Source organism: Shewanella sp. UCD-KL21 (assembly GCF_001957135.1).
Lineage (GTDB): Bacteria > Pseudomonadota > Gammaproteobacteria > Enterobacterales > Shewanellaceae > Shewanella.
On sequence record NZ_MPHK01000006.1, the window covers coordinates 1 to 230,686 of the forward strand.

Genomic DNA, 230,686 nt, shown 5'->3' on the forward strand with positions numbered 1-230,686 from the left:
AAAGTGGGTGGTAGACTGCCAACATGTGGGTAAAGGACTGCCAGCGTTAAAGTACCTGTCGCGATACCTTTATCGCGGCGTGTTACCCGATAAAAATATCGTCAGTAATATCGACGGACAAATTAGTTTTGAGTATCAAAATAGCCAAACCAACACCACTGAAATACGTACATTACCTACTGTCGAATTTCTATGGTTGGTACTGCAACATGTACTGCCGAAAGGCTTACGGCGAGTCAGAGATTTTGGATTACTCAGAGGAGGTTCAGCCAGGCTGCGGCAACGAATACGCTTGATGTTAGCCGTTGCTGGAGCGGTGTTATCACCGCTCGAAAACATCACTAAGACACAAGCCGTGCGACCTTGCCCTTACTGCAGACAACCGATGGTATTTATGGGCTATTTGCAACAAAAGAATAGGAATAAGCATGCACGACTGACAAGCTTTATTAGGCAAAAAACAACGACACCTAACGCCACTGTTTAAGCACAAGGATTAAAAAGTTAACACTTAAGAGGCGGAGCAAGAAAAGTTTAAGGAGGTGCTAAGGCATTGATATTTTGAGGTAACGAAATTAGCTGACGGTGCTAAGGGATCGATGCGGCTAGTAAAAAATGTTACGGCTCAGCACACACCTAAAAAGCGTAAGATCTTACGCCGATATTTACACTATAAAGGTATCACTCGGGCTTGTTCAACACTTGGGATAAGGACGCGGCTACGCGCGGCCTATCCTTATACGTTAGTTCGTTCGTTAGTAAGACTTAGAAGAGGATTTACTAAGCCTTACAAACATAATTGCTGAATCAGAAACATATCATCACTTTGTAATACTTATTACTGAATTTTGGCGGAAACCTCACCGAATCAATAACCTTACTTTTAGTCATTAAGCCATTCGCCATTGCCGCTGTAAGACTTAGTCCACTGTTCAGTAAGTATTACAAATTTATAGTAATTTTTTACTATTACATTAAAAAATCAGCGTCAAAAAACTGGCATTTCCATCAAAATTAAGCCATAGTTAAAAAGTATGCTAAAGCATTACAGTAATAACCGACTATAATGATTAACAACCAGCGGAACTCAATGGATATTGAGCCTCCAAGCGGTAACCTTCTGATATAAACCCAACACCTAAGTTGATACGATATCGGTTAGACAAAAGGATCTGTGGCCGAATGCCAAGTAGACTATTACAAACATTCATTTTGCTCGCGTTGATTGCAAGCCCTATCGCATCAGCCAATAGCATTTATAAGTGCATGAAAGATGATCGCGTCGTCTTTAGTCAAACCGTCTGCCCGAAAGAGTATCGTCAGCACAAAATCGAATTTCAATTAGGGATCACTACCGAAGTCGACTCTGATAAAGTTGTCCTTAAAGAAGACCCGCTCAAAGCCCTACTGAAGAAAAAAACCATTTCAAAAGAGAAGTTAATTCAATTACTTGATAGTGAAGTGTATCGATTGAAGCAAGAAAACAGCTACTTCGAAATTCTCCGTGCCAGTGAAATTCAAAAACTTGATCGTAATCGCTATTGGCATAAAAAAGAAAAAGATGATCCTGGTTACATTAAGGATTTGAAAGAAATCAATTCACGCTTTGACGAGCTTATGAGCAATAATCGTCAAGTTATCATTGTATTAACTGATCATAAAAAGAAAATCATCGAAGAAAGTGATGCGCCAACATCACTGGCACAAAAAGAAGGCTAGCCGCGACTAAAAGTCATTTAGTCGCTTTCATTTTAGTTAAGTACTTATTCCAACTTCACCAGCCAGTCTCAAGTTAAACACTAGGCCAAACTCAATATTCTTGAGAAGCAAAGCAAATTACTGCAGCCGCTAATCTGGCTTAAATACCCCAATCATATTGCCATTGGCTTTTTCAGCCACTTTAGCTTCCGTTTGCTGCTCTCGATAATCACAATCAGTACATTCCACAGTTTCAATACCATTTTCTTTGAATAATACGATACTGTCTTGGGCGTGACATTTAGGGCATTTTGCTCCTGCAACGAAGCGCTTTTTAATTTTTGACATAATGTTGTTATTTTTCTAATGTAATTGTGCAAATCCTATGATGCTATTTTGCCATGATTTCAGCCAAAGCGTCTCACTATTTCACAGAAATAAAATGTCATTCAGCATTGGGATACGTTATTATCGCTGCACTTTACGTATTCACTCCAATCAAGTTGCTATTCATGATCAACATCAGCCAAGCTCAGCTTATTCGCGGAACCAAAACCTTACTCGATGATGCCAACCTTACCGTTTATCCAGGCCATAAAGTGGGACTGGTCGGGGCCAATGGCACCGGAAAATCAACCCTGTTGGCGTTGATTTTGGGGCAGTTACAACTTGATAAAGGTGAGTTTAGCCTTCCTGCGGGTTGGCAAATAGCCACTGTAGCCCAAGAAACTCCCGCGCTAGAGGTGTCTGCACTGGAATATGTGCTTGATGGTGATACTGAATTTCGCGAGCTTGAAGGTCAATTAAACAAAGCTCAAGATGAAGATGACGGCCATAAAATTGCCCTCATCCACGGTAAAATTGATGCTATTGGCGGCTATGCGATTAAATCTCGCGCCGGCTCATTGTTGGCAGGCTTAGGTTTTAGCGAGGCGGAGCAAAGCAATCCGGTAAAGAGCTTTTCAGGTGGTTGGCGTATGCGACTCAACCTTGCTCAAGCGCTGCTATGTCGCTCCGATTTACTGCTACTGGATGAACCCACCAACCACTTAGATTTAGATACCATGTACTGGCTAGAAGGCTGGATTAAGGCCTATCAAGGTACCCTTATCCTCATCAGCCATGACCGTGATTTTATTGATGGTATCGTGGATGAAATTGTTCACGTTGAACATACCAAGCTTAATTACTACAAAGGCAACTACAGCTCCTTTGAGCGGATCCGCGCCGAACGTATGGCCCAGCAGCAAGTGGCCTATGAGCGTCAACAAAAAGAACGGGCACATATGCAGACCTTTGTTGACCGCTTCCGCTACAAAGCCAGTAAAGCTAAACAAGCCCAAAGCCGCTTAAAAGCGCTGGAGAAAATGGCTAACTTACTGCCATCCCATGCAGACAGCCCATTTCACATGGCATTTCGTGAGCCTGAAGCCTTGCCTAATCCATTAGTGACGATGGAGAAAGTCTCTATTGGCTATGATGATAAAACCATCCTTAGCGAAGTGGAGCTTAACTTAGTACCAGGTGCACGTATTGGCTTACTGGGCCGAAATGGCGCAGGTAAATCAACCTTAATTAAGTTGCTATCGGGCCAATTACAACCCAAAACGGGTAGATACCAACCCAATCCAGGAATGAATATTGGTTATTTTGCTCAGCATCAAATTGAATTTTTAAGTCTTGATGATACCCCGTTACAGCACATGGTGCGGTTAGCGCCTAACGCAAAAGAGCTAGAACTGAGAAACTTTCTCGGCGGTTTTGGTTTTAATGGCGATATGGCACTTGCCCCCGTTAGACCCTTTTCTGGTGGCGAAAAAGCGCGCTTAGTGTTGGCGCTATTAGTTTGGCAGCGTCCTAACGTACTGTTACTGGATGAGCCCACCAACCACTTGGATTTAGAAATGCGTCACGCATTGACAATGGCGCTGCAAACATTTGAAGGTGCGATGGTGATTGTGTCACATGATCGACATCTTTTACGTTTAAGCTGTAGCGATTACTACTTAGTAGACCAAGGCGCTGTTAAACCATTCCAAGGTGATTTAGATGATTATCACCAATGGTTATTAGATGCGGCTAAAGCGGCCCAGTCTAATAGCAGCAAAGATACCTCAGCCAGTCCAAGTATTGATAAAAAGCAGCAAAAACGCATTGAAGCAGAGCTAAGACAGAAAGTGTCGCCACTGCGTAAAAAACAAATAAAGTTAGAAACTGAGCAACAAAAAATCACTGCCAGATTAGCAGAGTTAGAAATAGAGTTAGCTGATGGCTCACTTTATGAAGCTGACAATAAAGCTAAAATGACCAAAGTACTCAATGAAAGAACCACGCTCACCCAATCAATGGACGAAAGTGAAATGAGCTGGTTTGAGCTACAAGAAGAAATTGAAATTATCGAACAAGAGTTTGGTATCGGTTAATGCATAATGCAGATAACAAGGAATAGGATCAGTGCAGCAGTTTAATTCATTACTATGGCGAGATTGTGAAAGCCAATACGCTACTAACCCTCAGCGCTACATCAGCGTTCAGGATGCTTACCAAGTGAATGTTAACATGCTGCTACTGGCGCAATACCTTGATAAAAAAGGCTATCTACTGCCATTAGTTCAATGGCAAGCACTGGCGGCTACCATAAACGATTGGGACACCAAGGTCGTTAACCCTTATCGCACCTTGCGCCGTTTAGCGAAGGAGCATATTAAAGCTAATGAATATCAGCAAATGCTCGACATTGAGTTAATGCTGGAGCGTAAAACCCAGCAAATGCTCCTTAACAAGCTCAATACTGTTACCCCAGAGATTAAAGCCAAACAGCATTGTGTAAATAAAAATACCGATAACTACTTGTCATTATTCGGGATTAACCATGATGACTTTAAAAATTTACCCGTAATTTAATACCGCTGCAGACTAAAAAACGCATGGCATTAAACCTTAGCTGACGGCTTTAAACGCTCTGCTAATAAGGTCGCATTTCTGGCCACAATCGCGTAAATCGATAACTGCGGATTAGCCCCTAAACTGGTTGGAAACATGGAGCCATCCATGACAGACAAGTTTTCAAAATAATGGGAACGCCCCTCACTGTTGATCATCGATAGGGTTTTATCTTCGCCCATAGCGCAGCCGCCCATCACATGGGCTGAGGCTACAATGGTTTTTAATAAACCAATATCCATAGTGGCAATGGTTTGCTTGGCTTGTTGCCAATTAAGCTGCTTGCCAACACCATCATTAATGGGCAACACGGCATTAGCACCTGCTGCAAATTGCAGCTCAGCCATAGTGGCAAACGCCCTTCTCGCGGTATCCCAAAAAGGCTTTTGTAGCGGATAATCTAACGCAAAGCCGGTATCAGTTAAGCGCACTTGCCCACCTTGAGACTGGGCCGAATAGCCATCACGCACCAGCGCAATCATCACCTGTAAATTGTTAAACTGGGTCATTAACTCGGCATGACTACGACCATAACCAATAGTTTTTGATGCGATTAATACTGGATGGATCGGCGGCACTTCTAATTTATAACCCAGCTCTCCGGCTGCGCCATCACGCCACACAAACTCATCGGAATATATCGATTGCGGCGCGCCGCTATGGCCATCAATTTGCTTATCAAAAATGCTGCCTGATAACAAAGTAGGATGAAGAAAGGTTTTACCTAAAAGCTGATAAGGATCTGGGGTATTAGCACGCATTAAAATCGTCGGCGTATGCAGAGCGCCCGCGCTCAGAATATAGTGCTTCGCCTTAAAAGTCAGAGTCGCGCCATGGCCTGAAGCAAGATGCGCTCTGGCGGTTAAACCTGTCACTTTATCGGCTTTATGCTGCAGCTCAGTAATTTTAGCGTTTGATATTAACTGAGCGCCTTGCTCTAAGGCACTCGGTATGGTGGTGACCAGCATAGACTGCTTGGCGTTGACCGGGCACCCCATGCCGCAATAACCCGTATTCCAGCAACCTTTAACATTACGTTTGATCACCGTATATTCCCAACCGAGTTTTTCACAGCCTTCTTTTAAGGCCGCATTATTACGATTAGGTTGAAATTGCCACTCGCTGATATTTAGCCGCGTTTCCATTTTTTCAAACCATGGCAATAAGCTTTCTGACGATAGGCCTTTAACTGACTTTTCTTGAGCCCAAAATGCTAAGGCTTGCTCAGGGGTTCGAATTGAGGTGGTCCAATTAACCGTCGTTGAGCCGCCCACACTGCGACCTTGAAAAATACCAATACCTTTGTCAGCAGTTTTCATCGCTGCAGCTTGCTGGTATAGATCAGGGTAAGCACGGCGCTCTTCCATATTAAAATCGCTGGACGATTTAAGTGGTCCAGCTTCAACCATGATGACCTTAAGACCCGCTTGAGTGAGGATTTCAGCTGCAGTTCCGCCCCCCGCGCCCGTGCCGACAATCACTACGTCTGCTTCAAAATGCTGATCGTTTTCAAGTTTACTGGCATCAATATGTTGCCAGCCAGCTTTTAAACCTTCTGTAATGGGGTCAATAATATTAGCGGCCACGTCTCACTCCTAAACACGGTTTACATCAAAGAAAATTAGGCGGTCAAAAAAGTGGGTTTAGCGTAATGTAACCGCCCCCAATGCTCTGGGCAGGCATAATAACTGGATAGCACTAATTCCCGTAAGCCAAGATAGGCAGTTTGCAGCATTTGCAGAAAATGATGGCGCCACTCTTCTAGCATCAACACTAACTCATCAGCAGAGCGAAGCATCAATGGCGTTAGGCTACTCGTTAGCAGCAATAAACCCATCCGGCTCTCAAGTAGATTTAATAACTGATTAATCTCGCTTTTTTGATCTTCAGGTAACACACTGATGGTTTGATTAATTGCCACTATCGTACGATTAATAAAGGCTTCGCGATAATTAGCAACTTCTGGCAAGGTGCCATCCATAAAAATAGGGATCAGCACATTAAAAAGTAAACGATGATTTTCATCAGGATGATCGGTAATGTCTGGGGTGTATAAACTCACACCCAAGGCCAGCGCGGCGGTACCGGTAAAGGCGCCTGCCAAAAAGGTTCTTCGTTTCATAGTTATCCCTTGCTGCAAACATCTGTGATAAAGTGGTCGCTAACAACATTTAAACATACGTTTGAACATTCACAAACTATTGCACTATAAATACCCTTATGAAAAAGATTTTTACTCCACCATGGTGGGCAGTAAGTCCTCATATTCAAACGATTCTACCTGTTTTATTTAAGGTGGCCAAACCAGACACTCGTAGACAGCGCCAAGAGCTTGCTGACGGTGATTTTATTGATTTGGATTGGTTAGGCAAGCCGCAAAATGGCCAGCCAATTTTAGTGCTCCTCCATGGACTTGAAGGCAGTAGTGAATCACACTATGTCAGACGCATGCTACAAACTGCCCAAGACCATGGCTTATGCGCTGTTGTCCATCATCACCGTAGTTGCTCAGGCGAGCCAAATCGATTAGCCAGAAGTTACCATAGTGGCGACACTCAAGATATTCAATTTACCCTAACTCAGTTACATCAGCAGTACCCAGAATCACCACTGTATGCCGTCGGCTACAGTTTAGGCGGCAATGTACTGGCAAAATATCAAGGTGAACAAGGCGAGCAAAGCTTGCTGGAAAAAACCATTATTGTTTCAGCGCCTTTGTGGCTCGCAGCCTGTGCTAAAAAATTAGAAAAGGGCTTTTCAAAGGTTTATCAGCAGCATTTAATAAAGCAGCTGCAAGCCAAAATGCACGGCAAAGTACTGCAAAGCAATTTGGTTGAGAAAATGCCCGTCACTGAAGCGCAAATTCAGCAATTAACCACCTTCTATTTATTTGATGATAAAGTGACCGCGCCTTTACACGGTTTTGCTGACGTGAATGATTACTACCAAAGAGCCAGTGGTAAGCCTTTTTTAAAAACGGTCAGCAAGTCGACCTTAGTTATCCATGCCCAAGACGATCCTTTCATGACCGATGATGTCATTCCTGCGGCAGTAGAATTATCAGAACATGTGGAATATGAACTACACCCCAAAGGCGGTCATGTTGGCTTTATCAGCGGCGGCGTTCCTTGGAAGCCACGTTTTTACCTTGAATCAAGAATTATCCATTTTTTAAAGAGCTAATTATGCTTATTCCTTATGATGCCTTGCTACAACTGCCACCAGCAACATTAGACAATTTAATTAAAGAGTACTTATTTACCCAAATTGAAGATGGCTCTTTTGGCCAAACCGATGACGCTCAGTTACAAAATGCGATTAATCAATGTAAACAAGCTTTAAAACAAGGCGAACTCATCGTTGAATTTAGCGAAGAGGATGAATCCATTGCCATTAGACAAAAAGAGCAGATCATTCACCCAAACAGTGATGACAAAGAGCCATTCTTTTAATGCAAGATTGACCTAACCCGTTTCAAGCCGTATAAATAGAGTCTGTTTTTCTTCAGGTTGAAACATGTGAATGTGAATGACTAACGGATTATAAAATACTGAATTGTCATCATAATTAACTTCTTCACGTTTGATCTAGGTAGGATAAATGTCTATTAAACACCCCATTATTGCTGTTACTGGCTCATCTGGCGCAGGCACAACAACAACGACCACAGCATTTACTCATATCTTCCGCCAGCTGGGCATTAATGCAGCGTTTATTGAAGGGGATAGTTTCCATAACTTCACCCGTGCAGAGATGGAAGTGTTAATTCGCAAGTCACAGGCTGAAAATAACAACCTCAGTTATTTTGGCCCTGAAGCCAATAATTTCGTCAAACTTGAAGAGTGCTTTAAAAGCTATGCCGAAACAGGCCAAGGCCAAACGCGTAGCTACTTGCATACTTTTGATGAAGCGGTGCCATTTAACCAAATGCCCGGCACATTCACCCAGTGGCATCCATTACCTGAAAAAACCGATATGTTGTATTACGAGGGGTTGCATGGCGGCGTCGTCACTGAAGATGCTGATGTTGCCAAGCACGTAGATTTATTGATTGGTATGGTGCCGATTGTCAATTTAGAGTGGATTCAAAAAATTATTCGCGATACCTCAGACAGAGGCCATAGCCGTGAAAAAGTCATGGGCTCGATTGTGCGCAGTATGGATGATTATATTAAGCATATGACGCCACAATTTTCTCGCACCCATATTAACTTTCAGCGAGTTCCAACAGTTGATACCTCCAATCCATTTAGCGCTAAAGACATCCCCAGCTTAGACGAAAGTTTTGTGGTGATCCGCTTTAGGGATATTAACAATGTTGATTTTCCTTATTACTTAAGAATGATTGATGGCTCGTTTATGTCACGCATCAATACTTTGGTTGTGCCTGGTGGCAAGATGTCATTAGCCATGGAGTTAATTTTAACCCCACTGATTAAAGATATTATTCAGAAAAAAGCGGCGGCCGATGAAGTACAACAGCGCGATGATGCTAGCCCAGCAGAATAAGCAACGGCTAATACAACTAACTACAACTAACTACAAGTAACTACAAGTAAACTAGGCAGGTTAAGCTTAATTTAAGCCTAAACCATTATCATTCTCGCTGTCGGGACTTCAGGCGAAAGAACGATAGTTGATGTGCTCTTGGGTGTTAATTCCCCCTTATTTATCTGTTAGCGCACTTGGGCATATCAGCAAACTTCTCTTTATTGTTAGCCACTGTAGTCAGTCTTTTCTATTCGGCCTTTTCTATTCAGCCTTTTTTATTCAGTTCGGCTCCGCTTAAATCAAGCATGTAAAAATATTAATTTAACGACACCAGTAAGCGTTTTATTTCCGCTCGTACCTGATCAATGTTTGCAGTTATCGCCATACTCGATGCTTCGACCTCAACCATGTTTTGCCATTGCCCAGACCATACCAAAGCTAAATTTTGTGCTTCAACTTGAACCTGCTCATTGGTTAATGCACTTAAATCCCTAATTAAGCCCACTTTAACCCAGCCCACTCTGGGGTTACCTAATGTCGTATCTTTATCGTAATGGGCCGCATAAACCAATTGTTCTAACTGTGCTAATTCAAGCAGCATTTCAAAACACGCGGTTCTGACATTGCTATTATGCTCTGTTATCTCCATACGCCAGACGTTGTATGAAAAACCCAGTAGCGAAAACAGCAAGCTAAAAATTACGGTTAATTGATAAAGTTTTAATTTACTGCCGATGATGCCATTCATTTGGATTACCTAGTGATGGTTAAACTGACTCTGAGCATCAGCTAATCATAGCGACAATTTTCCGAGGCGCTTAAATCCAGGCACAAAAAAACGGCCAAATAGGCCGTTTCAATATTAAAAAGCGTGATTAATTCATTAATGGAATGATTTCACGGTAAGCCCTGCCTTGCTGATACTGTTCAAGCCGCATCATAAATTCATCGCTTTGGGCAACTTCTGGGTTTTGCTTTAATGCTTCAATAGCTTTTTGCTGGGTATCAACAGCCAGTTCAAACTCACCCATTTCGGCATAAGCTGCGGCAAGGTTATCTAAATTGGTCGGATCGTTAGCGTTACTTTCAAGTAATTGCAGTGCAAGCTGCACCGCTTTTGAGCCATCACGATACTCTTCTTCAGGGCAGGTCGCTAAAATCCACGCCACATTACCTAATGCAATAGCATCACCAGCTTGAGTAAATTGCTCTAATGCTTTGCCGCAACTGCGGCTAACACCATCACCACCAGCAGAGTAAATAAAGCCTAATCGAAAATGAGCTCGTGGATCGCCATGCTTAGCTAAAGACTGGTACCATTTTTCTGCTACCGCTAAATCCCGCGGTAATAACTTTCCTTCAAAGGTTAAATCAGCCAAAGTTTGCTGCGCTTTAATATGATCTTGTAGCGCCGCTTGCTCGACCCAATAAAGGCCTTGATCAATATCTTGATCGACAAATCGCCCCGCAAAACTCATTAGCCCCAATAAAAATTGTGCGTCGGCATTGCCTTCAGCAGCCCGCAATTGGATATGAACTAATTTACTAGCCGCTTGAGATGCTTCAGATTGAGGAATTGAAAAGGCACTGACAGGCGCACTGACACTCGTCAATAAACCTAATGAGCAGGCCAAGCCAACACTTAATAATTTCTGCGAATATTTCAAATCTACCTCTGCTGCAGCGATTCAACTTTGATAACCAAACTAACAATAACCAGCAATCGCTATTTTTACAATAAACCAATCAGCTTTAATCATGAGAAATAGTTCATCTTCAAACTAAAGCTTGATAAAAATCGATAAAACAATGACTTTTAAATAAACAACAACTTGCCAATTAAATCAGACAAGGCTAAATTAGATTTATAAGCTTATAGTTCAGTTACAAAAATAAATTTCTAATTTAATAACTTAATACCTTGGCTAGCTGTTTTTTCATAATGTTAAACTCGATCTCCATCAAAGTTTTACACGATTAACTCAAGTACAATTACTTTATTAGATAGTCCTTACTTTCATTTTATCAATCGAGGAAATACACATGGCTCTGATTGGCAAGCCTAAACCTGATCCAACTTTGGAATGGTTTCTTTCACACTGTCACATCCATAAATACCCAGCGAAAAGCACCTTGATACACGCAGGTGAAGAGTCTGATACCTTGTATTACATCGTTAAAGGTTCTGTCGCTGTATTGATTAAAGATGAAGAAGGGAAAGAAATGATCCTTTCATACCTTAATCAAGGTGACTTTATTGGTGAACTTGGTTTATTCGAAGAGCAAGCTGAACGTACAGCTTGGGTTCGTGCTAAACAACCATGTGAAATTGCTGAGATTTCTTACAAGAAATTCAAGCAACTGATTCAGGTTAATCCTGAAATTCTCATGAAGTTAACTGCGCAAATGGCTTACCGCTTGCACAGCACTAGCCAAAAAGTCGGCGATTTAGCTTTCTTAGACGTTGCTGGACGTATCGCACAAACATTATTACATCTTGCTAAGCAGCCAGATGCAATGACTCACCCAGATGGCATGCAAATTAAAATCACTCGTCAAGAGATTGGTCAAATTGTAGGTTGTTCACGTGAGACCGTTGGCCGTATATTAAAAATGCTTGAAGAACAAAATCTTATTCAAGCTCACGGTAAAACGATAGTGGTATACGGTACCCGTTAAGTTAAGCTTCAGCTTGATTTAAGGGTGATTAATTAAAGTGATAATTAGTAAGTCTAATTATCACTTTTTTTATGGGAGTCTTTCTGATGAGGCTGCTGACTGCATTACTACTCAGTCTACTTATATCGACTCTAACACCAGCATCACAAGCAATGACTGCAGAGCTACCGCATGATGAAGTTCAACGCTTAGTCACATCCGGTAGCATTCGTTCGCTTGATTATTCCCTCACTTTACTTGCACAATACTGTCAGGGTGAATTAATTGATGCCAGCCTCTATCAAGAGGATGACAAATGGCGTTATGATTTACAGTTAAAGATAAAAAAAGGGCATATCATCCATTTATTTCTCGATGCAACAAATGGGATGCCAGAGTCAATTGACCAACTACCAAGTGAATGCCAAATAAATGAAACTGCTACTCGTTGAAGATAACACCCTCTTAGTTGCTGAGCTTGAAAAACAACTAAAACAAGCCGGCTACGTTACTGATGTAACCGATAAAGCTGTTGAAGCAGATTACCTCATCAAAGAAACTCAATACGATTGTGTAATTTTAGATATTGGCTTGCCTGACGGTAATGGCTTAACACTCGTTGAGTCGTGGCGTGAAAAAGGCATTGATACGCCAGTAATTATGCTCACTGCGCGCAGCCAGTGGCACGAGAAGGTCGAAGGCTTTAATGCGGGGGCAGATGACTACCTTGGTAAGCCTTTTCATGCTCAAGAGCTGTTAGCGCGGGTTCAAGCACTTATTCATCGTGCCCATGGCCGTCTTAATACCTCATCAAAGCAGTTGAGTTATGGTGGCATTACCCTTGATGAATCAGAGCAACGAGTGCATATCGGTAACAAGCATTACGAATTAACCGCCATGGAATTTAGACTATTAAAAATCTTTTTAATGTCACCAAAGAAATTACTTTCAAAAGCACAACTTACCGATAAGCTTTATCAATTTGATGATGAAAAAGAATCAAATGTAGTTGAAGTGTACGTTACCCATTTACGTAAAAAGCTCGGTAAAACCGCCATTGAAACCCGCCGTGGCCAAGGGTATATTTTTCACGGCATTGTTGAATGATATCAATCCGCAGTAAGCTAAGTTTATGGCTTAGCGGTTTAATCATTATTGCCACCGTCATCGGACTCATATTATTTGAGTCCATGTTAAGACAAGCGTTTCATGACTCCATCATCAATCGTCTCGAAGAAGATTTAGAACACATCATTATCGCCAGTCATATCAATGCTGGTGAAATCATCATCGATCAAAACCAACTCTCCAGCTTTTACAAACCAGCCTATTCAGGGCGATACTTTCAGTTTAACTCCGATGATCAAGTGATCCGCTCCCGTTCTCTATGGGATGTGCAATTAGATATCGAGTTATTACAGCATGATCAAACCCGGGTTTGGCAAGCCAAAGGCCCTAAAAATAATGACATGCAGTTATTATCCATTGGCATAGGCTCAATCAACGGTGGTAAAGTTGCCACTCTCACAGTTGCCCAAGACTTAAGTATTGGCCGGCGGGTCTTTAGTGAAGTATTTGGCACCAAGTTAGCCATCAATATCGCCATGCTACTGGCAATGATTGGCGGTATTTTTATCATTCTACGCCAATCCTTTAAGCCGGTTAAACACATTCAAGACTCACTGGCTAGATTGCGCCAAGGTGAAATCGACGCCCTAGAAGTCACCAAGATCCCAGTTGAAATAAAACCTTTAGCTGAAACCTATAATGAATTATTAGATTACACTGCCAATCAAATAGAGCGCAGTAGAAATAACTTAGGTAATTTAAGTCACGGCCTGAAAACCCCATTAGCCGTGATGCAGCAACAAGTTGAAGTATTGGGGTTATCAAACCCGCAGGCAGCTGAAGCCATGCAGCAGCAGTTAGACCTGATCCGCAACATGATTGAGCGCAAGCTCACTGCAGCCAGAATTACCGGTGATATGCTGCCAGCAGCGCAAATGGTGGTGCCACGTGATTTTGAAGCGCTCATCAGTACCCTAGATAAAGTACATCACCATAAAAACATTCATTGCAGCATTGATGTCAGCGATGACATAAGTCGCCTGCCAATACACCGTGAAGATGGTATGGAGCTGTTTGGTAATCTATTAGATAACGCCTACAAGTGGGCACATTCAGCGGTCAATCTGACGATATCCCAGCAGCAACAAACATTAACCCTGTGTATTGAAGATGATGGCCCCGGCGTCAATGACAATCAAATCAGCCAACTGACCAATCGTGGTAAACGTTTAGATGAAGCCGTGTTAGGCCATGGGCTGGGTTTATCCATTGTAAAAGAAATTGTTGAGCAATATGGTTATCAACTCAAGTTCGAGCGGGGAGATGTGTTAAAAGGCTTACATGTTTGCATTATTTTCTCCAATACAAACCCAGATGATAGCGTAGAGAAGTAATCACTCGTGTTACTCAAACCACTAAATTTAAAGATTAAAAAATGCCAGATAAGCTAACTTATCTGGCATTTTCAATAGCGTTAAAATTAAAGTAATGTTAACGGCTTAGCTCGTAGCATTATTTGCCAGCATTGGTGCTTTCAAAAATCTTATCTGCAGACGCGGCCACAAAACCAGTATACAAGTTACCATCAGCCATCGGATAACGACGGGCAAACTCATAGAAACACGTTGGAATTTCAAGTTCGCCATCGGCAAAACTGACCGCCATGCGATCCGCCATAGTTGATGACTGCTCTAATAGCACTTCAGCTGAACCTTTAACCTCACCACCAGCGCTGTTTAAGGTAAAGCCAGCCGCTTTTAAGGTTTCATTGACTGATTCAATGGTTTCAAAATCAGGTAGCTCATTAATGGAAACCGTAAAATGGTTAGCGCGATAACCAATGGCCGCAACCCAAGCTGCGTACTCGCTCTCTGCCAATAAGGTTTTGTATGTGGCGATATCGACACGCCAATGACAGCCTGAATATAAAAAGTTATCCGCCGTTGTCGCCGCAACATCCACTTGATCGACTAAGCCATGGATGATGCTTTGCACTTCAGGGCTAAATTCTTCCACTAACAGCTCAGAGATAAACACCTTAGGCTGATGCGGTTCGGGATGCTCAAAATGTTTGGCAACCAACTTTTTCTGCTCAAAGTGATAATCACCACTGGCAACATAACCAATCGACTCAAAATGCGCCGCTAATACAGCAAGGTTAACTTTCTCAATATTAAAGGTACGCAGGGCAATATGATCGTTAATGATCGGTTTCCCCTGCCCTAACAGTTGCTGAATCTTTGCCGCCGAGGGCGTCATATTGATGTAGTCTTGCCATAACGCGGCAAATAAAGCGTTTACGTCAGTATGCATAATAAAATCCTTCTTTAAAAAAAGGCAATGACCCAAAAGTCATTGCCTTCATTGCAATCTAGTTCACTAGATAGATAAACCAGGGCTTAATGTCGCTGGTAAGCTAACACTATCAGCTTCAACTGAAGCTACAGGGTAAGCACAGTAATCAGCAGCATAAAATGCACTTGCTCGGTGGTTACCTGATGCGCCAACACCACCAAATGGTGCAGCGCCAGATGCGCCTGTGATTTGCTTATTCCAGTTAACGATACCAGCGCGAATACGGGCTAAGAAGTAATCGTAATCTTCGCGGCTATCAGCAAGTAACCCTGCAGAAAGTCCATAACGCGTGTTGTTTGCCATATCAATAGCATCATCAAAGGCTTGGTATCTAACTAATTGCAGCAATGGACCAAAGTATTCTTCATCGGGTAGCTCTGCAATTGCTGTCACATCAATTAACCCAGGAGACACAAGACCAGTCCCCGCTTCTACGTGAGTAAGCTCAATGAGTGATGTCGCCCCTAAGGCCAATAAGTTAGCTTGCGCGGCAACCATGCCTTTAGCCGCGGCTTCAGAAATCATCGAGCCCATAAATGGCTGCGGCTGTGCATTCCAGCTACCAACTTTGATTTGCTTAATCGCAGTAACAAGCTCAGCAATTAATGCATCACCTGCAGCGCCTTGCTGGATGTACAAACGACGTGCACAAGTACAACGTTGACCAGATGAGATATAGGCAGACTGAATAATGTCATGTACCGCCGCTTTGGTGTCTGTGACATCTTTGATAATTAATGGGTTATTACCACCCATTTCAAGGGCTAAAATTTTGCCCGGATGCCCGGCGTATTGCTGATGTAACAAGTGACCCGTGCGAGAACTACCGGTAAAGAATAATCCATCAATTTGCGGGTGCGAGGCTAAAGCTTTACCGGTTTCAAGTTCGCCTTGAACCAAGTTAATCACCCCTTGCGGCAAGCCTGCTTTGTCCCACAGTTTTAGCATTTCTTCAGCAACTTTTGGGGTAAGCTCCGATGGCTTAAATACCACAGTATTACCCGCAAGTAAGGCTGGAACAATATGGCCATTGGGTAAATGACCTGGGAAATTATAAGGACCAAATACCGCAACAACGCCGTGCGGCTTGTGACGTAAAACCGCCCGACCTGCAGGAATATCGTTGGTTTCAGTACCGGTACGCTTGTCATGCGCTGCAGCTGACAAGCCAATTTTACCTATCATAGCGCCCACTTCAGTGGCGGTTTCCCACTGAGGTTTACCGGTTTCTTGGGCTATCACTTCAGCAAGCTCAGCTTTGTGCGCTTCAAGTTCGCTGCGGTACGCTTCAACAATGGCTAAACGCGCCTCATAGCCCAGCATAAACCAGTCAAACTGTGCGCTTCTTGCTGCATCAATTGCTGTATTAACTTGGGCTGCTGTGGCCGTTTTGCCACTCCAGATCACCTCGCCATTTGCGGGATTAAGTGATGTAACTTCATGACCTTCGCCATTAGACCATTGGCCGTTGATAAATTGTGTCATTTGCTGTGTCCTACAGTTCTAGTACGCGAATTTGCTGGCCTTGCTCAACCATTAGCGCTTCAGCTAATTGTGGGCTTAAGGTGACGTTATCATGCTCTTGTGAAACTACAATTTTTGCCGCTGTGGCGCGGTAATCCGCTAACAAGGTATTGGCGACAATATATTGATGGTCGGCATGGGGCATCTTTCCGATAGTGACCGTGAGTAAACGGCTTTGATTCACAGCGCGAATGTCGTTTAGGGCACATTCCACCGTTGGTCCACCATCGAAAATATCGACGTAATTTCTAAATTTAAAGCCTTCAGCCTGCAATAACTTCAGCGCAGGTTTAGTATTACGATGCACCTCGCCAATCACTTTTTGCGCTTTTTTTGGCAATAGGCACACATGTATCGGGCTTCTTGGCATCATTTCAGCCATAAAGGCCTTTTTACCTAATCCCGATAAGTAATCGGCTTCGACAAAATCAATGCCTAAGAAGTGATCTTGTAACCACTCGTAAAAAGGTGAATCACCCTTTTCATCGCTTACGCCGCGCATTTCAGCAATCACTGTGCTGCCAAAACGTTGCTCATGTTGAGCGAGGAATAAAAAACGCGAGCGAGAAAGCATGCGGCCGTTATAGCCTCGGCGATATTCTTTATTTAAAAACAGCGTACATAACTCAGCGGCGCCAGTGTAGTCATGGCAAAGCGTCAGTGTTTCCACTTCGTTACGCACTGAAATTTGTTTTGAATGATAGACTTCGGTGCCTAAACGGTAATGATAAAAGGCATCTTCCATACCAACAGCGGCTTCAATACCACAGGTACCGACAACTTGATTGGTTTTTAAATCTTCAAGCACCATCAAATAACCTTCATCGAAAGGTTTTTCAACTTGCTTGGAAAAAGAAGCTTCAGCTCTAGCGATTTTAGAGCGTAATAGCTCTTCGTTGACCGGCAGGGACGTGAATCCATGGCCTGATTCAACGGCGACCTTATAAAGTGCTTCGTAATCACTGCCACGAATGGGTCGTATGATTAGCATCTGACTCTCCTTGATAAACCAGTAATAAAAAGTCATCAACAAACAGACTCTTTATTACCGATAACCCAATAAAAAAGCGCAAGGTTTTCCCTTACGCTTTATTTATCTATTAACCTGCAACCACTTTAGCTACGGCACGTTCGAAACGTGCTAAACCTTCAGCGATATCAGCTTCTGGGATAACAAGAGATGGAGCAAAACGCACGACGTTAGCGCCAGCAATCAAGCTCATTAAGCCTTCTGCAACCGATGCAACTAAGAAGTCACGACTGCGGCCAGCATATTGCTCGTTAAGTACTGCGCCTAATAACATGCCTTTACCACGCACTTCTGAGAACACATTATATTTAGCATTGATTGCCGCTAAACCATCACGGAATAACTGTTCGCGATGCTTAACGCCATTAAGTACTTCAGGGGTATTCACTACATCCATCACAGCATTACCAATAGCGCACGCTAATGGGTTGCCGCCATAAGTCGAACCGTGAGTACCAATTTTAAGATGTGCAGCAATTTTTGCAGTGGTTAGCATTGCAGCAATTGGGAAACCGCCGCCTAGGGCTTTAGCGCTGGTTAAAATATCTGGCACAATATCGGTGCCCATATAGGCAAATAACTCACCGGTACGGCCAACACCTGTTTGCACTTCATCAAAAATAACTAATGCGTCATGCTTATCAGCAAGGGCGCGCACGGCTTTTAAGAATTCAGGGTCACCATTGATAATGCCGCCTTCACCTTGAAGCGGTTCAAGCATGATGGCACAAGTGTTATCAGAAATTACCGCTTCTAAAGCGGCAATATCATTAAATGGTACATGAGTAACGCTTTGTGGTTTAGGACCGAAACCATCAGAATAAGCCGCTTGACCACCAACAGTAACAGTAAAGAAGGTACGACCATGGAATGCTTTATCAAACGCGATGATTTGATCTTTTTGTGGGCCGTGATTTTCTAATGCGTAACGACGGGCAAGTTTTAGTGCAGCTTCATTGGCTTCAGCACCTGAGTTAGCAAAGTAAACACGCTCAGCAAACGTGGCGTTAACCAGTTTAGTCGCCAGCTCTAATGCTGGCTCATTGGTCATGACATTTGATAAATGCCACAGTTTTTCACCTTGTTCTTTTAGGGCGCCAACAAGTGCTGGGTGACAATGACCTAAACAATTCACTGCAATACCACCAGCAAAGTCAATAAACTCATTACCTTGTTGATCCCAAACTCGACTGCCTTCTCCGCGAACAGGGATTACGGCTGCTGGCGCATAGTTAGGCACCATGACTTCATCAAATTGGGCACGTGTTAAGTTCATTTCAACGCTCATTGCTTTTCGTTCCTTAAAGTTATTAGCGACACTTAAGTCACTCTATTCCGCTTGCTGTATTGATTTTGGTTTAAGTTGGCTGCGGATGTTTGTATAGCTTGAAGGTCATTATTAGCTAAAACGTGATCAAAATACCAGTTTTTAGCGGTTAACTATTCATAACTTAAATGAATAATGCATAAAGAGTTAACAAAATTCACATACAAAGTGCTAATACAGCTTATTTTTAGCATAAATAGTCATAAAAAAAGTTATTTGGCTTCAAATAAGCTAGCTATTCATCATAAATGCATAACTAAACAAGATTTAGTCGTACTTAAGGGCGATAAAGCCTGACTTTAAACTAAATCAAGCTTGCGATAATTTTGCGCCTTTAAACGGATCAGCTCTTGTTCGGTAAATTCATAATAATCAAATAATACTCGCTTCTCTTGCGGCTCAATTAAACGCGACTGCTCTAATATTAGTACCTTGGCATAACAACTGGCTTTGGCAACGATAGCGCTTGGTGCTGAAAACTCGCTAAAGTGATAATTTAAATCGAGCTCTTTTAACACTTGGGTTAGCTGGCTCTGGTTAAAATCCATTAAGTCCAATAATTGCCAATTAAGCTGCTCGCCATAGGACATCACTTGCTCAAACACTTCCTCAGCTGGAAATGCTGAGGCCATGACCGCATCGTATAAGGTTTTATCCCTCTTGGCGCTAGTCTCACGTAGCCAGGTTCCCCACGTGTTTTCAAATTGTCTGGCGCTGGCATTTAATATAGTCGCTGCGCCTAATTGCTTCATTAAAGCTGCGCTATAAACCAATGCCACATCCTTTTGATGCAGCGCTGCCAATGCTTTGGCCGCTATGGCGGTGATCATGCTATAACGCCATAACTTACGACTAGCCCAAATCAGGTTAGTGTTGCCCGATGGCAACCAATGACGTAAAAAAAAGTAAGGGATCACAGCTTGCAGATTTTCAATGCCAATATAATTAAGCACTAACTTAATGTCGGTTACTTTGACTTCTGATCGCTGCGGTCTGCGGTGACTCGAGGCTGGGCTATTGATTAAATTGATAAGATCGGTTGATAGCCAGCTGATATTATCAACAAGCGATCGCACTCGGCGCAGATCAGGTTCTTTGTTAAGCAGTAAATCCAATAATAAAATATGGGACTCTTTTAAACCCGATTGCGCTAACATCTGCTGAGGTGAATTGAGCTGATGCTCAAGGGAGTTTATGACAGTGTTAGTCAATTGCTCTGATATGCGCTGTAACACCAACTGAGCCCGCGCCTGCTCTTCTAAACGTGCTTTAATGGCTAAACGTTCAACTTCAAGTTTATTGGCGTCATCTTCTAAGTGCTTATCTAAGTCATCAAACTGCGAGGGTAACTTTTCCTTACCCATAATCAGTTGCTTATACAGCCTGCGCTCAACTTCAATGACTTTTCCTGGCCTTACGCCACCTGCTACCGACACTGCCACAAATAAACTGCCTTTAATTCTCTGTTAGATATATGAAAAATTATATTTCAATTGCTGCTAATCGTTACAAATAAGGCCTCCAAATGGAAGCCTTATGGTTCAAATCAGCTTAGGTAAAACCCATGATTACTTTAGCTCTTGCTCAAACAATTTGTAGATACGACGATATTCATCTAACCAGCTTGATGCCTGTCTAAAGCCATGTGGCTCTACAGGGTAAATCGCGGTTTCAAACATCGGCTTTTCTAACTCAATCAAGCGTTGCACTAAGCGCACACTATCTTGGAAGAACACATTGTCATCGAGCACACCACTCATGATCAGCAATGGTTTTTGCAAACCCTGTGCATGTTCAATTGGTGAACTCTTTTCATAGGCGATGGGGTCAACATCTGGGGTATTTAAGATGTTAGAGGTATATGGCGCATTATAATGCGCCCAATCGGTGACCGGACGAAGTGCTGCGCCCGCTTGGAATAACTCAGGCTCATTAAATAACGCCATGAACGTTAAGAAACCGCCATAAGAGCCACCATAGGTACCAACTTTAGCGGCATCAACGTGACTGTTCGTCGCCATCCAGCTAACGCCATCTTTTAAATCTTCAACTTCAGGGTGGCCCATATTGCGATACACTGCGGTGCGCCAATCGCGACCATAACCTTTAGAGCCACGGTAATCCATATCCATGACGACATAACCCTGTTGCGTTAATAAGTTATGGAACATGAACTCTCTGAAGTAACCAGAAAAACCATTGTGGGCATTTTGCAGGTAACCGGCACCATGGTTAAAAATTACTGCAGGATATTTTTCAGCATTATTCGCATCATAGCCCTGAGGTAAATAGACTCTAGCGTAAATGTCTTTCGCACCATGAGTTGATGGTACTTTTACCACTTGAGGGGCTTGCCACGCATAATCAGCAAACGCTTTACTGGTGTAATGAGTTAACTGCTTAAGCTCGCCGCCAATTGGCTGCACATACAGCTCATTAGGTTGGGTGGCTGTTGATGCCGTTAATAGCAAGGATTGACCATTAGGGCTTAACTCATAATCAAGGGTACCTGTCCACTGAGTCAGCTGCTCAGTTTTACCGCTAGCAATCTCAACCCGATAAACATTATAAGTTCCAGGATGGTCTTTGTTAGCACGGTAATAAAGATGTGCCGCATCAGGTGATAAGGTCACTTGATCAACCACGTATTCGCCGCTGGTTAATGCAGTTGTTTTGCCATCCGCAGCGTTAACATATAATTGCGAGAAGCCAGATTGCTCAGATAAGTAATAAAATGAATCAGATGTTCCTATCCAACCAAATTGGTTAAAGGTGTAGTTAACCCAAGCATCATCATGTAAACGATGTTCAGTTGTTAACTTACCATTTTCAAGGTCAACACTGGCGATCCAGCGATCTTTATTATCAACCGCTTCAATCATAACCAGCAATTTATTTTCAGTTTCGTGCCACTGCATCGGACTTTGACTCCAAGTCCAATCTTGCATCAGTTGCAAAACCCGTGGCGATTTTTCGCTGTTATAACGCTCGCCTTTGGCTTTGGCATTTTCAGCTTTTACACTGGCTAACACGTCGGCATCGTAACCATCAAGGCCTTCAATAGTGATATCTTTCTTAACGTGATCAACCAAGTCTAGGATCACTAATCGTTCACCAGGGTAACTGTCTTCAGCTACACGCGCCCTTGCAGGTACGGCGTCAACATAACCATCTTTGCCTAGGTAATTTGGCATGATGTCGTGTTCGCTGCGCCAGCTATAGTCTTTATCAACTAAGTTAACCACTAAGTAACGGCCATCAGCAGAAAGGCTCATTTCAGAGACTTTTTCATCATCGCCTAAATACCACGTTTTAGCCGCAAAAGTCGGATCTTTCGCCGCTAACTCCTCGGCATATTCAGCGCGGGTTTTACTCTTGTTATGCTGCAAAGCAACATAGGCAATCAAACGATGCTGTTGTTTGGCAATGTAAGATTCAGGATCGCTAACCCCTTTAGGGGCTTTGGCCATTTGCACATCGGCTAGCTGCTCAGTTAACCCAGTCTGCAGATGGATTTTGAAGACACTGTTACCTTGAAAATAGGCTAAGTCACCACTACTAAGAAACGTTACCTCATCAATGGCAGTATTCACGCGGGTAAGCTGTTTTACTTCGCCTGATGCTAATTGCTTTATGAATATATTACCCTGATAGATATAGGCTTTTTGCGATTTATCTGCACTCAGCACACCGTACTTTTGATCAGTTAAATGCAGTTGATTTAAGCTAATAAGACTTGCCTGAGTTTGACTCACGCCTTGCTGATAAACCTCAGCAATTGGCGCCTGATGTGCTTGGCGATTAAAATAAATTGACTGACTATCATCGGCCCAATAAGCATTTTTAGCCAATACCCCCATCCAATCAGGATTAGCCATTATTTGATTTAAGGTTAAAGGCTGTTCGACTTGAGGAGGTGTCGCAAGCGGCACTGTGTAGCTTGAAGCAGCGTTAGAAATACTTGGGGTGTTATTGCTGGTTGCGGTCGCGCTACAGCCAGAAATGATCGCTAAAGAAAGCGCACTAAGCGCAGTATTGCGCAGTAGCCTTGTCATATTGAATCCCTTGTCATCAAAGATGTTTGATATATTCTCGCCTAAACGTTAACCACTGTTTGGCAAGTGCTTTTATTATTGCTCTTTTATATCATAAAAAAGGAGTAAACTTGTGAGCTTTTTTGGTCAAAGTTGTAACGGAAATTATTGATTATTAGAGGAGAAAGTAAGCTTAGCCGATTAGAAGCTGATAGAGGGATCCAAATGTGACTCATTGAGCCCAAATGACCAAGTTAATAATTTAAAAAATTCTGCAGTAACTCATGACCTTGTTCGGTCAAAATCGCTTCTGGATGAAATTGCACCCCAAATATAGGCAAACTATTATGGCGCATCGCCATGATCTCACGGCCATGAATTGGATCATCAAACCATGCATCAAGTTGAAAACCTTCAGGTAAACTTTCAACCAGTAGAGAATGATAACGGGTAACTGTAAGTGGCTGATTAAGCCGTTTGAACAAACCATCTTCATGGTGATTTATCTTACTGGTTTTACCATGCATCACCCTTTTTGCACGAACAACTTTGGCACCGAACACCTGTGCAATGGCTTGATGGCCGAGACATACCCCTAAAATTGGCAGTTTACCGGCAAAGTGTTCGATAGCTTGTAATGAGATCCCCGCTTCATTAGGCGAGCAAGGGCCAGGGGAAATAACCAAATGAGTTGGATTTAAGGCTTGGATTTCTGCAATGCTGATTTCGTCATTACGCTTCACCACAATCTCAAAACCTAGCTGCTGAAAATACTGCACTAAGTTAAAAGTAAACGAATCGTAGTTATCAATCATTAACAGCATTAAGGACCCTAAGTACAAGATTGCTTTATAAGAATAATTAATCAGGAAAGCTAAAATACCTGAATGGTGGCGGATAATAGCATAGCTTTGCTCAGTGCTTAAGCGTTTAGACCTATCGCTGGTTTTGTTGGCTGTAACGTTTAATTGCTAGGTTATACTATAGCTCTATATCAGTGGCTCCTACCGCCATCTTAGGAAGGTAAACTATGGGAATGCAATTTTTGGATACACAAGTTACAGGAACACAAGTCACACAGGTGGGAAATGTCAGCCTTTATTTTATTGGTGATATTTATGGCCGCTTAGATAAGTTAACCGATTTATTAGAAGAGATTGATTTTGATATCGATGATCCACAATCGAGTATTCAATTTGTTAAGCTAGTTTTTTGCGGCAACTTAATTGCGTCACACCAGCCTGCCCAAACCGATGCAGCCGCTATTGAGCACATTGCCTTACTCAAGTTTGTAAAACGGTTGGTTGATGAAGGTTATGCTTATTGTTTGCTGGGCATAAATGAGTTTAAGGCCATAGGTTGGAGTAAACACCACCCGATCACAGATGAGCCTTTAGTTAGCGCCAGCAAGCTAGCACTCAATTCAAATAGCCTAAGCCAACAAGCTCCCTTTTTCCTATCGTTATTTGAAGCCGCCGATGAATCCATTTACCAATGGATAGATTGGTTTATGTCATTACCGCTATTTTTAGATTTTGGCCATATTCGCGCTGTGCATGCTTGTTGGGATCAACAAACAATCGCGGCGATAGCGCCGTATATTGAGCCAAGCCATGCTTTATCACAGCAATATTGGCCCTGCGCGTTTGATAAAGAGCACTCGCTCAATCATGCACTAGATATAATGTTGAATTACCCGACATTTGAATTATCTGAGCAACACCCTCACGCAGAATTAGCCGTGCCCGTTATCGTTGGCCATTATCCCTTAGACAGTTTCCCAGATATTCAAAATGAATACCTCGCTTGCGTTAATTACAACGCAGCGATTGCCAACTACCCACTCGTGAGTTTTGCTTGGCATCAAGGTCGCAAGAAACAGCTTGAAGACAACAGCGTATCTGATAGCGCACAACTCAGCCTTGGGGAGTTTTGTTTTATTGACCAACCCACCCCAGAAGAACAGATTGCCAGCGGTGTAGAAGCATTGTTAGCGATGATGATAAAGCAACTGCCTAAGGTGGATATAAGCCCAGAAGCCTTATGCCAATTTCAGCAACAAGTGGATCTTTGCCTATGGCAAGACTGGGACCCTAGCGAGCAATTTCCTAATGCTCGCTATCGAGATCAGTATCAAGCCTTTATCGAGCCAATCGCCCAATTAGCATTAACCATGGATAGCGAGCAGCTGTGTGCTTATCTGGCTATTTTGGCGCGCTACCAGCTAGAGATTGAAAATGATAATTTGGAAAACCGTTGTTTAAAAGTGGCTTTTAAATTAACAAGATTAGCGGCCCATGCACTTAAGCACTAAGGCAGTTAAATGGCGTTGGAGTATCACTAGCAAGATAAGTTTGTGGTTTTACTGAGTCATCAATAGCTACACACTATGCCACTCAGTAAATAACAGACAATAAAAAACCAGTTGCTAGTCTAGGACTAAGAACTGGTTTTTTTATGATTTGGGCTGACTATTTAACAACAGTTAAATGAGCACGTCCTTTAGTTTTTTCAGAATCACCAGTTGGCTTTTCTTCAGTTGATACAGCAGTGTCAACAGTAGCATCTACGGTCGATTCTACTGTAGAAAATGCTCTTGGAGCAGGTGATAAATCTTCAGATTCATCTTCTGCCATATAAGCATCTTCCATATCAAACACGGTACCAGCACCATTTTCACGGGCATAAATTGCCACGATAGCAGCCATAGGTAAAACGACTTGCTGCGGTACACCACCAAAACGAGCATTAAACTCGACAAATTCATTGGTCATTTGCAAATTTCCCACAGCACCGCCAGCTATGTTAAGTACGATTTGACCGTCTTTAACAAACTCTTGAGGTACTTGAGTCCCTTTCACAAATGCATCCACGACAACATGTGGGGTAAAGTGATTATCCATCAACCACTCATAGTAAGCCCGCAACAAATATGGACGATTAGGGGTAATTGCTTTCATTACATGCCCATGCGCATTTCGCGCTCAACCTCAGTTAACGATGCTTTAAATGATTCACGTTCAAAAATACGTGTCATGTAAGCATGGATATCTTTAGAAGTACGGGCATCAAGGTTAATACCTAGTTCAGGTAAACGCCATAATAGCGGCCCTAAGTAACAATCAGAAAGACCAAATTCTTCGCTCATAAAGTATGGCATTTCAGCAAATACTGGCGCTAAAGCAACCAAGCTATCAGTTAACTCTTTACGAGCAGCATCAGCTTTGTCGCCACGGCGAATACGGGCAACCAATTCATACCAGTCAGTATCAATACGGTGCATCATTAGACGACTTTGTCCGCGAGCAACTGGATATACTGGCATCAATGGTGGATGTGGAAAGCGTTCATCCAGATATTCCATGATAATGCGAGACTCATACAAGACTAATTCACGATCAACTAAGGTCGGAACTGAGTTGTAAGGATTTACGTCAAGTAACTCCTGAGGCTTCTCGCTAGGGTCTACCTGTAATACATCAACAGTTACCCCTTTCTCAGCCAGTACGATACGTACTTGGTGGCTATATAAATCATCGGCACCTGAAAACAGTGTCATGATAGAGCGTTTGTTGGCAGCTACAGCCATTGATATCCTCCAGAAACGGAAAAAACAAAACAAACGAGGGGCTAAGCCCCTCGTTTAGAGTATGCGAATAATGTATTTTACCCGTTATTCGTGTCTAGTGCACATCTTTCCAGTATTCTTTCTTCAACAAATAGGCAATGATGAAGAAAAAGAATAGAAATCCGAGTACCCACCAACCTAAAGCTTCACGTTCAAGCTTCACTGGATCGGCTGAATATACAAGGAAACCGGTGATATCTCGCACCGCTTGATCGTACTCTTCTGCGTTCATAGAGCCACCGGTCGCAACTAGCGTTCCATCTTCTTGTTTTACCGAAATACCTTGTAAATCTTCAAGTACATGGGGCATCCCCACCAATGGGAAAACAGTATTGTTTACGCCAAATGGACGACTTTCATCTTTATAAAAGCCTTTAAGGTATGAATAAACCCAATCGGCACCACGAACGCGAGCCACTAAGGTTAAGTCTGGTGGCGCTGCACCAAACCACTTAGCTGCGTCGGCTTCAGGGATAGAGTTTTCCATTAGCTCACCCACTTTAGCATCGGTGAACATATACTTGTTACGCATGTCGTCAACTGAAATACCTAAATCTTCAGCAACACGGCCATAGCGTTGGTACTGGGTACTATGACAACCAGAACAGTATTGTTGGAATAAGTCTAAACCACGCTCTAATGACTCATTGTCATGTAGGTTAATTGCCGGATCAGGACTCTTAACAAATTCATTGTTGCCACCAGCCGCTATTGCTAGCGTTGGTAACAATGTAACTAATGCGATTAATAGCTTTTTCATTAGTGCGTCACCCTCGTAGGAACTGGTTTTGTCTTTTCGTTTTTACTGTAAACCCACAGCGCCACGAAGAAAGCAAAATAAGTAAGTGTAAAGACACGCGCTGCAATAGTTAATGTAGGCGTAGCTGGAACCGCACCTAAATAACCTAGGATCAAGAATGAAACGGTAAACTGCGCAATGTTAATCTTATGAACAAGTCCACGATAACGAATCGACTTCACTTTACAGCGATCTAACCAAGGTAATACGAACAGTACCGCAATCGCCAGTCCCATACCGACAACACCTAAAAGCTTGTCAGGAATAGCACGCAAAATTGCATAAAATGGCGTGAAATACCATACAGGAGCAATATGCTCAGGGGTTTTCATTGGGTTAGCCGCTTCAAAGTTTGGCTTTTCAAGGAAGTAACCGCCACCTTCAGGCATAAAGAACAACACATAACAGAAGACGATTAAGAAACCGGCCACGCCCATGATATCTTTGACTGTGTAATAAGGGTGGAAAGGGATAGCATCAACTGGCCAGCCATTTTCATCTTTATTCTTTTTAACTTCGACACCGTCAGGGTTATTTGAGCCCACTTCGTGTAAAGCAATCAAGTGAAGGAAAACTAATACAACTAAAACTAAAGGCAGTGCAATAACATGTAATGCAAAGAAACGGTTTAGTGTCGCACCAGAAACAACATAGTCACCACGGATCCACAATGTTAGGTCATCACCAATAAATGGAATTGCACCAAATAATGAAATAATAACCTGTGCACCCCAGTAAGACATTTGTCCCCAAGGTAGCAGGTAACCCATGAAGGCTTCAGCCATTAGCACAAGGAAAATCAACATACCAAATAACCAAAGTAGCTCTCTAGGTTTTTGATAAGAACCGTAGATTAAGCCACGGAACATATGCAGATAAACCACCACGAAGAATGCCGAGGCGCCCGTGGAGTGCATATAACGAAGTAACCAGCCGTACTCTACATCACGCATGATGTATTCAACTGAAGCAAAAGCGCCTTCAGCTGTTGGTACGTAGTTCATGGTTAACCAAATACCCGTTAATAGCTGGTTAACTAAAACAAGTAATGCTAATGAACCAAAGAAATACCAGAAGTTAAAGTTCTTTGGTGTTGGATATTGACCAACGTGGCGATTATAGGTCGCCGTCATCGGGATGCGAGCATCAATCCAATCAACGATATTCTTAACCATTATGCAGCTCCTGTGTCGACACCAATGAGTACAGTTCCATCATCGACATATTGATGCGGAGGTACAACTAGGTTCAATGGTGCTGGTACGCCCTGGAATACACGTCCAGCCATATCAAACTTAGAGCCATGACATGGACAGAAGAAACCAGCAGATACACCTTCTACTTGCTCACCAAAGCTATCTGGTAAATAAGTTGGTGAACAACCTAAATGTGTACAAATCCCGACGGCAATAAAGAACTCAGGCTTAATTGAACGTGCAGGATTAGCTGCATACGCGGGCTGTTGTAATTCTTCTGAAGCAGGATCGCGTAATTGACCATCTAATGAACTTAACTCATTTAAAATGGTTTCGGTACGACGAACAACCCATACAGGTTTACCACGCCATTCAACTCGAATTAATTGACCTGGTTCTACTTTACTAATGTTAACTTCTACCGGTGCACCTGCAGCTTTCGCTTTAGCGCTCGGATTCCATGACTTAATAAAAGGCACCGCTACAGCGACGGCACCAGCTCCACCAACTACGGCGGTTGCGGCTGTCAGGAATCTGCGGCGTCCGGTATCGACTGGCGCTTTGCTCATCCACTTATCTCCCAGAGGGTGTTGGAATTCTTATATTTTAATAACTTAGCAACATTAGAATCACTAACGGCTAAATATATACTTTGAGGCGGGGCTCATTATAGCGAAAAATTAGAACCAGATCATAGTAATTCACACAACTAAGTTACGGGATTTGCATGTTTTTTTTGCAATGGGCAAAAAACAAGCTACCAAATTGTTCAGTTGTTAAGAAGATAAGAATAAACAAAATAGTTAAACAGCTGTAAATTAACAATATTTAATGAAACATACGCTATCTAAATTAGTCACAGCTGATTAATGGTATCAACTGGCAGAAATTCAATTTATTTCGCTGCACAATCTCAAAACGCAAAAAACCCGGTATAAACCGGGTTTTTAATTCACGCTAAATTTCAATTAATGAAATGTCGGCTTATTTACCATCGATAGATTTCATGTATTTGAAGAAATCACTATCAGGTTCTAATACCATGACATCACTATTGCCAGCGAAACTCGCCTTATAAGCTTCAAGACTTCTTAAGAAACCATAAAACTCAGCATCTTTGTTATAAGCATCAGCATAAATCTTCGCAGATAGTGCATCACCTTCACCACGAACCGTTAATGCTTTACGTTCTGCTTCAGCCACTTTTACTGTCACGTTAGCATCGATAGTCGCGCGGATGATTTCAGATTGCTCTTTACCCTGTGCACGATGCTCTTTTGCTACAGCTTGACGTTCAGCACGCATACGCTGGAAGATACTGCTACTTACGTTGGCAGGTAAGTTGATTTGCTTAACGCGCACATCAACAACGTCGATACCTAGATCTTGTGAGCTTTCAGAGGCATTTTCAAGTGCATTAATTTGCAACTCATCACGTTCACCTGAAACAATTTCTTTAATAGTACGACGACCAAACTCTGTGCGTAAGTCATTGTTGATTTTACGCTGTAACAGGCTTTCAGCTGTTGCAACATTACCGCCACCTGTGGACAGGTAAAACTTTTCAAAATCGCTAATACGCCACTTAACATAAGAATCAACCATAAGGTCTTTTTTCTCTGAAGTAACAAAACGATCTGCAGCGCCATCTAAGGTCTGAATTCGCGCATCTAGATATTTTACTTTATCTATTGCTGGAATTTTAAAGTGTAAACCTGGTGCAAATACACGCGTGACAGGTTGACCTTCAACGTTATCTTTTAAGATCTCACCAAAGCGAGAAACGATAGCACGTTCACCTTCGTTAACGACTATAACAGATGAAAAACCAACACCTAAAATGATTACCAGAACAATCAGTCCTATTCTACCCATGAGTTAGTCCCTCCCTTGGCGTGAACGAGACTCACGAGTCTGACGTCCATCAACTGGCATAGAAGACGTAAGCGAATTATTTGAAGGCGTGTTCACATGCGTTTCAACAACTGGCTCTGCAGACATAGTTTTAGCTTGATTACCCATCATTTTGTCTAATGGTAAATACATTAAATTACCATTATTTTTAGTATCAATTAGTACCTTGTTAGTATCAGCCATGACGTCTTGCATCGCATTAAGGTATAAACGTTTACGGGTCACTTCTGGTGCCATTTGATACTCAGGCAAAAGTTTTTCGAAACGAGCAACTTTACCTTGAGCTTCTAAGACTTCGCGTTGTTTATACGCGCTAGCCTGTTGCGCCATACGCTCAACCTGACCACGTGCTTTAGGCTCAATTTCACGCGCATAAGCTTCTGCTTCACGAATGAAACGCTGTTCATCTTCTTGTGCAGAAATAGCATCATCAAATGCATCTTTCACTTCTTCAGGCGGACGCGCTGGCAAGAAGTTGACATCTTGAATTGATAAACCAAGCTTATACGGCTCAAGAATACGCTCAAGTTCAGCCCAAGTATCACGACGAATAGCATCACGACCAGTAGTCAAGATGTCATCCATAGTGTTATGGCCAATCACATAACGAAGCGCACTGTCTGTTGCTTCACTCAAACTCGCATTAGCATCTACCGCACTAAACAAGTAAGAATAAGCATCATCCACTCGATATTGAACATCAAGTTCCACTTTCACTAAGTTTTCATCAGCCGTTAACATGCTGCCTGATGCAGGAATAGAGCGCACTGCTTTAATGTTTACCGGAAACACTTCATCAATAAAAGTGGCTTTCCAATGTAAACCAGGACCAACTTCACCAGAATGCTGACCAAAACGTAAGGTTACGCCTCGCTCTGCTTCTTTAACGGTATAAAAGCCTGAACCACCCCAAATAATTAAACCAATCACCAAAACTACAATCAGGCTCATTGGGTTAAAAGAAGGGCTAGAAGATCCACCTGAACCACCTTTACCACCGCCGAAGCGCTTTGAAAGGTTACGAAATACTTCGTCTAGATCTGGTGGGCCTTTGTCGTTACTGTTTTTGTTTCCCCAAGGGTCTTTTCCCTTGTTACCGGGCTCATTCCAAGCCATTTAGCACTCCATAAGTGGATGAAATAAATGATATTAGCAAATAACGTCTACGTCTGATTCTTCAGAAGAATCCTCAAATATAAACGTCTCTAATTCGCCTTGACTCTGTTTTGTTAATCGGCGCCAATTGGCATCCGATAAACGAACAGACAAAATACAGTTCCCCAGATCGTCGTACTCTTTCTGCTGTATCGCGTCCAGTCGATAAAACTGGCCAAGATAATGTCCAGCCGTAGCTGGAATTTTCAATGTCTGCTCTATAATGACTTCACCGATTAACTCGTTGATAGCCTGCAAGAGCAATTCAAATCCAATTTGTTTTTGTGCAGATACCCAGACTCGCTCTGGCTTACCTTCATCGTCGTAATCGATGCGAGGCACAAAATCTTCCAATAAGTCGATTTTATTACAAACGACCAATTGTGGAATAGTATCTGCTTCAATTTCTTCAAGCACATTTTGAACTTGATCAAAATTCTCCGTCATATTCTCATCAGCACAATCAACAATATGCAATAACAGATCAGCTTGACGTGTTTCTTGCAAGGTTGCTTTAAATGCTGCGACTAAGTCGTGAGGTAAATGACGGATAAACCCAACTGTATCAGCTAAAATAACTGCTCCGTCAGGTAAATTCAATTTACGCAGAGTAGGATCAAGTGTGGCGAACAATTGATCTGCGGCATAAACTTCTGAGGCAGTTAACGCATTAAACAAGGTCGATTTTCCCGCATTGGTGTAACCCACCAATGACACAGTGGATAAGTCACTGCGCTTTCTTGAACGTCGACTTTGTTCACGTTGTTTGTCTACTTTATCAAGTCGGCGATTAATACTTTTAATCCGTCCTCGAAGTAAACGTCTATCGGTTTCGAGCTGGGTTTCACCCGGGCCACGCATACCAATACCACCTTTTTGTCTCTCTAAGTGAGTCCAACCACGAATAAGGCGCGTCGACATGTGGCGCAATTGCGCTAGCTCCACTTGTAACTTACCTTCGTGAGTTCTCGCTCTTTGAGCAAAGATATCTAAAATTAGCGTAGTTCTATCTAAAACTCGACACTCACAAATCTGTTCTAAATTTCTTTCTTGAGCGGGACTCAGTGAGTGATTAAAAATCACTACCTTGGCTTCAGTCGCTGCAACCATAGCTGCAAGCTCTTCTACTTTCCCTGACCCGACAAAAAACTTTCGATCCGGTGAACGCCGACTTCCAGTAATAACACCAACAGAGCGTACTCCTGCTGATTCGACTAATAGTTGTAACTCTGTAATGTCTTCTCTACGGTCGTCGTCAGAAAAGTCAATATGAACAAGTACTGCGGTTTCACCCGCTTCATAGCGATCAAACAAGTAGTAAACTCCTTAAATATTATTCTGATGTAGGTGCTTCATCATTTGGGGTATAACCTTGAGTACCTTGTGCAGCCACATTAAATGGGCGTGCTGGTACTACAGTTGAAATAGCGTGCTTGTAAACCATTTGGCTTACTGTATTTTTTAACAAGATAACGAATTGGTCGAACGACTCAACTTGACCTTGTAGTTTAATACCATTCACTAAATAGATAGAGACTGGTACACGTTCACGACGCAAAGCGTTTAAAAATGGGTCTTGTAAAGATTGCCCCTTAGCCATTTCAATTTCCTTTTTTTATTTTCAAAATAAATTTTTTGAATTTTTGAAGAATGTTTTATTGTTTAGTTTTAGTATTATACAGCAACAGCTAATTAGCTAGCCAGAATGTTGCATAAGTGTAACTAAATTTCCTTTAGCGCCACTTTCAAGCCAATGTAACTCGGGCCAACTTCTTAACCATGTTAATTGACGTTTGGCTAATTGCCTAGTGGCAGCGGTGCCTTTTTCTATTAAAGTCTCATAGTCAAATTCACCATCTAGATACTGCCAACATTGTCGGTAGCCGACACAACGCATAGATGGCATATCTAAATGTAAGTCTTTGCGATCTTTTAATCGTTGAACTTCTTCGATAAAACCATTTTGCATCATTAGTTTAAATCTTTTTGCGATCAATTCATGTAATACTTTTCTCTCATGTGGCGCTATCGCAAATTGCACCACATCGTAGGGTAACGGCGCTGACTTTGTTGCCGTTAGCTCAGTCATCGATTTACCCGTAATTCTGTATACTTCTAGAGCGCGAGATAGCCGCTGGGGATCATTAGGATGAATTCTTGCCCCTGCTGTGGCATCTACTTGGCAAAGTTGTTGATGTAATGCATCCCAACCTTGCTCTTCTGCCTCTTGCATGATTTGCGCTCTGATCTGCTCATCTGCAGCAGGTAACGGTGACAAACCTTCAAGCAATGCCTTAAAGTACATCATAGTCCCCCCTACCAATAAAGGGGTCTTACCACGACTAATTATATCTTCTATTTCAATTAATGCATCGCGACGAAAATCTGCCGCAGAGTAACTTTCACTGGGATCGAGAATATCAATTAAACGATGAGGCGCTAAGGCTAGCTCATCGGCATCAGGTTTGGCTGAGCCAATATCCATTTGACGATAGATTAATGCCGAATCAACAGAGATAATTTCACAATTATGCTGCTGGGCCATTTCAATTGCTAAAGCCGTTTTTCCTGAAGCAGTTGGCCCCATTAAAAACAATACTTTGGGCTGTTTGAGTTGGTTCACATTAATTCTCTTCTAACCAGGATTGCCATGGCAATGATTTCGCCTTTGATAACAGCGTTTGCTGCTGCTCAGCGGTTAATTGGCTATATTGAAGCCACACTTCAGCTGCGGCTGAAAAATGATTTGCTTGCTGTTTTGCCATCCACAATGCCAACGCTTCATCCGATGGCTGCTCTAATTTAATCCAAGCTAATAATTCTGGGATCAATACAGCTAATTGGGTATCTCTGAGATATGGGGGCACATTCTTAATTATCAACTGTTGATAGCGGATTGAAAGGGTTAATCCTAACCTACGTAGTAACTGCTCTCGCTCTTCAAGGATAATTTTCCAGTCAACATCGGCTTCAATTGAAACCGGCATTAATAATGGCTGACCCACCAGTCCTGTGGTTATTTTAGTCTGTATTTCTAATTTTGTAACAAAAATAGAAACTTGTGCGATATCAACTAATAAAATCTGTTGGCCTGTAACCATCACCCAGAAGCGACCATCAACAATAGACGGCATAGTGATATGCGCAGACAGATTTGTCTCATTAATTTGCGTTAATGAAGAATTTTCAGCTTGGGTTTGCAGTAATTGGCCATAATTAGCGATAGCCGTTGGGGTTATTTCTACCGTGTCGGCTGTTCTACCACCGCTATAGGGATTATTGCCACTGCTTGTAGCTCCTGTGCTTCCTGTCGCGGCATTATGCTGGGACTGATGGCTTGGTTGCTGATAGCTTTGGTGTTGATAGCCCTGCGCTGGCACCGACATACTACCAAAGCGGCTGCTCGATAACTCTCTTGGCTGATGTAATTGAGTTGCTGAGCCGTGACGTTGAGGCATATCTTGACTAGCTTGCTGCCAATCGCTTATTTCAGCTTCTGATGAATGACCGATTTGCTCGCCAATATCATTTTGATCGTCTGTCGGTTTCTTAGCCGTACCGAGATCTAACTCAGGTATTTGCGCTAAAACAGACTGCAATGCCTGCAAAATAAAGTCATGCACTAATCGGCTTTGATGAAAACGCACTTCATGCTTTGCAGGATGCACATTGACATCAACCTGGTGGGGATCCAGCTCAAGCATCAACACATAACCCGGTTGATGCTGAACTTGGAACTGACCAAATGCCTGCTTTACCGCATGGTTCACTAATCGGTCTCGCACTAAACGGCCGTTGACATAAAAATAGCAGCTATCGGTCGGTTGTAAGTCATTTGGTGACTGCAAGTAACCCGATAATATCAAGCCATCATGCTGGCATTCTAGGTGCAGAGCTTGCTCAGCAAAAGCCCGACCACAAATTTGTCCAAGGCGCTGTTTATATTGAATTTCGGTATTGGCCGCTCGATATTGACGCGCCAACTTACCATTATGGGTTAAGGTAAAATGCACATCGGTTCTGGCGATGGCAATGCGTTTTAACCATTCATCAATATGGGTGAATTCGGTTTTATCACTTTTTAAAAAGCGTCGTCTGGCTGGGGTATTAAAGAATAAATCCACCACCTCTATGGTAGTGCCCTTAGGGTGCGCAGCGGGCGTCACTTTAACGTCCATTTGCGAGCCAGCTACGTAGGCTTGCCAGGCTTCGGTTTGCTCAGCAGGCTTTGATGTTAGGCTTAAACGGGACACTGAACTAATACTGGCTAAGGCCTCGCCTCTAAAGCCAAAACTTAAAATGGCTTCTAAGTCATCAAGGGAGTGTACTTTTGAAGTGGCGTGACGAGATAAGGCTAACGCTAACTCGTCTTTTGAGATCCCTTTACCATTGTCCCTAATTTTAATCAGCTTACTGCCGCCTTTGTCGATTTCGATATCAACCCGGGTTGCGCCAGCATCAAGGCTGTTTTCAACCAACTCTTTAACTACAGATGCAGGACGCTCAACCACTTCGCCGGCAGCAATTTGGTTAGCAAGCTGTGGTGGTAAAATTTGAATAGCCATAATTTACGCTCTTGGAATAACCAGCTTTTGGCCTATCCGTAGGACATCTGATTTAAGGTTATTGGTTTTTCGAATACTGGCTATGCTGACTTTATATCGCTGGGCAATAACCGATAAAGACTCGCCACTTCTTACTGTGTGCTTATTGTTACTCTGTTTCGCCAATAAGGTGCCTGAAGGTGGGTTAGCGGCAAAATATTTCAGCACACCTTTATGAATCGCATTAGCTAACTTTTGCTGATGGTTACCATTTAACAATAGCCCTTCTTCTCTCGGGTTAGAGATAAAACCAGTTTCCACCAAAATAGAGGGAATATCAGTCGACTTTAAAACGGCAAAGCTCGCATGCTCTGGTTTACTCTTATGCAGTTTAGTCACTTTACCTAAACCTGATAATACATCACTGGCAATATGATGACTTTCAGCCAGAGAATGATCCATCGACATATCGATTAGGGTCATTACAAGATATTGTTCACTATCGGAGTTTTGGATAATGTCTCCAACGCCGCCTAATAGTTCAGAATGCTTTTCTTTATCCTCAAATACGCGACCAATTTCGGTATTGGCACGGCGCTTTGATAATACCCATACCGATGCCCCATTAGGTTGTGGTGACGTAAATGCATCAGCATGAATAGAAATCAGTAAATCAGCTCGGCTATTTCTAGCCAGTTCAGAGCGTTGATTTAAATTGACAAAATAATCGCCGGTGCGGGTCATCACCGCTTTCATTCCAGGAGTTTTATTAATTTCTCGTGCGAGGCGCTTGGAGATCTCAAGTACAATCTTTTTCTCATAGGTGCCTTTAGGGCCGATTGAACCGGGATCTTCGCCGCCATGGCCTGCATCGATAGCGACAATCACATCGGTAGAGCGCTTGCTAGTGTGTACCACCGACTGTACCGCTGAACTTTTACTGGCTGAGTTATCTAAATCGACTACTAAACGGTTACCGTAAGGGGCTGTCGGTGTCAGGGCAAACAAATTCGGCTTTGCTGGCGAGTTTAAATCAAGCACCACCCGTAAAGTGCCTTTTTTCGGAGGAGAGCTAATACGCACTTTTTTGATCAACTTGCTGTCTTTAGCAATATCAGCAAACTTTACATTGGTTGAAGCTTGTTTTAAGTCGATAACCAAACGCTGGGGGTTTGTTAGCACAAAATAGCTATAATCAGGTGCCGAAGACAAATCCAATACCACTCGGGTTGATTGCGGGGCATCCCAAATTCGCACACTTTCAAGTTTATTAGCTGCAACCTGTAAGGAGCAGAATAATAAACAGATAAAGATTATAAATCGTGTCATTTTTTCTAGGGTCATTATTATTTTAGTTAATTGACTTATGCTTACTAACGTTTGTTTTTAAAGCTTATTATGAACTAATTAGTTATTCAGCTTAGCGACAAGCTGATTACCAGATCCTGTCATGCCAGTGATCTCCACCTGTCGTTGCTCGCCGTCATAGCTTAAATGAATGGCAACATCGGCTTCAGGTAATAACCCATGGCCTCTATCTGGCCACTCAATAATACTAACAGTGTTATCAGTAAAGTAATCGCGGATCCCCATAAATTCAAGCTCTTCAGGATCCAGCAAGCGATATAAGTCAAAATGATAAATTTGCATCCCCTTGAGTTCATAGGGCTCAACTAGGGTATAAGTTGGACTCTTTACATTGCCATCATGACCTAAACTTTGGATCAAACCACGGCTTAAGGTGGTTTTACCAGCACCAAGATCACCAGTTAAATAAATCACTAATGGGGCTGAAACCCACAAAGATAATTCAACACCAAGATCAATCGTTGCTTGTTCATCTTGAAGATATTTTTTAATCGAAGTCATGTTAACTTACCAGCACTGGGGAGATTAATCATATAAAACTGCAATATAACTGAGAATACTAAACTCTTAGTCTATTGCGCTATTTAATGGCCTAAAAAAATAAAGCCAGCTTGATAGCTGGCTCTATATATAAATATTAACATAAAATTGACGCTGGAAAACCGGATTTTAGATATCTTCCATCCGTAATGCACTATGTACCATACGTTTCTGCTGGGTTTTCTCCACTCGAACTAAATCTAATAAAGCATCTTTGATTTCAGTGACCTCAGTGCTGTTAGCGGTTTTTTCTAAAAAGCCAATCAAACGGTTTTCTAAATCAAGATGCAGCTCGAGTACATCATCTTCACTCATATTGGCTGCTAGAGTCGAGTCTTGGCAGCGTTTTTCAAAGTCTTCAAAGGTGATGTCTTTATACCAAGTTTCAAGCATACGCTTTGGTGCTTCATCAATATAATTTTCAATACTGTCATGCACATGCTGTTGGTGTTGTTGCAGATATTCCAACATCATTTTTACTCTTGTAGAGTCTGCATTGCGGTGTAGTCGGCCATAAAGCTGACCCATGTCTAAGCGTGACTTAGCAATGAACTCAAGCACTTCACTTAATTGTTGGATACGCATAATAAACACTCCATCTGTCACCGCCCTTTGGCGGTCAGTAAAAATAAGATTGTAAAAGCTTGTATTTATTATGGTTGAAAAAAAGTTGAGAATATTTGAGCGAGTTCATATTTTGCATATAAAAAACAAGTAATTTAGCAACAATGAAACAACACCCTGCTACAGACCACCTAAATAATGCATAAATATTGTTCAGCCATCGGTTAAACAGAGACGTTTAAAGCGCGGGAAGAAATTGCAGCGACCAGTCTGATGACCGATACCTTGGCATAAAAAAGGTATCACTATTTCTAAAAGCAAAACTGAGCTAAGTGTTGGTTTATTTTAAAAGGAATGATTTTTTTAGATGAGAAATTGGAGCGACATATCAGGTTCGAACTGATGACCTATACCTTGGCAAGGTATCGCTCTACCAACTGAGCTAATGTCGCATATCAATTTTATTTTGAAGCTGTTGAAATTGGAGCGACATATCAGGTTCGAACTGATGACCTATACCTTGGCAAGGTATCGCTCTACCAACTGAGCTAATGTCGCATCTATTTGCTTCTTTAAATCATTTAGCAATGTATCGTCTTTCAACCTGCCAACTGAGCTAATGTCGCATATCAATATCAATTTTAAAATTTGGAGCGACATATCAGGTTCGAACTGATGACCTATACCTTGGCAAGGTATCGCTCTACCAACTGAGCTAATGTCGCACATAAATTTTAATTTGAAAATTGGAGCGACATATCAGGTTCGAACTGATGACCTATACCTTGGCAAGGTATCGCTCTACCAACTGAGCTAATGTCGCATTTTGGTGTTTCAATTTTCAAACTTCAACCACTTGCAGTAATGACTCTTACTGTAAAAAGTTGAGGCCGCATTATATGTAATATTCACTACACTGCAACCCTTATTTCAAAAAAAAAGTCCGATCGGTTAAATTTTAAATACTTCACGGCGATAAAACTGCAATTCTTCGATAGATTCTTTGATATCTTCTAAAGCTTGGTGGGTATTCTTCTTAGTCAGCCCTTCCATCACTTCCGGTTTCCAGCGCTTGGTAAGCTCTTTAATCGTACTGACATCAATATTGCGATAATGGAAGAACTCTTCAAGCTCCAACATGTACTTGTTCAAAAAGCGGCGATCTTGGCCAATGGTATTGCCACACATAGGTGACGCACCTTTTGGCACATACTGCTCTAAAAAGGCAATCGTCTGTCTAATGGCATCTTCTTCAGTGTATGAACTCGCCTTTACGCGATCAATTAAACCTGATTGTCCATGGTGAGTTTGATTCCATTCATCCATACCGGCTAACACTTCATCTGATTGATGAATCGCAATCACAGGGCCTTGGGCTAATACGTTTAACTCTTGATCTGTCACAATAGTGGCAATTTCAATTACACGATCGACGCTAGGTTCTAGACCCGTCATTTCTAAATCAACCCAAATTAGATTGCTTGAGTTTACAGCCATAATATCTGCCTTATTCTGTCAAAAGCCCATAATTCAGGCTTTTTTATTAAAGAGGGTGTATCATACTGTTTTTTTAAGCGACACAAAAACACCAAATTAATGAAGATTAGCCTGTGAGTAAAAAGAAACCACTTAGCCAAGGTCAAAAGCGCAGAATGCGCGACAATCAGAGTAAGCGCCTAAAACGCAAAGACACCCAAGATTCTGCTAACGAGTTACAGGATAGTCTACTAGGGCCTGAACAGCAGGGTATTGTTATTTCACGTTTCGGTCAGCATGCTGATATTGAAACCGAAGATGGCACTGTCGCCCGTTGTAATATTCGCCGTAACATCACCAGCCTTGTAACCGGTGATAAAGTGCTGCTGCGCCTTGCCAATGAAACCGATCGTGGTATTGGGGGTATTGTTGAAGCAGTTCATCCACGAATTTCGTCGCTAACTCGTCCAGATTTATATGATGGCGTAAAAATCATTGCTGCCAATATTGATCAAATTTTGATTGTATCGTCGATTTTACCCAGCTTTACCACCCAAATTATTGACCGCTACTTGGTTGCCGCTGAAGACACCGATATTCCACCAGTCATCATCCTGAATAAAATGGATTTATTAACCGATGACAATCGCGAAGAAGTCGAAGTGGCATTAGAGCGTTATCGCCAGATTGGTTACCCCGTCTATATGGTCAGTAGCCATACTGGTGAAGGTGTTGATCAAATAAAAGCCTTACTTGCTGATAAAATTAGCGTATTTGCAGGGCAATCTGGGGTAGGTAAATCATCACTGATTAATGCACTGATGCCTGATGCTGAGCTAGCAATTGGCGATGTATCCAATAACTCAGGCCTAGGTCAGCACACTACCACGACGGCAAAGTTACTTCACTTTCAAAGTGGCGGCGACTTAATTGACTCTCCCGGTGTTCGAGAGTTTGCGCTCTGGCACTTACCTGCGCCGCGCGTTGGCTGGTGCTTTATTGAATTTAGAGATTACATCGGTACCTGTAAGTTTAGAGACTGCAAACATGGTGATGATCCAGGTTGTGCCTTGCAAGCGGCACTCGCTGATGGGAAAATAACCCAAGATAGATTTAGCAATTACCAGCGCATTATTGCCAGCCTAGATGAACAGCGACATGCTCGCCACTTCCGCGCCGCTGACGAGTAATCTCGCTGACGTACAAATATTAACTGTTATATTATAAGAACCTCAACAACTCAAAAGGGTATTCAATTGGACTCTGTTAAAATTGCTTTGCAATACATCTTACCTAAACACTTACTTTCACGTCTTGTGGGTAAACTTGCTGCCGCTGAAGCTGGCGCAATCACCACTGCAGGTATTCGATGGTTCATCAAGCAGTATAAAATTGATATGTCAGAAGCGGCTCAAAGTGAGCCCGAAGCCTACAAAACATTTAATGCATTTTTTACTCGCGCTTTAAAGCCGGGTCTACGCCCGATTGTTGAAGATACAAAAACAATAGCTCATCCTGTTGATGGCGCGGTTAGCCAGTGTGGTCCTGTTCAAGCGGGAAAAATTGTTCAAGCCAAGGGGCATGATTACACCACGCTAGCGCTTTTAGGTGGGCAGATTAAAGATGCAGAGCGCTTTAACGATGGCGACTTTGCCACAATCTATCTTGCACCAAAAGATTATCACCGCATCCACATGCCAATTACCGGCACCTTATCAAAGATGACCTATATTCCTGGTGATTTATTTTCAGTTAATCCATTAACTGCGCAGAACGTGCCAGGGCTATTTGCTCGTAACGAACGTGTCGTCGCTATTTTTGAAACTGAAGTAGGCCCGCTAGCAATGGTATTAGTTGGCGCGACGATTGTGGCAAGCATCGAAACAGTGTGGGCAGGCACAGTCACCCCGCCTTGTGGCAAACAAGTATTTACTTGGGATTACCCAACAGAAGGACCTGAAGCACTGACATTAGACAAAGGCGCTGAAATGGGTCGCTTTAAGTTAGGCTCTACCGTGGTAATGTTATTTGCTCAAGATGCTATTGAAAGTTTTGCTGAAGGTGTTGAGCCGACCCAAACTACTCGCATGGGCCAAGCCTTCGCACATTTAAAGTAGTCTTTTAACCATCACCTTGTTAGTTGAATGAGTATGATGCCAACAGGCGCTTTCAAAGGATCGAATCCGAACTCAGGGTTACTTCAACTGCATATCGCAGTACTGCTATTTGGCGGTACTGCTTTATTTTCTAAAATTATTCCTCTCAATGCATTAGACATCACCGTATTACGTTGTGTGATCGCCTTTTTTGTACTTGGCAGTATCGTCAAATTAAACAAGAAAAACCTACACTTACAACAACTTAAACACTATTTCGCAGCCCTAGGGCTTGGTATACTTGTTAGCTTGCATTGGGTGACCTATTTTTCCTCAATGCAACGATCATCAGTCGCCATTGGCATGATTGCTTTTTTCACCTACCCCGTCATGACAGTGTTAATCGAGCCAATAATAAATAAAACACCACTAAAACGAGTAGATGTTGTTTCAGGTTTAGCGGTACTCATTGGCGTGACATTACTTATTCCTGAAGCCAATCTTGATAATGATGTCACTTTAGGTATTGCTACTGGCATTTTATCTGCTGCGTTATTTACCGGCCGTAATTTACTCCATAAACGCTACTTCAGTGGTTATAGCGGCCCGCAGGCCATGTTTTATCAAACATTAGTTGCTGTATTAGTATTAAGCCCCTGGTTAGAGGTGGACTTACACACTATCACGGCAGAAACTTGGGCTAGCTTACTCGTTTTAGGGGTATTCTTTACCGCTGCTCCCCATGCATTATTTGCCTCGGCGCTGCGTCAATTAAGCGCTAAAACCGTTGGGCTAGTCTCATGCCTGCAACCCTTTTATGGTGCTGTGTTAGCGCTGTTATTGCTAAATGAGCAAGTTAATTCCACCACTATAGTGGGAGGATTGATTATCTTAGCCACTGCAGTTTTCGAAACCCAGCAAAATCATAAAAAAAATAAAGCGTAAACTCTGGTTTTTGTTACCATTGTATTAGTCCCTCTTAAGCACTTATCCAACTATGATACGTATTGCGGTTTTATTGTTCTGTATTATTTCTTTTACTGCTTCTGCAACATCTCCGCTGCAGTTAGACAAACGCTTGGGCTTTGCCAAAAATACCACTGCACCTGCGGTTGTGGATATTCCAACTCAAATAGATAACGTCCAGCAAAGTATCACAAGACTGCGTAATGAAGCCCAAAGCTATGATGATCTTGAGGGGACAAGTGCCGGCACAATCAGCAGCATTACCGCAAAAATCAATCAACCCGCAGAGCCGATAACCATCAATGATGATGTTGATATTAGTCAACAAGCTTCTATGGCTTACTACTATTTATCTGAGCAAAAACAATCTGAAAACGATTTAACTCAGCAGCTGATCGATCTCAATAAAAGACAAAAAAGCTTACCCACATTAATACGACAAGCCAAAGAAGCGTTAAATCAGCATAAGCGTGCCCGACAAGCGCCAGTAAATACCCCTTTAGGAGAGCTGCAAGCCTTACAAGGTGATTTACTTGAACAACATATCGTGACTTTATCGTCAGAGCTATCCAGTGGTCCTAAACAAAAACAAATCGTACAGCTGCAATTGCAACTTTTGCGCTTAGAGCACACTCAGCAAGAGCGATTAATTGAGCAGTTAAATAAAAAGAACAATCAACATCGCCAACAAAAAGCTGCTAATACCATCGCCAACAACCTGATTGATGAGCAACAACTTTCCGATCTAGCATCTCAAGAGATAAGCGAACAAAATCAGCAATATGCTGACGAATTAATTCGTATAAACAATGCCATTTCAAGCACCATCGACTTACAAGAAAAAGCGGAGAAACAATACCAATCCCACGCGCTGCAGCTCGCTAATGTTGAGGAGCAAATCACCTGGGTAGAAACTAATTCAGCATTTGGTGACCGCTTTTTACAAATGCTGCAATCGCTACCTAAGCCGGCCAACCAAGATAAACTACTGGCATCCATAGCCGACTCGCGCTTAAAGCGCTACCAAGCTGAGCAACAAAAAGCACTCAACAAGCAGCAACTGAGTAACCAGAAGTTCCTCAATAACACCCAAATAAAATTACTCACCTCTCAGCAGAGCTTTATTGAACAGGTCATGCAGAGCTATGATGATTATCTCAATGAACAGGCTAAGCTTCATAATAGTTACGAGCAACTGACACAAATTTATCTTGATCTTAAAAACACCCTCAATGAACATTTATTTTGGGTCCCCAATGCCGCGGCGATTTCAGGTTTATGGCTCATCGACTTGAAAAATGCCACTGTATGGATGATGCAAGCCCAGCAATGGCAACTACTTAAACAAGCCTGGACAGAGCAAAATATATACTGGGCTTGGTGGGTGATCACTCTGATATTATGCTTAATGGCTCAGGATTTATTTACACCTAGGTTCAATAGAAGCATTGAACATTACGGTCAATATGTGGGTAATGTAACCCAAGACAAATTCAAATACACAGCTAAAACCTTAGCGCTAACATTATGTTATTCACTCGTAAAACCGTTACCAGTCCTACTTGCAGGTTGGATTTTATTTGCCTCAGAACTGAACTTAGTACATTCAATCGGGGTTGGAGTGCTATCTGTAGGTTGCAGCTACTTGGTGTACCGAGTCTTTGCTTTACTTGCCTGTGATAATGGCATTTTAATCTGTCACTTTAAAAGACCTAAAGCCTTAATAAGCCGTTTACAAGAAAAAACCTTGCGCTTTATCGTCTTAAGCTGGCCATTAATTGGCATTATTGGCTTTACCGAAGCCATTGATACCTCGCTTATTCGTAACAGTATAGGTCGTGGGGCATTTTTATTTTTCACCATTGCGCTATTAATGCTGTATAAAGATTTATATATCTTTATTAATGATTTTCGTGCCAACGCCAATGATGGCAAGAACATGAAATTACTTCATAAAATCATATGGGTATTCTTAATCGCCGTGCCTTGCGCCAGCATTGTCTTCGCCCTAATAGGTTACTATTTTAGTGCCTTTCAAGTGTTGCTACAGTTGCAATTATCCCTGCTGTTAGGCTTAGGCTTTTTATTGTTATACCAACTGATCAAACGTTGGATGCTAATCGAGCGACGCTTAATTGCGTTTGATCGCGCTAAAGCCAAACGGGCAGAAAGACTGGCCCAACGAGAACGCGGCGAACTAAATAACACCCCTGATGTATCTGAAAACTATGAAGAGCCCAAAGTCGACCTTGAAACTATCTCTAGTCAGTCACTGGGGTTAGTGCGCTCGCTATTGATTTTAGCCTTTTTTGCCAGTTTACTCGGGCTTATTTCTCAAACGCATACAGCAATGTTTTCTTTCCTTGATGGTATTACTCTATGGAACACTCATTCGGTGGTTAACGGTATTGAGCAGCAGATTCCTATCACCTTAAAGTCAATTTTATTCGCCTTTATCACCGTCGGCTTTTCAGCCATGATTGCCAAAAATCTGCCCGGCTTATTAGAACTGACCATTTTACAACGATTAGAGCTATCTCCTGGTACGGGCTTTGCCATTACCACCGTAAGTAGCTACATGGTGATATTCTTCGGTATGTTAATCGGATTTTCGACCATCGGGGTTGAATGGTCTAAATTACAATGGCTTGTTGCAGCGCTATCGGTGGGCCTTGGTTTTGGCTTACAGGAAATTTTTGCTAACTTTATTTCAGGTTTAATTATCTTATTTGAAAAGCCCATCCGAATTGGCGATACGGTGACCATTCGCGACTTAACCGGTACCGTCAGTAAAATTGAAATTCGAGCCACAACCATCGTCGACTGGGACAGAAAAGAAATTATTGTTCCCAATAAAGCCTTTATTACCGAACAACTGGTCAACTGGTCGCTATCTGATCCTATTACCCGAGTTATCGTTTATGTCTCTGTACAGCGTGATGCAGACCCATCCAAAGTCGAAGCTTTACTTCATCAAGCTGTAAGAGAATGTGACTTATCATTGACCTCCCCAGAGCCTGAAGTCTGGTTTGCAGGTTTTGGCCAACACACTCAAGATTATGAAGTTAGATCCTATGCTAAAGACATGAACGATCGTTGGCCACTAAGGCATAACCTCCATAAACGTATTTGTAAAAAACTGAAAGAGAACCAAGTTGAATTGGCTTACCCACAAATGGAAATCCATATCAATAATGGTCAAAGTCGTGAATTTAATAAAATTATCAAAGGTTAAATAGATGCTGATTTTTGCTCACCGCGGTGCTAGTGGTTATGAAGTAGAAAATACCCTTGCAGCAATGGAAAAAGCACTGGCTTTAAAGGTCAGTGCCATTGAACTTGATGTCTACAATGTCGAAGGGCAACTAATCGTATTCCACGACCGCCGCCTAGAAACCAAAACCTCAGGACAAGGGTTAGTGCATCTAAGTAGCTTAGACACTATGAATAATGTGACTATCAAGCAGCATAAACTACCGACGCTATGGCAAGTCATGAGCCTTATTAAAGGCCGCTGCACAGTCAATATTGAGCTTAAAGGCTATCACACCGCTGCGCCACTTATTGCATGTTATAACGACATAATTGAACAGCTTGGCTTTAGCCCTGAACAGCTACTGATCTCATCATTTAATCAGCCTTATTTACTCGAGGTTAAACAGCATCTCCCCCATGCTAGAGTGGCCCCCATTTTAGCGGGCGTGCCGCTAAACTATGCTGAATCGGTATCAGCCCTTGATGCCTATTCTATCCATGTTGATATTCATTTTGTCACTCATAAAATGGTTAATGATGCCCATCAACGAGGCGCTAAAATTTATGTCTATACCGTCGATAACGCCGAAGATATTCAAGCCTTAAAAGCCATTGGTGTGGATGGCATATTCAGTAACTACCCCGATAAAGCCGCCGCTGTAATCCAGCAGTTAAATCAACAACAAGACACTGATCCTCAAGCAACTGACTACCATTTATACTTTGGTTAAATACACGCTAAAGTAACAGGCAAGTTAAGTCGTTAAACTTGCCTGTTTCGTTGCGCCCAAGCGCCAACAGCAAAGAATGCCCCCAGTAGTAATAACAGCATCCACTGCGAGGGCATCAATTTAAGTTGCCTCGCTAACCACGGGCTAACGCTGACAATCGCTAAGCCGTAACCAAAAGCATTCACCAGTACAAATACCCAAGTTCGGACAAAAAAGCCCTGACCCGATAACGCCTTGCGTAATACCCTATTAATATCGGTGGCAAACACCACAATACAACAGGCCACTAATGCAGTGGCAATTTCACTCATCCACGGATGAAGCATTGCGCCAAGTTTGGCGATAAATGCTATGATTTGACTCATTAACAACCTCAATTTAATCAGCTTACGGGGATTTTATGGCGCACAAGTTATTATTGTTAACCCAAGATAACGATAAATTTCGTCAATTATTAGCAGCTCATCACCTCAGGGATCTTACCATTCTTGGGGATGCACCCAGCAGTATTACTGAGGCTGACATCTGGTTTGCAGAACCACATCTTGCAGCGCCATTACTTAACTTAGCTGACAACTTAACTTGGATGCAATCCACTTTTGCTGGTGTTGACCGCCTAACAGGATCAAGACAAAGACGGGATTACACCCTGACCAATATCAAAGGGATTTTTGGCCCCTTGATGAGTGAGTATTTATTTGGTTATTTACTTGCCCACCAGCGAGAGCATGCAAAATATAAACAACAACAGCAACATAAGCAATGGATCCCCGGTAGCTACAGAACCTTACAAGGCCAAGGCTTACTGTTACTGGGTACCGGCTCTATTGCCCAGCATATTGCTCAAACGGCGAAGCATTTCGGCATGACGGTCACCGGCCTAAGTCGCAGCGGAGAGCCAAAGGAGCATTTTGACCATGTTGATACCATTGAGCACTTAGCCAACTACTTACCCAACGCGCACACCGTCGCCAGTACACTGCCCAGCACCCTAGAAACTGAGAATGTATTAAGCAAAACCATGCTGGCATTATTACCTGATGAATGTGTGCTGTTTAATCTTGGGCGCGGAAATGTGCTCGACTTAGATGCCTTAGCAGCGCAATTACTTAATAAGCCGCAACAAAACGCAATCCTTGATGTCTTCAATCAAGAGCCATTGGCCGCAGACCACCCTATTTGGCACTGCCCTAATGCCATTATCACTCCACATATTGCCGCGCCGAGTTTTCCTGAGCAGGTGGTTGAAGTCTTCGTAGATAACTATCATTTATGGTGTAAGCAACACGCTTTAAAGCATCAGGTAGACTTTTTTAAAGGCTATTAAAGCGACTAACCGCTGCCATTAATCGTGCCTATATGCCTTGATTACATTGTTCAAGCCCAAGCCATGAGTTTGGCGACAGTGCTGATGAGGTTTCATATCACTTTGCCCTAAGCACACCTATCTCACATGACTTACTAAATTGTGAGCCACTGAACAGTTTGTAATAACTATTCAATTCCATTTTGAATAATATCCCTTCAAAAAAGTTATTAGCAATGAGAACTGTTTTCATTTACAATTGCGTTACTGTCAACAAGTCATCAGTATTCACTTAGCAAATTAAGTGACCTAATGACCCAGATTTATATGAAGAGGCTGTATGTACGTTTGTCTTTGCCACGGCATTACTGATACCCAAATTAAAGAAGCGGTAAGCAAACATGGCGATAGCTCTTTAGCTGACGTTAAAAAACGCTTAGGAGTTGCTGATCAATGTGGTAAATGTGCACGTATGGCGAGCAACATTATTCAGGCTCAAGTTGACGTAGAACCTAAATTTTACGAAGTGGCGTAAGCTGCTGCTAAAAACAAGGCTAACTCACGCCTTAAGTTCATCCTCAGGTTCAAATCAAATTCCCATAAAAAATGCTGCCCATTGGCAGCATTTTTTATGTCTTTATTTTTATGGCTATTCTGCAGCGCGATTAATCGCTTGATGGCTCAATGTCAGCATCCTTTTGCGCGCCGAGCTCGATATCAACACTGTCGACCCGCTGTAAACCACGAGGTAGTTTCGCGCCTCTACGGCCTCTCTCACCACGATAATGCTCAAGATCAGCTGGCTTCAAGGTTAACTTACGTTTACCAGCCCACAGGGTAACTGACGCCTCTTGTGGAATAACATCAAGATGGATCAATAGTTCTTCTCTGCTCTTAGCACGATCAGTTGGAATACCAATGATCTTGTTACCCTTACCTTTCGATAACTGCGGCAACGCATCAACATCAAAGATAAGCATTCGGCCTTCATTGGTTATCGCCATAATTGACTGAGGCACGCCTTTTTTAACCAATTTAGGTACTAAGGATTGCGCATTAGCAGGCAGGCTCAATAATGCTTTACCGGCCTTATTACGACTCACCATATCGGCATAAGAGCCGATAAAACCGTAACCAGCATCACTGGCTAATAAATAGCATTGCGAATCAACCCCCATCAACACATGACGCATTACCGCCCCTGGCGCTAAATTAAATCGCGTCGTAATTGGCTCACCCTGACTTCTAGCAGAAGGGAGCGTATGCGTATCGGTTGCAAACGCCCGCCCAGTCGAGTCGATAAACACTGATGGCTGATTACTCTTACCGCTGGCACTGCATAAGAAGCTATCACCGGCTTTATAATTTAACCCTTCGCCATCAATATCATGACCTTTAGCGCAGCGTACCCAACCTTTGTCAGATAACACCACGGTCACAGACTCAGCTGGGGTCAACTCTTGCTCAGTTAAGGCTTTTGATTCAATCCGCTCAATGATAGGCGAGCGGCGATCATCACCATAGGTTTCACCATCTTGTATGAGCTCTTTTTTAACTAAGGTTTTTAAGCGGCGCTCAGATCCCAAAATAAGTTGCAGCTTATCGCGCTCTGCTGCTAACTCTTCTTGCTCACCTTTAATTTTAAATTCTTCAAGCTTGGCCAAATGACGTAACTTAAGCTCTAAAATCGCTTCGGCTTGCTTATCTGATAAATCAAACCGTGACATTAACTCTTTTTTCGGCTCATCATTGAAGCGAATGATCTCGATGACTTCATCAATATTTAAGAAGGCAATCATCAAAGCATCAAGAATATGCAGCCTTGCAAGTACCTTATCAAGACGGTATTGCAAACGACGGGTCACGGTTGAGATGCGGTAACTGAGCCACTCAGTTAGCATTTCTTTCAGGCCTTTAACCCTTGGGCGACCATCAAGGCCGAGCACATTTAAGTTAACTCGAAAGCTCTTTTCTAAATCCGTAGTGGCAAACAAATGCGCCATTAACTGATCGCAATCAACACGATTTGAGCGAGGTACAATGATTAATCGTACTGGGTTTTCGTGATCTGATTCATCACGTAAATCTGCCACCATAGGCAGCTTTTTAGCCTGCATTTGGTTAGCGATTTGCTCTAAAATCTTGCCGCTACCTGCTTGATGTGGCAAACAAGTAATGACAACTTCTCCGCTATCAATCTCGTAAACCGCGCGCATTTTAATCGAGCCACGACCGGTTTCATAAATCTTGGCAATGTCTTTACTTGGGGTAATAATTTCAGCTTGGGTCGGATAATCAGGCCCTGGTACCAGCTCCATTAAGCGCTCAAGTTCCGCTTTAGGATTATCCAATAACTCCACACAGGCTGACACTAATTCACGCACATTGTGTGGTGGGATATCGGTTGCCATACCCACGGCAATACCGGTAATACCGTTTAACAAAATATGCGGTAAGCGTGCAGGCAATGATTTCGGCTCTTTTAAAGTACCGTCAAAGTTAACGCCCCATTCAACCGTGCCTTGACCTAATTCAGATAAAAGCACTTCTGAAAATTTTGATAAGGTCGCTTCGGTATAACGCATGGCTGCGAATGACTTAGGGTCGTCTGGCGCCCCCCAGTTACCTTGACCTTTGACTAAGGGGTAACGATAGGAAAATGGCTGCGCCATTAATACCATAGCTTCATAACACGCACTGTCACCATGGGGATGGTATTTACCTAATACATCACCCACGGTTCTAGCAGACTTTTTAGGCTTAGATTGAGCTGATAATCCAAGCTCGCTCATAGCGTAAATAATACGACGTTGAACAGGCTTTAAACCATCGCCAATATGTGGCAAAGCACGATCCATGATCACGTACATTGAATAGTTTAAATAAGCCTCTTCTGTAAAACGGCGTAGGGGCATTTGCTCTACACCATCAAGGCTTAATTCAATCGCATCACTCATTAGTTAATATTCCTGTGATTATTCTGGCGCTTTATAAAACAAGCGATATACATTGCCTTTTAGGTCATCAGAGATGAACACTGCACCATCGGGTGCATTTATCAGGTCATAAGGTCTAGCAACGGGAAACTCACCGTCTAAAAAGCTGACTACTCTTTCGCGCTTGATAATTTGGTCGTCTTCAAGGGCTAACATTACCACTTGATAACCAATCTTACTTGAGCGATTCCATGAGCCATTTTCAGCAACAAATAATTGTTGCTGATAGCGCTCAGGGAAATTATCACCTTGATAAAAAAGTAGGCTGGTTGGTTTCACATGTGCTGGTAATTCAAATTCTGGCGTTGAAACATTGAGGTTGTCTGGTTTCTTAAAAGAAGCCTCTGCAACATTGTTTCCATGAATATAGGGAAAACCAAAATGGCTGCCCTTTACGTCTATGCGGTTTATTTCATCGGCTGGCATGGTATCACCCATCCAATTTCGGCCTTGATCTGCAAACCATAATTTAGCGCTGCTCGGCGACCAGTCAAAACCAATAACCCGCCTTAATCCTGATGCCACTTGTTCGGTATCACCCGACTTAATATCAATGGCTAGCATGCTGCTAAATGGCGCTTCTGCTTCACACACATTGCACGGAGAGCCAATAGAGATATACAGTCGGCCATCAGGGCCAAACTTCATCCCGCGGGCATGTTTGCGCTCAACACTTGGCAGCCCTGAGTACACCTCTTTGGGTCTACCTGGACGCCTAAGGCGGTCTTCAATATCTTGATAACGTAAAATACGGTCTTGGTCTGCGACATACAAATCACCGTCATGAAACGCGATAGCTTCTGGGTACTCTAAGCCTTTACCTATTAGGTAGCGTTTGTTTACCTGACCATCGTTATCTGAGTCAACTAAGGCATAAATGGTGCCGCTCTTTTTTGAGCCGACAAACAAGGTGCCGTTAGTACCCATTGCCATTTGCTTGGCATCACCTAAATCTGAGGCATACAGTGTCAGCCCAAATCCTTTAGTCACAGTAATCATCATGGTGTCGGCAGCAAAAGCTTTAACCACAGTCATTTGTGTTAAAGCAAGCACTGACAACGCCTTTAACGCTGTCTTCGCTTGCTTAAAGTCCATTTTAAATTTTATGTTCGACATCTTAGTAATTTTTGCCTTCATTGTTGTTATAAGCAATTGTTATCAGCAATCGTTATGGGCAATTGTTATGGGCATAAAACTGAGTAAATTACAGCTGAGCTAGATCACCTTTAGACTCTAACCAAATTTTACGATCTGGCGAGCGCTTTTTCGCAAGTAACATATCCATGAGTGCTACTGTGTCCTCATTATCATCAATGGTTAATTGCACCAAACGGCGGGTATTAGGATCCATTGTGGTCTCTCGCAGTTGCAAGGGGTTCATCTCACCTAGACCTTTGAAACGAGTCACTTGCACTTTGCCTTTTTTCTTTTCTGCCACAATTCGGTCTAATATACCGTTTTTTTCATCTTCATCTAAAGCATAAAAAACTTCTTTGCCTAAATCGATACGAAACAGCGGTGGCATAGCAATATACACATGGCCTTTCTCGACCAACACCCGATAATGCTTCATAAATAAAGCACATAATAGGGTCGCAATATGCAGACCGTCGGAGTCGGCATCAGCAAGAATACAAATTTTGCCATAGCGTAACTCTGAAATATCAGCACTGTCTGGATCGCAGCCTATGGCCACTGAGATATCATGTACTTCTTGCGAGGCTAATACCTGTGACGCGTCCACTTCCCAAGTATTTAAAATCTTACCTCTAAGGGGCATAATCGCTTGAAACTCACGATCGCGCGCCTGTTTAGCACTACCACCAGCAGAGTCACCCTCCACTAAAAATAGCTCACCGCGCATTGGGTCTTGGCCACTACAATCAGTTAATTTACCCGGTAAAGCCGGCCCTGAAGTGACTTTTTTACGGGCTACTTTTTTAGCCGCTTTTAAGCGTTTTTGAGCATTGTTAATACAAAGCTCAGCTAATTGCTCAGCTTGCTCGGTATTGGAGTTAAGCCATAGCGAGAAAGCATCACGAACAATACCAGAAACAAACGCTGAGCTTTGACGGCTTGAGAGTTTCTCTTTGGTTTGACCAGAAAATTGTGGGTCCTGCATTTTGATAGATAAAATAAATGAGGCTTTATCCCAAATATCTTCAGGTGAGAGTTTAATGCCTCGAGGCACCAGATTACGAAACTCACAGAACTCACGCATCGACTCCAATAAGCCTTGTCTGAAACCATTAACGTGAGTCCCGCCAAGTGGCGTAGGGATCAAGTTAACGTAACTTTCATACAAACTATCACCGCCTTCAGGCAGCCAAGTAATAGCCCACTCTGCTGCGTCCATTTTACCGGCAAAACTACCAATGAACGGCTCTTCAGGTAACAAGACCGAATCTTTTACCGCTTCTTTTAAGTAATCCGTTAAGCCACTTTCGTAAAACCACTCATGTACTTCACCATTTTGCTTATTGCTAAACTTAATCCGTAAACCGGGGCAAAGCACAGCTTTGGCCCGCAATAAATAAAGCAGCTTAGTAAGCGAGAAGTTACCTGAGTCAAAATAGCTGGCATCTGGCCAAAAATGAACTCGGGTACCGGTATTACGTCGGCCACAGGTGCCAGTAACACGTAAGTCTTCGACCTTGTCACCGTTTTCAAAGGCCATATCATACACTTGAGCGTCACGACGAACGGTAATTTCAACCCGAGTCGATAAGGCATTTACCACCGAAATACCGACCCCGTGCAAACCACCAGAGAATTGGTAATTTTTATTCGAGAACTTACCACCGGCGTGCAATTTGGTGAGGATCAATTCAACCCCAGGAATACCTTCTTCAGGGTGAATATCCACAGGCATACCACGACCATCATCAGTGACTTCCAATGAATTATCGGCGTGCAATACCACTTCAATTTTTGAGGCGTGACCGGCGAGCGCTTCATCGACACTGTTGTCGATAACTTCTTGACCTAAATGATTCGGTCTGGTGGTGTCGGTGTACATACCAGGACGGCGTTTAACAGGGTCGAGTCCATTAAGAACCTCGATAGCGTCAGAAGTATATTGATTGCTCATAGTCCACACATTTGGTCAATTATTGGCCCAACATTACAGGCCGAAAAGAATACTTGTTATTTAATTTGTAAAAAATCACATATCTTATCTAGCTGATTTTTATAGCCAATAAAACTGTGGTCACCGTTGGCTTCTAAATGAAGCTGACAACAATGATATTTCGATAATGCTTGACGATAATCTAACACTTCATCGCCAGTTTGCAAAAAAACTAAAAATCTATCTGGGCGACGAATGACTTCAGTATTATATTCAGCAACATCAAGTTTATGTTGCGGTAATACTTGGTAATGTTCATCGGTATAGGGATTATATTGCGGCCCTAAAAACGCATCAAACAACTCAAAGGGTTTTACTGCAGGGTTTATTAACACTGCTTTACCGCCGTATTGTTCAGCTAAATAGCTAGCAAAGTACCCACCTAAAGACGATCCAATGTAGGTTAACGGTTCACCTTTGGCTTTCGCTTGTTCCACAATACCACATAACAAGGTCATCGCCGCTTTAGGTGATGAAGGAAGTTGAGGTTGGTGAAAAGGGTAATCCGGAAAACGCTGTTTTATATAGTCAGCCGTTTCCTTGGCTTTATCTGAAAGAGGTGAACTATTAAATCCATGTATATAGAGCAGCATATTTCCTCTCGCTAAGGTGATATTGAAATTCCAACAGCAGAATGAATATCAAGCTAACCAATAACGAAAAAGCGTCTAATAACCGCTCGCATCATTATCTGGAGAGAAGTTTTCGCCAGGCACCCGATAAACATTAGTATGAATGCTACCATTGCTAGCTAGCTCCAGCAAACGATAGCCGGGTTGAAGTCCATCTAGGGCAAAATAAGAAGATTTTGGCTTAAATTGTATACAAGTTGACGGGGTCGCCATTAAGTGAATAGCCCCATTGGCGCCTTGGTATTCACTATCAATAGCTTGATGCACATGGCCCCATAGCGCGGCTTTCACTTGAGGGTATTCCCCCATGCGCTGTAAAAAGTTATCGCCATTAATCATGCAATGCTGATCAAGCCAGCTGCACTGCACTAAAATCGGATTATGGTGCATAACCAGTAACACGTGCTTCTCAGGATCTGCTTTGATAGCGGCATCAATCAATTTAAATTGATCTTCAGCCATAAAGCCACCCGGTTTACCGCGCACTGTTGAGTCCAACATCAATATTTGCCAGTTACCAATGATAATGCGCTGCTGACCAAACAATTGTTTGCCCTGCATATGCAAGCTCATCAAGCGTGGGTCATCATGATTACCCGGTAAATAATGACAAGGCATATCGAGTTTTGTGACTGCATTTGAAAAATGCTGATATGACTGAGGAGAGTAGTCTTGGCTAATATCGCCAGAGGCCAACATGATGTCAGCTTGCTGATCTGATGCTAAAAAAGTGTCTAGTACAGCCTGAAAACTGGCAGCCGTATTCACCCCTAAAAGCTGCGCTTCTGGATCGGCAAATAGATGTGGATCAGTGACTTGAATCAGCCTGACGACATCCGTTTCAGCGATGGGGTAACTCACTGGCTCTTTTAGCACTAATTAATCCTAGGAATAAATTAATTCAATGTTGTAGAACTATGTCGAACACAGATGCTGGGGACGGCATCCGATCTTAAGTAGCTCTTCCAGAAATGCATTAACTTGATACTTTTCATCCGTTTGATGCATATGTACATTTGGATAATCATACACTGCTTTTAATCGGTAAATCTGTTGACTAGTTAACACTTCTGCTAATTGAGCATCATGATAAACTCGCACACACGCTTTAGGTGTGGTAAGGAAATCTCCCAAAGGAAAATGCCGCTTTATTTCAATTAGTTGCGTATATTTAGTATTTTCAATAATAGTCACATCTAATAGCCCCAATTGACCTTCGACAGTCCAAGACTCATTAATTGCCCCATCTTCAGGCAACCATTTTAAAATGAGCGCATAATTACGGCCACACAATGCTAAAAAAGCACTCACGTTTGGCTGATACTTATTTTTGGTTACTTGCTGACTCAATTCAAACCTCTTTAACTAGCTTTACACAACAGCATTAATACTGATGATAAGTCGCTCAATCTGTGCGTTAGTTGAGCTGCTATAACTTCACTTTGTTTAAGTTTAATGCCAACCATTGTAGACCAAGCACGGTAGAAGCATTATCAATACGCCCGCTATTAACCATCTCCATGGCGATATCAAAATCGACCACATGCACTTTTATATCTTCATGCTCATATTCAAGACCGTGTATACCTTGCGCTTTACTGGCATCAACGTTGGCCCAATAAAAATAAAACCGCTCAGATGAACCACCTGGTGTCGCAAGAAAGCTATTAACAAAATGCATTTCAGTGGCACTAAGTCCTGTCTCTTCCATTAATTCTCTATGGGCAACCTCTTCAGCCACCTCATCGGCGGCGATCATACCTGCAACCAATTCAAGTAGCCAAATAGAATTAGTGGTCGCTATAGCGGGTAAGCGAATTTGTTCAATAAGTACCACTTGATGAGTCCTAGGATCATAAGGTAGCACCACAACGGCATGACCTCTTTCAAAGACTTCGCGAGAAACAACGTCACTCCAACCGCCGTCAAAGAGTCTATGCTTAAATTGATATTCATCTAATTTAAAAAAACCCTTAAAAACAGTTTGCTTAGAGATAATCACCACGTCATCTTTAGCGTTGAATTGTGCATTTATGCCATTATTTTTCATATTTTTCCCTTACAACTTGTAAGCCCTTTAAAATATTTCATACACTATTATATGGAGGTTCTCATTAGGCTGAGGATTTTAATAAAGTCTGTTACAACTTGAAAGTTGATATTTGCTTTAGAAATGATAACCTTTTTCACTGTACACAGCAGAGTCTGTTGATCTTTCATGGTTATTTTTACAGCAGCAGCTAAAATTTACCAAGGTATATGAGTAATAAATGTAACATTGCATTTTCTCATACCCATAAATGCAATGTCAGTGGCAACAAATGTCACTAAAACACTGTAGAATTTAACCGAGAAAGATGAACAGATCCTCGCGCCATAGCGAAAACACAGTCGTTTAGCCTAGTTCGATAGTGCAAGATGATAATTGCTTAATTGTGTGTTCAGTAAATACCAAAATTATTTATCCTCCATTGATGGAGATATTGTCTAAAAGGGCAGCAAATGAAATTTAAAATAAGTTCTATATACGCAGCGCTAACAATAGCAGTTGCTGCACCTGCGGCAAATGCTGATGATTTATTACAAATTTATCAACAAGCACTCACTAGTGACACTGTTGTGCTGCAAGCACAAGCGCAACGTGATGCATTATACGAAAGCATTGAAGAAAACCGTGCACCTTTACTGCCTACTATTAGTGCCAATGTGGGCTACGCTAAAGCATGGAATAAAAATGAAGGCGAGTCGACTAATATGCCAGATGGCTTTACTGGTGGCATCAGCTTAAACCAAGTGATTTATGATCACAGCGCTTGGGTCGGTTTAGACCTAGCTGAAATGGCAGCATCACAAGCTGACTCAGCTTATGCATCGACGTTACAAGCATTAATTATCCGTGTAACTGATGCATACTTTGCAGTATTAACCGCAAAAGATAACTTTGAATTCCAAGGTGCTGAAAAACGCGCTATTGAGCGTCAATTAGAGCAGACAAAACAACGTTTTGCTGTCGGCCTTACCGCGATTACCGATGTACATGAAGCTCAAGCACAATACGATTTAGCCTCAGCAACTGAAATTCTTGCCGAAAATACACTGGCAAACAGTTACGAAGCACTTCGTGAAATCACAGGTATTGACCACAAGACAATTAATATCTTAGATACTACCCGCTTCTCAGCAGGCGCGACCTCGCCAACATCTTCATCAGAATGGTTAAAAATTGCAGAAACCAACAGTATTGATTTAATGACCCAACGTATTGGCCGTGATATTGCCAGTGAAACCATTAGCCTTTTTAAAGCGGGTCATATGCCATCGCTAAACTTGGGCGCTGGTTACACTAAAGGCTTTGATCAAAACCCTGGTCTTGATTACGACAATGCCAACATTGGTATTACCTTAAGCGTACCGATTTTTGAAGGTTTCAAGGTTACCTCGCAAGTTAGACAGGCTCAATATCAATATGTTGAAGCAAGTGAGCGACTTGAACAAACTCACCGTAGTGTGGTTAAAAATGTGCGCAATAACTTTAACAATGTCGGCGCATCAATCAGCTCTATCCGCGCTTACGAGCAATCTGTTATATCTTCAGAAAGTGCTTTAAAAGCAACCCAAGCAGGTTTTGAAGTGGGCACGCGTACTATTGTTGATGTATTAAACCGTACTCGTGATTTATACGATTCAAAGCGTCAACTGTCTGATGCACGTTACGGCTATATCACTTCAATCCTTGCTCTTAAACAAGCTGCGGGTACTTTGAACGAAGACGATATCATCTCAATTAACAATGGCCTTATTTCAGAATAACCTTTTTACTGAGTTAGCCCTATTGCTAATGCCTTATCCAGGCAACAAAAAACCGCCAAATGGCGGTTTTTTATTGGGCATTTATAACGCTTATTCAGTCTTTAGAATGTCAGTTCAACACCGGCAAAGGCACCTTTAAATGACATATTCTGAGTTGTGCGTGAAAAGTCATCGACATCAAATTTGAACTCGCGGTAACCCACTCGGATTGCCGTGTCTAAAGCAACACCATCAAATTTCCAACCGAGTCCTGCGTTATAGTCATAAACATTTGACTCGTCAATGCCTAGCATGACATCAGCAAATGCATATAAACCCAGCCCTGGCACACCGACTTCAGCACTGCCGTAAAGCATAACAATACCGCTATCAACATCGACTTCTTCAGGGTGACCAGCATCTTGGACACGTAAAGAACCATGCATTTGCTTATAAGCCGCACCTAAATCTAATGCCACTAAGTCATTATCTAAAATTTCGTAATAAAGTACGAAATCAGTATTGCTTAAGTCATTATATGCCGTGGTCGCGCCATTAAAATCATGATCATTAAAGAGAAAGTCCGAGTTAGCTTGCTTGCCTTTACCTTCTAAACGATTTTCACGAATTTTAACGTTAGGCACTAACGGAATTGGATGCTCAAAGGCAATCCATACACTGCCCTGTGCGTCAGAGTCATAGTTGTAAGTTTGGCCGACGCCGTCGTCACTGTTAAATGAACCACTGGTATCAGCTTGCCAATAATCGCCACCGACTTTGAAACCAAGCACGGTTGCAGCTTGCGCTGAAGAAATGCTTAATAACCCCAATAAACTGGTGGCAAGAAGTGTCTTTTTCATCATTATCCCTGAGAGAGTAAGTTAGTTAAATCAATTACCGCAGCGTTCGCGCGGGAAATATAGTTAGCCATGACCAATGAATGATTGGCGACTAAACCAAAACCATTTCCGTTTAGCACCATAGGGCTCCAAACAGTCTGCTGAGTGGCTTCAAGTTCACGAATAATTTGTCGTAAACTCACCTCAGCATTTTTCTTTTCTAATACATCAGCAAAATCAACTTCAATTGCCTTCATGAAATTAAGTAAAGCCCAAGCACTACCTCGGCTTTCATAAAGCACATCATCAATTTTCCACCAGCTAGTTTTAATCTCTGAACTGGCAAATGATGGCGTTGATTGTCTTGCGGTAGAATCACCCGCTAAATCAGTATTTAAACGCTCTTGTCCAACACTGGCTGAAAGCCGTTGTGACATGCTACCTAAGCGCTTTTGAACTTCTTTAAGCCATTCATTAAGGTTATCTGCACGGGCATAAAACTGGGCATTACTGTTTTCAGTATCACTGATTTTAGCGCGGTAAAGTTTCAATAGTTTAATCGCTTCACGGTACTCACCTTCAGCGCTTGGCACCAGCCAACTGGTATGCTCAATATTCAGTTTTGATTGCGCTGCCAATAAGTCAGTATCAGCTGTTGATTGAGATTGCGATCGGCTAAATTCTTTACGCATAATCAAGGCTAAATCACGAGACTGCTCTAATGCACCAAATTCAAATGCAGGCATGTTATCCATCATCACTGATGGCGGCATAATATCATTGGAAAGCCAGCCACCTGGTTTGTCTAATAAGCTTTCGAGAGTATCAATCAGTGAAGAGGTCGTCGCGTAGCCAATAACTTGCTCGCCACGATCATTTTGTAGCGTTTCAGGCTCTAGGATATCTGGTTCAATGCTCCACCAAACCGTAATGGCATAGCCTATTAATAGGATAATCCCTATGACACTAAAAATTTTATTCCTTGTGATTTGCATCAATACTACTCCTTAATGATGATGGTGATGATGGCTTTCTTGTTGGTCAGTACTCGCCTTTTTATCAACCATTAATTCAATATTTAACTGCTGCCCATCTGCAAAAGTTAATGTTAATGGCACTTTATCACCGACAGTTAATGGCTTAACCAACGATAACAGCATAATGTGATCACCTGATGGTTGCAGCGTTAAGCTGCCATGTGATTCTATATCAAAGCCTTCAACTTGACGCATTTTCACAATGCCATTTTCTTCAATTAGGGTATGTAATTGGGCTTCTTTTGCCACTGGCGTAGTCACAGAGACTAATGTAGCAGTGTTATCTGAATGGTTCATTAAAGTGAGGTAAGCGGCTGTGTTAGGCACACTGGCTGGCATGGCTCTAACATGACCTTCTGAAAGCATAATGCCCGCAGTGGCCGTAACAGAAAATGTGGTTAAAACTAAAAAACTAAACAGCTGTTTGAATATCGATTTCAATGTCTTAAACTCCATGTACACCCTAGACGCGCCCCGAAGGAAAACAACCTATGAGTCAGATTCAGATAAAAGATGATCAAGGCGTACGCATTATCAGTTTTAATCGTCCCGAAAAACGAAATGCCTTTAATCTTAAAATGTACCAACAACTTACAGAATACCTGATCCAAGGTGAGCTCGACAATGCTATTCGTGCCTTTATATTAAGAGGCGAAGGTAATTGCTTTACCTCGGGTAATGATATTAGCGATTTCCTCGGTAGCGGTGAATTAAACGAAACCCACCCAACTGTGCAATTTTTGCATTGTATCCTTGAGATAAAAAAACCACTGCTAGCCGCAGTATCGGGCGCTGCTGTGGGTATTGGTACCACTTTATTACTTCACTGTGATTTAGTGTATGCGGACAATACAGCTAAATTTCAGTTACCTTTTGTCAATCTCGCATTAGTTCCTGAAGCGGCATCGAGCTTGTTACTTCCCCTTATTGTTGGGCAACAAAAAGCGGCTGAACTTATTTTATTGGGTGAAAGCTTCACTGCCAGCATCGCAAAAGAATTAAATATTATCAACCAAGTGGTTGAGCAATCACAATTAGATGATTTTGTATTATCACAAGCAAAGAAATTAGCTGCTCAGCCACCGTTGGCGCTGCAGGCATCTAAACAGTTATTAAGGCATAACCAAGCTGAAGTGAAACAGCAAATGCTTAAAGAGTTAGTGTTGTTTAGTGAAAGACTAAAAAGTGATGAGGCCAAAGCTCGGTTTCAAGCTTTTTTAACGAAGTAGTCTCTGGTTTAAGCATTGATATCATTTGCGCTGGGATAAACCAGCAAAATAGTCATTTAACACTGAAGTATGAATGATAATGCTGAACTAATCTTGAACTACAGCAGCGTTCATACTTCAGTTTAATATCTGGATTTTTTCTGGGTCATGATAATGGCAGTAACAAAGTAACCAATGAGTCCGATGCTAGGGCTCATTAAAATTGCCACTAGGGTTAACACTCGCGTCCATAATACTGACCAGCCAAATTGTTTTGCTAATCCGTGTGATGCGCCACATATCAAGCTGTCATCGGTTGTTAACCATTTTTCTATGTCTGTTAAGTTCATTGTTGTTCTCCTGCGATCTCCATTGAAGCCAGTTCAGCAGACATTGCCTTGACACTATTAAATTGGTACCACTGCAACCCACATATCATTATCGAGCATGCGATAAAGCTAAAAACAGGAAGCAGTAGTAAAGACGTTAACGGATCTGCTAAATGAAATATCATCATTAAATCCATAAATCAGTCCTCATTGCTTGCTAAAGCAGTGTCTGATTGTGTTGCTATTACATCGTCAGTCATTTCAAGCGAGCTGTTTAACTCAAAAACTTGTTCAGCTATTTGGCTATGTAAACTCAAGCTAATTTCTTGTCTGGCTGTTTGTAGCATTTCAGTGGTTGCATCAGTCAAACGAGCTTCTAATACCTCTACCATGTCAGTACTATTTAGTTCATTTGCTTGAGCACCAATACTTGCAGTAGCGATAACAGCAATTAATGCCAGTTTCTTAAACATGTGATTGGTTGTTGTAGATGATGAACTAACCACTGAATTTTCATTTGATGTTGAGTTAAACATGATGTTTTCCTTTTCTAATGTTGGGTACACCATGGTTATTACAAGCTACGTGCCAAGTTTGAAAAAACAACATAAACAACTGATTAATAGTAGTTATATTAACTTTAAACAAAAACAGGCTCACAAAAGGCACGGAGCAACAATTAAACAATTAGTCATTTTCACCATCCTGATAGTGAATTTAGCTAATACTTAATTAGCTAAGCTACAGGCATAAAAAAAGCGCCTCAATGAGGCGCTATTTTAACGAATAAAGACTTAATCATTACTCATGTTATTAGGGTAGAAAGTCACATCCGCAGGCGGCCTGCTTTGATGCATTTTTTCAACCGCATCCCAAATAACCTCAACACCCGCCCCCGGCTTATGGGCGTTTTCACTTAGGTATCTTCGCCAGCCCCTTGAGCCAGGTAACCCTTGAAATAAGCCAATCATGTGACGAGTAATGTGATTTAAACGCCCGCCTGACTGTAAATGCTGCTCAATGTAAGGCACCATTTGTTCAATCACTTGCTCACGAGTTAACACCGCTTTGTCGTCACCGTAAATACGTTGATCCACTTCAGCTAATATATAAGGATTTTGATACGCCTCACGGCCAATCATGACCCCATCTAGTTGCTGTAAATGCACCAATGAATCTTCAATGGTTTTAACGCCGCCATTAATACTGATATTTAAATCAGCATAATCACGCTTTAATTGATACACCCGCTCATAGTTAAGCTCTGGAATTTCACGATTTTCTTTCGGACTTAACCCTTGTAACCACGCTTTTCTGGCATGGACAATAAAGGTATCGCAACCTGTAGCTTTAACCGTATCAACAAAATCGGTGAGAAATTCATAACTGTCTTGCTCATCGATACCAATACGGGTTTTAACCGTCACAGGGATATCAGCAACTTGCTTCATAGCATCAACACATTCTGCCACTAGCTTGGGTTCAGCCATCAAACAAGCGCCAAACCGACCGCTTTGAACTCTATCTGATGGACAACCTACATTTAAATTGATTTCATCATAACCGCGTTCAAAAGCCAGTTTGGCACAGGTGGCTAAATCTTTAGGGTTAGACCCACCAAGCTGCAAAGCAAGCGGATGCTCTTCTTGGTTATAGGCTAAATAATCAGCCTGGCCATGAATGATCGCCCCTGTCGTCACCATCTCGGTATAAAGCACAGTATGTGCAGACATCAGGCGCGCAAAGTAGCGGTAATGTCTGTCGGTCCAATCAAGCATTGGAGCGATTGAAATCGAGCGGTCCATCTTGTTATTAATCAACTTTGTAAAACCTTATTATTAATCAGTAGTTTGCACTAGCTCAATTCGATTATCACCAGCATGTGAAAACGTGTTTTTTAACGTATTCCACCCTTTTAGTCCTTCTCGGGGGAACTGCTGGAGTATGCGTAATGGCAAATTATACCATCAATAAACGCACAAGAAAAAACGATACTGTGTATTGTTTAAAAGTCAGGGGGACAATGAAAGAAGTGCTTGAGGAATTAATTGCTCTACTCATTGAGAAAGATAGGTCTAAGCAAATAATAAACCTTAAGTTATTGCTTCACACAAGGTCGTTGCTATTAAACAAAGTGCGCTGATACCCATGAGGAGGATGATGGAGAGTTATATCGATTTCAGCGACATCGTTAACTTTAGCTTAGCTAAGATACATTATCTCTAGCTCGTGATGTCCATTGAGGTGAGGAATAAAAGGCGAAGTGGGGTAACTTAACAACCATCTGTTTCAATCGAAACGGCTTCTGTTGCACTGGTATGAAGGTATTCGGTGTAGCATTGATCGGCTAATAAATTTCCGCTGCCATAACCTATTCTCGAAAAGCCATTATCTTCATAGGCATTTAAATCACCATAATTGGCAGTTCTCGTTGAGTTGTTTTTGACTATATTGCTGGGCGTGCCGAAGTCTAAGAATGTCTCGATAAAATACAAGTAAGGGTTGGTGGCTTCGCTTCGAGTTTCTGGGTAGCCTCGATAAAACTGATAATTACCGTATTGTGTTTCAACGTTGACGTTATCGCCCAATTTGTTATCGATTTGAGCTTTCAAATGGATCATTTCTAACGCCTCTTTAATACTACCATGAGCGCCTTGAACCACAGCGATTTTTGCATCTCGATTGATATCTATAAATTTGGGCGCTGCGATGACCGCTAATACACCTAAAATGATGATGACTACAACTAACTCAATTAATGTAAAACCATCGGTGCGATTCGTCCCTAAATGCATATGTAACAATCCTTTGTTTAAGAAAGTTTATTCTTTAAATCTTCATTAATACCAAGCAAAATTACTACACATCAATGAGCAATGATGTGCACAGCAATAAAATTTCAGCGCTAGGTGAACAAAATTTTAATGGAAGACTTTTATCTGCAGTGGCTCACATCATTCCTTTGTTAGTTCAAAAATACACCAAGAATTTGAATTTATCTAGCTTAGCCATCTCGTACTCGTAATAAATGAACGATTAAACGAAAACACCATTAATGAAGCTAAGCTGTAATCGTTACCCACATTAAAGCTAAAACGCTTGATTAACCATAACCCAAAACTGGCTTTCATCACCGCCGGCAACAAAGTCGGTTCTTATCACTATGCCTTCAACCTCAAAACGTATGCCTGCGCCGTAGTTGGTTTTCATGTCATCATGCAGAGCAGTTAACTCAAACTCATTAGTGACATTGCCAGCTTCGGCAAATAATACCCACTGCCACCAAGGAATGTTATATAGATTAAACACAGGTAGTGATTGCAGTGGTTGCCATTGAGGCGTAACCCGATACTCAAGAGCATAATTGACTGCGCTGCGACCAGTAAACTGCTTTGAAGAGTAACCTCGCAAACGCTCAAAGCCACCCAATGACACCCCGGCAAAACTAGGAGGTCGCTGAAGTTGTTGGTTATGGTGCTTGTCCCAGCTTGGGGTATCGGCTAAGTAGATATTGGCCCCCAGCACTTGTTGCTCAAACCAACGATTACTGCCAAAGGACATAAATGCGCTTTGTTCGAACTCCCACATCAACCAACTTGGATTATCATCGACACTAAAGCCTTTGGTGATAGTTAGATTGGTTTGCCCGCCCTCGGTACTATTTAGTTTGGCATCGCGGTTATCCCAGTTAACAGCCAGTTCAACACCGCGGGCTTCGTCAGCTAAATAGGCTAATGCTTCAAGCTCTCGGTACTTGCTAAACGGGGTTAAGCTGATAGAGCTAACACCTGACTCTAATGGGTTCCAGCTAATTGGTGTGGTGATTTTCCCAAGCGCGTTTTCTGCGCCATGCTTACCTCTGGCAATAGGTAATACATATTCCATAGTCAGCCTGTTAAAGCCTTCATCACCCACACTAATGACTCGACTGGTGTCATTGGATTTTGGCTGGTACAGGTCACTATTAGGCAAATAATATATCCCTTGCTCGTAATGACCACGAAACAATTCGGCACTAAATAACCATTGATCAAGCTGTGGCAGTTGATAATGATAAAAGCCTGCATAACTTAGCCAACTGTCATTGGCAGAGTATAAGCCAATGCCTAATGCTACGGCTTGGGGTTGACCGGCGTGCTTAACGACACCTGCGGCGCCGAATGTGGTGCTCAAGGTCTCTGTTGAAAAGACAATTGGCACTGCGACAAATTCTGGAGACAGCGCTTTTTCAGCGGGCGTTACCGCAGACGGCTTTTCAGCAGTATTTTGTTGCTCAGACTGTGGTTTTATCTCAGCAACAAGCTCAGTCTCTACAACCACTTCAGTATCAGGGCGATGACTCACTGCGGTTTTACTGGCTGTTACATATTCTGGATCATTTGAAATTACGGAATGAATAGCTTCAGACTGGGCGACACTGTCGATACTAAAAAATACGCAATAAATCATAACGACTGATTTATACAACTGCACTTAATGCTTCCTATCTATGACTAATTTAAGGTTCAAGCTCTAGGCTGTAAGCCATTAATTAAATTGAATTTAATCTTGTAAATCAACCACTACTCTTGGGGTCAGTTTGGTTACTAATTCATAAGCAATGGTGCCAATGTGCTCTGCCACTTCTTCTACAGCGAGGCCTTTACCCCACAGCTGCACTGAATCACCCACCTGATCATGCGCCTCAGCACCTAGATCCACGGTTAACATGTCCATAGAGACTCGACCAACAATGGGCACTCTGCGGCCATTAAGCAACACGGGGGTGCCTTCAGGGGCATTGCGCGGATAACCATCGCCATAACCTATGGCAACCACGCCTAAACGAGTGTCTTGCTTAGCAGTCCAATAAGCACCATAGCCAACACTTTGTCCGGCTTTATGCTCACGTACTGCAATAAGGTTTGACACTAATTCCATTGCGGGAACGAGTCCATGATGAACACCTTTATCACCCAGTACAGGCGATACCCCATAGAGTGCGATGCCCGGCCTTATCCAGTCGCACTGGCTTTGAGGCCAAAATAACGTAGCGGCAGAATTAGCTAGCGTTCGATCGCCTGGTAAGTTTTTAATTAACTGCTGAAAAGCATCGATTTGCACTTGGGTTAATGGGTTGTCAGGCTCATCTGCACAAGCGAAATGGGTCATTAAATGAATAGGTTTGGCAACTTGTGGGCAAGCCATTAAGCGTTGATAAACAGTATTAAATTGCTCAATACCAAAGCCTAAACGATGCATGCCAGTATCAATTTTAAGCCAGACGGTAATGGGCGCCGTAAGCGACGATTGCTCTAACATCACCAATTGTGACTCATGATGCACGACGGTATCAATTTTATGCTCAACTAATGTGGGTAAGTCAGATTGACGAAAGCAGCCTTCAAGCAACAGTAGCTTAGCGTTAACACCGCCTTGGCGTAATTCAAGAGCTTCTTCAAGTCGCGCCAGTCCAAATCCATCGGCGCAGTCCATACAGTCAGCGACAGATTCGGCCACATTGAGTAAACCATGGCCATAACCATTGGCTTTAACCACAGCCATGACTTTACTGTTGGGCGCAATTTCACGCAGCCTTGCAAGGTTAGCTTGCAGGGCTTTACGACTAATTTCAGCACGGGGAAATGGTTTCAAATAACTGACCTTACTGATTGCTTCATTCAAATAACTGAGCAACACAACACTAAAAAATGAGCCTCTGCGTTAAAGCAGAGGCTTTTCGGTACGACTAACGCAAAGACTAAATACCTATCTGATGAGATTAATCTTCATCAAAGACTTGTGCGCCAGAATAATTATCAAAACGCGAGAACTGGCCTTGGAACGCCAGCGGCACGCGACCAATTGGGCCGTTACGTTGCTTACCAATAATAATTTCTGCGACACCTTTTTGTTCTGAATCATCGTTATACACTTCATCACGATAAATAAACATGATCAAATCCGCATCTTGCTCAATTGAACCTGATTCACGTAAGTCAGAGTTAACTGGGCGCTTATCAGCACGTTGCTCCAACGAGCGGTTAAGCTGTGATAACGCAATGACCGGGATCTCTAGTTCTTTGGCTAACGATTTAAGTGAGCGCGAGATCTCAGCAATTTCTAAGGTACGGTTATCTTTTAATGAAGGCACCTGCATTAACTGCAAGTAATCAATCATGATCATTGATAAGCCGCCATATTCACGCGCAATACGACGGGCACGACTTCGCACTTCTGTCGGCGTTAAGCCTGAACCGTCATCGATATACATTTTACCTTGCTCGAGCATAATCCCCATGGTTGAGGAAACGCGCGCCCAATCTTCATCATCTAACTGACCGGTACGGATTTTAGTTTGATCAACGCGGCCAAGTGATGCCAGCATACGCATCATAATTTGTTCTGATGGCATCTCTAAACTGAAAATAAGCACAGGTTTATCTTCGTTCATGGCTGCTTGTTCACACAAGTTCATCGCAAAGGTGGTTTTACCCATTGAAGGACGCGCCGCCACAATAACAAGGTCACCCGATTGGAAGCCGGCGGTCATTTTATCAAGATCGGTAAAACCACTTGATACACCTGTCACACCGTTATGGGGGTTATTGTATAACTGCTCAATTTTGTCGACGGTTTTTTCAAGGATCGATTTAATCCCTTCAGGGCCTTCATTGGCATTAGCGCGCGACTCTGCAATTTTAAATACTTTGGTTTCGGCTAAATCCAGTAAATCACTGGAGTTACGACCCTCAGGGTTATAGCCTGCATCAGCAATTTCATGGGCAACACCAATCATGTCACGTACGACAGCGCGCTCACGTACAATGTCGGCATAAGATAAAATATTACCCGCACTCGGGGTATTTTTAGCAATTTCACCTAAATAGGCAAAGCCGCCAGCATCTTCTAATTGATCTTCAACTTCCAGGCGCTCTGATACTGTGATCAAATCAATCGGGTGACTGCTTTCAACCAAACGGCTCATCGCAGCATAAATCATCCGATGGGAGCGAGAATAAAAATCTTCGGGCACAAGCGCTTCAGCCACTCTATCCCAGGCCTCAGCATCAAGCATCAACCCACCAAGAACCGATTGCTCAGCTTCAATTGAATGCGGCGGTAATTTCAGCGCATCAACTTGAGCATCTTTGAACCTTTCTCTGGCTTTAAAAGGACCTTTCTGTGACATTCAAACTCCCAATTCCCAACCTGTTTGTAAATATGGTATAACACCGAGGTCATGCAAACATGTAGTACAATGATATCGCGTAACATTTATCCCAACACGGATAAACAATCATAATAAATAACAACAATAAATAATAAAAAATAAGGAAAGAACATGCGTTATGCACTCGTTGCAGCCCTTGTGCTGTCTTCTGGATTTGCCTATGCCGATGAAGGTCAGTGGCAACCCTATCAAATGCCTTCTATTGCAGATAAATTAGCACAACGCGGCATCGATATTCCTGCGAAACAGCTTGCAGATTTAACCCAGTATCCAATGAATGCGGTTGTGGGTCTGGGCTATTGTACCGCCAGTTTTGTCTCTCCCCAAGGCTTAGTTGTGACCAATCACCATTGTGCCTATCGAGCTATCCAATATAACAGCAAAACTGAGCATAATTACTTAGCTGACGGCTTTCTAGCTAATACTAAAAAAGAGGAGCCATCAGCAGGCCCTAATGAGCGATTATACATCACTGAGAAGGTAACGGATGTTACTTCTCAAGTGAATGCGAATTTAAGTCGCGACCCTCTTAGCCGTTATGAAGATATCCAATCAAACCGTAAAGCATTAATCAAAGACTGTGAAACCGACGAAAATTATCGTTGTTCAGTCAGCAGCTTTCATAATGGACTTGAGTATTACCTGATTAAACAACTCATTATTCGTGATGTTAGACTGGTATATGCTCCACCTGAAAGCGTAGGTGCTTTTGGCGGCGATATTGATAACTATGAATATCCACGCCACTCGGGCGATTTTACCTTCTTACGTGCCTATGTGGGCAAAGACGGCCAACCGGCAAGTTATGCTGAAGACAATGTGCCTTATGAGCCAAAAAGTTATCTTAAAATTAATGCCGATGGCGTTAAAGCCGGAGATGGCGTGTTTGCTGCAGGCTATCCGGGAGCGACCAGTCGTTACCGCCTAACCAGTGAATTAGAGTTTGCCAGTGATTGGATGTATCCAACCTATGCTAAGCGCTATCAACTGCAAATCGACACCATTAATCACATGGCTGCCGACAATAACGCCATTGCGATTAAATACGCCGGTAACCTTGCCTCTATGGCAAACAGAATGAAAAAGTTGAACGGGTTACTCGATGGTTTTAAAGCCACAGATATTGTCGGTATTAAGCAATCACGTGAAGATAACTTCTTAGCTTGGCTTAAAAAAGACGCCAATGCTAACCATCAATTGATTGGGGAGTTAGAAGCATTACTGGCTGAGCAAAATAACCTCATTCAAACTGACTATTATTTTAACAATGCCCAATCAAGTGCAATACTTGCCGCAGCGAAAAAGCTCTATCGTTTAGCCAAAGAAAAGCAATTACCCGATGCAGAGCGTGAGCAAGGTTTTCAGCAGCGTGATATGAAAATGTTTGCCGCTAACTTGAAACGCCTTGATAGAAGTTTTGATGCCAGTGTCGATAAAACCTTGTGGCTACAAGACTTGAACGCTTACATGGGGCAAAACCAGCGCGTTGAAATCCTTGATAACGCACTGAATAAAATCTCTGATGCTGAAGCTTTATCAGCAAAATTAGATGCCTATTACGCCTTAACCACCTTAATGGACAAAGAGCAGCGTTTAGCCTGGATGGACAAAGATGCCCAAGCCTTTGAAACCAGCTCAGATCCGTTTATTCGCTTAGCGGTAGCGCTGCACGACACCAACATGGCACAGGAAAAAGCTGAAAACACCTTAAAAGGTAAGTTATCAACCGCTCGACCTGAATACATGAAAGCCATCATCAGCTATTACAAAGCCAATGACTGGCCTGTTTACCCTGATGCGAATCGCACCTTACGGATCACCTACGGCATGGTCGATGGTTATCAGTCAGCTGATGCACTCTATAAGCAGCCTTTTACCCGTCTCGAAGGCATAGTGGCTAAACATACTGGAGAAGCGCCTTATAACGCGCCACAAAAGCTATTAGCGGCAATTAAAGCCAATGATAACGGTGAGCACTCTGTTGCATCGGTTTATCAAGATCCACGCTCATGGATTTGTCGTTTATTCTCTTGCCTTGATACACCAGAAGAATTTAACTCAGTGCCGGTTAACTTCTTATCCAGTGTTGACACTACAGGTGGTAACTCAGGTTCACCGGTATTTAACGGTAAAGGCGAGTTGGTTGGCCTTAACTTTGATTCAACTTACGAAGCGATTACTAAAGACTGGTTCTTTAACCCAACGATAACCCGCGCTGTACACGTAGATTTTCGTTACATCCTATGGATGATGGATAAAGTTGATAACGCCCAAAACTTGATTGATGAGTTAGAGCTAGTAAGAGATTAGAGTATCGCGCCCCAACTTGTGCCAACGAGCTTGGGGTGACTTTTACCCATCCCATGACAGGTACAGCTGAAGCTTTAAAATCCTAAATTTCAGACATAAAAAAACACCGCCAATTGGCGGTGTTTTTATTTAAATCAATGAGCTATTAATCTTCTGCAACAACAGAGATTTTAACTACTGATTTAACTTCAGTGTGAAGTTGAACTTCAACTTCAAAGTCACCTAGGTTGCGTAAAGCACCTAAAGGTAGACGTACTTCAGCTTTAGCTAGCTCAACGCCTGCTGCAGTAACTGCATCAGCGATGTCGCGGTTGCCCACTGAACCGAATAATTTACCTTCGTCACCAGCTTTAGAAGCGATAACAACTGACTCTAATGCAGCAAGCTTTTCAGCGCGAGCAGTACAAACACTTAATTCAGCAGCTAATTTAGCTTCTAATTCAGCGCGACGTGCTTCGAAAACTTTAACGTTTTCGTCATTAGCGATAACAGCTTTGCCTTGTGGCAAAAGGAAGTTACGAGCATAACCAGCTTTAACAGCAACTTGGTCACCTAAGTTGCCTAGGTTAGCGATTTTATCAAGCAGAATAACGTTCATTATCTAATTCCTCTGATTTAAATACTGCGATTACTGATGTAAATCAGTGTAAGGCAGTAGAGAAAGATAACGAGCACGCTTAATCGCGCGAGCTAGTTGGCGTTGATATTTAGCACTAGTACCAGTAATACGGCTAGGAACAATCTTACCGCTTTCAGTTACGTAGTTTTTTAAAGTAACGATATCTTTGTAATCAATTTCTGCAACACCTTCAGAGGTGAAACGACAGAACTTGCGACGACGGAAATAACGTGCCATGTTGACAGTCTCCTAAGTTTTCAATTCGACATTTTCGGCATGCAAAACCAATTTATTTTGGCCATTTCGCCCTTGTTGTAAAGAGATAAACCCTTCAACTTGGACCTGCACACCTGCTTTTAATTCTTCTGTTACGCTGTTAAAGCGCTTACCACTTAATATGACTTGGATCAGACAATAAACATTTCTCAACATTTGATCGTCATACCGCTGTGTTTTGTGTTCTAGCGTAATCACCTTATGGGGAATACCGCTGGGACTATCAAAACGCTTTGAACGAGTTATCGTTCCGGTCAACACTAAGTGATTAATCACAGACTAATTATTCAGCAGTTTCTTCAGCGCTTGCTTCAACTTCTTTTTCAGCAGCTGGTGCAGCAGTAGGAGCACGACGTGAATCACGCTCATCTTTTGCTTTAGCCATTGGAGAAGCTTCAGTAACAGCAGTTTTAGTGCGCATTACCATGTTACGCAGAACAGCGTCATTGAAACGGAAAGCTGTTTCTAACTCTTCGATAGACTCTGCAGTTGCTTCTACGTTCATAAGAACATAGTGAGCTTTATGTAGGTCTTGAATTGGGTAAGCCAATTGACGACGACCCCAATCTTCTAAACGGCTGATAGTACCGTTAGCATCAGTGATTACACTGCTGTAACGCTCGATCATACCTGGGACTTGTTCACTTTGATCTGGGTGAACCATAAATACGATTTCATAATGACGCATTTATTGCTCCTTACGGTTAATTAGCCTCACGTGTGGCTCAGTCAGACCAAGTTGGAGGCAAGGAACGGAATAAAATGACTGATTTAAGCGCGGGATAATACATAAAGCCCGCACAAAACTCAAGCAATACTTGTGTGGTGCATGCTTTATTACCTCTGACAGATTAACTCACTCCAGCAGGTATCAGCAGCAATGTGGGTAAATAATGAAAATACCCAGCGAAAAACAATAACCAGCGTGAAATTTAATTTGATATTGAATACACATATGAAGCCATTGAGCGCTTTGCAGCTACCGCGAATACAGGTATTATGGCGCTTCATCCGTATTTCAGGCGTTCCTAATAACTATATAGAAACAACGTAATGAAAAAAGTCTGTATCTTTATGTCTTCTCTAATCACAACGTCTTCAGCGTGGGCACTTGTTCCCCCAGACTATAAAGAGCCCCCTAGTGACTTTAAGGCTGAAATTGAAGCCGGTATGCAACTCAATACTGGTAATAACCAATCGCAAAACTTTAATGGCCGCACCTACTTAAATTACGATACTGAAAAAGCCCGTCAGGAATTTACCTTTAAGGTGTATTACGCCGCAGATAAAGACTCTACTACGGCTGAAAAGTATGATGTATTTGCCCAGTCGAGTTATAAGCTAGAAAGCGGCTATATTTTTGGCCGCGGTGAATTTACCTGGGATGATTTTGGTAGTTATACCAAACTGTCGACGGTTTCTACCGGTTATGGTTTTGATTTACTCTCAAACTATACCCAGAGCCTAAGCATAGAAGTCGGCCCCGGTTACCGTTATGACTTACCCAAAGCAACAGATACAGACTTAAACCCTGCAGCCAACCAAGACATCATTTTGCGTACCGCAGCCAAGTACAATGTGAAACTGCAAGAATATACTAGCCTCAATGCCGATTTGACCTCAGAAGTGGGTGAAGATAACAATACCTTGACCTTAGACGTCAGTTACAGAAATACCTTTTTACAGGACTGGGCCTTTAAACTCGGAGTGAACGTGAGATACACAGCGGTAGTACCTGAAGACAGTGTAAAAACCGATACCATTACCACATTTAACTTGCTATATACTTTCCAATAAATTGCAGCGCTGTTACAGCGGCCTGTAATGAGCCTTTTCAACATTCCAGATACACAAAACGGGCCCTAAGGCCCGTTTCACTATCTGCTGTACAGCTCAGTAAATTACTTCACTAAACGTTGACGCACAGCTTCAAACAAACAAATACCGGTCGCCACTGATACATTCAAGCTTGAAACACTGCCCGCCATCGGGATTGAAACAATTGAATCACAGCTTTCGCGGGTTAAACGGCGTAAACCTTTATCTTCTGCGCCCATCGCAATGGCTAAAGGCCCTTTTAAGTCTGCTTGGTATAACTCACAATCCGCTTCACCGGCTGCACCAATAATCCACACGCCTTTTTGCTGAATATGACGCATAGTACGGGCAAGGTTGGTAACTTGGAATAATGGAATCGTTTCAGCCGCGCCGCAAGCAACCTTGCTCACGATTGACGTCAGTCCCACCGAGTTATCTTTTGGTACGATAATCCCTTGCACACCGGCTGCATCGGCATTACGCAGGCAAGCGCCGAGGTTATGGGGATCGGTAACGCCATCAAGGATCAACAAAAATGGTTGTGCAGTTTTCGCAAGTAACGCATCTAAATCTGCCTCAGCAAGAATTTTTGCGGCTTTTACTCGTGCAACAATACCCTGATGCTGAGTGCTCGATGCTTTATCATCAAGTACTTTACGTCCTGAACTTTGTACAGACACACCAAACTCTGTCGCTTTTTTGATTAATGGCAATAAACGCTCATCATCACGACCTTGTAATACCCAAACTTCAATGACGCGTTCAGGTGAGTTGCTTAGCAAAGCTTCTACTGCGTGAATGCCAAAAATGATATCTTGTTTTTTCATTTACTTATTTTCTCTTGCGCTTTGCTTTAGTCGATGGTTTTTTAGCAGCCGGTGATGTTACACCAGCCGCTGAACTATTTGCAGCTTTAGCTGCAGGTTTGCGCTTTTTTCCGCCTTTAGTGGCAGATTTTTTCGCTTTGCCTGCTGTGCTTTTACCGGCTTTGCCTGAGCGCCCCTTTGCTGGCGACTCTGCTGCAGGTTCACCTTTTGCTGAAGCGCCCATTTTCGCGCCTTCAAGATTGGCTCTTTCTCTGGCTGTTAATGGCTTCTTATTGGCTTTTTTACGGCTCTTACCGTGATCGCCAATCATGATCAGATCGATTTGACGATCATCTAAGTTAACCGCGGCAACTTTGACATTGACCTCATCACCCACTTGATAAACCTTACGGGTGTTTTCGCCAATCAAACGCTGACGCATTGGGTCAAACTGGTAATAATCGCTGACTAAGCTTGAGATATGCACTAAGCCATCGATATACAAATCTTTTAAACGTACAAACAAACCAAAGTTGGTCACTGAAGCAATAACGGCTTCAAATTCATCACCAACATGATCTTGCATGTATTCACATTTAAGCCAGTCGCTGACATCACGTGTGGCTTCATCGGCACGGCGCTCAGTAGTTGAACACTCTTCCCCCAGTTTATCTAGCTCTTCAAGTAGATAATGGTAACCACCTTCTGGGGTCCACTTCTGCTTCATCTCACCTTGCTCGGCCGCTAACAAATAACGGATCACGCGATGCAAGACTAAGTCAGGATAACGACGAATAGGCGAGGTAAAGTGCGAATACTCTTCTAACGCCAAGCCAAAGTGGCCGTCATTATCAGGGGTGTATATTGCTTGTCTCATTGAGCGCAGTAACATGACCTGGATTAATTCAGCATCCGGTCTATCTGCAATTTTCAGCATTAAGTCCTGATAATCTGACGGCGTAGGTTCAGTGCCGCCATTCATTGATAAACCACGTTCTGACAGAAACTCTTTGAAGTTGGCCAACTTGGTTTCTGAAGGTGACTCATGCACTCGGTATAGCACTTCGCCTTTATGCTTTTTAACAAACTTAGCTGAAGCGACGTTGGCTAAAATCATACATTCTTCAATGATTTTATGGGCCTGATTACGGCTACGCGGCACAATCGCTTCAATTTTACGTTGCTCGTTAAACACAAACTGGGTTTCAACGGTTTCAAACGCAATCGCCCCACGTTCTGCGCGGCGCTCATTTAAGGTTAAATATAACGACTGCAAACACTGAAGATGCGGGAACAAAGCTTCATGCTCAGGGGCAATGTTGCCACCTTCTAGCATGGCTGCCACTTGGGTGTAAGTAAAACGCGCATGTGAGTGCATCACTGCCGGATAAAACTTATAACCCGATAGTTTACCCGCAGCTGAAATGGTCATCTCAGCCACCATACAAAGGCGATCGACATGGGGATTTAGTGAACACAAACCATTAGAGATTTTCTCTGGTAGCATCGGGATAACTTGTGATGGAAAATACACTGAGTTACCACGGGATCTCGCTTCATCATCTAATGCCGAGTCAGTACGTACATAATGGCTCACATCAGCAATTGCCACCCATAAACGCCAGCCACCACTAGGTTTAGTTTCAGCATAAACAGCATCATCAAAATCGCGGGCATCTTCGCCATCAATGGTCACTAAGGGTAAATGCCGTAAATCGACGCGACCTTGTTTATCAGACTCTGGAACTTCATCCGGAATACGCTTCAGTTTTTTCTCAATCACAGCTGACCATTTGTGAGGCAAATCGTAATTGCGCAGGGCAATTTCAATTTCCATACCTGGGGCCATGGTTTTACCGAGCACTTCGGTCACTTTGGCTGCCGCTTTAACAAATCGTCCAGGACGACGGGTTAATTCAAGTACAACAACGTCGCCAGCTCTGGCGCCATTAGCGTCTTCTTTGGCAATCAAGATTTCTTGGGTAATACGCCTGTCATCTGCAATCACAAATGCCATGCCAGCATCAACATGATAACGGCCGACTAATGGCGCACTGCGCTGCTGAACTAAACGAACGATACGCGCTTCACGGCGTCCACGGCGATCTGAACCTGCTTTTTGCGCCAACACTTTATCACCGTGAAAATACATCTGCATATCACGATTATTAATAAAGAGATCGTCACCGCCTTCATCAGATTTAAAAAATCCGAAACCATCACGATGGCCGATAATCGTACCAGTAAGCAGATCCATTTTTTCAGGAAGACCATAACTATGGCCACGGGTATACACCAGCTGTCCGTCACGCTCCATGGCGCGCAGTCGTCTTCTTAACGCTTCTAAGTGGTCTTCATCAACCATTTTTAGCGCGGCGGCGATGTGTTCTCTGGTGACAGGTGACTTTTGCTCACGCAAATACTCTAATATGTATTCACGGCTTGGGATTGGGTTTTCGTACTTGTCTTGCTCTCTCTCAAAATGAGGATCGATGATCATTCAATTTCCAAATAATTTACTCCCTCGTGGGAGTCTTAGCGGTTGTGCAGCTGTGGCTGCTGTGCTCGCTCTATTATACTGGCGGGCATTTTAGCGGCTAACATCTGCAATAATGATGTGGCTTTTTTCTGTGTCGCGGCATCATTAAATACGCTGTTATATAACCAATGGTAACCTAATTGATAATCAACAGGGCTACCATAACCTTCGCCGTACAGGCGAACTAACATCAATCTTGCAGGCAGATCGCCATTGGCTGCTGCCGGCATCACATATTGCACTGCACGATTTTTGTCTTGTACTACCATTTCACCGTGATAGTAATATTCGGCCAGTTTCAGCATCGCCTCAGCGCTACCTTGCTCTGCAGCAGTTTGTAATAACGCCATGCCACGGGAAGCGTGCTTATCGACACACACACCATGGTTGAGCATTTCAGCCCATAAAAACTGATACATGGGCTGCTGGAGTACTTCTGCTCTAGCTTCAATATCTTGTACTAGTTGGCAGTCATCGCGTTTAACTTTCTTTAAATAGACATCATTGCGGATCAATTTAATTAATTGCTCATCACCATAGATATCCACCGCGGTTAATTCAGCAACAGCTAAATTCGGCAGTAAGCACAACACCAACAAACATAAACGCAGCATAACGATTCTCAATGACACTTTAGTTACTCTATGCATCGGCATTATAGCCTATATCTTGAGTATTAACTGCACAAACAACAATATTTAGTGGTTATTTAATTGCCAAAATAATTTTAAAAAAGCAGTAAAAAGAAGAGAAATTGCGAGGAGTTACTGTTTCAATTTTATCGTCTAAGGTTTATTAATTTTACATATTAAAAAGGCCGCTAAGTAGCGGCCTTTTTATGTGTTAGTTAAATGGATTAACTAATACGATTGTCTCGTTTCTGTCAGGACCGGTTGATACGATATCAACAGGTGCTTCAAGTAACTCTTCGATACGAGCAATATAATTAAGCGCTGCTTGTGGCAGTTGCTCAATTGAAGTCGCACCAAAGGTAGACTCACTCCAGCCAGGCATAGTTTCGAATACAGGAGTAACCTGTTCGTAACCTTCAGCTGCAAGTGGTGTGACAGTTTCTACAGTTCCATCAGGATACTGGTAACCAACACAGATCTTAACTTCTTCAAGACCGTCAAGAACGTCAAGTTTAGTTAGGCAGAAGCCGCTAACACTGTTGATTTGAACTGCACGGCGCATTGCCACAGCATCTAACCAACCTGGACGACGTTTACGACCAGTAGTTGCACCAAACTCTTGACCTTTATGACCTAAGTAATCACCGATCTCATTCTCAAGCTCTGTTGGGAAAGGACCTGCACCTACACGTGTAGTGTAAGCTTTCATGATACCTAGAACATAATCTAAGTGACGAGGACCAAAACCAGAACCGGTAGCGACGCCACCTGCTGTAGTGTTTGATGAAGTCACATATGGGTATGTACCATGGTCGATATCAAGTAACGTACCTTGTGCACCTTCAAACAAGATAGGCTCACCCGCTTTACGGGCTGTATCAAGTAATTCAGTAACATCAGTACACATACTCTTAAGATAATCAGCAATCGCTAATGCATCATCAAGGGTAGTTTGATAATCAACTGCGTCACAGTCATAGTATTCAGTTAGCATAAAGTTGTGATATTTCATCACTTCTTTTAATTTAACTGCGAATAGCTCTGCATTGAATAAATCACCAACGCGTAGACCACGACGAGAAATTTTATCTTCATAAGCTGGACCAATACCACGACCCGTTGTACCGATAGCTTGATTGCCGCGCGCTTTTTCGCGAGCTACATCAAGAGCACAATGGAAAGGTAGGATCAGTGGACATGCTTCTGAAATAAGAAGACGCTCTTCGACAGGAACACCACGCTCTTTAAGCATGTTGATCTCTTTCATCAAAGCATCAGGAGCCAATACCACACCATTACCGATAATGCATTTCACATTATCACGTAAAATCCCTGACGGAATTAAGTGAAGTACGGTTTTATCGCCGTCAATTACCAGAGTATGACCAGCATTGTGGCCGCCTTGGTAACGAACTACATATTTTGCCTGTTCTGTTAGAAGGTCGACAATCTTACCTTTTCCTTCGTCACCCCATTGAGTGCCGAGTACTACTACGTTTTTGCCCATCGTCTGCTGCAAGGTTGCGGTATAAAGGCGAATTTTAACAGATTTTAGGGGGTAATATGCAAGTATTTTATGCGAAAATTATTAATAGTACTATGCCTGCAGAGACTAGGCAGCCACCTAACCTCCTGAGAGTATTCTTATTTTGCATCGAAAATTCGGCTAAATATTTTTTCCATTGCTGCGGAAATAATAAGGGTCCGATACCTTCAAGTACCAAAACAAGCCCCATGGCAAACATCAACATTTGAAAATTCATCGTCTAGTTCCACTATTTGGTTTGATCACTAGCAAAAACATCGACTACACCATAACGCTTCTAAGCGGTCATCGCATTACATCAAATGACTCATTAGCGTTTTTACCCAAAAAAAGCCAATAAAAAACCCAGCATATAGCTGGGTTTTTTGAACTCTGAAAACGTATTAACGTTTTGAGAATTGTGGCTTACGACGTGCTTTACGTAGACCAACTTTCTTACGCTCAACTTTACGAGCATCACGGGTAACGAAACCAGCAGAACGTAAAGAAGGACGTAGAGCTTCGTCTAACTGAAGCAATGCACGAGTAATACCGTGACGAATTGCACCTGCTTGGCCAGTGGTTCCACCGCCCTTAACAGTTACATAGATGTCAAGTTTGTCAGTCATTTCAACTAGCTCTAGAGGCTGACGAACAACCATGCGAGCAGTTTCACGACCAAAATATACATCTAGTGGACGTTGGTTAACAACGATTTGACCACTACCTGCTTTAGCGAATACGCGAGCAGTTGATGTTTTACGACGGCCAGTGCCGTAGTACTGAGTTGCAGACATTAGCTTACTCCCGTATTAGATATCAAGAACTTGAGGTTGTTGTGCAGCATGGTTATGTTCAGTGCCAGCGTAAACTTTAAGCTTACGGAACATAGCACGGCCCAAAGGACCTTTTGGTAACATACCCTTAACTGCTTTCTCGATAATCATTTCAGGCTTATGATCTTGCAGCTTTTCAAAAGAAATCTGCTTAATACCACCGATGAAACCTGTATGTGAGTAGTAAATTTTGCCTTTAGCTTTGTTACCAGTCACAGTAACTTTCTCAGCGTTAATAACGATGATGTAGTCACCAGTGTCAACATGAGGAGTATACTCTGGCTTGTGCTTACCACGTAAACGAGTAGCAATTTCAGTAGCGATACGACCTAAAGTTTTACCTTCGGCATCAACGACGAACCAGTCACGTGTGACTGTTTCTGGTGTAGCAGTAAATGTAGTCTTCATTTTTACAAAAACCCAATGTTTAAAATTCTGTCTCAATGCTGAATGCGGAATGCAAACAACACAATGACCATTTCAAAGCCCCTTCGAGCTGAAATTGGTTTAAATCGTCCACCCAAATTCGGTGGAGTAACGAGGGCAGGTGGCGGATTATAGACAAAGCTGAGTTAAAAATCACCTAATTTCTGATAGTTTTCTAAAAAACTTCTCCGATGCTTTAGCTGATTTCGTCCCTCAATAACTATTTATGGTAAATGCTCTAGCATTAAATAGTCATGTGATTGCATTTCAATCAATCTTGAGCGGCAGCGTCTAAACTCAAAACTGAGTAAACCATCGGTGTAAATATCCTCTAAGGAAACTTCGGCGGAAATAATTAACTTCACATTACGCTCATAAAACTCATCTACCATCGCGAGAAATCGCCGCGCAATATCATCACCGGTTGTGGCAGAGCCCATTTGTTCAAGCCCACTTAATAGCACGGTATGGTATAAACGAGCCACTTCCATATAGTCGCGCTGAGATCGAGGCCCGTCACATAAGTCTCTAAAGTTCGCCAATAGCACCCCTTGGGATTGCTGGCGAATATTCACCTCACGGCCTTCAATTTCAATGGCGTCAGTGAAGACTTCTGATTCTGGAGCAAGCTGGGCAAAATAGCTTAACAAGTTGGTGTCAGCCTGCTCATCCAGTGGGTAATGGTAAATCTCTGCTTGCTCAAGGGTTCGCAAGCGATAATCAATCCCCGAATCCACATTGAGGATTTCGCAGTTTTGGTTTATTAAGGCGATGGCGGGTAAGAATCTTGCGCGCTGTAAGCCATTTTTATAGAGATCATCGGGAATGATGTTTGAGGTGGCCACTAACGCGACCCCTTCTTTAAATAAGTGCTGGAACAAGGTGCCCAGTAACATGGCATCGGTAATGTCAGAAACAAAAAACTCATCGAAACAGATGATGTTATATTGCTGCGCCATTTTGTTAGCAATAGTGATTAACGGATCTTGAACACCGTCAAGCTCGCCTAAGTCATGGTGCAGCTGGTGCATAAAGCGATGAAAGTGGGCTCGCAGTTTTTTATCCGTTGGCAGCGCATCAAAAAAAGTATCCATCAAATAAGTTTTACCACGGCCTACTCCGCCCCACAAATATAAGCCTTTGACGCTAGGAGCTGACTTTTTAAGGCCGATTGAACCTAACAGCCGACTCAATGAAGACTGCTGAACATCGGCAGCGATAAGTTCTTCATAAACACGTTGTAATGACTTTACCGCTTGCTCTTGGGCTAAATCATGGGAGAAACCTTCACGGGTTAAATCTTGCTGGTAATGCTGCCAAGGGCTTAACTGCGACACTGGGACTACTCTCTTTATACTGCTGAAATTCGACATAACCATAACATATCACCCTTAACTGACGTAACGGTAAACCATATAAAAATTAACCTTTGTTAATTATGGCTGAACTTATTGAAACTTAAATCACTCCGAGGTTATATAGTCAATACAGCTAAACTGAAGTTGTATTTACGCCAGTCACCCATAATATGTGTATAAGCAAAGATTAATTTTCAAGGAGCAAGAATCAATGAAACCCAAATTAACCTTAGTTTCAGCAGCGATATTATCCGCCTCTTTATCGTTAATGCCGGCGTTGTCCCAAGCTGCAATTCCACAAACTGTTAATGGCCAAGCGCTACCTAGCCTCGCTCCCATGCTAGAGAAAACCACTCCTGCTGTTGTCTCTGTAGCCGTCAGCGGCACCCAAACCTCTAAACAACAAATTCCCGATGTGTTTCGATATTTCTTTGGCCCTAACGCCCCCCAAGAACAAGTGCGTGAACGCCCTTTTAGAGGCTTAGGCTCAGGGGTCATCATTAACGCTAAAGAAGGTTATATTGTCACTAACAACCACGTTATTAATGGCGCTGATGAAATTAAAATTGGTCTGCATGATGGCCGCGAAATTGACGCAAAACTCATTGGCTCCGACCCTGAATCTGATATTGCTCTATTACAAATAGAAGCGAAAAACCTTACCCAAGTTAAACAAACCAACTCTGATGATATCCGTGTCGGTGATTTTGCTATCGCCATTGGTAATCCCTTTGGTTTAGGGCAAACCGTGACTTCAGGTATTGTGAGCGCCCTAGGCCGCAGCGGTTTAGGGATTGAAATGCTGGAGAACTTTATCCAAACCGATGCCGCTATTAATAGCGGTAACTCCGGCGGCGCCTTGGTTAACCTTAACGGTGAATTAATTGGTATTAATACCGCCATTGTGGCGCCAGGCGGCGGCAACGTTGGTATCGGCTTTGCTATTCCGGCCAATATGGTCAACAACCTTATTAATCAAATTATTGAACACGGCGAAGTCAAACGTGGCGTACTTGGCGTTATGGGGCGAGACTTAGATAATGAATTGGCCAAAGCCTTTGGTCTTGAAACCCAGCACGGCGGCTTTATTAGTGAAGTCATGCCTGATAGCGCCGCTGACAAAGCAGGTATAGAAGCGGGTGATATCATTGTCAGTGTCAATGGTAAGCAGATTAAAAACTTCCAAGCCTTGCGTGCAAAGGTCGCCACCATGGGCGCTGGGGCTAAGGTTAAAATTGGCATCATTCGCGATGGTGATAATGAAACCATTAATGTCACTCTTGGCGAGTCTAATACCAGTTCAGGCACCAGTGCTGATGCATTGCACCCAATGCTTGAAGGGGCAGAGTTAAGTAATAGCCGTAAAGGTATTGAAATTGCTGAGGTAGCTCAAGGATCGCCAGCCGCCAGAAATGGACTCGAGAAAGGCGATTTAATTGTCGGGCTAAATCGCAGCAAAGTAAAAAGCCTTAAAGACTTAAAAGAGCAGCTAAAGACCCAGCAAGGCGCGGTCGCATTGAAAATATTGCGCGACAATAAGCTGCTGTACTTAGTGCTGCGTTAAAGCACTCCCGAATAAACCTTGTTGTTTTATCCAATAAGCATCGTAGCCCTGTTACGATGCTTAATTTTTTTAATCATGATAATATCTTGGGTACTTTTTCATAATTTAGTCAGCCAATGAATTTCAAAGACACAATTTTATATTTAACCAAAGCTGTAGCATTTGGATTAGTCATGGCGGCCGCTTTCATATTTGTTACTTCGATAACCAACAACAGTAATTTCAATAATGGCTTAACCACTACCCAGCACCACAATGACTTATCCTTTGCTAAAGCCGTTCGCCGAGCAGCGCCTGCTGTGGTCAATATTTATAGTCTCAGTTTAGATCAAAATAGCCCATTAAATTCAAGCTCGCTTCAAGGCTTGGGATCTGGGGTTATCATGAGTAAAGAAGGCTATATTTTAACTAACTACCATGTCATCAAAAAAGCTGATGAAATTGTTATTGCACTGCAAGATGGCCGAAAGTTTACCTCTGAGGTTGTCGGCTCAGATCCAGTCACTGATTTAGCGGTACTTAAAATAGAAGGTGATAACCTGCCTATTGTGCCAATCAATTTATCCAAACCTGCACAAGTAGGCGATGTGGTGCTTGCCATTGGTAACCCTTACAACTTAGGCCAAACCATTACCCAAGGCATTATCAGTGCAACCGGCCGAAACGGCTTAAGTTCAGGCTACCTTGATTTCTTACAAACCGATGCTGCCATTAATGCCGGTAATTCTGGCGGCGCACTTATCGACACCACTGGCGAGCTCATTGGCATCAATACTGCCGCATTTCAAATCGGTGATGAAGGTGGCGGCCACGGCATTAACTTTGCCATCCCCATAAAGTTAGCCCACAGCATTATGGGTAAATTGATTAAAAATGGCCGCGTTATTCGTGGCGCGTTAGGGATTTCAGGCGAGCCGTTAAGCCCTGTGATGGCGCAAATCCTCAACTTACCGGATTTAAAAGGGGTACTGGTAACCGCTGTTGATCCCAAAGGGCCTGCGGCAGATGCAAAACTGCGTCCAAGAGATGTGATTATCGCTTACGCCGAAGAGAGTGTCCCAGGGGTTGAAATGCTGATGGATAGAATTGCTGAAACAGCGCCCGGAGATAGCATTACAATGACCATCATCCGTGAAGGTAAGTCTTATGATGTGCCAGTGATTATTGGTGAAAAGGCTGTCGTGCCTTAAGCGCAAATGACAAGTTACAAGTTACAAGTTACAAGTTACAAGTTACAAGTTAATCATAAAAAAAGTCAGCTACCTTAGGTAACTGACTTTTTATTTTTTACGATAAAGCTTTCGTAAACAGCTTAAGCAATCTGCAGCTTATGCAATACGAACCACTTCACCGCCGATGGCTTTAAACTTCTCTTCGATATGCTCATAGCCACGGTCTAAATGATAAATACGATCAACTGTGGTAGTGCCATCAGCCATAAGGCCTGCAATCACCAAACTCGCTGAAGCGCGTAGATCTGTCGCCATCACTTGTGCACCGTTCATGCGCTCAATACCATTAATGATGCAGGTGTTACCCTCTAGCTCCATTTCAGCGCCCATACGGCTTAACTCTGGTACATGCATAAAGCGATTTTCAAAAATCGTTTCAGTCACATGACTGGTGCCTTCAGCTAATGCGTTTAACACACAAAATTGCGCTTGCATGTCCGTTGGAAATGCAGGATATGGCGCAGTTTTAATATTAACCGCTTTAGGGCGCTTGCCTTGCATATCAAGTTCAATCCAATCGTCGCCAGTATTAATCACCGCGCCAGCATCTTCAAGCTTTGCCAGTACCGCTTCTAGGCTTGAAGGATCAGCGCTTAGACAGCGGATTTTTCCGCGCGTCACAGCTGCTGCCACTAAAAATGAGCCGGTTTCGATGCGATCAGGCATCACTCTGTGGTTACAACCAGAGAGCTTTTCAACCCCTTGAATGCGCAAGGTTGCGCTGCCAACACCGGTAATTTTTGCGCCCATTGCAATTAAGCAATGCGCTAAATCATTAATTTCAGGTTCGCGAGCGGCGTTTTCAATAATGGTTTCACCATCAGCTAAGGTCGCAGCCATCAATAGGTTTTCTGTGGCGCCAACGCTGACCATATCCATAAAGATATGCGCGCCTTTTAAGCGGCCATCAACTCTGGCTTTAATGTAACCTTCTTTGACCTCAATGGTCGCGCCCATTTGCTCTAGCCCTTGCAAATGCAAGTTCACCGGTCTGGCGCCAATAGCGCAGCCACCAGGCAATGACACATCAGCGGTTCCAAATCGAGCAAGTAACGGCCCTAAAATCAAAATAGAGGCGCGCATGGTTCTAACCAAATCGTATGGCGCACAAAACTCATTGAGATTAGTGGTTGAAATACGATATTGGCTATTGCCTAACTCAGTGACATCAGCACCTAGGCAGCGAAGTAATTCACAGGTTGTTTTTACATCGCGAAGGTTAGGTACATTCGAAATGTTAAAGTCAGTTTCAGCTAAAACACCAGCAAACAGAATCGGCAAAGCCGCATTCTTGGCACCAGAGATGGTCACATCCCCGGCAAGGGGCTTGCTGGCTTGTATTGTTAATTTATCCACACTAATTCTCTACACTCAGTCTTACGCTTACATATTAAATAATTTTTCACGCTTCCACTGAGTCGGCGTAAAAGTCTTGATAGTAAGCGCATGTAACTCACCACTGGCAATATGTTCATTCAGTGGTGCATAAATGGTCTGCTGCTGCTTCACTTTACTCATAGCGTCGAACATTTCGCCAACTGCAACCACTTTGTAGTGGCTACCATCTGAAGTCACATGTACTTCATCTAGGGTTAACGCCTCTGATAAAATCTGCTCAATTACTTTGCAATCCATGAAATGTGCTACCTTAAATTCAATGCTATTGTTCTATGAAAAAGGACTCTAAATCATACAACTCGATAAGTTTTTTTAGATGCTTACTCGGATTAGCCAAGCTCCTTGGCTGAGTGTTATCCCCATGACAATGACCTAAACATATTAGTTCAAGCAATAAGGCCACGCCTGCACTGTCAACATACTCTAAAGCAGACAAGTCTAACACTTGAGTCGTATCAGTAAACAATTGTTGTTGATTTGGCCACAATTCTCTGACCTCAACCTGAGTTAATTGCCCTTTAAGGTGACAAATATCACCTTGCTGTGAAAATTCAATCACGCAGCATTGCCCTCATCCTGATCTAAGCGAATATCTTGATTGGTGCGCTCATAAAGCATGTCGATGACCTTATCGACGCCCTTTTGGCGAATTAAATTGGAAATTTCTGATTGCTTTGACGCCAACAAACTCACGCCTTCCGCCACCAAATCAAACGCTTTCCAGCTGTCATCTTTTAAACGTCTGGCTTTAAACACCACTTTAATGGGCGGACGGCCATCTTCAATAATTTCGACGCGGACATCGATCATTTTCTCGTTACTAAAATCAGCAGCCGGGAAAAACTGTACTTGCTGACCCGTGTACTCAGTAAAGGCTTGGGCATAGGTTGCCACTAAATAACCTTCAAAAGCATCCACAAAACGCTGGCGTTGCTCTGGAGTCGTATCACGCAGGTATTGCCCCATCACTTTATACGCGGCGTATTTATAATCCACATAGGGCATAAGTTCCTCGCGGACGATAACTTTTAAATAGCTTAAATCATTGTCAATGAGGGCTTTGTCTTTATCAAAACGCGCAAAGGTTTTCTCTGAAACTTGCTGCACTAGCTTGAAAGGATCACGGGTGTCTATGTCATCAGTCGTCAGCTCTGCGGCGCAAAGCGAGTTGATGCTTAACCATAAAAAGACACTTAACATAACGCGAATAAACTGCTTCATATACCGCTCCTACTTATCATCCGATGACATGCTATAGATTAACTGACCGATTAAGTCTTCCAGAACCAATGCTGAGCGCGTGTCATAAATTTTATCGCCATCAGCGAGCATTTCAATATCGTCATCCATAAAACCTGGGGTTAACCCCAAAAACTGCTCACCCAATAAACCAGCAGTTAAAATCGATAAGCTGCTAGTCTCTGGAAATTGATCATATTGCTTATCCATAGTGATGGTCACTATCGGGACTAACTTTTTAGAGTCAAGCTGAATATCAGTTACTCTTCCGACAACCACCCCGCCCACTTTGACTGGCGAACGTACCTTTAAGCCACCGATATTGCTAAATTCGGCGTTTAAACTGTAAGTCGCCTGATTAGGCTTAAGCTCGACATTGGCCACATTAAATACCAGCACACAAAATGCCACTAAGCCTGACAATAAAAACAATCCAACCAATAACTCTATTTTCCGTGTCAACATACGACTAAACCACTTTAATTAATGAATGCAAAATTTACCCAACTTACCTCTCGCTAACACTCAGCAGTTAACATCAATTGCCGAACATAATCGCTGTCAGTAAAAAATCGAGCGCTAACACTGCTAAACTCGCCTGAACCACAGTAGATGTGGTCGCTCGGCTAATGCCTTCAGGGTTGGGAATCACTTCATAACCACGATATAAAGATATCCAGGTTACCACTACGCCAAAAAGCACGCTTTTGATTAAACAATTTACAATATCTTGGCGCCACTCAACCGATGCTTGCAGAATTGACCAAAAAGAGCCGCTATCAATGCCTTTCCATTCAACTCCCACTAAATGACCGCCGATAATGCCAACCAGACAAAACATCATCACTAATAATGGCAGGGTGATAACCCCCGCCCAAAAACGTGGCGCTATGATTTGGTGTAAAGGATCAACCGCCATCATCTCTAAGCTTGATAACTGCTCGGTTGACTTCATTAAGCCAATTTCAGCGGTTAACGCTGAGCCTGCGCGCCCTGCAAAAAGTAATGCCGCAACCACAGGACCAAGCTCTCTTAATAAGCTCAATGCCACCATGGGCCCTAGGCTTTCCACCGTGCCAAAGTCAGCCAGTACCGTATAAGCTTGTAATGCCAGCACCATACCGATGAACAGGCCTGAGACTATGATGATCACCATAGAGCGAACACCCAGCACATAGACTTGCTTGGTGATTAAGCCAATATCTTTTTTAAAATTCGGCCAACGGACAATCGCGCCCCACAACATCAGCCCCGCTCGGCCTAAACCTGAAATAAAATCCAAAGCAAAGCGGCCAATATTACTGATAAAGTTAATCGCGCCCACTTAACATCTCCTGTTGATAGTCTTCAGCCGGATAATGAAAAGCCACCGGCCCATCGGGTGCTCCATGAATAAATTGTTCAATTTGTGGATTGGTTGAAGCCCGTAATTCAGCAGGCGTGCCTGAAGCGATTACTTTTTTCTCGGCGATAACATAAACATAGTCGGCAATACTCAATACTGCATCCACATCGTGAGACACCACCACCGAAGTCAGCCTCAATGTTTCAGATAATTCGCCAATCAATTTCACCAGCACCGCCATTGAAATCGGATCTTGACCGGCGAAAGGCTCGTCATACAAAATCATTTCAGGCTCAAGTGCAATCGCCCGCGCTAATGCAACTCGGCGCTGCATGCCGCCGGATAACTCATTGGGCATCATCTGCGCCGCGCCCCGCAGCCCCACGGCTTGCAGCTTCATCAACACAATTTTACGAATGATAGTTTCAGCTAACCCTGAGTGCTCACGCAGCGCAAACGCCACATTATCAAACACATTCATATCGGTAAAAAGCGCCCCACTTTGAAACAACATGCTCATGCGCTTTCGCTGCTCAAATAATTGTTGCCGCTTCAGTTGGTGGATGTTTTGCCCAGCAAAAAGCACCTCACCACTATCAGGGGTTAATTGACCGCCGATAAGTTTAAGTAAGGTGGTTTTACCTATGCCGCTTGGCCCCATAATGGCGGTCACTTTGCCGGTTGGAATGGTGAGACTGATATCATCAAAGATAACCTTCGTCCCTCGGCTAAAGCCCATGTTCTTAACTTCTACAAGGGCTGACGTAGTGGGCTCTAAACTTGGAGTAGACATGTCTATAGAGGAAATAATAGCCTTCCTAGAGAACGAGATGTAGAGCTGGATTGTACGAAATTGCACAAGAACCTACAACAAATCAATCACCATGCGTTACAATCCCTAACAATTTTCGCAATAGCGACGATTTTTGTTAATATCTGACAAAAATATCGCCATAACTCAAATAATTGGAACAAGATGCTTTTTAATATCATGATGCTCATCGTCGGATTGGGCGCATTAGTTTGGAGCGCAGATCGCTTTGTTTACGGAGCTGCCGCCTTTGCTAGAAACTTAGGCCTCCCACCAATGTTAATCGGTTTAACCATTGTGGCCATGGGCAGCTCAGCGCCAGAAATGCTGGTTGCTGCCACCGCATCAATGGAAGACATGAGCGATACTGCAATTGGTAACGTGCTCGGCTCAAACGTGGCTAACATCACCTTGATATTAGGGGTTACCGCATTGTTTGGGGCTATTTCAGTGCGTTCAGAAACCTTAAAGCGTGAAATTCCAATCATGATTGCGGCAACCGTATTAGCTGGCTACCTTATTCACGATGGCATGCTCACCCGCGTTGAAGGTGGGGTATTATTAATCGCATTTTTCGCCTTGATGGGCTATTTCATTTGGAGCGCGATGCGAAATAAGAAAAAAGATGTCCTAGCTGATGAGTCTGACGCAGAGATCCCTAAAAATGTACCCACATTACATGCTATTATCTGGATCATTGTGGGTATGGTGTTATTGCCACTCTCGGCAGACTGGATGGTGACGGGCGCGGTAGGCATTGCCAAGACATTTGGCTTGTCAGATCTGGTCATCGGCTTGACCATTATTGCCATTGGCACCAGTTTACCGGAACTAGCAGCATGCATCGCTGGCGTCCTAAAAAAAGAAGACGACCTCGCGATTGGTAATATTGTTGGCTCAAACATTTTTAATATTTTAGCAGTGCTGGCCATTCCTGGGCTGATTGCCCCAGGTGAAATCGACATCAATGCAAGCGGTCGAGATTTTTACATGGTACTAGCAACCAGCACCGCATTAGCAGTACTGGTATTATCGAGCGGCGCTAAAAAGCAGCTTACTCGTTGGCATGGAGCCCTTTTATTAATCGTCTTTATTGCGTACCAAGTTGTCTTATTTCAATCACAATAATGGGGCATAAAGATGTGTGACTCACCAAAGCGTAACCCGACATCGCTTTGGACAATAGAGAGATACATATGACAGAACAAACACAATTGCGCCAATGGGGTCGTCAAGTCATTGATATTGAAAAGGCAGCATTAGATAACCTTTATCAGTATGTTGACTCCGACGAGTTTGGCCAAGCCTGTGAACTCATTTTAGAATGTAAAGGCAAAGTCATTGTCATGGGCATGGGCAAATCTGGCCACATTGGCAATAAGATTTCAGCCACACTCGCCAGCACAGGCACACCTGCATTTTTTGTTCACCCAGGTGAAGCAAGCCATGGCGACTTAGGCGCACTGGCAAAAAATGATATTATTTTAGCCATATCAAATTCTGGTGAAGCCAGTGAAATTCTCACCTTAATGCCCGTTATACAGCGCATGGGTGTCCCGGTAATCGCGATTACTGGTAAACCAGAATCTAACATGGCCAAGCTATCTAAACTGCATTTATGCATTGAAGTGCCTGAAGAAGCCTGCCCATTAGGGCTAGCACCAACATCAAGCACCACCGCCACCTTGGTAATGGGTGATGCCTTGGCCGTAGCATTATTGCAAGCGAAAGGCTTTACCCGTGATGATTTCGCCCTATCCCACCCTGGTGGCTCTTTAGGTCGTAAACTATTACTTAAAGTCAGCGATGTAATGCACAAAGGCGCTGATATTCCACAGGTGAAAAGTGAGCTCTGCATTACTGAAACCTTATATGAGATCTCAAATAAAGGTTTAGGCATGACTGCAGTGATCGATAATGCAGACAAGCTAGTAGGGATCTTTACTGACGGTGATTTACGCCGCGTCATCGATGCTGAAGTGAACCTGCGTACTACCGCTATTGCCGATGTAATGACAACAAACTGCATTACCATCAGTCCAGGTATTTTAGCCGCGCAAGCATTACAGATTATGGAAGAAAAAAGTATTAACGGTTTAATTGTCGTAGACGAGAACCAACGCCCAGTCGGCGCACTTAACATGCTCGATATGGTTAAAGCTGGAGTCATTTAACATGTCATTACACGAAACACTGCACCAAGGTTTTTACGGCCCAATCTCTGATGATGTTTGGCAAAAAGCCAAAAAAATTAAGCTGCTTATTTGCGATGTCGATGGGGTCTTTTCCGATGGCCGTATTTATTTAAGTAATGCAGGGGAAGAGTTAAAAGCATTTCATACCCGTGATGGTTATGGCATTCGCTCTATTTTAACCAGTAATATTCATGTTGCTGTGATAACCGGCCGTAAGTCTGCCATTGTGGAAAATAGAATGACCGCTTTAGGTGTCACTCATATTTATCAAGGTGTTGATGATAAACTGGTGCCCTACCAAAGCCTGTTAGATACCTATGGCGTTAGCCCAGATGAAGTCGCCTATATCGGTGATGACATGGTTGACTTACCAGTGATGAAACAGGTTGGCCTTGCAGTTTGTGTGGCTGATGGCCATCCTTATGTGAAACAACATTGCCATATGACCACCACCATTAACGGCGGAAATGGCGCATTACGCGAACTCACCGATTTGCTATTACTTAGCCAAGATAAGTTTGAAAATGCCCACGGAATGAGTATATGAGCCGAGTGACCTTCGCTATTATCGGATTTTTTGGCGCAGCCTTAGTCCTTTATTGGCAAGTACAAGTTAAACGTAGTCAGATGGAGGCAAATAAATTGCCTGCGCCTGCTCGCCCTGATTTTATCGCCAATGACTTACGCACCACTGAATTTAATGAGCAAGGTTTAGTGCAAAGCCGAGTCTCAGCGAAATACATGGAGCACTTTCAGCAAAGTAATGAAACCATGTTTACTGAGCCTGTCTACCTTATTTATCCTGAGAATGGTGAAGCCGAATGGCAATTAAGCGCAGATTTAGGCAAGCTGAATAATGAAACAGGCAAAGTAGTTTTAGAAAATAATGTTATTATTGATGCAATAAACATCGACGAGCCAGTACAATCTTTGACAACCACCATGTTGGCACTCGATATGAACACCATGATCTTGACCTCAGATAGACAAATTCTTGTTACTGGGTCAGATTTTAATATACAAGGTTTAGGCCTGTATGCTGATTTAAATGCTCAAGAACTTGAACTTTTAAGTCAAGTAGAAGGAACGTATGAAGCAAAGTAAACTTTTGATTGCCTCGCTACTCAGTGTAGTCAGTATTGCCAGCGCATATGCAAAAGAAGGCGATTTACAGCAAGAGCTTAAAGTCGCAGCTGTGAGCCAAAAAGCTGACATAAAAAACAATCAGGTCATCTTCTATGGCCCAGTTAATGTGACCCAAGGGTCGATTAACATTAATGCCGACGAATTACGCGCATTTGGCACCGAAAGCGGCGCCCAAAAAACCATGGTTGCCACAGGTAACCCTGCGACATTCTCGCAAGAGTTAGATGACGGCCGTATTGGTACTGCTAGCGCAAACGAAATTAGATATGAACTTGCTACTAGCATTTTAACCTTAACGGGTAATGCTAAACTGGACCAAGCTGGCAGCCAGGTTACTGGCAACCTAATTAGCTACAACATTGAAAAGCAGCAGTTAATTGCTGAAAGCACCGGTACTGGCGAAGATCGGGTTATCACTATTTTTCAACCAGAAAATCACCCTGACTTGATTGATTCTGAAAACAAAAAAGATGAGCAACCACAGTTACCAGACAGCACCAAACCCAGTGACGACACGCCGCCAGCAATAATTGAAAACAACAACTTATCTGCTGTAGAGGCTGTAAACTCAACTGAAGTAACCGAAGTAACTGAATCACTTAACGCTGAGGCGCAGGCGACATTGTCAGCCCCAGCAGCTGAGCAAAATGACTAATGACCCAAATTACGTTAACCGCTGAAAATCTCGCTAAGAGTTATAAAAGTCGCCAGGTAGTAAAAGATGTCAGCCTGACGGTAAAAACCGGCCAAATTGTGGGCTTACTTGGCCCTAATGGCGCGGGTAAAACCACCACCTTTTATATGGTCGTAGGCCTAGTCAAAAGTGATAAGGGCCGCATTCTGATCGATGAAGATGATTTAACCGCAGATCCAATGCATTTGCGTGCCCGAAAAGGCATTGGCTACTTACCTCAAGAAGCCAGTATTTTTCGTAAGCTCACAGTACACGATAATATAATGGCAGTACTTCAAACTCGCAAAAGCTTATCAAACGAGCAGCGCATCGAAGAACTGGAACATTTATTAGAAGAATTTAACATAACTCATATCCGTGATAGCCAAGGTATGGCGCTATCAGGAGGCGAGCGTCGCCGCGTTGAAATTGCACGCGCATTAGCGGCAAATCCTAAGTTTATTTTATTAGATGAACCTTTTGCAGGGGTAGATCCTATCTCAGTCATCGACATCAAGAAAATTATTCAACAACTTAAAAGCCGTGGTTTAGGGGTGCTAATTACCGACCATAATGTACGTGAAACACTTGATGTGTGTGAGCGGGCATATATTGTCAGTCACGGAAACTTGATTGCTGAAGGAACACCAGCTGAGATCTTAGTCAATCAGCAAGTTAGGTCGGTATACTTAGGTGAACAATTCAAGCTATAGTTAGCACTATTCAGTTTTTAGTATGGCATTCGCGGCCAACAACAAACCTTAATCTAGTCTATTTTTCTAGGATCATAAACTAGCTTCCACACTGTTTGTCGCGATGATGTAATTCAATTAGGGACAAGCGGTACATGAAAGCCTCACTCCAACTCAAAATGGGTCAACACTTAACCATGACCCCACAGTTGCAACAAGCGATTCGCTTATTGCAGCTTTCCTCATTGGAGCTACAGCAAGAAATTCAACAAGCACTTGATTCAAACCCGCTATTAGAGCTTGAAGACGAATTCACTAAAGCCAAAGAACCGGTAAAAGAAAACGCCCTGCAAACTGACACCGATTTTAGTGATAATAGCCAAGTCACCATAGAAAAAGACACCTCAACGGTTGATACCACTGAATCGCTCACTAAAGATTCGATGCCTGAAGAACTCCCTATGGATACCACTTGGGATGAGGTGTATACCGCCTCACCGACTTCTGGCTCTGGCGCTGTCTCAAGCGGTGATGATATGCCGTTTCAAGGCGAAACCAGCGAAGGCTTGTACGAGCATCTTGAATGGCAAAAAAACCTCACTCCCTTTTCTGAAAATGACTTAGTGATTGCTACCGCCATTATTGATGCCATTGATGAACGCGGTTACCTCACCCAGACTGTTGAAGACATTTTGCAATCCTTAGGCACTGACGACATCGAACTCGATGAAGTTGAAGCGGTACTTAAACGGGTACAACACTTCGATCCTGTCGGCATTGCAGCACGAGATTTAAGTGAGTGCCTATTAATTCAATTAGGCCAATACCCTGATGAAATTCCTTGCATAGATAATGTTAAGTTACTGATTAAAGATCATCTTGATTTAATCGCCGGTCGTGACTTTAGGTTACTGATGCGTAAAACCAAGCTTAAAGAAGATGACTTACGTGAAGCCATTGAATTTATTCAAACGCTCAATCCACGTCCAGGCTTGCAAATTACCCCCATTAAAGATGAATACGTCATTCCTGATGTCACTGTACTTAAAAAGAATGGTCGCTGGGTGGTCGAGCTCAATCCAGATAACATGCCTAAAATTGGCGTTAATCAGCAATACGCCGCTATGGCCAAAGGCGGTTCAAGCCAAGCTGACAGCCAATTTATTCGAGGTCATTTACAAGAAGCCAAATGGTTTATCAAAAGCATCGATAGCCGTAATGAAACCCTATTAAAAGTAGCCAATTGTATCGTGCAATTTCAGCAAGGTTTCTTTGAGTTTGGTGAAGAAGCAATGAAGCCGATGGTGCTCAATGATATTGCTGAAGCGGTTGAAATGCACGAGTCGACCATTTCACGGGTCACGACCCAAAAATACATGCATACCCCCCGTGGACTTTTTGAACTAAAATATTTTTTCTCAAGCCATGTCAGTACCGATGATGGTGGAGAATGCTCTTCTACAGCCATTCGCGCATTTATTAAAAAGCTCGTGGCTGCAGAAAACCCGAAAAAGCCTCTTAGTGATAGTAAAATGACGACACTATTGGCTGAACAAGGGATTAACGTTGCTCGGCGTACGATAGCCAAATATCGAGAAGCAATGCTCATCCCTCCCTCAAACCAACGCAAAAGTTTATAAATTTTTGTTATTGGAGGATGAACTATGCAAATTAACCTGACTGGAAACCATATTGAAATAACCCAATCGTTACGGGAATACGTGCAAACAAAATTTTCAAAACTTGAACGACACTTCGAACAGATCAATAATGTACATGTTGTGCTCGATGTTCAAAAGCTACAACAGATTGCTGAAGCTAAACTGCACCTCAAAGGTGGTGAAGTGTTTGCTGTATCGCGTAACGCAGATATGTATGTGGCAATAGACGCCCTGATAGACAAGTTAGACCGTCAGGTAATTAAACATAAAGAGAAACTCACTAAGCATTAACGATGGAACTTCGTACCATCCTGCAGCCGGCGTGCACTACCTGTGCCACTCCGGGCAGTAAGAAAAAGGTACTGGAATTAATCAGCAATTTAATGGCTGCCCAGTACCCAACCCTTTCTTCACAGGCTATTTTTGAAAGTCTAATAGCGCGTGAAAAAATGGGCAGTACAGGTATCGGAAATGGCATAGCAATTCCACATGGGCGCTTAGATAATATCGAAGAACCCATTGCAATTTTAATCAAATGCGAAGAGCCAATCGCCTTTGATGCCATAGACAAGCAACCTGTAGATATTTTATTTGCGCTTCTTGTACCTGCAGAACAGTGCCAGCAACACCTAAGCACATTATCTAGCATGGCAGAGAAACTCAGTGATAAATTGATACTTAAACGACTTCGAAAGAGTCATGACGCTACAGAACTTTATCAGGTTATTACTGCATGAAACTTGTCATCGTATCGGGACGTTCAGGTTCAGGAAAATCAGTGGCACTGAGAGTGCTTGAAGATTTAGGTTATTACTGTGTTGATAACCTGCCACTGCCACTGATTGGCAGCCTGCTTGAACAGCTTAAAGATAGTAACGAACTTGTCGCCATTAGCGTCGATGTGCGTAATATCGAAGAGCAAGGCAAAGTGCTCAAAGAGCAAATTGCTTTACTGTCTGACGATACCAGCATTACCAGTTTCTTTTTAAACGCCAACGATAAAGTGTTACTGAAGCGTTTTAGTGAGACCCGCCGATTACACCCACTGTCTAAAAATCAAATTTCGTTACAAGAAGCCATTAAGCTTGAAGGGCGGTTACTCGAACCCATAGCTAAAATGGTTGATCACTATATCGACACCTCGCAAACTAATATCTACGACTTAAGCGATCATGTTCGGCAAATCCTACTAGGCAGTGTTGATAAAGAATTAGTGGTACATTTTGAGTCATTTGGTTTTAAGCATGGCATGCCGGCTGAAGCAGACTTTATGTTTGATGTGCGCTTTTTACCTAATCCACACTGGGAGCTTGAATTAAGGCCCTACACTGGTTTAGATGCGCCCGTACAGGAGTTCTTAGAGCGACAGCCTTTGGTGAATAAGTTTATCTGGCAAATTGAAAACCTCTTTGACACTTGGATGCCACATTTAGAGCGTAATAACCGCAGTTATCTGACCATTGCCATTGGTTGTACTGGCGGTCAGCACCGTTCGGTTTATATTGCCGATCAGCTCGCTAAACGTTTCAACAACTCTAAGCACAAAGTCAGCGCCCGCCATAGAGAGCTTGGCATTGAATAAGCTAACCACAACGCCAGCTGAAACGCCGGCCTATTCAAAGCAAATTACCATTAGTAACAAGCTAGGCTTGCATGCGCGAGCGGCGACTAAACTGGCCATTTTAGCTACCGAGTTTGACGCGACTATCACCCTTATCCAAGGTGAGAAACAAGCCAGTGCTGCCAGTGTATTGGGATTATTAATGTTAGAAAGTGGCATTGGTAAAATCATTACTGTTGAAGCTCAAGGCCGTGATGCAGAGCAAGCCCTAGAGGCCGTATGCAAGTTAATCAACGATAAATTTGACGAAGAAAGCTAACCGTCACCGTCCTGTAAATCTTCGCGATAACACAGCCTCTCAGTTTCAGCATTATTTTGTTAGCTATACTAAACACATCACAGCTCAGTATTAAGCTATTCATGGATTACACATAAAGCTTTCAGGCATTAGAAATTTCTTCATTCTTTCCGGTGAGTTAAGTTAACATTTCATCATCGTCTTTTTCAGGAGTAGCCAATGGGTATCGAAGTCATCGACAGCGAACTTACCGAACAACGTCTTAATCAGCTTACACAAGCATTAGGTAGCGGTATGTTTGTCCATGTCAGAAATATGCTTCATGACATGGCCGCCTCCGATGTCGCATTGATCCTTGAATCATCACCGCCGAAAACTCGTCAAGTGTTATGGCAACTGATTGATCATGAACAAGCGGGTGAAATTCTAGAAGAACTCGGTGAAGAATTAAAAGATTCACTCATCAGTGCCATGACGCCCGAAAAAGTGGCCCAAGCCACCTCAGGCATGGATACCGATGACTTGGCTTACATCTTAAGAAGTTTGCCAGATGCCGTTTATAAAAAAGTACTGCAATCCATGAGCAGTCAAGACCGCCATCGCGTCGAACAAGCACTGTCATACCCTGATGATACCGCTGGTAGTATCATGAATACCGACACGGTGACTTTACGCCCTGATGTTAATATTGATGTGGTATTACGCTACTTGCGCCAGCGTGGCAATTTACCCGACACCACAGATACCTTATATGTGGTTGATCGCAACGATCATGTTCTTGGTGGGGTGCGCCTTGCCGATCTGCTCACTTGTAACCCCAACTCAACCATTCGCAGCATCATGGACCCTGAGTTAGAAAGTATCCCAGTAGATATGCCAGACAATGAAGTGGCGCAATTGTTTGAACGCCATGACTGGATTTCAGCACCTGTGGTGGATGAGCAACAAAAACTACTGGGACGTATCACCATTGATGATGTGGTGGATGTTATTCGTGAAGACGCCGAACACTCAATGATGGGGATGGCGGGTATGGATGACGATGAAGATACCTTCGGCCCGGTGATGAAAAGTACCTTCAGACGCTCGCTATGGCTTACCATTAACTTGTTTGCCGCCTTGCTTGCTGCATCAGTGAGTAATATGTTTGAAGGCACCTTAGAGCAATTTGCCACCATCGCGATTTTAATGACTATTGTCCCTAGCATGGGCGGTGTGGCAGGTAACCAAACCTTAGCTCTGGTTATTCGTGGTATCGCCTTGGGTCATATTGGCCAAAGTAACTCACGCTGGCTAATTGGCAAAGAGCTCGCCATTGGTTTTCTTAATGGCCTCATGTGGTCGGTATTGGTCTTCTTTGCAGTGTGGCTATGGAAAGGTGATATGGCACTGGGCGGTCTCATTGGCGGCGCGATGCTCATTAACATGACCGTTGCCGGACTAGCGGGTGCCAGTATTCCACTCATACTTAAAAAACTCAATATCGATCCGGCATTGGCTGGCGGTATGGTACTGACTACAGTCACCGATGTGATTGGCTTATTCGCCTTTTTAGGCTTAGCGACCATTTTCTTAATGTAGCACCGTAAAACAGCTTCTCTGACCAGCATAAAAAGCGGCATTCATTGCCGCTTTTTTGTGCGTTAAAACCCTAGACTTTTAATGGTTACTTTTTTTTACCAATTAAAATCAATTCGCACCAAAATAGCACTTTTGCACCAAGATGTTTCACGCCTACTTTTTAGAGCTAACACTTCAAAAAAATAAGTTACTGTAATAAAAGGGTAAAATATTTATTTCATAATTGGCACAAGTATTCCATTGAGTTATGTATCACTAAAGAGGTAGTGTTTAATTTGACCAATTTGGTGGATAAATTTAAGCCTTATAAATTTGAATAGCAGCAGGAGTCGATGATGAAATTATTACACACATGTTTGAATCTTTGTCGTAATCAGTGTCACTTTTATAAGCATGTAGGCTGTAGCCTATGGGAAGTAGAATAGTCTTATCGTTAAGCCGACGAAGTTAATCGCTTTTAAATGCTTGGAGCTAATATGTCAGCACAAACAAAGTTTTATCCCGAGAGCTTTCAGCAGCAAGTGATCGCTGAAGTGAAGCAACATAATCGATTAATTTCTGATGTTGCTAAGCAATACAGCATCTCAGCAAAAACGGTTTACCAATGGGTTAAAAATAAAGAAACCACGATGACATCAAAAGCTAATGCCGAGGGCGTGACCACTCGCAAGCGTACACAAGCTAAACAGAAAAGCGCTTTAGTGTCAGAGATAGCTCACTTACAACTAAAGTTATCTCAGCTGAATCAGCAGCTGTTATCGATTAATAGCAATTAGTGGGGGTTAACACAGTTCCGACAAACTTGATTGAATTAAACGCTGCCCCCATCAGCAATTAATTAGCGACAAATCTATTTTAATAATAGAACTGCTTAGCCTCAAGTTTGTCAATTTTATTACAAAAAGCTGATATAAAGCAGCTATGTAAGTTAAAACCTGCAACAGGGACTAACAATAATAATAGGTCGCAGGAATGCCAAAAGGCAGTGTAAGGCCGGTACTAATGAAAGGATGTCATTGGTGCCCGTAAAGACGAAACGAATTGATGTTATAACCGTTCCGGCAAGTTTGATTCGATAAGTGCACCACCCCAAGTGTACTTATTAAGAAGCTAATATTCCGACGATAAAGGCTTTTAAACAATCAAGCTTGTCAATTTTATTCAAGCTCAGTGACTGCATCACCCCATGATTGCATTGTCACGAAATTGAAACCTGCAACAGGGACTAACAATAATAATAGGTCGCAGGAATGCCAAAAGGCAGTGTAAGGCCGGTACTAATGAAAGGATGTCATTGGTGCCCGTAAAGACGAAACGAATTGATGTTATAACTGTTCCGGCAGGTTTGATTCGATAAATGCACCACCCCAAGTGCATTAATCAACTAGGTTATATTTTAACGATATAGGCTTTTAAACAATCAAACTTGTCAATTTTATTCAAGCTCAGTGACTGCATTCCCCCCATGATTGCAGTATCACTGAATTGAAACCTGCAACAAGGCTAACAATAATTATAAGTCGCAGGTATGCCTACAGGCAGGTAAACCACCCTAAGGTAAGGATGTCATTAGGGTGATTGGAGATAGATTCAGGCAGGTTTGATGTGTTGCTAACTGTTCCCCAGCAGTAAGTAATAGAGGTTTTATTAGGGCTTAAGCACCCAAGGTAATACCACTATCAACATGGCTAATTTATCCGTTTCAACAAGGTGACGGCATTCTTCCCCATGCTTGCATGGTCACTGAATTGAATACCTGCAGCAAGGAATTAAAACAATAATAAGTCGTAGGCAAGCAATAGCGTAACCCTAATGGACGGAAGCCATAAGGGTGAATTAAAAAAGCATAAACTAGGAGATGTATTACGAGTATTAACTAATTTGACAACCAATAGCTTTGAGCTAATTGATTATCGTCCCCAGCGTCTATCAATTGAGGAAACATTCTATACCCCTTACTTCATGGAATTGCTTTCTACTATCAAACCTATTGAGTCCGTTGACGACTATTTGGACATGAGCAACTGCTTCTCTCCCCAGTTTTCGTAGTGAGCGAATGAATAAGTTTTCATCAACAACAGTTTTAACGCCGATACATTTTGTCGGTAGACAATGCACAAAAAGCCCTGATGGAAGGATCCATCAGGGCTTTTTTATCTTTAAAGGTTATTAAGTACTTAACTTGTATAGACACAGCGCCACTTAACTAGTCTTTTTCTGCGGCTAATGTCATATAGCGTTGTGATGACCAGTCGAAGTAATACTCTTGCCCTTGCCACTGATAAATTGTTCTGCCGTCTCTTTGGATAGCGCGGGCATTTTCAGGTAGCTGGGTTAAGCCACTGGCGTATTCAATACTGGTGGTGGTTCGTTTGGGTGGAGACACCGGTTGCTCTTGCTGCGGTTGCACATAGTTTCTGCGGTAATGGCGATCATAGTAATCATAGCGATAGGGCGTTTGCCAACCATTATTCCAACCATTGCCCCAGCCATAATTCCATCGATTACCCCACCGATTATAATAAGGGTAACGCCAGCCGTTATTCCATCCCACACCGACACCCCAGCGCACTGATGAACCTGAATGGCGTGAATAACCATGATGATGACGATCAGAGGTGAGATATCGCAGTTGCGGCAAGCCATTAAAAGCTTGCATGCTAGCTGAAATCTTATGGGGACTCGCGTCCTGAGCATTAGCCCCTTGGGCATTAGTACTTATGCCAAGCATTAAACTCAAGCCTACAGTTACTGAGATATAGCCTTTTAAGCTCATCCGATAGAAAGCGCTAAAGTAGCTCTTTGGCAGTGTCTGGTGTGCTTCTTTGTTCATCTCACGCCCCCTCTTTTGTACCTAAGCATGTAGCTAAGCAGCAATATCTATCGCTGCTAACCTAGGACAATTAAATGGCAATTACCCTATAAACTAGTCTAGCTCAAAACAGCTTATAACCATCGCTTAACTCTATTTTATAGAAATACTCATAAATACGCGGACAATAGCTCTGTTCTGGTTAATTCAAATCAACATGTGCTGAACAAACATCGCTTAACCCTATTTTATAAAAATGCTATAGTGCGGCCCATATAGCGTTTAAAGAAGAGTAAATTAGCCATGAGTTTTAAGGATTTACGTAGCTTCATTGATCACCTTGAAGCTAATGGTGAACTAAAGCGGATTAGTTATGCTGTTGATCCCAATCTAGAAATGACTGAAATTGCCGACCGCGTCCTGCGCTCTGGCGGCCCTGCGTTGTTATTCGAAAACCCAACCAATAACGACATGCCAGTTTTAGTGAATTTATTTGGTACTCCAAAACGTGTAGCTATGGCGTTAGGTAAAGACGACCCACTGGCTTTACGTGAAGTCGGTGAATTGCTGGCTTTTTTAAAAGAGCCAGAACCACCAAGTGGCTTTAAAGACGCTATCGCCAAAATACCTAAATTTAAACAAGCGTTAAACATGCCGCCAAAAACTGTGCGTAATCCACCTTGCCAGGAAGTGGTATTAACTGGTGACGAGGTGGATTTAACTAAGCTGCCCGTACAACATTGCTGGCCTGGGGATGTGGCGCCTTTAGTGACTTGGGGACTGACCATTACCAAAGGCCCCCGCCAAAAAAGACAAAACTTAGGCATTTATCGCCAGCAGTTATTAGGTAAAAACAAACTCATTATGCGCTGGCTCGATCATCGCGGCGGCGCACTAGACTTTAAAGACTTCAAAGAAAAACACCCCGGTGAGCGCTACCCTGTGGTTGTGGCACTCGGCGCCGATCCGGTGACTATTTTAGGCGCGGTAACCCCAGTGCCAGACTCAATGAGCGAATATGCTTTTGCGGGTTTACTGCGTGGTGAACGCACCGAAGTGTGCAAAGCCATCAGTTGCGACTTAGAAGTCCCTGCTACCAGCGAAATCATTTTAGAAGGCTATATCGACCCTGAAGAAATGGCTGAAGAAGGCCCTTATGGTGATCACACTGGTTACTATAACGAGACTGATAAGTTCCCAGTTTTCACTGTCACCCATATGACCCAGCGTAAAGATGCGATTTATCACAGCACCTACACAGGTCGTCCACCGGATGAACCTGCCATGTTAGGTGTGGCACTAAATGAAGTCTTTGTGCCGATTTTACGTAAGCAATATCCTGAAATCATCGACTTTTACTTACCGCCAGAAGGCTGCTCATACCGCATGGCAGTGATTTCAATTCGTAAGCAATATGCCGGACATGCCAAACGGGTCATGATGGGCGCTTGGTCATTCTTACGTCAGTTTATGTATACCAAATTTATCATTATCGTTGATGAAGACGTCAATTGCCGCGATTGGCAAGATGTGATTTGGGCGATTACCACCCGTATGGACCCAACAAGAGATACGGTTTTAGTCGATAATACGCCGATTGATTACCTTGATTTTGCCTCACCTATTGCCGGTTTAGGTTCAAAAATGGGCTTAGATGCTACCAATAAATGGCCAGGTGAAACTGACCGTGAATGGGGTACACCAATAGTGATGGATCCAGCAGTAAAAGATAAAGTTGATCAAATGTGGGATGAATTAGGTATTGATGATAGCCCAACGCTATAATGCCCAGCTAAAGAGTTAACCCTCTACCCTACAAATAAAATAAAAACACCCTTCAAAGAAAGGGCTACCAAGGATGTTAGATGAACACCATTCGCTGTAAAGTTGAAAAGATTACCCCATTTAATGACGCTGTTTTTCAGGTCATACTTAAACCAGAAGTCACTTTTGACTTCAAAGCAGGGCAATACTTATCCATCGTTATGGGAGAAAAAGACAAACGTCCTTTTTCTATCGCCTCTGCACCTAACGCTGATTTAATTGAGCTGCACATTGGCGCCGCGGTATCAGAAAGCTACCCAATGCAAGTGGTAGAGCGCTTAAAAGCGGATGGATTTATTGATATTGAAGCCCCTGCTGGTGAGGCTTTTTTACGTCATGACAGCCAACGCCCTCGCATCATGATTGCTGGCGGCACGGGCTTTTCATACATTAAGAGTATTATTGAGCAGCAAATTGCTAGCGGTCATACAGTAAAAACACAGTTTTACTGGGGTTGTCGTAACGAGCAAGCCATGTACTACCAAGAGATTGCCCGCCAATGGCATGCAAACCATGAATGGTTAGAGTTTATTCCCGTTGTTGAAGAAGCGACAGCTAACTGGAATGGTAAACAAGCCAACTTGCTTGAGCAAATTAACCAAGATCATATCAGTTTAGTGGGCTACGATATTTATATTGCTGGTCGTTTCGATATGGTGGGTGCTGCCCGTGAAGTATTCCGTGGTATGGGCGTAGAAGAAGCTCACTTATTCGGTGATGCCTTCGCATTTATTAAGTAAGCTCAGCTGATAATCAGAGCTGAACTTAAGCAATAACACCTAGCGCCCTTTGTAATACAAAAATGCCGACTTAATCAGTCGGTATTTTTATTCCGCCCCCTCTTTTAAAGCGTCATTAGCCTTGTGGTTCCGATATCAATTCATTACCATAATCGCCTATTTTCTATTTTCTAGGCTTACGTACTAATGAAGTTATCTGTTTTAGACCAAACCATTTTTGACCACCTTTATCGTGATATCAAAGAATTTCGCAGCACCTTTGATTTACCTATCGAAAATGCATCAAGCCTAGATGACAAAGCTGATACCCTGCACACTTCACTTATCATTGAAGAGCTCACAGAGCTTGCTGAAGCGGATTGCCGCGTTGAACAAGCTGATGCAATCGTTGACTCTGTTTACGTATTAATGGGGCGTTTAGTCCACTTAGGCGCAGCAAAAGTCAGCGACCGTCTAGAAATTAGTTATTTAATCGATTTATTACTGGCGGTAGCTAAAAACCGTGAAGTTAACTTCATTGAATGTTGGGATGAAGTTCACTCAAGCAACATGAGTAAAGTGTGCCGTACTGAACAAGAGTTAACAGAAACGATTGCTCACTATGCTAAACAAGGCGTTGACATTGTTGGTAGTACTAAGGGTAAGTTCATCATTGCTAAGTGTGCTAAAGATGTTGAAATGGCCGGTAAAGTGGTTCGTCAAGGTAAGGTATTAAAATCCGTTTATTACCGCCCAGCTGATCTCGAAAAATTAGTAAAAAACTAAACAACCACTAAATCCGTTGTTAACCAAAAAATGCGTCCACTGTGGACGCATTTTTTATGGGTTACGTTTAGTGTAAATATGAATTTTTAAGCCGCTTCAGACTGCTCAATATCAGCCAGTGCCGCGACCACCTTTTCAGGTTCAGCCACATTAATATGCACCACAGTCAGCTTTTCAACTAACTGCCCTAATCCACCAAAATACCATTGTGGCGTTTTAAAACGGATAGTTAGATTAGTCTGTTCACCGCGCCCTACTGATAATTCGTCATCGACAACCTTTTTGTTTGCTTGATTCACTGCAACCGTTTCAATTTCGGTAAGATCGATCGCCATAAAACCCCAAATGGCATTATTTACCACTAACCTATCGCGGATTATATAAAGTGAATAGTGGCGTGATATACGGTAATTCGCCACCAGCATCACCAAACTTAAGCTGATAAATGAAGAGACAATAATCGCTGCTAACTCACTCCAGTTAACCAACAACATATAGCTGGCCACACAGCTAGTTAAACAACCGATAAGCATTAATAACAAATGCCAAGGCTTGGCACTCAATAACTTAATATGGCTAATGGCAGTGGGGTGATTGCGTGAAAACCATGGAATGGCGTAATACCAGTTAGTCGGCTCTCCAGCGACGATGAAGGCGATAGACAAAGCCTTTTCATCTTCATCTGCGTACAGCTCAACCGCACTCACTCGGGGGTCGCCCTTTACCTTTCTGACCTTCAACAAACCGCGAATTATCGTGAAAACCAGATAAGATTCAATGATCAACAGCACTCCAATAATGGGGTACTTTAACCAAGCAACAAACTCAAAATACTCGGCGATACCTGCCGGAAAGCTCAGCCTAGCGACCACGCTGCTAGTACTTAAAATAATAATCAGCTTCCACCACTTTTGGCTGCCTTTTTTGATAATGCAGTACCAATACGCCAACGGAATTAAGCCAAAGTAGCCAATAGCAATAAGGCTTAATCTTAACTCGTCATTCGCAGTCGATAGGGATTCTGGGGTTAACTGCACCCCAATAGTAAACAGTACTATCGCAAAAGCTAAAAAAAGCAGTCGATACTTAACTATGGGTCTCATGTAACAATCCTTGTTATTGATTTATAATTTAAACTTATGTTTATGGCTTAGTTTTTTGTTTTTTGTTTTTTGTTTTTTGTTTTTTGTTTTTTGTTTTTTGTTTTTTGTTTTTTGAAACTATTGCGCCTAATCATTGACCACTGACACCCGTTTTAGCATCAAATAACCAGCCTAAACCATATATCGCCGACATCGGAAACGCCATACTGTGATTGGCTGCTGGCATTAGCATTAACTTGGCATTGATACCTGAGCCATTAGTGGCGTTTAAACGATTTTTTTGTTGTAGCAGCTGATAAAACGACTTGGCATCTGTCACCATATCTTGCCCAAACTCGCTGCTTGCCGCTGTTTCTAACGCTCCGACACCAATAAATACATTGGCATTTATTGATTTAGTGATAAATTCCGGCTCGCGAAATTGCTTTAGTAACTGCTGTTTATCAAACCAAAATGGTGGACTCGCCAGTACATAGTTATTAAATAATGCAGGCTTATTACGTAAGATATAGGCGCCAAACAAGCCGCCTAATGCATGGCCAACATAGGTGTTTTGCTTAGGCTGAGTGCGGTAGTGTTGATTAACATAAGGGATGATTTTGCTGGCAAACAACTGCATGTGGCGCTGCGCCTCACCGGTTGCTTGGGTTCTGTTGCTATCAACTGACGGGGTGTAATCACGCATACGACTTGCTGCGGGGCTGCGGCCTTGCTGTCCTGATACTGCCACTAAAATAGCCAGCTGCATGTCAGTACGGTCCATAGACAAACGGGTTACACCAGAGACCACTTGAAAGCTGTACACTGCATCAGTCATATAAATAACCGGATAGCTTTTTAGCTTATCAATTTGGTTGTAGCTATTGGGCAGTTTGATATAAAGATTATAGGTGCGATCGCTATCCTCTACCTCAACCACTGTGGTGTTAGGTATGGTAAAGCTTGCAAACGCGGCGGGCACCGCGCTTAAAAAGAGGCTACAGCATACGATACTGCGAAAAAGTATCATAAAGCGGGAAATGGTCATCAGCTATCCTTGTTGATGTAATTTTTCGCCCTATTCTACGCACTTATTGAAGAAAATAAATAATCTGCGCTTAATGCCATAAATAGTGCAAAACCTGCCAAATTATTATTCAGAAAAGCCTTAAAACATGGCGCCCGTTCACGGCCATAAATAAGCCATTGCTGATAGCAACTAAAGGCAATAAAAGTGCTAATACCAATGCCATACACTAACCCACGTTCCGCTGACCAACCTGCCATAATAAAACAGCCTAAAGCCGCTAACTGAAACGCGGCAATCCATTGGCGGTCGTATCGGCCAAATAAAATTGCTGTAGATTTAATGCCGACTTTTAAGTCATCATCTCTATCAACCATGGCATACATGGTGTCGTAAGCTACCGTCCAACACCAATTGGCGACAAATAACCACCAAGCCTCAACAGGCACATAACCTAGCTGCGCAGCGTAGGCCATAGGAATTGACCAGCTCCACACTATGCCTAAAAACATCTGCGGCATGTTGGTTACCCGTTTCATAAACGGATACATGATGGTCAAAATAATGCCAACAACCGATAGTTTTACCACCAGCGGATTTAAAAATAATACTAAGCTAAAAGCGATTAACGCCATCACCACAAATAATACCAGCGCTTCTTTACTGCTGATTTCACCTGAAGCCAATGGTCGCATCTTGGTGCGCTCAACATGGGCATCAAGTTTTCGGTCAGCAAAATCATTAATTACGCAGCCACAAGCGCGCATGATGACCACCCCAAATATAAAGATGGTCAGCACTTTAACATCTGGCATACCACCGGCAGCAAGCAATAACGCCATTAAACACGGCCACATTAATAACAAGGTGCCAATGGGTCTGTCTAGGCGAGTTAAGCGCTGATAAACCGATAATTTTTGTTTAAACGTCCATGAGACTGCTGACATGGTTTACTTCACTCCTGCATTTGAAGTTTCACATTTCTTATTTGTCATGTTTTATTTGAAAACCCATGACTTTTATTATTACGCTTAGGATTATGTCTGCTCTAGTAAAAAATTGCCCTAACACGCTTCAAGTTTTGCCAAAGAAACCAATAACCATTTGCTACCAAAATCAGTAAAATTCACTTGAACACGCGCTTTATCTGCTGTGCCTTCAAAATCTGTCACTATGCCTTGGCCAAATTTAAAGTGTTTTACTTTTTGACCCACTTTAAAGCCACTGTCATTGGCAATAGATTGTCTTGGCACATTAAAACGGCTACTCATTTTAGGCGCTGATACCGAGGCTTTCATGCGAATTTCTTCAACATACTGGCTAGGGATTTCACCGATAAAGCGTGATGGGCTCGCATAATCTTCGCGGCCATAAATACGGCGTGACTCAGCATAACTGATATACAGCTTTTGCATCGCACGGGTCATGCCAACATAACAAAGGCGGCGTTCTTCATCCAAACGATCTCCCTCATCTAATGCCATTTTACTTGGAAAAATACCTTCCTCGACCCCTGACATAAAGACCACAGGGAATTCTAAGCCTTTGGCTGAGTGCAAGGTCATCAGCTGCACCGCATCGGTAAACTTATCCGCTTGACCTTCGCCTGCCTCTAATGCCGCATGAGATAAGAACGCATTTAACTCGCCCATATCTTCTAGCTCTTCTGGCATTTCAAAGCTGCGGGCTGCAGTGACAAGTTCATTTAAGTTTTCTACTCGTGACTGGGCCTTTTCACCTTTTTCGGCTTCGTACATAGCTCGCAGCCCTGAACGCTGGATAACCTTGTCAGCCATGCCATACAAGCTCATATCGCTAGTGTCAGTGCGCATGCCAATCACTAAATCCATAAAGCCATTCACGGCATTAGCAGCGCGGCCAGTAAGGACTTTTTCTTCAATTAAGCGCAAGCTTGCCTGCCACATGGTCATTTCTTGCTGGCGTGCGGTTGAGCGAATGATATCAAGGGTACGGTTACCAATACCACGAGTTGGGGTGTTAACCACCCGTTCAAAAGCCGCATCATCATTTTGATTATTGATAAGACGCATATAACCCATGGCATCTTTAATCTCTTGGCGCTCGAAGAAACGCAGGCCGCCGTATATTCGGTAAGCTAAGCCTTTATGGAGCAGGGCTTCTTCCAAGACCCGCGACTGGGCATTGGAGCGGTATAAAATGGCGCACTCTTCTAGCTTGCCGCCGTTATTTTGCCACTCCGCCATTTTGCCAACAATAAAGCGCGCCTCATCCATTTCATTAAAGGCGCAATAAACCGCGATTGGCTCGCCAGCGTCATCTTCAGTCCACAGCTTTTTGCCTAAACGTTCTGGGTTGTTGGCAATTAAGTCATTGGACGCATTAAGGATGTTGGCCGTTGAGCGATAGTTTTGCTCCAATTTCACTGTGGTAGAGCCCGGGAAATCGGTTAAGAATTTATGCAGATTCTCAACTTGGGCGCCGCGCCAGCCGTAAATAGATTGATCGTCATCGCCAACAATCATCACATTGGCTTCTTTGCCTGCTAGCACTCGAATCCAGGCATATTGAATGGCGTTGGTATCTTGAAATTCGTCCACCAAGATATGCTTAAAGCGTTCTTGATAATGGGCTAATACATGGGGTTTATTGAGCCACAACTCATGGGCGCGCAATAAAATTTCGGCAAAATCAACAAGGCCTGCGCGATCGCAAGATTCTTGATAAATTTTATAGATGTTTAATAAGTTTTGCTCAATAGGAAAGCCACCCGCATCGATATGCTTAGGGCGTAATCCTTGGTCTTTTTTGCCATTAATGTAGCCTTGGCACTGACGCGGCGGATATTGCTTTTCATCTAAATTGAGACTTTTAAGAATACGCTTTAATAAACGCAGCTGGTCATCTGAATCAATGATTTGGAAGCTTTGGGGTAAGTTGGCATCTTGGTAATGAGTGCGCAGCAAACGATGGGCTAAACCGTGGAAAGTACCAATCCACATACGGCCCATGTTACTGCCAACCACTTTCTCAACTCGCTCGCGCATTTCTGCGGCGGCTTTATTGGTAAAAGTTACCGCAAGAATAGAGTATGGACTTTGTTGTTCGACCTGCATAAGCCAAGCAATACGATGGGTTAATACCCGAGTTTTACCACTGCCTGCTCCAGCTAAAACTAACATGCTTGAAAGCGGTGCGCCCACTGCTTCACGCTGCTTTGCGTTTAGGCCGTCTAATAATGATGATACGTCCATTGGTCCTCCCAAAAATCAAGCAGGAAGTATATCAGTTCCTAGGCGGCTGCGACTAGGAACTGTAACGGATTCTTTGTGGGGATTTTATTGTGATGTCTGCTGAGCTAAGTAAGAAGCTGAACTTAACCCACTGGGTAGCAATTTAAACTATCTCAGCCGCCACTACCGAGATTTCAACCAGTAAGGCCTCACGGGCCATTTTAGCGGCAACACAAGCTCGAGCAGGCGCGTAGCCTTCAATCACCCACGCATCCCAAACCGCATTCATTTCAGCAAAGTAGCTCATATCTTTGACATAAATAGTGGCTGACAAGATGTGCTTTTTATCACTGCCCGCTTGCAGTAATAACGCCTCAACTTTATCCAGCATGGTTTGGGTTTGCTCGGTGATATCTTTGGTAGCATCTTGGCAAACTTGGCCACATAAATAGATGGTGCCGTTATGTTTTACAATCCGGCTCATTCTTTTGCCCGTTTCAATTCGTTCAATGCTCATGGTGCGCTCTTTTTGATCTGTTAATGGCGCTATTATCAGTTAAGTCAGCTCACAATGACAACTGAGAAAAACTCACTGGGCTGTTAAGCCCAAAATATCAATGCCTTGTCAGCGCTATAGGGCTAACAAGGCATAAGATTGACATGCAATTGATTATTTGAACATCAGTTAATCACTAACACCTGCGGCTCATTGGTCAAACTATGACTCCACTGCTGATAGATAGGCTCACTGCCATCATAAAACCATACCACTGCCATTAATGCTCGTTGATGGTTAGCAACCAATAACTCTTCAGACAATGCGCCTTCATCAAGGGCGCCGCGCAATAAGCAAGACTCAAAGTTAACGCTCACTTGGGTGCCATTTTGCTGATAATCATCACACAATGAAAAGTAACCGCGCTGGCTTGATGCTAGTTGCACATTAATGCTTAAGGTAAAGGCTGCTTGTAGATCAAAATAGGCATCAACCACCAAGTCATCAATTGAGGTTGCTGGCGCAGCTTCTGGCTCAGGTTCAGTTGGCCTTTCTGGTGTCTCGGGTGTCGTGGTCTCTGGGGTTGTATCTGTCGTTGTATCAGCTGTTGATGTCGCAGGCGTGGTCACCGCAGGCGTGACTGGCGGTGGCGAGCTATCATCGCCGCCACCGCCGCCACAAGCAGTTAAAAAGCTTAATGATAGAGCCATGGCTAGGCTAGTGGCTGTTTTAGCTCCTATTTTAGATCCTCTTTTACAAGCCGAGTTAATGTCTGTGTTAATACCTGTGTTCATGCCTGTGGCAATAGCTTTCGTCGCTGTTAATAACGTATTTGCTGCCATTTTGGTTTGAGTTAATGTATTCATAATATTCACCTTAAAATTCCGTTTCTTGCTTAAATTGATTAATTAAATTCACACTGCTCACTGTCAGGGTTAATCCTTAAACAGTAGCGAGTCAGTGGCGGTTAAATACCAATAAGGTTTGGTCTCACCGCTGGCATCTGCTGCAAACTCAATAAACTCAACATAAGCGGCATCAACACGTTGTAGCTCTGCAGGATGCTGCCATGTATCAGGCACTTCAATCGCCCAGCTCATACCGTTTTTATCTTGGAAATAGTGCCCTTGTGATGCCGTTGAAGCATCGTCATGCATCCCTAAAAATCGCGTATCAAACTTATCGGTTGGTGCTTTGTTTTTCAGATGGATTTCTAATTTACGTCCTGGATTTTTACCATCAGTAATATTTTTAGCCGCTAGGCCGTGATCAGTATCTGGAGTAGCAAAAATAAAGGGGTCATAAGGAAATTCAGGCATTTCATCAACATGTATCGCATCAACAAACGGTACTGTCATTTGCCATGTGGCACGGTATTGGGTGCCGCAACCGGGTTCAGTTCTGAAATATTCACAACCATTACCCGCTGTAACGTGTTGCCATAAGTCTTCAGTAAATAACAGCACCGCATTGGTTTGCCCTTCTTCAAGTGGTGAGCTGGTTTGCTTAACGCCTTGGACGCGCCACTCAATGGCTGACTCTTGCACATTGCCGCGGCCGATATCAGGTAATTGCACCGCAAAGCCATTGTGATACCAAGCGCCCATTGCCACTAATTGCGCATCGAAGCCCACACGGCGAACCATGTCATTTTTACTGTACTGGGTAATACGTAACTGCATCACCACATCGTTCATGTCAAAGTCACCTTGATAAGGGTATAAATCCTCGTAAGCAAGGGTGGTAAATTCTGACGATGATGGGTAATAGCTGATAGTGATGCCGGTTTCAGTGACAGTGATAGGGTAATCTTCTACTTCACCATCACTGACACCGCCTGTGGGTAATAAGTTAGCCTCTGAGCTCAAACGAAAACGTGACCAGGTTGCGCCAGTTTTAGCCCAATTAGGTACATTAATCGTCACAGTTGAGGTGCCGCTACTCACTGAGCGGGCAATAATCACTTGGTCTTCAGTATCAAACTGACCATCTTGGCCCCAATCAATCCAGCCATTAACATAAGCGCCATCACCTTCTACTGTGACTAATAACACCGCTTCTTCACCCACTTCAAAACCGGTTGGCATACTGATGCCATCGTCATCATCAATACCATCACTTTCATCATCTGATAACGGCGCAGGATAACCGTCGGACTCATTATCGATAACACTGCCTAATGACATGCCGGCAACCATATTATGGCGAGCACCATTTGAATCAATGAGGGTGCCGTAACTGTCAGGCGCATCACCAAAATCAACACTGTCCCCCACTGGTACTTCCGCTAATGCACAGCGGGCACCATCATTGGTAGAAGATGACGGGCCGTAAGAGAAAAGCTCAGCCTCTGGGGCGTCACTTTCAACGTTAACCTTATAAACGTTACCGTCGCCGTTGTTGCTTAAATAAAGGTTGCCATCAGGGTCAAAAAACTGCGCCCCAAAGGTAAAGTTACCACTGTCTTTGGTAATAACGCTTGCTAAGGTTTCAGCTGCACCTGTTGCTGGGTCAATCTTGAGTAATTGACCTGTGCTGCCATTGGTTACTGCATATAAAAAGCCGTTACTTGGGTGAAAGGCAAAATCGGTAATTGTGTATGAGGCATTGGCTTTACTACCAGGCACAATATTCATTGGATGGTCATTTCCATCTAATGGCACAGTAAATAAACCCACTTTTTTACGATAGCCGTACCAAACATTTTCGTTAATCGCCACATCACCTACATAGAAACCAGAGGCTGCCGCTGCCGCACTATCTTTAGTGATGGTTAATGGTTCTACTTGGTAATCTTCGCCCACTTTACCAACCGTATTATGTTCATAATCCCAACCGTATAAGTAGTTATCCATGTAGCTAAAACCGACACCGTTGAGTGATTTGTTTAAGCCCATATCAGGCGACAATACCGTATAACTACCTGTACCCAGTTCAACCCCAAAAGTTTTTGGAATGCCTGCTGGCGTTTGAATGATGAATGCTTCGGTAGGACAGGCACTAAATGGCTCAGCGGCATTGGTATTAGCACTGAACAAAGCCATGCTAGTACCAATAGCAATACTGCTTAAACCAAGAATATTGATGATTTGAGACTGAAGCGGTTTCACTTTAACTATTGTTGTTTTTAATGTTTTCATATTGGCATCTCGCTATTCGTTATCAGGATGTACTGAGATAATGCACAGCGAATGCCAACTTTTATTATTGATTAAATACAATAAGTTAGATTAACAACAAGATAATAACTCAATGCTAAAATGCATTCTGCAACGCATTCTGAATTTAATAAGATGGGTTATTGGAGTAAGAAGGGTCTATAAGTCGAGTGTTAGAGATATGGACTGGTCAACCTAAATTGGACACTTTTAGTTGAGAATTCTCAAATTCTACAGGTGACAGATCACCATTAGCAGAATGAAGTCGCTCCAAGGTGTAATATTTCATGTAAGCAGCCACATCTTGCTTCATAAACCGTAAGTGTCTAGGCAAAGACACATATCTTTCACTATGCTGCTGATTTATGTTGTTCCCATATTTTATTGGGAGATACATAATGAAAACTTTCGCGATCAACAGCAGTGGCAATAGCTCATTCTCGCTCAGCAACAAAGCGGCTTAAATATCAGCACTTATTGCCGTAAGCACAAATTATCAACCTCTAGCTTTTATGCTCACAAAAAACGCGTGGCATTGACTGAGGGCGCTTTCGTCTTTGCCAAACTTTCACAACACAAAGTCACCGAGCATAAAATAACCCAACACGATCTCATACAAGCACAAACAGCTATCACGTTAGCGTTTGCTCAGGCCAAGTTGCAGTTACCTCACTCAACCTCGCCGAGTTTTCTCGCGCAATTATTGCGGGGGCTTACTCGATGAAGATGTTTATTGACCCGCCAGCCATTTATTTGCATCGCGATGCCGTGGATTTTCGTAAGTCCATTGATGGTCTTGCAGCATTAGTTAAATCTGAGAAAAGCGCGCGTAAGCGTATGCGTTATCTCGCCTTACTTCATTTTACCGAGGGCCATTCTCGTACAGCCATAGCCAAAATGCTGAAGGTCAGCAGAACCAGTGTAAATGCTTGGGTTGCTCATTATTTAACTCATGGTATTAGCGGCCTAGATGATAAACCGAATCCAGGTAGACCCGCTCAATTATCAGTAAAACAACTGGAAAATCTGAAAGAATTTGTACAACGTCAAAGCCTGTCTGACAGTGGCGGAAGATTGATGGCAAAAGATGTCAGTCTTTTTATTCAGTCTGAATTTGGCGTGACCTTTAAACAGGCCAATATCTACAGGTTACTGCATCAATTAGGATTGTCATGGATAACGACCCGCTCTCGTCACCCAAAACAATCTAAAGATGTTCAGGACGCTTTTAAAAAACTTCCAGTTGTCAACGATCCTTAACACCCCAGGCCATGTGGCGTTAGATCGCATTGATGTTTGGTTTCAAGATGAAGCCAGATTTGGTCAGCAAAATACCACTACTCGCATTTGGGCGACGAAAGGAACCCGACCACGAGCGGTAAGGCAACAACAGTTCGAATCAGCGTATTTATATGGCGCGGTGTGTCCGGCAACGGGCGCGACAGAGGCTATTATTGCCCCGCATGCCAACAGTGAATATATGTGGGAGCATTTAAAATTAATTTCAGAGGCTACCGAATCGGGTCGCCATGCCTTGGTCATTATGGATGGTGCAGGTTGGCATCAACAAGGTCTGACTGAGGACTTTGATAATCTTAGTATCCTTAAGCTTCCTCCCTATTCTCCAGAACTCAACCCTATAGAACAAGTATGGCAATGGCTTCGTCAGAATGAACTCGCCAATCGTTGCTTTAGTGGATATGACGATATTGTTGAGCAGTGTTCCATTGCATGGAATCGATTTATTGAAGAGCCAGAAAGGGTGATTCAACTATGTTATAGACGGTGGATAAAGCTGAACAATTAATTAATGTGATTTGTATTATATTGGCGCACTGTTTGTGTTTTGTAATAAGGCCAAAAATAAACTCAAACTGCTGTATTGAAATAAGACAGGGTTTGCCCTTTGGTATAAGCGACTAGAAAAGCAAAGGTTTAAATGGCCAAGTAAGGTTGACCATCAAGCCTACCCCTTAACTGAGCAGCTGCTTTCATGGCTGTTATCAGGCTTTGATGTAATTGGTCATAAATCACTAAACTACCAATCTTTAGGTTAAATGAGACGAATAAAGGCGATCTTTTTTCAGTGAAGGATCGTTGACAGCAGACACTACACTGATTAATGGTTAACCCCTTTTTAGGCTTGTTATTTCTGATACACTGCGAGTATGAACTACCTGACGACCCAGCACAACTCAAGCAAATTCTGCTTGAGTTGCAGCAAGATTGGCGACGCAAAATGACATTATTTCTCAAAAAGATGCCTAATTGCTGAGCAAAGTGCGCAAATCCATGAGTTATTAGCCCAATACAACGCTAGGCTAGCCAGAGAGTTTGCTAAAAATCAGAAAAAGGCCTGGTGCGGGCGAAGTGTTTAATGAGGCTGAAGCTGAGTTAGATACAGAGCAAGTCGATACACTTGATGAACAAGATAAAGCACTGCTTGCTGAACCGCCCATTTTCGATAAATCATCAAGGCAACCTAAGCGTCAGCTATTGCCTGCTGAGCGTCCTCGTGAAGAAGTGACCGTCGATATTGATGAAGCCGACAAGTACTGCGACTGTTGCCAAGGTCCACTGCATCCAATAGGGCACTGAGAGACTGAAACGCTGGGGTTCGTTCCTGCTCATATCAAGGTGATTAAAACGAATCGGCCGAAATATGCTTGCCGTCAATGTGAGCAACAAGACATCACAGCTGTGATAAAAACCGCCCCATGCCAGCCTCACCCATCCCGAAAAGCATGGCTCCGCCGAGCTTGCTCAGTCATATTATTACCTGTAAATATCAGTTTGGACCGCCTTTATATCGTCAAGACACCCTGTTTACCGATATTGGTATCGCCCTTAACCGTAAGACCATGTCGAGTTGGATGATACGCTGCGCCGACTTGCTTGAGCCTTTATATCAACAGCTGAAAATAAACTTACTAAAGCAAGAGGTAATCCACGCTGATGAGACCTCGCTTAACGTATTGCAAGCCGATAAACAGACAAGCTACATGTGGCTTATTGCTGCGGTGACGACTCTCTCAAGGGCAACACTTACATTGTGCTATATGACTATCATAACAGTCGTGTAGGCCAATGTGCCGTTGACTTTATTAATGGATATTCAGGATATTTAAAAGTAGATGGTTATCAGGCCTACGCCCATACCGATGCTACTTTGGCGGCTTGTTTGGCACATGTTCGTCGTAAATTTATCGAAGCCAAAGGGACGAATAAGAAGGCAGGAAAAGCTGATGTGGCACTGAAGCTTATCGGTAAACTTTACGGTATAGAGCAACAAATCAAAGACAAAACCGCCGCTGAGAAATATGCGATACGCAAGCAAAAATTTAAATCATCATTGATGAACTTCATCAATGGCTATTACAACATTAAGATAAAATCCCACCGAAAATGGCATTGGGAAAGCTATCCTTTATGGGCTGAACCAATTTGAAAAATTCAGGCGTTACTTAGATTATGGTCGATTAAGTATCGACAACAACCGCGCTGAACGGGCGATAAAACCTTTTGTGATAGGTCGTAAGGCATGGCTATTTTCAAATACGCCACGTGGTGCCCGCGCAAGTGCAATTCTTTACAGCCTCATATAAACGGCAAAGGCCAACGATCTTATCGTACATGAATATATTGCCACGTGCTTGCAAGGTTTAACTGATAACCCAAGCAAAGTTGATGCTTTATTGCCGTGGAATATCAAATCAAGTTAATTGGCTAGACGCATACCAATCATCGTGGGTGCGGAGGCCAGTGCTATTTTGTACAGCATCATAGAAACGGCCAAAGCCAATGGGCTAACGCCATTCGATTACATTGAACACTGTTTAGAACAATTATCTCAGCCTAATTGCGTCCTCAATAGCCTTTTACCCTGGCGCGTTAATCTAAGCAAGGCGAAGTTCACCGGGCGCTTACGTTTAGACACATAGATTGTTTTCAGTGAAAACAGAGTGCAGGAAACACGACCTTAAGCCGCCCACCCCTCCTGTTGGTATTGTTTACTTTTTGCACTAAAGAAGGTGGGTTTTCGTATTAAACTTTCAATGGTTTTAAGGGCCGTTCGGGGGGTATATTGGTTAATTGTAAGTTTGCTAGTTTCTTTGTTCTGAACTGCGAGTTTAGAGGGGTAAAGTAGGCCATTTAATATAACTGCCAATTGGACGCAATTGTTGACATCTCAATAAAAAATTACATTAAGATGTCAATCAATAGTTTATGTCATATAAAGTTACTAATTAGGATGAGGGCAGACCTGCCCTGAGCTGCAGATTGGAACGATAGTCACTGTTCCTGTTGGTATTATAGATTCGTTAGCTCCTCTAACAGTAAGACCATAAGATTTCATAGCTGCAAGAAACGATGTCCATGTAGTTTGAGACATGTTGGTAAACGTGTAGCTAGCTGTAAAAGGGTTTTTCTCTCTCAAATCTAAAGAATTGTGTCCGTCTTGAATTTTGATAAATTTAAAGTGGTATTGACCATCAATGTCAACAAAATCCAAAACAGCGTAAGCTAGCGTATTATCATTAAATTTAAAAACTAATGGCGGTGTGGTAAGTGATGGAGCATTATTTATAATTTTAGAAGCGCTACCAATAATAGTTGAAACTTTTTCAGCATAGACGTCTTTAAAAGGAGCGCTGTGGTTGAAAAAGTAACTTACTTGACCTTGTTTGTGACTATTCTGAACTAAATCAAATGCTGATCCTGTTAATATTTCCGGGATGACTATAGACCTTAGTGAGAAGTAACTCTTAGCATCATTGTAGGCTAACGCGTAATCCGTAAAGTCGCTAAGCTGTTGATTTTTAACTGGGATTTCTTTTGTTAGGTATTTGTATTTTTGTCGACAAATCTGTTGTCGCCCCCCTTCACCATCTGGTTCTTGAAGATATTCACATTCTATATACCCAGTTTTAGAAACTTGGTATTTTTTATAAATAATATTAGGCATATTAAAAATATGCGCAGTAACAACCCCATTTTCTGATGATAATGAGCGGGCTTTGGCCATAAACTGCTGATCAGTTGTACAGGTTTCGCAGAAAGATGTGGCTTCTTCTGAAGCTAAAGCCACTTGGGATGATACACCCAGGAGAAGGGCTATAACTAAGTTCTTATACATCATAAAAATCCTTTTTTAAATTAATGAACGCCGAGAATGTTAACCGACCGTTACCGCAGTGTAAATAATCATGCCAACCAACAGCTTATTTATTGCTCGAAAGATACCAAGGTGCGGATCGATTTCTCTTTTTCCAGAAAGACGCTCAAAAGAGTTAAGTTGGCTATTTAACATGATTCGTAATTGTACGAATGCTATCTCACCACCACTAGTTGACACGTGTAACGTTGCGGGTTGCTGTTGTCGGGTTGCAGATGACTACCAATACAGTCAAATCGAAGAGACAATAATCCCAGTGTAGATGCGTTCAAGACCTTCGAAAAAAGGGATTTTTTCGCAGAGCCCACAGGGATGTGTTCACGGCGTGTCTTGGATGCATCTGCACATAAGCCTGCGGCAGGCAATGGATTAGATTGAAGTAATGGACTTAGATAAACTAGCCAACAAAACTAAGTAAAACATTGAACTAAGATCATAAGTTATATTAAGGTATAACCACTTAAGGACAGAGTAAGGTAACCTCGAACACAATCTTCGAGCACGCCATTTAGGGAAGAAGAAGCCATTAAATAATGATGTGCCTATCAACTCCCCTAAAAAGTTTACTCTGAGCATACTAGTTAAGGAGTTTTCATGGGTAGCATACATTATTACTATTTAGTTGGGTTCATGCTCTTATCCGCAATTTTAAATGCATTCATAGAAAATGAGAGTATCGGAATAAAGTTACTTTGCTTATTTTTTTTATTCACAACTTTCGTCTTTGCCTCTCTCTTTCATTCTTTAAAGGTTAAAATTGCAAAAGAGAAAACCACGAACAAATCGCACATAACAGGCTGATTAATAATGAAAAGCTAGTTATTCACCCCTTCAATATTTTAGCCAACAATTTTTTGCCAATGATTAGGGCTTTAGGAAATTTGCGATGATTTCATATCAATCAACAGCCGATCTTTATGCATCGGCAGATATTACATTTAAAAACATGCGCTCATATTATGAACACTATTCTGTAAATTGGGAACAGTCTAAGATACATGAGCAAATTGTTGACCTAGAAAACTGGGACATTCTTTACAACGCTTCGATCGTGGGTGCAATTCGTTTAGCCTTTGAGCATGATGGGTGTTATATCCGAGATTTACAGGTTAGTGAAAAATTTCAAAATAATGGTATTGGTGCAGCTGCCCTAACAGAGTGTGAACGGTTAGCAATTAAAGCTGGTGTAAATAAACTTAGGCTACGAGTTCTTAAAATTAGTCCTGCATATCATCTATACATTAGGAATGGCTTTGAGGTAGATAAAGAAGAAGATAGGTTCTTTTATATGTCGAGAAAAATCTCCTAACAAGAAATCAATCACATTAACCATTTAACACTCAACCACGCTTATTTTCCAATAGCTGCACAAATAAGCTTTTCCATGCTTGTTGAAGATCCTGCCATTGTTGACTGCGCCAATCAGCGACTTGAGCAGGCTCATGGCTTGATGAGTGAACACTCGATAAATAACGCTCAATGGCATCGGCCAGTGAGTTAACAAATTGCTTATCATCTTGGCCGCTAACCTTTGCCTCAAGGATCTTACCCATGTTTTGCAGTTGATGCTGACGAATTTGATCCCCCAAACCATCCACATCGGTTGAGATAATGGCTTTACTCATGGCCATAGATTCAATAAATACCAAGCCAAACGGCTCCCAGCGTGATGGAATAATAACCCCGTCACATTGAGCTAAAAAGCTAGGCACATCGTCAATTTTGCCCACAAGCTCTACATTATCAAGCTGAGAAGCTAGCTGTTGTAGCAAAGGTAATTGCTCACCTTCACCCGCAAGTTTTAACACACAAGCTTGGTTAACCAGTTGCATTGCTTTGAGTAATAAATCAAAGCCCTTTTGTTGATGAAAGCGGCCATAAGCCGCCAACACAGGAACAGGATTAGCAGCTTTATCGGCATCTTGGGCCTGAGTTTTACCAAACAAACTAAGATCGCGCCCTTGCCCCAATTGAGCAATTTTGTTTGCTGCTAACAGCTGATTAGCTAGCATCCATTGCTGCTGAGATGGCGCAATAGACACCACTTTATTCATTAAGCGGTAACTTAATTTGAGCATGAAATAAAATCGCCGCGGGTGTGTAATTTGTTGATTAACAAACTGTTCGCTGTAGTGGTGCTCTTGGAGGATAAATATGATTTTAGGGTGGCGTAAGCGCAGCCATGCAATACTCAGCAGTTTGCGCCAGCTTGACGCGCCATGAAAACAAACAATATCAGCGTCAAATGTCATATTCTGCCAACGGCTAAAATCTACCTGCCGAATGTCAAAGTCAAAAGCTTGGGTGAGGATTAAAGAGCTGCATAAACTGTGCAACGCAAAATTAACGCCGCCCATATTAGGGTCATCGACACAATGCAAAATCCTCGCTTTCACTCTGACTCCTTGAGCTATCAATAACCGGCTTATTAAATTAAAGCACTGTTAAAACAATATACTTGTCTTAGTTAAATCGCAAAGTTTGTTACCCCAACGGGCTTATCCCTTTTATTAAGAGCATAAAAAAGAGGCTAAAATAGCCTCTTTTTTGATTTAACTTAGTCGCTCGACAACTATTTGGCTTTCTTATTATCTTCCAAGCCCATGCTGTCCATCCAGTAATCAAAGTTAATTATATTGCCGGGTAACACCACGCGGTTGTCTTTATCTTTTAAGCCTTCAAGCTGTTTAAGATATTGCTCACCGAGTTGTAGTCTTAAGGCGCTTTGACCACCGGGTTTTGAGATCACTACCGCCAAGCGCTCAATGGATTCCGCAGTGGCTTTAGCTAAGGTTAAAATCTCTTCGCCTTTACCTTCAGCCTCATTGATACGGCGCTGCATTTCACCCTCTGAGCGGTTAATGGTTTCAGCCATCACACCTTCTGAGCGATTAATTTTACTCTGCTTATCACCTTCACTTTGGGCTAATAATGCACGGCGTTCACGCTCAGCATTCACCTGCATTTCCATGGCATTTTTAACGGTTTCTGGTGGGGTAATATTTTTAATTTCGTAGCGATGTACTCGAATACCCCAAATCGCGCCAGCTTCGTCCAGCACTTGTACAACTTTGGCCGAGATAATGTCGCGCTCTTCAAAAGTGCGATCTAAATCTAAGGTACCAATGACTGAACGTGTAGTGGTTTGCGCTAATTGAATCGCGGCGTAACGATAATCTGTTATACCGTAACTGGCTTTAACGGGATCGGTAATCGAGATATAAATGACCCCGTCTACTTCAACGTTAACTTCATCGCTAGAAAAACACTCTTGCGGCGGCACATCAATGGTTTCTTCTTTTAAGTCATGGATATAAGCCACTTTATCAACAAAAGGCACCAAGGCATGAAAACCGGCATCTAAGGTGCTGTGATATTTACCTAAGCGCTCAACAATATAAGCTGACTTAGTGGGCACTAACCGGATAGATTGGAATAATTTCAGCACAAAAATAACAAAAATCACCCCCCAAATACCCATGACAATTAAATCGGTATCAATTCCATTCAACATTAGCGTGCTCCTTTTGCTGGGGTGTTAGTTACGGCATGGGTCACTTGCTCCATCCCTTCAAAGAAGCCTTCTAACTTGGCCATTTCAGCAGGCACCACTGATACTTGTGTTTCAGTTAAAATGTCACCCACTTGGCTAATAAACTGCTCTTTCAGCATCATATTCATCGCATCGTTACCGCCTTGGTTAGCCAGTGCGGTGCAAATCATATCCATACCTTCGGCTTTCGCTTTAGCAATAATGGTAATTTCTTGGCCAGAACCAATCGCCTCATTAATGCGTTTTCGCTTTTGCCCTTCTGAGAGGTTAATCGCCTCTTGGCGCTCACCTTGAGAGATATTAATCATGGCGTCTTTTTCAGCATTGGCTAAAGTGATTTCTGCTCGCTTTCTACGCTCAGCTTCCATCTGTTTTTCAAGGGTATGGATCACGTGTATTGACGGGGAGATATTTTTAATCTCATAGCGAAGCACTTTAATGCCCCAAGGATCTGACGCTTTGTCAATTTCACGAACAATAGACTCGTTCAAGCTGTCACGCTCTGAAAAGGTTTGCGATAGGGTCAATTTACCAATTTCTGAACGCATAGTGGTTTGTGCGAGATTAACCGCAGCTTTACGGTAATTTTCGATACCGTAACTGGCTAACTTGCCATCCATCACTTTAAGGTAGACCAAACCATCCACTTCCAGCTGGGTGTTATCTTTAGAAATACAGCTTTGTGGTGGTACATCTAATACTTCTTCACGGGTATCGTGGCGATAAGCGACTCGATCCACAAACGGCACTAAAAAATGAAACCCTGGTTGTAATACGGTTCTGAATTTGCCTAAACGCTCAATCACATTGACCTCGCGCATCGGTACAATCAACATCAATTTATATAAGATAAAAAATATAAATAAAATGGCTATGGTTAGTTCAAACATATGTCCCCTTCCTTTTGAAAAACATCTTTAGGCAGCGTAACCCCCTAAACATGACTTAATTCCTTTACTCAGTTGGCCCCCTGTTGGTGACCAAATCAATAAAACCTAATTCTGCTTATTGGTGACTAATCTTGTTTATCAGTGATGCTTTCGCCCATTAACTCAGTTTCTGTATATGGCTCAACCACTAAGGCAATATTATCTCGGCAAATAATTCGCACTTTGGTGCCTGCTTTTATTTCAGTGCCATCCCCTAGTGCTGACCACTCAGTACCAGAAAACAACACCCGACCGGTTTTTTCACCCGGGCCAATATCAGCTTTAACTGTGACAACTTGATTATATAAATCCATTTCCTCATCGGTATTATCCACATGCTTGTCACCGCCAATCATTTTTTGGGTGATATGGCGAAAACTAAGCAATAGAACCATTGAGGTAATAAACCATAAAGTGAAGCTTTGTGCGGTGCCGTCGACAATACCGGTAAATAAAGCTGCGGCAACAATGACGCAGGCAGCGCCGAGTAAAATGACAATGCCACCGGGAACAATAATTTCCGACAACATCAGCCCGATACCGACGATTAACCAGATACTGGTTGGATTTGAAAATTCCATATACCCCCCTGTAAAAACGTTATCATATAATCCCTTAAGCTATAAAATCCGAACTTGGATAATGTTTTATAGCGCTGACAACTTTCAATTGATAACTACTACGCAGTGGTAATAGTGGTGCTATTTCCAGCACAGGATATGGGTCACGCTAACCCCATATATTGGCCGCCATTATCACGACATAATATGTCAACAATACAGGATATTGGTGATATTGCAATCATATTTCATTGCTAAAGCTTAGCGATAATTGCATATAAACTGGATAAGCTCATAAATAAAAGCCAATAAAAAAGGTGCCTAAGCACCTTTATATTCAATTAGTTAAATACATTAAGCTAATAGTTTTCTCGCTGCATCAACCACAATAGCAACCGCGCTACCTTCGGTTTTCTTCATCATGGCTTCATCAGGAATTTCTTGCTGGGTACGATTAACGATAACCCCAGCAACACACGCTGCGCGCCAGCCTTGTGTAGCACACATAGTAAATAGCGTTGCTGACTCCATTTCGTAGTTCAGTACGCCCATGGCTTGCCACTCTTTCATCGAGCCCACAAAGCGGCTGGTAACACGTCCTGAGACAGTATCGTAACGCTCTTGGCCTGGGTAGAAAGTATCAGATGATGCAGTAATACCCACATGAGGTTCTTGGCCTGCGTCACGACATGCTGCCACCATAGCGGTAGTACAGTCGAAGTTAGCCGCCGCAGGAAACTCAAGTGGGGCAAAGTGTAAACTGGCGCCATCTAAACGCACAGAAGCTTGCGTGACAATAACATCGCCCACATTCACATGTGGCTGAATTGCGCCTGTGGTGCCAACGCGTAAGAAAGTCGTCACCCCTAGTTGTGCTAACTCTTCTACTGCGATAGATGTTGATGGTCCGCCAATACCAGTTGAACATACGACAACCGCTTTGCCATCAATATAAGCAAGATAGCTGGTGTATTCACGATGACTTGCTAAAAAAGTCGCATTTTCCATTAATTCGGCGATGCGCTTAACGCGCTCAGGATCCCCTGGCACAATTGCTAAGGTTGCGCCATCAAGCATTTGCTTGGTTAATCCTAGGTGAAATACATCGGCCATATTGAAAACCCCTTTCATATTTGAAGATATCATTCTAATTGTGACGACTGTAACCCACAAGCCGCGCTATGAAGGTTAACTGGGTCACATAAATTCTGTTATTAAACATTCGCGTGATGATTAAAAATTACAAATGTAACTAGCATCACTAATTTACAGCACCATAAATCAGCCAAGCCCAAATAGCTAATTTTAGTTCATTTAAAAGTTTTTGAAGTAATGAATTAATTATTGATCTAGGTCACATTACCGACGGCAAAGTAGCGTTAGTTTGAAGTTAACATTAGATAAAAGGAGTGAGTCGATGTTTCCAGAGTACCGCGAGTTAATCAGTAAACTTAAAACCTCAAATGCCCATTTTTCAAAGATTTTTGATGAACATAATCAGCTAGATGAGCAGATAAAACATCATGAGCAGCATTACAGCAGCGATAGCACCCCAGAGCTAAAAATACTAAAATCAAAGAAGCTGCATTTAAAAGAAGAAATTTTTACCATGCTGCAAAAGCAGTAATGGCTATTGCGCATTAATCGCCAATATTAGCGATCAAAAAAGGACGCTTGAAGCGTCCTTTTTGCTGGCTAATGAAAACCATTAGCGCGAACAGAGCATTTATTTTGCCGCTTTAATGGCTTCGATTAAGGTCTCATTTGAATCAAAGTTCTCAATGCTAACAACGGTTAACTTATCTAGGGTCACCATAGTGGCCATATCTTCTTCAGCAGGCCAGCTAGCTGTGGCATCACCTTCACGATCAAGTCCCACCGCAAAAGGTAAATCTTTCATTTTTGGAATCGCCACAAAGCGAGCGATCAACGATGGCATACCACTGATATCGGCAATATACACTAAGTTTGCAGGCTGCTGCTCAGTCGTTGTTGCTTCTAATGCCGCTTGAATGAATTCGCCACCTTTCATACCGCGACTAAACAGTACCACTTGAGTTTGCTCATTAACAACTAGCGGTTGCTCAAATTGATCTTCTAAGGTGACTGGCTCAATTTTATCATTCACGACAAACACATTTGCCTGTGCTGAGGTCATAAAAAGTACACTAACTGCAAATAAAAGCGCTTTCATGTTATTTTCCTGAATTAAGTGATAAGCCCTTATTTAAAGGACAATTTTACGGGCATTTATAATTAACAAAGCCTTAAATAAAAATGGCCAACTCACTATACTCGAATCCGTAATTCGACTTTAACAAATTGGCTTAGAAGCATGATGCACCTCACGGATTAATACAGGCTTAATTAATCACAATAACAGAGGCTTCAACTATAAAGTCTCAACAGTAATAAGTGTTAATTAATTGCAAAAATGACTTTATTACCATTGGAATATCACGCATTATTTCCCTGTTAATTCGTAAAAATAAGAAAATCATCATGAATGAAGCAAGCTTAGATCAAGAACTACAGCAAATACAGAATGTCTATGACCTTCTTACTGAATTTATTGTGCAATACAGCTTTCAAATTGTTGGCGCTGTCATCATCTTACTTATCGGTATTTGGGTCGCTAACAAAGTATCGAACTTCGTTGTTAGCCAATTCGAAAAGCACGATATTGATGTCACCTTGGGCAATTTTGTCTCTAACTTGGTGAGAATTTGCATCATTGCTATGGTGGCGATCATTTCGCTAGGAAAACTCGGCATTAGCGTCACTCCGATGGTGGCTGCAATTGGTGCCGCATCATTAGGTGCAGGTTTAGCACTTCAAGGGATGCTGGCCAACTATGCTGCGGGGGTCACCATTATTGTAACTCGACCTTTTGTTATTGGTAACACCATTGAAATTAAAGGCGTGGCTGGAGTCGTTGAGAAAATTCAGCTCGGCTTAACCATATTAACCAATGAAGAAGGCGAGTTAATCAGTATCCCTAATAAACATATTGTCGGTGAAATACTGCATAACTCTCACGAGTATAAGTTAGTCGACACTCAATTTAATATTGATTATCAAACCGATCCCCAGCAAGTGATTAAATTGATTGCTGATGCTGTCATGAGCCATGAAGGCGTCAGCCAAACCCGCACTCCACAAGTGGGCATTAATGATTTCAACAGTATCGGAATGGAAATCGGCGTGCGTTATTGGGTGCCAACCAATAGCTATTTTGAAGACAAGTACCAAGCGAATTTAGCCATTATCAACGCGCTTAAATCAGCTGATATAACCATTCCTTGTCCGGTAAGAGAAATACATGTGCAGCAGTAGCTTAACCCGTAAAAATATGTCTTCAGGCACACGCTAAAAACTTAGCAAACTATCGTTATTTCACGCAAAACATCCAAGTATTCTCAGCCAGTTTATATAATAACTGGCTGAATTTAGCCTGCTACTGTCACCGTTATCGTCATCAATAAAAGTCATCAATAGCTTACTTAATGTCGTCAAAACTTGACATGAGTAATTTTTAGCCACATAGTTAAGTCAAGTTTACTTTACTTAAAGACAAGCTAACTTGAAAAGGAACGGTTTATGAATACACCTAACTCAACAGAAAGCGATTGGAAACAGTGCAACAACGTAAACACTAAACGTTTAGCGAAATGGACTGCGGCATGGGTCATCACACTGGCGATAACAACTTTTGGGCCTGTGTTTATTTGGATGCAAAATGACATCATCACAGCCGCTGCAATTGGGGTTAATTTTCTAGTCGGTATCGGCATGATTTGGGCTAATAAAAAACACTTAGCCAGCCTTGATGAACTACAACAAAAAATTCAGCTAAACGCCATGGGGCTGAGTTTAGGTGTCGGGTTAATTGTTGGTATCAGTTATTCCACCTTAGCCACGACAGGCCTTATTAATGCACATGCTGAAATATCTCATTTAGTCATTGTTATGAGTTTGACCTACATGGTTGGCATTATATTGGGGAACAGGAAGTACCGATGAAAAATAGACTAAAAGTACTCCGCGCTGAGCGGGACTTAACCCAAGCACAATTGGCAGAATTACTCAGCGTTTCCAGACAGACTATTAATGCTATTGAGAAAGGAAAGTTTGATCCAAGTTTGCCATTAGCATTTAAAGCAGCGCGACTATTTGGCTTAACCATTGAAGAAATCTTTCAAGACGAGCCTTAATCGGCCTCTGAGCTCAAGTGCGGCTTGAGCTGGGACAACTTACTTTGGTTAACCGTTAAGTAAGTTGTTTATGCATGAACATACTGTTGGGATCATCAGCAAACTTATCGCCAATGTCAAAACCAAAGCTTTGATACAGCTGCCTTGCGGGTTTAAAAAAATCCATTGAGCCGGTTTCTAGGCTTAACTTCTCATAACGCTGACATTTAGCAAACGCTAGCATATGTTGCACTAAGTGCTTAGCAACACCTTTACCGCGATGTGCATTAGCAACCCGCATCGACTTTATTTCACCGTGGCTGGCAGTTAATTGTTTAATTGCGCCGCAGCCAAGTAGCTGCTGATTTTCCCACACAGTCCAAAAGGTAATATCAGCTTGGCGCAGTTTCGTTAAATCTAGCGCATGGACACTTTCTGCCGGCGATGTGGCATACATGTCCTGCAAGTGTTCATTTAATAGAGCAGCAACTTTAGCGCCAGATAAATCATCGACTCGAATATCCATATTTGTGCTCATGCTCATAAACCTTTTATTTTTAATCCTGTTTAACCAAAAGCCACCACTCAATCACCAATACTGAGCGCTAAATCTATTATTGACTCTGCAGTGATAGCTGCCATATTTATTAGCACAATATACATTAATGGATTGATTATATGCGCAAGACTTATTTAACTGCTAGCCCCTTAATTTGCTTGATAGCATTCACTCTCATGGGCTGTGCATCAGGGCCTGCCACCCTGCAACAAGGGCCGGATGCTGAAATCACCAAAGAAGGTTTAGTTAAAGTCGATAACTCGAGGCTGGCCTTATCGTACGCAAGACCCGATGTAAATTGGGGCCAATATACCAAGCTGTACTTTGAACCCACCCAAGTCACCAATGATCACCCTAAAGATTACCGAGCACCAAGAATTGATCGGCAATCAGATGGAGCAAATGCCACTTACGATTTACCCCAAGAGTCCCTCGATAAAATGGCGCTGCAATTTAGTAAAACCGTTAGCGACGTGTTTAATAGTGAGCAGCCCTTTGAGTTAGTCACAGAAAAAGGCCCTAACACCTTAGTAATTGAAACCGCAGTGACCGATATTCGCTTAAGCGCGCCGATTGAAAAATCCCGCAAAAGCTATAATTCCATGGGAAAAACCTATACCCAAAACTCAGGTTCAATGGTGTTACTGGCGGTGCTCAAAGATGGACAAAGCGGTGAAGTGTTAGCCAAGGCGGCTGATCGCGGTGTAGGCTTTGATCAATGGCGCCAAAATACCCAGGTATTTAATTGGGGCGATGTTAAAACCGTTTACCGCCATTGGGTAAATGACTTTAAAAATGCCTTAATGACTGCAGCAGCTGAAGAAAAGAGCCAATAGCAATACGCCTTGAAAACATACTAGATAAGCTCTGTGCCAATTGTGATACCACAATTGGCATTGTTAATTACAAGCCCCGCTGCCATTCTTGTCTTAGTGGGATAGCACCTTTTATCGCTTGTTCAACTTGCGCTAATAACTGGGTTTTGTCTTTTCCTAACACGCCTTTAAGCACCAAGTAATTTGAAGCATGATCAGAACGAAAAATCGTTTTGGTTAGCTCAAGTCCCGTGAGTAAAGTTTGCATTTCACTGAGTAAACCCAATTGATCAGGCAATACAAAATCACCATCAAATGCCTGATCCATTCTCTCGGTCCCCAATGGCAGTGTCACCACTAAGGTAGATAAATATTCAGGCTGAGCTTGATTCATCAGTTCAGCAGATGCCTTAGCATGCTGAATAGAAAGCGCCTTACCCCCTAGCCCCATTAAAATCATCACTGATGACTTGATCCCTGCTTGCTTTATTTTGCTTAAAGCAGCTAAAGAGGATTCAAAGGTTTCGCCTTTTTTAATACGTGTTAACACTTCATCGTCACCACTTTCACAGCCGATATAAAGTAAAGACAAGCCTAAGGCTTTAAGCTCCGCTAACTGTTCAACGGTTTTGTTAGTTAAATTACGCGGTAGACAATAACTACTAATGCGAGTGACACTGGGTAAATGGGTATTAATAAGCTGGCAGATTTCTTTTAAGCGCTTAAACGGCAGCGTCATGGCATCACCATCAGCTAAAAACACTCTAGAGATTGCTACTCCTGAAGCGGCGGCAGTGAGAATGTCTTGCTCAATATGATCAACTTTCTGAGCACGAAACTTTTTCTGCTCTTGGGTATACATATCGCAGAAGGAACATTGGTTCCAACTACAGCCATTGGTAACCTGCAATATTAGCGACTTCCATTCTGATGGCGGTCGAAAAACGGGTTCTATATAGTTAATCATCTAACAGCCTCTAAAATCGATATTGATTACAGCTTTTGTATGAAAAACACTCTTAAAGGCTGTTTTTCATCCTACTTTCGTACTAAAGCGTTTGAATTGATCGTTTTGCTTGTTTATAGTCGTTTGATAAAAATAATTATTCAGGCTAATTGATTATGAATCAAGTCGCATATCAACTCAGTGAAAGACGTGAAAGTCCTCTTACTAATGAAGAGCATTGGGAGTTGCTGACAGCAGATCAAAAAGTTGCCCTATACGATTTAAACCGCTTTGGTTATCGGTTGCTTTTCGTTAGAAATATGCCAGAAGGCCCTCTGGCTGTGATTTCTCAGCAAGACGAGTTAGCCATTATTGACCATGAAGGTGAGTTAAATCTACGCCCTAATTTAACCCTAAGGGAATTACCTAAGCCCCATTAAATTTAGCGTTTAACACAGCTATCATCGTATAATCGAAATAATTTAAAGAGTGCACTCGCACTCTTTTTTTTATTTTGCTAATCAGTTTAATGCTTACGCAATCACTTCATTGAACACTTCAACCTTATGTGACTCAACAAGTTCAGGCATAACATTATGGAAATAATTTTGAATGTAATCCGTCGCGTTATGTTTATCAAATACTGCTCTGTCGGCAAATTTTTCCACAAAGGCCACTTTGCTTTCATCATCTAAACTGATATTTAACTCGTAGCGAATACAACCTAATTCACGGCGAGTAGCGGGGATCAGCTTAGCAAGAGCTTCGACCAGTAAATCACGTTTACCTTCTTTAGCCACAAACTGAGCAACACAAACGATACGGGTATTATTGATGATAAAATCTGACATTATTTTTCCTTAAACGACAAATGAAAATGGTTAGGTTAGCAGGCGTAAATAAAAGCTCATTTTAAATGGTGACAACATGCTCTTTGTTACACATTAAGCAACATATCAATATGGGGAATACCGTCCTCTAAGTACATTTCTGAGTTAACCACAAACCCTTGCTGCTGATAAAAATCACTTAAATGCTGTTGCGCACCAATTTGAATATTTTGCGCTGGCCACAATTCTTTTACCACATTGATTGAGCGCATCATTAAGTCATGTGCAATACCATGGCCACGGCCCTTTTCTGCCACTATCACTCGGCCAATACTGGCTTCATCATAACTGACACCTGCCGCTAAAATTCGCGTATACGCAATGATTTCACCTTGCTGATTAATCCCTAACAAATGCTTGGTTTGCGGTAATCTGTCTTTATCATCAAGCTCGGGATAAGGGCAGTTTTGCTCTACCACAAACACATCGACCCTGAGTTTTAATAGCTCGTATAACTGATCAAGGCTAAGTTCATTAAAGCTCAGTAGTTTCCAATGCATTAACTCTTTTAACGACATGTATTATTACCATAAAATTAATAGCTATTAGAGCAGTCTAGCATGATTAAATAGGCTGATTAACCAGTGAATTTCAGACAAAAAAATACCGAGCAGTAGCTCGGTATTTTTTAGGTTAAATTAGCTCAATTTAGAACTTGTATTTAACACCAACTTTTAACTGCCAAGCTGATTGCTTGATGTCATAGTTGTCATAATTTTCAGTTTCAATACCATCTTGGCCATACGGCACTGAATAAGTGTAAACACCAGTATCTGCATCATAGTTATGATCAACTAATTTTTTACTGTTAAAGCTTTGGTATTCAACCACGCCCCAATCATCATTTACTAGGTTAAGTACGTTTTTCACGTCAAAGTATAAAATACCTTTATGTTTCTCAGTGAAACCAGGTAGCTCTTGAGTGAAACGGAAATCTAATTGATGAACCCAAGGTTGGTTATCCGTGCCTTTAGGTGCAATACCACCAGCATACTTACTCAAACCAATAGCATCAGTTGCTTCTTTAAACTCCTCATACGTTAAACCATAAGCATATTCAACATTCGGGTCATCAGCACCTGTAGGAATATATGGTAAGTAATAAGAAGAATTCGCAAAGCTTGATTGGTCACCTAAGTTACCATCTTTATATGAACCTAGTGTCCAAGTAATCGGGTTGCCTTCACGCGCTTCATAGAACATGTTAAAGCTAGAGTTATAACCTGCTACAAACTCAACATCGTAACCTAGGCTAAAGGTGAAACGATGCGGCGTTTCATAATAACCTGTACCCATTGAAGTACCATTACGATCGTATTGAACTGGAGTATATTGGTAGTTAGATGTCGCTGTTGAAGAAGAACCTTGGTTACCTTCTTCTACAGAGTTAAATGCATAACCTGCACGCATACTCAGACCCATATCCCAGTTTTTAGCTAAGCTTAAGCTTAGGGTTTTACTGGTACCATCTTCTTCTGCATTAGTTAGCATTAAGTCATAACGGTTAGTATTACCACCGGCACCATCATTTGCTAATGGATCCCAAGTTTCATATACCACACGACCCGTGCCATCAGTCTTAACTTCACGGCGGGCTAAATCAACCCAAGCAACATCATTTTCTTTTTGGACATATAAGAATTCACCACCAAAGAACCAGTCTTGACCTAGTGCACCGAAGTCCCAAGTACTGTCAAATCCAATGCTTGCACGCCAGTCTGAAGGTAGTTCGAAATTAGGATCTAACGAGTTAGTATTACCATCGCCACCAACCAATGCATCTTGTGCTTCATTAGGTACATTACCAAAGTCAGGCGTGCCCCACGCATCATTCCAGCCATCATTATAACTTAATAAGCTGTTACCATCATTTGAGAAGCTGTTTGACATCCAAACTGTTGGTGAGCCGCCGCTGTAACGACCGACACCACCACGTAATGTCACATCATCAGATAGGATATAAGTTAATCCAACACGTGGTAACCAGATATCTTTACCATCTAATGTATTGTTATTAGCAAAACCATAGCGTGAAACAAAGTTATCATTTAATGAAGGAGAGTCTGACATGCTAATGGTTTCGTAGCGCATACCATAGGTCAGCTCTAAATCAGCGGTGATATCCCATGAGTCTTCAACAAATAAGGCTACGGTATCCATGTTAAAGCTAGCGCCGACATCATTTGGATTACCCGATTCTGCATTACCATAAAAGAATTGATCAACAACACCATTTTCAAAATCTTCAATGCTGTTAAATGACCAGTTACCTATGACATTTTGTGCGAACAAGTTAAAGACTTCGACATTGTTATACTGCACACCGAAGCCAATTTCATGATCACCTAAATAGTAATCACCCACAAAACGAATTTCTAAATTTTGGTTATCTAACTGGTTGGCTTGACGAGATTTATCAGTACCAAAAACAATGTCATTTCCTGACTGATCGTATGATTGAATAGTGACTTGACCAATCCCTAAATCATCAATGGTATTTGAACTTGTAGTAGTGTCTTTATAGGCAACTTTTATTTCAGTGCTGAAGTCATCTGTCCAATCACTGTAAAGATTGGCAGCATACGTCTCAAGCTTTTCTTCTTTGTTATACCAAGTACTTGATAAGTTTAATTCAGTAGCTTTCTCTGACAGGTTTCGTGTCAAGTTACCAATGGTATTTTGATAAGTAAAACTAGCACGGTGCATATCATTAATATTCCAGTCAATTTTGGCTAGAATTTTCTGATCTTCTTCCTGAGGGCTAGTGCTGTATGAACCGATATTATCTAAGCCGTAAACTGATGATGCAATATCTTGCACTTTAGTTAACTCTTCTAAAGTGATATTGGTATTTTTTACAAAACCAGCACCTAAAGGACCATACTCAGCAGACTTTGGTGAATCATAGTTTTCGTAAGAACCAAAGAAAAACAACTTATCTTTAATCATTGGAAAACCAACGGTACCACCAAATGTTGTTTCTTCGAAGTCTTGATCTTCACGATTGCCTTCGAAATCTGGCTGCGTTTTACCCGCCATGCTGTCATTGGTTGTTTCCCAAAAAACAGAACCTGAAAGTTCGTTGGTGCCTGATTTAGTTACCGCATTAATTTGTGCACCAGTGAAACCGCCATTACGGGCAGTATAAGGAGATACATTCAATGCCACACTTTCTACTGCATCAATTGAGATAGGAGAGCGTTGAGTCGGGTAACCATTTGAGTTAAGGCCGAAATCATCGTTTTGTGAAATACCGTCAACAACAAAGGTATTAAAGCGTGGGTTCATGCCCGCAACACTCATTGAGATACCGTCAGTACCGACAACAGCCATAGGGTTTTGACGCAATACATCTTTTAAGTCGCGGCTAACACCAGGAGCACTGGCAATTTCTTTAGCGCCGAAATCACTATTTGCACCAGCAGTTCTGAAATAGGTAGCAGCACCAACAACACCGATGCGTTCCATTTCTTCAGCTGTTTTTAATGAACGGTTAAAACGGAAAGTTTCACCTAGTAATAAGTAAACATCATCTTCCACTAAATCAGCAAATTCATCTGAATCAATTTTGATAATGTATGGACCACCAACACGAAGACCGCGGGCAGTAAACTGTCCTTCAGCTGTAACAGGTACTTCGGTAACTGTGCCAGTTGGCTCATGAATAATAGTGATTGTTGCATCTTTAACACCATTACCCGCTGGACCTGTAATTTGTCCACGGATATCGGATGCTGTATCGGCAGCCATTGCTGGTAAAGCAACGCCCATAGCAAAGCATGTCGCTAGCGCTAAGCGACTGATTTTATTGTTTAACATTTTCAGACCCCTGAAATATTTTTATATTTATTTATGTACTAGTTAATCTAGCTTTATAAAGAAGTTCGTAGAGTAAAAACTTCAGGCGCTAGTTTATAACCAATTTGTTTCAAAATCATGTCATTCTTGAACTATTTAATAACAAAACTTAAACTACCGCCGTCAACCTTGCGCAACACGCTCAACAAAAGGCAAACAAGGGTCTCAAAATTGTCTTTTTTAGCCTCAAGAGTTAATTGAAAAATTACTTCATCATTCGCTGTTTAACCCCATTTAAGTGGTTTACTAGGTCCAAGCTACTTAAATACCAATGGAATAATAATAATGAAACCTGCTGTATTGTTAATGAGTGCCACACTGGCTTTATCTGCTTTTGCCAGCCAGCAAGCACAAGCATTTGGCCAATTAGGTCACCGCATTATTGGTGAAATTGCCCAAAATAATTTATCTGAAACCGCTCAAAAGCAAATTAATCAACTTACCAAAGGTGAGTCACTGGCCCAGATGTCGACTTGGGCAGATGAGATCCGTTCAGACCCCAATTGGTATCACTCATCGCCTTGGCATTATGTGTCAATTGACGATGGTAAAACTTGGGATAGCGTCACCAGAAACCCAGATGGCGATATAATTGAACGTCTTGAAAAGTATGAACAAGTTCTGAAAGACTCTAGCTCTTCAGAGCAAGATAAATGGCAGGCATTGGCTTTTTATGTGCATTTCGTGGGCGATATTCATCAGCCATTACATGTCGGCCACAGTCATGATCGCGGCGGTAATTCAGTAAAATTGAAGTGGTTTGGCGACGACACTAATTTGCATTCAGTGTGGGATAGCAAGCTGATTGAGCATCAAAAGTTAAGCTATACCGAATACACTCAATTTATTAGTCGTATTTCAGCAAAAGATATCAGCGACTGGCAAGGTCAAAACTATTATGTGTGGGCGAATGAATCTAAAGCCTTGCGTGATGCAGCGTATGAGTTAGAAAAAAATCGTGATGATCAGCCTGATTTACGATTCCAATATATTTTTGATCACACCCCAACTGTGGAGCTAAGAATGCAGCAAGCAGGTATTCGTTTAGCGGAAAAGTTGAATATTATTTTCAGTAAGTAATATTTAAGCGGTCTTTTAACTGACTTATTAACTTCATTAAATTGCACTAATTTTGCAACACAAACGTAAAAAAGAGCCACTATTAAATAGTGGCTCTTTTGTTTCTAACATCTCAATATTAAGTCATTGTTATCAACATAACCTTGCAGGGCTATTATGCCGATAAAGAATGATTAACGTTCGAAGTTATGGAACTTCTCGATACCGAATGTTTTACCAGTATCATGACAAGTTGCACAAGATTCTGCTGATTTAGTCTCATACCAAAGTGGATCAACTAGTGCGTCAATTTCGCCGCCATTTTGTTCCATGTGGTTTTTAGCTGAATCATCGTTGTGACACGCAAAACAGTTTGCCATGATTGGGCTAGCCATTTTACCGCGTGCTCCATCATGTAATGAACGAGCAAGTAAGTACTGGTTTGGAATATCAGCTAGGCTAACACCATCAGCATGACAAGACACACAGTTATCAGCATTAAGCTTCGTTGCTGAGTTAGCATCTTCGCCACCTATATCACTACCAACGCCCCAATGCATGCTATGAACCATTGGACCAAAGCCTGGAGCTGAGTTGCCAGAACTACGGTTTTGACCGTTGTTATGACAAGCGACACAATCTAGACCGCCTTCTTGATAGCTACCATTTTTGTGGAAGTTGGTTTCACTGTTATGACAAGTTGTACAGCTATCTACAGTGACTGCATGACGGCGATTAAACTCACCTTCTGTAGCAAATGTAGGCGCTGTTGTTGTTAGGTCAATGTCGTAGTAGTCAGTTGAAACAACTTCAGAGTAAGTTGTTATAGATACACCTTCGTAACCACCGTCATCTAGACCCATACCAAATGTAGTACGAGTACTTGCCATGAAGTTACCTGACTTAAAGTCTGTTGTATCAGAACCTTCAAACTCAAGCAGTTCAGGGAAACATATTGAACGAGTCCCTGACTCTCTTTCTACATAAGTCTCAGTACCTCGACCAATTGCACGGCCAGTGATAGTTTTGTTTGCACTATCGTAACCATGGATATATGCACCAGCATAAGTCAAAGTATTACCATACAAATCGCCAATATTTAGCTGAACATCAGTTTCACCCGATATGTCAAATAAGCTTAAATCAGTACAAACACCACCTGTTTGAGTGTAAACAACATCACTTTCAGTCCATTCTAATTCAACATCAGCATCCCAGTAGATCGGACTGGTTTCTGTTCTGTGCATAGCACGAACATCTTGACGCTCAGCAATTTGAATTTTATCTGATTGAACATGGAATTCGCGAGCATCGAATCCATCAGCGAATACCGCAGCCATAGCCTCGCTACCCGTTGTGTGACAATCACTACAACCATTACCCTCAAGGCTTGTGTTCATCACAGGTTCAGCATGACAGGTATAACAGTTAGTTGGGGTGAAATCTTTTTCAAATTTTTGGTGATTTATATGACCAATTTTTTGGAATGTATTAGTCGCATACCCGCCGTTTTCTTCAGCACGAGATACGTTGTTATGACACACCATACAACCGGCAACTAAATCTGCTTCACCATCAACATTGATTGCTGCATAGCTAGGGTGCTTAAGGTGAGATGCTGCATAGTCTACGTGACAAGACTGACACGTTTCAGTCGTTGCAGTGTGAACCATATCAGCTTTAGCAACAACCATTGGTTGTGAACGTGCAATTTGAGTAGAACTATCACCGCCAACACGTAACCACAAGATACCTTCAGAGGCCGTAGTTGCAGCAGGAATAGGCGCGATAAACTCGTAATGACCATCACCAAGAGAATTTAATACTGCACCTTCTTTCGTTGTATCAGTGTAGCCACCGATAGCACCGTCACGGTTCATTATCACGCCGCGTTCCGTTTTTTCAGCAAATTTAGCTTCTGCTTTGGCTAAACCATTAACTAAAACACCATCTTCATTTGTTACTTCAAATTCATAGCGAATTTGACCTTCATCAAATGAATGATCAATCATAGTAACATTGGTTACTTCACTGACTTCTGTTACTGGTGGATTAGGACCTGGACCTGGTTCACCTGGTGCGCCATCTTGTCCGTCTTTTCCATCATCAGCACAACCTGCAATCCCCATTGCTGCTGCAATAACGAAGGCTAATTTACGTTTTGTTAAGTGTTTCATCATCACTCCTAGTAGTTTTTACTACTTTTTAGGTATAAACCGATCTTAAATATAATCTTTTATATAAAATCGAAGAGTGACAACCGTCACACACAATAACGCAACAAATTTGAAAAGAACTCTTTATATCAATAATTTGATCCAGATCTTAATAAACAATTACTTATATAATAGCCACCTTATTTAACAATCGATTATGTAGTTATTTTAATTAACATTTAAATCAAATTGTATCGCTACATGCCCTTTAATTGCTATCACAAATGTAAAAGTACTGATTGTTTTCTTTCAATATAACGACCCAATTCGACTATTTAGCTTATATAAATAGCGATTTAAGATGATTTTTCGGCTAAGCCCTCTATAAATGGCAATAGCTCGCTAACTCAGCAAATTTACTCATTATTCAAATACTATTTTTTGCCCATAAAAAAGCCGCTATATCCATAGCGGCTTTAACAAGCATGTCTGTTTTAGGAACTCTCTCCTAGCAGGGATAAAAATTCCTAACAATCATAAATACTTTCAGTATTAACGTTCGAATTTATGGAACTTCTCGATACCGAATGACTTACCTTCAGCGTGACAAGTTGCACAAGATTCTTTAGTTGGTGCTAAGAACCATTCATCGCCACCAAACTCGGCTTCAGGCTTATTGATTTCACCACCATTATTTTCCATGTGGCTACGGGCAATTTCTGTTGTATGACAACCGGCACAATTAGCAGTAATTTGGCTCGTATAAACACCAGATACGTTGTTGTTCATTGATTTAGATGGCATAAACTGAGCTGGCACTTCATATAGATCAATGACACCGTCATGACAAGCTACGCAACCACTATCAGGTAATTTACCTGCAGAGTTTGCATCTTCAGTACCCGCACCACTTCCATTACCCCAGTGCATACTGTGGATCATTGGACCAAAACCTGGGCCAGAATAAGCACTTTTGCGATCTTTACCAGCGTAGTGACATGATAGACAACTTGCGCCACCATCAGCAAAACCAGCCGTTCTGTGGTACTCACCAGCTACGTTATGACAAGTAGTACAGCTTTCTTGTGTCACGTTTAGACGACGGCCCTTTTCAGATAGTGCCGCCAGAATGACTTTATCATCTTCATTCGTTTGGAATGTCGTTCTAGCTAGCATTGATAAAGCTTCACCTTCAGGTGCAACATATTCTAAACAGTACTCACGGCTACCGTCTTCATTATCAATAACTGACGTTGTACCAGAAACAGTATCAACAACGTTGCTGATTAACCGTTGGTATGTGATAGTGACAGAAATATCACCAGCAGATTCCATTTCAGCAGTGTTTAGCAGAGTTTCAACTTCATCTTCAGTGTTGAAAAGTGAGTAAGTTGAACAAGAAGATAAGCCGTCTTCAGTTGCAACAACTTCAGACATTACTGAGTAATGCACTTCATTCACTTCAACTTGTGTAGGGAATTTAGTGTGTAAACGACGGAAGTCAGTTCCTGCAGCGAATGCATTCATGTCTACATATTCATTCATGCCAGCAGCTTCATGGCAATCAACACAAGTCGTTTCTGAATAAGTCATTGTCACAGGTTCTGCGTGACAGGTGTAACAGTTACTACCTTCGAAACCTTTTTCGAAGTTCATGTGATTGATGTGACCAATCTTTTGCATGGTGTTAGTAGCATATCCGCCATCATCTTTAGTCACGTTTCCATGACACGTCATACAGCCGCCAAGGAAGTCAGCTTCGCCATCTGTGTTGATCGCAGTATAGTGAGGATGCTTAGTACCAAACTCAGCGTAATCTACGTGGCACTCATAACATGCTGCAGTACTAGTTGTGTGAATCCCTGCAGTCTTATCAACAACAATGTAGCTAGACTTAGCAATGTTTTCACCGCCACCGACAGCTAAACGAATAATACCTTCAGAAGCTGCATTGATATTTTCAATCGGCGCAACGAACTCGTACTGTCCGTCAGCAATCTCAGTTAAACTTGCACTTTCAGTTGCTTCACTTGCGTTACCACCGTAAACACCGTCACGGCTGCGGGCAATACCTTTATCGGTCAATTCTGCAAACTCAACACTTGCTTTTTCAAGACCTGAAATTAACACACCTTCTTCATCGGTAATTTCAAAATCAAATTTAACCATACCTTCTTCTAAAGTGTGGCTAAATATTTCAACATTAGTGATTGTTGAAGATTCTACAACTGGTGGATTTGGTCCTGGACCTGGTTCGCCAGGTGCGCCATCTTTCCCATCGTCAGCACAACCAGCAATCCCCATTGCAGCTGCGATAACGAATGCTAATTTGCGTTTCGTTAAATGTTTCATCATCACTCCGATTGTTAGTACCACTTAATGGGTACGGAGCGCATACTAAGTAGATACCATGCAGGAATGAGTGATTAAGCTCACGAATAAACAGTAACTTAACAATAACGATATTATTTAAAGTGAAAGTTTGAACCCGATCTTATTAAGCGTTTACTTATACTAACAATTCAAACCTGAACGCTAACTTAGAAGATAAAAAACAACAAACAAAGTTGCAGCATGTATCAGTAGTTTAGATAAGCCTACTATTGATAACCAAATGACTTAGAAGCATAAAAAAGACCCTATAAGGGCCTTTATGGTTGTATAAGTGAGCAATCATAAGCTTATGAACAACAATCTCTTTTGGTGTTCATTTTAGGTAACTTATCCCACATGACTTTGGCCATTAAAATTGCTAACACAATACCTGAACTTACGACTAACCACTGGGGTAATAGTTCATGATGCTCACCAATTTGCGGCATCACTACAAAGCCAAATTCAGCCACAAGGTAGTTCACCAATACGCCCGCAACTAATGCGACACCTAATACGCCACCTAAGTAGCCAAACAAGGCGCGCTTTCCTAGCTCTTTAGTCACCACCCCTAATGTGGCGATATTAGTCGCAGGCCCTGCCATCATGAATACTAATACCGCACCCGGTGATACCCCTGCTAATAATAAGCCTGCCGCAATCGGTGTTGATGCGGTGGCGCAGATATACATAGGCACTGAAATTAACACCATGACTAGCATAGCGAGAATGCCATCGCCCCACTTAGCCAAAAAGTCTGTCGGCACATAAGTTTGCACTAATGCAGCAAAGAATAATCCGACTAATAACCACAACGTCGTATCTCGCACTAAATCGGTTGCGGCATACTTAAGTCCAGTGAAGATACGAGACAGAATAGTTTCTTGTTTAAGCTCTGTCGCCATGTCCTGAGTTGATGCACAGCAGCTTTCTTCACTGGCAGCAGACGTTGTCTCACTTGAACAACATCCACTTTTATCTTCTTTAGTAGCCTCTGACTTGCTTGAACAGCAACGTGTAGCTTCTTCCTTTACCGCTTCAGATTTACTGGCACAGCAACTCGACGTCTCAGCCTTAACAGGCTCAGCTTTACTTGAGCAACAAGCACTAACCTTAACTGCAGGTAATTCCGATATAGGTTTGGCAACAGCGGCACTCATTGGCTGCATCATTGATGCACTAGCAGCAGGCTTCATGGTCATCACTGTTTTAGTTGCGCTATTAGTTTCTATATGAGCAGAAACATCATTTTTAGCGCCACTGACGACTTTGCCATCGTCATCATCACGACCGACTAATAAACCCGCCACAATGGCACTGGTGATCGCCGCTATCGGACGCACAATGGCCATAAAAGGCCCTAACAACACATAAGATACCGTAACCGAATCAACCCCAGTTTCAGGCGTTGACACTAAAAATGAAGTGGTAGCAGCTTTTGATGCGCCAGAGCGACGTAAACCTACTGCGGCAGGAATAACCCCGCATGAGCATAAAGGTAATGGTGCACCAATCACGGCTGCTTTAACCACGGTTTTTAACCCATGGCCGCCAAGCTGCTTTTGCATCCACGCCATAGGCACAAACACTTTCAACAACCCCGCCAACACTAAGCCTAATAATAGCCACGGAGCGGATTCTAAAAATAACTCTAAAAAATTGCTTAATAACATAATGTGCTCCTAACCTTGAGGCTGCTTTGCTGTATGAGGATGCTGTTCAGCTTTTGGATTTAGTTCTTTATCTGTTGACTCTAATGCTTCTAAAATCGAGCAATGTTCAGCGCTTTCAGGGCCGCCACAACAGGCATCAGATAACTTGCCCAATGAGTTAGCAAAATAGGCAAGCTCTGCCATCTTGTCTTGTACTTGCTTAAGCTTTGAGTCCACCAGCCCTTTTACATCGGCACAAGCCCAGTTGGATTTATCTAACTCAATGGATAACAACTCGGCAATGTCATTCAAACTAAAGCCCACCGCTTTGGCGCGAATAATAAACCCTAACTTGGCAGTGTCGTCGTCATTATAAAGTCGATAGCCCGAATCAGAGCGACTAGAAGGCGCTAATAAACCATGCTTTTCATAAAACCGCAGGGTATCCGCTTTAACATTAAACAGCGCCGCGACTTCACCTATTCGATACATAAATTCACCATTGGTAGGATAAATATTCTGATGCAATACCCAGATAATCATTACGAGTATAAGTATTACTATAAACCTTAGAGTTAAATCCAAGGTCAAGGCTTTTATAGAATAAAATTTTGTGAGTGACTTTGTTCTTATTTCAATATTGTGAAATCGCGCAGAAAAAACACCCTATATGGTGCTTTTGCGATAAAATGCGCGCGCCCTGTATATAGGCAGCAACCCCCTAACAAGTAAAAACATTAAGGGAATTTTGCAAAGCAGAGCCATGTCGATGTCTGCTCTGTTTTGCCAAACTTCCTTAAAATAAATAGTGGACACTGTACCTACATGAATACTGTCAGACCTATTCGTCGCGCACTGCTAAGTGTATCTGATAAAACTGGAATGCTTGAGTTTGCTAAAGCACTTCACGAGCAAGGCGTAGAACTACTTTCTACTGGCGGCACTGCCAAACTTCTTGCTGACAATAATATTCCTGTCACTGAAGTATCTGACTATACTGGTCACCCTGAAATCATGGACGGTCGCGTTAAAACCTTGCATCCAAAAGTGCACGGCGGCATCTTAGCCCGTCGCGGTATTGATGAAGTGGTAATGGAGCAAAACGCCATTAAACCAATCGATTTAGTTGCGGTTAACCTTTATCCATTTGCATCAACTGTTGCCCAAGAGGGTTGCACCCTAGCTGACGCGGTTGAAAACATCGATATCGGTGGCCCAACCATGGTGCGCTCTACTGCTAAAAACCATAAAGACACCACTATTGTTGTTAACGCAAGTGACTACGATCGCGTGATTGCAGAGATGCAAGCCAACAACGGCAGCACAACCTTAGCTACACGTTTTGATTTAGCCATTGCCGCCTTCGAACACACCGCCGCTTACGACGGTATGATTGCAAACTACTTCGGCACTATGGTTCCTGCGCACAGTAAAGATGAATGTCATGACGATTCTTCATTCCCACGTACCTTCAACACTCAGTTAGTGAAAAAACAAGATTTACGCTATGGCGAAAACAGCCATCAAAAAGCGGCTTTCTATGTTGATAGCCACATTGATGAAGCGTCTGTTGCCAGCGCAATTCAATTGCAAGGTAAAGCACTGTCATACAACAACATCGCTGATACTGATTCGGCACTTGAGTGTGTGAAAGAGTTTGAAGGCCCAGCTTGTGTCATCGTTAAACACGCTAACCCTTGTGGCGTAGCATTAGGCGACAGCTTATTAGAAGCATACGACCGTGCATTTAAAACTGACCCAACCTCTGCATTTGGCGGCATTATCGCTTTCAACCAAGAGCTAGATGCTGAAACAGCTAAAGCCATTGTTGATCGTCAATTTGTTGAAGTCATCATTGCCCCTAAAGTTAGTGCAGCAGCACGCGACATCGTCGCAGCTAAAGCCAATGTACGTTTATTAGAGTGCGGCGAGTGGAACACTAAAACCACCACCCAAGACTACAAGCGTGTGAATGGCGGTTTATTAGTTCAAGACCGCGACCAAGGCATGGTTGATGTCGCAGACGTTAAAGTGGTTTCAAAAGTGCAACCAACCGCCGAGCAGCTAACTGACTTAATGTTCTGCTGGAAAGTGGCTAAGTTCGTTAAATCTAACGCGATTGTTTACGCTAAAGATGGCATGACAATCGGTGTCGGCGCAGGCCAAATGAGCCGCGTTTACTCAGCAAAAGTTGCAGGCATTAAAGCGGCAGACGAAGGTTTGGTTGTTGAAGGGTCAGTAATGGCATCAGATGCCTTCTTCCCATTCCGTGACGGTATCGATGCTGCAGCTGCTACTGGTATCAGCTGTATCATTCAGCCAGGCGGCTCAATCCGTGATGAAGAAATCATCGCAGCGGCTGATGAACACGGTATTGCGATGGTGTTTACCGGCATGCGTCACTTCCGTCACTAATCAGATTTCACGCCACTTATTTTCTAAATTTAAGTGGCGTTTTTGACTTTAGTTTTTAACATATTAGAGCCAGCCATTGTTTCAAGTTCAATGAAAGCACGCGGAGCTTATAAGTATAAGTGAGCATACTTGAAGCAGAAATTGAGACCATAGTTGAAACCATGGCACAGCTATAAGAGGATTAAAAAATGCAGGTACTTGTAATTGGCGGCGGCGGACGCGAACATGCTCTAGCTTGGAAAGCAGCACAATCACCACAAGTTGAAAAAGTTTTTGTCGCACCCGGTAACGCTGGTACGTCTTTAGAGCCAAAACTAGAAAACGTGGCAATTAATGTTGAAGCCATTTCAGAGTTAGTAAAATTTGCTCAAGATAACGCTATCGCAATTACCATTGTTGGCCCTGAAGTGCCATTAGCATTAGGTGTAGTCGATGCCTTTAATGAAGCCGGTCTGCCTATCTTTGGCCCAACTCAAGGCGCAGCGCAACTTGAGTCTTCAAAAGCCTTCACCAAAGACTTTTTAGCCCGTCATAATATTCCAACTGCAGCTTACTCAAACTTCACTGAAATTGAGCCAGCTAAAGCGTATAGCGCAGAGCTAACAGCAACCACAGGTTTCCCTGTGGTGATTAAAGCAGACGGTTTAGCCGCAGGTAAAGGCGTGATTATCGCCGCCGACCAAGCTGAAGCAGACGCAGCAATTGAAGACATGTTAGCAGGTAACAAGTTTGGCGATGCAGGTTCTCGGGTTGTTATCGAAGAATTCTTAACTGGCGAAGAAGCAAGCTTCATCGTCATGGTCGATGGCAAGAACATACTTGCTATGGCCACCAGCCAAGACCATAAAGCACGTGATAACGGCGACTACGGCCCTAACACTGGCGGCATGGGTGCATACTCACCAGCACCAGTAGTGACACAAGCTGTTCACGATTGGACTATCGCTAATGTTATCCGTCCAACCGTTGATGGTATGGCGGCTGAAGGCAATGTTTACACCGGCTTCTTATACGCTGGCTTAATGATTTCACCAGATGGCAGTGCAAAAGTACTTGAGTACAACTGCCGCTTTGGTGACCCAGAAACACAGCCGATAATGATGCGTTTAAAATCTGATATCGTTGAACTTTGTTTAGCTGCCACCCGTGGTGAGTTAGATAAAGTGACCGCTGAATTTGATTCACGCGCAGCCGTTGGCGTGGTACTCGCTGCAGGCGGTTACCCTGATGCTTACCGTAAAGCGGATGTGATTGAAGGTTTATCATTAGGTGATAACAACGCCAAAGTATTCCACGCTGGCACGGCAATGAAAGACGGCCATGTAGTCACAAGTGGCGGCCGTGTACTGTGCGCTACGGCCTTAGGTAATACAGTGACTGAAGCACAAGCAAGTGCTTATAAACTGGTTGATGCTATCCATTGGGATGATGTCTACTTCCGTACTGATATTGCCTACCGCGCGATTGCCCGTGAGCAAGGTAAAAGTTAATTTTTAGCCTAAACCTGAATTAAAAATCCCTGTGATGGCAACTAATGCCAAAAGTCACAGGGATTTTTTGTTTTAGCGTTCAAAATTCAATTCCATTAACGTATTAAGAGCTGATTAAGCTATTTATCTTCTTTTACTAAAGGCACCGCCGAGTGCTTGCTTAAATTCAAAATCAGTACCCCAACCAGAATGGCGATAACAATGGAGATTAAACGGGTAAATTCAGACGACAGTGAATCAGTCGCTTGGTGCTTAATGATTTGATACGTTAGTACGATAAAATTAGTAAACAATAACTGGTAAATACTAAAGCGGCATTGTCGACGAATGCCAAAGCAAGCTAACTGCAGCCCGCAAAATAACGTCACCCCAATTAACATCCAAGTTGAAACCCCAAAGGCAAACAGTAGCATTACAGGTAAGGTAAATAAGATGCCAGTGGCGGTGGTGACAATTTTATTCTGGCTATAAATACGATGATCATTCGCAATAGGAATTTTAATCAAACTGCCAATGGTGATGGCAATCAGCATGGTTTGCGTACTGCCAATACTGATAAGTACCAGCAGCGTAATACACATGGCGGTGGCTTTAAACATGATAAGCCCAATGTTAGTTTGCGCCCCCTCTTTAACGGTTTCATCCATTAAAATATCTTGCTCATCACCGGGGAATAATAAAAAACTCATGTAGGTGATAACGATTGCAATTAGAAAGGCTTTGAACATCAGCCAAGGTAACACGTCCACTGGCGCGCCCATTTGGAAGTTCATCACTGTCATGATAATCACCACCATCAAGGCTAAGGTGGCAACCATATCTTTAGGATCGTGATGACTGCGGTAAAAGCAACAATAAAATAATCCCCAGCAAAATAGCGCATAACCTGTGGGAGTGTCTTTTAACACCCCAGCCAGAAACACCAATATAAAGCTAAGAAAGAATAATATGATAAGCAGTTTAAGTAACATACTCATAGGCGGTTTTGATGGCATGATGGTTAAAAATATCACCACAAACATCGGCGCTAAAATGGGCATGGCCGCCCCAGAGTACTGTAAATAAAACAGCAAAAAGACCGGAAAAAATACCAGCCTGATTATCGGATTCACCGCATTACGAAACATAGGTCCACACGCTCACCACTCGGATCCAAATTTTAGCTAACCATTCGCCAAAACGGCTTTGCTCAGTAAAAAAGGCCACCGTGGCTTGGGAGCCATAACGAATATTTTGCGGTATATCATCGTTTTCAAAAACGATGTTAACCGGGTAACGCTGGGCATTTAACGAAGTGGTATCTGCGGTTAAAAAACCTGTTGCTTGGTCAATATTATTACTGCCACCCGTGCCCCAACCTATGCTATCGACTTTGCCATTCAACACCCGACCTGGCAGTGCATCGAGCACAATTTCAACTCGTTGCCCCTCACGAATATGCTCTAGGGAGTTTTCTCTAACCAGTGCAGAAATCCAAATGCCGCGAGGGTCGATAAAGGTCAGCATCGGCGAACCCACTGTGGCTTTTTGCCCTAGGGTAAGTTGTAAATTGGTCACGACACCTTGTGAAGGCGCAATCACTTCGGTGCGCTGTAAGTCTAGCTGCGCTTGCTCAAGGTTGGCCATGGCCGCCAATAACTGCGGGTTATTTTCACCCTGTGGGCCTAAATTTTGTTTGGCTTGTACTAATGAGGCTTCTGCGGCGTTATAACTGGCTTGGGTTCGATCTCGAGACTCAATTGCATTGTCTAAATCAGATTGGCTTAATACCCCCTGCGCTGCTAACTCGGTGATCCTTACCGCTTGCTCTTTGGCGTTATTGCGAGCTGCTAACGCATCAATCACATTCGCTTGAGCAACTTCAACTGCTGCAGTATTGGCGCCAATACTTTGCCCTGTGATAGCAAGGTTAGCTTGGGCTGACTGTAAGGCAATTTGATAGTTGCGTGGGTCGATTTTAAACAGCACCTCACCCGCTTCTACCACTTGGTTATTTTTGACATTAACATCAACGATATTACCAGCCACTTGGCTGGCAACTCTCACCAAATACGAATGGACTCTCGCATCGCCTGTCATAGGGGTGACTCTATCGGCCCATAGGCTATACAACCACACAAACAGGATCACGCCGATAATATAAAAACTTAACTTACGAGATGATTTTTCCGCTGCGGACATGGCATTAACTCTCTTACTGATGATGAAATAGTGCTGAAACTGAGCGCTAAGCTCTCAATAATACAGTCTAGGATATAAGTGAAAATATACATACAAGTATTTGTAAGAGTGATAAAAATTTATTCAAACAAAGACTATTTATTCAAACAAAGGCTAAGGTTTCGATAAGAAGCACATTATAAATATTACATAGTTATTCACTTTTATTAGCCTAAGCGAATAGCTATCTTACTCAGTTAACTTAATAGTCACAATCGCCTCATCAGCTCCAAAAAACCACATTTTTATCACTGCTGGTCATTGCCATAAAACATCGACTTACCCCTTAGACCTATGGCAGGATGTCAGCCTGTCACAAGTTAATAACAAATAATACTAACAGCGCAACAGCCAGCATAAATATAAAAAATCTCATCACACCTAAAAAAAATAATAATAGAGATCACTCAATGTCTGATAAGCAAAAGCTAAACAAACACAAACAGCCCAGTTTGCTCGATGCCCTTGCACCCGTCTTTGCCCTCATAGCAATGCTAGGCACTGCGGTTTACCTTTTTTCTTCCGATAGCTCATCTGGTGCCAACCAAATCGCGCTGATCCTCGCGGCCTGTATCGCCATTTTAATTGGCTATAAAAATGGTTATAGCTGGAATGAAATGGAGCGCGGCATCATTAAAAGTATTGGGGTGGCCACTGGGGCATTGTTAATTCTATTTACCGTGGGCTCGCTGATTGGCACTTGGATTTTGGCCGGCACGGTGCCGACCATGATTTATTACGGCATGCAGATTTTGCACCCTCAATATTTTTATGCTGCTAGCTGTATTTTATGTGCCGTAGTCGCGATAAGTATTGGTAGCTCTTGGACTGTGGCAGGCACCCTAGGTATTGCCTTAATTGGTATTGCATCGGCAATGGGATTAGATATTAACATCACCGCAGGGGCAATTATTAGTGGCGCCTACTTTGGCGATAAAATGTCACCACTGTCAGATACCACTAACCTTGCCCCCGCGGTAGCAGGCTCAGATATTTTTAGCCATATTAAATACATGACTTGGACAACCGTACCTAGCATCCTTATCGCCTTACTGGTGTTTACTGTTTTAGGCTTATCGGCCGATGCATCCAGCTTTAACTCTGAACTTGGTAGTTCGCTTGCCCTGCTTGAACAAACCTATCAGCCGGGTTTGCATTTGCTGATCCCATTATTGGTGGTGCTATTTTTTGCTAACAAAAAGATGCCAGCTTTTCCAACAGTCATTTTAGGGACGATTGCTGGGGCTATTTGTGCGGCGATGTTCCAATTTGATAATGTGGTCAGCTACGTTAATGATGACAATTTAGTGCCGATAGTCGCGCTCATTAAAGGTATTTGGATTGCCATGTTTGATGGTTATGTGGCCACCACAGGTGATGCGGTTTTAGACAACTTATTGAGTCGCGGCGGCATGAGCAGCATGGTCACCACGGTTTGGTTAATCCTCTGCGCGATGACATTTGGCGGCGTGATGGAAGTAACCGGATCATTATCACGCTTACTAGAAAGTATTTTAAGTTTAGTGACGGGGACTAGCAGCTTAATTATCACTACTTTGGGAGTTTGTATTGGCGCTAATATTATTACAGCCGATCAATATATTGCCATCGTACTGCCCGGTAGAATGCTGAAAATTGAATATCAAAAACGCAAACTGGCGCCGGTTAACCTTAGCCGTACCCTAGAAGACTCTGCCACGGTAACCAGCCCACTCATTCCATGGAACACCTGCGGCGCTTTCATGGCCAGTACCTTAGGCGTAGCCACTATTGCCTATTTGCCCTATGCGATTTTTAACTTAGTGTGCCCATTTATCAGCGCATCTTATGCGTATTTTAATATCAAAATCCAGCCATTAGATGAATCGCAAATGCTTACTGAAGAAGTATAGAGTCAAATACTGTGTATTGGTTTTTAGCGCCAACAGCGAGCTAGCCAAAGCGATCTTTTAGCCAGCCATAATGATAATAACCCCATTGCCCTATTCGCCTTGCTTTAGCAAAGGGCATACGGGGTAATGGGTTTTGATAAAGTGGTAAATTAGCAATCTCAGTTGGTGTATCACCGGCAATACTTTGTGCTAATCGATAGGCCGCTTGTGCACTAAAAGACACCCCCGCGCCGCAATAACCTAAGCTGTAACCTACGCCGTTTTTCTCAACTACATGGGGCATATCATCCATGGATGCCGCTATCCAACCGGTCCAGTTATAGGCCACTTTTTTGCTTGCCAGTGCCGGAAAGCATTTATCCATCGCCAGCTTAAGGCGCTGAGCATAAATCGGCTCGGCTGCATCTTTCCCCCATACCGCGCCGCGGCCACCAAACAATAATCGATTGTCAGGCAGTAACCTGAAGTAATACTTTAAAATGCGGGTATCCATGGTCACTTGATGGCTAAATAGACCAGCTGCTTGCAGCTCATCAGCGCTAAGTGGCTCGGTGACTATGATATTACTGAGTATCGGTAAAAACTTTTCATCAATGCGCTGATTAAACTGTTTAGGCGTATAGCCGTTGGCTGCAACAATGACTTTTTTGGCGCTTAATTCGCCCTGCTCGGTGAGCAGCCGATGCTGACCATTTTCTTCTATCCAGTCCAGCACGCATGAGCTTTCACAGATGCTGATACCCTGTCGCTCAACCATAGATTTATAACCCAGTAATAGCTTTAACGGATTTAGGCCAAAGCCATCGCTTAACCGCAGTGCGCCAAAGGCTTGGTGATGATTTAAATAATCTCGGCGAAAGTCTGCAGCGCTAATAAACTGCGCATGCTGGGCTAAATCAGTAGGCTTGTCACGCTCAGGTGGCTGGATTAAATGTTGTTGAATAAAGTCACTGGCCGCTTTAAGTTGCTGCAGCGCTTTCGGGTTATGGGCAACTTTTAAATAGCCCTTCTCTTGAGGCTCACAATCAATGCCATGTTGATAAATAAGTGATTCAACTCGCGTGACGGCTTGGCTAAACTCGCCATAAATGGCTTTGGTGGTGGCTAAATCCCAGCGCTTCGCCATCGCTGCATAGCCCAATCTACCCGAGCCTTTTAAAACAAAACCCGCATTACGGGCGCTGGCGCCAAAACCCACTTGGTTGGCCTCTAATACCTGACAATCAATATTAAATTCGTGGGCTAAATAATAGGCAGTTAACAGGCCGGTATAGCCGCCACCAATAATGGCGACGTCAGTTTGCTGCTTGCCCATTAAGGGATCTTGTTTTGCTGGCAAAGCCTGAGTGCTAGCCCAATAGCTATTGGCCAGTGGTTGAGATTGGGGGCTAGAATTAATAAGTGGGTCATAAGTAGGCATTAATTTACCCTAAAGCAGCTAACACTTTATCCCATTTAATAATGATCAAGGCCAGCAGCACTAAGCCTAATGGTATATAAATCATTAATTGAATACATTGCAAATAAGCCACTTTCTTTTTTAAAGCCAGGCATTCTAAATCAAGCTTCTGAGTTTCACTCACTGACTTTCTCCGTTAAAAAACCACCACCATTTCACAGGCGGTACAATGACAATCGTCACCGCAGATCACACAAAGATAGTCACTACCATCTTGCTGTTGATTCCAGCGATTGGGGTGTTGCTTTATTAATTGCCCACCCGCTTGAGTAAAGTAGCCCACAGCTGAATTGTTCGGGCTTTGTTTCCATAAGTGACTCACCCCAGCACTGGCGCCTTGTTGCTTAACAGCCGCAATAGATGCTTGCAGTAATTTAGAACCAATCCCCTGACCGCGATACGCTTCTGCTACTGTATTACATTTGAAATAACACATGTTTTCAGCAGTAACAGGCCACTTTTCAGGGTTACACCATTGATCAATGGGCCACTGATCTGGGGCATAAGTTAATCTAAATCCAATGATCTGATCCGGTGTTATTGGCGGTGACAAATGGGCAGATTCAGCATCCATAACCGCAACAAAATGGGCATTAATATTATTTTTTATGCCTAATTGATAAATATGCTCTAGGGATTCAAAGTCTAAATAACCTGCCCCATGCACTCGATTCCCAAGTGCAATAACCTGTTGAAAATCATCAGGTGTTAAGCTTCTAATCATGATATTTACCGATATGAATTATGACTTTCTTGCCCCCAAGATAGCACAACAAATCCCCCCAAATAAACGATGTTAATCTTTCGTGATAATTTGGCGATAACCTAGTGAGATCCCTTTGCCAGAATAGATAGCAATTCAACAAAAGGAACTCTGTTATGAAATCATCTGCACTCACACTTAAGCCAATCAAAACCAGTTTACTCACCTGTGGGCTAATCGCCGCTGGCCTGTTCAGTATGTCAGCCACTGCTGCTGAAGTTGAAATCAGTGTTGTTAACCTAACCCACGGTAATCACTTCACTCCATTGTTTATCGCCGCCCATGATGTTGACAGTCACCTATTCCAAGTAGGCGAAATGGCAACACCTGCATTACAAAAAATGGCCGAGGGCGGTGATATAGCTGATTTAGGTGCCGCGGTTATGGGCGCAGGTGGCGTGACTGTTACCAACCCTGCCATGGGGTTATTAGCCCCCGGCGCGCATGTCAGTGAGGTCATGCTTGATTCAATGGAAATGACGCATCTCTCTATCGTAGCAATGGTACTACCAACCAATGATGCCTTTATCGGCTTAGATGGCTGGGAGATCCCCACTGAAGCAGGTACTTATACCGTGTATGTAAACGCATATGATGCGGGTACTGAAGCCAATGATGAAATGATTAATGGCGGCGGTATGTCTGGCGTTGCAGGGATCCCCGCAGCACCTGGTGGCGACGGAGGTATGAATGGTACTGGTGTTATGGATGGGGCGACAAATACGTATGTCCACACTCATCCGGGAGTGCTGGGTGATACCGATCCAGCCGGCGGCTCCAGTGACTTAGACAGCCGTATCCATCGCTGGTTAAACCCTGTGGCGAAAGTTGTTGTTACCGTTAAATAAGGGGCCATGTGATGAAATATTCAATGAATAAGATAACTAAATACCGCTTAAGCGCGGCAGCTATTATTACTGTGCTGGGCTTAAGTGGCTGTTCAGACAATAACAACTCGCCGTCTCCTGAGCCGACTCCAACCCCAACGCCCGATACGCTAATGCAAACCTATAGCATCACAGTGACAAACTTAACGGCTAATCAACCCATGTCACCGATTGCAATTGCCGCTCATAGCAGTGATGTGATGCTGTGGCAAGCAGGCGAAACGGCCAATATCGCCCTTGAAAAAATAGCTGAAGGCGGTGATGCCAGTGATGTTGCAGCTATTGAAGGGATAGGCGTAACCGCCAGTGGCGCTGGTATATTAATGCCAGGCATGTCAGAAACCATCACAATTACTTTAGATGAAGCTGATATTGCAAACCTCAGCGTAGCAACCATGCTGGTAAACACCAACGATGCCTTTACTGGGCTAAACAGCTACGACATTTCGATGCTAGCAGTCGATGCTATGGTTAATATGAAAGGCATGGTTTATGACGCTGGCACCGAAGCCAACTCAGAAGAAAAAGGCACTATGCCCGGCCCTGCTGATGGCGGTGAAGGCTTTAACGCAGCCCGTGATGATGTTGATTTTGTCCATATTCATCCTGGCGTGCTCACCATGTATGACGGTTTAATGGACTCAGTCCTAACGCCATCACACCGCTTTGATAATCCGGCTATTGCCATTTCAATCAGCCGCACACAATAGCAATCATCAGCCTTTATGATTAAAAACCAAACAAGCTGAAAGTTTATCCGCCCATCTCAGGTCTGCTGGATAAGGACCTGAAATGGGAAATTCTGGATGAATGATTCTAATAAGCACCATCAGCACCAAATCAAGCCACATATTTTGTTGGTTGAAGATGAGCAAGATTTGGCAAGGCTCATCATACTTAATCTAACCGCGCTAAATTATGAGGTGTTTCATGCCACCACATTAAGCCAAGCACTTAACATCATTGAATCTAGTGTCATAGATTTGATTTTGATGGACCGCATGCTACCTGATGGCGATGGCATTATGTTGTGCCAGCAACTTCGTGAAGCTGACAACTCGGTTGCGGTAATGATGCTGACCGCCAAAGATTCTGAAGCCGATATTGTATTAGGCCTTGAAGCTGGTGCTGATGATTATTTAGTCAAACCCTTTAGTGTGCTGGAGCTACGCGCGCGAGTAAAAGCCATGCTTAGGCGCAGCAAAACTCAACAAGTGAGCTCTGAGCAACTGCAATTTAATGGCGTTACCATTAACGCAGCAACCCGTGAGGTCATTACCAATGACTGCCCGCTGGAATTAACCGCTAGAGAATTTGATCTGTTGTTGTTTATGGCTAAGCATCCACTGCAAGTATTTAGCCGAATGCAATTATTAGAGGCGGTATGGGGTTACAACTATGACGGTTATGAGCATACGGTTAACAGTCACATTAATCGCTTACGCAATAAACTCGCCCACAGTCCTGGGCATCCAGAATTAGTCAAAACCGTTTGGGGCGTAGGCTATAAGTTCTCTCCACCATCAGCAGCTTAGCTGATATCCGTTTTAAGCATGTTATTTTTAAAGTGTATATGGGTCTCTAATGAACCGCTTATTTAACCGACTATTCTTATCAGCCACTTTAATGGTGCTGCTACTTTTTGTTGCCCTGTGGCAATGGTTACAACTCAACCATGAGTTTAGCCGTAATCAAATTCAGCAATCATTACACTTACAACTTGCTGAACATATGGCGCATATTAATCCGTTATTGTCACAAGGGATCACCTCAGATGCAGCGCTAAAAGAAGCATTTCACGACTTTATGTTACTGGGCCCAAGTTTTGAAATTTATACCTTAGATCCACAAGGGCGAGTTGTTGCCTTTGATGCCAAACAAGAGAAAATCAAAACCACTCGAGTAAATTTAGCCAAGATAAAGCAATTTATTGCAGGTCGAGACTTGCCAATTTTGGGCACAGATCCTCGCTCAAAAAAAACAGAAAAAATCTTTTCAGTCAGCCCGCTCATCACTACTGACGGGCTGCACAGTGGATACTTATATGTCATCATCGGCGGCGAAGACTATGATAGCTGGCAAGCGCTGATTAACTCAGAAAATCAGCCCAAACTTTGGGGCGCAACCATTGGTTTTTGGATTATTTTTGCACTGATGTTATTTGTGCTATTGCTGGGCTTTTTTACCCGACCAATTAAAAAGTTAGCGAGCGATCTCAATCAACTAACCAATGCCCCATTAACCGACACTATGGCTTTGCCGAATCGCTACAATGGCAGTGACGAAATACGCGTTCTCAGCGACAATATTAATCATTTATTGCATAAAATCAGCCAACAACATCAGCAAGTCAAACGCCAACAACAAGCAAAACATGACTTCTTACTGCATTTGTCCCATGACTTAAAAACCCCACTCACCTCTTTGCTGGGCTATATCGATACTTGGTTACTGTCACCGCCTGAAGCGCGCCAAGCTGAGTTTATTGAATATGCGGCAAATTCAGGACAAAACTTGCAGCAGTTACTGGCACAATTACTGGAGTTAGCCGCCCTTGAAAATGGCCAAATATCAGCGCAATTAAGCCAAATAAATTTAGCCGAAATAGTGCAAGATCTTGAACAAACCTTCGCCCCAAGAGCCAACAAACTCGGGATCACCTTAGACTTTGAAGTCACAGAGGGCTTTGATATCTATACCGATCCCCAATTGATGCGCCGCATACTCAATAACTTAGTTGATAACGCGCTGAGATATACCCCAAAAGGCGGTATGATTACCGTATTTACTGAAACTGTAAATGGTCAGCGCTGGTTGGCGGTAAAAGATACTGGGGCGGGCATGCATCAACATGAAGTAGACGCATTAAAGCAACTATCGCTAAAGCAGTTATCATTTGAGCCCAATCAAGCATTGCCACAATTAGGCGTCGGCTTAGCCATTGTGCGCCAATTGCTTGGACTCCTAAAGTGCCGTATTAATGTTGACAGTGAACCAGGCACTGGGAGTTGCTTTCATATCGAACTACAAAGCTGTCATCATTAATTCGCTTTAGCATTAGTTGCATTAACACTCTCACTTATGTGCAACTAATTCTTCTCAATAAAATAGCTAAGCCTTCCTACCCATAATTGGTAAATATTGATAACATCAATTTAGCTAATGAGATGTTAAATAAGAACAAAGAATAATAACAATACTGAGTTAATTGGAAGGTATATACAACATGCACCAGAAGTATTCAGATGATTTAACCCTGCCCGAAATTCCCTTTGATTCACCAAGACTTCCTTATGAGAAGCCTGAACAAAATGTAAATTACTGGATAGTTGATGATTTTTTTCCTGAAAAGCAAGCAATTGATATAGCAAACCGATGCTTCATGAAAAGTAAGTGGAAACTTGGTAAACCTTACACCAATGAACTATGGCCAGGGATGCGTTCAAAAAATGCATTAAAGAAAAAAGAGCTCGAACTGGTAGAAAATTGGATAAAACAAGCTATTGGAAAAGATAAAATTTGGGTAGCCGAGTCAAAGGATGTTGTCGTTGATACTAATACCGCTATTTTAGTCGGAAGCGAAGAAGGCGCAGCAAGGCCACATGTCGATAATCGTCTGCTTTGTCGCTTTGGCGCAGTACTTTTTTTAAGCCGTGAGCCTAAACCACATTCAGGAACTTCTTTTTACCGCCTAAAATATTCAAATGATGCAGCTGGCGGAAACTTAGTTGAAAAGCCTTACCATAATTTAGTTGATGCGTTGAATACTCAAAGTTTGCCGCCCAGTGCGTGGTATGAAGATGAAAGTATAGAAAATAAATTCAACCGCTTAATTTTATTCAAAGGCAATATGGTTCATAGTGCTAGTAGCTATTTTGGCAAAGAAAAAAGAGAAAAACGCCTCGCGGTAACCTTCTTTTATATGGCTGAAGACTAATTTGAAAATATATTTTTTGAGAATGGTTTATTTCGAATAGAGGAAAAGTGGCTTCCACTATTATTCGCTTTAGTGACACGACAAGCCTCTTAGCCACCCAATTGAACTTACTCTATCAGCTGATTAAAATCGTTCTGCTAGATTGAAGCAATTGTGAGCCCGTATAAAACATGCTAATAAAATAAAGCACTGACCGTATCCACGCTCAGTGCTCTATAAATTCAGACACTCTATCTACTAAATATAAACAGTAAGCTTATCGAATAGCATCTGCTATCTGCTTAGATAGATTGGTAAACTTTTTTAATTTTGTGGAAGAAAAGACTCACAAAACCAGCTGCTAAGCTGCCCCACATTAATAATACTGCCGCAACGGTCACAAATTGCCCCATATAATAATCGGCATTAGCAACATAAATGTAATGGGTACCTGGTAGTAGCGCAGCAAATACAGCAAAGAACATTAAAGCAACAATAATTTGAATTTTCATAATTAACTCTTTTTGGCAAAGGCTACTAGTTTTTGCCTCTGTTTCATTATGAAACAAAGCTAGTTAGCTAAATAATACTTAATTCTCAGAATGACCATAAAGTATCAAATAAACCCCACTAAGAGTTTTGTTAAGATCACAATTTAGAATATTCGATTGTCACTTTGTGATGGGGCGCACTTATTATCATTACAACCATAATATATAAAATATGCTAAAGCTTAGTGGTTGAAAACGAATTAAAAAAAAGACGAGCATTGCTCGTCTTTTTTTGTGCACATCATTAGGATGCGTGCGGCGTCATTATCAATTACTTATGATATTTCGCTGATAACTCGTGTACAGAGTTAATAAATGAGCCAGCATGTTCTGGGTTAACATGTTGATGGATACCATGGCCCAAGTTGAATACATGGCCAGTACCTTCACCGTAAGAAGATAAGATTTGATCCACTTCTTGATGAATACGCTCAGGTGAAGCGTAAAGTACAGATGGGTCCATGTTGCCTTGTAGTGCCACTTTATGACCAACACGGCGACGTGCATCACCGATATCAACAGTCCAATCTAAACCTAGTGCGTCACAGCCAGTTTCAGCCATAGACTCTAACCATAATCCGCCACCTTTAGTGAACAAGGTAACAGGAACTTGGCGACCGTCAGCATGGCGAGTTAGGCCATCAACGATTTTTTGCATGTAACGTAATGAGAACTCACGGTAAGCGTGGTGAGATAACGCACCGCCCCATGAATCAAAGATCATTAACGACTGAGCACCGTTAGCAACTTGTGCATTTAGGTACAAGGTAACTGAATCAGCTAACTTATCTAAAAGCATGTGCAATGCTGCTGGCTCTTCGTAAGCCATCTTCTTGATTTTTTCGAATGTTTTGCTTGAACCGCCTTCAACCATATAAGTAGCTAGCGTCCAAGGAGAACCAGCGAAACCGATTAAAGGGACTTCACCTTTTAGCTCGCGACGAATGGTGCTTACAGCACGCATCACGTAACCAAGTTCATCTTCTGGATCTGGAATGCAAAGCTTTTTAATCGAGTCAACGGTATCAGCTCGACGTTCAAAACGTGGACCTTCACCAGTTTCAAAATATAAGCCTAAGCCCATTGCATCTGGAATGGTTAGAATGTCTGAAAATAAAATAGCTGCATCTAAATCATAACGACGTAATGGCTGTAAAGTCACTTCACAAGCCAAGTCTTGGTCTTTACAAAGCGACATGAAATCACCGGCTTGAGCACGGGTTGCTTTGTATTCTGGAAGGTAACGACCAGCTTGACGCATCATCCACACTGGCGTTCTGTCAACAGGCTGTTTTAGTAAAGCGCGTAAATAACGATCATTCTTTAATTCTGCCATTGGGCTTGATTCCTAAACATATATTGATATCCGCTGAACCGTAGTTTAACGACTTAAGGTATTAATGTAACCAGTTCTGCTAAATTTATGTGAGCTGCCCCCCTTAGTAGTATCAAAATTGCTAATGTAATCGTTAATATGCTCACAAAAAGGGTATTTTTTGACTAGGTGTAACGCTAACTTGATAAAAAAGTTGCACCTGCGCTACACCTTTGATATAAAAAGTCTGCGCTAGCAAGAACAATCAAGAAGCACGATAAATCGAGCCCTTAAAAATCTATTTGCCCAGCGGTAGCATGCTACCGCTGGGCATTTTTCTTTAGATTACAACAACAAAGAATATTTCCTTTGTGACTCAGCCCATTCCTCTGGTCGATCCATTGCTTCTTTTGCAGAAAAGAGTTGATTAATCACTACTTTCTCTCATACATTAAGTGTTATGTATTGGTTGCTAAATTGAGAATGATAATGCTGACAAAACTAGAAAAAGCCGAACAAAAATGGGGTGGCTCTAATAAGCTTGTTGATCAATGGCTGCAGCACCGCAGAGCATTACTGATCCAATACTTCAAAATTGCCGGCCTTGCCCCATATTCAGTCCCAGCAAAAAGCTTACCTGAACTGGATACCGTTAAGCAGTTTTGCGCTCAATTAGTTGATTATGTCTCTGAAGGTCATTTTGAGGTCTACGATCAATTGGTTAATGAGTGTGAAAAGTCAGGTGAACAAAGTAAAGCCCGCGCACAACTGTTATTACCACAAATCAGTGAGTCAACTGATGCCGCATTAGACTTCAATGACAAATATACTGAAGCAGATAACGATTCTATGTTGCTAGAATTAGATAGCGATCTGTCTAATTTAGCTCAAGCAATGGAAGCGCGCTTTGCTTTGGAAGATGAGTTACTCGAGCAACTTCTTCAGCATCATTCAAAAGTCAGCTAGTTTGCCTTATTACTTATTACTTATTACTTATTACTTATTACTTACCAAGGTAATTAGCAAAGCTAGCGACTAACGAATTGACCTTGAGTCACAGGCAAAGAAAGACTCGATTTTCTGATGCCATTTACTTGCGCCAGTTATCAGGTAACTCCACTTGCGACCATAAATCGTTGCACAGCGTTTGATGCTGATGCCAATCTCCTTGCTTTAACCAACTGACTAATGCATCTCCCACTTGCGGATATGCTATCGGTTTGGGCGACGGCGCCTTTAACCATCGGGCTAACATTTTACTATCTAAGCTATCCATACTTTGTCCTGCAGCCAACAGCTCTAATGCTGCTACGTTTGATGATTGCTCAAATTGCCCCTGCAACGGTTTAACCAGTAGCTTCTTACCTAATGTCATCGCCTCGCTGGCTAGCTCAAAACCTGCATTACCTATTACTCCACCACATTGCGACATGTGTTGTTTAAACCCACAGCGATCAAAACTAAACCAATTAATATGCTCAGGTAATGACTGCTTTGGCTTATTGCCATGGTAAACAAAAAATTGATAGTCAGGGAAAGGGCTTAAAAAATCCGCTATCGCATCGGCACTTTCAAAGGGTAAATACACCAAAATTTGATGACTGTGAGCACCGCAACTTGGCTCAACTTCAACAAAGGGAGGTAAAATAGCAAAACCAAAATGATGCCAATGACAGCCTAATTTGATATCTGTAGGTGCAAAATGATTTAACAGTAATTCATCAAACCAGCTCATTCCCTGTTTAGGTACAGAATATTGCAATGACGCTTGATGGCTGATCGCAATTGAAGTCACGCCTTGTTTTTTAGCCGCCCAAGCACTCACGGGTTCAAAGTCATTTAATACTAAATCGTAGCCGTTCAAATCAAGTTGCTGCACTTCAGATAAAATAGGTGCGCTGATATTTCTGTTAATTGTTTTGCCAATACTCACTCGGCCTGCTTCAGTAACAAAGGACAACCCGGTCCTAACTTGATAATTACCAAAACATTGCATATCAAAATACTCACCTTCAGCGCGGCCACTAAATAAAAAGTCGACCTCGATATCAGTTTTACTTAACGCCTTTGCCATGACTCTGGCGCGGCTAATATGGCCATTTCCCGTCCCTTGAACACCGTATAATATTTTCATGATTTACCTTGTTTAATGACCAATTTCAGCGCTATGACAAACTAAATCAACGGCTCAGCTAAGATAACCACAACGACACCCAGCCCAATACCAGCAACAATATCCAATGGATAATGCACCCCAAGCGCTATTCGAGATAATCCAATCGCCAAGGCCCAGCTCATTGCGATTGGCCACAATGCAGGAAAAGTCGAGGTGATGGCCATCGCCATAATAAAGGCCGCTGCGGTGTGCCCTGAGGGCAAACTAAATTTGTCTGATGCCTGAAAGCTGCTATCAAAGCCTGCAAAAGCGGCGCAAGGCCTAGTGCGGCGAATGGCATTTTTAAAGACAAAATATAACGGCAGTTCGATGATAAAACTGACTAACATCAAATTAAAAAACTGACTACCTTGAGGGTGTAAAAACAATAAACCTACCGCCATATACACGTAATAATGGCCATCCCCACTTGCTGAGATCCTTTTCGCTAAAGGGGTTAACTTATGAGTTCGACAAAAAGTAATAATGTGGCAAAACAGAAGCTTATCCAGTGCGCTAATCGTCATAGCCATACAAAATCCTTATAGTTCAATTGTTCAACCTTATTAAGAACTGTAAATAGAGCTAATGACGCTTAGATGACAGGCTATCGAAACTTTTATGACAATCATAACTTACTCAAAGGAGTCACCACAGACAGGGCAATAATGCAGTTAATCATATAAAAACAAGGACTAAGGCTGATAATGGGCTTATCACAGCAATAAACAACAGCCGTTTAACTCACCCCGCCTTAAGACCAAAGACTGAACAACTAACTGATTATCTTTATCAAGTGATGAATATCGCTGTTATTTTCATAAAAAGCTCATATAATTCATATATTATTGCTTTGATAACTGGCGAAAACCTCTGTTAATCGCTAACCCCAAGGAGTGTCACTATGGAATACAACACCTCAGAATTGTGTGATATGTATTTAGATGTCGTTGATGTAGTAGAACCAATGTTCAGTAATTACGGCGGTTGTAGCTCTTTTGGTGGTTCGATTAGTACCATCAAATGTTTTGAAGATAACGGCTTAATTGCTGATGCGCTGCAAGCAGAAGGCGAAGGTAAAGTCTTGTTAGTAGATGGTGGCGGTTCAATGCGCCGTGCATTAATTGATGCCTCGATTGCTGAAATCGCAGTGGCTAACAAGTGGGAAGGCATTATTGTTTACGGCTCAGTACGTGATGTCGACACCCTTGAAGAAATGGATATTGGTATTCAAGCATTAGCTTCAATCCCGATTGGCGCTGACACTAATGGCGTGGGTGAAGTTGAAATCCCAGTTAACTTTGGTGGGGTAACATTCCTGCCATGCGATCATATCTATGCTGACAATACCGGCGTTATCTTATCGCCAGAGCCATTAGATATCGAATAATCGATTGATATTGCTGGTTACATATTACCAGTTCAAATATCGACTAAAGCCAGCTATGCTGGCTTTTTTATGGCCTATTTTTTAAGGCATAAGCTCTAAGTATTTGACGCTAGATATGTGGCTCGACATATTAGCCTCAAAGCTAACCCCAATTGAATGAAATAGGTTCTTAATGTTGCAGATAATGACCCGCAGTCAAGTTAATCAATACCTCTCAGGCAGAGATGGCGAAATCAAACTGGGCCAAACCGTCAAGCTTATCTCCGAATCAGCCCCCTCTTTAGCTGATCTTAAACAGGCACTTTGTGAGGCTAAAACCAATGGGGTGCAATTTGTCATTGTCGGAATTACCGAAGATGCAGGTCCAAGGGCTAACTTAGGCCGCGGTGGCTCATCTGCAGCCTTTAGTGCCACTATGCAACAATGGCTTAATTTGCAGTCCAACCGTTACCTTGATGGTAAACAGTGTCTTATTTTAGGGGAAATATCTCAGGCCCCACTGCCAGAAGCGGCATCCCTAGAAGAGTTAAGGCAAGCAACTAAAGAACTAGATAACCAAGTCATTAGCGTGATCAGCCAAATTCTAGCAGCAGAGCTTGAGCCCATAGTGATCGGCGGCGGCCATAACAATGCATATGGTATGCTAATGGCGACTAAAGCTCACTTTAATCAGGCCGCAGCGGCAGTAAACCTTGACCCCCATAGCGATTTTCGCCCACGGGAAGGCCGCCACAGTGGCAACGGCTTTAGCTATGCCGCAGCCAATGGCGCATTAGCTTATTACCATGTGCTAGGTTTACATGAGCTAAAAAACAGTGAAGCCACCTTAGAGCAATTAAGCTTATTTGGCGGTCATTGGCATAGCTTTCAGCAAATTTGGGTCAGACGAGAAATCGACTTAGGCCAGGCGCTACAGCAAATCGCCAGCAATCTTAATCAAACTCAACTGCCAGTGGCCTTAGAAATTGATGTAGATGCCATTGCGAAAATGCCCAGCAGCGCATCCACCTTTGCCGGCGTGCCCTTGTTAGATGCCTGCCACTATATTCATTACATCGCTAAGCACTGCCCTTGTACTTATCTGCATATTGCTGAAGCCGCGCCTCAATGCCACGATGCAGGTGATATGGCCGGTAAACGTGATGTAGGCCAAAGTGTCAGTGAATTAATTTACAGTTATATTCAGGCAAGAAAAGTCAGCTAGCTTGAGCGAGGAATATTTGAACTGCTCTCGCTTAAGGATCGTACAAGCTTACGCTGTTAAATTTTTAACACGCGATTACCTAATACTTTCACTATTCAATAACAGTGAATTTTATGCTCTAATGCAGGGCAATTTTGATGAGATAGAAAAATACGCTGTCTTAACGCATTCTTAGCTATTTCAAGTAAACTTGATCACATTCTGGCTGATTAAAGTTTCTGCAAAGCAAGCAATGACATACACTCGCTGTTAATTACCGCACATTATAGGAATACACAGATGTCTGAGGGCGACCCAAAGAACACCCATTTTGGTTACAAAACCGTTGATTCAGAGAAAAAAGCGGATTTAGTTGCTGACGTATTTCATTCGGTTGCTGCTAAATACGACATCATGAATGATGTTATGTCATTCGGTGTTCACCGTTTTTGGAAACGTCACACCATTGCGACCGCAGGCGCAAGACCGGGCATGAAAGTACTTGATCTTGCTGGCGGCACCGGTGATTTAACCGCTAAGTTCTCGCACCTTGTCGGTGAGCGCGGCCAGGTTATTCTTGCTGACATTAATGATTCAATGCTTAAAGTTGGCCGCACTAAATTGCGTGATAAAGGCATTGTTAGCAATGTCAGTTACGTACAAGCCAATGCTGAAGCACTGCCGTTTCCTGACAATCATTTTGATATTATTACCATTGCCTTTGGTTTACGTAATGTGACCGATAAAGACGCAGCGCTGCGTTCGATGCGCCGCGTACTAAAACCAGGCGGAAAGTTATTAGTGCTTGAGTTCTCAAAACCTCAACACGAAGTCATGCGTAAAGTTTATGATCTTTATAGCTTTAAAGTGTTGCCTAAAATGGGCGCATTAATTACCCAAGATGCTGATAGCTATGAATACTTAGCTGAGTCAATTCGTATGCATCCAGATCAAGAAACCTTAAAGCAAATGATGATCGATGCCGGTCTTGAGCAAGTTGACTACACCAATATGACAGATGGTGTTGTGGCCTTGCATCGCGGTTACAAATTCTAATGCTGCCGAACCACTTTTCATTACTGGCTTGTGCTGCAATGGAAACTGCCATCGGGCAGTTACAAGCACAAGATCAGGGTGAATATGCCCGGCTAAAGCAGTTGCACGGTAAAGTATTTAAAATCCAGTTAACCCAAGTTAATTGGCCGATATACCTTATTTTTGCACCGCAAATTCAAGTCATGAGCGCTTATGAAGCCACTGTTGACGTCAGTATTACTGCTGATGTCACAACGCTTTATAAGGTGACTGAAGGGGCGAACCTTACCGAGCTCATTAAGCAAGATAAGCTGATCCTCGATGGCGACATCAACTTATTGCAAAGTTTTAGTCACTACTTAAAACACATAGAGTTAGATTTTGCCGAGCCACTGTCAAAGTATATTGGCGATGCCCCAACACACATGTTGCTGGCTAATTCTAAACAGCTCGCCTCGACATTAAAGCAAGTGGTTGCAAAGTCATGGTCTCATGTGGGGCAATTAACCACTGAAGAATATCGACTGGCACCGCATCAAATCGACTTCATCCATTTTCGTGATAATCTGGAACAACTTGTTGAGCAAACAACAAGCATTGAGTCCAAGATAGCAAAATTAAGAGAAAAAATTACCCCATGACAATTGCAAGTATCAGGCGTGGTTACCAAGTCATAAAAACTGTACTCCATTACGGCTTAGATGATGTTTTACCCAAAAATAAAACTCCCTGGTATTTTTCTATTCTGCGAAATTGTTTCTTTTGGATCCGCAATCAACATAAAGACAAACCTTCTGCCGAGCGCTTAAAGCTGGCGATGCAAGATTTAGGTCCGGTCTACATCAAGCTAGGGCAAATGCTGTCAACTCGACGCGACTTACTCAATGATGAGTGGGCCAGTGAGCTCACTATGTTGCAAGACCGCGTGCCACCTTTTGATTCAGCCCTTGCCCGCCAAGCTATTGAAGCAGAGCTAAAAGCCCCCATTGACTCGCTATTTGATAACTTTGAAGACATTCCCTTAGCGTCAGCATCCATATCTCAAGTTCACACCGCGAATTTAAAAGAAAATGGCGCAGAAGTCGTATTAAAAGTATTACGTCCAAATGTTGAAGCGCAGGTGAATGCCGACCTTCAACTGATGTGCCAAGCGGCCAATTTACTTGAAAAGCTATTAGGTGAAGGCAATCGTCTGCGCCCTGCTGAAGTGATTGATGATTATCGCACCACCATTTTAGGCGAGCTTAACCTTAAACTTGAGGCGCTTAATGCCATCAAGCTACGTAACAATTTTTTAGACTCAGATAGCTTGTATGTGCCTTATGTTTATGAAGATTATTGCTACCCTCGCCTAATGGTAATGGAGCGAGTTTACGGTATTCCCGTTTCCGATGTTGAAGCCCTAAAAGCCCAAGGCACTAATTTAAAGCTTCTGGCTGAACGCGGCGTTGAGCTGTTTTTTACCCAAGTATTTCGTGATAATTTTTTCCATGCTGACATGCACCCTGGCAATATATTTATAAGCCGTGAGCACCCTGACAATCCATTTTATATCGGCATGGATTGCGGCATTATGGGCACCCTTAATGATGTCGACAAGCGCTATTTAGCTGAAAACTTCTTAGCCTTTTTCAATCGTGATTATCAGCGTATTGCCCAGCTTTACATTGAATCGGGTTGGGTATCAGAAAACACTGACGTACTGGCATTTGAGCAAGCTGTTAAGATGGTTTGTGAGCCCATGTTTAATAAACCATTAGATGAAATCTCATTTGGCCATGTGTTACTTGAGTTGTTTCGCACCGCCCGCCAATTCGATATCGTCGTGCAACCACAGCTAGTTTTACTAGAAAAAACACTGCTTTACATTGAAGGCTTAGGTCGTCAGCTGTACCCACAGCTAGACTTATGGTCAACAGCTAAACCGTTTTTAGAGCAGTGGATGTCTGAACAAGTCGGCCCGAAAGCCATTTTTGATAAAGTAAAAATGAAGAGCCCTTATTGGGCTGAAAAGCTGCCTGAATTTCCAGAACTTATCTATGACAATTTAAAAATGGGTCGAAAACTACTGGGCACCCAACAACAAATGCTTGATAAGTACCTAAAATTTCAGCATAAAGCTCATAAAAGTAATTACTTATTAATAACAGCTGCTGTAATGTTGATCTGTGGCACAATATTATTAAACCAATACGCTACACTATGGCCTGCTTACATTTGTATCACATCAGGTATAGTGCTTTGGTTCACAGGATGGCGATCCAGACCAAAAAACCGTAAATTTTAACTAGCACTTATACATTAGAGGTTCATAATACTCTATGTATAAAGGTTACAATTGTGAATGTAAAAATTCCAACATCATGTTTTTATTCTTATAGAGGAAATGTTCATGGGCGGCATCAGTATTTGGCAGCTTCTAATTATTGCGTTAATTGTTGTGTTGTTATTCGGAACTAAAAAATTACGTTCTTTAGGTGGCGATTTAGGTGGGGCTGTTAAGGGCTTCAAAAATGCAATGAATCCTGAAGATGAAGAAAAGAAGTCTCTAGAAGACAGCACTGCGAAAAAGTCTGAACAGGCAACTGAGCAGAAATCCGAGTCAAAGGATAAAGAACAGGCGTAATTCATTATGTTTGACGGTATTGGCTTTATGGAGCTACTGCTGATTGGAATTTTGGGGCTTGTGGTTCTCGGCCCCGAAAGACTTCCGGTTGCAGTACGTTCAATCTCTGAGTGGATCCGCTCATTAAAGCGGATGGCAAACTCAGTCAAAGATGAATTAGAGCAAGAGCTTAAAATTGATCAGCTTCATGCTGACCTCAAAAAAGCGGAAAGCAAAGGTTTATCGAACCTATCACCTGAACTACAAGAGTCCATTGATCAGCTTAAAGATGCTGCGAAATCGGTTAATCGTCCCTACCAAGTTGATGATGTAGCCAAAGATACCCCAGCAACTACTCCCGCTGAAAGTTCCACTGCCAAAAGTGAACAAGCAAACGACTCTGACAGTTCAAATACCAAAAGCTAACACGGGTAACCAATGTCACAACAGCTACCTCTTATCAGTCATTTGCTTGAGTTACGTAATAAGTTACTTAGAGCTATCGGCAGCGTATTGCTGGTATTTATCTGCTTAGTTTATTGGGCAAATGACATTTACCATTATATGGCAATCCCATTAATGCAATCACTGCCAGAGACCGGCAGTATGATTGCAACGGATGTAGCCGCGCCCTTTTTTGCGCCATTTAAATTAACCTTAGTGTTATCGTTTTTTGTGGCGATCCCCTACGTACTATTTCAAGTATGGTCATTTGTGGCGCCCGGTTTATACAAACACGAAAAACGCATGATTATGCCGCTGCTATTTAGCAGTACGGTATTATTTTACCTCGGTATTGCTTTCGCCTATTACGTCGTTTTTCCGGTGGTATTTGCGTTTTTCACCAGTGTTGCACCAGAAGGTGTGCAAGTAGCGACCGACATTAGTAGCTATTTAAGTTTTATCTTAAAGCTATTTTTTGCTTTTGGTTTAGCCTTTGAAATCCCTGTGGCCGTAGTATTAATGTGCTGGGCTGGCGTGACAACACCAGATGAGCTCAAACAAAAACGCCCTTACATTGTTGTAGGTGCATTTGTGGTTGGCATGATGCTAACGCCACCTGATATTATTTCACAAACAATGTTAGCGATTCCTATGTTAATATTATTTGAAGGTGGTTTATTAGCAGCTAGGCTATATACCCCAAAAGAAGATACAGATAACGAAGAGCCAGAGAACGAAAAAGCTGATAGTTAAATTGCGCATCGCACTCATGGACTAGTAAAACAATAAAAAGAAGGATTCTGTTATGCGTTTAACTTTGATTGCCACTTTTGCTTTGGCTATCTCTTCTCAAGCACAAGCCAGTGTTGAGCAACAACTGGCTAGCTGTGCAGCTCAAACTGACAAACTTGATCGGTTAATGTGTTACGACGCATTAGCCGCATCGGTTAACACCTCAATCATCTCAGCGACAACAGAAACTGCACCTGCAACGGTAGCGGCTCCAGCAGCAATCACCACTTCTGCGCTAACAACCACTGCTAGCGCCCCAGCTGCGCAATTAACCAATGCAGAGCAAGAGTTTGGCCTTAAAAAGAAGGTCGATGAGGATGTCACTCGCCTTTATGCTGACGTTGTATCGGTAAAAAAAGATCCTTACGGCGCATTGATTATTACCCTGTCTAATAATCAAACTTGGAAACAATCAGGTACGGACCGCTATAAAGTGAAAAAAGATCAAACCGTCTTTGTTGAAAAAGGCGCTCTCGGTTCATTCCTACTGGGCAGCGATGATCGCAACTCCACTATTCGAGTGAAGCGTTTAAAATAAATCATGGCGCAGCATATCGACATAGCCGTTAATCTGCTTAGCAGCAGGTTAATCGCTGATATAGACAACATAGTGACTCAAGCGGCGCAACATCATGTTTCGCCGTTAATTGTTATTGGCAGTGATATTACTGAAAGTAGCGACAGCGCCTCGCTGTGCGCAAAATATCCTCAGCAACTCTACAGCACCGCAGGAGTTCACCCCCACCACGCCAGTAGCTGGAATGCTGCCAGTGCTGATGAGATAAAAACCCTAGCGGCATTAAAACCAGTGGTTGCTATTGGTGAATGCGGTTTAGATTATAATCGCGACTTTTCTCCCCGTGATGCCCAGCGCCATGCCTTTCACGCCCAACTTGAACTGGCAGTAGCATTACAAATGCCGGTCCTGATGCACTGTCGTGACGCTCACGAGGACTTTATTGCAATAGTAAGTCAATATCGCCACAAGCTGCCTGCAGCGCTGCTGCATTGCTTTACAGGCACCAAAGATGAGTTACTTGCTTGCCTTGAATTAGATTTACATATCGGCATAACTGGCTGGGTATGCGATGAACGCCGCGGCGCTGAACTGGCGAGCATAGTGCCATTGATCCCAAACAACCGCTTAATGGTTGAAACCGACAGCCCTTATTTATTGCCTCGCAGCATGCGCCCTAAACCTAAATCCAGCAAAAACTTGCCACAATACTTGCCCGATATTGTCGAGTATATGGCTAATCTACGTCAGCAACCCTATGAAGAGCTAGCTGCCCATTGCTACACCAACAGCCAGCGTTTTTTTAACCTAGGGCAGGATTAATGCAGCAAGTGCATTGGGCGTTTAAAGCATTTACTTTGGTTTTTATTATATTGCTAACTCAGTTACAGGCAGCGCACGCGCTTGCCATTGAGCACAGCAATACCCCACTGAGATTAACCGCCTCATCCATTACAAAAATCAAATTAACGGATTGGATGTATATCAATCAATCGCAAGATATTGAAGAACTTGCCAGCTTAAAAATGCTTAAAAATAGCCGACAGGATTGGCGCAAGTTAAGCCGCGGCGATATGCGTAAAATTGGCGCTAAAAATACTTGGTTGAGTTTTAGTATTTTTAACCATAATGACCACCTATCACGCATGATAGCGCTGGATAACCCGCTGCTAGATAGCATGAAGCTATATCATTTAGTCAATAACAAATTGGTAAAAGTTGAGCTAATGGGTGATAGCTATCCATTTAAACAGCGCCCACTGCAGAGTAATTTATTTCTTTACCCCTTTGAATTACAGCCAAACGAAACACATACCTTTTACTTAAAAATCGATAATCGCGGCAGCTTAAATTTTCCATTAGTACTATGGAGTAAAAATGATTACAGCCATGCCATAGAATCTCAAAGTCTTGCTAATGGCTTTCAAATTGGGATATTGATTGCCATCGGGCTATTTAGTTTGTTTATCGCGCTCGCATCAGGGTCTTTTAGTTACAGTTACTATAGCGGCTATGTGCTCAGCTTAACCCTGCTTGTGGCCACGATTCATGGTATTGCCTTTCAATATTTATGGCCCACACTGCCGGTGGTGCAAAACTTAGCTATTCCAATATTAATCCCGATAGCCTTAGCTTTTGCGCTGATGTTTACCGAAAAAGTGATGCTACTTAAATACCATAATAAACCGATGCTTTTAGCCGGTCGTTACCTTGCGGTTTACTGCCTTTTACTGAGTCTGGTTATCTCGTTTATTGATTTTAAAATCAGCTTATATTTACTCAGTTTCTCGGTAATCGCCATTAGCTGTGTACTGATCACCTTCTCTTTAATACAAGTGATTAAAGGCAGTAAAAATGCTCGTTTATATGCTATTGCCCGTATAGGGCTATTTATTAGCGCCATTCTCAGCGGGCTGATTTATCTGGGCTATTTACAATGGTATATGCCAGCGCATACCCCAGTTATGATCGGACTGACCTTTGAAGTTATTGTTATGGCTGCAGTGTTAGCTGTGCGCTATAACGATGAACGAAAAGCCAAACTGCAAATGCAAAAAAAGGCCTTAGAGCAAGCGCAAAAACTGCAACAAAACCGTGATGAAGCTTTAAAAGCAGAAGCAAGAACCAATGAACGCCTCGAACAAATGGTCGCAGAGCGGACTCTTGAGCTCGAAGTCACCTTGCGTGAACTAAATGATGCCAACCAAAAACTACAGCAACAAAGTACCACTGACAGTTTAACAGGGGTAAAAAATAGAAATGCCTTTGATAAACGCCTAACCGCAGAAGGACGCATTAGCCGTCGTCAGCAAACCTCGCTTGCTATCCTAATGGTTGATATTGATAAATTTAAAGAGATTAATGATCAATTTGGTCACCTTGCTGGCGACCTTGCAATTAAAGTGATTGCGACAACAATTTCTGAGTTTTTAAAACGACCAACCGATCTGGTGTCACGTTTTGGAGGTGAAGAGTTTGCTATTATATTACCAAGTACTGATAGTGTAGGAGCGATGCTATTGGCTGAAAGAATTCGCCAAGCAATCTCCAATTTATCAATCGATTGGGATAATAACCCTATTTCCCTTTTCGTAAGTATCGGTGTGAGCGCTGCCATTATCGAAACCGATGAACAGCCAACTCAGTTACTTGAACAAGCAGATAAAGCGCTTTACCAAGCTAAGCGCAATGGACGAAATCAGGTTTGTCTGTTTTCGTCTGATTAAGATCAGTCTAATTTCAGGAGTCGAATGTGAATATAATTACTAGTGCTTTTCCACAGCGCAGAATGCGCCGCATGCGTAAACATGATTTCAGCCGCCGTTTAATGTCAGAAAACAAACTGTCGGTGAATGATCTTATCTACCCAATGTTTGTTCTTGAAGGCAACAATCGCACCGAAAAAGTGGCGTCGATGCCGGGTGTTGAGCGCTATTCAATCGACTTATTACTTAAAGAAGCGGCTGAATTAGTCGAACTTGGCATTCCTTTGATTGCCCTCTTCCCAGTTACACCTGCGGAAAAGAAAACCCTCATGGCTGAAGAAGCTTACAATTCTGACGGTTTAGTGCAGCGCGCAGTACGTGAACTAAAGCAAGCTTTTCCTGAGCTTGGAATTATGACCGATGTGGCACTTGACCCCTTCACCACCCATGGTCAAGACGGCATTATTGATGACACAGGTTACATCCTTAATGACATCACCACCGAAATTTTAGTTAAACAAGCCCTATCACACGCTGAAGCTGGCGCTGACATTGTCGCCCCTTCAGACATGATGGATGGCCGCATTGGCGCTATTCGTGAAGCATTAGAAGCAGCTGGCCACGTTAACACCCAAATTATGGCTTACTCAGCTAAATACTCTTCAAGTTACTACGGTCCTTTCCGTGACGCAGTCGGCTCAGCTGGTAACCTTAAAGGTGGCAACAAACATAGCTACCAAATGGATCCAGCCAATAGCGATGAAGCCTTACATGAAGTGGCACTTGATATTCAAGAAGGTGCAGACATGGTAATGGTAAAACCTGGCATGCCGTATTTAGACATTGTTCGCCGCGTAAAAACCGAACTAGCAGTGCCGACTTTTGCTTACCAAGTCAGTGGCGAGTACGCCATGCACATGGCTGCAATTCAAAACGGTTGGTTAGCTGAAAAGGCTATCGTGATGGAGTCACTACTGTGCTTTAAGCGCGCTGGCGCCGATGGCATTTTAACTTATTTTGCTAAAAGCGCTGCCCAGTGGCTTAAAGAAGATAAGTAAAAAAGCGATTATTTTTACAAGATGAATAACAAACAGGAGACCTATTGGTCTCCTTTTTTATAGCGCATTTTGCAGGCTAAATGAGTCAAATTGATTATAAAGGCGCCTAAAACAGCCTCAAATAGTGACATTCATCGCCGTAGCAATGAATATTACCTCTTGCTAATGCAGCATGAGCCAGTTCAAAGTTATCTTTGAATTTTACTTATATTAGTGATCTAGCTAACAGCTAGCTCATATTCAACTTCACTAACCTAAGGTTAAATGATTGAATCATTTTATTGTTCTTTCTTGAGGCCTTATCATGCATAAAAGCGTTAAAACAATTTTAGCTACAACCGCAATTTTCTTTGGCAGCCATTTGGTTGCTGGCTCAGCAATGGCTGGCAGTGGTTGTTCATTCGATGAAGAGCAAACAGGCTTCATGGCAACATGCAGCGAGGAGAAACAAGAAGTGATTATTACTGGACTCGTTGATATTTCAACACTTGAAAAAGACTTACCAGGTTACGCTGCAGAGTATGAGCAGTATAAAATTGATGCAGCCGCATTAACTGAATTAAAAGCGGTAACCACACCAACAAATATTGTGGTAATTATTGGTACTTGGTGCCCTGATTGCCATCGTGAAACGCCACGTTTCATGCGCCTTATCGAAGAAGCGGCTAATCCGAATATTACCGTGACTTACATCGGTATTGATCGCAGCAAAGTTGATCCAGAAGGCCTCGCGGCAGCATATGAATTCACCCGCATTCCAACCTTTATCATTGAGCAACAAGATGAAGAAATTGGCCGAATCGTTGAACGTCCAACAGTGTCGCTGGAACAAGATTTAGTCAACATTCTGAAATAATCTGTTTTGAAACTCTCTTGAGTTATTTCAGGCAAATAAAAACGGGATCATATGATCCCGTTTTTTGTATTCGATATGTATTTCAAGGGCCTTAAAGCATTAAGCCACTCTTGCAGCCAACATGCTTAGCACCCCTTCACGCAGCGCACCGCCGGATAAATTAAGCGACTCAATATCAAGTAACTCAAATAAGGCGATTAATATCGCAATCCCAGAGGCAAAGGTTGGCGCTTTTTCAGCAGATAAGCCTTGAATATGATGCAGCGACTCATTTTGCTGTGCCAACACTTCGTCTCTAAAACGATACAAAACTTTCAAAGTGATTATCTCAGAAAGCTCGCGATGATTAAGTACTGACACCACAGACTGTACGGCACCAGATGCGCCGACAACCCCTTGCCAACCCAACTGTGTCAGCTGTTGTAAGCAAGGCTTAAGCGCATCCAATACCGTAGCTTTCGCCTGTTCAAAATCACTCAGCTGATAAGGCATTTGCGTAAAAAACTGCTGATTAAAGCGCACACAGCCAAAATCAAGACTGGTTTTAAATAGCACTTCAGTGCCATTACCAATAATAAACTCAGTACTGGCGCCGCCAATATCAATCACCAATCGTTGGCCGTCACCTTCTGTTGTGGCCGCCATACCTTGGTAAATTAATTCAGCTTCTCGCAAACCACTAATGACTTCGATCGGGTGAGCTAAAATCGGTAATGCCCGTTGATGGAACTCATCAGCATTGCTGATCACACGTAAAGTTGCGGTGGCAAATACTGCCACATGCTCAGCTGCGACTTGATGTTTATCAAGCATCTCAGCAAACATTTGCAAACAATCGAGCCCGCGCTGTAATACGGCTTCATCAAGACGGTTATCAGCCCCAATACCCTCAGCCAAACGCACTTTACGTTTGTACTTTGCAATAATAGTGGGTTGGCCGTTCAGGGTGTGAGCGACCAACATATTAAAACTATTTGAGCCGAGTGTTATCGCGGCATATGCAGGCATTGCAGCTGTCACAGTCATTTACGAATGTCTACGCGCCCTTTGAGGTGGACGTCCACCACTGCGATGCGCACCACTTCTCGCACCATCACGCGTACGTGTTGTTGGGTGCTTACGATGGATACGAACCGGTGGCGGTAAATCGTCTAACAAAGCTTCACGATCATAATTAGTTACTGGTATTGAGTGCTTAATATACGTCTCAATGGCCGGTAAATTCAGCGCATACTCTTCACAAGCAAAACTCACTGACACACCTTTTTGTCCCGCACGACCGGTACGACCAATACGGTGAACGTAATCTTCACAATCATCTGGTAAATCATAGTTATAAACATGAGATACATCAGAAATATGTAAGCCACGCGCCGCCACATCCGTTGCCACGAGTACGTCAAGCGCACCAGAGGTGAATTGCTCTAAAATACGAATACGTTTTTTCTGCGGCACATCACCGGTTAATAACCCAACTCGATGGCCGTCGCCTTCTAACCATGACCACACCTTTTCACAGCTGTGTTTGGTGTTTGAAAATACGATAGCCTTTTCTGGCCAATCTTCTTCCATTAATGTCAGAAGCAAACGCATTTTATCTTCAGTAGAAGGGTAGAAAATTTCTTCTTTGATGTTCTTTGAGGTTTTTTCGCCAGGAGAGACTTCAACTTTTTCTGGATCATTCATATGATCGTAAGCTAATTCCTGAACCTTCATTGATAACGTCGCTGAAAACAACATATTTAAGCGTGACTTAGCATCAGGCATACGTCTAAACAAGAAACGAATATCTTTAATAAAACCTAAATCGAACATGCGATCAGCTTCATCAAGCACAACGGCTTGAATGGCATTTAAACTGATCACACCTTGGCGTACGTAATCGATAATACGACCCGTAGTACCAATTAAAATATCAACACCAGCATCAAGCACTTGGCGTTGAACATCATAACTCTCACCGCCATAAACAATACCGACTTTTAAACCCGTATGTCGTGCAAGCAATTTAGCATCTTTGGCAATCTGAATCGCAAGTTCGCGAGTCGGTGCCATGATGATAGCTCTAGGCTGATTAATTTGACGACCTTCTGGCTCAGCAACTGAGAGAAGGTGGTGAAATGTGGCCACTAAAAAGGCCATTGTCTTGCCAGTTCCTGTTTGTGCCTGGCCAGCAATATCTTTTTGTTGTAATAAAATGGGAAGAGATAACGCCTGAATTGGCGTACAAAATTCAAAGCCATTTTCGTTCAAAGCCTGTATAACCTCTGGCTTCAGAGGGAAGTCGGCGAATCTTTGTGTTGATAAATGTGTTTCGCTCATAGCGCAAGCATACCCGTTAGTGTTGCAAAAAAAGACTCGATCGTTTCAAATAGCTACATTAATAGAACGGTCACTTGAAAAGCTATTTAACCGTCCCAATATACATGGTAAGCCATTAATAAACTAGCAATGGTGCCAAATCTGGAGATCTACATGAGCGATAAAATTGTATACCTAAGCGATGACAGCTTCGAAAACGACGTCATTAACTCAGAATTACCAGTACTGGTAGACTTCTGGGCAGAGTGGTGTGGTCCTTGTAAAATGATTGCCCCAATCCTAGACGACGTGGCTGAAGAGTACGCGGGTAAGCTAACTGTAGCTAAATTAAACGTTGACCAAAATAATGTTTCACCTGCTAAGTACGGTGTACGTGGCATTCCAACATTATTAATGTTTAAAGGCGGCGAGTTAGTTGCCACTAAAGTGGGTGCTTTATCAAAAACTCAACTTAAAGAGTTTATTGACGCACAAGCTTAATCAAGCCTATTAATAAAATCGCGGCACTATTGATTAAAAGCATAGCCTGCTAACCCCGTTAGCAGGTTATTGCTAAAAATAACGCTATTTTAGTGTGATGAACAACAATCAATTTTAATAATGTTGCGTGTTTTACGCTTAAAAAGTGACAATCGGCACAATATATGAACAATTTGTGCCGTTTTTTCGCTAAAATTCTGGACGCACTGCCCATATAGTGCTAATTTATTCATCAGATTTTTCAACCAAACCCCTACTCGCTTATCAATCGACTATTTCAATTTCGTAATACCCAAAGAAAGATTGATTGCAGTAAGCATCGTCGCGTAATACAAGACCCCCAACATGAATTTAACTGAATTAAAAGACACGTCTATATCAGATCTGGTTTCACTAGCAGATAGCATGAAATTAGAGAACATGGCCCGTGCCCGTAAACAGGACATCATCTTCTCTATTCTGAAATCCCACGCCAAAAGCGGTGAAGACATTTTTGGTGGCGGTGTGCTTGAAATCCTCCAAGATGGTTTCGGCTTTTTAAGAAGCTCAGATGGTTCATATTTAGCAGGCCCTGATGACATTTATGTCTCTCCTAGCCAAATCAGACGCTTCAATATGCGTACCGGTGATACCATCTTTGGTAAAATCCGCCCACCGAAAGACGGTGAACGCTATTTTGCACTCCTAAAAGTTAACGAAGTTAACTTCGATAAGCCTGAAAATTCTCGCACAAAAATCCTCTTTGAAAACCTTACCCCACTGCATGCAGAAGAACGTATGCGTATGGAACGTGGTAACGGTTCAACAGAAGACATCACCTCACGTATTTTGGACCTATGTTCTCCGATTGGTAAAGGTCAGCGTGGTTTGATTGTGGCTCCGCCTAAAGCGGGTAAAACCTTATTGCTACAAAACATGGCGCAAAGCATTACCTATAACAACCCAGAAGTGGTGTTAATGGTATTACTTATCGATGAACGCCCTGAAGAAGTAACTGAAATGCAGCGCATGGTTAAAGGCGAAGTTATTGCTTCTACCTTTGATGAGCCAGCAAGTCGTCACGTTCAGGTTGCTGAAATGGTCATCGAAAAAGCCAAGCGTTTAGTTGAACACAAAAAAGACGTGGTTATCTTATTAGATTCAATCACTCGTCTTGCCCGTGCATACAACACTGTAATCCCATCATCAGGTAAAGTTCTTACTGGTGGTGTTGATGCCAACGCTTTACATCGTCCAAAACGTTTCTTCGGTGCTGCACGTAACATCGAACATGGCGGCAGCTTAACCATTATCGCAACAGCGCTAGTTGATACTGGTTCTAAAATGGATGAAGTTATTTACGAAGAATTTAAAGGTACTGGTAACCAAGAGTTACACCTTTCTCGTAAAGCAGCTGAAAAACGCGTTTTCCCTGCAATCGACTTTAACCGCTCTGGTACTCGTCGTGAAGAGAAACTAACCACACCTGATGAACTTCAAAAAATGTGGATTTTACGTAAAATCCTTAATCCTATGGATGAAGTGACTGGTATGGAATTCCTTATCGATAAATTGGCAATGACCAAAACTAACGATGAGTTCTTTACTGCAATGAAACGCGCTAAGAGTTAACGTTTATTTTGCATTAAAAAAACCACCATTATCGGTGGTTTTTTTGTATCTACATTTTCATTAAACTGAATGTCAGCAGCAACACACCAGAATAAATTACCGAGAATAGCCAACTATTCAAGACTTTTGATATTGATTAACCACGATATATTCTACGTCTAAATCCAAATACCATCAGCATGCTAAACATTGCCATATCTAACAGACCTAGTGCGCCCGCCTTACCGCTATAGCCTTCACTATGCGTTATTTTTACCTGATCAGGGTTTTCTTTGACTCGTTTTTTAAAGCTATCCAGTTGAGCTTTTAAATTCACAACCATACTATCAGCCGATTGTTCAAAGCCTTGAATACTGTCGGCACGTAGCTCTTCACTTAAATTAATGGGTGTTGAGCTACCCGATATCTGACTGGTTCCAGGCGCCCTAAATAACATCATTTTACTGTCGATATCGTAAACCACCGTATCCATCAAAGTATTAGTGTCATTCTTCTCGCCAGATACCACGTAAGCACCGACAATCGTCCAATAGCTTAATGATAGTATGCCCTCATCAGTAAACTGCACTTGGTCATAAGAAACCAAAGCAATCACGTCAATACCATACATGGTTTGTATTTGAGACAAATTAGCAAAACTCCCACCAGCAGTTAAATATGCAGAGGGGATCACTTCGATGCTACTAACAAAATCCAATGCCCTAAAATTACTAGCAACACTTTCTAAAATTTCACTTTTTTTCGATTCTGATAACCCTGCAGAATAACTATTTCCAGTCCAAGAGTTTCGAGATGAGCTGTCATTATTACTTGCAGGTACAAACGCAACACCTACACGTAATGGAAGAGTTAACTGTGGGATAGCTGGGGTAATAACTGCATCACTGGACTTTGGATAAAGGTAATCCATTACACTGCTTTTGGTGTTCACTTGCTGTGAGGCGCACCCAGATAACAACAGCATAGCTAATATGCCAACCAACCCAATGCTCTTATTTAACGGCCAATGAATCATAAATCCCTCTACGTTTTTTTGGTGTTTCATCTATTGTGAGTCATTGATGTATAGATGAAAATTCGTGGGGTCAGAGTAAACTTTATAGGGTTGGCGATAGGCACATTTTATTGGATGGCTTTTTCTTCCCTAAATGGCGTGCCCGATGATTGTATTCGAGGTTACCCAACTCTGTCCTTAAGTGGTTATACTTTAATATAATTTATGGCCTTAATTCAATGTTTTACTTACTTTTTATTGACTAAGTTATCGAAGAACATCACTTCAATCTAATCCATTGCCTGCCGCAGGCTTTTGTGCAGATACAACTGCGAGACGCTGCAAGTACGTCCTTGTAAGCTCTGCCAATACATCCATGTTTTGGAAGCTCGCTGCTGCATCTACACTGGGATTATTATCTCTTCGATTTAACTTTATTCGTGACAATTTAAAGATTAAAAAGATATAAAGCTAAAAGGCTCAATTTGAATTGAGGTCATCGAGAAAAGGCCGTGAGCTTGGCATGGATGCCAAGCTAGCTTTCGTTAGGCCACGGATGGCCTAACGAAAGCGTTAGGGCTTGTCGACAATGATCGAAGACGGATACAAACGAAGTCAAAAGCTGGATCAATCCCCATCGAAAATCATGCGCTTTTCAGCATTTTTCGTCGGGGCGCTGAGGGATATCCAAAAGGGGAACAAGCGCTTTTCCCCTTTTGGTCGGGTGTGGGTGGAAAACCCACGATCTTAATCCAAACGGAGTTTGGAAATACAGAAAGGAAACTTACGGTCTAAATCAGGTGTGAACTAAGCGCCACGACATTGATTTGATCAAAATGACAAACAAGGAATGGGGCAAAGCTTATTTCATATTCCAACGATTAGTTAAGCATGTATTTAACAGCTAAACCCATCGACAAAAAAGCCGCTTATCTAAACTGATAAGCGGCTTTTTATATTAAGCGGACTAAATTAACAGCTCACTATCGTTTGCGCCATTTTACGGCGTAAATAGGCAATTTGCTGCATGTGGGGTAAGTCTTTAGGGCAAGCATCTTGGCAACCCAGTAAGGTCATACAGCCAAATACGCCATCTTGATTACCTATCACATGATAGAAATCTTCTGCGCTGCGAATATCACGGCTATCCATTTCAAAACGGGCTATTTTCATCATCCCCACAGCGCCTACAAAGCTGTCTTTCATTTGCTTGGTCGCGCACGCTGAGACACACACACCACATTCAACGCAGCGTTCAAGCTCGTACAATTTCGCCGCTTCAGCAGGATCCATTGGGGTTTCTAAGCGATGAATATCAATATCGTTGGCATCAGGTTGCAGCCATAACTGCAGTCGCTCAGCTAGCTCGCGCATGAATTTACCCGTGTTCACTGACAAATCACCAATTAACTCAAAACCCGGTAAAGGCATGAGAGTAATGTTACCGTCAGGGAAGTTAGCCGTTAAGGTACGACAAGCTAAGGTCGGTTTACCGTTAATTACCATAGCGCAGCTACCGCAGATACCTGCGCGGCAGACAAAATCAAATTGTAGCGAAGGATCTTGTTGCTCACGCAGCATATTAAGCGCAATAAATACCGTCATGCCTGGTGCTTCGGTGATCTGGTAACTGACCATTTTTGGCTTATCGCTTGGATCTTGTGGATCGTAACGAAAGATATTAAAACTGATAGTACGTGGGCTGGTCATTAGCTCTTTTCTCCTGACGCCAAAAAGGTGTCACTTAATCTTTCATTACGCGGGCGCAAGCTTTCAGGTAAATCAAATGGCATAACGGCTGCTTGTTTTTCCACGCGGTCTGCATCGTCACCCAGCTCTGCGAGGATTTTTTCAATTTCAACTTCACGGGCAGCGGTATCTGGGTGAGCGATGGCATTGTCGTTACCATAACCACGATAACCTGGCGGCAACTCCATCTTCATCACATCAAGTTGCTCGTAAGTTAGCTTGGGCTCAAGGGCGTTTTCGTCTGGCCAGGTTGATAAAGTGCGGTTGAGCCATTCTTTATCATTACGTTGCGGGTAATCTTCACGAGCATGGGCGCCGCGGCTTTCTGTACGGGCATTGGCGCCGCACGCAACCGTTAAGGCAACCCGCAGCATACGCGGCACACGTAACGCTTCCACCAGCTCAGGGTTCCCATGCCGTTTTTTACATTTAAGGCCAATACTTTTACTGCGAACCAGTAAGTCTTTTAATTCAGCAATGGCTTTTTCAAGCTCTGGTCCATTACGGAAAATACCCACGTAATCCATCATGATGCGCTGCATTTCAAGTTTGATATCAAACACGTTTTCTGTGCCTTTACCAACTAACAAGCCGTCGATTTCTTGCTGCATCTTAGCCATGCTGGCTTCAATTTTGGCCGTATTGACTTCAAGGGTGTTCTTTTCACAAAAATCAGCCACGTACTTACCGATGATCATACCGCCAACCACAGTTTCAGCCAGTGAGTTGCCACCTAAACGGTTAAAGCCATGCATGTCCCAACACGCCGCCTCACCCACGCTAAATAAGCCTGCTAATTGCGGGCTTTCACCCGTTGCGTTAGTACGAATACCGCCCATTGAGTAATGCTGAGTCGGGCGCACTGGGATCCAGTCTTTGGCAGGATCTATGCCTAAGAAGTTTTCACAAATCTCTTTCACTTCTCGCAGGTTGGTTTCAACGTGTTTGCGCCCAAGCAAAGTGATATCAAGCCATAAATGCGGCCCATAAGGGCTATCAACGCCTTTATCTTTACGCATATGTTCAGTCATGCGCCGTGAGACCACATCCCGAGAGGCGAGCTCTTTCTTTTCAGGCTCATAATCTGGCATGAAACGATGACCGTCTTTATCACGCAGTAAGCCGCCATCACCTCGGCAACCTTCAGTGGTTAAGATCCCCACAGGCACAATCGCTGTTGGGTGAAATTGCACCGCTTCCATATTGCCTAATGTGGCAACACCTGTATCTAACGCCAATGCTTGGCCAATGCCTTCACAGATTATGGCATTGGTTGAGACTTCATAAATACGGCCATAGCCGCCTGTTGCAATCGTGGTTGATTTACCAATGTAGGCACGTAATTCACCCGTAATAAGGCAACGGGCAATGACGCCGTGACAACGTTTGCCATCATGAATAAGCGATAAGGCTTCAATGCGTTCATGGACAGGAATGTCCATTTCAATGGCTTTGTTGTCAACGGCATACAGTAGTGAGTGGCCGGTGCCATCGGCGGTATAGCAAGTACGCCATTTTTTAGTCCCGCCAAAGTCACGGGCATTAATTAATCCGTGGGCTTGCTCGGCTTCAGTAATGGTGACCTTTTCGGCGTTCACCACCACTTCACGATCGCCAGCACTAATACGTGACCAAGGCACGCCCCAATTAGCAAGTTCTCGCACCGCTTTAGGTGCGCAATGGGCAAACATGCGCGCCACATCTTGATCGCAGCCCCAGTCAGAACCTTTTACTGTGTCTTGAAAGTGGACGTCTTCATCGTCACCCATGCCTTTAACTGTATTACCAAGGCTGGCTTGCATACCGCCTTGGGCCGCTGCAGAGTGGGAACGTTTGGCAGGTATTAATGACAGCACTACGGTATCTAATCCGCGCTCTTTGGAGGCGATTGCCACACGTAAACCAGCAAGACCGGCGCCGACAACTAATGAATCTGTATAAATAATTTTCACTGGCATTCCTTTAATACGGTATTAGGCTTTGTATTTCTAAGCGATAAACTCAATGGTGCATGACCGCTCACAGTCACTGTTTCACTCAAGTCTTTAGCTCGGTACAAAAGGCGTTACGGGTAACTCTAACGATTGGCCAATAAAGATGTAGGTCAATAAACTTGCGATACCAATAATCATTAAGTAAACCACCATTATTTTGGCAAGCTTAAGCGCGGCCATACGCTTTGTGGTAACGCCCCACTTTACCGCTAGGCGATAGAGCCCAAACATGGCATGCAATACCACAGCAGGTAATAGCAACACATACAGCATCCACACATCTTGGTGGTATACACGCTCAGCCGATAAATGTGGGCCGATTTCGGGATTGGTGATCATGTCAAACAAGTGAACAGGGGCGAGAAAGAACAGTAAAAATCCCGTAATTAACTGCCAAAACCAAATTTTAGTATCTTGGTGAGGCATAATGGTCATTTGACTTCTAAGTGCCCGCCATTGCTTTATTTGTGCAGGAAAGCGGCGTAAGGCAAATACAGCGTGGATTAATACCACTATCAGCATAAATGCCGAAATGAATTTAGTCAGAACAGGAAAGCCATGGCCAGTTTCACTGAACATGCTCCCTTCTAAGAAGTGGCCTACATGATAAAAGGCTTCTTTACTGATCAAAATACTCGACTCAAAATGCAAATGCATAATGATGAATATGCCAAGTAACAGGCCAGTTGCACTTTGAAGCATATCGGCCCGAGCGGCCCATACAGGATGAGAGAATCCGCTGGTCTTTTTTGCTGCAGAGGTTAGCGCTTCAAGAGCGGGTTGATCAGCCATAAATTTGCACGTCCTGTAAATTCAATATGACTTATGACCATATCAAGTTCACAAACGGTAGCAATAACCAAAAACCAGCAAGTGACCCAGATCACCCACCACAAGGTAAGAGTCAGATGCAGATCACACCAACGCAAATCATGAGATGTTAGTAAGCCACAACGCCGTGAGGTAACGATTTGAACTTGAGCTATCAAGCCCTCTAAACATAAGGCTAAATAGCCACAGCTTGTTGTAATTGCTGGCAATGTTGCCGCAATTTATCACGCATTAACAACATGGCAGGGCTCACATGCTGTCGCCCTGCACAAATGAGATTCAACGGCATCGCCTCACTGGTATATCCAACCAATATCTGTTGCAGTCGGCCGCTATTTAAATCATCCACAACATCCAAAGCCGATTTAAATACAATGCCTTGGCCTGATACTGCCCACCGACGAGTGACATCAGCATCATTGCTACTTCGATCACCACTCACCCGTATTTTAAAGCTCTGCTGCTCGTTAATTAACGTCCACAAATCATAATTACGTTCATCAACCTTATAAATTAGACAATTATGTTGCGCTAATTCGGCTGGGCTTTTAGGTTCGCCATGGTGCTGAATATAAGCAGAAGAGGCACATAACACCCGTTGAGTATGACAAATATTAAACGCCACTTGGCTTGAATCAGGCGGCACGCCATAACGTAACGCCATATCAATTTTATCATGCTGAAAATGGCTAAGGTTATCGCCTATATGCAGTTGGATGGTTAAATCTGGATACTGCAGTAGAAAATTGTCTAACCAAGGTAGGAATACATTCCGGCCAAAGTCAGAAGAGACTGAGATATTGAGCTGACCTGAGATTTTACCCTTTTCGGTTAACAAGGCTTGCTGGCCTAATTGCAATTGTGCCAGTGCTTCGCGACAATGGATCAGATAATGCTCACCTTCGGCGGTCAGACGCAAGCTACGAGTGGTGCGAATAAACAGTAGGCTATTTAACTGTTTCTCTAATCGTTTTAATGCAGCACTTGCCGCAGCCGCTGAAATATCTAGCTCAACTGCAGCAGCGGCAATACTGCCGCAATCAGCCACTCGCACAAACAGGTGTAAATCATTTATCTGCATTGTCTGAACCTTAATCTCAGATCTTAATCATTCATTACTAAAATAATTTTGATAACGATACAAGTATTACCCTCTAAATCATCATAATCAATAAGGCTCAAATAAGCTTATTACGGTGAATTAGTCCCGCAATCTAACTATTTCAGATGCGTAAAAGCCAATGCTTCACCACAAATATCAGCCGCTAAATAGTTATCATTTGGCACGTTTTTGCTTTTTGGCCGATAAACCCAAAGGAATATCTGCCACCTCGTTATGGCATCAGCTATAATAGCCGCCAATTCATGTTTAATTTTATTATCAGTTAGGAAAATCCCATGCCTTGGATCCAATTACGAATTCACACTCATCGCGATCATGCAGACATGCTAGGCGACTTATTGATGGATCAAGGTTCTGTGTCTATCACCTACGAAGACGGCCAAGATGAGCCAATTTTCGAGCCTAAACTAGGTGAAACCCCTTTATGGCAAGACACCATATTAATGGCCTTATTTGATGCTGGCACTGATTTAGCACCGACCATTGAGTTATTAGAGTCAGTGCCCTGCTTAGGTAAAGGCTTTAACCATAAAATTGAACAAGTAGAAGACAAAGACTGGGTACGTGAATGGATGGACAGCTTCCACCCCATCAAATTTGGTCAGCGTTTATGGATTTGCCCAAGCTGGCGTGACATCCCTGAGCCAGATGCAGTGAATGTTATCCTTGACCCAGGTCTTGCCTTCGGCACCGGTACTCACCCAACCACCGCATTATGTTTAGAGTGGTTAGACAGCTTAGACTTGTCAGATAAAGAAGTTATCGACTTTGGTTGTGGCTCAGGCATCTTAGCCATTGCAGCATTAAAGCTTGGGGCGAAGAAAGTCACCGGGGTTGATATTGACTATCAAGCCATTGATGCATCGACAGCCAATGCCGAGCGCAACGGTGTTGTCGAGCAGTTGTCACTGTATTTACCCGAAAACCAACCAGAAAATTTACAGGCTGATATCTTAGTCGCTAACATCTTAGCTGGCCCACTGCGCGAGCTTGCCCCATTGATTGCAGAGAAAGTCAAAACAGGTGGTAAGTTAGCCCTTTCAGGCTTACTACAAGAGCAAGCAGAAGAAGTATCACAATTCTACAGCCAATGGTTCATCATGGATGAAGCGGCTCACAAAGAAGACTGGAGCCGCTTGACAGGCACCCGCATATAACGGTAAAGGCAGCGCACCCCGTATGGCAGCTAGTTTTACGCTAAAAGGGGCGCTGACGACTCCACAACTAAAAGTCAAGCAAAAAAGTTATCTTTAGTTCATTTATTGACCTTTTCAGGACGGTAAAAAAGGGCTAATATAGCGCCCCTTTGACGAGCATGGTGAATAACTCAATGCAAATTGGCCCCTATCAACTGAAAAATCAGCTGATCGTGGCACCAATGGCAGGTGTCACCGATCGCGCTTTTCGAAATCTTTGTTTACGTTATGGTGCAGGCCTAGCGGTTTCAGAGATGCTTTCATCTAATCCCGAAGTTTGGGATACCGATAAAAGCCGCCAGCGCATGATGCATTCTGGCGAAGAAGGTATTCGTTCAGTACAAATTGCAGGTGCAGATCCTGATTTAATGGCTGCGGCCGCCCAGTTCAACGTTGAACAAGGCGCTCACATCATTGATATCAATATGGGCTGCCCTGCCAAAAAAGTGAATAAGAAGCTTGCTGGATCAGCATTAATGCAAGATCCCCAGCTGGTAAAAGTAATTTTACAGGCTGTTGTTAGTGCAGTTGATGTACCAGTAACGCTAAAGATTCGCACAGGCTGGCAACCTGAACACCGTAATGGTGTTGAAATTGCTCAAATTGCCGAAGATTGTGGCATTGCCTCCTTAGCCGTTCACGGCCGCACTAGGCAGTGTATGTATAAAGGCTTTGCCGAATACAACACGATTAAAGCAATAAAACAAAATGTCTCAATCCCTGTTGTTGCCAATGGAGATATCGACAGTCCAGAAAAAGCTAAGTTTGTCTTAGACTACACTGGCGCCGATGCTGTAATGGTAGGACGAGGAGCCCAAGGCAGACCGTGGATTTTTAGAGAAATTCACCACTACTTGGAAACAGGTAACAAATTACCGCCAGTTGAGGCGAGCGAGCAACGAGAAATCATGCTCGAACACCTTAACGCTTTGTACGAATTGTACGGCGAGTACAAAGGTGTCCGATTTGCTAGAAAGCATATGGGATGGTACCTAAACCAAGAAGAGCAGCGTCAATTTCGTGCTGACTTCAATAGGCTTGAAACCGCTGAACAGCAATATTCCCTTGTGGAATGTTACTTTGATGAATTAGTTAATTTTTAATATAAAGAGCAGAATAGAATGTTTGATCAGACAACTAACACAGAAGTTCACCAGCTAACCGTAGGTAAGATTGAAACCGCTAACGGTACAATCAAGCCACAATTATTACGTGACGCAGTTAAGCGCGCAGTAACAAACTTCTTCTCTCAGTTAGACGGTCAAGAAGCGTCTGAAGTATATGAAATGGTATTAAGTGAAGTTGAAGCACCTTTACTAGACATCATCATGCAACACACACGTGGCAACCAAACACGTGCAGCGAACATGCTAGGTATTAACCGTGGCACTTTACGCAAAAAATTAAAAAAATACGGCATGAACTAAGAAGTAATTCTTAAGCTGTTGTATTAAAACGGGTTTTTCGGTAACGAAAAGCCCGTTTTTGCTTATATGTACCCTCATATGTGCCCCCGCTGTTTTGTTGCCCCCTTCCTGTATTTGATTCCGCCTTCTTTAAACGCAATTCCCAAACTAAAACTTTAGCTTTTACTAATAGTTAAATATCAGATAATGATACAAAAAATGCTTGGTGCGTCAGATTCTGTCGCAGGGTAGTATTATGCTGATGGCATAAAGAATCGGGAGAACATCGATGCAAATCAATATCCAACGCCAAATTGCCATGCTGGAGAAAATACCCACTCATCCAAGGCGCATTACTGCTAATGACATCACAGCAAGACTGCAAAGCCGTGATTTTGATATTGGATTAAGAACCGTGCAGCGGGAATTAAAAGCCATGTACGACATGGGGCTGTTTGGCATAGTGCTCGATGATCGAAGCAAACCGTTTGGCTGGTCGATTGCCGCCTGTTGGCGCGGTCTTAACTTGACCTTGATGGACAATCACATGGCATTAGCCTTTCACACCCTAAAGCATAGCGCTAGCCAACTGCTGCCTCCCCAAAGCCTTAAGCAGCTAACCCCTTATTTTGAACGTGCCGATCAAATACTTGGTAACGATCCTGATAACCCTTGGCTGTACTGGGCGTGTCGTGTGGCGCAGTTACCAAAACCTTTTCCTTTGATTATTGAGCAGCAAGATCCACAGATATTTGAAGCCGTACAATCGGCTCTGCTTAATAAGCGTCAGATCGCCTGCGAAATAAAACGCCCTATCGAAGGCAAAAGCTATTGGATTGATTACTCGCCCATTAACCCTGAAGGCATAAAGATATCTGATGGCGTCGCGCTGCTAACCTTTACCATTGGTACTGTAGATCCAAGAATTTATGCCAAATCCATCGATTTACTGCGTAATGTGCGATTGCTCGATACCCCCGCCATTACTCGCAGTGATGCTGAGCTTGCTGCTAGAAAAAACAACCATAAATCAGAGCTTATTGACATTGAATTGCTGTTTTCTGCATCAGCAAACTTCATCATGCGCAACGCCAAATTAAGTGACAATCAAACAGTTGAGCAATTACAAGATAAACGCTATCTGGTTAAGGCTAGCGTTAAAGACACCTCAGGATTAAGATCATTACTGTGGAGCATGGCTGACAATGTCGAAGTGTTAGCTCCGGCCAAATTAAGAGCCCATTTCACTCGATTGATTAACAAGGTCAATGCGCGTTACCAAAATGCTGCGTCTTAGGCTGTCGCATCCTTAAGTTACCCTGCTTAGCATAACTTCAAGGAGATGAATCGATGTTTGACTTAGTGACGCAAAACTCCCCATCACCTCGCATTGCCGTTTTCGGTGTGGGAGGCTGTGGCTGCAATACCATCAATCAACTTAGCCAATCGCCACTCAATGACAATGTACAGTTGATCGCCGTTAATACCGATGCGCAATCACTGCAGGCGGCGCGATCTAGCACTCGATTACAAATTGGCATTGAAGCCACCAAAGGATTAGGTGCGGGCGCTAAGCCTGAAAAAGGTCAAGCCGCTGCGCAGGAGTCTGAAGCGCAGATAAAAGAGCTTATTGAACTCGCTGATATTATTTTTATTACTGGCGGCATGGGCGGCGGCACGGGCACTGGCGCCATTCCGTTTATGGCTTCAGTCGCCGCAGCGCTTAATAAACCGTTAATTGCCGTGGTTACCACCCCGTTCAGTTTTGAGGGGCAGCAAAGAAACCGCCTGGCCAATGAAGGCGTCGATGAATTAATGCAGCACGCCAATGCTGTGATCGTGTTACCTAACGACAAACTGGCTAAAACTCTGGATAAAAAAGTCAGCCTAGTTAACGCCTTTTTTGAAAGTAACCGTATTTTGCAAGATGTATTACTGGGGTTAACCACCACCATTAGCCAATCAGGTTTGATCAATATCGATCTCAACGATTTCATTGCGGTGGTCAGTCACCATGGGCGAGCCGCTATGGGCGTTGCTAAACAAATGCCAGGTGAAGAGTTACAACTAACGATTAATAGCGCCCTTAAAAATCCATTACTGGCAGACGTTGAGCTGACTCATGCCAAAGGGGCGATAGTCAGTGTGATGGCCTCTGAAAATATTGAGCTCAGCCAATATAATATGATTGGCGAAACCCTGCTGCAGCAACTCGACCCTAGCGCATTGGTGATTATTGGATTAACCATAGTCCCTGAGCTAGATTGCGAGCTGGAATTGATGGTGATTGCCACCGGTATTCACGCCGCTACAGACTCAGCAGCAATCATTATGGATGATGTTAAAGCGCCGCCTTCAACAGACCGTTTTGCATCGCTAGAGCTGCTTAATCTGCATGACTTTCTAAAAGAAAAGTCCGCAGGCAGTAACGATGATAGTCATTGCTTAGCTGAGCTCGATGTCCCTACCTATACCCGTAACTTAAATCAAAAAACAGCCATGCAGTAATATCCAAACAGCGCTGGGTTGAGCAGCTTCTGAGATCTGGCGTTATATCTTTGACGTAACGCCAGATCGCATCCATCCCTTCAGCCAGCCTAGCTAGGCAATACCAACTTGGCTTTATCCACGGCATGGGTGCAACTTGGCCTGCTGTTAGGGTTGAGCTTGTTGCCGTTATAGTTGTTACTTGGGCTATGACTACCACGATAATTTTTACAGCCCCAGAATTCACCTCGAGCGCTTTTTCTTAGCACCATATCAGCGCCGCAAACGCTGCATAGCGGCGTGGTATGGGCGCATTGCTCATTAAGGCAGACTTTAAAACCATCAAAGCGTTTACGGGTCATTGGGCTAGCACAACGCTCGCACCCTGCTTCTTTGTGGTCGCACAAAGGAAAGTGGCAACAAGAATAGAATGATTTAAAGTTACCAGTTCTTTGCTTTAACACCCCAGTGGTGCAGCGAACACAGTTAATATCTGCAAACAGCCTTTGCACTATAGAGGTGGTAAATTCAGCTTGCTCGATGGCATAACCATCTTGAATAAGCTCTGTGACAAACGGGCTGACATCGGTCATATCGGCCAGCACATAGGCGCGGTGTTTGGCGCGAGTTAACGCCACATAAAATAACCGCCGCTCTTCAGCAAACTTAAAGTCTTCTGCTTTCGCTAAAAAGGCATCTAACAACGGCGGGGTGATTTTATTTGATGGAAAGCCATGCTGGCCGGTTTTCATCCCCATTATGACCACATAGTCAGCCTCTTTACCTTTGGAACCATGAAAGGACTGACACTCAATGGTTATATTGGGATATTGCAGATTCAGTTGTCTTAGGGCATTGCTATCTGGCAGCTGAAACCAAAAGCGAGCCAGTAAGTACACTATCGGTTGCTTTGCGCCAGCTTTCAGCTTATTGACCCTAGTACTAATCGCCGACAATGCTTGCGCTAACGCATTAGGGCTTGGGTTGTCAGCTGTGGCGGCTTCATGTTCGCCGCGCTTAATCACTGACACAGCAGGTTTGGTCACAACCTCGTTGGAGCGAATCTGTTTTTTAAGCTGCGCCGGATTTTGAGTGACAAACTGGGTAGCAACATCGCCAATGCTGCTATTAAATCGAAATGTTTGGTCAAGATAGCTTGTCGCCGCTGCGCCAAAGTAGTCACTAAAATGGGTCGTTAGGCTGACATCTGCGCCACTAAAACGATAAATAGCCTGCCAGTCATCGCCAACACCAAACAGTGACGCTGTGGTTTTACTCTGTGGTGGGTAAGCCTGTGTTAGCGCTTTAACTAAACGGGCTCTAGGCTCGGAGATATCTTGAAATTCATCCACCATAATATAACGCCACGGGCTGATAAATTGCCCTGTTTGTATATAGTTAAGCGCCTTGGCAATCATGTCTTCAAAGTCGATATCGCCATTTGCAGCTAACTGCCGTTGGTAAGCGGTTAATATGGGCTGGAGTAATTCAAATGCCTTACGGCTTTGTTTGGGATCAGTCGCTTGATTAAATAGCTTGTCTAGGGCTTTATTATCAAGGCAAGCCGCTTTGTATAAACCAATAAGCTGACTAAATAATTTGGCTAATTCAGTCACCCGCCCAAGCTCATTAAGGGTTGCAAGTATCGCGTCATCGGGCAGCGGCGCATATTGCAGTTCAAATATCGTTAACGCCTGTTCCAATTCAGCCGTTAATTGGCCCTTTTTATGCTGATAGTAAAATAGCTCGATACAGGCAGTACCATGCTGCTGATGTAATTCACGTTTCCACTGTATCGACTCAAGATAGGCCTGATTATCAATATAGCTGGCGGTATTATTAACCTCATCAATGCCATAATATTCAATATAAACATCATATTCTGGCAGGTAAAAATCTGGCTGGTACTGGCGAAAATCAACGCTGCTAACATCATGCTCATACTTGGCTTCATAGCAATATTCAATGCCGCTTCTAAATAGCCAGTTGGCAATATACAGCTCGCCGAAACTCTTAACCCGCTCGCCTTTAAGCGTGCGAATATCGTTGTCAGTTAAGTATTGGAAATACTCGCCTTCGGATTCAAACTCAAATGGGCTTCTTTCCACATAATAATATTGGCTAAAGAACTCAAACAGCCGTTTGCGGTAAGCCTCCTCTTTAAGCAAGCTATCAAGCTTGAGTTGCAACCATTTCTCTTTGGCTTGGTCATCTTCTGCCAATGGTGACAAACTGGGCTGCTTGCCTTCCACTGCTGCAATAATCCTTAAACCAAGGCTGTGAAAGGTGCTGGCTTTGATATCATCAGTGCCGAGCTTTTGTTTAATACGGGCATCCATTTCGTCAGCGGCTTTGCGGCCATAGGCCAGTAATAAAATATCCGCTGCTTGGGCTTGGCCGCTGGCAACTAAATAGCCTGCACGCCCCACCATGACACTGGTTTTACCGGTGCCAGCCCCTGCCAGTAATAAATTATTATCGTCATCAATAACGCATGCGCGGCGCTGTTTATCGGTTAATGGCTGTGATTCAACATTATCAAAAAAGTCGCCATATTTGATTAATTGCCCGTCAACATAAGCCGCTCGGATTTGCGCTATCTTGGCGTTATTCCAATGGTAAAAGCCAGATAGCTTCACTAGCGCAGCTTTAAGCTTGACCGATAACTGCGCCGATTTACACCATGGAAACCAGCGGCGATATTCACGTTTAATCCGAGGCTGCATTTGCCTAAGCAGCGACTGACGTAAATACTTATTGGCTAAGGTATGCTCAATGCGGGCGATTAACTCACACAGCTGCTGCTCATGAGCTTGCGCCCAATATTGTTCAATCTCTTGTTTGAATTTAGCGTTAGAAAAGTAGCCTAGAAATGGCACTTGATAAGACTGCCCTTGGGTTTGAAATCTAAGCAAATTGCCTAAAAAGCTTGGGGTCAACTCAGCTGGCGCGGCCAGTTGCTGCCAAGTAAATTGTTGCAGCTGAGGCACTGTTTTGGCTGTAAACCACTGCCTAAATAAATGACCTTGATGAGCACGAAATTCAATGCCGCTAGCCGATAATTTAATGGCATCAACAGCTCCTAAATACAGGCGACCAAACCAACTATGCTTGATCGTTTTTTCTGAATTTTTACATTTTTCTGGTAACAATTTACAACCTACGACTTAATGGCTTGTTGCAGCAAACTACGGATATTTTGGCGTCACTATAGCTTAATCTTAGCCACCAAAGCATGATCTTTATCTGCTAATGTTTTAGCGATGGGTAATTGAGTTACCCCTGTTGGGGTAAATGAGATATACAGGTGTTTTTGTAAGCAGGCATGCGGGCTATCGCTATGAGCAAACTCAAAAGAGAGCGATTAAGATCTCGTCTAATTTAGAGCTATGAATGGGTTTAGTGACCACATCAGTACAACCCATGCTGATCATATCGATACGAGTTTGCTCAAACGCATCTGCGGTACAACCAATAATGATTGGCTCATTGACCAAGTTTAACGCTTTTATTGCCTTAGTCGCAGCAATGCCGTCCATCACCGGCATATGATTATCCATGACAACCAAGTCAAAGTGTGTCGCTTGCACTTTATCGACACCGATTTGGCCGTTTTCAGCGACCTCACAATCAAAGCCGCGTTTGTTGAGAAACATCTTCATCACTTTTACATTGATTTTATTGTCTTCGACAATAAGCACCTTTAAACCTGTGCCATCAAACATCGAGCTATGATGACGGGTAACCTCTTGAGGTTTGGCATCTAATTTAATCGGTATGCTCACTTTAAACTGGCTACCTACGCCCAGCTCACTATTGAGCTCTATGCTTCCCCCCATAGCATTCACCAGCTCAGCGATAATCGTCAGCCCCAGCCCAGTACCGCCAAAGCGACGGGTGGTATCGGCTTCAGCTTGAGAAAATGCCTGAAAAACATAATCTTGCTTATCTTTATCAATGCCAATACCGCTATCAGAGACAAGTATTTCTAATAAGGGTTGTGAGGCATTATTAATGACGTTAATTGACGCGGCAATATGGCCTTTGGGGGTAAACTTCCACGCATTATTGAGCAAGTTTTGGAGTATTTGTTGAACGCGGATCTTATCGGCGATACAAACTCCATCTTGCTCGCCAGTCGACTCAAAACTAAATGCCAAACCTTTTTCATCGCACAAGGCTTTATAAATCGGTTCAACTTCAGACTTGAGTTCGTTGATGGTAAAACGGGTTAAATTTAAGGTTAATTTTCCGGCTTCAATTTTTGAAAAATCCAAAATATCATTGAGCACAGATAGCATGTGCTTTCCTGAGCGTAATAAGGTATTAACCATCTCTTCTTGTTCAACATTAAGAGAAGTGTCTTTAATTAGCTCAGTCATACCTAACACGCCATTCATTGGGGTGCGAAGCTCATGGCTCATTGACGCTAAAAACTGCGACTTTGAAATATTTGCGGCATCGGCTTTTTTTGCTGTGAGTTTTAACGAGTCTTCTAATTCTTTGCGCTCAGAAATATCCCGCTCTACTGCCATAAAACCTTCTAACTCGCCAGTATCATCATATAAAGGGCCAATTTGTACTTCTAACCAATAAGCTTTGTTGCTCTTGGCGTAGTTAATGATCTCAAAAGTACCAAAGCCTCTATTTTTTATTAGCTCGCCGATTTTAGCCGCGGTGACAGGGCTAGTCTTTGGCCCTTGCAGTAAACCAGCGGGTTTCTTGCCCAGCACTTCATGTTTTTTATAGCCGGTCATCTCCTCAAAGGCGCTATTAACCCAGATTATTTTGATATTAGGATCGGTAAATACCACCGCATCTCGCATGTATTTGACTACCCGCGCCAGTCGCGTTGATTCAGCCTCTTTATTTTTTAAATTTTCCGCCTGTTGCTCAAGTAATTGTTGTGAGCGAGCTAATGACTGAAAGGGGGATACTAAGATTTTACGACCCAAAAAATACAAGAGTAGAATGGTCATACAGGTAGCAAGTAGCATTCTCAGAAATAAGCTTTGTAAGAAGTCTGACTCTATTTTTTCGATAAATTGTGGCGATGATGCATACAGAAGATAAATATCAAATTGGGGGATCATTTTCGCTTGAGTCTGCCAGCCATCATGGGGAGACATAGCCCAGTTAAACCTGTCTTGTCTGATCCCAAACCAATGATTTTTATCTGCAATTAATCGACCGATTAACTGCGAGTCATTTAACTGGATAATATAAGCAGTCAAACCCTCAGCTAATGCGTTATATCGTATCGGCTCAGTGATTAATAAGTAATCTTTGCCACGCTCGTTAAAAAAGACATAGTTGTTATCATGAAGAATTGACTCATCATTAATCCCTTCAACTAGGTAATGTCTTAGCGGCTCTCCAAGTTCAAATTCAAGATAAATGCCCTCGCCTGCAAAGTCATACAGGTTCACAAAAGTATCTACATCATGTGGTTTTATCAGTGATAGTTGGTCATGTAAGGTATTTTTATCATCAACACCTTCTAGCGTCGCGCTGATAACATCAGGGTAAGTGGATATTTTATTAACATCCCTTTCATAGGCGCCGATGAACTCGGTAACGTATTGCTCAATTGCAGAAAATTTACCTTTTAAATTCTCTTCATTGATGAGTTTTGCAGTTTCTGCGGCTTGATTGGACACAAAAATATAACTGGACACCATAAAGGTAATGGCCCCCAACAAAATAAACAGCGAAAATAAATGCATTCCATTTTTTTTATCAAACCACATAATCAATCCGACGCCTTAGGCTTACTGCTCAATCAATTTAACCGCATTCTTATCATCGTATATCGCCATACATAAATCGTTTTCATCTAGCGCCTCATGGGCATCTGGGGCGCTAAGGCTAAATACACTAAAGGGTGTCTGATATTGTTTTATTAATCCGTCAACCGGCGCTGAAATCGACTCCAACGCCTGCTTCATTGCGATGCGGTTAGTGACTATATTGTCAGTAAAGCCGACATTATTGGCGGCTGCGATAAAAATTTTACCGAGATCATAACCATGAACAAAGCCTGTCGGCGATTTGATATTTTTATCCACAAACTGCTCTGGGAACATGGCTTTAGCATCATTAAAAACCTGCTGATTAAAATCAGTTTCCTCTGAGCTATAAAAATTAAAGCATGATTGAATGAAGTGTAAATTGGCTTTATTGCGGATCTCAAATGGCACTACAGTGGCAAAATTCCCACCGGTAATCCCCCAGTGACTGTATATTGAAATATCCAACCCCAGCTCAGCCACAGCGGTTACGATTAACGCCCCTTCTGTGGCCCCTGCTACCATAAATAAGCAATCAACTTGTTCTTTTTTGGCGGTTGCTAATAACAATCTTGCTTGCGCTGGGTTTATCCCCCAAGCAAACCAAGTTTCCCCGACGCCTGTCATGCCATAAGCTTCAAGGGCAGAAGTCATACTGCGATAATTGGATTTACCCCAAGCGGTATTTTCGAGCATCATGTGTGGTTTTTTACATTGTTTTTGCATCGCAAAATCAACTAAATGCTTGCCAACTTTTTTATCATCTACCGAAAGCCGAAAAACAAAATTATCTTTTGAGGGGTATCGAGTTATAGGTCCACCAGCAGCCCAAGGGACAAGGGTTAGCAATTGTGACTCATTAATAAAATCTCGATATTTTATTAATGGCGGTGAATGCAGCCCGCCTATAAATACTATCCCGTTTGGATCTTTCAAAAAGCGGTCCATATTCTTTTTGCTTCTGCCGACATTACCTCGATGATCTAAGCTGACAAACTCCACAGCAAGGCCACCAAGCTTATTATCGGCCTGGTCAAATGCGACTTTAAAACCCTGCTCAATTGCTAACGACGATTCAATATGACCCGTTCTATCGGCATCAAAGTAAACTTTTAATAACTTAGGGGAGGCGAGTATCTCGAGGGAATAGCTAAATAATAGCAGCAAAAATACAATTTTAAGCATACTGACAATCCTTGGTTGGCATGCGGCAATTTTAATCAAGCATCTTAGTTATAGTCTAACCTCAGAAAATAACCATATAAATTACAATGCTATTTGCGCCAGAAAGCAGTAATGCCAAGCCAAGATTAGTGTAGATGCTCGTTAGGTTTGCCCTACTTTTCAGCCCTACGCAATTTGCATATCTAAGTTTTCAGGCTCATTAACTGAGTCCTTAACTGACGTCTTAACTGAGTTAGCTCGCTGCACAATAAACTCGCTAAATACCTTAATCGATTGGCTTTGACGGTTTTCTGCTAGGCTAACAATACTGAATTTAGCATTCAGTTTCGGCATCAACTGCGGGCTAAGCTGCACCAAGGTGCCCGCTAATAATTCATCACGTACTGCGATTTCTGGAGTTAGCACCACTAAATCTGAATGGAAAATAGCATCTTTAATGGCATGAAGCTGATCAAAACGAATTAAACCGGCAAAATCATCTCTTTGTAATTGAAATAAGTCTTCAAATTGATGGGCGATGGTAATGGGCAATTTCACTGGGATCGCCAAAGGATAATCTCTAAATGTCGCCAGATATAATCTCGGCAACTGAGTAAGTGGGTGATCTGGACGGCAACAAAATATCACCGGAAATGGTGGCAACGCTTGTAAGTGAAGTAATGGGTTATCTTCAAGCTCAGTCACTTTAGCTTCCGCGACAAACAAATCCAACTTTCCTTGAAGTAACTGCTCTGTTAATGATTGCCAATGATCCACTTTTAAATCAATGGTCATTTTCGGACAAGCTTGAATAAACTGCCCCAATATAGGGCCCACTAAACAGTTTGACGGAATAGGACTGGCGCCAATGCTAATTTCATGCTCATTTTCACCATGAAAGCTGGCGATATCGCGTTTTAGTTTATCGTGCTGTTTTACAATGTTTTGGCAATGAGCCAATACCATTTCCCCCAAAGGGGTTATCGTCATATTTTTAGAGTCGCGCTGAAATAACTTACCGCCAACTAATAACTCGATTTTTTGTAAGCTTTTGGATAGTGATGGCTGAGTAATATTTAACTCTGTGGCAGCTTTATTAAAGTGTTTTAATTCAGCCAATACAACAAAGTATTTAATGTGACGTAATTCCATATCAATCCTACTTATATTTAATCTGAATTATTTCAATTAATATTTTTCGTGCTAATATTTATAAAACAATTTATAAGAAATTATTTATAAAAAATATTTATCAAATAACATAAAACACTGACTATTACGCCAACGGATAAAATAAATTATTATCTCTAGCGACAAAGATACTTAACCCTAATTAACAATAAAAATGTACCATTGTTATTATTTCATTAGCAAAGCTAAGGGCAATAGTTCAATTAGCCTAATAATCACAACAATCCCCCAGTAGTGACTGTTTCACTTTGTATCACCATAGGCGCCAAGTAAACTCAATCCACTCCATTTAATCTCTTATATAGCTGATATTTTTATCTAATAAAAATCAAACCACTGTTTTTTAAGATTATTAATTTTGCAGCTTGATCGCTACCCTGCATCGTTTTTCACAAAAACTATCAGTTGATTCACAAAATGCATTGGCCGCTAACGCAAATACACGTTAAATATCTATGTGACAAATTTGTTAAAAAATTTGCATTCATAAATAATAACGGAAGAGACGACAATGAAACTGAACAAAGTTCATATAATGACCCTCGCGGCCATTTATGCGGGTGCAGCGGGAGCAAGTGCTGACAGCGCCAATGCTGATGGTGCATACTCGGCTAATATTAAGCCTATAGTCATTACCGATGCGATTAAGCAATATAACGACAATAAAAATAAAGATCGTTTATCTGGAGAGCAAGTAACACAAACTCGAAATAGTAACGGACGTAACGTTCATCGTGCTATTTCAAGTGTTGATCAAAAAGTTCCCTTTGTTTATGAAGACGATATTGAAGGTGAGCAAACTTATATTATTCAGCTATCTGACAAGCCAGTTTCATTATATCAAGGCGGTGTTGCTGGATTAAATGCGACGACTCCTCGAGCCAGTAAAATCCCGGCGGCATTAAGCCCGCAATTACACGATAAAGTTGATGTAAATAGTGTAGATGTCCAATCATATCGTAGCTACCTTAGCGAAAAACAAGCGAGTGTAAACTCGCAAATCACCAGCTTAGTGGGTAACACTAAAACCATCGCTAACTATCAACTTGCCTTTAACGGTATGTCGATGCGCATGAGCCAAGATCAAGCTGCTCGCGTTGCCGAATTATCTGGTGTTGTCAGTGTGACCCGCGAAATCATCTACCAATTACAAACAGATGTTGGCCCGCAGCATATTGGCGCGGACAAGTTTTGGACTGGCGAAGTCACTGGTGAAGAATTTACCGGTAAAGGCATTGTTGTTGGTGTACTCGATACAGGGATTAACTCTGACCATGAATCGTTTGCAGCACAAGGCGATGATGGCTACGTACACCAACTGCCAGCACGATATGATGGTTACATCGGTGATTGTGAGCTAGAAGAGTTTGCCAGCATGTGTAATGACAAGCTTATTGGTGTGCGCTCTTACCCGGCGATTACCGACTCTTATAGCGATGAAAGTTTTCAACCTGATAAAGGTTGGTGGGAAATCGAAGGCCCATTAAGACCTGCTAATGGCGAAGATTACAACGGCCATGGTTCTCATACTGCTTCTACTGCTGCGGGTAACGTGATTTTAGATAGTACCTATATGGTACCTGATGTTGGTGTAACCAGTGACGGCAAACCAACGGACTTAATGTTACCGCGCATTTCAGGTGTCGCGCCACACGCTAACGTAATTATGTACCAAGTGTGTCACCCAGGTGATGGCAGCTTTAATAATTATACTGGTTGTCCAGGATCTGCATTACTTGCAGGTATTGAAGATGCAGTCGCCGATGGCGTTGATGTCATTAACTACTCAATTGGTACGGCTTATGGTGCTTTCCCATGGGAAGACCCAATGGAAATGGCCTTTTTAGCCGCTCGTGAAGCTGGTATTTCGGTTGCGGCATCGGCTGGTAACTCGTTTGACCCTTCACTTGCTTCAGAGCGTCGCGGCGCAATTGACCATCTTTCACCTTGGTTAACCTCTGTTGCTGCAGCAACCCATTCTCGCGAGTTTAGTGTTGAAGGTAAAATGCTGACTGGCGCCACTGGCGGCGAGCAAGAATTACCTGAAATCGTCGGTGGTGGTATTAGTGAATCATACACAGGCCCTGTGGTACAAGCTGTGGATTACGGCTGGGAATACGAAAAGTGTAATGACACTTTCCCTGAAGGTTTTTTTGATAATTCTCCTGAAGGTATTCCCTACGACACTGCGCCGATTGTAGTGTGTAAGCGTGGTGATATTGCCCGCGTACAAAAAGCCATTAACGTTGCCGCTGGCGGCGCTGGCGGTTTTATCTTACGTAACGCCAGCTCTACAGAATCGGTTAATAACGATCCATACGTGATCCCAGGGATTCACCTGCCGTACAGTGGTTATTATGGTGATGCTTCAACCAACTGGTTTGGTCTTTCAACTTGGTTATCAAATGGCAGCGATCATCAGTTAACCATTACTGCTTCAAATGTCGTGACCAGTGAGCGTGTCCCTAATGCGTTAGCGGATTTCTCATCTCGTGGTCATAACTATGATAACCCTGAAGTTATGTCACCAAACCTTACCGCGCCAGGTGTCGATATCTATGCCGCTTGGGCTGATGATATGCCGTTTTCTGGTGTAGGTGTACCTGGTGACTACAACACCATTAGTGGTACTTCAATGGCAGCACCTCATGTTGCAGGCGCAATGGCATTATTAAAGCAAGCGCAACCAAGTTGGACTCCAGCACAAATTCAGTCAGCATTAATGATGACGGCGAATTTAGATGACGTGACTCGCACGGTTGAAACCTACCCCTTTGTTGATTTAGAGCCAGCAGGCTTTAGCGATGCAGGTAGTGGTGTGATTAACGTTGCTCGCGCATTTAAAGCGGGTTTAATCATGGATGAAACCGGTGACAATTACCGCGCTGCTAACCCTAAAAATGGCGGCACAGTTAACACCCTAAACGTGCCATATTTTTACAATGAAAGCTGTAGCGGCACTTGTACCATGATGCGTACATTCACAGCTACTGCAGATGGCAGCTGGACGGTTGATGCAGAGACATTAGCAATGGACGGCGCTGACATGTTGTCACTTGAAGTGTCACCTAAGACATTTAGTCTTAGCAAAGGTGAAACTCAGGCCATCATGCTGACCGCTACAGTGTTAGAAGTTCAAGCACCGGGTGCAGATTCATCATCTCTACGCTTACTGGGTGATGTGACTATTACCCCTGCAAGCACGGATATGCCACTGCAACATTTACCGGTTAGCATTCGCTACAGTGGTACCAGTATGCCTGAAAATGTGGTGGGCAATATCCACCGTCAACAAGGTCATATTTTAACCCCTGAAATCACCACTGAAGAAATACAAACCTTTAATAGCCGTGTAAATGGTTTAGTTAAAGCGGAACTTTTTGATGTGCAAATGCAGCGCAGTGATGTGCGCGATTTAGACAATACCGCGCAATCACGTATTGATGATGGTCAAGTGGTTAACTTCTTTGAAGTGCCAGAAGGCACTAAGCGTATCGTGTGGGAAGTAGTAAAAGCCGACTATAACGCTTACGCATCGCTAGATATTGGTATGGATGTCAATAACGATGGTGAAATCCAGTGGAATGAAGAAGCCATTTGTTACTCACGCATTGATAACAACGATTACTGTGCCATCAATAATCCAACCCCAGGAACCTACTGGGCTTATGGTTCTAACTATAAGTATGAGTGGGAAGATGAAGCTAACCTTGCTGACAACATGACCTTCGCTTTAGCTGTTATCGGTGATCAAGATGATGCTAACCTAACCGCTGTTGGTCCAGATTCATCAAATGGCATGGACCCTTACCGCGTACAGTTAAACTACGATTTAGCTGATGCAGTAGAAGGCGATGTTTATTATGGTTATGTGGGAATTGGTAGCGACAGCTATAACGATGATAACTTAGGTTATATCCCGGTACAGCTTATTCATGACGGCAGCGATACCGAAATTGAAGCAAGCCATACTAGCGCCAAAGCTGGCGATATCGTTGACTTTGAAGTCAGTCTTGCGCCTAACTTGTTAGGTGGTGAGCGTCAGTTAACCTTAAGTACTGAACTTGCTTCAGGCTTCCAGTTAATTGAAGACAGCGTTCAGGTTTCTGGCTTACCGCAATACACAGAAGACATGACAATTGATGGCAATACCATTGCATTTAACACTCTGCAACCTTCGTCATTAGATACCCCACGTCACTATGTGTATAGCACTAGCTTAGAAGATGCGACGTGTCGCATTCCTGCACAAATGCAGGGCGCGAGTGACACCTTTGTAGATGTACCAAGTGAGTTTGGTTTCTCTGATTTAGGTATTACTGGCTATTCTAATCAGTATTTGAGTATTCCAATGTCGGCTAACGGCTTACCTCATGTACCTTTATATGGTGCAGAGCAAGAGATGCTGCATGACTTACTTGAAATCTCACCATTTGGTTATGTGAAATTTGACGAAATGCCAGATTTCTATAACTTCCATTATGAGTTCAACGATGCATTCCAAAGCTTCCCAGACACTATGGTTGCGCCATTGTGGCGTGGTGATGTGATGATGCCTGACGCGGTATGGCGTGATGATATTGGCGCAGTAACTAACCTAGTGTATGGTGCTGTGGTTGATGATTATTATGTGTTCCAGTGGAAAGGTGGTGCAGAAATTAACAACCGCTTTACCGGTAACCGTAACCCAGATGCATCTGCTTACTTTGATGTTGAAACCATTATTTCAACTAAGTTAGATTTTGCCCCTGGTGCCCATGAAATCATGTTTGGTTATCAAGCGCTGCAAACGGCTAACGGTCATTTTGGTTCAATTGGTCTACATGGTTACTATGGTGAGCGTGGTACTTATGGTCCTGTGGACGGTTGGTACAATGACGGCTTTGCTTATAATGATGTCGATGACAAAGTGGCGGAAGGCATACTGGTTTGTGCTGACTATCAAGGCCCTGAAAGCTCAGCCTTAACAGTTAGTTTCTCTGCTCGAGTATCAGCAACTGCAGTCGGAATGGATAATGCGGTAACGGTTAGCAGTCAATACGCTGATTCAGAGTTAGTGACGGTATCCCATACGGTTTCATCACCAAGTAATATTCAAGTTGCAGGTTTTGCAGACCAAATGATTGAAGAGAATAGCTCTCTTACAATGGATGTGGTTTATGCGGACCAAAAAGGCACTGTGAATGGCATTATGGTGGCAGGTGATAACATCACAGCAGTAGTTGAAGGTGATAGCTTCACTATTACCCCTGATGCTGATTGGTTTGGTGACACTACTGTATCTGTAACTGTGCATGATATGGCTTACCCGTCTGATCAAGCGTCAACCAGCTTTAAACTAACGGTTAGCTCTGATGGCGTAGAGCCTGTAGCGCCAGCACCTGAAGCCCCTATCGTTGAAGAGAAAAAATCAAGCGGTGGTAGCTTAGGCTTCTTAGCATTAGGTGTACTAGGTTTATTCGCCGGTCGTCGCCGTAAGCTTCACTAATATTAAGCTTCACAATTATATAGGCATGTTAAGCAAACAATACCTATGAGAAAGGCCCTCAGATGAGGGCCTTCTTTTTAGTTTGATTTTATTATAAACCATGAAATAACTACACTTAAACTTAGCTTTTAACCTTTAAGCGCCGCGTTAATTTATAACGCTTATTCACCAAGTTCTCTCCCACCCAATACAAACCTGACAGTGATAACAACAAGCTCATTAAGCCAAAAAACCAACTGAAAGGATTATTAAAACTGCCTTGATGTAAGTAATCCATAAAGTGCAGTTTAAACATTAAATCAGCCAAATCAGTGTCGCTATTTTTATGGCCCACTAGCTGGCCATTAATGGCATTAATGTATATTCGCGTCTCAAGATCATCATCCATGTTAATTTGCCACAAGGGATTACATTGTTTAGGCCACTCACTGATCGGCGGCTTAAGTTTATTGACGCTAATAACACTGCCGGGCCCCATATAACTGTCGCTGGCTAACCTAGTTGCTAATGATGGCTCAATATTCATCACTTCACCGCTATAGGCATTGATAAGCGTTTGCTGCTGACACGCATGTTTATAACGCATTGTTGTTTTAGTCAGTAAATACACTGGATTGCTGTCCAATGAAATGAGTGCTAATTGCTGTTGATTTGGATAATCTGCCAGCACTTGCTTAGCTGATATTAGATCTGCAGCACTGAAATTAAAGTCTTTATGGGCAGCTTGATGACTATATGCCATGCCTTTTAACGCTTCATGCGGGGTGATATTAAAATAAATCCCTGTGCCTAGCCAAATCAATAATTGCAGGCTAACTAACGCGCCCATCCAATAATGCCAGACTCGAACCCAGCGCTGTAACCGCTTGGTTTTCTTATCTGGGGTTTTACGTATTCTAGCGCTTGATTTAGCACTCATTTCACATACCTCTTTCGGCGCTGCCACACCAATATCAGCCCGGAGAAAGTGGCAATAAATGAGCCTATTGCAGTGTAAAACAGTAATGGGTTATCAATAGCTTCACCGTGGTCATAATCCATAATGTGCCACTTCCAAAACAAATCAAATAGCCGCCAATAGTTATGCCTGTAAGTCACCACTTCGCCAGTTTGAGCAGATATATATAAACTGCTAGCGCCAACATCATCAAAATCTGCTCGCCATACCGGCAAGTGCCTTGAAGCTAATTCTTCTGGAGCATTAGCCTCGATATAACTGAGTGATATTAAGCTTGTAGCGGGAATCGATACTTGGTGCAAAACCGCTATTTGGCGCGCTTGCTGCGCAGTAATTAGCCCAAGGCGCTCACCTGAACTGGCATCAAGCAGCACTTTTTTATCGGCAAGTGTAAGTTGATAAACCGCTTTATTGAGCAGCGGTTTTAGCAGGACTTGCTGCGCCAGTGGATAATCTTGATAGAGCTGATTAATTGGATAGCGCAACTGCTGCAAATCGATGCTAGCTGCTTGAGCGCTGACATGATCGCTGCGGATAAAACCGATATCCATAAGCACAAAGTAGCTACCAGTTACAGTCCAGATAACAATGGGAGTAGCCAATAGCAGCATTAGCCAGCGGTGCAGAAAATGGGCCGAAAAGACTTTTTTAACAGATGGAGCTGAAGCCACTATATTACCCACCCTTACTATTATGATTATTGTTTTATTGAGATCAGGTAACGCTAAATTAGCCCAAAGTCATTTAGTTTACCATCCACTTTAACTTTCACATTAAACGTGAAGTTAGCTTAAGCGCCGTAATTTAAGTTAATACGCTGACAACGCCATTTTGTGTAAACTAAGCTGAAATAACACAAAAATAATAATTTTTATCAGAGGGAATTGCATGAAACTGCCGCTATTGGTCGCAACAAGCAGCGCATTATTACTTAGTATAGTGCCGAGCGCTTTAGCCACTTACACTTCACTACCTGAGCCGGTATCAAATAACGCAGTTGCCGCTGTTACCACCGCTAAAGGCAGTTACTTACTCAGCTTTACCGGCCTTGGACAAGGCAAGGATTATCGCGCAGCACATAACAAAGCTTGGGCAATAAATTTATCTGAGCCCAATAGCCAATGGCAAGCTATTAAAGCTGTGCCTTTTGTCGCGCCTTTGGCTGGCAGATTAGCCTCAATCGCTGTGGGCGTGGATGATCAAGCTTATGTATTTGGTGGCTACACTGTGGCTAAAAACCATGAGGAAATTAGTACGGTAGATAATTACCACTTTGATATCAGCACCAATGAGTATCAGCGTATTGCCGACATGCCCGTCGCTGTTGATGACACGGCTGCCAGCGTTTATCAGCAACGTTATGTGTATTTATTTGGCGGTTGGCATAACGATGGCAATGTTAATTTAGTGCAAGTGTATGACACTCAAACCGATACTTGGTCTCAGGCAAGCCCAATACCTGCACCTGCTGTTTTTGGTCAAGCGGTGGCCATGGTTAACAATAAAATTGTCTTGTGCGATGGTGTGAAAGTACAGGCCAATATTGGTAAACGTCGCAGCTATGCCTCATCACCGGTGTGTTTATATGGTGAGGTGAATCCAGAGAATCATTTACGTATTAGTTGGCAGCTTTTACCGCATTACTCAATTGCCCATAAAGCCTTAGCGAATAACAGCTTAAATAATCGCCCTGATAGCAACCACGCCATTGCCCATTACCGCATGGCAGCAACAGGTGTAGGCTCTGATAAAAATAGCAATAAAGACACTGATACAAACAATAATAAAGCAGGTTACGCCATCTTTATTGGTGGTAGTGACAACCCTTACAATTACAGTGGTATCGGTTATAACGGCGCTCCCAGTACCCCACAGCAATATCAATACAGTTTCGACTTTGCTAGCAACAGCTGGCTTGCCCCAATAAAGCTTGAAACACCTTCAATGGATCACCGCGGCCTCATTTGTCATGAAGATAAGCTGCTAAGAATTGGCGGCATGGTGAGCAATCAAAAAGTCAGTAATCTTGTGTTGAGCTCACCGCTAAAAACCAATCAAGCTTGCACTCAATAGCAGTACTCATAAAGAGACATATCGCGCCATAAAACGTGATCTATATAACACTTTTATGGTGCTTGTATTGAGCAATTTAAAGATGCATATAAAATACATGTAAATTAAATGCATCTTTGGAATATTCATGACCACAGCTTCAAGCTTTGAGCAATTACAGGCACTGCCCCTCGCATCACTCATTGATTATATTGAAGTGACTCATCATCAATATGTACGTGAAACGGCGCCTTTATTGGTGGAATACACCCAAAGAATGGTGCAAGCACATGCTAGCGACCATGCAGAAATACAGCCTTTAGCTAAACTTGTGCAAGCCTTGGTTTCAGACTTAATGCCACATCTTATGAAGGAAGAACAAATTTTGTTTCCTGCCATGAGACGCTTAGGTGATGGCTTGGAAGTAAATGGTTGTTTTGGCCATATCGGTAACCCGATAAATGCCATGGAACATGAGCATGACCATGCTGGCACCATCTTGCAGCAATTACGAGAATTAACCCAAAACTATCAAGCTCCTGAAGGCGCTTGTAGTACTTGGCAGAAGTGTTACAAGACGCTAGCTGAGTTTGATGCTGATTTACAAACACATATTAATATTGAAAATAATCTATTATTTCCAACGGCATTAGCCCTATAAATATAGCCCTGTAAATTTAGCCCTGTAAAGAAAGACCCATTTTGTTTTACCTTCATTTTATCTTTGTTTTTGCTCCAATTTAACATTCATCATGTTTAATGGTTCTTGCTCCCCAGCAGAACCATTTTTTTTGCCTTAAATTTCTCGTCATATAATAGTTCAAAAAAAAGCCTCGCATTAAGCGAGGCATTTATTCATCACAATAATCTTATACTGCTTTTCTCTCGCTGCGTTGATGCGCCATCCGATACAAAATAGGCAGCACAAACAAGGTTAATAAAGTCGATGAGATAATCCCACCAATCACCACGGTAGCAATGGGACGTTGCACTTCTGCGCCAGTACCAATATTAAGCGCCATGGGCACAAACCCTAAACCAGCTACGAGTGCGGTCATTAATACTGGTCTTAATCTGATTAAGGCGCCATCAATAATGGCATTAAGTAGCTCGCCTTTTTCTTGATATAACTGCCGAATAAAACTCAGTAATACCAAACCATTAAGTACTGCTACCCCCGATAATGCAATAAAGCCAACCCCTGCTGAAATCGATAATGGCATATCCCTAATCCACAGTGAAATAACCCCACCCGTTAGCGCAAGCGGTATGCCGGTGAAAATAATCAGTGCATCTTTAACTGAGCTAAAGGCCATTACCAGTAAGCCTAAAATGATGGCTAAGGTCAGTGGCACCACTATCGATAATCGCTGACTTGCAGACTCAAGTTGCTCAAATGTGCCGCCGTATTCGAGCCAGTAACCCGCTGGAATATCCACTTGCTCGGTGATTTGTTGCTTAGCTTCCGTCACAAACGAGCCCAAATCTCGCCCGCGAACATTGGCCGTTACGACAATGCGGCGTTTACCATTTTCACGGCTAATTTGATTGGGAGATGGCGCTATATTTAAGCTGGCAACTTCAGATAACGGCACATACTCACCAGATGGCATGACAATGGGTAAGTCTTGTAAATGCGCTACATCTTGGCGGATATTTTCAGGCAGTCGAATAACCATTTTAAAACGGCGATCGCCCTCAAAAATCAATCCCGCTTCATCCCCGCCGATAGCCGTTGCAACAAAGTCCTGTAACTCACGTACCGACAGACCATAATTCGCCAAAGCCATCCGATTTGGCTGAATAGACAACATGGGCAAGCCAGTAACCTGCTCAACTTGTAAATCCGTTACACCATCAATTTGTTCCAGCACCTCGTGGATCTCATTTGCTGAGGTCAATAGTTGTTGTAAATCATCCCCTACAACTTTAATGCCTAAATCAGCGCGGACACCTGATATCAGCTCGTTAAAGCGCATTTCAATCGGCTGTGTTAGCTCAAAGTTATTACCTGGCTGGCCTGATACTGCCGCGACAATATCAGCAGCTAACTTGTCATAACTCATTGTCGGTTCTGGCCATTCATTGCGCGGCTTAAGCATAATGAAGGTATCGGCAATGTTCGGCGGCATAGGATCGTTAGCCACCTCAGGGGTACCAATTTTAGAGAACACATTTAACACTTCAGGAAAGTGCTTAATACGGTCTTCCAAGAGTAATTGCATTTCAACAGATTGCTCTAACCCTGTGCCAGGAATACGAATTGCTTGCAGTAAAATATCTTCTTCATTCAGTTGCGGAATAAACTCTGAACCTAATGTGGTCGCAAGCCAAATAGAAAAAGCCACCAGCGCAACCGCGACACTTAATACTAACCAACGTAACTTCATTGCAAGGATGAGTAGCGGCTTATATAGCGACTTACTTAAGGTAATAACGCGGCTTTCTTTGTCGCTAATTTTACCCGTCATAAATAGTGCAACAGCAGCTGGAACAAGGGTTAAAGATAGGACTAATGCTGCCAGCAATGCCATTACAACGGTTGCAGCCATAGGGTGGAACATTTTCCCTTCTACGCCCGTTAAACTAAACAAGGGAATATAAACAACGGTTATAATTAGCACGCCAAATAAGCTCGGACGAATAACTTCGTTGGTCGCCTCAAACACCAGCTGTAACCTTTGTTTGCGCGGTAAAATCTGTCCACCATTTTGCGCCTGAGCTTGGCCTAATCGGCGAATGGCATTTTCGACAATAATCACTGCACCATCGACTATAAGGCCGAAATCCAACGCACCTAAGCTCATTAAGTTTGCCGACACGCCGGCCTGTAACATACCCGTCATTGTTGCTAGCATCGCAATCGGAATAACTGCCGCTGTAATCAATGCCGCTCTAGCATTGCCCAGTAAAATAAATAGCACGACAATGACCAGCAAAGCCCCTTCTACTAGATTTTTTTGTACCGTATACACCGCTTTATCAACCAGTGTGGTGCGATCATAAACCGCTTCAACCTTAATACCTGCTGGCAAAGACGCTTTAATATCTTCAAGCTTACTCGCTACAGCCAATGATACCTGACGAGAATTTTCGCCCACCAACATCATTGCACTACCTAGTACGGTTTCTTTACCATCGCGGGTAGCAGCACCTGTGCGCAGTGCTTTGCCAATGGCGACTTCGGCAATATCAGTAATGAATACCGGCGCATTATCAACACGCTTAACGACAACATGTTCAATATCATTAATTGAAGTTAACTGCGCAGCAGAGCGAACCGTAAGTTGCTGGCCTTCTCGCTCAATAAACCCTGCACCGCGGTTACTGTTGTTGTTTTCAAGGGCTGATTTGATATCACCAAATGAGATGCCATAGGCCAACATCTGCATGGGTAACGGCGTAATATGGTACTCCTTATCAAAGCCGCCAATGGTATTAATCTCGGTAACGCCATGTACTTGTGCTAATTGAGGCTTAATAATCCAGTCTTGAATTTCCCGCAATGCGGTGGCATCAAATTCGCTACCATTAGCTTGCTTAGCATCAGGCAGCGCCTCAATGGTGTACATGAAAATTTCGCCAAGCCCAGTTGAAATTGGCCCCATTTCTGGCTCGATATCGCTGGGCAGCTTTCCTTTTATGGCATTTAAGCGTTCATTAATGAGATTACGGGCAAAATACAAATCCGTACCTTCATCAAATACCACGGTGACTTGCGATAACCCATAACGTGAAAGCGAGCGAGTATAAGACAAGCTCGGTATACCCATTAAGGCATTTTCAATAGGGTATGTGATTCTTTGCTCGGTCTCTTGCGGCGAATACCCCTCTGCTCGGGTGCTAATTTGCACCTGCACATTGGTAATATCCGGTACCGCATCAATAGGTAATTTTTGATAACTCCATAGCCCTACTGCAACTAGCAGTAGCGTCAAGAACATCATCATCCAGCGTCGAGTAATGGCAAGACGCAAAACTGATTCAATCATGTGCGTCTCCTTTAGTGAACGTGCGCAGCACTAGATTTTTCAAGATCGGCTTTTAATAAAAAGCTATTCTCGATCGCGTACTCTTCGCCCACCGCTAAACCCGATAAAAGCTCGCTCATCTGACGGTCTTTTTTACCCAGAGTGACCACGCGTTTTTCAAAGCCTTCATCATTTTTAACAAAAATGACTTGCTGATTTTCCATTACTTGTAAGGCGCGATTATCAATGGCTAAATCAACATTGTGCTTACTTAGGGTTACCTCACCTGATAAAAAAGCGCCTACTGTCCATGACCCTTCGCTATTATCAATTGGCGCTCTAGCACGCAGGTACGCTTCGTTATTCATTGGGTTCAGTAAGTATTCAATTGCAGATGTCACGCTTAATTGTTCAGATTCAACACTGAGCTTTTGGCCGATAGAAACACGGCTTTTCTGACTAGGAAATACTTGATATTCAGCCCAAAGTTGACTGTTATCGACAATGCTCAGTAACACATTATCAGTAGCCAGTTCGCCAATATTTGCATTACGACTCACCACCACGCCGCTAATTGGCGCTTTAATCGAGTAACGTTTGAGGCTCGCATTAGATTCAATTTCTGCAATCACTTGTCCAGCTTGGACTTTTTCGCCCACTCCCACATTTAATTGGGTAATCAAACCCGCGAATCGCGCCCTCACATCACTGGTATTTTGCTCAGGGACAATGGTGCGGCCATATAAGGTTAATACCTTTTTGATTTCACCTGCTTGAGCTGAATGAGCAACAATGCCAGAAACAGCGATTTGCTCGATACTGATATGCACTTGCCCTTCTTCGTGTTCATCATGACCATGCTCGTCTTCGTGGCCGTGTTCATCTTCATGACCATGTTCATCTTCATGACCCTGTTCATCTTCATGACCATGTTCATCTTCATGACCGTGTTCATCTTCATGACCGTGTTCATCTTCATGGCCGTGTTCAGCATCCTTATTACCATGGGTAGCATGCTGCGTCTCGTGACGACTATGATTGGGCTCTGAGTGTTTATCTTCATGCTGATGCTCAGCTGACGCTTGAACCGATATTGAAAACAATAATGTCATCAACATGGCAAGACGACGCACAAAGAAGTGATTAGAAATACTATGGTTCATGGTTAAAATCCTTGAAAATCACGAAAGAAGGAATGCTGAGATGCAGGTAATGGTTCGGCTATTAGTTGCTCGATATCAACACCAAACCGCAAAGCGGAAGCCGCTGCATCAATCAGTGCCCGGCGTGAGAACAATAATTCCTCTCTTGCGGTTAGATAATCAAGATAGTTATAAACTCCCTGTTCATAAGCCTTTTGCGTATCTTCTAGAGCTAAGGTTAACGTGGGAATAATGCTGCTTTGTAAACGATTGACCGTCACAATGGCTTGTTTTCTGCTGGCGTAAGCACGGTATAATTGCGCATACAATTCTCGTAATGCTATCTCTCTATTAATCAGCACTTCATCTTTTGCCGCCTGCGCTGCAATGACTGCACCTGAATTTCGCTCACCGCTAAATAAAGGCACACTAAAGCCTGCCGATAGCGAGGTGTCATTGGTTTGCTGCATTTGTTTGACGCCAACAGACCAACTTACATTCGCACTTGATTGCGACTGAGCAAAACGTAATTCGGCTTCTTTCAATTGGCTCTGGGTTAAATATGCTTCAATGGCCGGACTGTATTTCACTTTTTCAAATAACGGGGCTAATGCCACGTCATCGGTAAACTCAAATAAACTGCCTTCGAGGCTTTCATAGTTAACCTGAGATTCGCCCCACATCATACTGAGTACTAACTTAGCGTAATCAAGCTGATGCAGCTGAGTTTCAGCGGTGAGTCTGGTATTAAATACCGCTGCTTGCGCTCTTTTAACTTCGGCATCGGGCGTCACACCCGCTTTAGCGCGTTGCTCAACAACGGTTAAGGTTTCTTCAGCCAGTGTTACGGCATCACCCGCCAGTTGTAATTTGGATTGAGCAGCCAATACATCGATATAGCGACGAGTGGTTTCAGCGAGAATGCCTAAACCGGCAATTTTTTGCTCAGCATCAAGTAGCGCACGCTTTTTATTCACAATCCCAGAACGGGCATCTAACTTGTCACCGAACTCTATCACTGACGATAACGACACTGTCATTTCAGCACTATCAACGCCTTGATACTCGCCAGTACCAGCCACATTTTCAAGCTCAAAACCGGCTTCAAACCCCGGTGATAGCGCCTGAGTTTGCGCTTCACCATCAAGCGCTAACTGTCTAAACTGAAATACTTTTAAAGAAGGATGTTGCTGTTGAACCCGTTCTATTACCGTCTGTAACGTTAGTGGTGCCGTTACAGTCTCTGCAGCATATGCGTTAACTGATAACAGTGCTGACAGCCCTAGAAAACGGCTGCAGCATTTTTGAAACCGCGCAGTACGCGGTTTCGAGAAACATGTATTGTAAAACATCTGAGATTAGCCTCGATTTAATACAAAAAGATAACTACCAACTGATAATCTAAGTCTGGGAAATCCAGTCATAGGTAAGCGCAGCAAGCTTAGACAAATTCGATAAAGTAATTTGTCCATTACATAATTTTTTGATTAAAGGATTAGGCTTGGGGGGGACGTAAAAAACTGAAGTAAGGGGACTCTACCGCGGTAGAGGTAAACGTAAATGCCACATAATCTGAATCGACAAGGTTATGCTGCACCATAGTGTTAGGGTGCATCAAGGTCATACAACACGAACAACAATTATCGGTGCACTCACCGCAGCCATCATCAACATCGATTGATGCCACAAAAACATCATCGCATAGTGCAGCACTGCTCTGTCTGTCTTCATGTCTGAGATTCTGGTTGATTTCGTTTTGATCAATAGCAGGTGTTTCATTGACTTGAACCGTTAAATACTCGCTATTTTCATCACAATCTTGATGCTCAAGTGTGCAATTATCAGCCATAGCAACAACAGACTGCATCGCAAAAATCATGATCAACATCAATCGCGCCAACATAGCTGGAAGCGTGATATTTGTGACCCTAACATTACGATAGAAAGTTGACATGAGTACTTAATAGAGCCTTGTAAAGTAAAAAATATAACTTAGATGTACTAATAACGACGGTATCGCGACAGTCTAAGCTAAACGCTTATAAAACACTATATGGTTTCTTAGCAGAACAGATTCTCAGGATTAAAAATAGATAAAAGCACGACTACAGCACAATTTGAATTTATTATTTTGCCACCAAAAGGCCGTATAGTCGCAGGAGTTTGTTCAAGTAGCGTTATTAGATTAACCCTAGAATGTCTTGTAATTGCTCGACTTCAATATGGGGTAAAATAAATTTGGCTTGCCTGTTGTCACTCGCTTGATGATTTAACCACACACTTTGACAACCCGCTTTTCTGGCACCTAACACATCACTAATGGAGTGATCGCCAATATGCAGTAATTCACTGGGTTTAATGGCTAAGTGGCTACAACTGAGATCAAATAAGTCACTGTAAGGTTTCATCCTAACTCCATGACCGGGATGCAGCACAAATTGCAATACGTCATCAAGACCAATGCGCGATGCATCAACATTACCATTGGTAATACCCACTAACGGAAAGTGCTTTCCTAAACGGGCAAGGCAACTTAATACTTCATCCGTTATCTTAAAATCACTACGGTGAAAGCTAAAACATTGCATCCCTTGCTGGGCACCTTGGCTAGCTTGAGCTTCACTGTAGCCCCATAGCAATAAGCCTTGGCGTAACACTTCATAGCGAGCGGCAGTCGTGTCATGGGCCAACTCTTGATGCTCTGCAATCACCTGAGATTTTAATAAGCGCCACTGGGAAACATCCCAATTTAATGGTGCTTTAAAGTTATCTTGCATAAAATGTGATAATTCAGCTTCAGCTTTAATAATGTGCGACACGTTGTCATACAAGGTGTCATCGAGATCAAAACTGATGGCTTTAAATGGTTTAAGTCTTAAATATTGTTTCATTATTTCCCCTTGGCTTTTTTCGCTCTAGGGTGAGCGCCATCATACACTTTCGCTAAGTGCTGAAAATCAAGGCTGGTGTAGATTTGAGTCGTAGACAGATTGGCATGACCCAGCAATTCTTGCACCGCTCTTAAATCAGCACTTGATTCAAGCATATGCGTTGCAAAGGAATGGCGCAATTTATGCGGGTGAACTTTTGCAGATAATGCTTGCTCCTGACCCCATTTATTCATCCGCAGTTGAATGCTGCGGTGAGATAAACGTTTTCCCTGTTGGCTGATAAATAATGCGTCACCGGCTTCAGCTGATGGCATTTCAGCCCGTGAATCAAGCCAAGTCTGTAACGCGCTAAGGGCTATTTTACCCACAGGTACAATCCGCTGTTTACTGCCCTTACCCATGACTTTGACTTCATGCTGCTGAAAATCAATATCGTGAATATCTAAACTCGCGAGCTCCGCCAGACGTAAGCCACTAGAATAAAACAGCTCCATGATGGCTTTATCTCGTTTACTCAAGGGGTCGCTAGCATCGATATCTAATAAATGCGTGACCGCATCTAAATCCATATTTTTAGGTAAAGGCTTAGCTTGCTTAGGGGCATTAAGGTTTTTCGCTGGATTGGCATTAATCACTTGTTCACGGACTAAAAACTCAAAGAATTGTTTTAAAGAAGATAAACATAAAGATAACGAGCGCGGGCTTAAGCCTTGGCGGTGAAGTTTGGCTAAAACGGCTTGTAATTGCTCACGGCTTACCGCCAGCCATGAATCATCATTCTCGGTTAATTCATCGTGAGTAAATATTATTTTGCTGGCACGATTAATTTCATACAGGTAATTGCGCACACTGTAGGGGGATAATTGACGCTCTGAAATAAGGTAGCGTTCAAATGAGGCTAACCAACTTAGCTGACTCATAACACTACCTCCAAGCAGATCATGGTAAACCTAAAACAGTAATGTTGAAGTTTAAACAAAAATAGTGAGGCTTAAAACTTTGGCAGCATATGGTCGAGTAAGTCGCGAATTTGCTCAAAAAACAAATGATCCATATCGGGATGAAAATGCGCAGGGTCAGCTGATGCCACCCCAAAAATCACCTGGCCATTTTCATCAGAAAGTTTAGTCAATGCTACTGAACCGACTTCACTACCAAATAAACGCTTGCACTCAGACTGGGTTAAGCGGCCAAAATAATAGCCTTGCTGAATACGTTGATGCCAAATCTTAGCTAATTCGCTGTCAATATCATGCACGGTAATTAAACGTACATGGGTAAAACCAAATTCTTGTTTAAGGCTTTCTGAAACAGTCTGCCTTAACTGACCTAAGTCTTCACATTTGAGTATTTTTAATGACAGCTCACGATTAAAACGAAAGATTTTTTCATTCTCGGTGGCAATCTTCATTAATGAAGTAATTTCTTCTTCAAGCTGGGTAACCCGAGTGCGCAACATTTCTTGCCTGCGCTCAACCAATGATACCGCACCACGTTCATGGTGAGATAAACGCATTGCCAGCAATAATTCAGGGTAACGATTAAAGAACTCTGGATTTTGCAGTAAATACTCACGAATCAGATGCTCGTCGAGGGCTAAATCTTCCATCGATAATATCGGCATCGGCAATTCAGCGCCTAAGTCAGCTGCTGCTTTGGCATTTTGTGCGAGCATTTTTTTGGTATTGATTACATCGGTCATAACTGGATTTGTCCATCAAATACATGTTCAGCAGGCCCTGTCATGGATAACGGCTTGCCTTCCCCTTCCCAATGAATGGTTAAACTACCACCGGGTAAATCAACTTTAACTTGGTTATCTAACTTATTCTGTAAAATCCCAATGGCCACGGCGGCACAAGCGCCAGTACCACAAGCCAATGTTTCGCCCGCGCCGCGCTCATAAACTCTTAGTTTAATATGACCACGATTAACCACTTGCATAAAGCCAACGTTCACCCCTTTAGGAAAACGCTCATGGCGAGTTAGCATAGCGCCAATCTCTTCGACCTCTGCGGTATCAACATCGTCCACATCTAATACACAGTGCGGATTACCCATAGAAATGGCGCCACAAAGGAACGTTTGTTTAGGTGTTTGCAGTAAATAGGTTTTCTCGCAGCGCTTGGCACGAAATGGAATTTTACTCGGTTCAGTCACCGGTACGCCCATATTGACAGTCACCGTGCCATCACGCTCTAAGCGTAAGGTCATTTTTCCTGAACTGGTGCTCACACGGATTTTGTATTTATTGACTAAGCCTTTGTTACGCACAAAACGCGCAAAGCAGCGGGCGCCATTACCGCACTGCTCCACTTCACTACCATCGGCATTAAATATGCGGTAATGAAAGTCTAAATCTGGGTCGTAAGGCGGTTCGACTAACAGCAGCTGATCAAAACCGATCCCGAAGTTACGATCGGCTAATCGGCGAATTTGATCTGGCGAAAAAAACACATTCTGTGTTACGCCATCAACCACCATAAAATCATTACCTAGACCATGCATCTTGGTGAATTGGATCAAAAGTGTCTTCCCTTATCGAACTATAATGAACGTATTGATAAACTATTACGGCAGTATATGTTCACCTTGCCACAATTGTTCAATCTTTTCACGCTCACGGATCACTTGATTTTGATCTTTATCGACCATGACCTCTGCCACACGTGGACGAGAGTTATAGTTAGATGCCATCACAAAGCCATATGCCCCACTTGAACGTACAGCTAAAAAGTCACCTGCTGTCACATTTAACTGACGGTCTTTACCTAAAAAGTCACCGGTTTCACATACTGGGCCGACCACATCATAAGCAAAGGTTTGTGCCGCAGTTTGGTTAACAGGAATAATGTTTTGCCAAGCAGAATATAAAGACGGACGAATAAGATCGTTCATGGCGCCATCAACAATGGCAAAGCGCTTATCGCTGTTTTCTTTTAATGATAAAACTTGAGTGACAAAAATACCGGCGTTAGCGGCAATGGCGCGCCCGGGTTCAAATATCAGTTTTAGTGGTCGATCGCCCAAGCGCTCAAGTAAGGCTGCGGCGTACACATCAGGATGCGGCGGTGTTTCACCATCATAAGTCACCCCTAAGCCACCACCGACATCGAAATGCTTAATTTCAATGCCTTGCACAGCTAAGCGATCAATTAGCGCTAGCATTCGGTCCATCGCGTCTAAAAACGGACGCATTTCAGTTAACTGTGAGCCAATATGACAATCAACCCCTTTAACGTCTAGATTAGGCAAACTATGGGCGCGAGCGAACACTTGCTCAGCTTCATCCATGGCGATACCAAATTTGTTTTCTTTAAGCCCTGTAGAAATATACGGGTGAGTACCTGCATCCACATCTGGGTTAACTCGCAATGATACTGGGGCAACTTTACCTAAACGGCCTGCTACCTCATTAAGTTGCTCAAGCTCAGCGCTTGATTCAACATTGAAACAATAAATACCAATATTCAGTGCTTGTTCCATTTCCGCCGTTGTTTTACCTACGCCAGAAAAAACCACTTTTTTAGGGTCACCGCCAGCGGTAATAACCCGGGCTAATTCACCGCCAGATACAATATCGAAACCGCTGCCAAGTCTGGCGAGTACGTTCAACACTGCAAGGTTAGAGTTAGCTTTAACGGCATAACAAATTAAATGAGGGTGTGATGCCACGGCATTATCAAAGGCATGCCAATGGCGCTCTAAGGTTGCGCGCGAATAAATATATAGCGGCGTACCATGCTCACGAGCCAATTGCTCTACTGAGCAGCCTTCAGCAAATAAGCTGTCTTGTTGATAAATAAAATGATCCACTATGCGATTCCTTGTTTATTATTCTGTAATACTTTTATGCGATAAAGGCGGCTTTAACCTAGCTTTTGAGGCAATTGTTGAGACTGAGTCTGAGGTTTAACTTGGTTTTCCTCAAGGGTAGACTCTTGCGGTTTTCGCTGTTCCTGATTGGTTTCTGCGTCAGGAGTTTTATATAAAGGGCCTTTTTGTCCGCAGCCTATAATGGATAGGCTAGCAAGCATTACGAATAAAAACAGTCTCATTTTTCTCAACATTCTATGCATCTGGGGAGTTATAGCCTTATAATCGCATTCATAACCTAGAAAGCACAAGGATTGAAATGCATGGCTATGACAGATACAGAGTTTCATCAATTGGCAGATGAGATGTTCAGCAAGATAGAAAATGCCATTGAAGCTGCTATTGACGAGCAAGATGCCGATGTAGACATCAATGCCAGTGGTAATGTTTTACAGCTTGAGTTTGAAGATGGTTCGCAAATCGTCATCAATAAACAAGAGCCGTTACATGAACTCTGGATTGCGACTCGCTTTGGTGGTTATCACTTTGCGCTAGTTGATGGAAAGTGGTTTGATGAACGTAATGACAATATATTCATGCCGTTTGTGATTGAGTCGATTAAAAAGCAAAGCGGTATTTCGCTGGCGATTTAATCCCTCGGATGTACTAGCTCAGATTATCGATATCTAAAGTGATAATGTCAGCAAAACTGAATTGGGTTTAGAAGTCTGAACTCAATTCATTTATCATCACCCCAAATGGCACCACGTTTAACTCACCGTTTATTCTTTCTAATTTGAAAAATTGCGGCATATTAAAATAATGCTGTGATGATACCCCTTGCTCAAATGCAAAACTGTGGCTTTCTTTTTCTACCAACTCCTGCATCGACATATTTTCATATAATTGATGTTTAAGCTCGTTTGCTTCATCAATAATAAACACATCTAAAACATCGGGTCGCTGGCGTAAAAAGTATTGCTTTGCCCCTTTGGAAATATACAACTTAATGACATTGGGGATACTGCCGTAGGGATCGGCTTTGATAATGGCTGCTGGTGCATTGAGTTGCGGCTTTTTAAAACGCTGCACTTTTATCGGCCCAGCTTTAACCGCGTCATCACCCAAGAGGTTATACACCAAACCCATGGGATTAAAATATAAACCATAACGATGGCCGCCAAGCTGTAACGGATGCATTAACCCTGAGGAAGCGCGCGCCTCATAACAGTATTTGACGCATTGAGAAAAAATCCCCTGCAGCGCATCATGTAATTGTTTTTTCAGTCGTTGGGCACAGGCAACAATATTAATGTCCACTTGCTCAGGCTTACATTTTAAGCCTATGGCAACAAAAGACAGCGCCTCCAATAACCCCAATTGACCTTTAAAGCGATGGCATTGCCACTCACCCCAACTATTGAGACAGATAATATCAATGGTAGACAACATATTTTGCTGTTTTTTGCCTAATGAAAAGACATTAGAGTTCATGTAATCAATCATGATCTCTTGCCCTTGCCACTTGATGGTTGGGTCGTGATCAATATTGGCAACCACAATAATTTTTTTATAAAAAAATGGCTGACACAATTCAGCTTTGGACACTTTGCTTGCTGCCGTCATCAGCGGATTGAGGCTTAATGCTAATTGAGTCAAGCGGGTTTTACGGTGTTTACTGCGGCTATATTCTTGCCACTGAGTGTCCGCTGTAGAAATATCATTCATTACCGCCCATGCAATCAATGCCACCGGAGTATCGGCTTTAATAATGGCAGACTCACCTAATAGCTGCCCTGAATTATGCGGCTGTCGATATAAGTAGAATCGTGACTCTTTAGGGCTATGGATAATGGTTAAATGAGGCTCTGTAATTGAGCTGCTCCAGAGCTTATTTAAGGGTAATAATTGATGTTCATCGTCACTAAAATAAGTATGAAGTTTACGGGCAAGGATCCCTAATTCTTCTACTCTAAAGCGATCACTTAATGCTTGCTTTGAGGCAAAGTCCAATAAGGTACGATAACTAATTAACAGTAATTCATTAAGCTGCTTGTTAAACCATTTAAGTTGCCCTGAATGCCAGTGTTGGCTGTTATCCAGTGTTTCTAACAAACTATGGGGCCAGCCCCAATCCTCAACCAATTGCTGTATTTTATCTCTACGCCAATCTCCGGCCACGCAGCGATTTGTTAAGTTAACACCGCACTTAAGATAAAAACAGCGGCGCACAATTTCCAGACGACGGGTGTCACGTCGCGCTTGTAAATAAGCCTCAATACGCTGATATAAAATTAAATAGGCATCATTGGATTCAGTAAAGTCCACTTGCAGACACTGTTGCCAAATCTGCTGGGTAATGAAATTTGCTTGGGGATAATCTGCGGCATAGGTTTCCAGCAGCAGTACCTTGAGTAAGGCTTTATGGGGTTTATTGAGCCCCTTATAAAGTTGCCATAATGAGGCGCCAAAATATTCTGTTGCCGGCATGGATTGCACATCACCTAAAAACAGCACCTCTTTATCATCGTCAGCACCTGGCCACCACCCAACCGCTTTACCCGCCAAACGAATATGGGAGCGATAAAACTCTTCTAATAATAACCAATGCTGAGTGCTGCCACTGTGCTCTTCGCCTAGGGAGCTATAGCAATTATCAAACGCGCTGCATTCCCTGAACTGTAACGGATGCACTAGATAAAAATTCACTTCGAAATCAAAGCTCGCAAACCACTGAGTCAACAGGTCTGTTTTTTCAGTGATTAAGACTAAATCGCCATGACTTAAGCTTGCTTTGTAAACCAGCCACACATCGACATCACTTTTAGGGTTTTGGCCAAAACTTGCTGTGCTGCCCATGGAGTACACCCCTTCAAACGCACAGGGTTGGGCAGCTTGTACATCCAAGCTGGGCAAGCCGAGGTGATTGCGCGCCAGTTCCATGGCTGGCGTCATTGCAAACTGACCGATCCCAAAAGGGGTCAAGGCGGAGTTACTGCCGGGCAGCTGTACATTATGGTGATGGATTAAATAAGGAATGATATCGAAAAGCTGTTGCTGAACTGGCGACAATAAAGATTTAACTCGTTCATATCGAACAAGATTGAGTTGATTGGCTATCTCGGCTGAGCGATAAACATTTTGATTCAAAGTATCATCCTGTTACTAGCACTAAGTTACTAATTATCAACATACTGCAACGCAGTTAAAAACCATGTTGATTAGCGTTAAATAAATTAGTAGAAACGTGATCATGTTAGCACTTTCATTTAAATACGCCAGTAAATGAGATCCACGTCACAAAAAAACTACGTGCACAGTTCAAACAATCGCTATCGATTTGTTACATCTGCTTTCTGGCAATGTTAGCATTATTGCAATTAAGTCTATTGATGGAACTCTTTGGCATGTCTCAAAATGTTATTCGTATCGCTACACGTAAAAGCCCACTTGCAATGTGGCAAGCAGAATTCGTAAAAGCTGAGCTTGAACGTATTCATTCAGATTTAACCGTTGAGCTATTACCAATGAGCACGAAAGGAGACGTTATTTTAGATACGCCTCTGGCTAAAGTTGGTGGTAAAGGTCTTTTTGTTAAAGAACTTGAAGTTGCCATGCTTGAAGATCGCGCTGATATCGCGGTGCATTCAATGAAAGATGTACCGGTAGACTTCCCAGAAGGTCTAGGTTTACAAGTGATTTGTGAGCGTGAAGATCCACGTGATGCATTCGTATCAAACACCTACAAAACCATTGAAGAATTGCCACAAGGCGCTGTTGTTGGTACTTCAAGCCTGCGTCGTCAGTGTCAAATTCGTGCCGCTCGCCCTGACTTAGTCATTAAAGACTTACGTGGCAATGTTGGCACTCGCTTAGCTAAATTAGATAGCGGCGATTACGATGCAATTATCTTAGCGGCAGCGGGTCTTATCCGTTTAAAACTTGATCAGCGTATTGCCAGCTTTATTTCAGCTGAAGATTCACTCCCTGCAAACGGCCAAGGCGCTGTCGGCATCGAATGTCGTATGAATGACGAACGCGTTAAAGCATTGCTTGCACCACTTGAGCATCTAGAAACTCGTTACCGCGTTTTTGCTGAAAGAGCGATGAATATGCGCTTAGAAGGTGGTTGTCAGGTGCCAATTGGTGCTTATGCTGAAATTGATGGCGATAGCTTACATCTTCGTGGCCTAGTGGGTAACCCAGATGGCAGTCAAATCATTGAAGGTAATGTCACAGGTTTAAAAACTGATGCGGTTGCATTAGGTGAGCAACTGGCTGAAGATTTACTTAGCCGCGGTGCTAAAACCATTCTAGACGCTGTTTACAACCAGTAATCGAGATGAAAGTCTTACTGTCGCGCCCTGAGGGGCGCAATCAAGCTATGGCAGATAAGCTTACAATGAAAGGAGTCGACTTCATGGTCACTCCTTTATTAGCTGTAATGCCTACTCACGACAGAATTAACTCCAACACCCTCACCCAAGCTGACGGGATAATTTTTATCAGCGCCAATGCGGTAAAATTTGCTGCCATTAGCCTTAAAAATCAATTTCCAGATTGTCGCTATTACGCCGTTGGCCAAGCCACCGCTGATGCCCTGTCGCAATATAACATTATTCCTGAAATTGCCCCCGAAGACAGCCAAGACAGTGAAGGTTTGTTATCACTGACATCATTAGGTGATATTAAAAATCAACACATTGTTATAGTAAGAGGTATTGGCGGCCGCGAAACTATCGCTGAGCAACTGACTATCAGACAGGCCAATGTTTGCTACTGGGAAGTCTACCAACGCAGCCTGCCAAAGCTAGATCCAGCCTTGGTTTGCCATCAATGGCAGCAGTTCGGCATTGATACCATTATCGTCACCAGTGGCGATGTGCTAGAAAATCTAATTAAACTTGTTCCAAAAGAGTTATTTGCATGGTTGCAATCATGTCATATTATAGTCCCCAGTAATCGAGTGGAGCAAAAGGCAAAAATAGCCGGGTTTACTCACGTCAGCAATGCAAATGGCGCGAATACTCAAGCTGTTTTAACGGCATTGTCTATTTAACTAGTAGCAAGTCATTTGTATTTGCGATCATGGTTAATCCTGCCAAACTGTAACTTTGCCCTATAGTGTTTTTGCTCGCATTAATGATTTGGTCGCACTCTGGATGATCAAACTAGGTACTCAAGGACAGCTCATGGAACACAACAAACAAGATCCTAATCAACAAGCTCATTCAGACAATGATGTGATTGAATCAACTCCAGTCATTGAAGCAACTCCTACCAAAGACGAACAGAAGCTCAGCGAACCTGAGTCAGCAATGCCCTCGTCAACGGTTGAAAGTCCAGCCGAAAAATCTACAGCTGATCCAGAAACAAAGCGCCGTAGTAAAAGTTCATGGTGGGTGCGTTTCAGTATTCTTATTTGCCTTATCATTGCCATTGGCGGAATAGGCCTAAGCTATTTGCTATGGATGGAACTGCAAGAGCAAAAACAACAGCTGCAAACTCAAAATCAGCAAACCAGCGTAATAGGTAGTCAAGTCACACAAGCGCTGGTAGAACCCAATAAACGCATTGCAGTATTAGAAGCCCAGCAACAGCAAAATTCACAGGCTTATCAGCAACAAGCGCAATTAGTAAAATCACAACAGCAATTACAACAACGAGTCGCCACACTGGCGCAGCGGAATCCAAACAACTGGATGGCATCAGAAGCTGAATACTTAGTGCGAATGGCTGCCAGAAAACTGGCTCTTGAGAACGACCCTAAAACAGCTGCAAGTTTATTAAAATCTGCAGATGAGCGCATTGAAGCAATGAAAGATCCCACTTTATTGCCCATACGCCGCGCACTAGCTAATGATCTCGCAACAACTAATGCCATCAAAACCACTGATGTTGCCGGCAGCATTTATACCATTGACGGCATACTCAACCAGCTCGATACTTTGCCATTAAATCGCGCTAAAGCCCAAGCAGCAGAAGACTTAGCAGAGCAAAATGCCATCTCCGATTCAGTGGATGATTGGCAAAGTAATTTAGCTAAAACTTGGCATTCAGTGACAGACGGCTTTATCACTATTCGTAAGCGCACCACAGATCTTGAGCCATTACTTGCCCCAGATCAGCAATGGTATCTGGTTGAAAATATCCGCAATAAATTACTTCAAGCCCAATTAGCCCTGTATCAACATGATCAAGTTAACTATCGCCAGTCGGTTGGCTTTGCGCGAACATGGATCCAGCAATACTTTGATTTAGATGAAGAGAAAACCCAAGAGGCACTACGTGCTTTAGATGCACTAATGACAGTTACCATTGAAGAAATAAATCAGCAAAACTTTGACTCAACCCGTTTACTGCAACAGCTCATTACTTACGGTGAGTTGGTTCCAGCAGAGGAACCACAGTCATGATTAAAACTCTTGCATATGTGATTATCATTTTAATCGGCTTTTGTATTAGCCCTTTTATTATTGGCAACACAGGTTATGTTTATATTGCGGCGGGCGATTATCAAATAGAAACCAGTTTAGTCTTTGGCTTACTAGGGTTAATTTTATTTTATGCGGCGCTGCAGCTAGTTGAATGGCTGATTATTTTTCTACTGAATATCATTATTCATAGCCGCTATTTACCTGATCGCTGGCGCAAAAAAGCCGCTAAAAAGCATACCTTACAAGGGGCATTAGCACTGGCAGAAGAAGACTGGCCTAGTGCAGAAAAAGCCATGTCTAAAGGCGCAGCAAAAGGCGAACTGCCGGCTTTAAATTTATTTGCCGCCGCCCGCGCAGCTCATCATCAGCACAATAACCAAGCCCGTGACCAATATTTAGATCAAGCGGCAGAAGATCCGCTAGCACAAACGGCCGCTAGAACTTCTAAAACTCGCTACCTTATTCAACAGGGTAAATTAGCAGAGGCAAGAGTCGAGCTACAATTACTCAATCCAACCAGTAAAAGTAAAACCCCAGTTTTAAAATTAGCCTTGGATTTATATCAGCTACAAGAAGACTGGCAAGCATTAAAGTTACTTTTACCTGCTATTAAAAAACGTCACATCGTTACTGATGAGATATTTAATACCATAGAGCAAAAAACCAATATCGCCCTACTAACAGCGGCAACTGAATCTAACGAACAAGATCTTGAGAAATGCTGGCACTGGCTTAGTAAAGCTGAGCGCAGTCAACCGACTCTCATCGCCATCTATGCGCGTGGTTTATGTCAATATGAACGTAAAAAAGATGCCTTAAAGCTGCTCACTAAGAGTTTGAAAGCCGAACCCAGTGACACTATTTTATCGGCCTTGCCCCACATTCTAGATGCCGACGATGACGAAATAAGAAAGCTACTGCAACGTTACCAGCAAACCCATGAACATGATGCGGGATATCAAGTATGTTTAGCCAAGTTAGCCATGCAAAAACGTGATACTAAAGTCGCAAAAGAGCACTGGACAAAAGTATGTGACGTATCGCCATTACGACAACATTGGTTAGCGTTAGCGCAGATCCAAGAACAGCTCGGTGAAAACACCGCTGCACTGCAGAGCTATCGCAAAGCGGCAAATGCTAGCGAGTAAAATTTATGCATTAGTTAAGCAATGATTTCATAATGAATTAATCGCTTTCTATAATCAGTTAGACACTAAAACCTGCCTTTGTGCAGGTTTTTTTATAGCTTTTTTATACGCAAAATGAGTGAGCCTAGCCTCAAAGCCCCCGTAAACAGCCGCACAATATCAACTAATGCTAATGTATTAAAAAATTAACATTTACCTGTAATCCCTTAGTTGTATTGATTTACCGAAGTTTTTTATTTCGCTTTTAAATTCATAAGTTTATTAGAGCCGATTAAGCGGTCAAAAAATTGACCACTGGTAATGCCAGTGCTAAAATTGTTAAATTGCGGTTAATTTAAATTTCAAACTTATAACAGCGAAATACCTCGATATGAATAGTTATGCTAACACTATGAATATCAGGTTTAATGCGGGTTATTGGAGCTAAGGTCATGAGTTCTGTTGTAACGACAAAAAATGGTGTTTTAAATTCAGCTAATGGAGAGGTTACCCTCACGTTGAATAATGAAACAAAAAACATTCTTCCAGGAGATACTATTCCTGCAGGGGCAGAACTCCAAGTAGCCGATGGCATTGCATTTGTGGTGACCTTTGATGATGGCACTATTCTCAATGGCGACAACATAGCTGAAAACTCATCAGCCGACACAGTCATCGATATGACCACAGATGAACTCGCTGAGATTCAAGCTTTACAAGCATTAATTGAATCCGGTGAAGATCCAACCGCTGAACTACCTGAAACCGCAGCAGGTGAGACAGCAACTAACCAAGGTGGTAGTGATTTCGCTTCATTAGCTCGTGAAGGCTCAGAAACTATTGCCACAGCAGGTTTCGATACCTCCTTTGATGCACCTGAAATTTTAACCGCAAATCTTACATTAGGTGAAGATGGCGTTAATGCGCTAAATAACAACTTTAATGTAGCTCAGTTTACCGATAATTTTGTAAATGGTGTGTCTTTTACAACCTCTTCTGGATTATCAGGTTTTACCGGTGACTTTGGTTCACCGGGTTCATTTTCTTACCTTCCTGGCGACACTATTACCTTCATGGTCGGTGGCGTCACTATTGCTACTTTTAGCGCCGATGTTATTCAAGGGGATATTCTATTCCTACAGGATATTGCTGGTACTTTGCTGTCAGATACCAACATGGATTATGTTGAGAACATGGCTATTTTCCTTCAAGCCTTGGATAACGATTTATCCGACGGTATTGATGACGGTATTTTAAATACTAATAGTCTGGTGAATATTGATGACAGCTACAGCACTAATATCAATGTTTTATTATCCGTTCACGAAGCATTAGCCAATTATATTGACCCCACCACGGGTCAACCATTAAATATAGCCACAGCAGGTAAAGAGATGATCTCTCAAGTACTTGCTGAATTAGGTATTATTTTTACCCGTGATACAGAAAGACAAGAAGATGGCCAAAATGTATTTGAAACCATTGCGATGGAGCATGTTGCAGATACCATCGATGACATTGCTGGCGATAGAATCCCTGATGAGCATGACGAACGTACTGTAGATACTCTTGAAGTACCTGGTGGCTTAGTCACCTATAACTATAATGAACTCGATGGGCAAATTACCTTCTCAGCCAACGACCTATTAGACGGTGCTGTTGGACAACAAGTTATTGATCAAAACCTATTAGTCACTAACGTACGCCTTAGTGCTGCTTTTGAAGATATTGGTACGTTGCAAGATTTAGGTGATGGGAATTACGTCATTATTCTCAACGAAGGCATCACTCAGTATGATCTTGAAGGCCTAAGTCTTGATTACCGCGTAGAAGATTGGACTGTATTTAGAGACGTTACCTCTGCCACCCAAGATCAATATAAATCACATCTATCAGCTGATATTCCAGATGTTTTTGAAGATGTTGGCTTTAACCAGTTTACTGTCAATAGTGAACTAACCTTTGATACTGACCAAGAATTATTTATCAACTTCACCAGCGAGTTACTCAGTGAGCAACTGGGTTACCCCATTGCCGAATATGCTGATGATTATTTAGTCCCATTAGAATACTCCAACGATGGCGGCCTGACTTGGCAAACCATGACGATCACTGGTATTGATTCAAGTGGTGATTTAGCACGTCCAATTTTTGGTTTCACCCTAGAAGCAGGTAATGACAGCATTCTTATTCGCGTGCCTATTTTTGACGATGCCATTATTGAACCAACTGAATATTTCAATGCCATTGTTACTGGTGAAAATGTTTATGATGAAGAACTAGAATTTGCCATTTTTGATAACGATGGTAACGGCTCAGACTTACCAGTTGTCGATATTGACTACGCCGTTGTTGTAGAAGGAATGGAGTTTGCGTTATTCACCCTTACGTTAAGCGAGCCAAGCACTGAAACCATTACTATAGAATACAGCTCTGAAGAGTTAACCGCATTATTCGGAGAAGATTTTACTAACGTTAGTGGTACTGTAACCTTCTTACCTGGTGAAACTACTGCTTATATTAGCGTCCCGATTACAGATGACTTAATCGTTGAAGGTAGCCCAGAGTTTGCGCTAATAAACTTATCTAATCCAACCAATGCTG

General features: G+C 42.7%; 212 protein-coding genes, 4 tRNA genes and 5 pseudogenes (1 of these 221 cut by a window edge). 95 read left to right on the plus strand and 126 right to left on the minus strand.

What is annotated here, in order from left to right:
* Both BM739_RS06930 and BM739_RS06935 read left to right on the plus strand, forming a co-directional pair.
* Positions 1-487: transposase (locus BM739_RS06930; protein WP_175609499.1), on the plus strand; the 487-nt coding region annotated here is incomplete at its 5' end.
* Positions 488-1,182: 695 nt separating this feature from the next.
* Positions 1,183-1,719 (plus strand): DUF4124 domain-containing protein, encoded by a 537-nt coding sequence (locus tag BM739_RS06935; RefSeq protein WP_076538943.1) that lies wholly within the window; start codon positions 1,183-1,185, stop codon positions 1,717-1,719.
* 129 nt (positions 1,720-1,848) lie between these two features.
* On the opposite strand, the gene BM739_RS06940 is transcribed toward BM739_RS06935, so the two are convergent.
* Positions 1,849-2,046 carry a YheV family putative zinc ribbon protein gene (locus BM739_RS06940; protein WP_076538946.1) on the minus strand — a complete coding sequence of 66 codons (198 nt, stop codon included), beginning with the start codon at positions 2,044-2,046 and terminating at the stop codon, positions 1,849-1,851.
* Between the two features lie 164 nt (positions 2,047-2,210).
* Between BM739_RS06940 and BM739_RS06945 the strand changes: the two genes are divergently transcribed.
* Positions 2,211-4,121, plus strand: a complete 1,911-nt coding sequence (locus BM739_RS06945; protein ID WP_076538949.1) for an ABC transporter ATP-binding protein — start codon at positions 2,211-2,213, stop codon at positions 4,119-4,121.
* A gap of 31 nt (positions 4,122-4,152) precedes the next feature.
* Complete coding sequence (locus tag BM739_RS06950) at positions 4,153-4,602, plus strand: TIGR02444 family protein (RefSeq protein WP_254843489.1); 450 nt, start codon at positions 4,153-4,155, stop codon at positions 4,600-4,602.
* Between the two features lie 29 nt (positions 4,603-4,631).
* Here the strand turns inward: BM739_RS06950 and BM739_RS06955 are convergent, their stop codons facing one another.
* Positions 4,632-6,227: a GMC family oxidoreductase gene (locus tag BM739_RS06955; RefSeq protein ID WP_076538954.1), complete on the minus strand. Its 1,596-nt coding sequence runs from the start codon at positions 6,225-6,227 to the stop codon at positions 4,632-4,634.
* 35 nt (positions 6,228-6,262) lie between these two features.
* Positions 6,263-6,763: a TAT leader-containing periplasmic protein gene (locus tag BM739_RS06960; protein WP_076538956.1), complete on the minus strand. Its 501-nt coding sequence runs from the start codon at positions 6,761-6,763 to the stop codon at positions 6,263-6,265.
* Between the two features lie 98 nt (positions 6,764-6,861).
* Between BM739_RS06960 and BM739_RS06965 the strand changes: the two genes are divergently transcribed.
* The 3 genes from BM739_RS06965 to BM739_RS06975 all read left to right on the plus strand — a co-directional run bounded on the left by BM739_RS06965 (position 6,862) and on the right by BM739_RS06975 (position 9,150).
* On the plus strand, positions 6,862-7,824 hold the full coding sequence (locus tag BM739_RS06965; protein WP_076538959.1) for a hydrolase: 963 nt from the start codon (positions 6,862-6,864) through the stop codon (positions 7,822-7,824).
* A gap of 2 nt (positions 7,825-7,826) precedes the next feature.
* Entirely contained in the window at positions 7,827-8,093 is a 267-nt protein-coding gene (locus BM739_RS06970; protein WP_076538962.1) for a YheU family protein, read from the plus strand.
* A gap of 148 nt (positions 8,094-8,241) precedes the next feature.
* Complete coding sequence (locus BM739_RS06975; protein WP_076538965.1) at positions 8,242-9,150, plus strand: phosphoribulokinase; 909 nt, start codon at positions 8,242-8,244, stop codon at positions 9,148-9,150.
* A gap of 298 nt (positions 9,151-9,448) precedes the next feature.
* On the opposite strand, the gene BM739_RS06980 is transcribed toward BM739_RS06975, so the two are convergent.
* Complete coding sequence (locus BM739_RS06980) at positions 9,449-9,880, minus strand: hypothetical protein (RefSeq protein ID WP_076538968.1); 432 nt, start codon at positions 9,878-9,880, stop codon at positions 9,449-9,451.
* Between the two features lie 127 nt (positions 9,881-10,007).
* Positions 10,008-10,799: a tetratricopeptide repeat protein gene (locus BM739_RS06985; RefSeq protein WP_076538970.1), complete on the minus strand. Its 792-nt coding sequence runs from the start codon at positions 10,797-10,799 to the stop codon at positions 10,008-10,010.
* 376 nt (positions 10,800-11,175) lie between these two features.
* Here BM739_RS06985 and crp point away from each other — a divergent pair, with 376 nt between their 5' ends.
* The 4 genes from crp to BM739_RS07005 all read left to right on the plus strand — a co-directional run bounded on the left by crp (position 11,176) and on the right by BM739_RS07005 (position 14,252).
* Complete coding sequence (gene crp / locus BM739_RS06990) at positions 11,176-11,811, plus strand: cAMP-activated global transcriptional regulator CRP (protein ID WP_076538973.1); 636 nt, start codon at positions 11,176-11,178, stop codon at positions 11,809-11,811.
* An 86-nt stretch (positions 11,812-11,897) separates the two neighbouring features.
* A complete protein-coding gene (locus tag BM739_RS06995; protein ID WP_076538976.1) occupies positions 11,898-12,242 on the plus strand; it encodes a PepSY domain-containing protein in 345 nt (114 codons plus the stop codon).
* Complete coding sequence (locus BM739_RS07000; protein ID WP_076538979.1) at positions 12,223-12,897, plus strand: response regulator transcription factor; 675 nt, start codon at positions 12,223-12,225, stop codon at positions 12,895-12,897. Before BM739_RS06995 ends, BM739_RS07000 begins: the two co-directional genes overlap by 20 nt.
* The gene (locus BM739_RS07005) at positions 12,894-14,252 is read left to right on the plus strand and encodes an ATP-binding protein (protein ID WP_076538982.1); all 1,359 of its coding nucleotides are present in this window, start codon (positions 12,894-12,896) and stop codon (positions 14,250-14,252) included. Before BM739_RS07000 ends, BM739_RS07005 begins: the two co-directional genes overlap by 4 nt.
* A 118-nt stretch (positions 14,253-14,370) precedes the next feature.
* On the opposite strand, the gene BM739_RS07010 is transcribed toward BM739_RS07005, so the two are convergent.
* The 7 genes from BM739_RS07010 to BM739_RS07040 all read right to left on the minus strand — a co-directional run bounded on the left by BM739_RS07010 (position 14,371) and on the right by BM739_RS07040 (position 23,952).
* Positions 14,371-15,171 carry a DUF1338 domain-containing protein gene (locus BM739_RS07010; RefSeq protein WP_076538985.1) on the minus strand — a complete coding sequence of 267 codons (801 nt, stop codon included), beginning with the start codon at positions 15,169-15,171 and terminating at the stop codon, positions 14,371-14,373.
* Between the two features lie 66 nt (positions 15,172-15,237).
* Positions 15,238-16,698, minus strand: a complete 1,461-nt coding sequence (gene astD / locus BM739_RS07015) for a succinylglutamate-semialdehyde dehydrogenase (protein ID WP_076538988.1) — start codon at positions 16,696-16,698, stop codon at positions 15,238-15,240.
* Positions 16,699-16,708: 10 nt separating this feature from the next.
* Complete coding sequence (gene astA / locus BM739_RS07020; protein WP_076538991.1) at positions 16,709-17,728, minus strand: arginine N-succinyltransferase; 1,020 nt, start codon at positions 17,726-17,728, stop codon at positions 16,709-16,711.
* A 109-nt stretch (positions 17,729-17,837) separates the two neighbouring features.
* Positions 17,838-19,055 (minus strand): aspartate aminotransferase family protein, encoded by a 1,218-nt coding sequence (locus BM739_RS07025; RefSeq protein WP_076538994.1) that lies wholly within the window; start codon positions 19,053-19,055, stop codon positions 17,838-17,840.
* A 338-nt stretch (positions 19,056-19,393) separates the two neighbouring features.
* Positions 19,394-20,536: an HDOD domain-containing protein gene (locus tag BM739_RS07030; RefSeq protein WP_076538997.1), complete on the minus strand. Its 1,143-nt coding sequence runs from the start codon at positions 20,534-20,536 to the stop codon at positions 19,394-19,396.
* Between the two features lie 126 nt (positions 20,537-20,662).
* Entirely contained in the window at positions 20,663-23,149 is a 2,487-nt protein-coding gene (locus BM739_RS07035) for a prolyl oligopeptidase family serine peptidase (RefSeq protein WP_076539000.1), read from the minus strand.
* 233 nt (positions 23,150-23,382) lie between these two features.
* Positions 23,383-23,952: an aminodeoxychorismate/anthranilate synthase component II gene (locus BM739_RS07040; protein WP_076539003.1), complete on the minus strand. Its 570-nt coding sequence runs from the start codon at positions 23,950-23,952 to the stop codon at positions 23,383-23,385.
* 206 nt (positions 23,953-24,158) lie between these two features.
* Between BM739_RS07040 and BM739_RS07045 the strand changes: the two genes are divergently transcribed.
* On the plus strand, positions 24,159-25,442 hold the full coding sequence (locus BM739_RS07045; RefSeq protein ID WP_076539006.1) for a hypothetical protein: 1,284 nt from the start codon (positions 24,159-24,161) through the stop codon (positions 25,440-25,442).
* 157 nt (positions 25,443-25,599) lie between these two features.
* Here BM739_RS07045 and BM739_RS07050 read toward each other — a convergent pair whose 3' ends face one another.
* The 19 genes from BM739_RS07050 to orn form a co-directional block, all read right to left on the minus strand.
* The gene (locus BM739_RS07050) at positions 25,600-26,088 is read right to left on the minus strand and encodes a ClpXP protease specificity-enhancing factor (protein WP_076539009.1); all 489 of its coding nucleotides are present in this window, start codon (positions 26,086-26,088) and stop codon (positions 25,600-25,602) included.
* Positions 26,088-26,717, minus strand: a complete 630-nt coding sequence (sspA, locus tag BM739_RS07055; protein WP_076539012.1) for a stringent starvation protein SspA — start codon at positions 26,715-26,717, stop codon at positions 26,088-26,090. Before sspA ends, BM739_RS07050 begins: the two co-directional genes overlap by 1 nt.
* 94 nt (positions 26,718-26,811) lie before the next feature.
* Positions 26,812-27,516, minus strand: a complete 705-nt coding sequence (locus tag BM739_RS07060; RefSeq protein ID WP_076539015.1) for a cytochrome c1 — start codon at positions 27,514-27,516, stop codon at positions 26,812-26,814.
* Positions 27,516-28,730, minus strand: coding sequence for a cytochrome bc complex cytochrome b subunit (locus BM739_RS07065; RefSeq protein WP_076539018.1), 1,215 nt, complete (start codon positions 28,728-28,730; stop codon positions 27,516-27,518). The genes BM739_RS07060 and BM739_RS07065 overlap by 1 nt, the downstream gene beginning before the upstream one ends.
* On the minus strand, positions 28,730-29,320 hold the full coding sequence (gene petA / locus BM739_RS07070; protein ID WP_076539021.1) for a ubiquinol-cytochrome c reductase iron-sulfur subunit: 591 nt from the start codon (positions 29,318-29,320) through the stop codon (positions 28,730-28,732). The genes BM739_RS07065 and petA overlap by 1 nt, the downstream gene beginning before the upstream one ends.
* A 415-nt stretch (positions 29,321-29,735) precedes the next feature.
* Positions 29,736-30,626 carry a protease modulator HflC gene (hflC, locus tag BM739_RS07075; RefSeq protein WP_076539024.1) on the minus strand — a complete coding sequence of 297 codons (891 nt, stop codon included), beginning with the start codon at positions 30,624-30,626 and terminating at the stop codon, positions 29,736-29,738.
* Positions 30,627-30,629: 3 nt separating this feature from the next.
* A complete protein-coding gene (gene hflK / locus BM739_RS07080; protein WP_076539027.1) occupies positions 30,630-31,781 on the minus strand; it encodes an FtsH protease activity modulator HflK in 1,152 nt (383 codons plus the stop codon).
* A gap of 33 nt (positions 31,782-31,814) precedes the next feature.
* On the minus strand, positions 31,815-33,134 hold the full coding sequence (gene hflX / locus BM739_RS07085; protein WP_076539030.1) for a ribosome rescue GTPase HflX: 1,320 nt from the start codon (positions 33,132-33,134) through the stop codon (positions 31,815-31,817).
* Between the two features lie 19 nt (positions 33,135-33,153).
* Positions 33,154-33,420, minus strand: coding sequence for an RNA chaperone Hfq (gene hfq, locus BM739_RS07090; RefSeq protein ID WP_076539033.1), 267 nt, complete (start codon positions 33,418-33,420; stop codon positions 33,154-33,156).
* 96 nt (positions 33,421-33,516) lie between these two features.
* Positions 33,517-34,443 (minus strand): tRNA (adenosine(37)-N6)-dimethylallyltransferase MiaA, encoded by a 927-nt coding sequence (gene miaA, locus BM739_RS07095; RefSeq protein WP_076539036.1) that lies wholly within the window; start codon positions 34,441-34,443, stop codon positions 33,517-33,519.
* Position 34,444: 1 nt separating this feature from the next.
* Positions 34,445-36,385 carry a DNA mismatch repair endonuclease MutL gene (gene mutL / locus BM739_RS07100; protein ID WP_076539038.1) on the minus strand — a complete coding sequence of 647 codons (1,941 nt, stop codon included), beginning with the start codon at positions 36,383-36,385 and terminating at the stop codon, positions 34,445-34,447.
* Between the two features lie 3 nt (positions 36,386-36,388).
* Positions 36,389-37,693 (minus strand): N-acetylmuramoyl-L-alanine amidase, encoded by a 1,305-nt coding sequence (locus BM739_RS07105; RefSeq protein ID WP_076539425.1) that lies wholly within the window; start codon positions 37,691-37,693, stop codon positions 36,389-36,391.
* 78 nt (positions 37,694-37,771) lie between these two features.
* Positions 37,772-38,233: a tRNA (adenosine(37)-N6)-threonylcarbamoyltransferase complex ATPase subunit type 1 TsaE gene (tsaE, locus tag BM739_RS07110; RefSeq protein WP_076539041.1), complete on the minus strand. Its 462-nt coding sequence runs from the start codon at positions 38,231-38,233 to the stop codon at positions 37,772-37,774.
* A gap of 168 nt (positions 38,234-38,401) precedes the next feature.
* Positions 38,402-38,857 carry a hypothetical protein gene (locus BM739_RS07115; RefSeq protein ID WP_076539044.1) on the minus strand — a complete coding sequence of 152 codons (456 nt, stop codon included), beginning with the start codon at positions 38,855-38,857 and terminating at the stop codon, positions 38,402-38,404.
* 355 nt (positions 38,858-39,212) lie between these two features.
* Positions 39,213-39,288: transfer RNA gene (locus BM739_RS07120), tRNA-Gly, on the minus strand.
* Between the two features lie 30 nt (positions 39,289-39,318).
* Positions 39,319-39,394 (minus strand) — tRNA-Gly (locus BM739_RS07125).
* 91 nt (positions 39,395-39,485) lie between these two features.
* Positions 39,486-39,561, minus strand: a tRNA-Gly gene (locus BM739_RS07130).
* A gap of 22 nt (positions 39,562-39,583) precedes the next feature.
* Positions 39,584-39,659, minus strand: a tRNA-Gly gene (locus BM739_RS07135).
* 128 nt (positions 39,660-39,787) lie between these two features.
* Positions 39,788-40,333 carry an oligoribonuclease gene (gene orn / locus BM739_RS07140; protein WP_076539046.1) on the minus strand — a complete coding sequence of 182 codons (546 nt, stop codon included), beginning with the start codon at positions 40,331-40,333 and terminating at the stop codon, positions 39,788-39,790.
* Positions 40,334-40,446: 113 nt separating this feature from the next.
* Here orn and rsgA point away from each other — a divergent pair, with 113 nt between their 5' ends.
* The 5 genes from rsgA to BM739_RS07165 all read left to right on the plus strand — a co-directional run bounded on the left by rsgA (position 40,447) and on the right by BM739_RS07165 (position 47,360).
* On the plus strand, positions 40,447-41,502 hold the full coding sequence (rsgA, locus tag BM739_RS07145; protein ID WP_076539048.1) for a small ribosomal subunit biogenesis GTPase RsgA: 1,056 nt from the start codon (positions 40,447-40,449) through the stop codon (positions 41,500-41,502).
* Positions 41,503-41,568: 66 nt separating this feature from the next.
* Entirely contained in the window at positions 41,569-42,429 is an 861-nt protein-coding gene (asd, locus tag BM739_RS07150; protein WP_076539051.1) for an archaetidylserine decarboxylase, read from the plus strand.
* A 33-nt stretch (positions 42,430-42,462) separates the two neighbouring features.
* On the plus strand, positions 42,463-43,353 hold the full coding sequence (locus BM739_RS07155; protein WP_076539054.1) for a DMT family transporter: 891 nt from the start codon (positions 42,463-42,465) through the stop codon (positions 43,351-43,353).
* Positions 43,354-43,405: 52 nt separating this feature from the next.
* Complete coding sequence (locus BM739_RS07160; RefSeq protein ID WP_076539057.1) at positions 43,406-46,609, plus strand: mechanosensitive ion channel domain-containing protein; 3,204 nt, start codon at positions 43,406-43,408, stop codon at positions 46,607-46,609.
* A 4-nt stretch (positions 46,610-46,613) separates the two neighbouring features.
* Complete coding sequence (locus BM739_RS07165; RefSeq protein WP_076539059.1) at positions 46,614-47,360, plus strand: glycerophosphodiester phosphodiesterase; 747 nt, start codon at positions 46,614-46,616, stop codon at positions 47,358-47,360.
* 32 nt (positions 47,361-47,392) lie between these two features.
* Here the strand turns inward: BM739_RS07165 and BM739_RS07170 are convergent, their stop codons facing one another.
* Positions 47,393-47,725 carry a DUF3392 domain-containing protein gene (locus BM739_RS07170; protein ID WP_076539062.1) on the minus strand — a complete coding sequence of 111 codons (333 nt, stop codon included), beginning with the start codon at positions 47,723-47,725 and terminating at the stop codon, positions 47,393-47,395.
* 35 nt (positions 47,726-47,760) lie between these two features.
* On the opposite strand from BM739_RS07170, the gene BM739_RS07175 reads away from it, so the two are divergent.
* Positions 47,761-48,687, plus strand: coding sequence for a D-2-hydroxyacid dehydrogenase (locus tag BM739_RS07175; protein ID WP_076539065.1), 927 nt, complete (start codon positions 47,761-47,763; stop codon positions 48,685-48,687).
* 319 nt (positions 48,688-49,006) lie between these two features.
* Positions 49,007-49,201 carry a bacterioferritin-associated ferredoxin gene (locus tag BM739_RS07180; RefSeq protein WP_076539068.1) on the plus strand — a complete coding sequence of 65 codons (195 nt, stop codon included), beginning with the start codon at positions 49,007-49,009 and terminating at the stop codon, positions 49,199-49,201.
* Between the two features lie 130 nt (positions 49,202-49,331).
* Here the strand turns inward: BM739_RS07180 and parC are convergent, their stop codons facing one another.
* The 7 genes from parC to nudF all read right to left on the minus strand — a co-directional run bounded on the left by parC (position 49,332) and on the right by nudF (position 57,474).
* The gene (gene parC / locus BM739_RS07185) at positions 49,332-51,623 is read right to left on the minus strand and encodes a DNA topoisomerase IV subunit A (RefSeq protein ID WP_076539071.1); all 2,292 of its coding nucleotides are present in this window, start codon (positions 51,621-51,623) and stop codon (positions 49,332-49,334) included.
* Positions 51,624-51,641: 18 nt separating this feature from the next.
* Positions 51,642-52,697: a sorbosone dehydrogenase family protein gene (locus BM739_RS07190; protein ID WP_254843499.1), complete on the minus strand. Its 1,056-nt coding sequence runs from the start codon at positions 52,695-52,697 to the stop codon at positions 51,642-51,644.
* A gap of 169 nt (positions 52,698-52,866) precedes the next feature.
* Positions 52,867-54,753, minus strand: coding sequence for a DNA topoisomerase IV subunit B (parE, locus tag BM739_RS07195; protein ID WP_076539075.1), 1,887 nt, complete (start codon positions 54,751-54,753; stop codon positions 52,867-52,869).
* Positions 54,754-54,809: 56 nt separating this feature from the next.
* Positions 54,810-55,385, minus strand: coding sequence for a YqiA/YcfP family alpha/beta fold hydrolase (locus BM739_RS07200; RefSeq protein ID WP_076539077.1), 576 nt, complete (start codon positions 55,383-55,385; stop codon positions 54,810-54,812).
* Between the two features lie 75 nt (positions 55,386-55,460).
* The gene (gene cpdA, locus BM739_RS07205) at positions 55,461-56,300 is read right to left on the minus strand and encodes a 3',5'-cyclic-AMP phosphodiesterase (RefSeq protein WP_076539079.1); all 840 of its coding nucleotides are present in this window, start codon (positions 56,298-56,300) and stop codon (positions 55,461-55,463) included.
* A 39-nt stretch (positions 56,301-56,339) separates the two neighbouring features.
* Entirely contained in the window at positions 56,340-56,774 is a 435-nt protein-coding gene (locus BM739_RS07210) for a DUF1249 domain-containing protein (protein WP_076539081.1), read from the minus strand.
* A 79-nt stretch (positions 56,775-56,853) separates the two neighbouring features.
* On the minus strand, positions 56,854-57,474 hold the full coding sequence (gene nudF / locus BM739_RS07215; protein ID WP_076539083.1) for an ADP-ribose diphosphatase: 621 nt from the start codon (positions 57,472-57,474) through the stop codon (positions 56,854-56,856).
* Positions 57,475-57,926: 452 nt separating this feature from the next.
* Here nudF and tolC point away from each other — a divergent pair, with 452 nt between their 5' ends.
* Positions 57,927-59,234, plus strand: a complete 1,308-nt coding sequence (tolC, locus tag BM739_RS07220) for an outer membrane channel protein TolC (protein ID WP_076539085.1) — start codon at positions 57,927-57,929, stop codon at positions 59,232-59,234.
* A 101-nt stretch (positions 59,235-59,335) separates the two neighbouring features.
* On the opposite strand, the gene BM739_RS07225 is transcribed toward tolC, so the two are convergent.
* Genes BM739_RS07225 through BM739_RS07235 form a run of 3 tightly spaced genes read right to left on the minus strand, consistent with a single transcriptional unit; the run spans position 59,336 to position 61,545 of the window.
* Positions 59,336-60,073: a TIGR04219 family outer membrane beta-barrel protein gene (locus BM739_RS07225; protein ID WP_076539088.1), complete on the minus strand. Its 738-nt coding sequence runs from the start codon at positions 60,071-60,073 to the stop codon at positions 59,336-59,338.
* A gap of 2 nt (positions 60,074-60,075) precedes the next feature.
* Positions 60,076-61,047 (minus strand): DUF2333 family protein, encoded by a 972-nt coding sequence (locus BM739_RS07230; RefSeq protein WP_076539090.1) that lies wholly within the window; start codon positions 61,045-61,047, stop codon positions 60,076-60,078.
* A gap of 12 nt (positions 61,048-61,059) precedes the next feature.
* Positions 61,060-61,545: a copper chaperone PCu(A)C gene (locus BM739_RS07235; RefSeq protein ID WP_076539093.1), complete on the minus strand. Its 486-nt coding sequence runs from the start codon at positions 61,543-61,545 to the stop codon at positions 61,060-61,062.
* Positions 61,546-61,580: 35 nt separating this feature from the next.
* On the opposite strand from BM739_RS07235, the gene BM739_RS07240 reads away from it, so the two are divergent.
* Positions 61,581-62,318: an enoyl-CoA hydratase gene (locus tag BM739_RS07240; RefSeq protein ID WP_076539096.1), complete on the plus strand. Its 738-nt coding sequence runs from the start codon at positions 61,581-61,583 to the stop codon at positions 62,316-62,318.
* 122 nt (positions 62,319-62,440) lie between these two features.
* On the opposite strand, the gene BM739_RS07245 is transcribed toward BM739_RS07240, so the two are convergent.
* The 7 genes from BM739_RS07245 to dnaB all read right to left on the minus strand — a co-directional run bounded on the left by BM739_RS07245 (position 62,441) and on the right by dnaB (position 69,797).
* Positions 62,441-62,647 carry a PspC domain-containing protein gene (locus tag BM739_RS07245; protein WP_076539099.1) on the minus strand — a complete coding sequence of 69 codons (207 nt, stop codon included), beginning with the start codon at positions 62,645-62,647 and terminating at the stop codon, positions 62,441-62,443.
* A gap of 179 nt (positions 62,648-62,826) precedes the next feature.
* Positions 62,827-63,162, minus strand: coding sequence for a hypothetical protein (locus BM739_RS07255; protein ID WP_076539105.1), 336 nt, complete (start codon positions 63,160-63,162; stop codon positions 62,827-62,829).
* 258 nt (positions 63,163-63,420) lie between these two features.
* A complete protein-coding gene (gene dusA, locus BM739_RS07265) occupies positions 63,421-64,431 on the minus strand; it encodes a tRNA dihydrouridine(20/20a) synthase DusA (protein ID WP_076539110.1) in 1,011 nt (336 codons plus the stop codon).
* Between the two features lie 468 nt (positions 64,432-64,899).
* Positions 64,900-65,421 (minus strand): type II secretion system protein, encoded by a 522-nt coding sequence (locus BM739_RS07275; RefSeq protein WP_076539115.1) that lies wholly within the window; start codon positions 65,419-65,421, stop codon positions 64,900-64,902.
* A gap of 295 nt (positions 65,422-65,716) precedes the next feature.
* Positions 65,717-67,099 carry a BamA/TamA family outer membrane protein gene (locus BM739_RS07280; protein WP_083698092.1) on the minus strand — a complete coding sequence of 461 codons (1,383 nt, stop codon included), beginning with the start codon at positions 67,097-67,099 and terminating at the stop codon, positions 65,717-65,719.
* Between the two features lie 69 nt (positions 67,100-67,168).
* Positions 67,169-68,260, minus strand: a complete 1,092-nt coding sequence (alr, locus tag BM739_RS07285; protein WP_076539118.1) for an alanine racemase — start codon at positions 68,258-68,260, stop codon at positions 67,169-67,171.
* Positions 68,261-68,387: 127 nt separating this feature from the next.
* Positions 68,388-69,797, minus strand: coding sequence for a replicative DNA helicase (gene dnaB, locus BM739_RS07290; RefSeq protein WP_076539121.1), 1,410 nt, complete (start codon positions 69,795-69,797; stop codon positions 68,388-68,390).
* A 153-nt stretch (positions 69,798-69,950) separates the two neighbouring features.
* Here dnaB and BM739_RS07295 point away from each other — a divergent pair, with 153 nt between their 5' ends.
* The gene (locus BM739_RS07295; protein WP_076539123.1) at positions 69,951-72,149 is read left to right on the plus strand and encodes a S46 family peptidase; all 2,199 of its coding nucleotides are present in this window, start codon (positions 69,951-69,953) and stop codon (positions 72,147-72,149) included.
* A gap of 145 nt (positions 72,150-72,294) precedes the next feature.
* Here BM739_RS07295 and rplI read toward each other — a convergent pair whose 3' ends face one another.
* Genes rplI through rpsF form a run of 4 tightly spaced genes read right to left on the minus strand, consistent with a single transcriptional unit; the run spans position 72,295 to position 73,732 of the window.
* Complete coding sequence (gene rplI / locus BM739_RS07300; protein ID WP_076539126.1) at positions 72,295-72,747, minus strand: 50S ribosomal protein L9; 453 nt, start codon at positions 72,745-72,747, stop codon at positions 72,295-72,297.
* A 30-nt stretch (positions 72,748-72,777) separates the two neighbouring features.
* The gene (gene rpsR, locus BM739_RS07305; RefSeq protein WP_055023454.1) at positions 72,778-73,005 is read right to left on the minus strand and encodes a 30S ribosomal protein S18; all 228 of its coding nucleotides are present in this window, start codon (positions 73,003-73,005) and stop codon (positions 72,778-72,780) included.
* Between the two features lie 12 nt (positions 73,006-73,017).
* Positions 73,018-73,320, minus strand: a complete 303-nt coding sequence (priB, locus tag BM739_RS07310; RefSeq protein ID WP_076539129.1) for a primosomal replication protein N — start codon at positions 73,318-73,320, stop codon at positions 73,018-73,020.
* Positions 73,321-73,327: 7 nt separating this feature from the next.
* Positions 73,328-73,732 (minus strand): 30S ribosomal protein S6, encoded by a 405-nt coding sequence (gene rpsF / locus BM739_RS07315; RefSeq protein ID WP_076539132.1) that lies wholly within the window; start codon positions 73,730-73,732, stop codon positions 73,328-73,330.
* 386 nt (positions 73,733-74,118) lie between these two features.
* Between rpsF and BM739_RS07320 the strand changes: the two genes are divergently transcribed.
* A complete protein-coding gene (locus BM739_RS07320; protein WP_139326838.1) occupies positions 74,119-74,841 on the plus strand; it encodes a YdiY family protein in 723 nt (240 codons plus the stop codon).
* A gap of 104 nt (positions 74,842-74,945) precedes the next feature.
* Here BM739_RS07320 and rlmB read toward each other — a convergent pair whose 3' ends face one another.
* The 8 genes from rlmB to zapE all read right to left on the minus strand — a co-directional run bounded on the left by rlmB (position 74,946) and on the right by zapE (position 82,963).
* Positions 74,946-75,689, minus strand: coding sequence for a 23S rRNA (guanosine(2251)-2'-O)-methyltransferase RlmB (rlmB, locus tag BM739_RS07325; RefSeq protein ID WP_076539137.1), 744 nt, complete (start codon positions 75,687-75,689; stop codon positions 74,946-74,948).
* Positions 75,690-75,693: 4 nt separating this feature from the next.
* Positions 75,694-78,168, minus strand: coding sequence for a ribonuclease R (gene rnr, locus BM739_RS07330; protein ID WP_076539140.1), 2,475 nt, complete (start codon positions 78,166-78,168; stop codon positions 75,694-75,696).
* Positions 78,169-78,203: 35 nt separating this feature from the next.
* Positions 78,204-78,857, minus strand: a complete 654-nt coding sequence (locus BM739_RS07335) for a tetratricopeptide repeat protein (RefSeq protein WP_175609500.1) — start codon at positions 78,855-78,857, stop codon at positions 78,204-78,206.
* A gap of 193 nt (positions 78,858-79,050) precedes the next feature.
* The gene (locus BM739_RS07340; RefSeq protein WP_076539144.1) at positions 79,051-80,346 is read right to left on the minus strand and encodes an adenylosuccinate synthase; all 1,296 of its coding nucleotides are present in this window, start codon (positions 80,344-80,346) and stop codon (positions 79,051-79,053) included.
* 67 nt (positions 80,347-80,413) lie between these two features.
* Positions 80,414-80,602: a DUF2065 family protein gene (locus BM739_RS07345; protein WP_076539146.1), complete on the minus strand. Its 189-nt coding sequence runs from the start codon at positions 80,600-80,602 to the stop codon at positions 80,414-80,416.
* A 166-nt stretch (positions 80,603-80,768) separates the two neighbouring features.
* Entirely contained in the window at positions 80,769-81,161 is a 393-nt protein-coding gene (rpsI, locus tag BM739_RS07350; RefSeq protein ID WP_076539149.1) for a 30S ribosomal protein S9, read from the minus strand.
* Between the two features lie 15 nt (positions 81,162-81,176).
* Positions 81,177-81,608 carry a 50S ribosomal protein L13 gene (gene rplM / locus BM739_RS07355; protein ID WP_076539151.1) on the minus strand — a complete coding sequence of 144 codons (432 nt, stop codon included), beginning with the start codon at positions 81,606-81,608 and terminating at the stop codon, positions 81,177-81,179.
* Between the two features lie 242 nt (positions 81,609-81,850).
* Entirely contained in the window at positions 81,851-82,963 is a 1,113-nt protein-coding gene (zapE, locus tag BM739_RS07360) for a cell division protein ZapE (protein ID WP_076539154.1), read from the minus strand.
* A gap of 232 nt (positions 82,964-83,195) precedes the next feature.
* Here zapE and BM739_RS07365 point away from each other — a divergent pair, with 232 nt between their 5' ends.
* Together BM739_RS07365 and degS are read left to right on the plus strand one after the other, a co-directional pair.
* Positions 83,196-84,548, plus strand: coding sequence for a DegQ family serine endoprotease (locus tag BM739_RS07365; protein WP_076539157.1), 1,353 nt, complete (start codon positions 83,196-83,198; stop codon positions 84,546-84,548).
* Between the two features lie 116 nt (positions 84,549-84,664).
* Entirely contained in the window at positions 84,665-85,738 is a 1,074-nt protein-coding gene (gene degS / locus BM739_RS07370) for an outer membrane-stress sensor serine endopeptidase DegS (RefSeq protein ID WP_076539158.1), read from the plus strand.
* A gap of 138 nt (positions 85,739-85,876) precedes the next feature.
* On the opposite strand, the gene murA is transcribed toward degS, so the two are convergent.
* The 7 genes from murA to BM739_RS07405 all read right to left on the minus strand — a co-directional run bounded on the left by murA (position 85,877) and on the right by BM739_RS07405 (position 90,555).
* Positions 85,877-87,136: a UDP-N-acetylglucosamine 1-carboxyvinyltransferase gene (gene murA / locus BM739_RS07375; protein WP_076539159.1), complete on the minus strand. Its 1,260-nt coding sequence runs from the start codon at positions 87,134-87,136 to the stop codon at positions 85,877-85,879.
* Positions 87,137-87,163: 27 nt separating this feature from the next.
* Positions 87,164-87,415 (minus strand): BolA family protein, encoded by a 252-nt coding sequence (locus BM739_RS07380; protein WP_076539160.1) that lies wholly within the window; start codon positions 87,413-87,415, stop codon positions 87,164-87,166.
* A 25-nt stretch (positions 87,416-87,440) separates the two neighbouring features.
* A complete protein-coding gene (locus BM739_RS07385) occupies positions 87,441-87,737 on the minus strand; it encodes a lipid asymmetry maintenance protein MlaB (protein WP_076539162.1) in 297 nt (98 codons plus the stop codon).
* Positions 87,734-88,378, minus strand: coding sequence for a phospholipid-binding protein MlaC (locus BM739_RS07390; protein ID WP_254843500.1), 645 nt, complete (start codon positions 88,376-88,378; stop codon positions 87,734-87,736). The genes BM739_RS07385 and BM739_RS07390 overlap by 4 nt, the downstream gene beginning before the upstream one ends.
* A 30-nt stretch (positions 88,379-88,408) precedes the next feature.
* The gene (gene mlaD / locus BM739_RS07395) at positions 88,409-88,882 is read right to left on the minus strand and encodes an outer membrane lipid asymmetry maintenance protein MlaD (RefSeq protein WP_076539166.1); all 474 of its coding nucleotides are present in this window, start codon (positions 88,880-88,882) and stop codon (positions 88,409-88,411) included.
* 73 nt (positions 88,883-88,955) lie between these two features.
* Positions 88,956-89,741: a lipid asymmetry maintenance ABC transporter permease subunit MlaE gene (gene mlaE, locus BM739_RS07400; RefSeq protein WP_076539168.1), complete on the minus strand. Its 786-nt coding sequence runs from the start codon at positions 89,739-89,741 to the stop codon at positions 88,956-88,958.
* Positions 89,728-90,555, minus strand: a complete 828-nt coding sequence (locus BM739_RS07405; protein WP_076539170.1) for an ATP-binding cassette domain-containing protein — start codon at positions 90,553-90,555, stop codon at positions 89,728-89,730. Before BM739_RS07405 ends, mlaE begins: the two co-directional genes overlap by 14 nt.
* A gap of 183 nt (positions 90,556-90,738) precedes the next feature.
* Here BM739_RS07405 and BM739_RS07410 point away from each other — a divergent pair, with 183 nt between their 5' ends.
* The 13 genes from BM739_RS07410 (at position 90,739) to BM739_RS07470 (ending at position 101,156) form a co-directional block, all read left to right on the plus strand.
* Positions 90,739-91,701, plus strand: coding sequence for a calcium/sodium antiporter (locus tag BM739_RS07410; protein ID WP_076539172.1), 963 nt, complete (start codon positions 90,739-90,741; stop codon positions 91,699-91,701).
* A 68-nt stretch (positions 91,702-91,769) separates the two neighbouring features.
* A complete protein-coding gene (locus tag BM739_RS07415; protein WP_076539174.1) occupies positions 91,770-92,747 on the plus strand; it encodes a KpsF/GutQ family sugar-phosphate isomerase in 978 nt (325 codons plus the stop codon).
* A gap of 1 nt (position 92,748) precedes the next feature.
* Positions 92,749-93,315 carry a 3-deoxy-manno-octulosonate-8-phosphatase KdsC gene (gene kdsC, locus BM739_RS07420; RefSeq protein ID WP_076539176.1) on the plus strand — a complete coding sequence of 189 codons (567 nt, stop codon included), beginning with the start codon at positions 92,749-92,751 and terminating at the stop codon, positions 93,313-93,315.
* Positions 93,312-93,872 (plus strand): LPS export ABC transporter periplasmic protein LptC, encoded by a 561-nt coding sequence (gene lptC, locus BM739_RS07425; protein WP_076539178.1) that lies wholly within the window; start codon positions 93,312-93,314, stop codon positions 93,870-93,872. Before kdsC ends, lptC begins: the two co-directional genes overlap by 4 nt.
* The gene (gene lptA, locus BM739_RS07430; RefSeq protein ID WP_076539180.1) at positions 93,859-94,569 is read left to right on the plus strand and encodes a lipopolysaccharide transport periplasmic protein LptA; all 711 of its coding nucleotides are present in this window, start codon (positions 93,859-93,861) and stop codon (positions 94,567-94,569) included. Before lptC ends, lptA begins: the two co-directional genes overlap by 14 nt.
* Positions 94,569-95,300, plus strand: a complete 732-nt coding sequence (gene lptB, locus BM739_RS07435) for an LPS export ABC transporter ATP-binding protein (protein WP_076539182.1) — start codon at positions 94,569-94,571, stop codon at positions 95,298-95,300. Before lptA ends, lptB begins: the two co-directional genes overlap by 1 nt.
* Before the next feature lie 134 nt (positions 95,301-95,434).
* On the plus strand, positions 95,435-96,919 hold the full coding sequence (locus BM739_RS07440) for an RNA polymerase factor sigma-54 (protein ID WP_076539184.1): 1,485 nt from the start codon (positions 95,435-95,437) through the stop codon (positions 96,917-96,919).
* A gap of 24 nt (positions 96,920-96,943) precedes the next feature.
* Positions 96,944-97,231 carry a ribosome hibernation promoting factor gene (gene hpf, locus BM739_RS07445; protein WP_076539186.1) on the plus strand — a complete coding sequence of 96 codons (288 nt, stop codon included), beginning with the start codon at positions 96,944-96,946 and terminating at the stop codon, positions 97,229-97,231.
* A gap of 2 nt (positions 97,232-97,233) precedes the next feature.
* Positions 97,234-97,677 carry a PTS IIA-like nitrogen regulatory protein PtsN gene (gene ptsN, locus BM739_RS07450; protein WP_076539188.1) on the plus strand — a complete coding sequence of 148 codons (444 nt, stop codon included), beginning with the start codon at positions 97,234-97,236 and terminating at the stop codon, positions 97,675-97,677.
* A complete protein-coding gene (gene rapZ / locus BM739_RS07455) occupies positions 97,674-98,522 on the plus strand; it encodes an RNase adapter RapZ (protein ID WP_076539190.1) in 849 nt (282 codons plus the stop codon). Before ptsN ends, rapZ begins: the two co-directional genes overlap by 4 nt.
* Positions 98,515-98,820 (plus strand): HPr family phosphocarrier protein, encoded by a 306-nt coding sequence (locus BM739_RS07460; protein ID WP_076539192.1) that lies wholly within the window; start codon positions 98,515-98,517, stop codon positions 98,818-98,820. The genes rapZ and BM739_RS07460 overlap by 8 nt, the downstream gene beginning before the upstream one ends.
* A gap of 198 nt (positions 98,821-99,018) precedes the next feature.
* Positions 99,019-100,380, plus strand: coding sequence for a magnesium transporter (gene mgtE / locus BM739_RS07465; RefSeq protein ID WP_076539194.1), 1,362 nt, complete (start codon positions 99,019-99,021; stop codon positions 100,378-100,380).
* Positions 100,381-100,856: 476 nt separating this feature from the next.
* Positions 100,857-101,156, plus strand: a complete 300-nt coding sequence (locus tag BM739_RS07470) for a transposase (protein WP_139326839.1) — start codon at positions 100,857-100,859, stop codon at positions 101,154-101,156.
* Positions 101,157-102,586: 1,430 nt separating this feature from the next.
* On the opposite strand, the gene BM739_RS07475 is transcribed toward BM739_RS07470, so the two are convergent.
* Complete coding sequence (locus BM739_RS07475; protein WP_139326840.1) at positions 102,587-103,213, minus strand: hypothetical protein; 627 nt, start codon at positions 103,211-103,213, stop codon at positions 102,587-102,589.
* 282 nt (positions 103,214-103,495) lie between these two features.
* Between BM739_RS07475 and ubiD the strand changes: the two genes are divergently transcribed.
* The 3 genes from ubiD to BM739_RS07490 all read left to right on the plus strand — a co-directional run bounded on the left by ubiD (position 103,496) and on the right by BM739_RS07490 (position 106,521).
* Entirely contained in the window at positions 103,496-104,977 is a 1,482-nt protein-coding gene (ubiD, locus tag BM739_RS07480; RefSeq protein WP_076539198.1) for a 4-hydroxy-3-polyprenylbenzoate decarboxylase, read from the plus strand.
* Between the two features lie 80 nt (positions 104,978-105,057).
* Entirely contained in the window at positions 105,058-105,756 is a 699-nt protein-coding gene (gene fre, locus BM739_RS07485) for an NAD(P)H-flavin reductase (protein ID WP_076539200.1), read from the plus strand.
* A 186-nt stretch (positions 105,757-105,942) separates the two neighbouring features.
* On the plus strand, positions 105,943-106,521 hold the full coding sequence (locus BM739_RS07490) for a nucleoside triphosphate pyrophosphohydrolase family protein (protein ID WP_076539202.1): 579 nt from the start codon (positions 105,943-105,945) through the stop codon (positions 106,519-106,521).
* An 86-nt stretch (positions 106,522-106,607) separates the two neighbouring features.
* Here the strand turns inward: BM739_RS07490 and BM739_RS07495 are convergent, their stop codons facing one another.
* The 8 genes and pseudogenes from BM739_RS07495 to BM739_RS20100 form a co-directional block, all read right to left on the minus strand.
* Positions 106,608-107,624, minus strand: coding sequence for a hypothetical protein (locus tag BM739_RS07495; protein WP_076539204.1), 1,017 nt, complete (start codon positions 107,622-107,624; stop codon positions 106,608-106,610).
* Positions 107,625-107,754: 130 nt separating this feature from the next.
* Complete coding sequence (locus BM739_RS07500; RefSeq protein ID WP_076539207.1) at positions 107,755-108,651, minus strand: alpha/beta hydrolase; 897 nt, start codon at positions 108,649-108,651, stop codon at positions 107,755-107,757.
* A 35-nt stretch (positions 108,652-108,686) separates the two neighbouring features.
* Complete coding sequence (gene ubiA / locus BM739_RS07505) at positions 108,687-109,577, minus strand: 4-hydroxybenzoate octaprenyltransferase (RefSeq protein WP_076539209.1); 891 nt, start codon at positions 109,575-109,577, stop codon at positions 108,687-108,689.
* Positions 109,578-109,694: 117 nt separating this feature from the next.
* Positions 109,695-111,863, minus strand: a complete 2,169-nt coding sequence (uvrD, locus tag BM739_RS07510) for a DNA helicase II (RefSeq protein ID WP_076539212.1) — start codon at positions 111,861-111,863, stop codon at positions 109,695-109,697.
* Between the two features lie 142 nt (positions 111,864-112,005).
* Positions 112,006-112,359: a RidA family protein gene (locus BM739_RS07515; protein WP_076539214.1), complete on the minus strand. Its 354-nt coding sequence runs from the start codon at positions 112,357-112,359 to the stop codon at positions 112,006-112,008.
* Positions 112,360-112,523: 164 nt separating this feature from the next.
* Positions 112,524-113,204 (minus strand): hypothetical protein, encoded by a 681-nt coding sequence (locus BM739_RS07520; RefSeq protein WP_139326841.1) that lies wholly within the window; start codon positions 113,202-113,204, stop codon positions 112,524-112,526.
* Between the two features lie 69 nt (positions 113,205-113,273).
* Positions 113,274-115,478 carry an LruC domain-containing protein gene (locus tag BM739_RS07525; protein ID WP_076539217.1) on the minus strand — a complete coding sequence of 735 codons (2,205 nt, stop codon included), beginning with the start codon at positions 115,476-115,478 and terminating at the stop codon, positions 113,274-113,276.
* Positions 115,479-115,686: 208 nt separating this feature from the next.
* A pseudogene (locus BM739_RS20100) lies at positions 115,687-115,812 on the minus strand (IS3 family transposase); the annotation flags it as partial.
* Positions 115,813-116,333: 521 nt separating this feature from the next.
* Here BM739_RS20100 and BM739_RS20000 point away from each other — a divergent pair.
* The 8 genes and pseudogenes from BM739_RS20000 to BM739_RS07555 all read left to right on the plus strand — a co-directional run.
* A protein-coding gene (locus BM739_RS20000; RefSeq protein ID WP_139326847.1) for an IS630 family transposase occupies positions 116,334-117,303 on the plus strand; the annotation gives its coding sequence in 2 pieces (ribosomal slippage) (positions 116,334-116,732 and positions 116,734-117,303; 969 coding nt in all).
* A gap of 94 nt (positions 117,304-117,397) precedes the next feature.
* Positions 117,398-117,553: pseudogene (gene tnpB / locus BM739_RS20700) on the plus strand (IS66 family insertion sequence element accessory protein TnpB); the annotation flags it as partial.
* A gap of 277 nt (positions 117,554-117,830) precedes the next feature.
* On the plus strand, positions 117,831-118,094 hold the full coding sequence (locus BM739_RS20480; RefSeq protein ID WP_254843490.1) for a hypothetical protein: 264 nt from the start codon (positions 117,831-117,833) through the stop codon (positions 118,092-118,094).
* 39 nt (positions 118,095-118,133) lie between these two features.
* A complete protein-coding gene (locus tag BM739_RS20705) occupies positions 118,134-118,373 on the plus strand; it encodes a hypothetical protein (RefSeq protein WP_368483153.1) in 240 nt (79 codons plus the stop codon).
* Positions 118,271-118,944 (plus strand): annotated as a pseudogene (locus tag BM739_RS20710) (IS66 family transposase). Before BM739_RS20705 ends, BM739_RS20710 begins: the two are co-directional and overlap by 103 nt.
* A complete protein-coding gene (locus BM739_RS20495) occupies positions 118,931-119,101 on the plus strand; it encodes a transposase (protein WP_254843501.1) in 171 nt (56 codons plus the stop codon). The pseudogene BM739_RS20710 and the gene BM739_RS20495 overlap by 14 nt, the downstream one beginning before the upstream one ends.
* A gap of 36 nt (positions 119,102-119,137) precedes the next feature.
* Positions 119,138-119,218, plus strand: a complete 81-nt coding sequence (locus BM739_RS20650) for a hypothetical protein (protein WP_303046090.1) — start codon at positions 119,138-119,140, stop codon at positions 119,216-119,218.
* A 27-nt stretch (positions 119,219-119,245) separates the two neighbouring features.
* A pseudogene (locus BM739_RS07555) lies at positions 119,246-119,437 on the plus strand (transposase domain-containing protein); the annotation flags it as partial.
* A 302-nt stretch (positions 119,438-119,739) separates the two neighbouring features.
* Here the strand turns inward: BM739_RS07555 and BM739_RS07560 are convergent.
* Positions 119,740-120,636 (minus strand): hypothetical protein, encoded by an 897-nt coding sequence (locus tag BM739_RS07560; RefSeq protein WP_076539226.1) that lies wholly within the window; start codon positions 120,634-120,636, stop codon positions 119,740-119,742.
* 922 nt (positions 120,637-121,558) lie between these two features.
* On the opposite strand from BM739_RS07560, the gene BM739_RS07570 reads away from it, so the two are divergent.
* Positions 121,559-121,981 (plus strand): N-acetyltransferase, encoded by a 423-nt coding sequence (locus BM739_RS07570; protein ID WP_076539232.1) that lies wholly within the window; start codon positions 121,559-121,561, stop codon positions 121,979-121,981.
* Between the two features lie 31 nt (positions 121,982-122,012).
* On the opposite strand, the gene BM739_RS07575 is transcribed toward BM739_RS07570, so the two are convergent.
* The 5 genes from BM739_RS07575 to udp form a co-directional block, all read right to left on the minus strand.
* On the minus strand, positions 122,013-123,068 hold the full coding sequence (locus BM739_RS07575) for a glycosyltransferase family 4 protein (protein ID WP_076539235.1): 1,056 nt from the start codon (positions 123,066-123,068) through the stop codon (positions 122,013-122,015).
* Positions 123,069-123,244: 176 nt separating this feature from the next.
* Positions 123,245-124,186 (minus strand): SPFH domain-containing protein, encoded by a 942-nt coding sequence (locus tag BM739_RS07580; protein WP_076539238.1) that lies wholly within the window; start codon positions 124,184-124,186, stop codon positions 123,245-123,247.
* Positions 124,186-125,115 (minus strand): slipin family protein, encoded by a 930-nt coding sequence (locus tag BM739_RS07585; protein ID WP_076539241.1) that lies wholly within the window; start codon positions 125,113-125,115, stop codon positions 124,186-124,188. Before BM739_RS07585 ends, BM739_RS07580 begins: the two co-directional genes overlap by 1 nt.
* Positions 125,116-125,240: 125 nt before the next feature.
* Complete coding sequence (locus tag BM739_RS07590; RefSeq protein ID WP_076539242.1) at positions 125,241-125,735, minus strand: NfeD family protein; 495 nt, start codon at positions 125,733-125,735, stop codon at positions 125,241-125,243.
* 333 nt (positions 125,736-126,068) lie between these two features.
* Positions 126,069-126,827, minus strand: coding sequence for a uridine phosphorylase (gene udp / locus BM739_RS07595; protein ID WP_076539244.1), 759 nt, complete (start codon positions 126,825-126,827; stop codon positions 126,069-126,071).
* Between the two features lie 304 nt (positions 126,828-127,131).
* On the opposite strand from udp, the gene BM739_RS07600 reads away from it, so the two are divergent.
* On the plus strand, positions 127,132-127,341 hold the full coding sequence (locus BM739_RS07600) for a YdcH family protein (protein ID WP_076539247.1): 210 nt from the start codon (positions 127,132-127,134) through the stop codon (positions 127,339-127,341).
* A 99-nt stretch (positions 127,342-127,440) separates the two neighbouring features.
* Here BM739_RS07600 and BM739_RS07605 read toward each other — a convergent pair whose 3' ends face one another.
* Positions 127,441-127,908 carry a hypothetical protein gene (locus BM739_RS07605; RefSeq protein ID WP_076539249.1) on the minus strand — a complete coding sequence of 156 codons (468 nt, stop codon included), beginning with the start codon at positions 127,906-127,908 and terminating at the stop codon, positions 127,441-127,443.
* 308 nt (positions 127,909-128,216) lie between these two features.
* Between BM739_RS07605 and BM739_RS07610 the strand changes: the two genes are divergently transcribed.
* The 3 genes from BM739_RS07610 to BM739_RS07620 all read left to right on the plus strand — a co-directional run bounded on the left by BM739_RS07610 (position 128,217) and on the right by BM739_RS07620 (position 129,928).
* Complete coding sequence (locus BM739_RS07610; protein ID WP_076539251.1) at positions 128,217-129,050, plus strand: mechanosensitive ion channel family protein; 834 nt, start codon at positions 128,217-128,219, stop codon at positions 129,048-129,050.
* Positions 129,051-129,314: 264 nt separating this feature from the next.
* Positions 129,315-129,737 carry a hypothetical protein gene (locus BM739_RS07615; protein ID WP_076539254.1) on the plus strand — a complete coding sequence of 141 codons (423 nt, stop codon included), beginning with the start codon at positions 129,315-129,317 and terminating at the stop codon, positions 129,735-129,737.
* Positions 129,734-129,928, plus strand: a complete 195-nt coding sequence (locus BM739_RS07620) for a helix-turn-helix transcriptional regulator (protein WP_076539257.1) — start codon at positions 129,734-129,736, stop codon at positions 129,926-129,928. Before BM739_RS07615 ends, BM739_RS07620 begins: the two co-directional genes overlap by 4 nt.
* Positions 129,929-129,983: 55 nt before the next feature.
* On the opposite strand, the gene BM739_RS07625 is transcribed toward BM739_RS07620, so the two are convergent.
* Positions 129,984-130,445 (minus strand): GNAT family N-acetyltransferase, encoded by a 462-nt coding sequence (locus BM739_RS07625; RefSeq protein WP_254843493.1) that lies wholly within the window; start codon positions 130,443-130,445, stop codon positions 129,984-129,986.
* A gap of 140 nt (positions 130,446-130,585) precedes the next feature.
* Here BM739_RS07625 and BM739_RS07630 point away from each other — a divergent pair, with 140 nt between their 5' ends.
* Positions 130,586-131,302 (plus strand): DUF3313 family protein, encoded by a 717-nt coding sequence (locus tag BM739_RS07630; RefSeq protein ID WP_076539259.1) that lies wholly within the window; start codon positions 130,586-130,588, stop codon positions 131,300-131,302.
* 67 nt (positions 131,303-131,369) lie between these two features.
* On the opposite strand, the gene BM739_RS07635 is transcribed toward BM739_RS07630, so the two are convergent.
* Complete coding sequence (locus BM739_RS07635; RefSeq protein WP_076539262.1) at positions 131,370-132,248, minus strand: radical SAM protein; 879 nt, start codon at positions 132,246-132,248, stop codon at positions 131,370-131,372.
* A gap of 155 nt (positions 132,249-132,403) precedes the next feature.
* On the opposite strand from BM739_RS07635, the gene BM739_RS07640 reads away from it, so the two are divergent.
* Entirely contained in the window at positions 132,404-132,667 is a 264-nt protein-coding gene (locus BM739_RS07640) for a hypothetical protein (RefSeq protein WP_076539265.1), read from the plus strand.
* A 93-nt stretch (positions 132,668-132,760) separates the two neighbouring features.
* On the opposite strand, the gene BM739_RS07645 is transcribed toward BM739_RS07640, so the two are convergent.
* The 3 genes from BM739_RS07645 to BM739_RS07655 all read right to left on the minus strand — a co-directional run bounded on the left by BM739_RS07645 (position 132,761) and on the right by BM739_RS07655 (position 136,936).
* On the minus strand, positions 132,761-133,078 hold the full coding sequence (locus BM739_RS07645) for a putative quinol monooxygenase (protein WP_076539268.1): 318 nt from the start codon (positions 133,076-133,078) through the stop codon (positions 132,761-132,763).
* Between the two features lie 86 nt (positions 133,079-133,164).
* Complete coding sequence (locus BM739_RS07650; protein WP_254843494.1) at positions 133,165-133,635, minus strand: GNAT family N-acetyltransferase; 471 nt, start codon at positions 133,633-133,635, stop codon at positions 133,165-133,167.
* 130 nt (positions 133,636-133,765) lie between these two features.
* On the minus strand, positions 133,766-136,936 hold the full coding sequence (locus BM739_RS07655; protein ID WP_076539270.1) for a TonB-dependent receptor: 3,171 nt from the start codon (positions 136,934-136,936) through the stop codon (positions 133,766-133,768).
* A 324-nt stretch (positions 136,937-137,260) separates the two neighbouring features.
* Here BM739_RS07655 and BM739_RS07660 point away from each other — a divergent pair, with 324 nt between their 5' ends.
* Positions 137,261-138,055, plus strand: coding sequence for a S1/P1 nuclease (locus tag BM739_RS07660; protein ID WP_076539271.1), 795 nt, complete (start codon positions 137,261-137,263; stop codon positions 138,053-138,055).
* A 173-nt stretch (positions 138,056-138,228) separates the two neighbouring features.
* On the opposite strand, the gene BM739_RS07665 is transcribed toward BM739_RS07660, so the two are convergent.
* From BM739_RS07665 to zntR, 4 genes are all read right to left on the minus strand, one after another.
* Positions 138,229-140,211, minus strand: a complete 1,983-nt coding sequence (locus BM739_RS07665; protein WP_076539272.1) for a cytochrome c3 family protein — start codon at positions 140,209-140,211, stop codon at positions 138,229-138,231.
* A 531-nt stretch (positions 140,212-140,742) separates the two neighbouring features.
* Positions 140,743-142,542, minus strand: coding sequence for a cytochrome c3 family protein (locus BM739_RS07670; protein WP_076539273.1), 1,800 nt, complete (start codon positions 142,540-142,542; stop codon positions 140,743-140,745).
* 329 nt (positions 142,543-142,871) lie between these two features.
* Positions 142,872-144,236, minus strand: coding sequence for an SO_0444 family Cu/Zn efflux transporter (locus tag BM739_RS07675; protein ID WP_076539274.1), 1,365 nt, complete (start codon positions 144,234-144,236; stop codon positions 142,872-142,874).
* Positions 144,237-144,245: 9 nt separating this feature from the next.
* Entirely contained in the window at positions 144,246-144,707 is a 462-nt protein-coding gene (gene zntR / locus BM739_RS07680; protein WP_076539439.1) for a Zn(2+)-responsive transcriptional regulator, read from the minus strand.
* 333 nt (positions 144,708-145,040) lie between these two features.
* On the opposite strand from zntR, the gene purH reads away from it, so the two are divergent.
* Together purH and purD are read left to right on the plus strand one after the other, a co-directional pair.
* Positions 145,041-146,630: a bifunctional phosphoribosylaminoimidazolecarboxamide formyltransferase/IMP cyclohydrolase gene (gene purH, locus BM739_RS07685; RefSeq protein ID WP_076539275.1), complete on the plus strand. Its 1,590-nt coding sequence runs from the start codon at positions 145,041-145,043 to the stop codon at positions 146,628-146,630.
* Between the two features lie 188 nt (positions 146,631-146,818).
* Positions 146,819-148,120 (plus strand): phosphoribosylamine--glycine ligase, encoded by a 1,302-nt coding sequence (purD, locus tag BM739_RS07690; protein WP_076539276.1) that lies wholly within the window; start codon positions 146,819-146,821, stop codon positions 148,118-148,120.
* 119 nt (positions 148,121-148,239) lie between these two features.
* On the opposite strand, the gene BM739_RS07695 is transcribed toward purD, so the two are convergent.
* Positions 148,240-149,247 (minus strand): DUF2955 domain-containing protein, encoded by a 1,008-nt coding sequence (locus BM739_RS07695; RefSeq protein WP_076539277.1) that lies wholly within the window; start codon positions 149,245-149,247, stop codon positions 148,240-148,242.
* Positions 149,237-150,301 (minus strand): HlyD family secretion protein, encoded by a 1,065-nt coding sequence (locus BM739_RS07700; protein ID WP_076539278.1) that lies wholly within the window; start codon positions 150,299-150,301, stop codon positions 149,237-149,239. The genes BM739_RS07695 and BM739_RS07700 overlap by 11 nt, the downstream gene beginning before the upstream one ends.
* Before the next feature lie 449 nt (positions 150,302-150,750).
* On the opposite strand from BM739_RS07700, the gene nhaC reads away from it, so the two are divergent.
* Entirely contained in the window at positions 150,751-152,232 is a 1,482-nt protein-coding gene (gene nhaC / locus BM739_RS07705; RefSeq protein WP_076539279.1) for a Na+/H+ antiporter NhaC, read from the plus strand.
* A 40-nt stretch (positions 152,233-152,272) separates the two neighbouring features.
* Here nhaC and BM739_RS07710 read toward each other — a convergent pair whose 3' ends face one another.
* From BM739_RS07710 to BM739_RS07715, 3 genes are read right to left on the minus strand one after another with little or no spacing between them, the layout of a single operon-like run.
* Positions 152,273-153,652 carry an FAD-binding oxidoreductase gene (locus BM739_RS07710; RefSeq protein WP_076539282.1) on the minus strand — a complete coding sequence of 460 codons (1,380 nt, stop codon included), beginning with the start codon at positions 153,650-153,652 and terminating at the stop codon, positions 152,273-152,275.
* Between the two features lie 4 nt (positions 153,653-153,656).
* Positions 153,657-153,815 carry a hypothetical protein gene (locus BM739_RS20225; RefSeq protein WP_175609501.1) on the minus strand — a complete coding sequence of 53 codons (159 nt, stop codon included), beginning with the start codon at positions 153,813-153,815 and terminating at the stop codon, positions 153,657-153,659.
* Positions 153,816-153,827: 12 nt separating this feature from the next.
* Positions 153,828-154,415 (minus strand): GNAT family N-acetyltransferase, encoded by a 588-nt coding sequence (locus tag BM739_RS07715; protein ID WP_076539285.1) that lies wholly within the window; start codon positions 154,413-154,415, stop codon positions 153,828-153,830.
* Positions 154,416-154,651: 236 nt separating this feature from the next.
* On the opposite strand from BM739_RS07715, the gene BM739_RS07720 reads away from it, so the two are divergent.
* From BM739_RS07720 to BM739_RS07740, 5 genes are all read left to right on the plus strand, one after another.
* A complete protein-coding gene (locus BM739_RS07720; protein WP_254843502.1) occupies positions 154,652-155,302 on the plus strand; it encodes a spondin domain-containing protein in 651 nt (216 codons plus the stop codon).
* 11 nt (positions 155,303-155,313) lie between these two features.
* Positions 155,314-156,051 (plus strand): spondin domain-containing protein, encoded by a 738-nt coding sequence (locus tag BM739_RS07725; RefSeq protein WP_254843495.1) that lies wholly within the window; start codon positions 155,314-155,316, stop codon positions 156,049-156,051.
* A 96-nt stretch (positions 156,052-156,147) separates the two neighbouring features.
* The gene (locus BM739_RS07730; RefSeq protein ID WP_076539290.1) at positions 156,148-156,876 is read left to right on the plus strand and encodes a response regulator transcription factor; all 729 of its coding nucleotides are present in this window, start codon (positions 156,148-156,150) and stop codon (positions 156,874-156,876) included.
* A gap of 49 nt (positions 156,877-156,925) precedes the next feature.
* A complete protein-coding gene (locus tag BM739_RS07735; RefSeq protein WP_076539293.1) occupies positions 156,926-158,386 on the plus strand; it encodes a HAMP domain-containing sensor histidine kinase in 1,461 nt (486 codons plus the stop codon).
* A 181-nt stretch (positions 158,387-158,567) separates the two neighbouring features.
* Entirely contained in the window at positions 158,568-159,278 is a 711-nt protein-coding gene (locus BM739_RS07740; protein WP_076539296.1) for a DUF6445 family protein, read from the plus strand.
* A 281-nt stretch (positions 159,279-159,559) separates the two neighbouring features.
* Here the strand turns inward: BM739_RS07740 and BM739_RS07745 are convergent, their stop codons facing one another.
* Positions 159,560-159,769, minus strand: coding sequence for a hypothetical protein (locus tag BM739_RS07745; RefSeq protein WP_076539298.1), 210 nt, complete (start codon positions 159,767-159,769; stop codon positions 159,560-159,562).
* 310 nt (positions 159,770-160,079) lie between these two features.
* Positions 160,080-161,144, minus strand: coding sequence for a uroporphyrinogen decarboxylase (gene hemE / locus BM739_RS07750; RefSeq protein ID WP_076539301.1), 1,065 nt, complete (start codon positions 161,142-161,144; stop codon positions 160,080-160,082).
* Between the two features lie 468 nt (positions 161,145-161,612).
* Between hemE and BM739_RS07755 the strand changes: the two genes are divergently transcribed.
* Entirely contained in the window at positions 161,613-162,089 is a 477-nt protein-coding gene (locus BM739_RS07755; RefSeq protein WP_076539304.1) for an Rsd/AlgQ family anti-sigma factor, read from the plus strand.
* 124 nt (positions 162,090-162,213) lie between these two features.
* Here the strand turns inward: BM739_RS07755 and BM739_RS07760 are convergent, their stop codons facing one another.
* Together BM739_RS07760 and BM739_RS07765 are read right to left on the minus strand one after the other, a co-directional pair.
* Complete coding sequence (locus tag BM739_RS07760; protein WP_076539306.1) at positions 162,214-163,257, minus strand: MJ1255/VC2487 family glycosyltransferase; 1,044 nt, start codon at positions 163,255-163,257, stop codon at positions 162,214-162,216.
* A gap of 41 nt (positions 163,258-163,298) precedes the next feature.
* Positions 163,299-163,811: a phosphatase PAP2 family protein gene (locus tag BM739_RS07765; RefSeq protein ID WP_076539308.1), complete on the minus strand. Its 513-nt coding sequence runs from the start codon at positions 163,809-163,811 to the stop codon at positions 163,299-163,301.
* A 371-nt stretch (positions 163,812-164,182) separates the two neighbouring features.
* Here BM739_RS07765 and rraA point away from each other — a divergent pair, with 371 nt between their 5' ends.
* The 13 genes from rraA to BM739_RS07830 all read left to right on the plus strand — a co-directional run bounded on the left by rraA (position 164,183) and on the right by BM739_RS07830 (position 175,863).
* Positions 164,183-164,668, plus strand: coding sequence for a ribonuclease E activity regulator RraA (gene rraA, locus BM739_RS07770; protein WP_076539310.1), 486 nt, complete (start codon positions 164,183-164,185; stop codon positions 164,666-164,668).
* A gap of 172 nt (positions 164,669-164,840) precedes the next feature.
* On the plus strand, positions 164,841-165,872 hold the full coding sequence (locus BM739_RS07775) for a formimidoylglutamase (RefSeq protein ID WP_076539312.1): 1,032 nt from the start codon (positions 164,841-164,843) through the stop codon (positions 165,870-165,872).
* Between the two features lie 279 nt (positions 165,873-166,151).
* Positions 166,152-166,907 carry a bifunctional demethylmenaquinone methyltransferase/2-methoxy-6-polyprenyl-1,4-benzoquinol methylase UbiE gene (gene ubiE, locus BM739_RS07780; protein WP_076539314.1) on the plus strand — a complete coding sequence of 252 codons (756 nt, stop codon included), beginning with the start codon at positions 166,152-166,154 and terminating at the stop codon, positions 166,905-166,907.
* Positions 166,907-167,527, plus strand: coding sequence for an SCP2 domain-containing protein (locus BM739_RS07785; RefSeq protein WP_076539316.1), 621 nt, complete (start codon positions 166,907-166,909; stop codon positions 167,525-167,527). The genes ubiE and BM739_RS07785 overlap by 1 nt, the downstream gene beginning before the upstream one ends.
* Entirely contained in the window at positions 167,524-169,173 is a 1,650-nt protein-coding gene (gene ubiB, locus BM739_RS07790) for a ubiquinone biosynthesis regulatory protein kinase UbiB (protein ID WP_076539318.1), read from the plus strand. Before BM739_RS07785 ends, ubiB begins: the two co-directional genes overlap by 4 nt.
* 105 nt (positions 169,174-169,278) lie before the next feature.
* Entirely contained in the window at positions 169,279-169,512 is a 234-nt protein-coding gene (gene tatA, locus BM739_RS07795) for a Sec-independent protein translocase subunit TatA (RefSeq protein WP_076539319.1), read from the plus strand.
* A gap of 6 nt (positions 169,513-169,518) precedes the next feature.
* Positions 169,519-169,917, plus strand: coding sequence for a Sec-independent protein translocase protein TatB (gene tatB, locus BM739_RS07800; protein ID WP_076539320.1), 399 nt, complete (start codon positions 169,519-169,521; stop codon positions 169,915-169,917).
* 12 nt (positions 169,918-169,929) lie between these two features.
* Positions 169,930-170,688: a twin-arginine translocase subunit TatC gene (gene tatC, locus BM739_RS07805; protein WP_076539321.1), complete on the plus strand. Its 759-nt coding sequence runs from the start codon at positions 169,930-169,932 to the stop codon at positions 170,686-170,688.
* Positions 170,689-170,740: 52 nt separating this feature from the next.
* Positions 170,741-171,265, plus strand: coding sequence for a hypothetical protein (locus tag BM739_RS07810; RefSeq protein ID WP_076539322.1), 525 nt, complete (start codon positions 170,741-170,743; stop codon positions 171,263-171,265).
* A gap of 3 nt (positions 171,266-171,268) precedes the next feature.
* Positions 171,269-172,066, plus strand: coding sequence for a TatD family hydrolase (locus BM739_RS07815; protein WP_076539325.1), 798 nt, complete (start codon positions 171,269-171,271; stop codon positions 172,064-172,066).
* Entirely contained in the window at positions 172,066-173,970 is a 1,905-nt protein-coding gene (locus tag BM739_RS07820; protein ID WP_076539327.1) for a diguanylate cyclase, read from the plus strand. Before BM739_RS07815 ends, BM739_RS07820 begins: the two co-directional genes overlap by 1 nt.
* Positions 173,971-173,996: 26 nt before the next feature.
* Positions 173,997-175,007: a porphobilinogen synthase gene (hemB, locus tag BM739_RS07825; RefSeq protein WP_076539329.1), complete on the plus strand. Its 1,011-nt coding sequence runs from the start codon at positions 173,997-173,999 to the stop codon at positions 175,005-175,007.
* A 304-nt stretch (positions 175,008-175,311) separates the two neighbouring features.
* Positions 175,312-175,863, plus strand: a complete 552-nt coding sequence (locus tag BM739_RS07830) for a thioredoxin family protein (RefSeq protein WP_076539331.1) — start codon at positions 175,312-175,314, stop codon at positions 175,861-175,863.
* A gap of 99 nt (positions 175,864-175,962) precedes the next feature.
* Here the strand turns inward: BM739_RS07830 and BM739_RS07835 are convergent, their stop codons facing one another.
* Together BM739_RS07835 and rhlB are read right to left on the minus strand one after the other, a co-directional pair.
* Entirely contained in the window at positions 175,963-176,889 is a 927-nt protein-coding gene (locus BM739_RS07835; RefSeq protein WP_083698094.1) for an exopolyphosphatase, read from the minus strand.
* Positions 176,890-178,185 carry an ATP-dependent RNA helicase RhlB gene (rhlB, locus tag BM739_RS07840; RefSeq protein ID WP_076539333.1) on the minus strand — a complete coding sequence of 432 codons (1,296 nt, stop codon included), beginning with the start codon at positions 178,183-178,185 and terminating at the stop codon, positions 176,890-176,892. It lies immediately after the preceding gene.
* Positions 178,186-178,338: 153 nt separating this feature from the next.
* Here rhlB and trxA point away from each other — a divergent pair, with 153 nt between their 5' ends.
* Both trxA and rho read left to right on the plus strand, forming a co-directional pair.
* On the plus strand, positions 178,339-178,665 hold the full coding sequence (gene trxA, locus BM739_RS07845) for a thioredoxin TrxA (RefSeq protein WP_055023577.1): 327 nt from the start codon (positions 178,339-178,341) through the stop codon (positions 178,663-178,665).
* 345 nt (positions 178,666-179,010) lie between these two features.
* On the plus strand, positions 179,011-180,276 hold the full coding sequence (gene rho, locus BM739_RS07850) for a transcription termination factor Rho (RefSeq protein WP_076539336.1): 1,266 nt from the start codon (positions 179,011-179,013) through the stop codon (positions 180,274-180,276).
* Positions 180,277-180,412: 136 nt separating this feature from the next.
* Here the strand turns inward: rho and rhlP are convergent, their stop codons facing one another.
* From rhlP to BM739_RS07875, 5 genes are all read right to left on the minus strand, one after another.
* Complete coding sequence (gene rhlP / locus BM739_RS07855; protein ID WP_254843496.1) at positions 180,413-181,321, minus strand: rhombotarget lipoprotein; 909 nt, start codon at positions 181,319-181,321, stop codon at positions 180,413-180,415.
* Between the two features lie 921 nt (positions 181,322-182,242).
* Positions 182,243-182,980 carry a fumarate reductase iron-sulfur subunit gene (locus BM739_RS07860; protein ID WP_076539339.1) on the minus strand — a complete coding sequence of 246 codons (738 nt, stop codon included), beginning with the start codon at positions 182,978-182,980 and terminating at the stop codon, positions 182,243-182,245.
* Complete coding sequence (locus BM739_RS07865; RefSeq protein ID WP_076539341.1) at positions 182,980-184,971, minus strand: fumarate reductase flavoprotein subunit; 1,992 nt, start codon at positions 184,969-184,971, stop codon at positions 182,980-182,982. Before BM739_RS07865 ends, BM739_RS07860 begins: the two co-directional genes overlap by 1 nt.
* 93 nt (positions 184,972-185,064) lie before the next feature.
* Positions 185,065-185,805: a fumarate reductase cytochrome b subunit gene (locus BM739_RS07870; RefSeq protein ID WP_076539343.1), complete on the minus strand. Its 741-nt coding sequence runs from the start codon at positions 185,803-185,805 to the stop codon at positions 185,065-185,067.
* A 214-nt stretch (positions 185,806-186,019) separates the two neighbouring features.
* Positions 186,020-186,925, minus strand: a complete 906-nt coding sequence (locus BM739_RS07875; protein ID WP_076539346.1) for a LysR family transcriptional regulator — start codon at positions 186,923-186,925, stop codon at positions 186,020-186,022.
* 317 nt (positions 186,926-187,242) lie between these two features.
* Between BM739_RS07875 and prmA the strand changes: the two genes are divergently transcribed.
* From prmA to ftsZ, 5 genes are all read left to right on the plus strand, one after another.
* Positions 187,243-188,124 carry a 50S ribosomal protein L11 methyltransferase gene (prmA, locus tag BM739_RS07880; RefSeq protein ID WP_076539349.1) on the plus strand — a complete coding sequence of 294 codons (882 nt, stop codon included), beginning with the start codon at positions 187,243-187,245 and terminating at the stop codon, positions 188,122-188,124.
* A 173-nt stretch (positions 188,125-188,297) separates the two neighbouring features.
* Positions 188,298-189,266 carry a tRNA dihydrouridine synthase DusB gene (gene dusB / locus BM739_RS07885; RefSeq protein ID WP_076539352.1) on the plus strand — a complete coding sequence of 323 codons (969 nt, stop codon included), beginning with the start codon at positions 188,298-188,300 and terminating at the stop codon, positions 189,264-189,266.
* Positions 189,267-189,284: 18 nt separating this feature from the next.
* Positions 189,285-189,590: a DNA-binding transcriptional regulator Fis gene (gene fis, locus BM739_RS07890; RefSeq protein ID WP_011494902.1), complete on the plus strand. Its 306-nt coding sequence runs from the start codon at positions 189,285-189,287 to the stop codon at positions 189,588-189,590.
* A gap of 268 nt (positions 189,591-189,858) precedes the next feature.
* Positions 189,859-190,866: a YafY family protein gene (locus BM739_RS07895; protein ID WP_076539354.1), complete on the plus strand. Its 1,008-nt coding sequence runs from the start codon at positions 189,859-189,861 to the stop codon at positions 190,864-190,866.
* Positions 190,867-190,919: 53 nt separating this feature from the next.
* Complete coding sequence (gene ftsZ / locus BM739_RS07900; RefSeq protein WP_076539357.1) at positions 190,920-192,077, plus strand: cell division protein FtsZ; 1,158 nt, start codon at positions 190,920-190,922, stop codon at positions 192,075-192,077.
* A gap of 89 nt (positions 192,078-192,166) precedes the next feature.
* Here the strand turns inward: ftsZ and BM739_RS07905 are convergent, their stop codons facing one another.
* The 4 genes from BM739_RS07905 to BM739_RS07920 form a co-directional block, all read right to left on the minus strand.
* Entirely contained in the window at positions 192,167-195,208 is a 3,042-nt protein-coding gene (locus tag BM739_RS07905; RefSeq protein ID WP_076539360.1) for a UvrD-helicase domain-containing protein, read from the minus strand.
* Positions 195,209-195,406: 198 nt separating this feature from the next.
* The gene (locus tag BM739_RS07910; protein ID WP_076539363.1) at positions 195,407-197,806 is read right to left on the minus strand and encodes an ATP-binding protein; all 2,400 of its coding nucleotides are present in this window, start codon (positions 197,804-197,806) and stop codon (positions 195,407-195,409) included.
* 21 nt (positions 197,807-197,827) lie between these two features.
* Positions 197,828-199,030 carry an ABC transporter substrate-binding protein gene (locus tag BM739_RS07915; protein ID WP_076539366.1) on the minus strand — a complete coding sequence of 401 codons (1,203 nt, stop codon included), beginning with the start codon at positions 199,028-199,030 and terminating at the stop codon, positions 197,828-197,830.
* A gap of 165 nt (positions 199,031-199,195) precedes the next feature.
* On the minus strand, positions 199,196-200,161 hold the full coding sequence (locus tag BM739_RS07920; protein WP_076539369.1) for a LysR family transcriptional regulator: 966 nt from the start codon (positions 200,159-200,161) through the stop codon (positions 199,196-199,198).
* Between the two features lie 550 nt (positions 200,162-200,711).
* Here BM739_RS07920 and BM739_RS20655 point away from each other — a divergent pair.
* A complete protein-coding gene (locus BM739_RS20655) occupies positions 200,712-205,688 on the plus strand; it encodes a S8 family serine peptidase (protein WP_076539372.1) in 4,977 nt (1,658 codons plus the stop codon).
* A 121-nt stretch (positions 205,689-205,809) separates the two neighbouring features.
* Here BM739_RS20655 and BM739_RS07930 read toward each other — a convergent pair whose 3' ends face one another.
* On the minus strand, positions 205,810-206,607 hold the full coding sequence (locus tag BM739_RS07930; RefSeq protein WP_076539375.1) for a PepSY domain-containing protein: 798 nt from the start codon (positions 206,605-206,607) through the stop codon (positions 205,810-205,812).
* Complete coding sequence (locus BM739_RS07935) at positions 206,604-207,317, minus strand: peptidase (protein ID WP_254843497.1); 714 nt, start codon at positions 207,315-207,317, stop codon at positions 206,604-206,606. The genes BM739_RS07930 and BM739_RS07935 overlap by 4 nt, the downstream gene beginning before the upstream one ends.
* Before the next feature lie 217 nt (positions 207,318-207,534).
* Between BM739_RS07935 and BM739_RS07940 the strand changes: the two genes are divergently transcribed.
* Both BM739_RS07940 and BM739_RS07945 read left to right on the plus strand, forming a co-directional pair.
* Positions 207,535-208,719: a kelch repeat-containing protein gene (locus BM739_RS07940; RefSeq protein WP_076539378.1), complete on the plus strand. Its 1,185-nt coding sequence runs from the start codon at positions 207,535-207,537 to the stop codon at positions 208,717-208,719.
* Positions 208,720-208,867: 148 nt separating this feature from the next.
* Positions 208,868-209,359 (plus strand): annotated as a pseudogene (locus tag BM739_RS07945) (hemerythrin domain-containing protein); the annotation flags it as partial.
* A 208-nt stretch (positions 209,360-209,567) separates the two neighbouring features.
* Here the strand turns inward: BM739_RS07945 and BM739_RS07950 are convergent.
* From BM739_RS07950 to BM739_RS20715, 10 genes are all read right to left on the minus strand, one after another.
* Positions 209,568-212,690, minus strand: a complete 3,123-nt coding sequence (locus tag BM739_RS07950; RefSeq protein WP_076539384.1) for an efflux RND transporter permease subunit — start codon at positions 212,688-212,690, stop codon at positions 209,568-209,570.
* An 11-nt stretch (positions 212,691-212,701) separates the two neighbouring features.
* Positions 212,702-213,832: an efflux RND transporter periplasmic adaptor subunit gene (locus BM739_RS07955; RefSeq protein WP_076539387.1), complete on the minus strand. Its 1,131-nt coding sequence runs from the start codon at positions 213,830-213,832 to the stop codon at positions 212,702-212,704.
* Between the two features lie 2 nt (positions 213,833-213,834).
* Positions 213,835-215,163 (minus strand): TolC family protein, encoded by a 1,329-nt coding sequence (locus BM739_RS07960; protein ID WP_076539390.1) that lies wholly within the window; start codon positions 215,161-215,163, stop codon positions 213,835-213,837.
* A gap of 143 nt (positions 215,164-215,306) precedes the next feature.
* Positions 215,307-215,699 (minus strand): hypothetical protein, encoded by a 393-nt coding sequence (locus BM739_RS07965; RefSeq protein WP_254843498.1) that lies wholly within the window; start codon positions 215,697-215,699, stop codon positions 215,307-215,309.
* A gap of 292 nt (positions 215,700-215,991) precedes the next feature.
* On the minus strand, positions 215,992-216,702 hold the full coding sequence (locus tag BM739_RS07970) for an HAD-IA family hydrolase (RefSeq protein WP_076539395.1): 711 nt from the start codon (positions 216,700-216,702) through the stop codon (positions 215,992-215,994).
* Positions 216,702-217,622 carry a tyrosine recombinase XerC gene (xerC, locus tag BM739_RS07975; protein WP_076539398.1) on the minus strand — a complete coding sequence of 307 codons (921 nt, stop codon included), beginning with the start codon at positions 217,620-217,622 and terminating at the stop codon, positions 216,702-216,704. The genes BM739_RS07970 and xerC overlap by 1 nt, the downstream gene beginning before the upstream one ends.
* A gap of 71 nt (positions 217,623-217,693) precedes the next feature.
* A complete protein-coding gene (locus tag BM739_RS07980; protein WP_076539446.1) occupies positions 217,694-218,326 on the minus strand; it encodes a DUF484 family protein in 633 nt (210 codons plus the stop codon).
* Positions 218,327-218,400: 74 nt separating this feature from the next.
* Positions 218,401-219,228, minus strand: coding sequence for a diaminopimelate epimerase (dapF, locus tag BM739_RS07985; protein WP_076539401.1), 828 nt, complete (start codon positions 219,226-219,228; stop codon positions 218,401-218,403).
* 45 nt (positions 219,229-219,273) lie between these two features.
* Positions 219,274-220,518 carry a diaminopimelate decarboxylase gene (gene lysA / locus BM739_RS07990; RefSeq protein WP_076539404.1) on the minus strand — a complete coding sequence of 415 codons (1,245 nt, stop codon included), beginning with the start codon at positions 220,516-220,518 and terminating at the stop codon, positions 219,274-219,276.
* Between the two features lie 53 nt (positions 220,519-220,571).
* Entirely contained in the window at positions 220,572-220,868 is a 297-nt protein-coding gene (locus tag BM739_RS20715; protein ID WP_368483154.1) for a lipoprotein, read from the minus strand.
* On the opposite strand from BM739_RS20715, the gene cyaY reads away from it, so the two are divergent.
* Entirely contained in the window at positions 220,842-221,171 is a 330-nt protein-coding gene (gene cyaY / locus BM739_RS08000) for an iron donor protein CyaY (protein WP_076539407.1), read from the plus strand. The genes BM739_RS20715 and cyaY overlap by 27 nt on opposite strands.
* 67 nt (positions 221,172-221,238) lie before the next feature.
* Here cyaY and BM739_RS08005 read toward each other — a convergent pair whose 3' ends face one another.
* A complete protein-coding gene (locus BM739_RS08005) occupies positions 221,239-223,668 on the minus strand; it encodes a class I adenylate cyclase (protein ID WP_076539410.1) in 2,430 nt (809 codons plus the stop codon).
* A gap of 257 nt (positions 223,669-223,925) precedes the next feature.
* Between BM739_RS08005 and hemC the strand changes: the two genes are divergently transcribed.
* From hemC to BM739_RS08030, 5 genes are all read left to right on the plus strand, one after another.
* Complete coding sequence (gene hemC, locus BM739_RS08010; RefSeq protein ID WP_076539413.1) at positions 223,926-224,855, plus strand: hydroxymethylbilane synthase; 930 nt, start codon at positions 223,926-223,928, stop codon at positions 224,853-224,855.
* A 5-nt stretch (positions 224,856-224,860) separates the two neighbouring features.
* Positions 224,861-225,577, plus strand: a complete 717-nt coding sequence (locus BM739_RS08015; RefSeq protein ID WP_076539416.1) for a uroporphyrinogen-III synthase — start codon at positions 224,861-224,863, stop codon at positions 225,575-225,577.
* A 133-nt stretch (positions 225,578-225,710) separates the two neighbouring features.
* Positions 225,711-226,934, plus strand: a complete 1,224-nt coding sequence (locus tag BM739_RS08020; protein ID WP_076539419.1) for a uroporphyrinogen-III C-methyltransferase — start codon at positions 225,711-225,713, stop codon at positions 226,932-226,934.
* Positions 226,931-228,103: a heme biosynthesis HemY N-terminal domain-containing protein gene (locus BM739_RS08025; RefSeq protein ID WP_076539422.1), complete on the plus strand. Its 1,173-nt coding sequence runs from the start codon at positions 226,931-226,933 to the stop codon at positions 228,101-228,103. The genes BM739_RS08020 and BM739_RS08025 overlap by 4 nt, the downstream gene beginning before the upstream one ends.
* A 431-nt stretch (positions 228,104-228,534) precedes the next feature.
* The coding region annotated (locus tag BM739_RS08030; protein ID WP_175609502.1) for a retention module-containing protein crosses the window boundary (this coding region is incomplete at its 3' end): on the plus strand, positions 228,535-230,686 show 2,152 of its 4,711 nt. The annotated region continues 2,559 nt past the right edge of the window.

Bases quoted from the DNA above. Each gene is read 5' to 3' on its own strand.
- BM739_RS07745 (WP_076539298.1), bottom strand. From the start codon at position 159,769: ATGAAAATTCAAATTATTGTTGCTTTAATGTTCTTTGCTGTATTTGCT.
- BM739_RS07635 (WP_076539262.1), bottom strand. From the start codon at position 132,248: ATGATTAACTATATAGAACCCGTTTTTCGACCGCCATCAGAATGGAAG.
- BM739_RS07725 (WP_254843495.1), top strand. From the start codon at position 155,314: ATGAAATATTCAATGAATAAGATAACTAAATACCGCTTAAGCGCGGCA.
- udp (WP_076539244.1), bottom strand. From the start codon at position 126,827: ATGGCCGATGTATTTCACCTAGGATTAACCAAGCAAATGCTTGATGGC.
- dusB (WP_076539352.1), top strand. From the start codon at position 188,298: ATGCAAATTGGCCCCTATCAACTGAAAAATCAGCTGATCGTGGCACCA.
- BM739_RS07045 (WP_076539006.1), top strand. From the start codon at position 24,159: ATGGGAATGCAATTTTTGGATACACAAGTTACAGGAACACAAGTCACA.
- BM739_RS07320 (WP_139326838.1), top strand. From the start codon at position 74,119: ATGTCTTCTCTAATCACAACGTCTTCAGCGTGGGCACTTGTTCCCCCA.
- rraA (WP_076539310.1), top strand. From the start codon at position 164,183: ATGGAATACAACACCTCAGAATTGTGTGATATGTATTTAGATGTCGTT.
- BM739_RS07580 (WP_076539238.1), bottom strand. From the start codon at position 124,186: ATGTTGAATGGAATTGATACCGATTTAATTGTCATGGGTATTTGGGGG.
- purH (WP_076539275.1), top strand. From the start codon at position 145,041: ATGAATACTGTCAGACCTATTCGTCGCGCACTGCTAAGTGTATCTGAT.
- sspA (WP_076539012.1), bottom strand. From the start codon at position 26,717: ATGGCTGTAGCTGCCAACAAACGCTCTATCATGACACTGTTTTCAGGT.
- ubiD (WP_076539198.1), top strand. From the start codon at position 103,496: ATGAGTTTTAAGGATTTACGTAGCTTCATTGATCACCTTGAAGCTAAT.
- rnr (WP_076539140.1), bottom strand. From the start codon at position 78,168: ATGATCATCGATCCTCATTTTGAGAGAGAGCAAGACAAGTACGAAAAC.
- BM739_RS07155 (WP_076539054.1), top strand. From the start codon at position 42,463: ATGATGCCAACAGGCGCTTTCAAAGGATCGAATCCGAACTCAGGGTTA.
- BM739_RS20715 (WP_368483154.1), bottom strand. From the start codon at position 220,868: ATGAAACTCTGTATCTGTCATAGCCATGCATTTCAATCCTTGTGCTTT.
- lptC (WP_076539178.1), top strand. From the start codon at position 93,312: ATGAGCCGAGTGACCTTCGCTATTATCGGATTTTTTGGCGCAGCCTTA.
- BM739_RS07950 (WP_076539384.1), bottom strand. From the start codon at position 212,690: ATGATTGAATCAGTTTTGCGTCTTGCCATTACTCGACGCTGGATGATG.
- BM739_RS07645 (WP_076539268.1), bottom strand. From the start codon at position 133,078: ATGTCAGATTTTATCATCAATAATACCCGTATCGTTTGTGTTGCTCAG.
- BM739_RS07000 (WP_076538979.1), top strand. From the start codon at position 12,223: ATGAAACTGCTACTCGTTGAAGATAACACCCTCTTAGTTGCTGAGCTT.
- astD (WP_076538988.1), bottom strand. From the start codon at position 16,698: ATGACACAATTTATCAACGGCCAATGGTCTAATGGCGAAGGTCATGAA.
- BM739_RS07815 (WP_076539325.1), top strand. From the start codon at position 171,269: ATGGCGCAGCATATCGACATAGCCGTTAATCTGCTTAGCAGCAGGTTA.
- BM739_RS07665 (WP_076539272.1), bottom strand. From the start codon at position 140,211: ATGAAACACTTAACAAAACGTAAATTAGCCTTCGTTATTGCAGCAGCA.
- BM739_RS07660 (WP_076539271.1), top strand. From the start codon at position 137,261: ATGAAACCTGCTGTATTGTTAATGAGTGCCACACTGGCTTTATCTGCT.
- BM739_RS07960 (WP_076539390.1), bottom strand. From the start codon at position 215,163: ATGTTTTACAATACATGTTTCTCGAAACCGCGTACTGCGCGGTTTCAA.
- BM739_RS07515 (WP_076539214.1), bottom strand. From the start codon at position 112,359: ATGAGCATTGAACGAATTGAAACGGGCAAAAGAATGAGCCGGATTGTA.
- ptsN (WP_076539188.1), top strand. From the start codon at position 97,234: ATGGAACTTCGTACCATCCTGCAGCCGGCGTGCACTACCTGTGCCACT.
- BM739_RS07915 (WP_076539366.1), bottom strand. From the start codon at position 199,030: ATGCTTAAAATTGTATTTTTGCTGCTATTATTTAGCTATTCCCTCGAG.
- BM739_RS06945 (WP_076538949.1), top strand. From the start codon at position 2,211: ATGATCAACATCAGCCAAGCTCAGCTTATTCGCGGAACCAAAACCTTA.
- BM739_RS07490 (WP_076539202.1), top strand. From the start codon at position 105,943: ATGAAGTTATCTGTTTTAGACCAAACCATTTTTGACCACCTTTATCGT.
- BM739_RS07295 (WP_076539123.1), top strand. From the start codon at position 69,951: ATGCGTTATGCACTCGTTGCAGCCCTTGTGCTGTCTTCTGGATTTGCC.
- BM739_RS07175 (WP_076539065.1), top strand. From the start codon at position 47,761: ATGGCGCACAAGTTATTATTGTTAACCCAAGATAACGATAAATTTCGT.
- BM739_RS07670 (WP_076539273.1), bottom strand. From the start codon at position 142,542: ATGAAACATTTAACGAAACGCAAATTAGCATTCGTTATCGCAGCTGCA.
- BM739_RS06975 (WP_076538965.1), top strand. From the start codon at position 8,242: ATGTCTATTAAACACCCCATTATTGCTGTTACTGGCTCATCTGGCGCA.
- BM739_RS07240 (WP_076539096.1), top strand. From the start codon at position 61,581: ATGAGTCAGATTCAGATAAAAGATGATCAAGGCGTACGCATTATCAGT.
- BM739_RS08025 (WP_076539422.1), top strand. From the start codon at position 226,931: ATGATTAAAACTCTTGCATATGTGATTATCATTTTAATCGGCTTTTGT.
- BM739_RS07520 (WP_139326841.1), bottom strand. From the start codon at position 113,204: ATGAATACATTAACTCAAACCAAAATGGCAGCAAATACGTTATTAACA.
- BM739_RS07605 (WP_076539249.1), bottom strand. From the start codon at position 127,908: ATGAAAGCGCTTTTATTTGCAGTTAGTGTACTTTTTATGACCTCAGCA.
- BM739_RS07870 (WP_076539343.1), bottom strand. From the start codon at position 185,805: ATGGCTGATCAACCCGCTCTTGAAGCGCTAACCTCTGCAGCAAAAAAG.
- ubiE (WP_076539314.1), top strand. From the start codon at position 166,152: ATGTCTGAGGGCGACCCAAAGAACACCCATTTTGGTTACAAAACCGTT.
- BM739_RS07715 (WP_076539285.1), bottom strand. From the start codon at position 154,415: ATGATTAGAAGCTTAACACCTGATGATTTTCAACAGGTTATTGCACTT.
- BM739_RS07390 (WP_254843500.1), bottom strand. From the start codon at position 88,378: ATGTTAAGTGTCTTTTTATGGTTAAGCATCAACTCGCTTTGCGCCGCA.
- rho (WP_076539336.1), top strand. From the start codon at position 179,011: ATGAATTTAACTGAATTAAAAGACACGTCTATATCAGATCTGGTTTCA.
- BM739_RS07190 (WP_254843499.1), bottom strand. From the start codon at position 52,697: ATGACTGTGGTTAAAGCTTTTGCTGCCGACACCATGATGATTACTGTG.
- BM739_RS07640 (WP_076539265.1), top strand. From the start codon at position 132,404: ATGAATCAAGTCGCATATCAACTCAGTGAAAGACGTGAAAGTCCTCTT.
- BM739_RS07695 (WP_076539277.1), bottom strand. From the start codon at position 149,247: ATGTTTCGTAATGCGGTGAATCCGATAATCAGGCTGGTATTTTTTCCG.
- rpsF (WP_076539132.1), bottom strand. From the start codon at position 73,732: ATGCGTCATTATGAAATCGTATTTATGGTTCACCCAGATCAAAGTGAA.
- BM739_RS07035 (WP_076539000.1), bottom strand. From the start codon at position 23,149: ATGACAAGGCTACTGCGCAATACTGCGCTTAGTGCGCTTTCTTTAGCG.
- hpf (WP_076539186.1), top strand. From the start codon at position 96,944: ATGCAAATTAACCTGACTGGAAACCATATTGAAATAACCCAATCGTTA.
- BM739_RS07345 (WP_076539146.1), bottom strand. From the start codon at position 80,602: ATGAATTTTCAAATGTTGATGTTTGCCATGGGGCTTGTTTTGGTACTT.
- BM739_RS07200 (WP_076539077.1), bottom strand. From the start codon at position 55,385: ATGCTGCTCTATATACATGGATTTAATAGTTCACCTCTTTCAGATAAA.
- BM739_RS07040 (WP_076539003.1), bottom strand. From the start codon at position 23,952: ATGCTGTTAATGATTGATAACTACGATTCGTTTACTTTTAACTTAGTG.
- fis (WP_011494902.1), top strand. From the start codon at position 189,285: ATGTTTGATCAGACAACTAACACAGAAGTTCACCAGCTAACCGTAGGT.
- ubiA (WP_076539209.1), bottom strand. From the start codon at position 109,577: ATGTCAGCAGTCTCATGGACGTTTAAACAAAAATTATCGGTTTATCAG.
- rhlB (WP_076539333.1), bottom strand. From the start codon at position 178,185: ATGAGCGAAACACATTTATCAACACAAAGATTCGCCGACTTCCCTCTG.
- BM739_RS07755 (WP_076539304.1), top strand. From the start codon at position 161,613: ATGCTGACAAAACTAGAAAAAGCCGAACAAAAATGGGGTGGCTCTAAT.
- BM739_RS07920 (WP_076539369.1), bottom strand. From the start codon at position 200,161: ATGGAATTACGTCACATTAAATACTTTGTTGTATTGGCTGAATTAAAA.
- BM739_RS07600 (WP_076539247.1), top strand. From the start codon at position 127,132: ATGTTTCCAGAGTACCGCGAGTTAATCAGTAAACTTAAAACCTCAAAT.
- BM739_RS07225 (WP_076539088.1), bottom strand. From the start codon at position 60,073: ATGAAAAAGACACTTCTTGCCACCAGTTTATTGGGGTTATTAAGCATT.
- parE (WP_076539075.1), bottom strand. From the start codon at position 54,753: ATGAGCAATCAATATACTTCTGACGCTATCGAGGTTCTTAATGGACTC.
- BM739_RS07965 (WP_254843498.1), bottom strand. From the start codon at position 215,699: ATGTTGATCATGATTTTTGCGATGCAGTCTGTTGTTGCTATGGCTGAT.
- dusA (WP_076539110.1), bottom strand. From the start codon at position 64,431: ATGGACCGCTCGATTTCAATCGCTCCAATGCTTGATTGGACCGACAGA.
- BM739_RS07775 (WP_076539312.1), top strand. From the start codon at position 164,841: ATGTTGCAGATAATGACCCGCAGTCAAGTTAATCAATACCTCTCAGGC.
- BM739_RS07720 (WP_254843502.1), top strand. From the start codon at position 154,652: ATGTCAGCCACTGCTGCTGAAGTTGAAATCAGTGTTGTTAACCTAACC.
- BM739_RS07655 (WP_076539270.1), bottom strand. From the start codon at position 136,936: ATGTTAAACAATAAAATCAGTCGCTTAGCGCTAGCGACATGCTTTGCT.
- BM739_RS07335 (WP_175609500.1), bottom strand. From the start codon at position 78,857: ATGCATAGAGTAACTAAAGTGTCATTGAGAATCGTTATGCTGCGTTTA.
- purD (WP_076539276.1), top strand. From the start codon at position 146,819: ATGCAGGTACTTGTAATTGGCGGCGGCGGACGCGAACATGCTCTAGCT.
- BM739_RS07785 (WP_076539316.1), top strand. From the start codon at position 166,907: ATGCTGCCGAACCACTTTTCATTACTGGCTTGTGCTGCAATGGAAACT.
- BM739_RS07940 (WP_076539378.1), top strand. From the start codon at position 207,535: ATGAAACTGCCGCTATTGGTCGCAACAAGCAGCGCATTATTACTTAGT.
- BM739_RS07180 (WP_076539068.1), top strand. From the start codon at position 49,007: ATGTACGTTTGTCTTTGCCACGGCATTACTGATACCCAAATTAAAGAA.
- BM739_RS08020 (WP_076539419.1), top strand. From the start codon at position 225,711: ATGGAACACAACAAACAAGATCCTAATCAACAAGCTCATTCAGACAAT.
- BM739_RS07980 (WP_076539446.1), bottom strand. From the start codon at position 218,326: ATGCCGATATTATCGATGGAAGATTTAGCCCTCGACGAGCATCTGATT.
- BM739_RS07675 (WP_076539274.1), bottom strand. From the start codon at position 144,236: ATGTTATTAAGCAATTTTTTAGAGTTATTTTTAGAATCCGCTCCGTGG.
- BM739_RS07570 (WP_076539232.1), top strand. From the start codon at position 121,559: ATGATTTCATATCAATCAACAGCCGATCTTTATGCATCGGCAGATATT.
- BM739_RS08015 (WP_076539416.1), top strand. From the start codon at position 224,861: ATGAAAGTCTTACTGTCGCGCCCTGAGGGGCGCAATCAAGCTATGGCA.
- prmA (WP_076539349.1), top strand. From the start codon at position 187,243: ATGCCTTGGATCCAATTACGAATTCACACTCATCGCGATCATGCAGAC.
- lptB (WP_076539182.1), top strand. From the start codon at position 94,569: ATGACCCAAATTACGTTAACCGCTGAAAATCTCGCTAAGAGTTATAAA.
- crp (WP_076538973.1), top strand. From the start codon at position 11,176: ATGGCTCTGATTGGCAAGCCTAAACCTGATCCAACTTTGGAATGGTTT.
- mutL (WP_076539038.1), bottom strand. From the start codon at position 36,385: ATGGCTATTCAAATTTTACCACCACAGCTTGCTAACCAAATTGCTGCC.
- rhlP (WP_254843496.1), bottom strand. From the start codon at position 181,321: ATGAAACACCAAAAAAACGTAGAGGGATTTATGATTCATTGGCCGTTA.
- lptA (WP_076539180.1), top strand. From the start codon at position 93,859: ATGAAGCAAAGTAAACTTTTGATTGCCTCGCTACTCAGTGTAGTCAGT.
- BM739_RS07010 (WP_076538985.1), bottom strand. From the start codon at position 15,171: ATGCATACTGACGTAAACGCTTTATTTGCCGCGTTATGGCAAGACTAC.
- mlaD (WP_076539166.1), bottom strand. From the start codon at position 88,882: ATGTTGACACGGAAAATAGAGTTATTGGTTGGATTGTTTTTATTGTCA.
- trxA (WP_055023577.1), top strand. From the start codon at position 178,339: ATGAGCGATAAAATTGTATACCTAAGCGATGACAGCTTCGAAAACGAC.
- BM739_RS07735 (WP_076539293.1), top strand. From the start codon at position 156,926: ATGAACCGCTTATTTAACCGACTATTCTTATCAGCCACTTTAATGGTG.
- BM739_RS07930 (WP_076539375.1), bottom strand. From the start codon at position 206,607: ATGAGTGCTAAATCAAGCGCTAGAATACGTAAAACCCCAGATAAGAAA.
- BM739_RS07625 (WP_254843493.1), bottom strand. From the start codon at position 130,445: ATGAGCACAAATATGGATATTCGAGTCGATGATTTATCTGGCGCTAAA.
- BM739_RS07255 (WP_076539105.1), bottom strand. From the start codon at position 63,162: ATGTTTAACTCAACATCAAATGAAAATTCAGTGGTTAGTTCATCATCT.
- BM739_RS06970 (WP_076538962.1), top strand. From the start codon at position 7,827: ATGCTTATTCCTTATGATGCCTTGCTACAACTGCCACCAGCAACATTA.
- BM739_RS07810 (WP_076539322.1), top strand. From the start codon at position 170,741: ATGCGTTTAACTTTGATTGCCACTTTTGCTTTGGCTATCTCTTCTCAA.
- BM739_RS07860 (WP_076539339.1), bottom strand. From the start codon at position 182,980: ATGACCAGCCCACGTACTATCAGTTTTAATATCTTTCGTTACGATCCA.
- BM739_RS07405 (WP_076539170.1), bottom strand. From the start codon at position 90,555: ATGTCTACTCCAAGTTTAGAGCCCACTACGTCAGCCCTTGTAGAAGTT.
- nhaC (WP_076539279.1), top strand. From the start codon at position 150,751: ATGTCTGATAAGCAAAAGCTAAACAAACACAAACAGCCCAGTTTGCTC.
- hemC (WP_076539413.1), top strand. From the start codon at position 223,926: ATGTCTCAAAATGTTATTCGTATCGCTACACGTAAAAGCCCACTTGCA.
- tatC (WP_076539321.1), top strand. From the start codon at position 169,930: ATGTCACAACAGCTACCTCTTATCAGTCATTTGCTTGAGTTACGTAAT.
- orn (WP_076539046.1), bottom strand. From the start codon at position 40,333: ATGGCTGTAAACTCAAGCAATCTAATTTGGGTTGATTTAGAAATGACG.
- BM739_RS07380 (WP_076539160.1), bottom strand. From the start codon at position 87,415: ATGGATTGCAAAGTAATTGAGCAGATTTTATCAGAGGCGTTAACCCTA.
- rpsR (WP_055023454.1), bottom strand. From the start codon at position 73,005: ATGGCACGTTATTTCCGTCGTCGCAAGTTCTGTCGTTTCACCTCTGAA.
- tolC (WP_076539085.1), top strand. From the start codon at position 57,927: ATGAAATTTAAAATAAGTTCTATATACGCAGCGCTAACAATAGCAGTT.
- BM739_RS06935 (WP_076538943.1), top strand. From the start codon at position 1,183: ATGCCAAGTAGACTATTACAAACATTCATTTTGCTCGCGTTGATTGCA.
- BM739_RS07760 (WP_076539306.1), bottom strand. From the start codon at position 163,257: ATGAAAATATTATACGGTGTTCAAGGGACGGGAAATGGCCATATTAGC.
- BM739_RS07650 (WP_254843494.1), bottom strand. From the start codon at position 133,635: ATGTCGTTAAAAGAGTTAATGCATTGGAAACTACTGAGCTTTAATGAA.
- nudF (WP_076539083.1), bottom strand. From the start codon at position 57,474: ATGAAAAATAATGGCATAAATGCACAATTCAACGCTAAAGATGACGTG.
- BM739_RS07245 (WP_076539099.1), bottom strand. From the start codon at position 62,647: ATGAACTTAACAGACATAGAAAAATGGTTAACAACCGATGACAGCTTG.
- hemE (WP_076539301.1), bottom strand. From the start codon at position 161,144: ATGGCAGAATTAAAGAATGATCGTTATTTACGCGCTTTACTAAAACAG.
- rplM (WP_076539151.1), bottom strand. From the start codon at position 81,608: ATGAAGACTACATTTACTGCTACACCAGAAACAGTCACACGTGACTGG.
- BM739_RS07005 (WP_076538982.1), top strand. From the start codon at position 12,894: ATGATATCAATCCGCAGTAAGCTAAGTTTATGGCTTAGCGGTTTAATC.
- astA (WP_076538991.1), bottom strand. From the start codon at position 17,728: ATGCTAATCATACGACCCATTCGTGGCAGTGATTACGAAGCACTTTAT.
- rlmB (WP_076539137.1), bottom strand. From the start codon at position 75,689: ATGAAAAAACAAGATATCATTTTTGGCATTCACGCAGTAGAAGCTTTG.
- BM739_RS07065 (WP_076539018.1), bottom strand. From the start codon at position 28,730: ATGGTTAAGAATATCGTTGATTGGATTGATGCTCGCATCCCGATGACG.
- BM739_RS07160 (WP_076539057.1), top strand. From the start codon at position 43,406: ATGATACGTATTGCGGTTTTATTGTTCTGTATTATTTCTTTTACTGCT.
- BM739_RS07970 (WP_076539395.1), bottom strand. From the start codon at position 216,702: ATGAAACAATATTTAAGACTTAAACCATTTAAAGCCATCAGTTTTGAT.
- ubiB (WP_076539318.1), top strand. From the start codon at position 167,524: ATGACAATTGCAAGTATCAGGCGTGGTTACCAAGTCATAAAAACTGTA.
- BM739_RS07895 (WP_076539354.1), top strand. From the start codon at position 189,859: ATGCAAATCAATATCCAACGCCAAATTGCCATGCTGGAGAAAATACCC.
- BM739_RS07410 (WP_076539172.1), top strand. From the start codon at position 90,739: ATGCTTTTTAATATCATGATGCTCATCGTCGGATTGGGCGCATTAGTT.
- BM739_RS07700 (WP_076539278.1), bottom strand. From the start codon at position 150,301: ATGTCCGCAGCGGAAAAATCATCTCGTAAGTTAAGTTTTTATATTATC.
- rapZ (WP_076539190.1), top strand. From the start codon at position 97,674: ATGAAACTTGTCATCGTATCGGGACGTTCAGGTTCAGGAAAATCAGTG.
- hflK (WP_076539027.1), bottom strand. From the start codon at position 31,781: ATGGCTTGGAATGAGCCCGGTAACAAGGGAAAAGACCCTTGGGGAAAC.
- BM739_RS07830 (WP_076539331.1), top strand. From the start codon at position 175,312: ATGCATAAAAGCGTTAAAACAATTTTAGCTACAACCGCAATTTTCTTT.
- tatB (WP_076539320.1), top strand. From the start codon at position 169,519: ATGTTTGACGGTATTGGCTTTATGGAGCTACTGCTGATTGGAATTTTG.
- hflC (WP_076539024.1), bottom strand. From the start codon at position 30,626: ATGGGTAGAATAGGACTGATTGTTCTGGTAATCATTTTAGGTGTTGGT.
- BM739_RS07165 (WP_076539059.1), top strand. From the start codon at position 46,614: ATGCTGATTTTTGCTCACCGCGGTGCTAGTGGTTATGAAGTAGAAAAT.
- BM739_RS07230 (WP_076539090.1), bottom strand. From the start codon at position 61,047: ATGCAAATCACAAGGAATAAAATTTTTAGTGTCATAGGGATTATCCTA.
- zntR (WP_076539439.1), bottom strand. From the start codon at position 144,707: ATGTATCGAATAGGTGAAGTCGCGGCGCTGTTTAATGTTAAAGCGGAT.
- BM739_RS07630 (WP_076539259.1), top strand. From the start codon at position 130,586: ATGCGCAAGACTTATTTAACTGCTAGCCCCTTAATTTGCTTGATAGCA.
- BM739_RS07525 (WP_076539217.1), bottom strand. From the start codon at position 115,478: ATGAAAACATTAAAAACAACAATAGTTAAAGTGAAACCGCTTCAGTCT.
- BM739_RS07590 (WP_076539242.1), bottom strand. From the start codon at position 125,735: ATGGAATTTTCAAATCCAACCAGTATCTGGTTAATCGTCGGTATCGGG.
- petA (WP_076539021.1), bottom strand. From the start codon at position 29,320: ATGAGCAAAGCGCCAGTCGATACCGGACGCCGCAGATTCCTGACAGCC.
- BM739_RS06965 (WP_076538959.1), top strand. From the start codon at position 6,862: ATGAAAAAGATTTTTACTCCACCATGGTGGGCAGTAAGTCCTCATATT.
- tatA (WP_076539319.1), top strand. From the start codon at position 169,279: ATGGGCGGCATCAGTATTTGGCAGCTTCTAATTATTGCGTTAATTGTT.
- BM739_RS07710 (WP_076539282.1), bottom strand. From the start codon at position 153,652: ATGCCTACTTATGACCCACTTATTAATTCTAGCCCCCAATCTCAACCA.
- BM739_RS07415 (WP_076539174.1), top strand. From the start codon at position 91,770: ATGACAGAACAAACACAATTGCGCCAATGGGGTCGTCAAGTCATTGAT.
- BM739_RS07495 (WP_076539204.1), bottom strand. From the start codon at position 107,624: ATGAGACCCATAGTTAAGTATCGACTGCTTTTTTTAGCTTTTGCGATA.
- fre (WP_076539200.1), top strand. From the start codon at position 105,058: ATGAACACCATTCGCTGTAAAGTTGAAAAGATTACCCCATTTAATGAC.
- BM739_RS07620 (WP_076539257.1), top strand. From the start codon at position 129,734: ATGAAAAATAGACTAAAAGTACTCCGCGCTGAGCGGGACTTAACCCAA.
- BM739_RS20655 (WP_076539372.1), top strand. From the start codon at position 200,712: ATGAAACTGAACAAAGTTCATATAATGACCCTCGCGGCCATTTATGCG.
- BM739_RS07765 (WP_076539308.1), bottom strand. From the start codon at position 163,811: ATGGCTATGACGATTAGCGCACTGGATAAGCTTCTGTTTTGCCACATT.
- degS (WP_076539158.1), top strand. From the start codon at position 84,665: ATGAATTTCAAAGACACAATTTTATATTTAACCAAAGCTGTAGCATTT.
- BM739_RS07820 (WP_076539327.1), top strand. From the start codon at position 172,066: ATGCAGCAAGTGCATTGGGCGTTTAAAGCATTTACTTTGGTTTTTATT.
- mgtE (WP_076539194.1), top strand. From the start codon at position 99,019: ATGGGTATCGAAGTCATCGACAGCGAACTTACCGAACAACGTCTTAAT.
- BM739_RS07875 (WP_076539346.1), bottom strand. From the start codon at position 186,925: ATGCAGATAAATGATTTACACCTGTTTGTGCGAGTGGCTGATTGCGGC.
- xerC (WP_076539398.1), bottom strand. From the start codon at position 217,622: ATGAGTCAGCTAAGTTGGTTAGCCTCATTTGAACGCTACCTTATTTCA.
- BM739_RS07235 (WP_076539093.1), bottom strand. From the start codon at position 61,545: ATGGAGTTTAAGACATTGAAATCGATATTCAAACAGCTGTTTAGTTTT.
- BM739_RS07365 (WP_076539157.1), top strand. From the start codon at position 83,196: ATGAAACCCAAATTAACCTTAGTTTCAGCAGCGATATTATCCGCCTCT.
- BM739_RS07275 (WP_076539115.1), bottom strand. From the start codon at position 65,421: ATGCATTTAGGGACGAATCGCACCGATGGTTTTACATTAATTGAGTTA.
- BM739_RS07340 (WP_076539144.1), bottom strand. From the start codon at position 80,346: ATGGGCAAAAACGTAGTAGTACTCGGCACTCAATGGGGTGACGAAGGA.
- parC (WP_076539071.1), bottom strand. From the start codon at position 51,623: ATGAGTGATGCGATTGAATTAAGCCTTGATGGTGTAGAGCAAATGCCC.
- BM739_RS07060 (WP_076539015.1), bottom strand. From the start codon at position 27,516: ATGAAAAAGCTATTAATCGCATTAGTTACATTGTTACCAACGCTAGCA.
- hfq (WP_076539033.1), bottom strand. From the start codon at position 33,420: ATGGCTAAGGGGCAATCTTTACAAGACCCATTTTTAAACGCTTTGCGT.
- BM739_RS07170 (WP_076539062.1), bottom strand. From the start codon at position 47,725: ATGAGTCAAATCATAGCATTTATCGCCAAACTTGGCGCAATGCTTCAT.
- BM739_RS07910 (WP_076539363.1), bottom strand. From the start codon at position 197,806: ATGTGGTTTGATAAAAAAAATGGAATGCATTTATTTTCGCTGTTTATT.
- BM739_RS07105 (WP_076539425.1), bottom strand. From the start codon at position 37,693: ATGACACGATTTATAATCTTTATCTGTTTATTATTCTGCTCCTTACAG.
- BM739_RS07050 (WP_076539009.1), bottom strand. From the start codon at position 26,088: ATGAAAGCAATTACCCCTAATCGTCCATATTTGTTGCGGGCTTACTAT.
- BM739_RS07835 (WP_083698094.1), bottom strand. From the start codon at position 176,889: ATGACTGTGACAGCTGCAATGCCTGCATATGCCGCGATAACACTCGGC.
- uvrD (WP_076539212.1), bottom strand. From the start codon at position 111,863: ATGGACGTATCATCATTATTAGACGGCCTAAACGCAAAGCAGCGTGAA.
- cyaY (WP_076539407.1), top strand. From the start codon at position 220,842: ATGGCTATGACAGATACAGAGTTTCATCAATTGGCAGATGAGATGTTC.
- BM739_RS07025 (WP_076538994.1), bottom strand. From the start codon at position 19,055: ATGAGCGTTGAAATGAACTTAACACGTGCCCAATTTGATGAAGTCATG.
- BM739_RS07585 (WP_076539241.1), bottom strand. From the start codon at position 125,115: ATGTTTGAACTAACCATAGCCATTTTATTTATATTTTTTATCTTATAT.
- BM739_RS07500 (WP_076539207.1), bottom strand. From the start codon at position 108,651: ATGACCATTTCCCGCTTTATGATACTTTTTCGCAGTATCGTATGCTGT.
- BM739_RS07740 (WP_076539296.1), top strand. From the start codon at position 158,568: ATGCACCAGAAGTATTCAGATGATTTAACCCTGCCCGAAATTCCCTTT.
- BM739_RS07730 (WP_076539290.1), top strand. From the start codon at position 156,148: ATGAATGATTCTAATAAGCACCATCAGCACCAAATCAAGCCACATATT.
- BM739_RS06940 (WP_076538946.1), bottom strand. From the start codon at position 2,046: ATGTCAAAAATTAAAAAGCGCTTCGTTGCAGGAGCAAAATGCCCTAAA.
- rpsI (WP_076539149.1), bottom strand. From the start codon at position 81,161: ATGTCTGCAACTCAGTACTACGGCACTGGCCGTCGTAAAACATCAACT.
- BM739_RS07440 (WP_076539184.1), top strand. From the start codon at position 95,435: ATGAAAGCCTCACTCCAACTCAAAATGGGTCAACACTTAACCATGACC.
- rplI (WP_076539126.1), bottom strand. From the start codon at position 72,747: ATGAACGTTATTCTGCTTGATAAAATCGCTAACCTAGGCAACTTAGGT.
- BM739_RS07560 (WP_076539226.1), bottom strand. From the start codon at position 120,636: ATGATGTATAAGAACTTAGTTATAGCCCTTCTCCTGGGTGTATCATCC.
- BM739_RS07610 (WP_076539251.1), top strand. From the start codon at position 128,217: ATGAATGAAGCAAGCTTAGATCAAGAACTACAGCAAATACAGAATGTC.
- BM739_RS06960 (WP_076538956.1), bottom strand. From the start codon at position 6,763: ATGAAACGAAGAACCTTTTTGGCAGGCGCCTTTACCGGTACCGCCGCG.
- BM739_RS07115 (WP_076539044.1), bottom strand. From the start codon at position 38,857: ATGCGTATCCAACAATTAAGTGAAGTGCTTGAGTTCATTGCTAAGTCA.
- BM739_RS07955 (WP_076539387.1), bottom strand. From the start codon at position 213,832: ATGAACCATAGTATTTCTAATCACTTCTTTGTGCGTCGTCTTGCCATG.
- BM739_RS06980 (WP_076538968.1), bottom strand. From the start codon at position 9,880: ATGAATGGCATCATCGGCAGTAAATTAAAACTTTATCAATTAACCGTA.
- dnaB (WP_076539121.1), bottom strand. From the start codon at position 69,797: ATGTCACAGAAAGGTCCTTTTAAAGCCAGAGAAAGGTTCAAAGATGCT.
- BM739_RS07475 (WP_139326840.1), bottom strand. From the start codon at position 103,213: ATGAACAAAGAAGCACACCAGACACTGCCAAAGAGCTACTTTAGCGCT.
- tsaE (WP_076539041.1), bottom strand. From the start codon at position 38,233: ATGACTTCGATTAAAAAATATCTTCAAGATGAACAAGCAACGATTGAT.
- BM739_RS06995 (WP_076538976.1), top strand. From the start codon at position 11,898: ATGAGGCTGCTGACTGCATTACTACTCAGTCTACTTATATCGACTCTA.
- kdsC (WP_076539176.1), top strand. From the start codon at position 92,749: ATGTCATTACACGAAACACTGCACCAAGGTTTTTACGGCCCAATCTCT.
- BM739_RS07470 (WP_139326839.1), top strand. From the start codon at position 100,857: ATGTCAGCACAAACAAAGTTTTATCCCGAGAGCTTTCAGCAGCAAGTG.
- BM739_RS07615 (WP_076539254.1), top strand. From the start codon at position 129,315: ATGAATACACCTAACTCAACAGAAAGCGATTGGAAACAGTGCAACAAC.
- ftsZ (WP_076539357.1), top strand. From the start codon at position 190,920: ATGTTTGACTTAGTGACGCAAAACTCCCCATCACCTCGCATTGCCGTT.